At 28.4% G+C, this 228626-nt stretch carries 224 protein-coding genes, 4 tRNA genes, 1 other RNA gene, 2 pseudogenes and 2 other annotated features; of the genes and pseudogenes, 105 read left to right on the forward strand and 126 right to left on the reverse strand.

Going from position 1 to position 228626, the window contains the following annotated elements:
* Window positions 1-343: 343 nt before the first annotated feature.
* Window positions 344-430, reverse strand: a tRNA-Leu gene (locus ACLUJM_RS00005).
* A 177-nt stretch (window positions 431-607) separates the two neighbouring features.
* On the opposite strand from ACLUJM_RS00005, the gene ACLUJM_RS00010 reads away from it, so the two are divergent.
* Window positions 608-1564 (forward strand): DUF1002 domain-containing protein, encoded by a 957-nt coding sequence (locus ACLUJM_RS00010; protein ID WP_412411797.1) that lies wholly within the window; start codon window positions 608-610, stop codon window positions 1562-1564.
* 128 nt (window positions 1565-1692) lie between these two features.
* The gene (locus ACLUJM_RS00015) at window positions 1693-2256 is read left to right on the forward strand and encodes a redoxin domain-containing protein (protein ID WP_294685147.1); all 564 of its coding nucleotides are present in this window, start codon (window positions 1693-1695) and stop codon (window positions 2254-2256) included.
* 29 nt (window positions 2257-2285) lie between these two features.
* Here the strand turns inward: ACLUJM_RS00015 and ACLUJM_RS00020 are convergent, their stop codons facing one another.
* Window positions 2286-4127, reverse strand: a complete 1842-nt coding sequence (locus ACLUJM_RS00020; RefSeq protein WP_412411798.1) for an ATP-dependent helicase — start codon at window positions 4125-4127, stop codon at window positions 2286-2288.
* A gap of 95 nt (window positions 4128-4222) precedes the next feature.
* On the opposite strand from ACLUJM_RS00020, the gene ACLUJM_RS00025 reads away from it, so the two are divergent.
* The 24 genes from ACLUJM_RS00025 to ACLUJM_RS00140 all read left to right on the forward strand — a co-directional run bounded on the left by ACLUJM_RS00025 (window position 4223) and on the right by ACLUJM_RS00140 (window position 26987).
* A complete protein-coding gene (locus tag ACLUJM_RS00025; protein ID WP_412411799.1) occupies window positions 4223-5023 on the forward strand; it encodes a nitroreductase family protein in 801 nt (266 codons plus the stop codon).
* A gap of 66 nt (window positions 5024-5089) precedes the next feature.
* Window positions 5090-5896 carry a molybdate ABC transporter substrate-binding protein gene (gene modA, locus ACLUJM_RS00030; RefSeq protein WP_412411800.1) on the forward strand — a complete coding sequence of 269 codons (807 nt, stop codon included), beginning with the start codon at window positions 5090-5092 and terminating at the stop codon, window positions 5894-5896.
* A complete protein-coding gene (gene modB / locus ACLUJM_RS00035; RefSeq protein WP_412411801.1) occupies window positions 5889-6572 on the forward strand; it encodes a molybdate ABC transporter permease subunit in 684 nt (227 codons plus the stop codon). Before modA ends, modB begins: the two co-directional genes overlap by 8 nt.
* Window positions 6559-7173, forward strand: coding sequence for an ATP-binding cassette domain-containing protein (locus tag ACLUJM_RS00040; RefSeq protein ID WP_412411802.1), 615 nt, complete (start codon window positions 6559-6561; stop codon window positions 7171-7173). Before modB ends, ACLUJM_RS00040 begins: the two co-directional genes overlap by 14 nt.
* Window positions 7174-7249: 76 nt before the next feature.
* On the forward strand, window positions 7250-9355 hold the full coding sequence (rnr, locus tag ACLUJM_RS00045; RefSeq protein WP_412411803.1) for a ribonuclease R: 2106 nt from the start codon (window positions 7250-7252) through the stop codon (window positions 9353-9355).
* Window positions 9356-9367: 12 nt separating this feature from the next.
* Window positions 9368-9817, forward strand: a complete 450-nt coding sequence (gene smpB, locus ACLUJM_RS00050) for an SsrA-binding protein SmpB (RefSeq protein WP_094205581.1) — start codon at window positions 9368-9370, stop codon at window positions 9815-9817.
* A 9-nt stretch (window positions 9818-9826) separates the two neighbouring features.
* Complete coding sequence (locus tag ACLUJM_RS00055) at window positions 9827-11563, forward strand: NFACT family protein (RefSeq protein WP_412411804.1); 1737 nt, start codon at window positions 9827-9829, stop codon at window positions 11561-11563.
* Between the two features lie 69 nt (window positions 11564-11632).
* Window positions 11633-12508 carry a YicC/YloC family endoribonuclease gene (locus tag ACLUJM_RS00060; protein ID WP_412411805.1) on the forward strand — a complete coding sequence of 292 codons (876 nt, stop codon included), beginning with the start codon at window positions 11633-11635 and terminating at the stop codon, window positions 12506-12508.
* A gap of 7 nt (window positions 12509-12515) precedes the next feature.
* Window positions 12516-12767, forward strand: a complete 252-nt coding sequence (locus tag ACLUJM_RS00065; protein WP_002836275.1) for a DUF370 domain-containing protein — start codon at window positions 12516-12518, stop codon at window positions 12765-12767.
* A 1-nt stretch (window position 12768) separates the two neighbouring features.
* Entirely contained in the window at window positions 12769-13356 is a 588-nt protein-coding gene (gene gmk, locus ACLUJM_RS00070) for a guanylate kinase (protein ID WP_412411806.1), read from the forward strand.
* Entirely contained in the window at window positions 13349-13546 is a 198-nt protein-coding gene (locus tag ACLUJM_RS00075; RefSeq protein ID WP_002836280.1) for a DNA-directed RNA polymerase subunit omega, read from the forward strand. Before gmk ends, ACLUJM_RS00075 begins: the two co-directional genes overlap by 8 nt.
* Window positions 13539-14705, forward strand: coding sequence for a bifunctional phosphopantothenoylcysteine decarboxylase/phosphopantothenate--cysteine ligase CoaBC (gene coaBC / locus ACLUJM_RS00080; protein WP_412411807.1), 1167 nt, complete (start codon window positions 13539-13541; stop codon window positions 14703-14705). Before ACLUJM_RS00075 ends, coaBC begins: the two co-directional genes overlap by 8 nt.
* A gap of 6 nt (window positions 14706-14711) precedes the next feature.
* Entirely contained in the window at window positions 14712-17081 is a 2370-nt protein-coding gene (gene priA, locus ACLUJM_RS00085) for a primosomal protein N' (RefSeq protein ID WP_412411808.1), read from the forward strand.
* Window positions 17082-17089: 8 nt separating this feature from the next.
* Window positions 17090-17578, forward strand: a complete 489-nt coding sequence (def, locus tag ACLUJM_RS00090) for a peptide deformylase (RefSeq protein ID WP_412411809.1) — start codon at window positions 17090-17092, stop codon at window positions 17576-17578.
* Entirely contained in the window at window positions 17568-18500 is a 933-nt protein-coding gene (gene fmt, locus ACLUJM_RS00095; protein WP_412411810.1) for a methionyl-tRNA formyltransferase, read from the forward strand. Before def ends, fmt begins: the two co-directional genes overlap by 11 nt.
* Before the next feature lie 9 nt (window positions 18501-18509).
* Window positions 18510-19193, forward strand: coding sequence for a zinc metallopeptidase (locus ACLUJM_RS00100; RefSeq protein ID WP_294685917.1), 684 nt, complete (start codon window positions 18510-18512; stop codon window positions 19191-19193).
* Between the two features lie 116 nt (window positions 19194-19309).
* Entirely contained in the window at window positions 19310-20584 is a 1275-nt protein-coding gene (gene rsmB, locus ACLUJM_RS00105; protein WP_412411811.1) for a 16S rRNA (cytosine(967)-C(5))-methyltransferase RsmB, read from the forward strand.
* A gap of 46 nt (window positions 20585-20630) precedes the next feature.
* Window positions 20631-21680 carry a 23S rRNA (adenine(2503)-C(2))-methyltransferase RlmN gene (gene rlmN / locus ACLUJM_RS00110; protein ID WP_412411812.1) on the forward strand — a complete coding sequence of 350 codons (1050 nt, stop codon included), beginning with the start codon at window positions 20631-20633 and terminating at the stop codon, window positions 21678-21680.
* Window positions 21677-22414, forward strand: coding sequence for a Stp1/IreP family PP2C-type Ser/Thr phosphatase (locus ACLUJM_RS00115; protein ID WP_294685914.1), 738 nt, complete (start codon window positions 21677-21679; stop codon window positions 22412-22414). Before rlmN ends, ACLUJM_RS00115 begins: the two co-directional genes overlap by 4 nt.
* A complete protein-coding gene (gene pknB / locus ACLUJM_RS00120) occupies window positions 22404-24287 on the forward strand; it encodes a Stk1 family PASTA domain-containing Ser/Thr kinase (RefSeq protein WP_412411813.1) in 1884 nt (627 codons plus the stop codon). The genes ACLUJM_RS00115 and pknB overlap by 11 nt, the downstream gene beginning before the upstream one ends.
* Entirely contained in the window at window positions 24277-25155 is an 879-nt protein-coding gene (gene rsgA, locus ACLUJM_RS00125; protein ID WP_412411814.1) for a ribosome small subunit-dependent GTPase A, read from the forward strand. Before pknB ends, rsgA begins: the two co-directional genes overlap by 11 nt.
* Window positions 25155-25808 carry a ribulose-phosphate 3-epimerase gene (gene rpe / locus ACLUJM_RS00130; protein ID WP_412411815.1) on the forward strand — a complete coding sequence of 218 codons (654 nt, stop codon included), beginning with the start codon at window positions 25155-25157 and terminating at the stop codon, window positions 25806-25808. The genes rsgA and rpe overlap by 1 nt, the downstream gene beginning before the upstream one ends.
* A gap of 10 nt (window positions 25809-25818) precedes the next feature.
* The gene (gene thiT, locus ACLUJM_RS00135) at window positions 25819-26358 is read left to right on the forward strand and encodes an energy-coupled thiamine transporter ThiT (RefSeq protein WP_294685910.1); all 540 of its coding nucleotides are present in this window, start codon (window positions 25819-25821) and stop codon (window positions 26356-26358) included.
* Window positions 26355-26987: a thiamine diphosphokinase gene (locus tag ACLUJM_RS00140; protein WP_294685909.1), complete on the forward strand. Its 633-nt coding sequence runs from the start codon at window positions 26355-26357 to the stop codon at window positions 26985-26987. The genes thiT and ACLUJM_RS00140 overlap by 4 nt, the downstream gene beginning before the upstream one ends.
* A gap of 28 nt (window positions 26988-27015) precedes the next feature.
* Here the strand turns inward: ACLUJM_RS00140 and rpmB are convergent, their stop codons facing one another.
* Window positions 27016-27231 (reverse strand): 50S ribosomal protein L28, encoded by a 216-nt coding sequence (gene rpmB / locus ACLUJM_RS00145; protein ID WP_294685908.1) that lies wholly within the window; start codon window positions 27229-27231, stop codon window positions 27016-27018.
* 179 nt (window positions 27232-27410) lie between these two features.
* Here rpmB and ACLUJM_RS00150 point away from each other — a divergent pair, with 179 nt between their 5' ends.
* The 6 genes from ACLUJM_RS00150 (at window position 27411) to ACLUJM_RS00175 (ending at window position 33133) form a co-directional block, all read left to right on the forward strand.
* The gene (locus tag ACLUJM_RS00150; RefSeq protein WP_294685907.1) at window positions 27411-27773 is read left to right on the forward strand and encodes an Asp23/Gls24 family envelope stress response protein; all 363 of its coding nucleotides are present in this window, start codon (window positions 27411-27413) and stop codon (window positions 27771-27773) included.
* An 8-nt stretch (window positions 27774-27781) separates the two neighbouring features.
* On the forward strand, window positions 27782-29407 hold the full coding sequence (locus tag ACLUJM_RS00155; RefSeq protein WP_412411816.1) for a DAK2 domain-containing protein: 1626 nt from the start codon (window positions 27782-27784) through the stop codon (window positions 29405-29407).
* An 89-nt stretch (window positions 29408-29496) separates the two neighbouring features.
* On the forward strand, window positions 29497-31533 hold the full coding sequence (recG, locus tag ACLUJM_RS00160) for an ATP-dependent DNA helicase RecG (protein WP_412411817.1): 2037 nt from the start codon (window positions 29497-29499) through the stop codon (window positions 31531-31533).
* A gap of 8 nt (window positions 31534-31541) precedes the next feature.
* Window positions 31542-32102, forward strand: coding sequence for a 16S rRNA (guanine(966)-N(2))-methyltransferase RsmD (rsmD, locus tag ACLUJM_RS00165; protein ID WP_412411818.1), 561 nt, complete (start codon window positions 31542-31544; stop codon window positions 32100-32102).
* A complete protein-coding gene (coaD, locus tag ACLUJM_RS00170) occupies window positions 32095-32583 on the forward strand; it encodes a pantetheine-phosphate adenylyltransferase (RefSeq protein ID WP_094224630.1) in 489 nt (162 codons plus the stop codon). Before rsmD ends, coaD begins: the two co-directional genes overlap by 8 nt.
* Window positions 32584-32659: 76 nt before the next feature.
* Window positions 32660-33133 carry a hypothetical protein gene (locus tag ACLUJM_RS00175; RefSeq protein WP_035109473.1) on the forward strand — a complete coding sequence of 158 codons (474 nt, stop codon included), beginning with the start codon at window positions 32660-32662 and terminating at the stop codon, window positions 33131-33133.
* A gap of 45 nt (window positions 33134-33178) precedes the next feature.
* Here ACLUJM_RS00175 and ACLUJM_RS00180 read toward each other — a convergent pair whose 3' ends face one another.
* Both ACLUJM_RS00180 and ACLUJM_RS00185 read right to left on the reverse strand, forming a co-directional pair.
* Window positions 33179-33598 carry a flavodoxin gene (locus tag ACLUJM_RS00180; RefSeq protein ID WP_094205602.1) on the reverse strand — a complete coding sequence of 140 codons (420 nt, stop codon included), beginning with the start codon at window positions 33596-33598 and terminating at the stop codon, window positions 33179-33181.
* Window positions 33599-33601: 3 nt separating this feature from the next.
* A complete protein-coding gene (locus ACLUJM_RS00185) occupies window positions 33602-34147 on the reverse strand; it encodes a DUF3793 family protein (RefSeq protein WP_094208538.1) in 546 nt (181 codons plus the stop codon).
* 205 nt (window positions 34148-34352) lie between these two features.
* Here ACLUJM_RS00185 and secG point away from each other — a divergent pair, with 205 nt between their 5' ends.
* From secG to map, 4 genes are all read left to right on the forward strand, one after another.
* A complete protein-coding gene (gene secG / locus ACLUJM_RS00190; protein ID WP_002836307.1) occupies window positions 34353-34577 on the forward strand; it encodes a preprotein translocase subunit SecG in 225 nt (74 codons plus the stop codon).
* Between the two features lie 24 nt (window positions 34578-34601).
* Complete coding sequence (locus ACLUJM_RS00195) at window positions 34602-36614, forward strand: sodium-translocating pyrophosphatase (RefSeq protein WP_412411819.1); 2013 nt, start codon at window positions 34602-34604, stop codon at window positions 36612-36614.
* 167 nt (window positions 36615-36781) lie between these two features.
* Window positions 36782-38113: a hemolysin family protein gene (locus ACLUJM_RS00200; protein ID WP_412411820.1), complete on the forward strand. Its 1332-nt coding sequence runs from the start codon at window positions 36782-36784 to the stop codon at window positions 38111-38113.
* 8 nt (window positions 38114-38121) lie between these two features.
* On the forward strand, window positions 38122-38877 hold the full coding sequence (map, locus tag ACLUJM_RS00205; RefSeq protein WP_412411821.1) for a type I methionyl aminopeptidase: 756 nt from the start codon (window positions 38122-38124) through the stop codon (window positions 38875-38877).
* 22 nt (window positions 38878-38899) lie between these two features.
* Here the strand turns inward: map and ACLUJM_RS00210 are convergent, their stop codons facing one another.
* Window positions 38900-40045: a nucleotidyltransferase family protein gene (locus ACLUJM_RS00210; RefSeq protein WP_412411822.1), complete on the reverse strand. Its 1146-nt coding sequence runs from the start codon at window positions 40043-40045 to the stop codon at window positions 38900-38902.
* Between the two features lie 86 nt (window positions 40046-40131).
* Here ACLUJM_RS00210 and ACLUJM_RS00215 point away from each other — a divergent pair, with 86 nt between their 5' ends.
* From ACLUJM_RS00215 to rplT, 15 genes are all read left to right on the forward strand, one after another.
* On the forward strand, window positions 40132-40572 hold the full coding sequence (locus ACLUJM_RS00215) for a hypothetical protein (protein WP_294685318.1): 441 nt from the start codon (window positions 40132-40134) through the stop codon (window positions 40570-40572).
* A gap of 58 nt (window positions 40573-40630) precedes the next feature.
* The gene (locus ACLUJM_RS00220; RefSeq protein ID WP_294685317.1) at window positions 40631-41272 is read left to right on the forward strand and encodes a zinc dependent phospholipase C family protein; all 642 of its coding nucleotides are present in this window, start codon (window positions 40631-40633) and stop codon (window positions 41270-41272) included.
* A gap of 21 nt (window positions 41273-41293) precedes the next feature.
* Window positions 41294-42019 (forward strand): hypothetical protein, encoded by a 726-nt coding sequence (locus ACLUJM_RS00225; protein ID WP_412411823.1) that lies wholly within the window; start codon window positions 41294-41296, stop codon window positions 42017-42019.
* An 89-nt stretch (window positions 42020-42108) separates the two neighbouring features.
* A tRNA-Phe gene (locus ACLUJM_RS00230) sits at window positions 42109-42184 on the forward strand.
* A gap of 8 nt (window positions 42185-42192) precedes the next feature.
* Window positions 42193-42267, forward strand: a tRNA-Gly gene (locus tag ACLUJM_RS00235).
* Between the two features lie 3 nt (window positions 42268-42270).
* Window positions 42271-42344, forward strand: a tRNA-Cys gene (locus ACLUJM_RS00240).
* A 51-nt stretch (window positions 42345-42395) separates the two neighbouring features.
* Window positions 42396-43526: a DUF6873 family GME fold protein gene (locus ACLUJM_RS00245; protein WP_412411824.1), complete on the forward strand. Its 1131-nt coding sequence runs from the start codon at window positions 42396-42398 to the stop codon at window positions 43524-43526.
* A 13-nt stretch (window positions 43527-43539) separates the two neighbouring features.
* Window positions 43540-44835 (forward strand): histidine--tRNA ligase, encoded by a 1296-nt coding sequence (gene hisS, locus ACLUJM_RS00250; protein ID WP_412411825.1) that lies wholly within the window; start codon window positions 43540-43542, stop codon window positions 44833-44835.
* Between the two features lie 191 nt (window positions 44836-45026).
* Window positions 45027-46931: a threonine--tRNA ligase gene (gene thrS, locus ACLUJM_RS00255; protein WP_412411826.1), complete on the forward strand. Its 1905-nt coding sequence runs from the start codon at window positions 45027-45029 to the stop codon at window positions 46929-46931.
* Between the two features lie 76 nt (window positions 46932-47007).
* A complete protein-coding gene (locus ACLUJM_RS00260; RefSeq protein WP_412411827.1) occupies window positions 47008-48735 on the forward strand; it encodes an ABC transporter ATP-binding protein in 1728 nt (575 codons plus the stop codon).
* Window positions 48725-50464 carry an ABC transporter ATP-binding protein gene (locus tag ACLUJM_RS00265; RefSeq protein WP_412411828.1) on the forward strand — a complete coding sequence of 580 codons (1740 nt, stop codon included), beginning with the start codon at window positions 48725-48727 and terminating at the stop codon, window positions 50462-50464. Before ACLUJM_RS00260 ends, ACLUJM_RS00265 begins: the two co-directional genes overlap by 11 nt.
* Before the next feature lie 10 nt (window positions 50465-50474).
* Window positions 50475-52877 (forward strand): bifunctional lysylphosphatidylglycerol flippase/synthetase MprF, encoded by a 2403-nt coding sequence (mprF, locus tag ACLUJM_RS00270; protein WP_412411829.1) that lies wholly within the window; start codon window positions 50475-50477, stop codon window positions 52875-52877.
* Between the two features lie 36 nt (window positions 52878-52913).
* Window positions 52914-53025 (forward strand) — a sequence feature (ribosomal protein L20 leader region).
* A gap of 23 nt (window positions 53026-53048) precedes the next feature.
* A complete protein-coding gene (gene infC, locus ACLUJM_RS00275; protein WP_294685309.1) occupies window positions 53049-53555 on the forward strand; it encodes a translation initiation factor IF-3 in 507 nt (168 codons plus the stop codon).
* A gap of 14 nt (window positions 53556-53569) precedes the next feature.
* The gene (gene rpmI / locus ACLUJM_RS00280) at window positions 53570-53761 is read left to right on the forward strand and encodes a 50S ribosomal protein L35 (RefSeq protein WP_002836329.1); all 192 of its coding nucleotides are present in this window, start codon (window positions 53570-53572) and stop codon (window positions 53759-53761) included.
* 18 nt (window positions 53762-53779) lie between these two features.
* Window positions 53780-54133 (forward strand): 50S ribosomal protein L20, encoded by a 354-nt coding sequence (gene rplT, locus ACLUJM_RS00285; protein WP_294685308.1) that lies wholly within the window; start codon window positions 53780-53782, stop codon window positions 54131-54133.
* A 31-nt stretch (window positions 54134-54164) separates the two neighbouring features.
* Here the strand turns inward: rplT and ACLUJM_RS00290 are convergent, their stop codons facing one another.
* Together ACLUJM_RS00290 and ACLUJM_RS00295 are read right to left on the reverse strand one after the other, a co-directional pair.
* On the reverse strand, window positions 54165-54440 hold the full coding sequence (locus ACLUJM_RS00290) for a GIY-YIG nuclease family protein (protein WP_412411830.1): 276 nt from the start codon (window positions 54438-54440) through the stop codon (window positions 54165-54167).
* Window positions 54440-55057, reverse strand: a complete 618-nt coding sequence (locus tag ACLUJM_RS00295; protein ID WP_294685421.1) for a regulatory protein RecX — start codon at window positions 55055-55057, stop codon at window positions 54440-54442. The genes ACLUJM_RS00290 and ACLUJM_RS00295 overlap by 1 nt, the downstream gene beginning before the upstream one ends.
* Before the next feature lie 188 nt (window positions 55058-55245).
* Here ACLUJM_RS00295 and ACLUJM_RS00300 point away from each other — a divergent pair, with 188 nt between their 5' ends.
* From ACLUJM_RS00300 to ACLUJM_RS00375, 16 genes are all read left to right on the forward strand, one after another.
* Window positions 55246-55485 carry a YdbC family protein gene (locus ACLUJM_RS00300; RefSeq protein ID WP_294685422.1) on the forward strand — a complete coding sequence of 80 codons (240 nt, stop codon included), beginning with the start codon at window positions 55246-55248 and terminating at the stop codon, window positions 55483-55485.
* 8 nt (window positions 55486-55493) lie between these two features.
* Window positions 55494-56570 carry a metallophosphoesterase family protein gene (locus ACLUJM_RS00305; RefSeq protein WP_412411831.1) on the forward strand — a complete coding sequence of 359 codons (1077 nt, stop codon included), beginning with the start codon at window positions 55494-55496 and terminating at the stop codon, window positions 56568-56570.
* Window positions 56567-58816 (forward strand): ATP-binding protein, encoded by a 2250-nt coding sequence (locus ACLUJM_RS00310; RefSeq protein WP_412411832.1) that lies wholly within the window; start codon window positions 56567-56569, stop codon window positions 58814-58816. The genes ACLUJM_RS00305 and ACLUJM_RS00310 overlap by 4 nt, the downstream gene beginning before the upstream one ends.
* Window positions 58817-58821: 5 nt before the next feature.
* Window positions 58822-59502 (forward strand): metallophosphoesterase, encoded by a 681-nt coding sequence (locus ACLUJM_RS00315; protein WP_412411833.1) that lies wholly within the window; start codon window positions 58822-58824, stop codon window positions 59500-59502.
* A gap of 1 nt (window position 59503) precedes the next feature.
* Window positions 59504-60046 (forward strand): class IV adenylate cyclase, encoded by a 543-nt coding sequence (locus ACLUJM_RS00320; protein WP_412411834.1) that lies wholly within the window; start codon window positions 59504-59506, stop codon window positions 60044-60046.
* 19 nt (window positions 60047-60065) lie between these two features.
* Window positions 60066-62132: a type I DNA topoisomerase gene (topA, locus tag ACLUJM_RS00325; protein WP_412411835.1), complete on the forward strand. Its 2067-nt coding sequence runs from the start codon at window positions 60066-60068 to the stop codon at window positions 62130-62132.
* Window positions 62133-62246: 114 nt separating this feature from the next.
* Window positions 62247-63059 carry a 30S ribosomal protein S2 gene (gene rpsB, locus ACLUJM_RS00330; RefSeq protein WP_294684675.1) on the forward strand — a complete coding sequence of 271 codons (813 nt, stop codon included), beginning with the start codon at window positions 62247-62249 and terminating at the stop codon, window positions 63057-63059.
* Window positions 63060-63137: 78 nt separating this feature from the next.
* Complete coding sequence (tsf, locus tag ACLUJM_RS00335; RefSeq protein ID WP_412411836.1) at window positions 63138-63812, forward strand: translation elongation factor Ts; 675 nt, start codon at window positions 63138-63140, stop codon at window positions 63810-63812.
* Window positions 63813-63934: 122 nt separating this feature from the next.
* Window positions 63935-64654: a UMP kinase gene (gene pyrH, locus ACLUJM_RS00340; protein ID WP_094205628.1), complete on the forward strand. Its 720-nt coding sequence runs from the start codon at window positions 63935-63937 to the stop codon at window positions 64652-64654.
* Window positions 64647-65204, forward strand: coding sequence for a ribosome recycling factor (gene frr / locus ACLUJM_RS00345; protein ID WP_412411837.1), 558 nt, complete (start codon window positions 64647-64649; stop codon window positions 65202-65204). Before pyrH ends, frr begins: the two co-directional genes overlap by 8 nt.
* A gap of 228 nt (window positions 65205-65432) precedes the next feature.
* Window positions 65433-67187 (forward strand): NlpC/P60 family protein, encoded by a 1755-nt coding sequence (locus ACLUJM_RS00350; RefSeq protein ID WP_412411838.1) that lies wholly within the window; start codon window positions 65433-65435, stop codon window positions 67185-67187.
* A 99-nt stretch (window positions 67188-67286) separates the two neighbouring features.
* Complete coding sequence (locus ACLUJM_RS00355) at window positions 67287-67925, forward strand: helix-hairpin-helix domain-containing protein (RefSeq protein WP_412411839.1); 639 nt, start codon at window positions 67287-67289, stop codon at window positions 67923-67925.
* Window positions 67926-67936: 11 nt separating this feature from the next.
* Window positions 67937-69001 (forward strand): selenide, water dikinase SelD, encoded by a 1065-nt coding sequence (gene selD, locus ACLUJM_RS00360; protein ID WP_294684102.1) that lies wholly within the window; start codon window positions 67937-67939, stop codon window positions 68999-69001.
* Between the two features lie 8 nt (window positions 69002-69009).
* Window positions 69010-69705: a response regulator transcription factor gene (locus ACLUJM_RS00365; protein WP_294684103.1), complete on the forward strand. Its 696-nt coding sequence runs from the start codon at window positions 69010-69012 to the stop codon at window positions 69703-69705.
* 41 nt (window positions 69706-69746) lie between these two features.
* Window positions 69747-70331 (forward strand): peptidylprolyl isomerase, encoded by a 585-nt coding sequence (locus ACLUJM_RS00370; protein ID WP_412411840.1) that lies wholly within the window; start codon window positions 69747-69749, stop codon window positions 70329-70331.
* Window position 70332: 1 nt separating this feature from the next.
* Window positions 70333-70959, forward strand: a complete 627-nt coding sequence (locus ACLUJM_RS00375) for a thymidine kinase (protein ID WP_412411841.1) — start codon at window positions 70333-70335, stop codon at window positions 70957-70959.
* A 22-nt stretch (window positions 70960-70981) separates the two neighbouring features.
* On the opposite strand, the gene ACLUJM_RS00380 is transcribed toward ACLUJM_RS00375, so the two are convergent.
* Both ACLUJM_RS00380 and rodA read right to left on the reverse strand, forming a co-directional pair.
* The gene (locus ACLUJM_RS00380) at window positions 70982-71452 is read right to left on the reverse strand and encodes an S-ribosylhomocysteine lyase (protein WP_412411842.1); all 471 of its coding nucleotides are present in this window, start codon (window positions 71450-71452) and stop codon (window positions 70982-70984) included.
* 8 nt (window positions 71453-71460) lie between these two features.
* Window positions 71461-72564: a rod shape-determining protein RodA gene (gene rodA / locus ACLUJM_RS00385; RefSeq protein WP_412411843.1), complete on the reverse strand. Its 1104-nt coding sequence runs from the start codon at window positions 72562-72564 to the stop codon at window positions 71461-71463.
* Between the two features lie 74 nt (window positions 72565-72638).
* On the opposite strand from rodA, the gene ACLUJM_RS00390 reads away from it, so the two are divergent.
* From ACLUJM_RS00390 to ACLUJM_RS00530, 29 genes are all read left to right on the forward strand, one after another.
* Window positions 72639-73475, forward strand: coding sequence for a deoxyribonuclease IV (locus tag ACLUJM_RS00390; protein WP_412411844.1), 837 nt, complete (start codon window positions 72639-72641; stop codon window positions 73473-73475).
* Window positions 73453-74079: an endonuclease III gene (gene nth / locus ACLUJM_RS00395; protein WP_294684529.1), complete on the forward strand. Its 627-nt coding sequence runs from the start codon at window positions 73453-73455 to the stop codon at window positions 74077-74079. The genes ACLUJM_RS00390 and nth overlap by 23 nt, the downstream gene beginning before the upstream one ends.
* A gap of 65 nt (window positions 74080-74144) precedes the next feature.
* Window positions 74145-75065, forward strand: a complete 921-nt coding sequence (gene pyrB, locus ACLUJM_RS00400) for an aspartate carbamoyltransferase (RefSeq protein ID WP_412411845.1) — start codon at window positions 74145-74147, stop codon at window positions 75063-75065.
* Window positions 75065-75493, forward strand: coding sequence for an aspartate carbamoyltransferase regulatory subunit (locus ACLUJM_RS00405; protein WP_294684531.1), 429 nt, complete (start codon window positions 75065-75067; stop codon window positions 75491-75493). The genes pyrB and ACLUJM_RS00405 overlap by 1 nt, the downstream gene beginning before the upstream one ends.
* A complete protein-coding gene (locus ACLUJM_RS00410) occupies window positions 75493-76689 on the forward strand; it encodes a dihydroorotase (RefSeq protein ID WP_412411846.1) in 1197 nt (398 codons plus the stop codon). Before ACLUJM_RS00405 ends, ACLUJM_RS00410 begins: the two co-directional genes overlap by 1 nt.
* Complete coding sequence (gene pyrF / locus ACLUJM_RS00415) at window positions 76676-77527, forward strand: orotidine-5'-phosphate decarboxylase (protein ID WP_412411847.1); 852 nt, start codon at window positions 76676-76678, stop codon at window positions 77525-77527. Before ACLUJM_RS00410 ends, pyrF begins: the two co-directional genes overlap by 14 nt.
* Window positions 77520-78236 carry a dihydroorotate dehydrogenase electron transfer subunit gene (locus ACLUJM_RS00420; RefSeq protein WP_412411848.1) on the forward strand — a complete coding sequence of 239 codons (717 nt, stop codon included), beginning with the start codon at window positions 77520-77522 and terminating at the stop codon, window positions 78234-78236. The genes pyrF and ACLUJM_RS00420 overlap by 8 nt, the downstream gene beginning before the upstream one ends.
* Window positions 78229-79125, forward strand: coding sequence for a dihydroorotate dehydrogenase (locus ACLUJM_RS00425; RefSeq protein ID WP_412411849.1), 897 nt, complete (start codon window positions 78229-78231; stop codon window positions 79123-79125). The genes ACLUJM_RS00420 and ACLUJM_RS00425 overlap by 8 nt, the downstream gene beginning before the upstream one ends.
* A 10-nt stretch (window positions 79126-79135) precedes the next feature.
* Window positions 79136-79708 carry an orotate phosphoribosyltransferase gene (pyrE, locus tag ACLUJM_RS00430; protein ID WP_412411850.1) on the forward strand — a complete coding sequence of 191 codons (573 nt, stop codon included), beginning with the start codon at window positions 79136-79138 and terminating at the stop codon, window positions 79706-79708.
* A gap of 130 nt (window positions 79709-79838) precedes the next feature.
* A complete protein-coding gene (locus tag ACLUJM_RS00435; RefSeq protein ID WP_412411851.1) occupies window positions 79839-80543 on the forward strand; it encodes an isoprenyl transferase in 705 nt (234 codons plus the stop codon).
* Window positions 80540-81319, forward strand: a complete 780-nt coding sequence (locus ACLUJM_RS00440) for a phosphatidate cytidylyltransferase (protein WP_294684538.1) — start codon at window positions 80540-80542, stop codon at window positions 81317-81319. The genes ACLUJM_RS00435 and ACLUJM_RS00440 overlap by 4 nt, the downstream gene beginning before the upstream one ends.
* Window positions 81320-81330: 11 nt before the next feature.
* A complete protein-coding gene (gene rseP / locus ACLUJM_RS00445) occupies window positions 81331-82335 on the forward strand; it encodes an RIP metalloprotease RseP (RefSeq protein ID WP_412411852.1) in 1005 nt (334 codons plus the stop codon).
* 50 nt (window positions 82336-82385) lie between these two features.
* On the forward strand, window positions 82386-83435 hold the full coding sequence (gene ispG, locus ACLUJM_RS00450; protein WP_294684541.1) for a flavodoxin-dependent (E)-4-hydroxy-3-methylbut-2-enyl-diphosphate synthase: 1050 nt from the start codon (window positions 82386-82388) through the stop codon (window positions 83433-83435).
* Window positions 83436-87701: a PolC-type DNA polymerase III gene (locus tag ACLUJM_RS00455; protein WP_412411853.1), complete on the forward strand. Its 4266-nt coding sequence runs from the start codon at window positions 83436-83438 to the stop codon at window positions 87699-87701.
* A gap of 32 nt (window positions 87702-87733) precedes the next feature.
* Window positions 87734-88717: a PhoH family protein gene (locus ACLUJM_RS00460; protein WP_412411854.1), complete on the forward strand. Its 984-nt coding sequence runs from the start codon at window positions 87734-87736 to the stop codon at window positions 88715-88717.
* Window positions 88698-89159: an rRNA maturation RNase YbeY gene (gene ybeY / locus ACLUJM_RS00465; protein WP_294684606.1), complete on the forward strand. Its 462-nt coding sequence runs from the start codon at window positions 88698-88700 to the stop codon at window positions 89157-89159. The genes ACLUJM_RS00460 and ybeY overlap by 20 nt, the downstream gene beginning before the upstream one ends.
* Complete coding sequence (locus tag ACLUJM_RS00470; RefSeq protein WP_294684607.1) at window positions 89143-89886, forward strand: diacylglycerol kinase; 744 nt, start codon at window positions 89143-89145, stop codon at window positions 89884-89886. Before ybeY ends, ACLUJM_RS00470 begins: the two co-directional genes overlap by 17 nt.
* An 8-nt stretch (window positions 89887-89894) precedes the next feature.
* Window positions 89895-90290: a cytidine deaminase gene (gene cdd, locus ACLUJM_RS00475; RefSeq protein ID WP_294684609.1), complete on the forward strand. Its 396-nt coding sequence runs from the start codon at window positions 89895-89897 to the stop codon at window positions 90288-90290.
* Window positions 90283-91167 (forward strand): GTPase Era, encoded by an 885-nt coding sequence (gene era / locus ACLUJM_RS00480; RefSeq protein ID WP_294684610.1) that lies wholly within the window; start codon window positions 90283-90285, stop codon window positions 91165-91167. Before cdd ends, era begins: the two co-directional genes overlap by 8 nt.
* The gene (gene recO, locus ACLUJM_RS00485) at window positions 91167-91871 is read left to right on the forward strand and encodes a DNA repair protein RecO (RefSeq protein WP_294684611.1); all 705 of its coding nucleotides are present in this window, start codon (window positions 91167-91169) and stop codon (window positions 91869-91871) included. The genes era and recO overlap by 1 nt, the downstream gene beginning before the upstream one ends.
* Window positions 91872-91880: 9 nt before the next feature.
* Complete coding sequence (locus tag ACLUJM_RS00490) at window positions 91881-93569, forward strand: glycine--tRNA ligase subunit beta (RefSeq protein WP_412411855.1); 1689 nt, start codon at window positions 91881-91883, stop codon at window positions 93567-93569.
* Window positions 93570-93579: 10 nt separating this feature from the next.
* Window positions 93580-94383, forward strand: coding sequence for a pyruvate, water dikinase regulatory protein (locus ACLUJM_RS00495; RefSeq protein ID WP_294684614.1), 804 nt, complete (start codon window positions 93580-93582; stop codon window positions 94381-94383).
* A gap of 76 nt (window positions 94384-94459) precedes the next feature.
* Window positions 94460-95899, forward strand: coding sequence for a PASTA domain-containing protein (locus tag ACLUJM_RS00500; RefSeq protein ID WP_294684615.1), 1440 nt, complete (start codon window positions 94460-94462; stop codon window positions 95897-95899).
* A gap of 1 nt (window position 95900) precedes the next feature.
* Complete coding sequence (locus ACLUJM_RS00505; protein WP_294684616.1) at window positions 95901-96575, forward strand: protein phosphatase 2C domain-containing protein; 675 nt, start codon at window positions 95901-95903, stop codon at window positions 96573-96575.
* 56 nt (window positions 96576-96631) lie between these two features.
* Window positions 96632-98017, forward strand: a complete 1386-nt coding sequence (gene miaB / locus ACLUJM_RS00510) for a tRNA (N6-isopentenyl adenosine(37)-C2)-methylthiotransferase MiaB (protein ID WP_294684617.1) — start codon at window positions 96632-96634, stop codon at window positions 98015-98017.
* 1 nt (window position 98018) lies between these two features.
* Window positions 98019-100598 carry a DNA mismatch repair protein MutS gene (mutS, locus tag ACLUJM_RS00515; protein WP_412411856.1) on the forward strand — a complete coding sequence of 860 codons (2580 nt, stop codon included), beginning with the start codon at window positions 98019-98021 and terminating at the stop codon, window positions 100596-100598.
* Entirely contained in the window at window positions 100591-102474 is a 1884-nt protein-coding gene (gene mutL / locus ACLUJM_RS00520; RefSeq protein WP_294684619.1) for a DNA mismatch repair endonuclease MutL, read from the forward strand. Before mutS ends, mutL begins: the two co-directional genes overlap by 8 nt.
* Window positions 102471-103415 carry a tRNA (adenosine(37)-N6)-dimethylallyltransferase MiaA gene (gene miaA, locus ACLUJM_RS00525; RefSeq protein WP_294684621.1) on the forward strand — a complete coding sequence of 315 codons (945 nt, stop codon included), beginning with the start codon at window positions 102471-102473 and terminating at the stop codon, window positions 103413-103415. Before mutL ends, miaA begins: the two co-directional genes overlap by 4 nt.
* Entirely contained in the window at window positions 103402-104676 is a 1275-nt protein-coding gene (locus ACLUJM_RS00530) for an aminotransferase class I/II-fold pyridoxal phosphate-dependent enzyme (protein WP_294684623.1), read from the forward strand. The genes miaA and ACLUJM_RS00530 overlap by 14 nt, the downstream gene beginning before the upstream one ends.
* A gap of 50 nt (window positions 104677-104726) precedes the next feature.
* Here ACLUJM_RS00530 and lexA read toward each other — a convergent pair whose 3' ends face one another.
* Entirely contained in the window at window positions 104727-105353 is a 627-nt protein-coding gene (gene lexA / locus ACLUJM_RS00535; RefSeq protein ID WP_002836400.1) for a transcriptional repressor LexA, read from the reverse strand.
* A 174-nt stretch (window positions 105354-105527) separates the two neighbouring features.
* On the opposite strand from lexA, the gene ACLUJM_RS00540 reads away from it, so the two are divergent.
* Window positions 105528-105839 (forward strand): LysM peptidoglycan-binding domain-containing protein, encoded by a 312-nt coding sequence (locus ACLUJM_RS00540; RefSeq protein ID WP_412411857.1) that lies wholly within the window; start codon window positions 105528-105530, stop codon window positions 105837-105839.
* A 75-nt stretch (window positions 105840-105914) separates the two neighbouring features.
* Here the strand turns inward: ACLUJM_RS00540 and ACLUJM_RS00545 are convergent, their stop codons facing one another.
* The 38 genes and pseudogenes from ACLUJM_RS00545 to lepB all read right to left on the reverse strand — a co-directional run bounded on the left by ACLUJM_RS00545 (window position 105915) and on the right by lepB (window position 142658).
* Window positions 105915-106895: a tyrosine recombinase XerC gene (locus ACLUJM_RS00545; protein WP_308611180.1), complete on the reverse strand. Its 981-nt coding sequence runs from the start codon at window positions 106893-106895 to the stop codon at window positions 105915-105917.
* A gap of 109 nt (window positions 106896-107004) precedes the next feature.
* Window positions 107005-108180, reverse strand: a complete 1176-nt coding sequence (locus ACLUJM_RS00550; protein WP_294684628.1) for a pyridoxal phosphate-dependent aminotransferase — start codon at window positions 108178-108180, stop codon at window positions 107005-107007.
* Window positions 108167-108988 (reverse strand): PHP domain-containing protein, encoded by an 822-nt coding sequence (locus ACLUJM_RS00555; RefSeq protein ID WP_294684629.1) that lies wholly within the window; start codon window positions 108986-108988, stop codon window positions 108167-108169. The genes ACLUJM_RS00550 and ACLUJM_RS00555 overlap by 14 nt, the downstream gene beginning before the upstream one ends.
* Before the next feature lie 68 nt (window positions 108989-109056).
* Entirely contained in the window at window positions 109057-110598 is a 1542-nt protein-coding gene (rny, locus tag ACLUJM_RS00560) for a ribonuclease Y (RefSeq protein ID WP_094223458.1), read from the reverse strand.
* A gap of 118 nt (window positions 110599-110716) precedes the next feature.
* On the reverse strand, window positions 110717-111379 hold the full coding sequence (locus ACLUJM_RS00565) for a chromosome partitioning protein ParA (RefSeq protein WP_294684630.1): 663 nt from the start codon (window positions 111377-111379) through the stop codon (window positions 110717-110719).
* Window positions 111366-111605: a hypothetical protein gene (locus ACLUJM_RS00570; RefSeq protein ID WP_094205671.1), complete on the reverse strand. Its 240-nt coding sequence runs from the start codon at window positions 111603-111605 to the stop codon at window positions 111366-111368. The genes ACLUJM_RS00565 and ACLUJM_RS00570 overlap by 14 nt, the downstream gene beginning before the upstream one ends.
* Window positions 111605-113188 carry an AAA family ATPase gene (locus ACLUJM_RS00575; protein ID WP_412411858.1) on the reverse strand — a complete coding sequence of 528 codons (1584 nt, stop codon included), beginning with the start codon at window positions 113186-113188 and terminating at the stop codon, window positions 111605-111607. Before ACLUJM_RS00575 ends, ACLUJM_RS00570 begins: the two co-directional genes overlap by 1 nt.
* The gene (locus tag ACLUJM_RS00580; RefSeq protein WP_294685721.1) at window positions 113188-114138 is read right to left on the reverse strand and encodes a metallophosphoesterase family protein; all 951 of its coding nucleotides are present in this window, start codon (window positions 114136-114138) and stop codon (window positions 113188-113190) included. The genes ACLUJM_RS00575 and ACLUJM_RS00580 overlap by 1 nt, the downstream gene beginning before the upstream one ends.
* 30 nt (window positions 114139-114168) lie before the next feature.
* On the reverse strand, window positions 114169-115260 hold the full coding sequence (recA, locus tag ACLUJM_RS00585; RefSeq protein ID WP_294685723.1) for a recombinase RecA: 1092 nt from the start codon (window positions 115258-115260) through the stop codon (window positions 114169-114171).
* A 67-nt stretch (window positions 115261-115327) separates the two neighbouring features.
* Complete coding sequence (gene pgsA, locus ACLUJM_RS00590; RefSeq protein ID WP_102163427.1) at window positions 115328-115864, reverse strand: CDP-diacylglycerol--glycerol-3-phosphate 3-phosphatidyltransferase; 537 nt, start codon at window positions 115862-115864, stop codon at window positions 115328-115330.
* 1 nt (window position 115865) lies between these two features.
* Window positions 115866-118088: a DNA translocase FtsK gene (locus ACLUJM_RS00595; protein WP_294685725.1), complete on the reverse strand. Its 2223-nt coding sequence runs from the start codon at window positions 118086-118088 to the stop codon at window positions 115866-115868.
* 2 nt (window positions 118089-118090) lie between these two features.
* Window positions 118091-118522, reverse strand: a complete 432-nt coding sequence (dut, locus tag ACLUJM_RS00600) for a dUTP diphosphatase (protein WP_294685726.1) — start codon at window positions 118520-118522, stop codon at window positions 118091-118093.
* Between the two features lie 51 nt (window positions 118523-118573).
* Window positions 118574-120718, reverse strand: coding sequence for a polyribonucleotide nucleotidyltransferase (locus ACLUJM_RS00605; protein WP_412411859.1), 2145 nt, complete (start codon window positions 120716-120718; stop codon window positions 118574-118576).
* A 46-nt stretch (window positions 120719-120764) separates the two neighbouring features.
* Window positions 120765-121031, reverse strand: a complete 267-nt coding sequence (gene rpsO, locus ACLUJM_RS00610) for a 30S ribosomal protein S15 (RefSeq protein WP_002838220.1) — start codon at window positions 121029-121031, stop codon at window positions 120765-120767.
* A gap of 80 nt (window positions 121032-121111) precedes the next feature.
* Window positions 121112-122038 (reverse strand): bifunctional riboflavin kinase/FAD synthetase, encoded by a 927-nt coding sequence (locus ACLUJM_RS00615; RefSeq protein ID WP_294684009.1) that lies wholly within the window; start codon window positions 122036-122038, stop codon window positions 121112-121114.
* The gene (gene truB, locus ACLUJM_RS00620) at window positions 122029-122892 is read right to left on the reverse strand and encodes a tRNA pseudouridine(55) synthase TruB (protein WP_412411860.1); all 864 of its coding nucleotides are present in this window, start codon (window positions 122890-122892) and stop codon (window positions 122029-122031) included. The genes ACLUJM_RS00615 and truB overlap by 10 nt, the downstream gene beginning before the upstream one ends.
* Complete coding sequence (locus ACLUJM_RS00625; RefSeq protein WP_294684007.1) at window positions 122876-123844, reverse strand: DHH family phosphoesterase; 969 nt, start codon at window positions 123842-123844, stop codon at window positions 122876-122878. The genes truB and ACLUJM_RS00625 overlap by 17 nt, the downstream gene beginning before the upstream one ends.
* Window positions 123834-124199 (reverse strand): 30S ribosome-binding factor RbfA, encoded by a 366-nt coding sequence (gene rbfA, locus ACLUJM_RS00630; protein ID WP_094208602.1) that lies wholly within the window; start codon window positions 124197-124199, stop codon window positions 123834-123836. Before rbfA ends, ACLUJM_RS00625 begins: the two co-directional genes overlap by 11 nt.
* Before the next feature lie 7 nt (window positions 124200-124206).
* Window positions 124207-125946: a translation initiation factor IF-2 gene (gene infB / locus ACLUJM_RS00635; protein ID WP_412411931.1), complete on the reverse strand. Its 1740-nt coding sequence runs from the start codon at window positions 125944-125946 to the stop codon at window positions 124207-124209.
* A 447-nt stretch (window positions 125947-126393) separates the two neighbouring features.
* Window positions 126394-126522: pseudogene (locus tag ACLUJM_RS00640) on the reverse strand (translation initiation factor IF-2 N-terminal domain-containing protein); the annotation flags it as partial.
* Between the two features lie 18 nt (window positions 126523-126540).
* Window positions 126541-126804: an RNase P modulator RnpM gene (rnpM, locus tag ACLUJM_RS00645; protein WP_094208604.1), complete on the reverse strand. Its 264-nt coding sequence runs from the start codon at window positions 126802-126804 to the stop codon at window positions 126541-126543.
* 25 nt (window positions 126805-126829) lie between these two features.
* Window positions 126830-128104, reverse strand: coding sequence for a transcription termination factor NusA (nusA, locus tag ACLUJM_RS00650; RefSeq protein WP_412411861.1), 1275 nt, complete (start codon window positions 128102-128104; stop codon window positions 126830-126832).
* 9 nt (window positions 128105-128113) lie between these two features.
* Window positions 128114-128578, reverse strand: a complete 465-nt coding sequence (gene rimP / locus ACLUJM_RS00655) for a ribosome maturation factor RimP (protein WP_412411862.1) — start codon at window positions 128576-128578, stop codon at window positions 128114-128116.
* A 106-nt stretch (window positions 128579-128684) separates the two neighbouring features.
* Window positions 128685-129098 (reverse strand): hypothetical protein, encoded by a 414-nt coding sequence (locus ACLUJM_RS00660; protein ID WP_412411863.1) that lies wholly within the window; start codon window positions 129096-129098, stop codon window positions 128685-128687.
* A complete protein-coding gene (gene floA, locus ACLUJM_RS00665) occupies window positions 129098-130081 on the reverse strand; it encodes a flotillin-like protein FloA (RefSeq protein ID WP_002836436.1) in 984 nt (327 codons plus the stop codon). Before floA ends, ACLUJM_RS00660 begins: the two co-directional genes overlap by 1 nt.
* 1 nt (window position 130082) lies before the next feature.
* Complete coding sequence (locus ACLUJM_RS00670) at window positions 130083-130700, reverse strand: NfeD family protein (protein WP_281682773.1); 618 nt, start codon at window positions 130698-130700, stop codon at window positions 130083-130085.
* A gap of 106 nt (window positions 130701-130806) precedes the next feature.
* On the reverse strand, window positions 130807-130986 hold the full coding sequence (gene rpsU / locus ACLUJM_RS00675; protein WP_412411864.1) for a 30S ribosomal protein S21: 180 nt from the start codon (window positions 130984-130986) through the stop codon (window positions 130807-130809).
* Window positions 130987-131080: 94 nt separating this feature from the next.
* Window positions 131081-131416 carry a histidine triad nucleotide-binding protein gene (locus ACLUJM_RS00680; protein ID WP_412411865.1) on the reverse strand — a complete coding sequence of 112 codons (336 nt, stop codon included), beginning with the start codon at window positions 131414-131416 and terminating at the stop codon, window positions 131081-131083.
* A 46-nt stretch (window positions 131417-131462) separates the two neighbouring features.
* A complete protein-coding gene (gene mtaB, locus ACLUJM_RS00685; protein ID WP_412411866.1) occupies window positions 131463-132755 on the reverse strand; it encodes a tRNA (N(6)-L-threonylcarbamoyladenosine(37)-C(2))-methylthiotransferase MtaB in 1293 nt (430 codons plus the stop codon).
* Window positions 132755-133480: an RsmE family RNA methyltransferase gene (locus tag ACLUJM_RS00690; RefSeq protein WP_412411867.1), complete on the reverse strand. Its 726-nt coding sequence runs from the start codon at window positions 133478-133480 to the stop codon at window positions 132755-132757. Before ACLUJM_RS00690 ends, mtaB begins: the two co-directional genes overlap by 1 nt.
* A complete protein-coding gene (prmA, locus tag ACLUJM_RS00695) occupies window positions 133473-134396 on the reverse strand; it encodes a 50S ribosomal protein L11 methyltransferase (RefSeq protein WP_412411868.1) in 924 nt (307 codons plus the stop codon). Before prmA ends, ACLUJM_RS00690 begins: the two co-directional genes overlap by 8 nt.
* Entirely contained in the window at window positions 134396-135514 is a 1119-nt protein-coding gene (dnaJ, locus tag ACLUJM_RS00700) for a molecular chaperone DnaJ (protein ID WP_412411869.1), read from the reverse strand. Before dnaJ ends, prmA begins: the two co-directional genes overlap by 1 nt.
* Before the next feature lie 99 nt (window positions 135515-135613).
* Window positions 135614-137440: a molecular chaperone DnaK gene (dnaK, locus tag ACLUJM_RS00705; RefSeq protein ID WP_154272619.1), complete on the reverse strand. Its 1827-nt coding sequence runs from the start codon at window positions 137438-137440 to the stop codon at window positions 135614-135616.
* 42 nt (window positions 137441-137482) lie between these two features.
* Entirely contained in the window at window positions 137483-138043 is a 561-nt protein-coding gene (locus ACLUJM_RS00710) for a nucleotide exchange factor GrpE (RefSeq protein ID WP_412411870.1), read from the reverse strand.
* On the reverse strand, window positions 138033-139079 hold the full coding sequence (gene hrcA, locus ACLUJM_RS00715; protein WP_412411871.1) for a heat-inducible transcriptional repressor HrcA: 1047 nt from the start codon (window positions 139077-139079) through the stop codon (window positions 138033-138035). The genes ACLUJM_RS00710 and hrcA overlap by 11 nt, the downstream gene beginning before the upstream one ends.
* Before the next feature lie 82 nt (window positions 139080-139161).
* On the reverse strand, window positions 139162-140265 hold the full coding sequence (gene hemW, locus ACLUJM_RS00720; protein WP_412411872.1) for a radical SAM family heme chaperone HemW: 1104 nt from the start codon (window positions 140263-140265) through the stop codon (window positions 139162-139164).
* Between the two features lie 47 nt (window positions 140266-140312).
* The gene (gene lepA, locus ACLUJM_RS00725) at window positions 140313-142124 is read right to left on the reverse strand and encodes a translation elongation factor 4 (RefSeq protein WP_412411873.1); all 1812 of its coding nucleotides are present in this window, start codon (window positions 142122-142124) and stop codon (window positions 140313-140315) included.
* A 9-nt stretch (window positions 142125-142133) separates the two neighbouring features.
* Window positions 142134-142658 carry a signal peptidase I gene (lepB, locus tag ACLUJM_RS00730; RefSeq protein ID WP_412411874.1) on the reverse strand — a complete coding sequence of 175 codons (525 nt, stop codon included), beginning with the start codon at window positions 142656-142658 and terminating at the stop codon, window positions 142134-142136.
* Between the two features lie 122 nt (window positions 142659-142780).
* On the opposite strand from lepB, the gene rpsT reads away from it, so the two are divergent.
* Window positions 142781-143044, forward strand: coding sequence for a 30S ribosomal protein S20 (gene rpsT / locus ACLUJM_RS00735; RefSeq protein WP_002836452.1), 264 nt, complete (start codon window positions 142781-142783; stop codon window positions 143042-143044).
* A gap of 53 nt (window positions 143045-143097) precedes the next feature.
* On the opposite strand, the gene holA is transcribed toward rpsT, so the two are convergent.
* The 16 genes and pseudogenes from holA to ACLUJM_RS00815 form a co-directional block, all read right to left on the reverse strand.
* On the reverse strand, window positions 143098-144096 hold the full coding sequence (gene holA, locus ACLUJM_RS00740) for a DNA polymerase III subunit delta (protein ID WP_412411875.1): 999 nt from the start codon (window positions 144094-144096) through the stop codon (window positions 143098-143100).
* Window positions 144062-146191 carry a DNA internalization-related competence protein ComEC/Rec2 gene (locus tag ACLUJM_RS00745; RefSeq protein ID WP_412411876.1) on the reverse strand — a complete coding sequence of 710 codons (2130 nt, stop codon included), beginning with the start codon at window positions 146189-146191 and terminating at the stop codon, window positions 144062-144064. The genes holA and ACLUJM_RS00745 overlap by 35 nt, the downstream gene beginning before the upstream one ends.
* A 236-nt stretch (window positions 146192-146427) precedes the next feature.
* A complete protein-coding gene (gene eno, locus ACLUJM_RS00750) occupies window positions 146428-147714 on the reverse strand; it encodes a phosphopyruvate hydratase (RefSeq protein ID WP_412411877.1) in 1287 nt (428 codons plus the stop codon).
* A 3-nt stretch (window positions 147715-147717) separates the two neighbouring features.
* The gene (gpmI, locus tag ACLUJM_RS00755; protein ID WP_412411878.1) at window positions 147718-149265 is read right to left on the reverse strand and encodes a 2,3-bisphosphoglycerate-independent phosphoglycerate mutase; all 1548 of its coding nucleotides are present in this window, start codon (window positions 149263-149265) and stop codon (window positions 147718-147720) included.
* The gene (gene tpiA, locus ACLUJM_RS00760) at window positions 149255-150010 is read right to left on the reverse strand and encodes a triose-phosphate isomerase (RefSeq protein ID WP_412411879.1); all 756 of its coding nucleotides are present in this window, start codon (window positions 150008-150010) and stop codon (window positions 149255-149257) included. Before tpiA ends, gpmI begins: the two co-directional genes overlap by 11 nt.
* A gap of 4 nt (window positions 150011-150014) precedes the next feature.
* Window positions 150015-151202: a phosphoglycerate kinase gene (locus tag ACLUJM_RS00765; RefSeq protein ID WP_412411880.1), complete on the reverse strand. Its 1188-nt coding sequence runs from the start codon at window positions 151200-151202 to the stop codon at window positions 150015-150017.
* 63 nt (window positions 151203-151265) lie between these two features.
* Window positions 151266-152267 carry a type I glyceraldehyde-3-phosphate dehydrogenase gene (gap, locus tag ACLUJM_RS00770; protein WP_294684486.1) on the reverse strand — a complete coding sequence of 334 codons (1002 nt, stop codon included), beginning with the start codon at window positions 152265-152267 and terminating at the stop codon, window positions 151266-151268.
* 73 nt (window positions 152268-152340) lie between these two features.
* Window positions 152341-153939: a Na/Pi cotransporter family protein gene (locus ACLUJM_RS00775; protein ID WP_412411881.1), complete on the reverse strand. Its 1599-nt coding sequence runs from the start codon at window positions 153937-153939 to the stop codon at window positions 152341-152343.
* A gap of 8 nt (window positions 153940-153947) precedes the next feature.
* Window positions 153948-154415: a tRNA (cytidine(34)-2'-O)-methyltransferase gene (locus tag ACLUJM_RS00780; RefSeq protein WP_412411882.1), complete on the reverse strand. Its 468-nt coding sequence runs from the start codon at window positions 154413-154415 to the stop codon at window positions 153948-153950.
* Window positions 154416-154559: 144 nt separating this feature from the next.
* Window positions 154560-156527, reverse strand: coding sequence for a transketolase (gene tkt / locus ACLUJM_RS00785; protein WP_412411883.1), 1968 nt, complete (start codon window positions 156525-156527; stop codon window positions 154560-154562).
* A 49-nt stretch (window positions 156528-156576) separates the two neighbouring features.
* On the reverse strand, window positions 156577-157647 hold the full coding sequence (gene dprA / locus ACLUJM_RS00790; protein ID WP_412411884.1) for a DNA-processing protein DprA: 1071 nt from the start codon (window positions 157645-157647) through the stop codon (window positions 156577-156579).
* Window positions 157648-157833: 186 nt separating this feature from the next.
* A complete protein-coding gene (locus tag ACLUJM_RS00795; RefSeq protein WP_412411885.1) occupies window positions 157834-158007 on the reverse strand; it encodes a hypothetical protein in 174 nt (57 codons plus the stop codon).
* Window positions 158008-158046: 39 nt separating this feature from the next.
* Window positions 158047-158205, reverse strand: a pseudogene (locus ACLUJM_RS00800) (transposase); the annotation flags it as partial.
* Window positions 158206-158223: 18 nt separating this feature from the next.
* On the reverse strand, window positions 158224-158715 hold the full coding sequence (locus ACLUJM_RS00805; RefSeq protein ID WP_412411886.1) for a hypothetical protein: 492 nt from the start codon (window positions 158713-158715) through the stop codon (window positions 158224-158226).
* The gene (locus tag ACLUJM_RS00810; protein WP_412411887.1) at window positions 158688-159056 is read right to left on the reverse strand and encodes an IS110 family transposase; all 369 of its coding nucleotides are present in this window, start codon (window positions 159054-159056) and stop codon (window positions 158688-158690) included. Before ACLUJM_RS00810 ends, ACLUJM_RS00805 begins: the two co-directional genes overlap by 28 nt.
* A gap of 271 nt (window positions 159057-159327) precedes the next feature.
* Window positions 159328-160737: a L,D-transpeptidase family protein gene (locus ACLUJM_RS00815; RefSeq protein ID WP_412411888.1), complete on the reverse strand. Its 1410-nt coding sequence runs from the start codon at window positions 160735-160737 to the stop codon at window positions 159328-159330.
* A gap of 205 nt (window positions 160738-160942) precedes the next feature.
* On the opposite strand from ACLUJM_RS00815, the gene ACLUJM_RS00820 reads away from it, so the two are divergent.
* The 3 genes from ACLUJM_RS00820 (at window position 160943) to ACLUJM_RS00830 (ending at window position 165747) form a co-directional block, all read left to right on the forward strand.
* The gene (locus ACLUJM_RS00820) at window positions 160943-161761 is read left to right on the forward strand and encodes a pyruvate, water dikinase regulatory protein (RefSeq protein ID WP_412411889.1); all 819 of its coding nucleotides are present in this window, start codon (window positions 160943-160945) and stop codon (window positions 161759-161761) included.
* 15 nt (window positions 161762-161776) lie between these two features.
* Window positions 161777-164407 (forward strand): pyruvate, phosphate dikinase, encoded by a 2631-nt coding sequence (gene ppdK / locus ACLUJM_RS00825; RefSeq protein ID WP_412411890.1) that lies wholly within the window; start codon window positions 161777-161779, stop codon window positions 164405-164407.
* Between the two features lie 110 nt (window positions 164408-164517).
* Window positions 164518-165747: a lipid II:glycine glycyltransferase FemX gene (locus ACLUJM_RS00830; RefSeq protein ID WP_412411891.1), complete on the forward strand. Its 1230-nt coding sequence runs from the start codon at window positions 164518-164520 to the stop codon at window positions 165745-165747.
* Window positions 165748-165791: 44 nt separating this feature from the next.
* Here ACLUJM_RS00830 and ACLUJM_RS00835 read toward each other — a convergent pair whose 3' ends face one another.
* The 17 genes from ACLUJM_RS00835 to ruvC all read right to left on the reverse strand — a co-directional run bounded on the left by ACLUJM_RS00835 (window position 165792) and on the right by ruvC (window position 182112).
* Window positions 165792-167132, reverse strand: a complete 1341-nt coding sequence (locus ACLUJM_RS00835) for an MATE family efflux transporter (RefSeq protein WP_412411892.1) — start codon at window positions 167130-167132, stop codon at window positions 165792-165794.
* 13 nt (window positions 167133-167145) lie between these two features.
* A complete protein-coding gene (gene hslO / locus ACLUJM_RS00840; protein WP_412411893.1) occupies window positions 167146-168024 on the reverse strand; it encodes an Hsp33 family molecular chaperone HslO in 879 nt (292 codons plus the stop codon).
* Between the two features lie 52 nt (window positions 168025-168076).
* The gene (locus ACLUJM_RS00845) at window positions 168077-168280 is read right to left on the reverse strand and encodes a cold-shock protein (protein WP_412411894.1); all 204 of its coding nucleotides are present in this window, start codon (window positions 168278-168280) and stop codon (window positions 168077-168079) included.
* An 83-nt stretch (window positions 168281-168363) separates the two neighbouring features.
* Entirely contained in the window at window positions 168364-169083 is a 720-nt protein-coding gene (locus ACLUJM_RS00850; protein WP_412411895.1) for a class I SAM-dependent DNA methyltransferase, read from the reverse strand.
* The gene (gene hpt / locus ACLUJM_RS00855) at window positions 169076-169597 is read right to left on the reverse strand and encodes a hypoxanthine phosphoribosyltransferase (RefSeq protein WP_412411896.1); all 522 of its coding nucleotides are present in this window, start codon (window positions 169595-169597) and stop codon (window positions 169076-169078) included. The genes ACLUJM_RS00850 and hpt overlap by 8 nt, the downstream gene beginning before the upstream one ends.
* Window positions 169572-169742, reverse strand: coding sequence for a cation:proton antiporter (locus ACLUJM_RS00860; RefSeq protein WP_412411897.1), 171 nt, complete (start codon window positions 169740-169742; stop codon window positions 169572-169574). The genes hpt and ACLUJM_RS00860 overlap by 26 nt, the downstream gene beginning before the upstream one ends.
* On the reverse strand, window positions 169742-172360 hold the full coding sequence (locus ACLUJM_RS00865) for a valine--tRNA ligase (RefSeq protein ID WP_412411898.1): 2619 nt from the start codon (window positions 172358-172360) through the stop codon (window positions 169742-169744). Before ACLUJM_RS00865 ends, ACLUJM_RS00860 begins: the two co-directional genes overlap by 1 nt.
* 14 nt (window positions 172361-172374) lie before the next feature.
* Window positions 172375-172983, reverse strand: coding sequence for an MBL fold metallo-hydrolase (locus tag ACLUJM_RS00870; protein ID WP_294684638.1), 609 nt, complete (start codon window positions 172981-172983; stop codon window positions 172375-172377).
* On the reverse strand, window positions 172983-173429 hold the full coding sequence (dtd, locus tag ACLUJM_RS00875) for a D-aminoacyl-tRNA deacylase (RefSeq protein ID WP_412411899.1): 447 nt from the start codon (window positions 173427-173429) through the stop codon (window positions 172983-172985). The genes ACLUJM_RS00870 and dtd overlap by 1 nt, the downstream gene beginning before the upstream one ends.
* Window positions 173429-175600, reverse strand: coding sequence for a RelA/SpoT family protein (locus ACLUJM_RS00880; protein WP_412411900.1), 2172 nt, complete (start codon window positions 175598-175600; stop codon window positions 173429-173431). The genes dtd and ACLUJM_RS00880 overlap by 1 nt, the downstream gene beginning before the upstream one ends.
* A gap of 64 nt (window positions 175601-175664) precedes the next feature.
* Window positions 175665-177407 carry a single-stranded-DNA-specific exonuclease RecJ gene (gene recJ / locus ACLUJM_RS00885; RefSeq protein ID WP_412411901.1) on the reverse strand — a complete coding sequence of 581 codons (1743 nt, stop codon included), beginning with the start codon at window positions 177405-177407 and terminating at the stop codon, window positions 175665-175667.
* A 66-nt stretch (window positions 177408-177473) separates the two neighbouring features.
* Window positions 177474-177794 (reverse strand): preprotein translocase subunit YajC, encoded by a 321-nt coding sequence (yajC, locus tag ACLUJM_RS00890; protein ID WP_294684642.1) that lies wholly within the window; start codon window positions 177792-177794, stop codon window positions 177474-177476.
* 23 nt (window positions 177795-177817) lie between these two features.
* Complete coding sequence (tgt, locus tag ACLUJM_RS00895) at window positions 177818-178957, reverse strand: tRNA guanosine(34) transglycosylase Tgt (protein WP_294684643.1); 1140 nt, start codon at window positions 178955-178957, stop codon at window positions 177818-177820.
* A complete protein-coding gene (gene queA / locus ACLUJM_RS00900; protein ID WP_294684644.1) occupies window positions 178950-179987 on the reverse strand; it encodes a tRNA preQ1(34) S-adenosylmethionine ribosyltransferase-isomerase QueA in 1038 nt (345 codons plus the stop codon). The genes tgt and queA overlap by 8 nt, the downstream gene beginning before the upstream one ends.
* Before the next feature lie 9 nt (window positions 179988-179996).
* Entirely contained in the window at window positions 179997-181004 is a 1008-nt protein-coding gene (ruvB, locus tag ACLUJM_RS00905; RefSeq protein WP_294684645.1) for a Holliday junction branch migration DNA helicase RuvB, read from the reverse strand.
* An 8-nt stretch (window positions 181005-181012) separates the two neighbouring features.
* Complete coding sequence (gene ruvA, locus ACLUJM_RS00910) at window positions 181013-181609, reverse strand: Holliday junction branch migration protein RuvA (RefSeq protein WP_412411902.1); 597 nt, start codon at window positions 181607-181609, stop codon at window positions 181013-181015.
* 8 nt (window positions 181610-181617) lie between these two features.
* Window positions 181618-182112, reverse strand: a complete 495-nt coding sequence (ruvC, locus tag ACLUJM_RS00915) for a crossover junction endodeoxyribonuclease RuvC (protein WP_412411903.1) — start codon at window positions 182110-182112, stop codon at window positions 181618-181620.
* A 116-nt stretch (window positions 182113-182228) separates the two neighbouring features.
* Between ruvC and ymfI the strand changes: the two genes are divergently transcribed.
* From ymfI to ACLUJM_RS00930, 3 genes are read left to right on the forward strand one after another with little or no spacing between them, the layout of a single operon-like run.
* A complete protein-coding gene (ymfI, locus tag ACLUJM_RS00920; RefSeq protein WP_412411904.1) occupies window positions 182229-182966 on the forward strand; it encodes an elongation factor P 5-aminopentanone reductase in 738 nt (245 codons plus the stop codon).
* The gene (locus ACLUJM_RS00925) at window positions 182959-183678 is read left to right on the forward strand and encodes a response regulator transcription factor (protein WP_412411905.1); all 720 of its coding nucleotides are present in this window, start codon (window positions 182959-182961) and stop codon (window positions 183676-183678) included. Before ymfI ends, ACLUJM_RS00925 begins: the two co-directional genes overlap by 8 nt.
* Window positions 183668-185014 (forward strand): sensor histidine kinase, encoded by a 1347-nt coding sequence (locus ACLUJM_RS00930; protein ID WP_412411906.1) that lies wholly within the window; start codon window positions 183668-183670, stop codon window positions 185012-185014. The genes ACLUJM_RS00925 and ACLUJM_RS00930 overlap by 11 nt, the downstream gene beginning before the upstream one ends.
* Window positions 185015-185049: 35 nt before the next feature.
* Here ACLUJM_RS00930 and rnpB read toward each other — a convergent pair.
* The 40 genes from rnpB to murJ all read right to left on the reverse strand — a co-directional run bounded on the left by rnpB (window position 185050) and on the right by murJ (window position 222839).
* An RNA gene (rnpB, locus tag ACLUJM_RS00935) (RNase P RNA component class A) lies at window positions 185050-185380 on the reverse strand.
* 19 nt (window positions 185381-185399) lie between these two features.
* Window positions 185400-186179 carry a Nif3-like dinuclear metal center hexameric protein gene (locus ACLUJM_RS00940; RefSeq protein WP_294684242.1) on the reverse strand — a complete coding sequence of 260 codons (780 nt, stop codon included), beginning with the start codon at window positions 186177-186179 and terminating at the stop codon, window positions 185400-185402.
* The gene (locus ACLUJM_RS00945) at window positions 186169-186861 is read right to left on the reverse strand and encodes a tRNA (adenine(22)-N(1))-methyltransferase (RefSeq protein ID WP_412411907.1); all 693 of its coding nucleotides are present in this window, start codon (window positions 186859-186861) and stop codon (window positions 186169-186171) included. Before ACLUJM_RS00945 ends, ACLUJM_RS00940 begins: the two co-directional genes overlap by 11 nt.
* Before the next feature lies 1 nt (window position 186862).
* Complete coding sequence (rpoD, locus tag ACLUJM_RS00950; protein ID WP_294684240.1) at window positions 186863-188032, reverse strand: RNA polymerase sigma factor RpoD; 1170 nt, start codon at window positions 188030-188032, stop codon at window positions 186863-186865.
* A 17-nt stretch (window positions 188033-188049) separates the two neighbouring features.
* On the reverse strand, window positions 188050-189858 hold the full coding sequence (dnaG, locus tag ACLUJM_RS00955) for a DNA primase (protein ID WP_412411908.1): 1809 nt from the start codon (window positions 189856-189858) through the stop codon (window positions 188050-188052).
* 3 nt (window positions 189859-189861) lie between these two features.
* Window positions 189862-190872, reverse strand: coding sequence for a deoxyguanosinetriphosphate triphosphohydrolase (locus ACLUJM_RS00960; protein WP_294684982.1), 1011 nt, complete (start codon window positions 190870-190872; stop codon window positions 189862-189864).
* Between the two features lie 114 nt (window positions 190873-190986).
* The gene (locus ACLUJM_RS00965) at window positions 190987-193014 is read right to left on the reverse strand and encodes a bifunctional 4-hydroxy-3-methylbut-2-enyl diphosphate reductase/30S ribosomal protein S1 (RefSeq protein WP_412411909.1); all 2028 of its coding nucleotides are present in this window, start codon (window positions 193012-193014) and stop codon (window positions 190987-190989) included.
* On the reverse strand, window positions 193014-193583 hold the full coding sequence (locus tag ACLUJM_RS00970) for a lysophospholipid acyltransferase family protein (protein WP_412411910.1): 570 nt from the start codon (window positions 193581-193583) through the stop codon (window positions 193014-193016). Before ACLUJM_RS00970 ends, ACLUJM_RS00965 begins: the two co-directional genes overlap by 1 nt.
* Entirely contained in the window at window positions 193573-194442 is an 870-nt protein-coding gene (cmk, locus tag ACLUJM_RS00975; RefSeq protein WP_412411911.1) for a (d)CMP kinase, read from the reverse strand. Before cmk ends, ACLUJM_RS00970 begins: the two co-directional genes overlap by 11 nt.
* On the reverse strand, window positions 194439-195641 hold the full coding sequence (locus tag ACLUJM_RS00980) for an NAD(P)/FAD-dependent oxidoreductase (protein ID WP_412411912.1): 1203 nt from the start codon (window positions 195639-195641) through the stop codon (window positions 194439-194441). Before ACLUJM_RS00980 ends, cmk begins: the two co-directional genes overlap by 4 nt.
* Complete coding sequence (locus ACLUJM_RS00985; RefSeq protein ID WP_412411913.1) at window positions 195641-196180, reverse strand: tRNA (mnm(5)s(2)U34)-methyltransferase; 540 nt, start codon at window positions 196178-196180, stop codon at window positions 195641-195643. The genes ACLUJM_RS00980 and ACLUJM_RS00985 overlap by 1 nt, the downstream gene beginning before the upstream one ends.
* Complete coding sequence (locus ACLUJM_RS00990; RefSeq protein ID WP_412411914.1) at window positions 196167-196517, reverse strand: hypothetical protein; 351 nt, start codon at window positions 196515-196517, stop codon at window positions 196167-196169. Before ACLUJM_RS00990 ends, ACLUJM_RS00985 begins: the two co-directional genes overlap by 14 nt.
* Window positions 196492-197220, reverse strand: coding sequence for a pseudouridine synthase (locus ACLUJM_RS00995; RefSeq protein ID WP_412411915.1), 729 nt, complete (start codon window positions 197218-197220; stop codon window positions 196492-196494). The genes ACLUJM_RS00990 and ACLUJM_RS00995 overlap by 26 nt, the downstream gene beginning before the upstream one ends.
* On the reverse strand, window positions 197207-197755 hold the full coding sequence (gene scpB / locus ACLUJM_RS01000) for an SMC-Scp complex subunit ScpB (protein WP_294685099.1): 549 nt from the start codon (window positions 197753-197755) through the stop codon (window positions 197207-197209). Before scpB ends, ACLUJM_RS00995 begins: the two co-directional genes overlap by 14 nt.
* Window positions 197756-197757: 2 nt before the next feature.
* Window positions 197758-198465, reverse strand: coding sequence for a segregation and condensation protein A (locus tag ACLUJM_RS01005; protein WP_412411916.1), 708 nt, complete (start codon window positions 198463-198465; stop codon window positions 197758-197760).
* Window positions 198462-199070, reverse strand: coding sequence for a site-2 protease family protein (locus ACLUJM_RS01010; RefSeq protein WP_294685101.1), 609 nt, complete (start codon window positions 199068-199070; stop codon window positions 198462-198464). The genes ACLUJM_RS01005 and ACLUJM_RS01010 overlap by 4 nt, the downstream gene beginning before the upstream one ends.
* On the reverse strand, window positions 199064-199600 hold the full coding sequence (locus ACLUJM_RS01015; RefSeq protein ID WP_294685103.1) for an NUDIX hydrolase: 537 nt from the start codon (window positions 199598-199600) through the stop codon (window positions 199064-199066). The genes ACLUJM_RS01010 and ACLUJM_RS01015 overlap by 7 nt, the downstream gene beginning before the upstream one ends.
* A gap of 2 nt (window positions 199601-199602) precedes the next feature.
* Window positions 199603-201300, reverse strand: a complete 1698-nt coding sequence (recN, locus tag ACLUJM_RS01020) for a DNA repair protein RecN (protein WP_412411917.1) — start codon at window positions 201298-201300, stop codon at window positions 199603-199605.
* A gap of 4 nt (window positions 201301-201304) precedes the next feature.
* Window positions 201305-201757 (reverse strand): arginine repressor, encoded by a 453-nt coding sequence (locus tag ACLUJM_RS01025; RefSeq protein WP_002836519.1) that lies wholly within the window; start codon window positions 201755-201757, stop codon window positions 201305-201307.
* Window positions 201758-201761: 4 nt separating this feature from the next.
* Window positions 201762-202520, reverse strand: coding sequence for a TlyA family RNA methyltransferase (locus tag ACLUJM_RS01030; protein WP_412411918.1), 759 nt, complete (start codon window positions 202518-202520; stop codon window positions 201762-201764).
* 1 nt (window position 202521) lies between these two features.
* Entirely contained in the window at window positions 202522-203331 is an 810-nt protein-coding gene (locus tag ACLUJM_RS01035; protein WP_294684654.1) for a polyprenyl synthetase family protein, read from the reverse strand.
* Window positions 203324-203560 carry an exodeoxyribonuclease VII small subunit gene (xseB, locus tag ACLUJM_RS01040; protein WP_294684655.1) on the reverse strand — a complete coding sequence of 79 codons (237 nt, stop codon included), beginning with the start codon at window positions 203558-203560 and terminating at the stop codon, window positions 203324-203326. Before xseB ends, ACLUJM_RS01035 begins: the two co-directional genes overlap by 8 nt.
* A complete protein-coding gene (gene xseA, locus ACLUJM_RS01045; protein ID WP_412411919.1) occupies window positions 203553-204887 on the reverse strand; it encodes an exodeoxyribonuclease VII large subunit in 1335 nt (444 codons plus the stop codon). Before xseA ends, xseB begins: the two co-directional genes overlap by 8 nt.
* Complete coding sequence (gene nusB / locus ACLUJM_RS01050) at window positions 204874-205287, reverse strand: transcription antitermination factor NusB (protein ID WP_294684657.1); 414 nt, start codon at window positions 205285-205287, stop codon at window positions 204874-204876. The genes xseA and nusB overlap by 14 nt, the downstream gene beginning before the upstream one ends.
* A 40-nt stretch (window positions 205288-205327) precedes the next feature.
* Window positions 205328-205660, reverse strand: a complete 333-nt coding sequence (locus ACLUJM_RS01055; RefSeq protein WP_294684659.1) for an Asp23/Gls24 family envelope stress response protein — start codon at window positions 205658-205660, stop codon at window positions 205328-205330.
* Window positions 205661-205711: 51 nt separating this feature from the next.
* Window positions 205712-206869, reverse strand: a complete 1158-nt coding sequence (gene ftsY / locus ACLUJM_RS01060) for a signal recognition particle-docking protein FtsY (protein ID WP_412411920.1) — start codon at window positions 206867-206869, stop codon at window positions 205712-205714.
* Entirely contained in the window at window positions 206863-210366 is a 3504-nt protein-coding gene (gene smc / locus ACLUJM_RS01065) for a chromosome segregation protein SMC (RefSeq protein WP_412411921.1), read from the reverse strand. The genes ftsY and smc overlap by 7 nt, the downstream gene beginning before the upstream one ends.
* 2 nt (window positions 210367-210368) lie before the next feature.
* Window positions 210369-211430 carry an elongator complex protein 3 gene (locus ACLUJM_RS01070; RefSeq protein WP_294684663.1) on the reverse strand — a complete coding sequence of 354 codons (1062 nt, stop codon included), beginning with the start codon at window positions 211428-211430 and terminating at the stop codon, window positions 210369-210371.
* The gene (gene rnc / locus ACLUJM_RS01075) at window positions 211423-212139 is read right to left on the reverse strand and encodes a ribonuclease III (RefSeq protein ID WP_294684665.1); all 717 of its coding nucleotides are present in this window, start codon (window positions 212137-212139) and stop codon (window positions 211423-211425) included. Before rnc ends, ACLUJM_RS01070 begins: the two co-directional genes overlap by 8 nt.
* A gap of 2 nt (window positions 212140-212141) precedes the next feature.
* Window positions 212142-212378 carry an acyl carrier protein gene (locus tag ACLUJM_RS01080; protein WP_294684667.1) on the reverse strand — a complete coding sequence of 79 codons (237 nt, stop codon included), beginning with the start codon at window positions 212376-212378 and terminating at the stop codon, window positions 212142-212144.
* The gene (gene plsX, locus ACLUJM_RS01085; protein WP_412411922.1) at window positions 212371-213342 is read right to left on the reverse strand and encodes a phosphate acyltransferase PlsX; all 972 of its coding nucleotides are present in this window, start codon (window positions 213340-213342) and stop codon (window positions 212371-212373) included. The genes ACLUJM_RS01080 and plsX overlap by 8 nt, the downstream gene beginning before the upstream one ends.
* Before the next feature lie 95 nt (window positions 213343-213437).
* Window positions 213438-213626 carry a 50S ribosomal protein L32 gene (gene rpmF, locus ACLUJM_RS01090; RefSeq protein ID WP_002836538.1) on the reverse strand — a complete coding sequence of 63 codons (189 nt, stop codon included), beginning with the start codon at window positions 213624-213626 and terminating at the stop codon, window positions 213438-213440.
* Between the two features lie 94 nt (window positions 213627-213720).
* Entirely contained in the window at window positions 213721-214902 is a 1182-nt protein-coding gene (locus tag ACLUJM_RS01095) for an acetate/propionate family kinase (protein WP_294684366.1), read from the reverse strand.
* A 9-nt stretch (window positions 214903-214911) separates the two neighbouring features.
* Window positions 214912-215508, reverse strand: a complete 597-nt coding sequence (gene plsY, locus ACLUJM_RS01100) for a glycerol-3-phosphate 1-O-acyltransferase PlsY (protein ID WP_412411923.1) — start codon at window positions 215506-215508, stop codon at window positions 214912-214914.
* On the reverse strand, window positions 215508-216824 hold the full coding sequence (gene der / locus ACLUJM_RS01105; RefSeq protein ID WP_412411924.1) for a ribosome biogenesis GTPase Der: 1317 nt from the start codon (window positions 216822-216824) through the stop codon (window positions 215508-215510). The genes plsY and der overlap by 1 nt, the downstream gene beginning before the upstream one ends.
* A gap of 109 nt (window positions 216825-216933) precedes the next feature.
* Window positions 216934-218172, reverse strand: coding sequence for a serine hydroxymethyltransferase (gene glyA / locus ACLUJM_RS01110; RefSeq protein WP_294684363.1), 1239 nt, complete (start codon window positions 218170-218172; stop codon window positions 216934-216936).
* Entirely contained in the window at window positions 218165-218593 is a 429-nt protein-coding gene (locus ACLUJM_RS01115; RefSeq protein ID WP_294684362.1) for a SoxR reducing system RseC family protein, read from the reverse strand. The genes glyA and ACLUJM_RS01115 overlap by 8 nt, the downstream gene beginning before the upstream one ends.
* Before the next feature lie 4 nt (window positions 218594-218597).
* Window positions 218598-219290 carry a ThiF family adenylyltransferase gene (locus tag ACLUJM_RS01120; RefSeq protein ID WP_002836544.1) on the reverse strand — a complete coding sequence of 231 codons (693 nt, stop codon included), beginning with the start codon at window positions 219288-219290 and terminating at the stop codon, window positions 218598-218600.
* Window position 219291: 1 nt separating this feature from the next.
* Window positions 219292-221058 (reverse strand): aspartate--tRNA ligase, encoded by a 1767-nt coding sequence (aspS, locus tag ACLUJM_RS01125; RefSeq protein ID WP_094205760.1) that lies wholly within the window; start codon window positions 221056-221058, stop codon window positions 219292-219294.
* Between the two features lie 37 nt (window positions 221059-221095).
* Window positions 221096-221275 (reverse strand) — a binding site (T-box leader).
* 40 nt (window positions 221276-221315) lie between these two features.
* Window positions 221316-222839 (reverse strand): murein biosynthesis integral membrane protein MurJ, encoded by a 1524-nt coding sequence (gene murJ, locus ACLUJM_RS01130; protein ID WP_412411925.1) that lies wholly within the window; start codon window positions 222837-222839, stop codon window positions 221316-221318.
* 95 nt (window positions 222840-222934) lie between these two features.
* On the opposite strand from murJ, the gene ACLUJM_RS01135 reads away from it, so the two are divergent.
* Window positions 222935-224293, forward strand: coding sequence for a helix-turn-helix domain-containing protein (locus ACLUJM_RS01135; RefSeq protein WP_412411926.1), 1359 nt, complete (start codon window positions 222935-222937; stop codon window positions 224291-224293).
* On the opposite strand, the gene ACLUJM_RS01140 is transcribed toward ACLUJM_RS01135, so the two are convergent.
* The 4 genes from ACLUJM_RS01140 to ACLUJM_RS01155 all read right to left on the reverse strand — a co-directional run.
* Complete coding sequence (locus ACLUJM_RS01140; RefSeq protein WP_412411927.1) at window positions 224290-225402, reverse strand: hypothetical protein; 1113 nt, start codon at window positions 225400-225402, stop codon at window positions 224290-224292. The two genes, ACLUJM_RS01135 and ACLUJM_RS01140, sit on opposite strands and share 4 nt — an antisense overlap.
* A gap of 4 nt (window positions 225403-225406) precedes the next feature.
* Entirely contained in the window at window positions 225407-226063 is a 657-nt protein-coding gene (locus ACLUJM_RS01145) for a hypothetical protein (protein WP_412411928.1), read from the reverse strand.
* A gap of 8 nt (window positions 226064-226071) precedes the next feature.
* A complete protein-coding gene (gene argS / locus ACLUJM_RS01150; protein ID WP_412411929.1) occupies window positions 226072-227766 on the reverse strand; it encodes an arginine--tRNA ligase in 1695 nt (564 codons plus the stop codon).
* A 10-nt stretch (window positions 227767-227776) separates the two neighbouring features.
* Window positions 227777-228626, reverse strand: an 850-nt coding sequence (locus ACLUJM_RS01155; protein WP_412411930.1) for a Smr/MutS family protein, incomplete at its 5' end; no start/stop codon positions are given.

Here is a 228626-nt window from a genome sequence, read left to right on the forward strand (position 1 = left end):
ACACAGCTGATTAGCTATGAGTTATTTTGTGTTGCACTTGTTATGATAAATTATCAGTATAATAAATTAACATTATGTAGTAATGCATGTTTTTTATTGTCTAAGCTTTGGTGATCTTAAAACTAGGGAAGTGATAGTTTAATATAATGACTTTTAATTATAGAGAGTAAAGAATTAAGATAACGAAAATAATTAACGAAACTGAACAAATTGATGATTAATTGGGAAAAAGAGTCGAAGACAAATATAAAAAATAAAGATAAAAAACAAAAGAAAATAATGCAGAGCATCTACAATGGAAATATCAATAAAAAAAAGATAGCTAAAAAGCTATCTTATGTATTGGTGCCGGAGGCGGGACTTGAACCCGCACGGTGTTGCCACCGCTGGATTTTGAGTCCAGTACGTCTGCCAATTCCATCACTCCGGCTGACTTTATAAGTATAGCATAAAGTAAAAACAATGTAAAGGAATTTTTGTAAAAATTTGAAATTTATTTTTTAGAGTTTGAAATTTGACTAATTTTGTTTAGTTTTTCTTAATAATTTTGTAGACTTTGAGGGCCTGTTTTTGTGCTATAATCAATGTGAACGGAGGATAATATTCTATGAAAAAAATTACAGTTTTTTTATTAGCTATTTTAATTTCATTATCATCGACTATTAGTTTCGCTGGCAAGATTGATACTAATGTTATTGATGAGAAATGGGGAAAGCCAACTTTTGTTTATGGTGAAAGCTTGGATAAATCTCAAATTAGAAAAACAAAAGGACTTTTAGATATTGAAGACGACAGTAATATTAAGTCAGTCATGGTTACTTATAATGATTTGTTGAAGTATATCGGTGGGGATGATTCTAATCCGGGCAGTATGATTTCTAGTGTTTTGGTTAAGAAAGAAAACAAAAATAAAGGTATAAAAGTTAATATTACGACACCGAAAAATATTACATTGATTACTGAAAAACAATATGAAAATGCCGCTATTACTGCTGGGGTTAAAGATTGTACTATTATGGTAGCAGCAGTTAGGCCTGTGACTGGAGAATCTGCTCTTACCGGAGTTTATAAAGCATTTGAATCTAATGGTGAAAAACTTGATAAAGACAGAATAAAAGTTGCTCAAGAAGAATTAGAGGTAGTTAGTGATATTAACAAAGAAAATAATGACAAAGAAAGCTTTAGCAGAGATAAGCTTAATGATGTTATTGTTGTAATAAAAGATAATATTGCTAATATAAATATCAACAATAATGGGCAAGCGCCAACTGTTGATGAAATAAAAAAGATTGTAAATGATGCAATCAAAGAAAACAACTTAGAAAATGTTATTACAGAGGATCAAAAACAAGAATTGGTTAACTTGTTTGAAAAGTATTCAAACGTAAAATCTATCGATTCGAAAGATATAAAGGATGAATTATCTAATATTTCCGGTAAAGTTATAGAAGGGGCGAAAGACATTTATAAAAAGGCAGAAGATGCTGGTATTATTGATAAAATAATCAACTTTTTCTCATCTCTTATAAAATCAATCGCAGATTCGTTTGGATCAAGTAATTAAAATTTTTAGAGGGCTAGCTAGCCCTTTTTTATTGTCCTAATATAATAAATAATACCAATCGAAACTTGTAATCATTACAAAATATGGTATAATAAAATTGTAAATTAAATACGAAAGGATGATTATTAATGTCATTAATTAAAAAACACGTTGAAGAATTTAAAGTTCCTGCTTATCACAATGAAGAACTTACAGAAGTTTCTAGTGAAGATTTAAAAGGCCACTGGTCATTATTGTTCTTTTACCCAGGAGATTTTACATTTGTATGTCCTACTGAATTAGAAGACTTACAAAATTTATACTCAGAATTTAAAGATTTAAACTGTGAAATTTATGCTATATCTACAGATTCAGAATTTGTTCACAAAGCATGGCATGATAAATCAGAAAAGATTAAAAAAATCGAATATCCAATGTTATCAGATAGAGCATTTGCTTTATCGAAACAATTTGGCGTATTAAAAGAAGCTGACGGTCAAAGTCAAAGAGGAGCTTTCTTAATCAATCCTGATTTGGACGTTGTATTATATGAAGTATCTGCTGATGGAATTGGTAGAAATGCACACGAATTATTGAGAAAACTTCAAGCTGCTCAATATGTAGACAAATACGGTGATCAAGTTTGCCCAGCTAACTGGACTCCAGGTGAAGACACTTTAAAACCAGGAATTGATCTAGTAGGTAACTTATAAATAGCAAAACTAGCTGTAGTAGATTACAGCTAGTTTTTTAAATTGTTTTCTATTTCTATAATGTCTTTTAAAAATTGTGATGAATCAACTTCAATGGAATTTCTAGTTTTTGGAGATAACAGGGTTAATTTGTCCTTTGCTCTAGTCATTGCTACATAAAACATTCTTCTTTCTTCTTCAAATATATTTTCGTAATTCTTATTGTTAGAGTCGATATTTGTAGGAAACTCGCCATCTATCAAATCAATTATGAAAACTTCATCAAATTCCAATCCTTTTGCAGAGTGGACAGTTAATAAATTTAGATTACTATTATGTTTTATCGAATCTTTTTGGATTGTTTTCAAATTTTCAATTTCATTAATAAAATCTTCGTAGCTCTCACAATCTTTAAACAAATATTTATAGATTTCTATCAAAAAATCCAATGATATTTTTTGGTTTTGTAGCAAAACACTGTCTTCAATATATGTTTTGTAATCAATATCATTCATAATGATATCAATTTTTTTGGAACCTTTTGCTCTTTTAATTCCTGAAAAAAATGATTTTAAGTCCATAAATCTGTCTACATAATATCTACTTAAAGTTGAATCATCCAGAAGACGGTCCAAAACAGGCATAGATTCATCGTAAGTTTCTAGTTGGTTAATGGATGTTTTCTTGATGTAGCTGTTTAATTTATAATAAATATCTCTAAAAAGTCCAACAGATGTTTTATTTTCGGAAAAAGCAATCATCTTTAAAATATCATTGAGCACAAAGTGATTGTAGAAATCATCCTTTTGATATCTTGAATGAAAACTAATATCCTGATCATATAAGTACTTCATTAGTGCTATTGACGAAATGTTTTTCCTGTATAAGATAGCAGTTTTCTTATCGGGATTGACATTATTTTTTAAATAAGAATACATTGACATGAAGTTTTGAGGAAATTTAATTATAATCTTCTTGTCTGATGATTTTGTTGAAGTTACATCTTTGTTGTAACGGTTTTTATTTTGTTTAATAAACAAATTACTAGCATTAACTATTTTATCGCTGCATCTAAAATTTTGGTCGATATAGTATATACTTGCACCAGGGAAAATTTTTTTGAAATCCAATAAATAACTTGGATCTGCTCCTCTAAATGAATAAATAGATTGGTCATCATCAGCCACTATGAATAAATTATTTTCAGGATAGGCAATCTTTTTTATAAGTTCAAATTGGATTTTAGAAGTATCTTGCCCTTCGTCCACTTGAATAAACTTATATTTACGTTTTATCCTTTTTAATATATACTCATTTTCATTTAAGATTTCAAACGATTTGGTTAACATATCATCAAAGTCTATAAAGAAATTCTTTTTCTTAAAAATTTCATATTCCATGTAAATTTTTTCGAAATTTTCAATGTCAAATTTAGGAAAATCTTTGACAATCATCATATTTTTACAATAACCGTAATACTGCAAGAACTTTTCAACGTCTTCGTCTTTTGAGTTGGTTTTGTTAATATGTCTAATTATATTTCTTATTACAAAATATTTATTTACATCATCATTGGACTCCAATATCTTAAATATTATATTGTTCATTTTGTAATGTAACTTAATAATATAATAGCAAAAAGAATGGATTGTAGAAAAATACGCTGAATCTGTTTCTGGGAATTTTTCGGAAAATCTTTCTTTCATATCTACTGCTTGGGACTTACTAAAAGTGATTGATAATACACTTTTAGGATCTACATTATAAACTTTTTCTAAGTATTTTATTCGATTTAACAAAACAGTAGTTTTTCCAGCGCCTGGTACTGCTAGAACCAAAGCAGCAGAGGTATAATGAGATATTGCTTTTTGCTGATTTTCAGTAAATTTCATATTATCACCAATAATTATTATATCAAAATGTTTGTGATTATTGGCAAATTGTAGTATTATTTAAGTATAAGATTTATGATAAGGGGTAGATAAAAATGTCAATGAATGAATTTTTAGAAAATAGAAAATCAATAAGAGATTTTAAATCAAAAAACCTTAGTGATTCAGATTTACAAAAAGTTGAATCTATTATTTTTGATATAAATAACTTAGCAAAAAAATACGATGTTAACTTCAAGTTATACAAAGACGGTTCTGTAGTTTACAATGCTCTTGATGGAGAAGGTGGATACGAAGGAACTATGATAAAAGCTAATCATTATATTTCTATGCAAGCGGATAAAAACAACGAATTATCAATGATTTTTGGTGCATATTATTTCGAAAATTTAATTACTAAATTAGATGCATTGAAGATAGGAAGCTGTTGGGTAACTATCGCTAATGCTTCAGAAGATGCCAAAAAAACAGCGTTTGATGAAAACTCAAACGTAGATTTCTTGCTTGCAATGGGATATGCTCCAAGTGAATTTGGATTTGGAAAGAAAAAATTTAGTTCAAGAATCGGTGTTGAAGAGTTTGTATGTGACAAATCATTGTCTACTCCAATTGATATAGATAAATTACAAAACTATGGTTTGGATGAATTATTTAGTTATTTGAGATTTGCTCCTTCAACTAAAAATGAACAACCATGGAGATTCGTATTAAATGATGACGATATTGATTTGTATATCAAAGACTACAAAGGAATTGAAAATTTAATAGATGCTGGAATTGTAATGTATTATTACACAGAACTAGCAAATTATAATAATATTGATGCTAATTGGAATGTAAAAGAAGAATTAAATGATAAAGACAATTTCAAATACATTGCATCAGTAAATTTCTAATTAGAAAATAAGCCTTTAATTAGGCTTTTTTAATACATAGCGTTATATGCCAAGGAGAATAATGAAATGAGAAAAAAGTACTTATTGTTGATTTTAGTTGGTTGTTTAATTTTGTCTAGTTGCGCAAAAAATGAAAAACAAAATTCCGAACAAAAAGAAGAGAAAAAAACTGAAGAAAAAATGAATAATGAAAACATAAGCTTATTTGCAGCTGCATCATTAGAAGAATCGTTAGCAAAAATTATTCCTGAATTTGAAAAAGAAAATAATGTAAAAGTCGACGTTAACTTAGCAAGTTCTGGGAAATTGCAAAAGCAAATCGAACAAAAAGCACCTTGTGATGTTTTCGTTTCTGCTGGTCAAAAGCAAGTAAAAGCTCTTGAAGAAAAAGAACTTGTAAAAGATTCAAAAAGTTTATTAAAGAATAAACTAGTAATAGTGAAAAACAAAGAAACAGACATTAAAATTTCTAAAATTGAAGATTTAGAAAATGTTAAAGGAAAGATAGCTGTTGCTGAATTAGAAACAGTTCCAGTTGGTCAGTATACAAAACAAAGTTTGACTCATTATAACTTATTGGATAAGCTTCAAGACAAATTTGTATATGGTAAAAACGTAAAAGATACATTAAGATTTGTTGATAGCAAAGAAGCGGATGTAGGTTTTGTATATTCTTCGGATTCTATAACAGATGATAAGGTTGAAGTAGCTTTTAATGTTGATGAAAGCTCTCACAAGCCTATAATTTATCCAATAACTAAAACAACTTATTCCAAGAATACTGATATGCAAAATAAATTGTATGAGTTCTTACAAAATAAATTATCGTTAGAATATTTCAAGGAAGCAGGTTTTGAATCTAGCAATGAATAATGATATTATGATGCCTATTATAATTTCATTAAAGGTATCCATAATCTCAACAATTATAACATCAATTCTATCAATATTTATTGCTTGGATGATGGTAAAGTTTAATAAGAAAAATGGTAGTATTTTAGAGGCAATTATCACATTGCCTCTTGTTTTACCACCGTCAATTTTAGGATACATTCTTTTGATTATAATAGGTAATAATGGTTTAATTGGAAAGTTTTTTTATGATAATTTTGGATGGAGTGTGATTTTTACTTGGAAAGCATGTGTTATTGCTTCTGTAATAGTATCGTTTCCGCTAATGTATCAAAACTGCAAATCCGCATTTCAAAGCATTGATAAAAAGATTTTAAATGCAGCAAGAACTATGGGAGCTAGTGAATGGAAAATATTTTTTAGATTGGCAATACCATTAGCATATACAGGAATAATAAGTGGATTGGTACTTGCTTTTGCAAGAAGTTTGGGAGAATTTGGAGCAACGATGATGGTCGCTGGAAATATTCCAAGCAAAACTCAAACAATACCATTAGCAATGTATTATGCTGTTGAACGAGGAGATAAAACGATGGCGAATACTCTAATGATAGTTGTAGTGGTTTTTTCCTTCTCGTTGATATATTTCTTGAACAGATGGATTGAAAAAAGAAGGAATAGAAATGCTGAAGTGTAATATTGAGAAACAATTGAATCATTTTGTACTTAATGTTGATTTTGATGTTAAAAATGAAATATTGTGTATTATGGGAGAATCCGGAAGTGGGAAGACATCTATTTTGAATTCAATAGCAGGTTTATTAACTCCGAATAAGGGAAGTATAGTTCTTAATGAGAACATTTTATTTTCAGAACAAATAAATTTGAAACCACAGGAAAGAAAAGTTGGATATGTTTTTCAAGATTATGCACTTTTTCCAAACATGAGCGTAAAGGACAATATATTTTTCATGAATCCTGATGAGTTCTACACAAATTCTTTAATAGAAAAATTAGGAATAGAATATCTTTTGCAAAATTTTCCAAATACTTTATCAGGTGGGGAAAAGCAAAAAGTATCAATAGTGAGAGCTTTGTCAAATAAACCGAACCTACTTTTAATGGATGAGCCTTTTAGTTCAATTGATGAAAAATTTAAAAATAAATTTTATGAAGAACTAATTGAGATAAAAAAATCATTGGATATTCCAATTATAATGGTGACTCATAATAGACTTGAAGCAGAAATTTTATCAAATAGAGTTATTTTTATTGATAAAGGTAGAATTGTAAAATAATCGTAAAATACAATAATTAGGTATTTTCTTATCATTTAGGGTATAATAATTATAGGAAACAACCAGGAGGTATTTGATGAAAATAAAGCAAAAGGTACTTAATATTGTAAATTCTAATGATTATATTCCTTTAACTTTTGATGAATTATCTTCAAGATTAAATATTGAAAAAAAAGATTATAAAATCTTTAATAAAATTATTAATGAACTACAAAAGGATAATAAAATTTTAGTAGATAAAAATTTTAATATAATTCCAATTTCACAGCAAAAAGCATATACAGGTACTATTCAAGGATCTGGAAGTGATTTTTGCTATTTTATTCCTGACGATGAAAGTATTGATGATATATTTATAGCCAAGAAAGATCTGAATGGTGCTATTCATAAAGACAAGGTATTAGTTACAATAACAGTTGAAAAAAAAACAAACAGAAGTCCAGAAGGCAAAGTATTACAAATTATTTCTAGAGAAACAAAAAAACTTGTGGGAACTTTTGATGAAGCTAAAGGTTATGGATTTGTAATTTTAGACGATAAAAAATACGGATTTGATGTTTTTGTACAATCTGGAAATAAAAATGGCGCAAAAAATAATGATAAAGTTGTTGTAAAACTTATTAAAACTCCTTCAAAAAAACACAAAAATCCAGAAGGAGTTATTGTTGAAGTTTTAGGAGCAAAAGATGATCCAGGAATTGATATATATTCTATAGCAAAAACTTTTAAATTGCCTTATGAATTTCCGAAGAAAGTAAAACAACAAGCACAAGAAATTGAACAACAAGTAGATGAATCAGAAAAAAAATCACGCATGGATTTTAGGGATTTGTTTACAGTTACAATTGATGGATATGATGCAAAAGATTTTGACGATGCTATAAGTATTTCAAAAAAAGGCGACAATTGTATATTATACGTTCATATTGCCGATGTAAGCTATTATGTTAGAAAAAACACTGCTCTTGATAAAGAAGCTTTTAGAAGAGGAACGAGTGTTTATATGTTAGATCGTGTAATTTCTATGTTACCAGTTGAATTATCAAATGGAATTTGCTCACTAAATCCAAATGAGGATAGACTTTGCTTGACAGTTAAGATGGAAATCTCACCAACTGGTAAAACTTTGGATTACAAATTTTATGAATCTGTTATAAATTCTGATTATAGATTGATTTACAAAGATGTATCAGACTTTTTAGAAGGAATAGATAATCCATACGATGATGAAAAACTTACAGATAATTTGTTACTAATGAAAGAATTGTATGAGATTCTAAGCGTTAGACGAAAAAACAGAGGAAGTATAGACTTTGATTTTCCAGAAACTAAAATTATTTTGGATGAAAACTCAAAAGTTATAGATGTTAAAAAAGATGAAAGAAGGATTGGCAATAAATTAATTGAAGAATTCATGCTAATTACTAATGAAACTGTAGCTAGTCATTTTGGTTATTTAGATAGACCATTCTTATACAGAGTGCATGAAGAGCCTGATGAAGAGAAGGTTAATACATTCAAAAGAATTTTGTCAAACTTTGGATATCATTTGAAAGGAAAGAACTTGTATTCAAAAGATTACCAAAGAATTTTAAATGAACTAGATGGCAAGCCTGAAAAACCTCTATTATCTTCGCTTTTATTAAGATCTATGCAAAAAGCTGAGTACAGCCAAAATCCTAGCATTCATTTTGGACTTGCATCGATGTTCTATACGCACTTCACTTCTCCAATCAGAAGATATCCGGATTTATTTATTCACAGAATTGTAAAGAATTTTATAAATCATAAGCCAGATACTAATAACGAAAAAGAATTCATGAAATATATCAAAGACATTGCTAAACAATGTTCAGCAACTGAAAGAAGAGCAGAAGAAGCTGAACGAGAAGCTATTGATATGAAATCAGCAGAATATATGCAACAACATATTGATGAAGAATTTGATGGTATTATTAGTTCTCTTACAAAATTTGGGATTTTTGTACAACTTGACAATACAATCGAAGGTTTAGTACAATTTCAATCTATGATAGATGATTATTATGTATTTGACGAAAAGAATTATACTGTGTATGGTGAAAGAACTAAAAAATCATACCATATTGGACAAAAAGTAAAAATAAAGGTAATAAACAGTGATAAGGACAAGCATCAAATTGATTTTGAATTTGTAAATTAGAGAAGGAATATAATGAGTGATATAAAATTATTAGCAAACAATAAAAAAGCGCGTCATGAGTATTTCATAGAAGATGTGTATGAATGCGGAATTGAGCTAAAAGGAACTGAAGTTAAGTCTATCAAAAAAGGAAAAGTTTCAATTAAAGAAAGTTATTGCATGATAGAAAATTCTGAAGTTTTTGTATATTCAATGAATGTAAGTCCGTACACACAAGGAAATATTTTTAACGTGGATAGTTTAAGAAAAAGAAAACTTTTAATGCATAAATCTGAAATCAGAAAATTAATTGGAAAAACAAAGGAACAAGGTTACACATTGATACCTTTAAGAGTTTACGAAAAAAATGGGCTTGTTAAGGTAGAAATTGCACTTGCAAAAGGTAAGAATTTGTATGACAAGAGAGAAACTTTGAAAAAACGAGACGATTTGAGAAATATGCAAAGAGCAATGAGAAGATAAGGAGTAACAATGAGCTTTGACGGAATTGCAACAAAAGCGATAGTTGACGATATAAAAGAAAAATTAACGAACGGTAAAATCAGTAAAGTTAATCAACCAGATAAAAACGAGTTAGATTTAATAATCTATAATAACAAACAAAATTATAAACTTCTTATTTCTGCATCCTCATCATTACCGAGGATGCATTTTACAAATGAAAATAAGAAGAATCCTATTGAAGCATATAATTTTTGTATGTTAATGAGAAAATATTTACAAGGAGCGGTAATTACTGACATTTATCAAGAATCAATGGATAGAGTTGTAAATATTGATATCAATAGTAGAGATGAAATGGGATATGATATGAATTACACATTAGTTGTGGAACTAATGGGCAAACATTCCAATATAATTTTGATTGAAAAAGAAAGTAAACTTATAGTAGATGCAATAAAAAGAATCAGTTTTGATACGAAAAGTATCAGACAAATTTTACCCAAAACTAAGTATTCATATTTGGAAGATGATAAAATAAATATTTTGAAATCTGATGATCTTCCATCTGAAATTGCTGAAGGGACTACTAAACTTCAACAAGTTTTTTATAAAAATTATACTGGTTTTTCTCCTACAATTTCTAGGGAAATTTGCTTGAGAGCTGATTTGGATTTTAATATCAAGCTAGAAGATTTGAATGAAGATGAAAAATCTAGATTTAATCAATGCTTTATTGATGTAAGAAATGCTATAAGAAATAGCGATTATGATTATTCTATAGTTATAGATGAGGATGAAAAGTTAAAGGATTTTCACGTTATAAAATTGGAGAATTATGGATATCAAAAGAAAAAATTTTCTGATATACACGAAATGCTTGATTACTATTATAAAAAGCACAGTTCAAATGACTCCATAACTCAAAAGTCTTCACATCTTAAAAAAATAGTTTCAAATAAAATACAAAGAAACTCCAATAAATTGAGTAATTTAACGATTGACTTGCAAGAAGCAAAGAAACGAGACATATACAAGGTTTATGCGGACCTTATAAGTTCCAATATGCATTTAATACAAAAAGGTATAGATAAAATAACAGTTGAAAACTTTTATGACAATATGAATAAAATAGAAATTCCTTTAAATCCCATAAAATCCGGAAATGAAAATGCACAAATTTACTATAAAAAATTTAGTAAATTAAAAACTAGAGAAAAAATGATTGAACAAGAACTTCCATTAATAAAGCAAGAAAATGAGTATTTGCTTCAACTTTTAGAAACTTTAGAAAGAGTTACAGAATACCAAGAATTATCTGAAATCAAGGATGAAATGGTAAAAATAGGTTTGATAAAAAAATCTAAGAAAAAAACTGCAAAAGTAAAACCATCCAAGCCAAGACATTTTATTACAAAAAATAGTGTTGATATATATGTAGGAAAAAACAACTATCAAAATGATAATTTAACTTTGAAACAAGCAAATAAGGAAGATATTTTTGTTCATGTAAAAGATATGCCAGGATCTCATGTTATTATGAGAAATGAAAATCTTGTTAAGGAAGATTATGATGTCGCGTGTTTCTTGGCAGCCTATTTCTCCTCAATGAGTAAAGAAAAATTCGTTGAAGTTGATTATACTGAAAAGAAAAACGTAAAAAAAGCTAAAGGAGCAAAACCAGGAATGGTGTTTTACAACAATTTCAACACTGTCAATGTAGACATGAGTTCATATAATATTGACGATATAAAAGAAATTGTTTAAAAAATGTAATAAATTATTGTAAATTTATTGAAGTTAATATAAACTAACAATATCAAGGGGGCGATAGAAATGAAGTCTATGACAGGATTTGGATCTTCAAGTTTGGAATTAGAAGATTGTAGCATAGATATAGAAATTAAATCTGTTAATAACAGGTATTTGGATTTCAATTTTTCGATGCCAAATTATCTGAATTTTATGTTAGAAGACATGAAGTCACTTATTAAATCTAAGTTAAAACGTGGTAGGGTTGATGTTTTTATCAAAATTAAAAAATATCAATTATCGGTTGATAGTGTGGATATCAATTATGAATTAGCTGAAAAAATCAAACAAAAGCTTGATTCATTAAATGAAAAATTAGACATGAAATCAGATATCAATGTTAGAGATTTAGTACAATATGAAGATGTAATGTCTTTTACTTACAAAGATTTGGATAATGAATTTTTGCATGATAATATTCTAAAAGTTCTTGATGAAGCTGTTAACAAAATTTATTCTATGAGATCTATAGAAGGAGATAACTTAGAAAAAGATTTATCTGAAAATCTTTCCAAAATAGAAACTGAAATAACAAAAATTGCAAGTTTGACTGAAAATAGCGTAAAAGAATACAGGGAGAATTTGTTTAAAAATATTTCGGAATTATTAGATGAAGAAAAAATAGACAAGGATAGAATGTACTTGGAAGTTGCGTTGATGGCAGATAAATCAGATATTAACGAAGAATTAAAAAGATTTGATTCTCATATAGTTCAATTCAAATCAACTATGGATATAAAACATAGCATTGGTCGAAAATTAGATTTCATTATCCAAGAAATGAATCGTGAAATCAATACAATTTCTTCAAAATCTAATGATGAATCTATTTCAGTTTGTGTTATTGAAGTTAAAAGTTTGATTGAAAAATTGAGAGAACAAGTACAAAATATTGAGTAGATGGAAAATGGAAAGTTTAGGTATAGGATTTTCAAATTTAGTTAATAGTAAAAGAATTATAGCAATTGTAAGTCCAGAAACGAATCCAATTAAAAGAATAGTTCAAAAAGCAAAAGAAGATAACAATCTTATAGATGTAACTTTTGGTAGAAAAACTAGAAGTGTAATTATAATGGATTCCAGTCATGTTGTGTTGAGTTGTCTTCAACCTGAGACTTTACAAATGAGATTAGATAAATCAAATAATAAGGAAGATTAATATGAGAGACGGGTTTTTATTAGTTGTTTCAGGGCCATCGGGAGTTGGCAAAGGAACTGTTTGCGAAAAATTAATTTCACAAAAAGATGATATCGTATATTCCGTTTCCGCTACGACAAGGAAAAAAAGACCTTACGAAGTGGATGGAGAAAATTATTACTTTTTGAGTTTAGATGAATTTAAGAAAAAAATAGATCAAGGAGAGTTCATAGAATATGCTAATGTGCATAACAATTTTTATGGAACTCCAAAATCATTTGTTTTTGACCAAATAAACAAAGGGGAGATAGTTATTCTCGAAATTGATGTTCAAGGAGCTTTGAAAGTTAAAGAAAACTATCCGGAAGCTGTTTTTGTATTCATTCTTCCACCAGATTTGATTGAACTTAGAAGAAGAATTGAAGGAAGAAACACAGAAGACGAAGAAACAATCAATATAAGAATGAATAATGCTAAAAAAGAATTGAGTTTTATTGATGAATATGATTATGCAGTAATTAATGAAGATGTTGATGAAACTGTGAAAAATATAGAAACTATAATTGATGCAGAAAAATTTAGAGTTGTAAAAGGAGAAAAATATGATTAATCCATCATTTAAAAAATTATCAGAAATAAATAATAGTAGATATGCACTTTGTGTTATGGTAAGCAAAAGAGCTAGAATGTTAATAGACGGTAAGGAAACTAAATTAAAGAAAGCAAAAGCGCAACCAGTTACCACTGCCTTAGAAGAAGTTATGGAAAAAAAGGTGTGGGAAGATAAAGCAAATGAATAAAAATATTCTTTTGGGAGTTACTGGAGGAATTGCTATTTACAAGGTTGTTGATGTTGTAAGTAGATTAAAAAAACTGGACTACAATATTAAAATAATAATGACAGATTCTGCATGTGAATTTGTAAGTCCAATGACATTTGAAACTATTGGTAAATGTGATGTTAAAAACAAAATGTTTCACAAAAATTCGCATAAAATTGTTGAACACATAGACCTTGCAAATTGGGCGGATTTGTTTTTAGTTGCACCTGCAAGTGCTAATATAATGGCAAAAATTAATCATGGTATTGCCGATGATTTACTAACATCAACAGCTTTAGCATATACAAAACCAATAATGTTTTGTGTAAGCATGAATACTAATATGCTTAATAATCCATCTACACAAAAAAACATAGAAGAATTAAAAGAAAAAAATCATTTAATTATCGATTCAAATAGTGGAATGCTTGCCTGCGACACAAAAGGAGATGGCAGGCTAAAAGAACCTTGGGAAATTGTAGAAGAAGTTGAAAATTATTTCTGTAAAAAAGATTTAAAAGGCAAGAAAGTTTTGATTACTGCAGGAGCTACCGTTGAAAGAATAGATCCTGTAAGATATATTACTAATGACTCAAGTGGTAAAATGGGTTACTCAATAGCGAAGAAAGCTTTCATGAGAGGAGCGGATGTGACTATTATTTCTGGAAAAACTTCAGTCGATAGTCCATACGGTATTGAAAATATTAAAGTACAATCTGCCATAGATATGAAAGAACAAATCGAAAGTTGTGTTGATGACTATGATTGTTTGATTATGGCAGCAGCAGTAAGTGATTTTAAAGTTAAAAATCGAAAAGATTTAAAAATAAAAAAACAAGACGGGATTCACTCTTTAGAATTAGAAGAAAATCCTGACATTTTAAAATCATTAAATAAAAAAGAAAATCAAATTTTTATTGGTTTTGCAGCAGAAACAAACAATTTAATCAAAAATGCTGAGAAGAAATTAAACAAAAAAAATTTGGATTATATTGTATTAAACGATGTATCCAAGAAAGATATTGGGTTTAATTCTGAGTACAATAAGGTATCTATTATCAGCAAAAATCAAATATTAGAATTAGATAAGGATACAAAATTAAACATAGCAGATAAGATTTTGGATTTAATAAAGTAGGGAAATATGTATATTGATGTTATTTTTAGAAACAAATCAAAGATGACTAATAGGCTGTACTCTTATTTTACAAGTGAAGATGTTGAAGTTGGGATGAGAGTTATAGTACCTTTTGGGAAATCAAATATTAATAAATTAGCATTAGTGGTTAGAATTAACGACAATCCTAAAGAAGATATCGAATACAAAAAAATAATATCAGTAGTAGATTTAAATCCTATTGTTACACAAGAATCCATTGATATTGCTTTTTTTATGGTTGATCGATATCTAAGTGATTATAGCTCTGCATTTCAGACTATCTTACCTCCTGGAAATTTTGAAGAATTAAAGGAGTATTTCATTGCTAATGAAAAGTTAAAAGACGAAGACGAGGATTTGTACAATATTCTTAAAGATAAAAAAGAATATTCAGAGATAAGAGATGTATCTGATATTAGCCACAAAAAATTAATGGATTATGTAAAATCTGACTTGCTAAAAATGGATTTAGTTTACGACCAACAAATTGCTCCCAAATTAGAAAAGTACGTTAAACTTGTCTTAGATAATCCATCTATTTCAAAAAGAGCAAGTGCTCAAATAAAAGTAGTAGAGACACTTAAAAATAAAAGTAACATGCTTTATAGTGAACTTTTATCCAAAACAAAAACATCTTCGAGTGTGATAAAAGCTCTTGAAGAAAAGAAAATAGTTGAGGTTTATTTCAAAGAAGTTGATAGAGTTGTGCTAGAAGACACTAAGGTTTATGAAAAAATTAAACTGAATTCACAGCAACAAAAAGCTTACAACTCAATCTTAGAAAATCAATTCAATTTATTACATGGGGTTACAGGTAGCGGAAAGACGGAAGTTTATTTGCATTTAGTTGAAAAGATGCTAAATGAAGGAAAAGATAGCATAATATTAGTGCCTGAAATTTCACTAACTCCTCAGACAATTGAAAGATTTGAGGGAAGATTTCCAGGAAAAGTCGCGATTATACACTCTAAGTTAAATATCAACGAAAAATTCGAACAATTTCGAAAAATGTATAATGGAGAATATAAAATTGTCGTTGGAGCAAGAAGTGCTGTGTTTTCTCCATTTAAAAATTTAGGGCTAGTAATAATTGACGAGGAACACGAGACAAGTTATGTAAGTGAAAAAAATCCAAAATACAATGCTATAGATATTTCTAGGTTTAGAGCAAAATACAATGATGCTAAATTGGTTTTGGGTTCTGCAACTCCAGGAGTTGAAGAATACAAAAAAGCTTTGGATGGCGAATACAACCTAATTGAAATGAACAAAAGAGCTAATAACACTAATCCAGTTGAGTGTACTATTGTTGACATGAGAAAAGAATTAGAAACTGGAAATATGAGAATGTTCAGTAAGGTTCTTTTAAATAAAATACAAGAAAATTTAAATAACAAGAAACAAACAATTTTATTTTTGAACAAAAGAGGTCACACTTCTTTTATTTCATGTAGAAGATGTGGATATGTATTAAAATGTGACAGCTGTGATGTTTCTATGACATATCATAAGACAAAAAACAGATTGATTTGTCACATGTGTGGAAGAACTGCATTAAAACCAAAAGTTTGTCCCAATTGTGGTTCGAAATTTATAAAAGAATTTGGAGCAGGTACTCAAAAACTAGAAGAAGAAACCAGAGAACTTTTTCCAAATGCGAGAATCGCAAGAATGGACAGAGATACTACTAACACGAAAAAAGATTATAAAAAAATCTATGATATGATGACTAGTCAGGAAATTGACATATTAATAGGCACTCAAATGTTGTCTAAAGGATTCGATTTTCCAAATGTGACATTAGTTGGTGTATTGGCTGCAGATATCAGCTTGAACTTGGGAGATTATAAGTCAAACGAGAAAACTTTTCAGCTGATAACACAAGTAGCTGGAAGGGCTGGAAGAGCGGAATATGAAGGAGATGTGATTATACAAACTTACAAACCTGAAAATTTTGCAATTACTTCAGCTGCTCTTCATGATTACAAAATATTTTACGAAAAAGAGATAAAACTCAGAAAAGCGTTTAATTATCCACCATTTTTTAGAATATTAAACATCAACATTTCAAGTAGAAATAGAAATGTTGCTATGAAAAAAATCACTGAGATTTCCAATTACATTGCCGCATTGATTAGGAAAAACAAATTATCTACAACATTGATAAACGGGCCTCATCCTTCACCAATCGAAAGAATAAATAATATGTATAGGTTTGATTTGTACTATAAATTCCCGAACGGAGAAGATAAAATCATAGATATAGTAAAAAAAGTGTTGATTAATAATGAATACAATATTAACTTAGAGGGGATTACTTTAAAAATCACTTTAGATCCTCAAAGTTATTTTTAGGAGATAAAATGGCATTAAGACAAATAAGATTAAAAAATGATCAAATCTTGAGAAAAAAATCAAGAGAAGTTGAAAAAATAGATGAAAGAATCAAACAAATCGTTGAAGATATGTTTGAGACAATGTATGAAAATAAAGGAATAGGATTAGCTTGCGTCCAAGTAGGGATGCTTAAAAGAATAGTTGTTATTGATATGCAAGATGAAGATGGACAAATGGTTTTGATTAATCCTAAAATTATAAAAAAATCTGATGAAAAACAAATCAATGTTGAGGGATGCCTTTCAATTCCAGGAGAAAATGGATATGTTGAAAGACCAAAAACTGTTATTGTAGAATACACTGATTTGAATGGAAATGTTCAACAAAAAACAGCCTCTGATTATAAAGCACATTGTTTTTGTCATGAGTTAGACCATTTAGACGGGGTATTATACACTGATAAAGTTTTAAATCTTAGCGAAGAAGAAATTGAGAGATTGAACAATGAAAAATAAAATTGTATTTGCTGGATCACCTGATTTTGCGGTTGAAAGTTTACAAAAATTATACGATAATCCATATAACGAAATTCAATTAGTAATATCTCAACAAGATAAAAAAAGAAATAGGAATAAATTTTCTCCCACTGCAGTAAAGAAAAGAGCAATGGATTTGGGAATAGAAGTCATTACTCCAAAAAATATCAACGACGATGAAGTTTTTGATATGCTAGATAAACTTAATCCTGATTTTATTGTCGTCGTAGCTTATGGACAATTAATTAAAAAAAGAATCTTGGATAGATTTAAAAATAGGATTTTAAATGTGCATGCATCAATTTTACCGAAATACAGAGGTGCTGCCCCAATTAATTATTCACTTATAAACGGCGATAAAGAATCTGGAGTAAGCATTATGCTAGTGGAAGAGGGACTTGACGCAGGGGATATCCTAGCTATCGATAAAATTGATTTAGATGATAAAATAATGCTTGAAGAATTGCACGATAAATTAATGATTATGGGAGCTGGCCTGATAAATAAAGTTATAGATGATTACCACAACTATTTTGATTCAAGGATAAAACAAAATGAAGAAGAAGCATCAACTGTTGGTAAAATAAATAAATCTATGGGTGAGATTGATTTCAATGAAAAATCTGATGTAATTTACAATAAATTTAGAGGATTGACTCCATGGCCAGGTTTGTTTTTTACATTAAACGAACAAAAAGTAAAAGTTCATAATATCAACATAATAAAACAATACAATGATAAAAAGAATGGCGAAGTTGTAAAAGTAGATAAAAATGGAATTAAAGTTTCTTGTGAAGATGGTTTTATAGTTATCACAAGATTACAACTTCCTAATAAAAAACCTCTTAATGTAAGTGAATATTTGAATGGTAATTCATTTGAAGAGGGGATAATTTTGTAGGAGGAAACATTGTTTAATTTTTATTATGATAAAACTATGATTTTACTGATACCAGCTTTAATATTGGCTTTTTATTCTCAATACAAAGTAACTCATACTTTTGAAAAGTATAAGAAAATTACTAATTCAAAAGGTTTGACTGGAAAAGAAATGGCAAGAGTTTTACTTGATTATGAAGGTTTATCTGAAATAGAAATTGTAAATGTTCAAGGTAGTTTGTCAGATTATTATGATTCATCAAAAAAAGTCTTAGCTTTGTCTGATGATGTTTATAATAGTCAATCAATTTCAGCGGTTACTGTTGCAAGTCATGAGGTTGGTCATGCAATTCAAGACAAGGAAAATTACGGATTTTTAAGATTTAGAGAATCATTATTTCCTGTTGTGAATTTTGCTTCTAAATCAGTATGGATTTTACTTTTACTTGGATTTATGTTTAGTATGAAACCATTGGTAGAATTCGGAATTATATTATTTTCGGCTACAGTGTTGTTTCAAGTTGTTACATTACCAGTAGAATTTGATGCTAGTAAAAGAGCTATAAGAGCGTTATCTAATGGCTTATTAATTGAAGATGAAATCGAACCTGCAAAGCAAGTTTTAAAAGCTGCGGCACTGACATATATAGCAAGTGCTTTAGTTTCTTTATTACAATTGGTAAGATTAATACTAATATCAAGAGATAGAGATTAAAATTAAAGTAAATTGAGCCTAAAATAAGGATTTTCCTATTAGGTTCAATTTTTTTTATTTGATTTTTAGTGTAAAATAGATATTGTAATAAAAATAATTAAAAGAAATGAGAGACTATGAATATTAGACAAGAAATAATTAATATAACGAATTCAATTAATAATAAATCAGGATATTCATCTGAAATATTGAAGACTTATGATTATAAAGACTTAGATAAAAGTGATATTGGATATATCAAAAGATGTGTATTTACAGAAATTGAAAATAGATTTTTCATAGACTATGTAATATCAAAGTGTAGCGATTTAGGAATAAACAAGCTTGATAAAATTGTGTTAGAAATATTACGTATGGCTACTACTGAAATATTATTTATGAAAACAGCTGATTATGCTGTTGTTGATGAATCTGTAGAACTAGCTGGTAGTTTGACTAAGTACAAAGATTATGTCAATGCCGTATTAAGAGAAGTATGTAGATTTAATTTTGAGGAAGAAGATTTGGAGGATAATATAAAATTTTCAATCAATAAAGAGTTGTTAAAGATGTTGAACAAATCTTATTCCAAAAAAACTGTAAGAAAACTTCTTAAATCATTTTTTTACAAATCTGATTTTGTTATTAAAGAAAATAAATTGAAAGAAAACAACTTGAAAGTAAATTTAGAAAATCAAGGATTTATATTACAAGATCATCCTTTTTTACAAGATAGTTATATTGTAGAAAATCCTGAATCTATTATTGATACAGACGAATTTAAAGAAGGTAAATTTCTTATTCAAGATGGTTCTTGCAGTTTGTGTGCTGAAATTTTAGAGCCTATGGATAATTCTATTGTACTTGATATATGCTCTGCACCAGGCTCAAAATCATGTAATATACAAGAATTGACTAATAATCAATCAATTTTATATTGTAACGATATTAACGAGAATAAAATATATAGAATCAAAGAAAATGTCGAAAAATGTGGAGTCGGAAATGTACAATATATGAATTTCGATGCTACAATTTTCCAAGATAGTTTAGTAAATAAATTTGATAGAATTCTTGTGGATGCTCCTTGCTCTGCAACAGGCGTCATTAATAAAAATCCTGAGATAAAGTTGTTTAGAACGAAAAAAGATGTAGAATATTTGGTGGAAACTCAAAGAAAAATACTTGAAAATTGTGAGAAATACTTAAAAAAAGGCGGAATATTAGTTTACTCAACATGTTCTCTTCTAAAAGAAGAAAATGAGAATAATGTGGACTTTATAGAAAATAAGTTACATTTGAAAAGAGAGGATATTGATTTTTATGGTGAGAAGAACGAGTTAATAAAACTAATGCCTTTTCAAAAAGGAACACAGGGATTTTTTATATCTAAGTTTGTGAAATGTGATTAGATTACAAAATTCGATATTTTTGATATAATCTAAATTGGTGAATAATATGCAAAATAAACTCATATTGGAAAATTTAACTGTCTATGAATTAAAGGATTTTTTTGAAAATAATGGAGAAAAATCTTTTAGAGCTTTACAATATTTCCAAGCTATTCATAAAAACAGAATATTAAATCCTGATAAAATGACTAACTTTTCTAATGATTTACGACAAAAACTATACGATTATAATGATATTAGAAATTGTTCAATAATAAAAAGGATAGATTCAAAACTAGATAATACAAAAAAATATCTCGTTGAGTTGAATGATGGTAATATTGTCGAAACAGTATTTATGGAGTATAAGACACATACTTCGATATGCTTATCAACTCAAATTGGTTGTAAAATGGGATGTAAGTTTTGCGCATCAACTAAAAAAAGTTTCGTACGAAATCTAGAACCTTATGAAATGTGTGCCCAAATTTATCTGGTAGAGAATGATTTAAATTTAAAAATCAACAATATCGTATTAATGGGAATTGGAGAGCCACTTGATAATTATGATAACGTCATTAGATTTATTGATTTAATTACAAACACAGAAGGACAAGATATGTCTATTCGAAACATAACATTATCTACATGTGGATTAGTAGATAAAATAATAAAACTTGCTGATGATAATATTGGAATTAATATAACTATTTCGCTTCATAATCCTTTTGATGATGAAAGAAATAATCTTATGCCTATTGGGAACAAATATCCAATTGAACAAATACTCGATGCATGTGATTATTATTTTAATAAAACTAAAAGGCGCATTGGATTTGAATATACTGTTATTGAAAATGTAAATGATTCTAAAAAATACATGGACAAATTAGTTAGTTTGTTAAGAAACAGAAATTGTCTTCTTAATTTAATAACATTAAATCCAATTGAAGAATTTAATCAAAAATCTCCAGATAGATACAAGATGACAGAATTTATGAATTATATGAATAAAAACAATGTTAATACAACAATAAGGAGAAAACAAGGCGTTGATATAGATGGGGCCTGTGGACAATTACGAATTAACAATATGATTAAAAGAGGTGTGAAATGAAATATGCTTCAAACACAGACATCGGGCTGGTAAGGAAACTAAATGAAGATTATCATATGAATTATATTACAGATGATTTTAGCTTGCTTGTTGTTTGTGATGGAATGGGTGGACATAAAGCTGGTGAAGTAGCAAGTAAAAAAGCTGTCGAAACAGTTATAAATTACGTGAAAGAAAATGAAAATGAAAAAGACTATAAAAAAATGCTTATTAAAGCTATAACACTAGCAAATGAAGAAGTTTATAAAGATAGTGAAAATAATACTGAACATAGAAATATGGGAACGACAATTGTTGCTTGTTTGATTCATGGTGAAAATGCTATTGTGGCAAATGTGGGTGACAGCAGACTATATTTGTATAGGAATGAAGAATTAGAACAAATAACAGTAGATCATTCTCTTGTAAATGATTTATTATCATCAGGAACCATTACAGAAGAGGAAGCTATTGATTTTTCACAAAAAAATGTTATTACAAGGTCATTAGGTATTCAAGATACTGTAGATGTAGATATTTTTGACATTAAACTTATTAAAGATGATTTGATTTTAATGTGTACAGATGGTTTGACTTCACAATTGGAAAAAGAAGAAATAATTGAAATCATTAAAGAAGAATCAAACTTAGATGATATTATCAAAAAACTAATAAATGAAGCAAATGATTTCGAGGGCATAGATAATGTAACTATTACGCTTTATTTATATGAAGGTGAAAATTATGATAGGTAAAGTTTTAGGCGATAGATATGAAATTATAGAAGAAGTCGGCGTTGGTGGGATGGCTAAGGTGTATAAAGCCTTAGATACTGTTTTGAATCGATATGTTGCTGTTAAAGTTTTAAAAAACGAATACATGGAAGATCAAGACTTTTTAAGAAAATTCGCTATGGAAGCTCAATCTGCCGCATCATTAACTCATGCTAATATAGTTAGTGTATTTGATGTAGGAAGCTCATATGTGGATGGCAGAAAATACAATTATATTGTGATGGAATATGTTGATGGTAAAACATTAAAAGATATAATAGATGAAAAGCAAATTTTGCCAATTGAAGATATAGTTAATTATGGAGTTCAAATAGCTAGCGCATTAGAATGTGCACATAAAAATGGAATAATTCACAGAGATATTAAACCACATAATATGCTAATTGATAAATCTAATAATTTAAAAGCAACAGATTTTGGTATTGCGAGAATTTCATCATCTGCTACTTTAACGTACACTTCAACTGTGTTGGGAACTGTACATTATATTTCTCCGGAACAGGCAAAAGGCAAGTTTATTGATGAGAAAAGCGATATTTATTCATTAGGAGTAGTTTTATACCAAATGGCAACGGGTGAGGTTCCATTTGATGCACCAAATGCGGTTGGAATTGCATTAAAGCATATTCAAGATCCGTTGGTTCCCCCTATAAATTTAAGACATGATTTGCCACAAGGACTAAATGATATCATAGTTAAAGCTATGTCAAAAGATCCTAATGAAAGATTTAAATCTGCTACAGAATTAAAAGAAGTATTGAAAAATTACCAAAACTATTCTTCAGATTTATATCAAAAAACTACAAAAAGTCCAATAATAAAAGAGAATGATGAACAACCAGAAATCAAAGAAGCGGTCTATAAAACACCGAAACAATCTTCGACAAAGGACAAAAAAAACAATTCAAAAAAATTTATGTGGATTTTATTACCTATAGTATTAGCGGCTTTAGTATTTGTAGGAATTATATTCGGGAAAAAATATATTAATAAAAACAAACAAGACTTAGTTGCAGTACCGGCGCTTACTGGTTTAACAGAAAATGACGCTATAAATAAGGCAAAGGCTAATAATTTGATTGCTGTAGTATCAGAATACAAAACTGAAAACAGTGTTGAACCGGGTAAAGTTTTAGAACAAGATCCAGAATCAAGCACGGAAGTAAAAAAAGGTACTATAATAAAATTAGTTGTTAGCAAGGGAGAAGAACAGGTTTCGGTTCCAAACTTATCAAATATGACGGTGGAAAATGCTAAAATTCAACTTAACAAATTAGGGCTAGAAATCGGTGAAATTACTAAAGAAAACAGTGATAATTTTGAAACTGGTAAAATTATGCAACAACACCCAGATGCAGGAACTAGCATTAGCAAAGATTCTAAGATTGATGTGGTAATTTCTTTAGGTAAGAAAGAAGAATTAGTGGAAATGGTAGATTTAATAGGTACAGACATTAGCCAAGCTAGTAATAAATTAAAATCAATTGGATTAAATATAGGTAACATTGAAAAGAAATTTAGCAATGAATACGATGTAAACCAAGTTATATGGCAACAATACGACGCAGGAAAGAAATTAAAAAAAGATAGTTCAATAGATGTTATCATTAGTAAAGGCAAGAAAGAACCTGAAATAATTGAAAAAGTATTTAGGATAAGCAAACCTGTGGAACAAGGAATTTATACAGTTACAATAAAAGATGAAACTGAAAATAATATAATCTACGAAGAAAATCATGATGCATCTGAAGGCAATATCAGAATTAAAGTTAAAGTAAAGCCAAATAATGACATTAAAGTGTATGTCAATGGAGAATTGATTAATGTCGGATAAAACAGGTGTAATTACAAAAATACAAAGAGAATTGTTTTATGTGAGTGTTGGAAATGAAGTTTATCCTTCAAAAGCCAAGGGGAATTTTAGAAACAAAAAAATAACTCCAGTTGTAGGAGATAAAGTAGACATTCATATAGAAAATGGTCTTGGATTTATTTTAAATATACATCCAAGATCGGTGCTTCTCCATAGACCAGAAGTAAGCAATGTTGATAAATGCTTCGTTTTATCCAGTATAAAATCACCTAATATTAATCTGATGTTATTAGATAAATTCTTAATAATGATAGAAAAAAACAATTTAGATTGTGTAATTGTTTTTAATAAGTGTGATTTATTGACTGAAGATGAAATGCAGAGTTATTCTGATATATACAGAAATATAGGTTATAAAGTAATATTCAACTCAAACCAAAATACTGATGTTAACAATAAATTATTAAACGAATTTAAAAATCACATAAGCTGTGTAATTGGTCCAAGCGGAGCCGGAAAATCAAGTACATTGAAAAAATTATTTCCTAATGAAGATTTTGTATCTGGTAAAATAAGCGATAAAACTCAAAGAGGAAAGCAGACTACTAGACACATCGAAATAAAAAGGGTTGATGAAGACACATATGTACTAGATACACCTGGTTTTAGTTCTTTTGATTTGTCATTTTTAGATGATAAATCAGAAATCAAGAAAAATTTTATTGAATTTAAAGCAAATAGCGACAAATGTAAATTTAATAATTGTGATCACATTAATGAACCAAAATGTGAAATAAAAAAGCTTGTTGAAAAAGGAGTTATATCTAAAAGTAGATATGATAATTATTTGGAAATTGTTGAAGAATACGAAAAATTTAGGAGGTATTAATGGCTTATTTAAGTCCGTCTTTATTGGCTTGTAACTTTTTTGAGTTAGAAAAAAATTTAGAGATATTAAAAAATAAAGGAATAAAATATTTGCATCTTGATGTAATGGATGGAAATTTCGTACCGAACATATCTTTTGGGTCAGCAGTAATAAAACAAATCAGACAAAAATATCCAGAATTTATTCTTGATTGTCATTTGATGGTTAATAAACCTGAAGATATAATTGATGAAATTATAAATGCAGGAGCTGATATAATTACATTTCATCCGGAAGCTACTTTTCACCCTCATAGAGCTATCCAAACAGTTCATAAAGCAGGCAAAAAATGTGGACTGGCATTAAATCCATCAACTGGATTAGAATGTTGTAAATATATAATTGATGATTTGGATATAATCCTTGTAATGAGTGTAAATCCTGGTTTTGGAGGTCAATCATTTATTGAAAGTCAATATATAAAATTAAAAGATACGAGAAAAATGATTGATTTATCAGAAAGGGATATTATATTGGAAGTAGATGGTGGAGTTAAGACATCAAATGTAGATAAAGTATTGGAATCAGGAGCTGACTTGATAGTTAGCGGTTCTGATGTTTTTAACGAAAATATAGAATCGCAATTAGATATATACAATCAAAAACTAAAATAAGGAGGACTAATTGAATAAAAATTTGAAGTTTATGGTTGAAGGAGCTATAACATTGGCTCTTACAGCTGTATTAAATAGTATTGTTATTTTTAAGATGCCAAGGGGAGGATCTATTTCTTTGGCTGGATATGTTCCTATTTTATTGTTTGGACTTAGATGGGGATTGAAGCCTGGAATTATAATTGGATTAATGTATGGGATTTTAGATAGTTTTGTTGATTCTTATGTTATTCATCCTGTACAATATTTGCTTGATTATCCAGTTGCTTATATGGCGCTTGGACTATCAGGATTAGGATGTAATAAAGATACATTAAGTGGTAAAATTAATTTTAAAATGATTTTAGCATGTATATTTGCAGTTTTAATGAGAGGTGTGGCTGCAATATTAAGTGGTTATGTCTTTTTTAAAGATACTCTTCCTAAGGATATACCAGCATTGTTAGGATCATTCTTGTATAATATAACTTATATAGTTCCTAATGGAATTATTGCTATAGTAGTAATATTGATTTTAATTAAACCTGTATCTAAGGTAAGTAAAAAATGATTGGTTTAATTTGCTGTGCAGGGGAATTATCCGATAAAAACATATTTGAAGAGTATTATGAAAAATCTGATATAAAAATTGCTGTCGATGGTGGTACGAAATATTTTACTACCTACAACAAAGATTTTGATTTTGCAATAGGAGATTTTGATTCGATAAAAGTAGAGGACAAAAACTTCTTAGAGAAAAATGATAAGATTTTTCAAGAATATAATTGCAAGAAGGATTTTACTGATTTTGAAGCGGCAATAAACATTTTGATTGAAAAAAACTGCACAAAAATTTATGCATTTGGTGCTACTGGAACCAGATTGGATCATACTATTTCAAATCTAATTTATTCAAAAAAATGCTTTGATAATGGGATTGAACTTATATTTGTAGGAAACAACAATATAATTAAATTCTTAGGCAAGAGTGTCGAATGTGTTATGAAATACGATTATATTTCTATTATTGTATTATCGAATAATGGAATGAAATTGAAATTAGATGGATTTGAATACGACAGTGATTTATTAGATGTGGATTTCTGCTCGACATTGACTATAAGCAATAAAATTAAAGATAAAAAAGCATATATAGAATTATTAGAGGGGTATGGCCTTTTAATTGATTCTAGAGATTAAAAAAGAGTCGAAATCTCGACTCTTAATTTTATTCTTCTTCTGTTGTTTTGATGAATTGAGGTCTCTCAACTAAACCTGATCTTAAGCATCTAGTGCATACATTGATTCTTTTTGGCTTTCCATCAACTAAAGCTCTTACTTTTCTAATGTTAGGAGCCCAGCTTCTATTTGAAGATCTTAAAGAAAATGATCTATTATTTCCGAAACTTCTTGATTTACCACAAATTTCACATTTTTTGGACATAATTACACCTCCTGGTTCTTTTTCAAATGTCTCTTGATATTATAGCATACTTTAAAACTGAATTTCAAGCTTTTAACGCTAAAATATGTTATAATAATATAGTATTAATATGTAAATTAGAATCTTAAACATTAAAAGAGTATAATATAACTAATGAGTATCACAATATAGGAGGTAATATGACTACTAAAATTGATAACGAATATGGTTCAATATTAATATCAGATAATATCGTTAGAACTATTGCTAGTGAAACAGCTATGACTTGTTATGGAATTGTAGGATTAGCTTATAAAAATTTGTCGGATGGATTTTTAATGTTACTCAATAAAGAAAATATGAGTAAGGGAGTAAAAGTTTACTCAAAAAACAATAAAATCATAATTGATTTGACTGTTGTTTTGGAATATGGTACTAAAATTGCTGTAGTTTGCCAAAATATTATTGATACAGTTAAATATAGTGTAGAAAACAAGACAGGTCTTGAAGTTGAATGTGTTAATGTTCTTGTTCAAGATATGAGAATAAACGAAGAAAAATAGGAGGCACAATGAAAAATGACGCAACACTGTTCAAGAATTGCCTTCTAGCGGGATTTAAGAACTTAGAAAATAAAAGAGAAATTGTAAATAGCTTAAATGTATTTCCTGTGCCTGATGGAGATACTGGTACTAATATGACATTAACAATAAAATCAGCTATTTCTAAAGTAAATAATGTGGCTGATTTGACTATTGCAAATTTGGCTAAAGCTATGAGTGATGGTTCTCTAATGGGAGCTAGAGGTAATTCTGGAGTTATCACTTCTCAAATAATGAGAGGTTTTTATAATGGATTTAAGGATTATACAGAATTTAATATATTTGCATTAAGAGACGGATTTGTCGAAAGTTATAAAACTGCATATAAAGCTGTAATGAAACCTACAGAAGGAACTATTCTTACAGTTTCGAGATGCATGGGAGAGTTTGCTGAACAAAACTATCAAAATTATGAAGATGTAAAAGAATTTTTGACAGATATTATTTCAGAAGGTAATAAGGCACTTCTTAAAACCAAAGAAATGTTACCTGTTTTGAAAGAAGCTGATGTAGTTGATGCTGGTGGCCAAGGATTAATGTTATTTTTGGAAGGAGTATTAAATTACGACAATGAAAAATTAATCTCCGAAACAATAATAGATGAATCTTCTAGAACAATAACAGAAAATACGAACGTAGTATCAGATGAAGAAATTGAATTTGGATATTGTACTGAATTTTTCATAATGACTGATGCAGATGAAAACTCATATAGATCAAAATTAGAAAATTTTGGTGATTGTTTATTAGTTGTAAAAGGTGATGGGGTAATCAAAACTCATATTCATACGAATAATCCTGGAAAAGTTCTAGAAATAGCTATGGAATTGGGAGCTTTAAAAGATATCAAAATAGATAATATGAGGTTGCAACATCAAAACTTGCACTCCACTGAAGAAGAAATAAATAAAGCTTTTGAAAAAACATCAGAACCGGAAAAAGATTTTGGCTTTGTTGTTGTAAGTAGTGGAAAAGGCTTCAGTAAAGTTTTTGAAATGTTGAATGTAGATGAAGTGATTACAGGTGGTCAAACAATGAATCCTTCAACAGAAGATATAGTAAACGCCATTGAGAAATTAAATGCTAAATCAGTATTTGTTTTCCCTAATAATAAAAATATTATATTATCCGCTAATCAAGCAAAACAAATAGTTGACAAGGATGTATATGTTATAGAAACAAAGGCGGTACCACAATCTATCTCTGCACTTTTAGCTTTCAACGAAGAAGCTAGTGCTGAAGATAACTTTAATACTTTTAATGATGTTATATCTACAGTAAAAACTGGTGAAGTTACATTTGCTGTAAAAGATTTAAATATGTCAGATATAAAAGTTAAAAAAGATGATATCATTGGACTAGATCAAAAAAATATAAGAGCCGTTGGAAATGATATTAATAAGGTTTCAATGGATTTATTGAGACAATTAATTCAAAAGGATGATTCTTTAATAACAATTTATTACGGTGAAGGCTGTGATGAAATGATAGCAAATAAGTTAAAGGATAGTTTGGAAGAAGAATATAAGGATATTGATATTGAGGTTGTTGAAGGCTCTCAACCTTTGTATTATTATGTATTCTCAATAGAATAACTCCTTACAAATAATTACAAGTAATAGATCGATTATAATCGGTCTATTACTTGTATGTTTTATTGTAAGGTTTTTTTGTGTGGTGAGTTATGAAACTTTCAGAAATAAAAGGAATTGGTAAGAAAAAATTAGAAGTATTAAATTCTATGGGGGTTTTTAGTGTAGATGATTTGTTGAATTATTTTCCTTATAGATATGAAAATAGATCAATTATCAAAAATATTACAGATACACGTGATGAAGAAAATTGTGTAATAAAAGTTAAGTTCATTTCAAAACCGATTACTAAGTATTTAAGAAAAAATCTAAATTTAACATCAGCTATTGCTTTCGATGAGACATCAAAAATCAATGTTTCTTGGTTTAATCAACCTTTTATTAGAAATCAAATTTTACCAAATACTACTTATTATTTGTATGGAAAGATACAAAGAGTTCAAAATCAATTTAAAATATCATCTCCTATACTAAGCAAGACTTTCGGGGGTAAACTTGGTATAATCTATCCTATTTACAAAGTAAAAAAAGGTATAACAAATAACGATATGATTAAATTTATTGATTTTGCTCTGAAACATTGTATAGATGAAGTTAAAAGTGTTATTCCGTATAGTATGATTAAAAATTATGATATCGAAAACAAAAGAAATGCCATCAAAAACATACACAAACCACTGGACTATGCTCAATTTAAAAGAGCTAGAACAGCACTTGTCCTTGAAGAAGTTATTATAATGCAATTAGCAATGAAATCTATGAAAACTTCAATAAATGATCAAAATTATATTAAGTTTGATACTGATAACAGCGTTGATGAATTCATAAAATCTTTGAAATTTGAACTAACTAAAGGGCAATTAGATGCTATAAGAGATATTGAAAAAGATATGATATCTAAGAAGAGGATGAATAGATTAATTCAAGGTGATGTTGGAAGTGGAAAGACAATTGTTGCTGAAGCAGCCATTATTAAATCTTATTGTAGTGGTTATCAATCAGCTTTTATGGCTCCCACAGATATTTTAGCGACACAGCATTACGAAAGTTTATCGAAAGATTTCTCGAAGTTTGGATTAAAGGTTTGTTTATTAAAGTCTGATTTATCAAAATTAGAAAAAGATTCTGTTTTAGAAGGCATACAATCTGGGTATTTTGATGTTATAGTTGGAACTCATGCAATTATACAGGATTTTGTAGATTTTAAAAACTTAGGTCTTGTAATTACGGATGAGCAACATAGGTTTGGAGTAGGTCAAAGGAAGAAAATATCCGACAAAGGGAAAAATCCAGATGTTCTTGTAATGACTGCAACTCCTATACCAAGAACATTAGCACTTTCTTATTATGGAGATTTGGATATATCAACGATAAATGAAATGCCTAAAGGTCGAAAAATAATTGAAACATACTCTGTTGGGTTTAGTTATGAGAAAAGGATAGCGGCTTTTATAAGAAAACAAATAGAAAATGGATTTCAAGCGTATATTGTGTGTCCATTGATAGAAGAATCAGAAACTTTGGATTTGGAAAATGTAACAGAATTATATAATAGACTTAACAATGAATATTTTTCAGATTTTTCAGTAGGAATGTTACACGGTAAAATGAAATCTTCTGAGAAAGAAGAAGTAATGAAAGACTTTGTAGATGGAAAAACCAAAATATTAGTTTCAACGACTGTTATTGAAGTTGGTGTTAATGTAAAAAAAGCAAATGTAATTGTTATATATAATGCAGAAAGATTTGGACTTTCACAACTTCACCAACTAAGGGGAAGAGTTGGTAGGTCTTCAGATCAATCGTATTGTATTTTGATTAATAATGCTCATTCGGATGAACAAATCGAAAGAATGAATATTATGGTCAAAACAAATAGTGGATTTGAATTATCACAAAAAGATTTAATGATGAGAGGTAGTGGTGATTTACTTGGAACTAGACAATCAGGCATCCCGCTTTTAAACATAGCAGATTTAGAAAAAGACTACGATTTGATTGAAAAAGCGGCATTAATTACCGAATATATACACAAAAATGATTTATGTAAAACCAAAGAATATTTCTATTTGAATGAAGAAATTAATAAATTTGAAGAAAAACTATTAGAAAATGTAATTTTTAATTGAGGTGAGATATGAAGGTTATTTCAGGTAAGATGAGAGGTATGAACTTAAATACCGATTTGGATAGATTTACTAGGCCAACAGAAGGAAAAATAAAAGAAGCTATATTCAGTGTGATTTTTCAAGTGAAGCCTAATTCTAAGGCATTAGATTTATTTGCTGGAAGTGGAGCTGTTGGAATTGAATTTATTAGTCGAGGATGCGATTTAGTGGTATTTAGTGAAGCTTCAAATGATAATATTAAATGCATCAATGACAATATTGAGCATACAAAATCTCAAGATTTCGTGAAAGTATTTAAAGGTGATTTTAAAAAAAATTTATTAAATATCAAAAGACAAAATTTAAAATTTGACTATGTTTTTATTGACCCACCGTATGAAAGATTAAATTATTATGAGGAAGCAATTAAAATGCTTGAAGACAATGAATTATTAAACAAAGATTGTCTTGTAATATTGGAATCTGAAAATGAATTACCAATAGATTATTTTGGGAATTTGGAACTTGAAAAACAAAAACAATATGGCAAAAAGAAGAATGTGTATTTTTTGAGGAATGAAAATGAATAAAACTAAAGTATTATATCCAGGAAGTTTTGATCCAATTACGAATGGACACATGGATATTATTGAAAGAAGTGCAAAAATTTTTGAAGAAGTAAATGTAGCTGTTGTAAAAAACATTCAAAAGAAAAGTACATTTTCTCTTGAACAAAGAGTTTCGATGATTAAAAAATCTTGTAGCCATTTATCTAATGTAAGAGTTCATCAATTTGAAGGATTGACTGTAGATTTTGCAAAACAAATAGGATGTAGTACAATTATAAGGGGACTACGTGCTGTTAGTGATTTTGAATCAGAAATGCAAATGTCTTTGGCTAATAAGAAATTAAATAATGAATTAGAAACATTGTTTTTAGTTGCAGATGGCAAATATGCATTTCTTTCTTCTTCTATAGTGAGAGAGATAGCTTCCTACGGCGCTGATATATCAGAACTTGTTCCTGAAAATATCATTGAAGATATAAAGGATAAATTTAACGATAAATAAATGCTTTATCTTGAATTAATTTGATATTTTTATTATAATAATTGTAAGAATAATTAGCTCAATGCAGGAGGGTTACATGGATATTATTAAGTTAATAGAAGAAATGGAAGACATACTTGATGAAGCATCAACAGTTCCATTTTCTAAAAAAGTTATGGTTGAAAGAGAAGAACTTCTATCAGTTTTAAAAGATATGAGAGAAAATTTACCAGAAGAAATCAAACAAGCTCAATGGACTAATGCTGAAAAGAATAGAATTATTGATGAAGCTAACAGAGAATCTGAAAATATTAGAACTCAAGCTTACAAAGAAGCAGAAAAAATAGACCAAGAAGCTCGAAACAGATTTGAAACAATGGTAAATGAACACGATGTTACTATTGCAGCTCAAAAAAATGCAGAAGAAATTACTTCTCAAGCTGAAAACAATGCTAGACTATTAAAGAGTCAATCTATCCAATATATCGATGAAATGTTGGAAACAACTCAAGACAAATTGAACAATCTATTGGAAGAATTACAAGAAAACAGAAATGAATTAAAAGGTTAATAAAAAGCTTGGTAGTTTTAGATGACTACCAAGCTTTTTTAAGTATTATTTTAATAAATTATCTGCGAATTTTTTGATATCAGCAGTAGAATTTTCGTCTGGTGTATCATAGCAAATTACAGTATCAATAACGTTTAAATTATTTTTCGAACATCTTTCTTTCCAAAAACCCATCCATTCACCGTTGTTCCATTCATAAGAACCAAAGAGAGCAATTTTTTTATCACTTAATGTATTTTCTAAATCAGAAAACATCGGTTCAAATGAAGTATCTTCTAGTTCTTCATCACCCATAGCAGGGCACCCAAAAGCAATGACATCGAAATTGTCTATATCGTAGTTTTTATAATCATCACTAAATACCATTTCGACTTTAGATCCTTTTGACTCACATTCTTCTTTAATAATTTGAGCCATTTTTTCAGTGTTACCAGTTTGAGACCAGTATAAAATTAATAAATTCATAATTTACTCCTTAAAATAATTTATTATATCAAACAAGTTATTTCCTTGTAATGATAATCTTTTTGTTACGAGCTTAGCATAGTCATATTTTTTAAATATATCTTTTGCTTTTTCTACATCAGAATATACTTTCCACTTTCCAGAAATACATTCATTTTTTCCGTTGTAATTGATAAAACCAAGCACATCCTCGTAAGGATACCCTAAGAAAAATCCGATTTCATGAGGAAATTCATTTTCAAGTAATCTTTTCTTTAAAAAATTTATGCTGCTATTAAAATTATCCGCAGGATAACCATAACTTTTCAAAGCATTTTGCAGCCTCTTATCATTATAGTTTTCTATTAAATTGTAATTTATTAAGTACAGCAACAACTTTTTTCTAGTTTGCTTTAAAATAATTAAGCTAAAATTATATTCTGATAATTTTTCGTTTAATTTAAATATGTCTTCAAATATGCTATCTGTATAATCAACATTTATCATATTTGCAAATTTGAGATTACTTAGTGTGGGATAACAATGTTCTAATAATATGTCTTGTAACATAACCACCTCTATAATAAGTATTGATAATTGATATCACAATAAGTATAGCACATGATTTCTGATAAATCAATACTGATTATCAATTAAATTCAAAGAAATTTGTGGTATAATAACTTTGTGCAATAATGATATATGAAGTATCTTGATAATATCGAATGTCTATGTTATATTTTATATATCAACTTAATTGAAATGAGGTGGATAAATGAAGACTATTTTTTCAGTAATTTTAGTTATTGCCAGCATTGTAATAATAATTGCAGTGATGAGTCAAGAAACTAAATCAGAAGGGATGGCAGCGTTAACAGGCGAAACTAATGTCGGTGGACATGGTGGAAGATTAACTAAGGATAACTATATTAACAGAGTTGTTATTGTATCATCAGTTATATTCTTGGTTTCAGCTTTGGCGTTAGCATATATAAAATAATTTAATAGTTGAAAGGAGTAAATCATGGACAATATGTATTACTATTTAGCTATTGCAGCAGGTATTATCGCTTTATTATTTGCTGCAATAAAATTTAGTAGCATAAGTAAAAAAGGTGCTGGTAATGAAAGAATGAGGGAGATATCTGGATTTATTCACGATGGAGCAATGGCTTATCTTTCTCGCCAGTACAAAGCACTTATTATTTTTGTAGTTATAGTATGTGTGATTCTAGGTGTTGCAATCGATTATAAGACAGCAATTTGTTTTTTAGCTGGTGCAATATTTAGTGTACTTGCAGGTTACATCGGTATGCAAGCTGCAACAAAGGCAAACGTTAGGACAGCTAATGCGGCAAAAGAAGAAGGAATGAATGGAGCATTAAACGTAGCATTTTCTGGTGGAGCAGTAATGGGAATGTGCGTTGTTGGATTAGGAATTTTAGGTATAACTCTTTCTTATATTATTTTCCAAGATGCTGAAGTTGTTACTGGATTTAGTTTTGGTGCTTCTTCTATAGCTTTATTTGCCAGAGTTGGTGGAGGTATCTATACAAAAGCAGCTGATGTTGGAGCAGACTTGGTTGGTAAAGTTGAAGCTGGTATTCCTGAAGATGACCCTAGAAACCCTGCAGTAATTGCAGATAATGTTGGGGACAACGTAGGGGATGTTGCTGGTATGGGAGCCGACTTATTTGAATCTTATGCTGGTAGTATCTTATCTGGTATTACATTAGGTTTATTAGCTCACGAAGAAAAGGGAGTATCGTTTGCTATAGCGATAGCAGCAATAGGAGTTATTTCTTCTATTATTGGTGTATTCACAGTTAAAGGAGGAAAAGATCCTCAAAAATCTTTAAATACAGGTACTATTATTAGTTCCATCTTGGCAATAGCTGGATCATTCTTCTTATCAAGAACTATTCTTGGTAGCAATAATGCTTTCTTCTCTGTATTTGCAGGTATACTAGTTGGATTAATTATTTCACAATTTACTGAGTACTACACATCTGAAGACAAAAAACCAGTTCAAAAAATTGCTGAAGAATCTGAAACAGGTTCATCTACAAATATTATTTCTGGTTTGGCTACAGGTATGAAATCAACTACTGGTCCTATAATTATTATAGCTATAGGTATTATAGTTTCTTTCTTTGCATCAAATGGTGCAACTAATCCTACAGAAGGATTATATGGTATTGCTGTAGCGGCTATTGGTATGCTTTCTACTTGTGGAATGACAATAGCAGTTGATGCTTATGGTCCAATAGCTGATAACGCAGGTGGTATCGCTGAGATGTGTGAATTACCTGAAGATGTTAGAAATATTACGGATAAACTAGACTCAGTTGGTAATACTACTGCTGCGATTGGTAAGGGATTCGCGATAGGTAGTGCTGCATTGACAGCTTTAGCTTTGTTTGCATCATATACAGCTGTAGTAGGTTTGAAACAAATTAACGTAACAAGCCCAGAAGTTGTAGCTGGTATGTTCATTGGTGGTATGTTACCATTCTTATTCTCAGCACTTACTATGGATGCTGTAGGAACAGCTGCGAATGATATGATTGTGGAAGTTAGAAGACAATTTAAAGAATTTCCAGGAATTATGGAAGGGACTCAACAACCAGATTATAAAAAATGTGTAGATATATCTACAGGAGCTGCTCTTAGACAAATGATAATTCCAGGTTTATTGGCGGTAATATGTCCTGTAGTTATGGGATTCTTATTAGGTGCAGAAGCATTAGGAGGGCTTTTAGCGGGTTCTCTTGTAACAGGTGTATTGATGGCAATCTTCATGTCCAACAGTGGTGGAGCATGGGATAATGCTAAGAAATATATTGAATCAGGTCAACACGGCGGTAAAGGATCAGATGCTCATAAAGCAGCTGTAGTAGGAGATACCGTTGGTGACCCATTCAAAGATACTTCAGGTCCATCATTAAATATTTTAATTAAATTGATGACAGTTGTATCATTAGTATTTGCACCATTAATTGCTCAATATGGTGGAATAATTCTAAATTTATTCTAGAAGTAAAATATTTTAAGTATTTGATATGTTCGTTGAATTCGAATATAATTAAATCTTTTTAAGCGGAATGTAATCTGTGCATCACAGAAAACATTCCGTTTAATTTTGTTTTATTTTAATTCAAAATTATTGTATAATATTATTATGTATAATTTTAGGAGGATTAAATGGACGAAGTCGGGCCCAATCTTATTGTAGAATTGGTTATTTTATTAATACTTATAGTAATTAATGCTTTTTTTTCAGCAAGTGAAATAGCAATTGTTTCTTGTGATAAAAATAAGCTTAGGGTTATGAGTGATGACGGAAATGAAAAGGCAAAATCTGTTTTAGAACAATTTGAAAAACACACAAAATTTTTGTCTACTATTCAAGTTATATTAACTTATATTGGATTTGTTGCTTCAGCAATATGTGCATCTAGTTTAAGTGTAAGTTTAAGTAAAAAGATGATATTTTTAGGATTAAATAAATCTTTAACTTATTGGATATCAGTGTGTGTTGTACTTATTGTTTTATCGTTTTTGTATATTTTGTTTGGACAATTGATTCCAAAAAGAATTGCTTTGAGTGTGGCGGATTCTTTTGCGTTATTTTCGATTAATGCTGTAAAATTTATTTACTTTATTTTAAAACCATTTGTTTTTTTACTTTCTAAGTCAACAAAATTTATACTGAGTATAATTGGAATTAAAACTTTGAATGTGGAGAGCAAAATTACTGTTGAAGAAATAAAATCAATGGTAGAGGTCGGAAAGGAACAAGGAATTATAAATTCAAATGAAAAAGACATGATTGATGCGGTAATTAATTTCAATGAAAAAACTGCAGAAGAAATCATGACTGCAAGGACAGAGGTTTTTGCAATTGATCTTGAGGATTGTATTGAGGATTATTTGGATAAGTTAATGGAACTTAAATTTTCAAGAATCCCGATATATGAGGGCGATATTGATAATATTCTAGGTATTATATATATTAAAGATTATATGAGTGAAGCATACAAACATGGTTTTAATAATGTTGATTTGAGAAAAATTTTGAAACCTGCTTATTTTATATCTGAAACTAAAAATATTAATGATGTGTTTTCAGATATGAAGAAAAAAAGAATTCACATGTCAATCTTAATAGACGAATATGGTGGTTTTTCTGGGATTGTATCAATGGAAGATTTAATAGAAGAAATTGTTGGTAATATTGAGGACGAGTACGATCACGAAGCTCCTGATATTATTCAAGTAGATAAATTTAATTATATAGTAAAAGGAAGTACATCAATAAAGGAAATTAATTCTTGTATTGGATTAGAAATTGACGAACTTTCAGATGATTATGATACTTTAGGTGGAATGTTAATAAATCAATTAGGATATATACCTGAAGATGGATTTAAAAGAAAAATAGATATAAATCACGTCTTATACAATATTATTTTTGTGGAGGATAAGAGAATAAAAAAGGTAAAAATTACTTTGCCAAAGAACTTTTTTGAATAGGTGATTAAATGATTATTATAAAAAATAAAGATGAAATAGAAAAAATGGATATTTCCGGAAATGTAATTTCAGGAATGCATGAAGCACTAAGGGAATATGTAAAACCTGGATTAACAACTATGCAAGTTAATGATTTTTGCGAAAAGTTTATTAGGAGTAAAGGAGCAATTCCAGCTCAAATCGGATACGAAGGATTTCCTTACGCTACTTGCTGTTCAGTAAATGATGAAATATGTCATGGATATCCGTCCGACTATATCTTAAAATCTGGAGATTTATTAAAAGTAGATACTGTAGTTGAGCTTAATGGATGGATGAGTGATTCATGTTGGAGTTATGCAGTTGGTGAAATTGACGATGAAACTCAAAAACTTATGGCCATTACTAAAGAATGTTTGTATGAAGGCATTAAATTAGCTGTAATTGGAAATAGATTAGGAGATATAGGAGCAAAGATACAATCTATTGCTGAATCTAATGGATATTCTGTAGTTCGCGAATTTACAGGTCATGGAATTGGTAGAGGAATGCATGAAGATCCAATGGTATTACATTACGGAAAGGAACATAGAGGTTTAAGATTGCAAGAAGGAATGGTATTGACCATTGAACCTATGATAAACATGGGAACTCATAAGTTAAAAATTGATAATAATGGCTGGACGGCAAGAACGATAGACGGAAAAAAATCATGTCAATATGAACACACACTAGCTATCACAAAAGATGGTCCAAGAATTTTGACAAAACAACAAGGTCAATAAAAAAATAGAGAAGATATCTTCTCTATTTTTTTATTACTGGAAAATCATAGAAATCATTTACCATTTTTGTTGAATATAATAATCTACTTACTTTAATATCGTATTCGAATAATTGTTTGTATTTATCGGATAACTTCAAAAAATCTCTGTTTAAAGAACAAATTTTGCAATTTTTATTTATAGATGATAAATTGAATCTTTTATTAAAGCCAAGTAGACGAATGGCTTCAATATCTTCAATTAATATATAATCAACAAAATCCTTATTTATGTCTAAAATATAATTAAAAATCAATCTTTTAAGGCGATTTTTAGAGTATTTTTTATTTTTTATATTTTCAAAAAACTCATCATAGCATCCACCAAAGCCTTTTACTAATAGATTATCTAAGCCGCATTCATATCCTGTTATATCATAAAACTCAGAATTTTCAACAAATAGTTTATAGGACAGTATATCCATAATTTTTTGGTTAGAAATAATCGGATAATTTTTTAAGTAATGGTAGGTTAAATTGGGAATATTATCTTTAAAATTATCAAGTGAACTTAAATTATATCTAATAGAAGATGCACTATAGGAAATATTGTCAATGGATTCAGAATTATATTCGCTATTTACCCTTTTAATTGGCAGTATTCTACAATTGGATTTCAATTTGTCTAAAGCTTTCATATACTCTAATGCAAGAATATTATTGGATTTAAAAATTTCTTTAGAATAATTACTATAATTTTTCTTAGAGTAATCGATTATATTTTTATTATAAGAATTCTTTTTATTAGATATGATGTATTTTTTTATTTCATCTTCATTTTCTATAATAAAATCTCTATATGAGATTAGATCTTCAATTTCTGATTCGATTCCAAAAGATATATAATCGCATTTTATAGCGTCTATTATTTTAACGGCATAGCGACTAAAATTTTCAGCTGATTGTAAAGAAAATACAGAAGGAATTTCAATTACACAGTCTATACCGTATTCAAGAGCAATCTTTGTTTTGTAAAACTTATCTAGAATAGAAAACTCACCGCGTTGGACAACATTGCCGCTCATTATTGCTATTATGTTTGCTTGGGGGAAGATGTTTTTTATTTGTTTAATTTGATATAAGTGACCGAAATGAAACGGATTATACTCACATACAATAGCTATATTCATAATTATTAATTCCTTTCATATACTTTTTTCTTATGTTGTATTATAATTGATATTGGAAATATAGTAAATAAAAAGGGGTAGATTTTATGGATATAAGATTTGTAAAGGGCAATATTTTTGAGCTACAAAGCGATGCAATTTTATATTTTATCGAAAATTCACTTCTAGAAGAGAATTCAAAAAAATTGGTTGAAAAAGCAGGAGAAAGAATTTTAGAACCTCTTACAAAAATAAGCGGAATTGAAAAAGGTGAATGTAAAATCATTCCTGGATTTAATATCACATCAGATTATGTGATTTTAGCTAACTTGCCTGATGATTTAAAAAAAAATAATAAAAGTATTTTTAAAAATCTGATTTATAATGTTTTTTGTGAGATGAAAAAATTTGAAATACATTCACTAAACATTGATTATTCTTTTTTAACAGAAAAATATTCTAGTGAATTTGTTAATCTAATAAATGAAGTAATAGATGAAAAATCATTGAGAATTAGCGATTTTCTTGTTTTTATGTGCAAAATATAATAATTGACTTTTAATTAAAAGTACTCTAAAATAATAATATGTCTAATGACGAAAGGTAGTGATTAATATTTTTCCAGAAACTCATAAGAGAATTATTAGAGAAATAAATCAAGATATTAAAGATTCATACGGAATCAATTTGAATATAAAAAAATTAGAATGGGGAGCTGTTAGTCCAGATATTTTACCAAAATATAAGCTAATATCCCATTACAAGGAAGAAAGTATAAATTATATCGTGAAGGAGATTATCACAGTAATTTATCTTTTTCAATTTACAGATTTGACAAGATTAAATTCATTACAAAATAAAATTCTTAGCACAAAACTTGGCGTAATCAGTCATTATTTAAGTGATTATGTATGCCTTCCTCATGCAAAAAGATGGAGATGTAATGAACATCTTAAAGACCATATTAATTATGAAAGAGTTTTAAATAAGTTATCACAAAATCATACATTTGATAAAAAAGCTATCCAAACAAATAGGGTAAACATAGATAATGATGAGTGTGTTATGTTAAAAACATTGGTCAAAAATTACATTGAAGATATAGTAGATGAGTACAACACTTCAACAGAAATGAAACGTGATTTGGACTTTGCATACGGTCTAAATTATTCTATTTTCTGTTTTATTTTTGAAATAATTGAAGTATTCTCTACAGAAAGGTACTACCAAAAGTCATTTGTTTTTTAAATATAATTAGGAGTTTGAGTTATGTATAAAGCTTACAACACGAACAATTTAAAGAAAAAGCTTGAGAAAAAATTTCTTTTTGAAGATGATTTATTAGCTTTATACTTAATGCTTGATATTGTTCAACAAGAAAACAAAATACAACCTTGTTATGTAAAATATAATGCTCTTAATAAAATTTATAATGTCCTAAATAATCATTTGTCATACAGAAATGACAGAGAAAATATAATTAGAGCAATTTTTGATTTGATATCAGAGGATATTAATAAGATTGAATTCACATACTATCTTCAAGCTTATACAGAGGGTTTTAATAATAAAAATATTTGCGATGAACTAGAGTTCTACGCATTGAGACATATTCCGGCATCTACAATAAAAAAATCTGATATTCTACTTCACAATACAGATAATAGAAGTGCAAAGTTTTTAAAAAATAAGATGATTTTATCAATAAAAAACAAATCAAATGCATTTAAAGTACAAGATTCGATAATTGATAATTATTGTGAAAATATATTAAAGGATAAAATATTCAGTATTAACACTAAAATGGATAAACAATTGGTAATTAAATCGATTAACGACAGTGTGGTAATTTCGGAAGAGCGTTTTTTGAATATGTGGCAATTGGAAAATTTGTACAAAAAAATTGTTAAGACATTGAAAACTGTTTTAAATAATTCTATAGAAGATGCATTGTGGTATGGGTTAAATGACAGAGTATTGCAAAGGTATAAGTAGATTGTAAAGAAGAATTTAAATTGTTGTAAAAAAATTTGACAAATCTAATTTAATCGTTTATACTATTAAAGTAATATTTGATACATTAAGCCCAGATAGCTCAGTCGGTAGAGCAAAGGACTGAAAATCCTTGTGTCGCTGGTTCGATTCCGGCTCTGGGCACCAAAATGCGTGCGGAAGTGGCTCAGTGGTAGAGCATCGCCTTGCCAAGGCGAGGGTCGCGAGTTCGAGTCTCGTCTTCCGCTCCATATGGCGACATAGCCAAGTGGTAAGGCAGAGGTCTGCAACACCTTCACCCCCAGTTCAAATCTGGGTGTCGCCTCCAAAGGAAAGTTTTTTATAGACTTTCCTTTTTTTTATATCTTAAGGAGTTATTATGATTTTTGTTGATTTATTAAAAGAAGAATATATTGAAGAAGTATCGGAACTTACATATCAAATAAGAAATAATAGTCTATTTCAAAATAAATTTGATTCTAGCGTAGCAAGAAATAAAAACAGTATCATAAAATCTATGACTAAACAAATACCTAATAAAAATCATTACTTAATTTATGATGAATCTGATTTAATTGGATATTTTGTTATTTGTTGTGAAGGAAAAGAATTAAAAGTTAATGAAATTTTCTTTACGAAGATTAATAAATCAATACTTTTTAAATTTTTTAGGTTTTTAATGGATTATGCACTATCAAATTTATTTGATATAATTAGTTTTGAGTTTAATGGTTATATTTTTGATGAAATTATCAAAGAATATTTGGACGAAGACAATAGGTTAGAATATAGAAGAGAGTTATTCGATGAAAATTATTGCAAATTTGCTATAATTAGTTTTAAGTCTAACGATAGTTTAATCAAATTTTTAAAAGATAATAATTACGTTATTATTTTCAGCTACAATAGTAAGAAAATAGATAAAAAAATTAGAGACCATGTAGATATGCAAATTAGAAAAATAAATGATAACACATATGTCTGTTCGAAAGAATCGTATTCTCATTATAGAGCATATCTTCCAAATTATATAGATTTGTATGTTACAGAGTTTGAAGTAACCGACATATATCCAAAAGATTGTTTATTAAATAATTTTTCTATTAAAAATCATTTAATTTGTAATCAAAAATCTGTGGATCCTGTTATACTTAAGCTTTTGAAAAATAATAAAATAATTAAGGTAAATCAAGGATATTCTAAATGTTCAACTATTGTTTTTAATGATTTTTTGATTACTTGTGATAAATCTATATTTAATAAGGTACAAAAACACAATATTAAGGCTTATTTAATAGATTCTGGAGGTATAGAATTAGAAGGTTATGATACAGGATTTATTGGTGGTACTTGTGGGTATTCTAGAGATTTTGGACTTGTATTCTATGGAAATCTTGAAAAATACAAATTTAAAGATAAACTTATTGGAATTTTAGAAAAAGAAAATATAAAATATTTTTATATAAAAGATGATGATTTTATAGATCGTGGGTCTATATTCTTTAATTAATAGGAGGTCAGTTATGATTCAACCGTCCACGTTACCAGGGATGATGGAGCTTCTTCCTGAAGATCAATTGGTATTCGATACAATTAAAAGAAAAATAGAAGATGTTTTTATTGAAAATGCATTTTTATCAATAGATACACCTGCTATTGAAAAATTAGATGTTTTACTATCTAAAGGTGGAGGAGAAACAAGCAAACAGGTATATAGAATTGACAATAGTAAAAAGAATCAAGGGTTAAGATTCGATTTAACAGTTCCATTGGCAAAATATGTCTCGATGTATATGCAAGATTTAGCATTTCCTTTTAGACGATATCAAATAGGAAAAGTTTATAGGGGAGAACGCAATCAGAAAGGACGCTATAAAGAGTTTTATCAATGTGATATAGATATTATAGGAAAAGAAAAATTAAGCTTATACAATGATGCAGAAATTTTAAAATGTATGTATCAAGCATTAAAGGCTATCGAAGTTCCAGATTTTGAATTTCAATTTAATAATAGAAAACTATTAAATGGATATTTTTCCTATTTAGGAATAGAAGATTTTGAGTCATGTTTGAGAATAATTGATAAATTAGATAAAATAGGAAAAGAAAGTGTTAAAGAAGAACTATCTAAGTTAGACTTGACTGATGAAAATATAAATTCAATTGTAAAATTTCTAGAAATTGATGGAACTAATACAGAAATAATCGAAAAACTTGAATCTATGAATATTGATAATGAATTATTTGTTAATGGTCTTAACGAATTGAAATTTGTATATGAAGATATTCTATCGTTAGGTGTTAATGAAGATAATATAAGAATTAATTTATCAATTACTAGAGGACTTGATTATTATACAGGATCAGTTTTCGAAACATTCTTTAAGGAATATCGAGAAATTGGTTCAATATGTTCTGGCGGCAGGTATGATAATTTAGCAAATAATTTCACTAAAAGCAAATTACCTGGAGTAGGGATGAGTATAGGATTAACTAGATTATTCTATCAACTTCAAGAATTAAATTTGGTTAAAGTACAACATTCTAACTTCGATTGCATCATCATTCCTATGAAAGGATTCGAAAAAAATGCAGTGAAACTGATGAATGATTTGAGAAATTCATCAGTAAAATGTATGAGTTATCTTGAAGATGATAAATTAAAAAAGAAATTTAATTATGCTGACAAATTATCCGTAAAATATGTTATAATAATAGGACAGGATGAAGTTGAGCAAAATAAATTTACTTTACGAAACATGGAAAATGGTAATCAAGAATTATTAGAGCTTAACCAAATCATAGAAAAGTTAAAATAAGGTGATGAAAAATCCCAGTAGGTATATTAGAACTTTCAGAGAGAGTAAAACTTGGGCTGAAATTTTACTTAAGAGATCAATATGCTGAATACTAATTTGGAGCCAATTGTTAAATGAGAAAAAATTAGGGTGGAACCACGAGACACTTGTCCCTATCGGGATTAGGGTCTCTTTTTTATTAGGAGGTATTTATGTTTGAAGTAAAATTAAAAGATGGATCTGTTAAAGAGTTTGACGGAGAAATAAGTTTATTGGATGTTTGCAAATCAATATCTGAAGGATTAGCAAGAGACTGTGTCGGAGCAGTTGTAGATGGTAAAATTATGGGATTAATGGAAACTATTGATTCTGACTGTGAAGTTCAATTTGTAAAATTCGATGATGAAGAAGGAAAACAAGTTTTCTGGCATACTTCATCACACTTAATGGCTTATGCAATTCAAAGATTGTATCCGGGTACAAAATTTGCAATAGGTCCTTCAATTGATTCTGGATTTTATTATGATTTAGATACAGATCATAAATTTGTTCCAGAAGATTTAGAAAAAATTGAAGCTGAAATGAAAAAAATAGTAAAGGAAAATCCTCAATTAGTAAGAGTTGAAATTTCAAGAGAAGAAGCTTTAGAAAGATTTAAAAAAGAAGGACAAGATTACAAGGTTGATTTGATTGAAAATCTCGATGAAGATGCTACAATCACATTATATGAAATGGGAGATTTCGTTGATTTATGTAGAGGGCCACACCTATTAGAAGTTAAAAATATAAAAGCATTTAAATTGTTATCTATAGCAGGTGCATATTGGAGAGGCGATGAAAACAATAAAATGCTTCAAAGAATTTATGGAATTTCTTTCCCTAAAAAGAAATTATTAGATGAATATTTGGAAAGAATGGAAGAAGCAAAGAAAAGAGACCACAGAAAAATAGGTAAAGAAATGGGATTATTCTCAATTCAAGAAGAAGGTCCAGGTTTCCCATTCTTCCATCCAAATGGAATGGTTGTTTTAAATGAACTAGAAAAATTCTTAAAAGAACAACTTTTGGAAAGAGGATATGGTCAAATTAAAACTCCATTGATTTTGAATGAAGATTTGTGGCATCAATCAGGTCACTGGGATCACTACAAAGAAAATATGTATTTTACTCAAATAGATGGTGATGATTATGCTATTAAACCAATGAACTGTCCTGGATCTATCTTAGTATACAAAGACGAATTACACAGCTATAGGGAACTTCCAATTAAAGTTGCCGAATTAGGTCAAGTTCATCGTCATGAATTATCAGGTGCATTACACGGCTTATTCAGAGTAAGAACTTTCGTACAAGATGATGCACACGTATTCTGCTTACCTGAACAAATAGAAGAAGAAGTAACTAATATTATTGATTTCTGTGATTTTATCTATTCTAAGTTTGGATTTAAATATGAAGTTGAATTATCAACTCGTCCAGAAGATTCGATGGGTTCTGATGAAGATTGGGAATTAGCGATTAATTCATTAAAAAGTGCATTAGAACATAAAGGTCTTCCATATAAAATTAATGAAGGCGATGGTGCCTTCTATGGACCTAAAATAGATTTCCACTTGGAAGATGCAATCGGAAGAACTTGGCAATGTGGAACAATTCAATTAGACTTCCAAATGCCAGAAAGATTCGATATGACATATATTGCTAGCGATGGATCTAAAAAACGTCCAGCAATGATTCATAGAGCTATCTTAGGTAGTGAAGAAAGATTTATGGGTATATTAATTGAACACTATGCAGGAAAATTCCCATTATGGTTGTCACCAGTTCAAGTAGAAATTCTTCCTATTAGCGATAAGTTTAATGATTATGCATACGAATTACAACAAAAAATGAAAGCCAGAGGATTAAGAGTTAAAGTAGACGACAGAAGTGAAAAGATAGGTTTAAAAATAAGAGAGTCTCAATTAAAGAAAGTTAACTATTCATTAATTATTGGTCAAAACGAAATTGACAACAATGAAGTATCTGTAAGAAAGAGAGATCTTGGAGATGTTGGTTCTAAAAATACAGATGAATTTATTGATGAATTAGTAGATGAATACCAAAATAGAAAATAAGTCTATAAACAAGGATTATTTTTTAACATAAAATTTGCTCTGAATTTTCAGAGCAAATTTTTAATAAGGAGGCAAAATGTACAAGAAATTTTATTGGTTTCTAAAATATTACAAACGCAAATTAATTCTTGCCATTACTTTTCTTCTATTAAGTGACCTTGTTGGATTGATTCCACCATATATTACTGGAAAATTGACAGATAGAGTATTAAATAATTCAATAGAATTGAAACCTTTTTTATTAATACTTTTGATAGATGTTCTAGTGATTGTTGTTAAATATTTTTTTGCAATGGGTTGGTGCTATTACACATTTAGAGCATCTAACGAAATAGATTATGTTACAAGAAATAGATTAATGGATAAATATTTGAATGAATCTATGAAATTTTTTCAAACTTTTAAAACGGGTGAATTAATGAATAGGGCTACTGGAGATGTAAATAGTCTAAGTGATTTGATGGGATTTGGAACACTTACATTTTTTGATTCTACTGTTTTTCCTTTATTTATTATAATTATAATGATGGTAGTAGTAGATGTTCGTCTTACACTTGTTTCGGTAATACCACTACCAATTTTGGCATTTCTATGTCTAAAAATAGGAAAGAAAATCCACGAAAAATATTCTATAGTACAATCTACATTTGATAAATTAAATAACAGTGTTTTAGAAGATGTTGAAGGTATTAGAATAATCAGGGTTTTTGGAATAAAAGATTCTAGATATTTTTCTTTTAGAAATAGATCCAAAATGTTAGTTCAAAAAAACATGGATGTAGTAAAATATAGAGCTTTAATGGCTCCTTTTCAAAGGATAATTCCAGCAATAACTTTTGTTATAGCGATTGGATATGGAACTGTTTTAATTAGTAAAAACCAAATCTCTGTCGGACAATTAGTGTCATTCACTTATTATTTAAATATGTTGATTTGGCCAATGTACGCATTAGGAAACTTCATAAATGTATATCAGCAGGCAGATGCATCAATGGATAGAATTGATAATATTTTAGACTATGAAGATGAATTGGATTTAAACAAAGATTACAAAGATGTCAATGATATTAAAAGTATCAAATTTGAAAATTATAGTTTCAAATATCCGTATACAAAAGAATACGCACTTAAAGATATTTCATTTGAATTTAGAAAAAATATGAGAGTGGCTATTGTAGGAAAAACAGGTTCAGGTAAGTCTACTATTCTTAAACAATTATTATTCTTATATCCAAGACAAGATGAGTTTAAAATAAACGATAAATACACTAATTTGATAAATTTAGAATCTGCTAGGGAAAACATAGCTTATGTATCTCAAAAAAGCATGATTTTTTCTGATACTATTAAGAATAATATTAAGTTATCAAAAATAGGTGCAACTGACGAAGAAATTATAAATGTTTCAAAAAGTGCGGATATTTATAAAGATATAGTGAATTTTCCAGATAGTTTTGACACTTTATGTGGTGAAAATGGACTATCTTTATCAGGAGGACAAAAACAAAGAATTTCCTTAGCAAGAGCTTTACTAAAAGATTCTAATTTAGTGGTTCTTGATGACTGCTTAAGTGCATTAGACACAAAAACAGAGAAAAATATATTAAGAGAATTAAAAAAACTTAACAAAACAGTTGTTTTATCAACTCATAGATTAAATCAAATTGATGATTTTGATTTAATAGTTGTACTTCAAGATGGTAGAATAAGTGAAATGGGTACTCATGAAGAATTGATGAAAAATAAACAGTGGTATTACAATCAATATAACATTCAATTAGTAAGAGGTAGATATGAAGAGTAAATTAAGAAATAAATTTGTATCAGAAAAACTAAAAGTGTATTCCATTAAACAATCAAAAGAATTAATCATTGGTTTTGTATTCTCGTTACTAAGAACTGCAATGGAAATTCTTGGTCCCATTGTAATAGGATTTGTGCTAAATGAATATATCGCAAAAAATAAAATAGTTGGTAATTTTTCAACAATTGTAAAGTATTTGGCTATTTACTTAGTAATTTATGTAGCTTGTGGAATCTTCAGTAATCTAAGTATGATTTATTTTGAACTAGCAGCGAATAATGTAACCTACTTTGTTCAAAATGATATTTACAAGCATATTAATGAATTGCCAATTGAATATTTTGATAATTTAGCAGCAGGGAGTATAGTTTCTAGGATTACTAATGATACTATGAGATTAAAAATTATGTTTCAATTAATATTAGCAGATATTACAACAGCTGTGATTATGATAATTGCTATATATATAATGATGGTTGTGACGAACTTAAAAGTTTCTTTAATGCTTTTGATTTTATTCCCGTTGGTTTTCTTTATATTCTATGATTATAGATTTAAATCTGCAAAACATAACAAAAGAATTAGACATTTGGTTAGTAAAATTAATGCTAGTATTAATGAAAATATTAATAATATGGAAATAATTCAAGCATTAAATGTAAAAGAGACTATAAAAGAAAAATTTGATAAAATAAACAAAGAAATTTTTGATAATAATATAGCTCTAACTAAATTGAGAAGTTATGGGGGATACAGAGCAATTGATATAATAGGATTATTATCTACAGTTATAATATTGTTTTATTTTGGTTACGGTCAAATTACAAAAAGCTATCCTGTAACAGTTGGAGGATTGTACATTATTATTGATTATACTTCTAAAATATTTTCAAACGTTAGCGTAATAGTAACAAGATTTGGCGATATGGAACAAGCCTATGCATCAGCAAGTCATATATTTGATATAATGAAATTAGACAAAATTGAAAAGTCTGAAGGTGTAATTGAAAACGTAGATGGAAACATTGAATTTAAAAATATTTATTTTGCTTATGATAAAAATGACGTATTAAAAGACATTTCATTTAAAATACCTAAATCTACAAGTGCTGCTTTTGTTGGAACTACTGGAAGTGGAAAATCAACTATATTAAATTTAATTTTAAAATTTTACGATGTTAAAAGTGGAGAGATTTTAATAGATGGAGAAAATATCAATAATTTAAATGAAGATATTTTAAGAGAAAACTTTGCTGTAGTGTTGCAAGATCCGTTTCTATTTGAAACTACACTAAAAGAGAATATTACACTAGATAAACAGTATAGCGATGAAGAGGTAATTAAAGCGTTAGAAGAATTAGGATGCTATACATTGCTTAAAAAAGGGTTGAATGAGCCTATTAAAGAAAAAGGTTCTAATCTTTCTCAGGGAGAAAGACAGTTGATTTCTTTTGCTAGAGCATATATTAGAAATCCAAAAATTTTAATTCTTGATGAAGCGACATCAAATATAGATACAGAAACAGAGCAAATAATTCAAAAACCTTTAGAAAAATTAAAATACTCAAGAACTACATTGATTGTTGCTCATAGATTATCTACAATAAGAAATGTAGATAAAATTTTCGCATTATCTAATGGTAAAATAATAGAAAGTGGAACTCATGAAGAATTATTATCAAAAGAAGGGTTCTACAAGCAAATGTACGAGGAACAATCATCTATTTAAAGGGGGATTAATGGATAAAAAACTAAAATACATTAAAATAGCATACACGATAATATTTACAATTATTGTTTTATACATTGTAAGAAATAATTTTATATCGCCTAACCATATATTTAAATACAAGATTTTTTTGAGTATTGGACAAAAATTTAAAAATGTTCTTTTTGGATTAGTAGTATTTTTTATTTCTACAATCTCATACTATTTAATTGATGATCAATTTGATATTAAAAATGCTAAAAAATATTGGATTTTAGAATCATTAAGAAAATTCATATGGATTAAAGGGATAGAATCAATAGTTACAGATGGTAATGAATATAAAATTCAAAAGTTAAATAAAAACATTTCCAATTTTATAGCTTTATCATTGATTAGTATATTTACAATATTTTTTATGAAACCAGAGTGGACATTATTTCTAATTTATTTAGTTATTTTAGTTATTTTCATTTGTGTGATTTACCTAAAAAACAAATGTCCTTATTATTTAGATTGTGTTTTAACTGATAAAATCAGTTTGAAAAGAAAAATACTATCAATATCTTACGAGTTATTTGTTAGTATATGCAATATTTTACTTTTTGTTTTTGTAATAAAACAATTTACAAATGTTAACTACTCAAACTTAATATTAATTTATTGCGTTTCAAATGTTTTTGGACAAGTAAGCTTGATGCAAGATGGATTTATTGTATCTGACCTAATACAGATACATTTATTGTGCAGATTAATTGAGCCGAAAGCAGCAATAATAGCTATCTTGATTTATAGATTAGTATACAGTATTATTCCATGGATATTATCATTAATTATGATACTAAAAAGAATATACGACAATTACAATACCGATTATAAAAATAAACAATTTGCATTTAATATTTTATCAATTTTCACACTTATTGTTGGTTTGATTTTATGCTTAAGCGTTGCTACTCCATCGGTTTTGATGAGAATTAAAATATTAAAACGATTTGTAAAAAAAGATGTGTTAATGCTAGCGAGGTTTTTAACTCTTACTTCTGGTGGGCTATTAATTTTGTTATCACAAGGAATAAAGAAATCAGTAAAAAAATCTTTTTATATTGCTGAAGCTGTAATTGTAATTTCAGTAATATCTACACTTTTAAAGGGATTAGACATAGAAGAATCAATCATAACTTTATTACTAGGTGTCCTATTATATATAATGAAGGATGGCTTTACAGAAAAAGCTATAAAATTTAGGGCAAAATACTTTTTGAATACTATCGTAAAATTATCAGTTGTAACAATAGCTTTCGTTTTTATTAGTAACACAGTTAATAAGGTAAACTTTTTTACATCAAATAGAAAATATTCATTAAACTATCTAAGCGAAAATAAGAAATTTATTCTTTTATACGTTTTATTTGTTTTGATATTGTCATATCTTGCACAATATACTAGAACTCAAAAATTAACTTTTACTAAGTTATCAGATAAGGATTTCGAAAGGATAGATGAATTCTTAAATGAATATGGTGGAAATGAGTTTAGTCATCTAATATATCTTAATGATAAAAACGTATATTTTGATAAAACAAACACAGTTATGATAATGTATAGACCTGTAAGAAACAGTGTTATTGTATTAGGGGATCCTATAGGAAACAAAGAAAATTTTGTTGAAGCAATTGATGATTTCATAATTTATTGCAATGAATATCACATGAATGTTTGTTTTTATGAAATAAACGGAGAGAATCTGGAATTGTATTGTGATCAAGGCTTTAGATTTGTAAAAGTTGGACAAGATGCAACATTAGATTTGACGCAATTTTCATTAGTTGGAAAAAAAAATAGGACTTGGAGACATGTTTTAAACAATTTTGACAAAGGAAATTATGAATTTAAAGTTCAGGAACCTACAAAAGAATTAATATCTGAAATGAAAGTTGTTTCCGACAATTGGCTTGGAAATAAAAATGAAATGGGATTCAGCTTAGGATTTTTTGACATTGATTATCTAAAAAGAACGAAAATTGCATGTATTTATCGAGAAGAAAAACTTCTTGCTTTTGCAAATCTTCAACCTTTTTACGATAATAAAACTCTATCTATAGATTTGATGCGATATGATAAATCAAATGAAGATGGATTGATGGACTTTATTTTTATAAAGTTGATATTATGGGGACAAGAAAATAATTACGAAAAATTCTATCTTGGAATGGCTCCACTATCTAAAGTAGGAGATAAGATTTATTCTAAAAAGAAAGAAAAAGTTTTGAATATTGTTTACAATACGCAAAATAAAATATATAATTTTAAAGGTTTAAGAAATTATAAAGACAAGTTTAAGCCAAGTTGGTCGAATAAATATATAGCTTATACTTCCGATTTTAATTTACCTTACATTTTAATTAATGTTGTAAATTCGAAGAAAAAATAGTTGACAAATTATACGAGATAGTATACAATATTTAATGTTGATAAGTAGAGATATCCGCTCTCACCTTATAATTTCGAATTCATAAGGTTAAAATTTAATTTGATTATTAATTTTTGGCGGGTATTTTTACCCGCCATTATTTTTTTGGAGGTGAATAATATAAAAGATTTAATGATTAATGAGGAGATAAGATCTTCAAAAGTTAGATTAATCGATGATGAAGGTGAGCAAATAGGTGTTATATCTATCAAAGAAGCTTTGAAAATGGCTGAAGATAAACATTTAGATTTGGTAAATGTAGCTCCGAATGCTAAACCACCTGTATGCAAAATATTAGATTATGGTAAATATAAATATGATGCATTAAAAAAAGAAAAAGAAGCAAAGAAAAATCAAAAAGTAATAAATGTAAAAGAAATTAGACTTTCTCCAAATATTGAAAAGCATGATTTAGAAGTTAAGGCTAATCAAGCTTCCAAGTTTTTAAGTAATGAAAATAGAGTAAAAGTTTCTGTTAGATTTAGAGGTAGAGAACTTGGACATAAAGATTTGGGAAAAGAAGTTCTTGATAAATTCTATGAATTAACAAAAGACGTAGGACAAATAGAAAAAAAACCTTCCATGGAAGGAAGAATGATGATAATGTTTATGGGTCCTTTGACTGATAAAGATAATTAGAGGGGGAAAATAATATGCCAAAAATGAAGACACATAGAGGTTCTGCTAAAAGATTTAGAAGAACTGGTACAGGTAAGTTAAGAAGATATAAAGCTTATGCAAGTCACTTAACAGGTAAGAAATCTGCAAAGAGAATTAGAAACTTAAGAAAAGGCACAACAGTTAGCGATGCAGATATGAGAAGAATCGATAAAATGATTCCTTAATCAGAGGGGGAAATATAAATGGCTAGAATTAAACGTGGTACAAATAATAAAAGAAGACACAAAAAAGTATTAAAACAAGCTAAAGGATATTACGGCTCAAAACATACATTATTCAAAACTGCTAACCAAGCTGTAATGAAATCATTAGCATATTCATATGTTGGAAGAAAAAGAAGAAAAAGAGATTTCAGAAAATTATGGATTGCTAGAATTAATGCAGCTACAAGAATGCATGATTTAAGCTACAGCAAATTCATGCATGGTTTAAAAGTAGCAGGAGTTGATTTGAATAGAAAAGTTCTTGCAGATATGGCTGTTAGAGACGAAAAAGAATTTGCTAAATTAGTTGAATTAGCAAAAAATAATTTATAAAATGAAAAGCTTAAGTTGATGTGAATCATACTTAAGCTTTTTTTAGTATATTGTCTATTTCGTTTTCATTTGAAGTTATAAGTTTTAATTTTTTATCACGAGTTAGCTTTTTTGTTTTTATTTCTAATTTTAACGCGTTACTTTTATTATCAACTTTTTTTATAAAGACATATTTTACTGGAAGTCTTGACCTTGTATACTTACTAGCTTTACCATTGTTGTGCATTTGGATTCTTTTTGAAAAATCATTAGTAATACCTGTATATAAGCTATTGTCAGCGCACTCTAAAATATATAAATAATACATTAAAACATACCACTTACTTGTTTTGCGACATCATAATTGAAACCTTTTTGAAGCAAGAAAGTAATTATTTTGTTTTTTAATTCATATCCTTGATATTTTTCTTTCCAGATATTTATTTTAGTTTCTACTGCCTCAGTCGCTTTATCAAACTCCATATTATATCCAAACACCTCATCTAAGTAATCTTGGTAGACTCTCTTGTCTATCCCTTTAAGGTAGAGGTCGTTAATTATTCTTTTTTTACTGTAGTTTGTAAGATTAATTTTATCGTTAATGAATACTTTGGCATAGTTAACATCATCAATTAAATCTAGAGTTTTTAATTTATCTAAGACATCTGCGATAATTTCATAGCTGAAATTTTTAGATTTCAGTTTTGTAACTACTTCTTTTTCGGTTCTTAATTTATAAGATAAAAAATTAAGGCTGATTTCAAAAGCTTCACTAAATTTTGAAATTTCTAGAAGATTAGAATACAATTTTTCATCTATTATCATTTCATTTTGTATTTTCAACTTTTCAAAATCTCTATAACTTAATAAAAAAACTTCTTTTGTATCAGTCTCAATTATAAACTTATCTTTTTTATCATTGAACTCAATATGTTTAATTATCATTTTATTGCATATTCATAATTACATTTAGTATAAATGGAGCGACCATCATTGCCACTAGAATAATAGCTATAACTTGAGCTAATTTTTGTTTTTTCATAAAATTCACCTCTATGATATTTTAACACAAAAACATATATTTGCATATTTTAAAATAATGCTATAATATATTTATAAAAATGGAGGTAATTATGGCTGATTTAAAATTTGAAATAATAGAAAGATTAGGAGTTTTATCAACTAAGGCAAATAATTGGAACAAGGAATTAAATATTGTAAAATGGTCTGATTATGATGCAAAATACGATATTAGAGAGTGGAATCCAGATCATACAAGAATGAGTAAAGGTCTTACATTTACTGAAGAAGAGCTTAGAGTTTTACATGCTTTAATAGAAGATGAATTAAATCAATTAGATTCAGAAAAGTAGGATATATTTTGAAATTCATACATTCAGCTGATTTTCACTTAGGCATGAAATTTGAAAAATCTGCAATTCCACAATCAATGTCTAAAATTAGAAGACAAAGAATATGGTCATCTGTTGAAAGATTAATTAAATATAGCATTGATGAAAATGTCGATTATATTTTTTTGTCGGGAGATTTGTATAATTTGGAAAATTTCAGTCTAAGTGATATGAATCGATTAATTGATTTATTTTCTAGGACAAATTCTCAAATTTGTGTTATAGGTGGCAATCATGATCCCATATATAAAGATAATTTATGGGATATGGCAAATGCTAGTGAGAATCTTAATGTATTCAGAAAGGATTCACTTGAGAAAATAGAGTTTGATGATATGGATGTTTATGGGATAAGTTACAATAAAAACAATTACGATTTTATGAATATTTTTGAGGATTTGAAATTAGATAAATTAAAAACAAATGTATTAATGATTCATTCTGATTTGTTATCTTATAACAGTAACTACATGTTTTTTGATCAAGAAAAAGTAAATAATTTAGGGTTTGATTACGTAGCTCTTGGTCATATTCACAAACCAACAATATTCAATGACAAATTTGTGTATCCTGGTTCAATTGAACCTTTGAGTTTTAAAGAAAAAGGAATGCATGGAGCTGTTATTGGTAGTATTATCGATAACAGACTTGACATCGATTTTTTAGATTGCTCAGAATCTAATTTTAACGAATTTGACTATAATATATCAGATAAATTTAGTTATTATGATTTGGTAAGTTTGTTATCCAAAAATTTAGTAGATGGTAAGAAAAACTTTATAAGAATTAATCTAAATGGACAACTAGAAGATGGATTTGATTTGGATATAGGTTCATTAAAAGAAAGTTTGAGTAAGTATTGTGAACATGTAGAAATAGTTGACAACACAGAATCAAATTTAAATTTGGATAAAATCTATGAATTTAATAGAAATAATGTTCTAGGTTATTTTATAGAAGAAACTAAAAACTTGAATCAGGATGATCCTGTTGTTAAAAGAGCCATCAATTTAGGAATTAATTGTTTAATGGAGAATAAACTATGAAAATTATTAGATTAGATTTGATCTCATTTGGAAGATTTAATAATTACACAATAGAATTAGAAGACAAATTTAATCTGATTTATGGGTTAAATGAGTCGGGAAAGACTACTATATCAAAATTTATTGAAGGCGTTTTTTATGGTTTCGTTAAACCTTATTTAAAAAGAACTGTATATACAGAAGATTATGAAAAATACCGACCATGGAACAATGAAAACTATGAGGGAAGTATCTTAGTAGAAAAAGACGGTAAGAGATATGTGATTTATCGTAATTTTAAAGAAAAATACTTTAATATTTTTAACGAAACTACTGGAAATAATGAGACTAATTTAGACGATTACAATCCGGACAACTTATCATTTCCTGGTGAGTATTTTTTTAAAATGCCTTCAGATATTTTTAAATCAACTGTTTTTTCTAATTTAAAAGAATTAGATGTCGAAAATAAGAATATAACTTCTATTGTAGATATGCTCTTAAATTCATCTAACAGTCAGAATGATACAGTTTCATTTAAACAAGCTTTGGTTAAATTAGAAAAAATGAAATCAAATATTGGCACAAAACAATCTAAGACAAAAGCGATGGGAAGTTTGTACCAAAATAAACTTGATTTAGAAGATGAAATTAAGAATATAAATAAAGAAAAAAAAGAGTACGAAGATTGTCTAGCTAAATTAAACGAATATAAAATTCGACACGAAAAACTACTTTTAAATAAAGAAAAACTGGAAAATTTGCATAAACAAAATGATTTAGAAAAAATTGAAGATGCAAAAAACTATAAAATGCAAATTTTGAAGGAAAAAGCAAGTTTGTTAGATAGAGTATCATCAATTAGTTATATAAATGAAATCGAAGAAGATGATGTCAACGAATTAGAAGAGCAGAATCAATTTTTGGACGCAAATAGAATTAGATTTAATGATTTATCAAAGCAAAAAAAATTAATAGGACAGGATTATTACCAGTTAAAGGCAAAAATTAGCAATTATCAAACTATAAAAGATTATATATTTGAAATTAATGATTTGAATGAAAAATCTAAAGCAAATTCTAAATTGAAAATTAAATTAACAATTATTGGAATTATTTCTGCTTTAATTATCGCTGGAGTCATTTATATATTAGCAGGGTCTAGTAAAATTGTTATTACTCCTATTTTATTTGTTTTTTACTATATTTTATTATCATTAATTTTAAAATTCAAGACAATATCTTATAATCGTCAATTAAATAAAATTTTGCAAAAAGTTAATCAAATTACTAATATGAGGTATGAGAGTTTAACTGATGTTATTAACGATTTTAAATACGATACAGATATGGATAGAAGTGTTAATTATTTAAATAATCTTGAAGAAAAACTAAATGATATAGATTCTGAATTGGACTCTATATTATATGAAGATGAAAATTGTAAGAGTAAAATCAACAATATATTATCATCTTCGGGAAAGTTGAAGAATATAGATGTTGAAGACTACAGAAGAAAAAAAATAGAATACGAACAATTGATAAGTAGAATATCAGATAAAGATGATCAACTAAAAAAAATATCAAGTGAGTATGATTTCAGTATTTTATTAAACGATTTTCATGATAAAACTATACAATTTGACGAGAATGAAATAAAAGATATTAACGTACTTGACCATGAGATTGATGAATCTATTAAAGAAAATGCGAAATTATTTGAAAGAACGAAAATGCTTGAAAATTCTGTGAATCTTTTACTTGAGAAAGAAGAAAAATTATTAGATATAAACGAGCAAATAGAAAATTATGAAAAAGAGATTGAATCTATAGAACTAGCTATGGATTTGATTAATAAAAGTATAAATAAGTTACACAAGAATTTCATTCCTAGAATCAACAAAAAAGTATCTGAAATGATGGCTTATTCGACTAAAGATAGGGATAGGTTCAGAGTTGATGAAAACTTAGATGTCAGTGTTTATGATGGTGTTAAATTCTACGAACAAAAATATTTAAGTTCTGGAACATTTGATTTGTTGTCTATATTTATTAGAATTAGTGTTCTTGAAGAATTAATGGGACTTGATTATTTAATGATTCTAGATGATTGTTTTGTTCAATTAGATGATGTAAGATATAAGAAGTGTCTGGATCTTTTATTCAAAATATCAAATAATAGTCAAGTTATACTTTTTTCTTGTCAAAAAAGAGATGAACAATTATTGAATGAACTAGACATAATATATAAGAAAATTGAGTTATAATAAATATGATTTATGCGATAGGTGATTTACATCTGGATTATACTAAAAAAAAGTCCATGGATGTTTTTGGAAATAATTGGGAAAATTATGAAGAGAAGATATTTAAAAACTTAGATCAATTAAATGAAGATGATATTATACTTGTTCCTGGAGATATTTCATGGGCAATGCAATTAGATGAAGCTTTTGTGGATTTAAGAAGAATTGATGAAATGCCAGGCAAAAAAATACTAACTCGTGGTAATCATGATTATTGGTGGTCGGGGATAAGTAAACTTAGGAATTTAGATTTGAAATCTATATTATTTATTCAAAATGATTCACTTGATTTAGATAAATTTAATATATGTGGATCGCGTGGATGGCTAGATCCAACTAGTAAAGAAGCGACAGAAAATGATAAAAAGATTTTTCAAAGAGAAATACTAAGAGTTAATATGAGTTTAGAAAGTGTAAAAAATAATAAGGATATTATTATGATGTTGCATTATCCACCATTTGACATAAATAAACAACCCAATGAATTATTTAATTGTCTAAGAAAATTCAACGTGACAGATTTGGTTTATGGTCACTTACATGGATACGGACATACTAATGTAGTTGAAGGGTTAATAGATGGAATAAATGTACATTGTGTATCTTCTGATTACATAGATTTTAAAGCTAAAAAAATAAGGAAATAAGATGGAAAAAGAATTAGAGTGTAAGATATTCACTGATGATTTTAATGGTTTAATGGAAAAAGCAATTGATTTGGGAGCTGTAATGATAGCTCATGAAATTCAAGAAAATATTTTAATTGAATCTGATGATTTTGATTTAATTGAAAACACAGATTATCTTAGGATTAGAATTTCAGAAGATATATACAATAACAAAAAAACTAAATATCTTACTTATAAAAAGAAAATTAATGATACAAATGTTAGGCATTATGATGAATATACTATAAAATTTGATAATGAAGAAAATTTGAAACAAATATTAAAATTTGTTAAATTAGATAAGCAGTCTTCATCAAAAAAGGAAAGAAAATCTTTTTTGTTTATGGATGCGAGACTGGACTTTGATCGTTGGGATGAGGATTTTTATCCATATCCATATTTAGAGATAGAAGTTAAAAATGAAGAACATTTAGAAAATGTATTAAATAAACTAGAAATTAGAAAACATCAAGTATCGACAGAATCTATAAGCGATTTAAGATCTAAATTACAAAAAGATTAACAGAAAGGATAGACTTTAAATGGCAAATAAAAAGCTAGTAGTCGTGGAATCTCCAACAAAAGCGAAAACAATTCAAAAAATGTTAGGATCAGGTTATAAAGTTGTAGCTACAATTGGTCATTTAAGAGATTTACCGAAAAGCAAATTAGGAATAGATATTGAGAATGATTTTGAACCACAGTATATTAATGTTAGAGGTAAAGCTAGTGTAATCAACGCTCTAAAAAAGGACTATAAAAATTCTCAAAAAATATTTTTGGCAACCGACCCTGATAGAGAGGGAGAGGCTATTTCTTGGCATTTATGCTATCTATTAGGTATAAATCCTGAGGAAAAAAATAGGGTAAAATTTCAAGAAATAACAAAAGATTCTGTAAAAGAAGCTATTAAAAAACCTGAAGCTCTCGATCTTAAGTTGGTAGATGCACAACAAGCAAGAAGAGTATTAGATAGAATAGTAGGTTATAGCATATCCCCACTATTATGGAAGAAAGTTAAATCTGGACTTAGCGCAGGTAGAGTACAATCAGTAGCGTTAAGACTTATATGTGAAAGAGAAAAAGAAATAAGAGAATTTGAACCAGAAGAATACTGGTCAATTCATGCAAACTTATCAAAGAATAGTCTAGAATTTGATTCAGAACTTTACTATTCTCCAAAAGATAAATCCAATAAAATAAATATTAATAATGAGGATGAAGCTAATAAAATATTAGAAGAATTGTCTGACAAATTTATTGTGGAATCTATTAAACAACAAAAAAAATCTAGAAAACCATATGCACCATTTACGACATCAACTCTTCAACAAGAAGCTTATAAAAAGTTGTATTTTCAAACTTCTAAAACAATGAGAATTGCTCAACAATTATATGAAGGAATTAGCTTAGGAAGTGAAGGTTCTGTAGGTTTGATAACTTATATGAGAACTGATTCAACAAGAATATCTCATGTATGTGTCAATGATTGCTTAAGTATTATTAATGAACTTTATGGGAAACAATACGCTACGAAAGGATATGATTATTCCAAAAAGAAAAAAGGATCCCAAGATGCACATGAGGGAATAAGACCTTCTTCTGTAACAAGAAGGCCTAACGAAATTAAAAAGTATTTGACAGATGATCAGTACAAATTATATAAATTGATTTGGGAAAGAACAGTTGCAAGTCAAATGAAAGATGCGAAATATTTATCTACATCGATAGATTTTGATAATAATGGATATACTTTTAGATCGAATGGAAATGTAGTAATCTTTGATGGATTTACAAGAGTTTATTCGCTAAACACTAAAGATAGTGAGTTACCAGAATTAGAAGAAAAAGAAAGTTTAAATTCAAGAAAGATAGAGTCAAAACAACATTTTACTAAACCAAAACCACGATATACAGAAGCTAGCTTGGTAAAAACTCTTGAAGAAGATGGAATAGGAAGGCCAAGCACTTATGCATCAATTATAAGTAGTATTTTATCCAGAAATTATGTAGAATTAAAAGAAAAAAAATTCTATACTACAGAAATTGGAGAAAAAGTTTGTAAATTCGTAGTTCAATATTTTGATTCAATTATCAATGAAAAATTTACGGCTGAAATGGAGAATGAATTAGATAATATTGCAGAAAATGATGTTGAGTGGAAAAAAGTAATTAGAGATTTTTATGATGGATTTAATGAAGATTTAATTAAAGCAAAAAATGCTCAAGATAAATTCAAAGTTAAAGATGAGCCTATAGGTCGTAAATGTCCTGAATGTGGAAGTGATTTGGTAATAAAACATGGAAGAAATGGAAAATTTATTGGCTGCAGTGCTTTTCCTGATTGCAAATATACTGAAACTATTGTAAAAGATACTAAAGTAAAATGCCCAAAATGTGGTCACAGAATAATAGAAAAAGTTTCTAAAAGAGGTAAAGTTTTTTATGGATGTGAAAATTATCCAAATTGCGACTTCGCTTTATGGGATAAGCCTACAGGTGAGAAATGTCCTGAATGTGGTAGTTTACTAGTTCATAGAAAAAATAGGCATGGAGAATCCATTATTTGTTCTAATGAAAAATGTGATTATAAAAAGCTTGAAAAATAAAAACATATATGATATACTTTGAAAGTAAAACACACAGTCGATGATACCAATACAGTTGCTTAATTGTCGTATTTGTAGATGAGTCGTCTGGAGGAAAAAACGGAGGTAGAAAAAATGTCAGTAGTATCAATGAAATCATTGTTAGAAGCTGGGGTTCACTTTGGTCATCAAACAAGAAGATGGAACCCAAAAATGTCAAAATTTATATTTACAGAAAGAAATGGAATCTATATTATAGATCTTCAAAAAACTGTAAAACAAATTGATGATGCTTACAATTATGTAAGAGACATCGTTGCAGATGGTGGAGAAGTTCTTTTCGTAGGAACAAAAAAACAAGCTCAAGAAGCTATCGAAACTGAAGCAAAAAGATGTGGACAACATTATGTAAGCCAAAGATGGTTAGGTGGTATGTTAACAAACTACAAAACTATCAAAACAAGAATTAATAGACTTCACCAATTATATGAAATGGAAGAAGATGGAACATTCGATCTTTTACCTAAAAAAGAAGTTAGCCAATTAGAAAGAGAAAGAGAAAAACTAGAAAAAAACCTTGGTGGTATTAGAAAAATGACTAAAATGCCAAGTGTATTATTCGTAGTTGATCCTAAAAAAGAATACATTGCTGTTCACGAAGCAAAAATATTGGGAATACCAGTTGTAGGTATAGTAGATACTAACTGTGATCCAGATGAATTGGACATAGCTATTCCTGGTAATGATGATGCAATTAGAGCAGTTAAACTATTAACTTCTACAATTGCTGATGCTGTTATTGAAGCAAATCAAGGTCGTGAAGATTCAGAAGAAGTTTATTCTGAAACTGAAAATGATACAGAAGAATCTGAAACAGAAGAATCAGTATCAGAAGAAGATTTAAAAGAATTTGTTGAAAATTCTGAAGAACAATCAGACGAAGAATAATAAAAAATAAGCGACGGTTAAACTTAAAATTAAATAATTGTTTGACAGTCGCTTTTTAATTCAATTGGAGGTAATAAAATGGCACAAATTACTGCTAGTATGGTAAAAGAATTAAGAGAAAAAACTGGCGCAGGAATGATGGACTGTAAGAAAGTCCTAACTGAAGCAGATGGAAATATTGAAAAAGCAATTGACCTTTTAAGAGAAAAAGGACTTGCTGGAGCAGAAAAAAAAGCTGGAAGATTAGCATCTGAAGGTATTGTTGAAACTTATATTCACGGCGGAAAAATTGCTGCTATTGTTGAAATCAATAGTGAAACAGATTTCGTTGCTAAAAATGAAGAATTCAAGAACTTTGCTAAAGATATTGCTATGCAAGTTGTAGCATCAAATCCAAAATACATTAGTCGTGAAGAAGTTCCTGCAGAAGAAGTAGAAAAAGAAAAAGAAGTATTAATTCACCAAGCATTAAATGAAAATGATGGTAAGAATGTTCCTGAAGATAAGGCAAAAATGATAGCAGAAAAAAAAGTTGAAGGAAGAATTAATAAATTTTATTCTCAAATTTGCTTATTAGAACAACCATTTATTAAAGATCCTAACAAATCTGTTGAACAATTATTAACAGATTTAATTGCCAAAATCGGTGAAAATATTAAAATACGTAGATTTGCTAGATTTGAAGTTGGCGAAGGTTTAGAAAAGAAAAACGAAGATTTTGCTGAAGAAGTAAAAAAACAAATGGGTCAATAAAAATTATTGCTGCAATTTCTATATTGCAGCTTTTTTTATTTTACATAGTATCATATTGATTTTAAAATGTTAATTTGGTATTATTAATTAAAGAAAACCTTATTATTAATTAGGAGGGAATTTTGAGTTTAAAATATAAAAGAGTTCTACTAAAATTAAGCGGTGAAGCTTTAAGTGGAGACCAAGGACACGGATTAGATGATGACATTATAGAAAATATTTGCGATTCTATAAAAGCTGTTCATGAGGAGGGATTAGAAATTGCTATTGTTGTTGGTGGTGGAAATTTCTGGAGAGGAAGATCATCTAAAATTGATAGAGCTACATCGGACTCAATGGGAATGTTAGGAACGACAATAAATGCTTTGAGATTACAAGCATCTTTGGAAGCAAAAGGTATTCAAACAAGAGTACAAACAGCAATAGATATGAAACAAGTTGCAGAACCTTATATTAGAAGGAGAGCGATAAGACATATTGAAAAAGGTAGAATTGTAATTTTTGCTGCAGGAACAGGATTACCATATTTTTCTACTGATACAACAGCTGCGTTAAGAGCAGTAGAAATTAACGCTGATGTTATTTTAGCAGGTAAAAGAGGAACAGATGGTATATACGATTCTGATCCTAATAAAAATAAAAATGCAATCAAATACGATAAACTTACTTATATTGATATTTTAAACAAAGGCTTAGGGATAATGGATGCAACAGCGACATCACTTTGCATGGAAAATAATATGGGATTAGTGGTTTTTGGCATAGATGATCCTAAAAATATAATTAGAGTTTCTCATGGAGAAAATATTGGAACAATTGTTGAGGGGGATAAAAATGAGTAAACAAATTTTAAAAGATATGCAAGAAAAAGCGGATAAGACTTTACATGCTTTAAGAGAAGACTTAAAAACTGTAAGAGCTGGTAGAGCTAATCCTAGTATATTAGATAATATTATGGTAGATTATTATGGAACTGCTACACCTTTAAAGCAGGTTGCTACTATTTCTGCTCCAGAAGCTAGATTACTTACAATTCAACCATGGGATAAATCTATAATGAAAGAAATAGAAAAACAAATTCAAGCTTCTAACCTAGGGATAACTCCTTCTAATGACGGAAATATTATAAGATTACCATTTCCGCAATTAACAGAAGATAGAAGAAAAGAATTAACAAAAGTAGTTAAAGAATATGGAGAAAAATCTAAGGTAACCATAAGATCTATCAGAAGAGACTCTGTAGATGATGCAAAAAAAATGGAAAAAAATGCCGAAATATCTGAAGATGAATTACATGTTTTACTTGATGATATACAATCTTTAACAGATAAATTAACTAAAGAAATTGATGGTATTGTTACGGATAAGGAAACAGAATTAATGGAAATCTAAAAATTTATTTAAATCTAAAAATCTATTCTAATTATGAATAGATTTTTTTACTTACAAATAAATACATACAAAAATAATTTAGATACAAATCAAGAAACATAAATTATGACAAAAATGTTACAATTATTACTTTTTTGAAACTTATTTGTAACTTTTTTGTTGAAATTACTTGACTTTTTTTTTCATTTATTTTAACATTAATTTAAGATATATTAGGAGGAAATTAATATGAACAAAAAAGGACTTGGCTTATCAATAGGATTAGCTTCGGTCATAGCTGTGGGAACTTTTGTATCGCCTTATTTAAGTTCTACAACTTTACAAGGAAAAAATAACATCGTAACTAATGATTTAAAATATTCAGCATATATAAATAATGATGTAAAATTATCTCCTCAAGTTGATAAAGAAGTAAAAGAGAAAGCTCTTAATGAAATAAGAAATTCACAAGTAAGAAACGTATTAAATGATTCCAATAGAATTGTATCAAAAAAACAAGCAGAAAATTCTAAAAATAATATTAATACAGACATACAAGAAGAAGTATCTCATCATAAGGAAATAAAAGTTTCTGAGAACAACGTTTCTACATACAAAAAAATCAATGTAAAAGTAGATTCTAAGAAAGATAAACCTTATAATAAAAAGGTAGATTCAGAAGCTAGTGGGAAAGTTTCTGAAAACAATGAAATTTCAAGACCTCAATTAAAGAAGGAAAAGTCTGAAGTTGCATCATTGACTCTTTCTAGAAATTTTGATAACGAAGAAGAAAAGATATATTCAAACATAACAAAATCTACAACAGGGGATTTATTTGTAAGAGAAAAAGCAAATAAAGAATCTGAAGCAATAGGTGTATTATCTAAAGATACTAAGGTTGTTGTTAAGGATGATAGTAATAAATCATGGGCAAAGATTGAGTATAATAACAAAGACGCTTATGTAAGTAAAGATTATTTAGCAAAAGATAAATCAGAACAAAGCAATAATGTTAAAAAGATTTCAGAAAGCAAGAAAGATAACAAAAAATCAAAAGACACAGTAAGATCTAATTCCACTAAAACACTCGAGAATATGTGGGTTATATCTCCTGTATATTTGAGAAGTGGCAAATCTATTAGTTCTGAAAAATTAGGTGTATTGGATAAAAATACTAAAGTTTTAGGGAATGTGGAAGATGGATGGTTTAAGACTTCTGTTAATGGGAAAGAAGGTTTTATCAGCTTAAAATATTTACAAAATAAAAAAGCTGAAGAAAAACAAAACGGAAAAATTCAAATTTCAGAAGTCAAAAACAAAGAACAAGTACAAAGCTCAAATGCTATTAATTTTGAAGGAACTAGTTATACTGGATATGTAAAAGAATCTGTTAATGTAAGGGATAAAGATAGCATGGATTCTAGTATTATTTCCATATTAGAAAAAGGAACTAAAGTTAGTGGTATTAAAGGAAAATACTGGTTAAAAATTTCAGAAGGAAAATATATTTCAGTAAATTATATTCAAGATAATAAAGTAGATTCAAATCAAGCAAGGAATGCTGAAGTAAAAGATTCTTTTACTAAAAAATCAAAATCCAATAAGGTAAGAACGAATGAAGGTGGTTCTGGAAGTGCGGTAGCCCAAGCTGCATATAATTATTTGGGAGAAAGATATGTATGGGGTTCTGCTAGACCAGGAGTTGGATTTGATTGTTCTGGATTAACAAGTTATTTGTATAATAAAGTATGTGGAATTTCTCTTTATAGAAATTCAGCAGCCCAATCTAATAATGGATATCCTGTAACTAGAAAAAATTTAAAACAAGGTGATTTATTATTTTTTAGTACAAATGGATCTGGAAGCATTTCACATGTTGGTATTTATGTTGGTAATGGAAAAATGATTCATGCCTCTACACCATCAACAGGTGTTATTATTTCAGATATTGATTCTAACTATTATTCTAGTACATTTGTAACAGCTAGAAGAATTCTAAATTAAATATATAAGCTATTAGTATTTAATGCTAGTAGCTTTTTTTATTGGACTAATTGATTGTGATTGTGATATTATAGAATATATAGATGTACGAGGCGCATTATGAATTTAAATTTTTCTAAAGATAAAGTTTTAGCTGGTATTGCAATAATTCTTTTAGCTGGTTTTGGTTTTTACAAATCTAATACTGATAATTTTAATGAAAATCAAATTCAAGGAGTTGTTGATTATAAGTCAACAGAAAGCAATAATGAGCAATCACAAGATGAGATTTCTAAAAAAGAAGATAATTCTATTAACATGTGTCATATTGATGGTTGTGTTAATAAACCAGGAGTTTATTCTTTTAAAAAAGATGATAGACTCAAAGATATTATTGAACAAGCCGGTGGATTTAAACAAGATGCTGATACTAAAAGTGTAAATTTGGCAATGAAGTTAAAAGACGAGATGAAAATTTACATACCATCAAAGTCAGAATCTGCTAAATCAAAAGACAATGAAAGTAATAATTTTGGTATAGTTAGTTCGCAAGATAACAGTACACAAAATTTAGTTAATATAAATACTGCTGATATTACTAAACTCCAAACATTACCAGGTATAGGGCCTTCTAAGGCAAAAAAAATTATACAATTTAGAGAAAAAAATCAATTCAAGAAAATTGAAGAAATTAAAAATGTAGATGGAATTGGTGAAAAAACTTTTGAATCATTAAAAAGTTTGATAACTATAGATTAAAGGAGATAAAAATGTTAGACAAGAAGTACAAAACAATAAGCCCAAAAGATGTAAAGTTAACTGAATTCACTCAAACTGCTGGATGCGCTGCAAAAATAGGCCCAGGAAAGTTAGCAGAAGTGTTAAGTCATCTTGAAAAGGTAAATGATGAAAACTTAGTAGTAGGACTAGACACAAGCGATGATTGTGCCGTATATAAAGTAAGAGATGATTTATGTTTAATTCAATCTTTGGACTTTTTTACACCAGTTGTAAATGATCCATATACATTTGGTCAAGTAGCCGCAGCAAATTCATTAAGTGATTTATATGCTATGGGATCAGATCCATTGTTGGCTTTGAATATTGTTTGTTTTTCAGATTGTATGAATCAAGATATTTTAGTTGAAATATTAAAAGGTGGAGCTGATAAAGCTAAAGAAGCAGGATGTCTTTTAGTAGGTGGACATACAATTCAAGATGATGAACCAAAATATGGATTATCCGTTACTGGAATTAATCATCCAGATAAAGTTTGGGCTAATTCAACAGCAAAAGTAGGAGATGTTGTTGTTTTAACTAAAAAACTAGGTGTAGGTATTGTGAATACAGCTATTAAAGGTGGAATGGAAAATGAAAAATTATTTGATGAAGTAATTAAGTCCATGTCTACTCTAAATAAATATGCCAAAGAAGCGTGCGATGGATTAGAAGTTCATGCAGCAACAGATGTGACTGGATTTGGGTTGTGTGGTCATGCTCTAGAGATGGCTAAAGGATCAGATTTAACAATTGAAATTGATTCTAAAAACTTACCTATTTTTGAAGGGGTAGAAGAGTTTGTTAATTTAGGACTAGTTCCAAAAGGAGCATATGATAATAGAAACTTTATAAGAAATGATGTTAAAATAAGTAAAAATGTTAGTAGTTTCATAGATGATTTAGTGTTTGATCCTCAAACATCAGGTGGATTGTTAATTGCTTTATCTGAAGAAGATGCTGATAAACTTGTTACCAAACTTCATGAGTCAGGACAAGTTGGAAGTATTATAGGAAGAGTAAAAGAGAAGACAGATCATTTTATAGAAGTAATTTAATTAATCTTATGAAACTTAGAATTCTGTTAGTTTTTCCGCCTAATGTGTACAAAGATGAAATTATTTTGAACTTTTCTAATGATGAGAATTATGAAGTTTCTGAATGTTCTACAATTTTTGATGCACTTGAAAAACTAAAAAAAGGTTACTATGATTTTTTACTTTGTGATATGAATTTTTCAGATGGAACGGGATTGGATTTTAAAAAAGAAATTGGTAAATTATATTCCATTCCAACAATCTTTGTAAGTGATGAATCGGATGATATGAAAAAAATCTTAGCACTAGAATATGGAGCAGATGATTATGTAGTATATCCATTTAATATGTTGGAGCTAAAAGCAAGAATTAGAGCAGTTTTACGAAGAACAAAAACAGATTTTGACAATGATAATAAATCAAATATCTTACAAATAGGAGGATTTGAGTTTAATTTGATATCAAGAACTGTAAAAAGGTATGGTAAAGATATTGAATTAACCGGAAGGGAATTTGAGTTGTTGTATGCACTTGTTTCTAATAAAGATAAAGTTCTTTCGAGAAAGGAATTAGCTTCAAAACTATGGGAAGATGCACAATCTCATATTAGAACAGTTGATGTTCATATAAAAAGATTAAGAGAAAAAATCCAAGACAATGAATCAATAATAATTAGGACAAAATGGGGAGAAGGATATTACTTCTCATCAAATACAAAAGTTTAAACTGCTTTATTTAAAGCAGTTTAATTATTTATGGAGGAAATATGTATCAAACAGATATACCTAAAAAAAATCAATTAATTGCAAATATAGTTACAAACTTAGGCGAAATACAAATTTGTTTATTTGAGGAAGATGCACCACAATGTGTAGAAAATTTTATAACTCACGCGAAAAAAGGATATTATAATGGAACTGTATTTCATAGAGTTATAAAAGATTTTATGATTCAAGGTGGAGATCCTCAAGGAACTGGATTTGGAGGAGAAAGTATATGGAATGAACCTTTTACTGATGAATTTTCTGATAAATTAAAAAATATTAGAGGTGCATTATCCATGGCTAATTCTGGGCCTAATACTAATGGCTCTCAATTTTTTATCGTACAAAATACTGCAATAAGACAAGATTATATAAAATATCTTGATGAATGTGATTTAAATGAAGAACAAAAAGAATATTATAAAAACAATGGTGGTTGTTTTTGGTTAGATGGTAAACATTCGGTATTCGGTCAAGTTTATAAGGGGATGGATATTGTAGATAAGATAGCTAATGTAGAAACTGATTTTTCAGATAAACCATTAGAAGATATAGTAATAAAATCTATTGAAGTTTCAAGGAATTAATATGCATCAATATAAAGGAAAGTTAATAGTGCATACTGGATCTATGTTTTCTGGAAAAACATCTAGTTTATGGAAAGAAGTAAATAGGTTCAGGATTGCTAAATACAATGTAGCTGTGTTTAAACCAAGGATGGATTCTAGATATTCAAAAGAGAAAGTTGTAACACATGATAAAAATGAAATGGAAGCAATTAATGTAGACGATATAGATGATATAGTTGACTATACAAAAACTCACGATGTTAATGTAATTGCAATAGATGAGGTACAATTTATAAATTCAAAACCAGATTATTTTGTAACTCAAATTAATTATCTTTTAGAGAAGGGATTTACAATAATCGCTGCTGGACTTGATATGGATTATAAAGCAAAGCCATTCCAACTTGTTAAGGAATTATTACCTATTTGTGATTATGTAGAAAAACACCATGCTGTATGCGCTATATGCGGTAATGATGCATGGGTAAGTTATCGTATATCGGATGATAAAAATAGAATACAATTAGGAGCTAGTGAGGTATATATGCCTTTATGTAGAAAGCATTATATAGAGAAAATGAACGAAAAGAAACTATCTAAACTTCAAACAACTTATTTAAATAAAAAAGAGAAAAACACAATTTAGTTAACTAAATTGTGTTTTTTCTTTATTCGGGATATATTAAATTTTCTTTTTTTATTGAGTTTAGAACTTTCAAGTATTTTTTTGAATAATATTTTGCCATATCAAGGTTCATGTCTGAATAATTACCGCAGTCTTTAGCTGATTGACCAGGAATATTGCCTTCGTAATCTAATATAAACTCGAATAATTCTTTTATTAACTCAACAATGTCTTCAGACTTTTTATCTCCAACTAAAATAAGGTAGAAGCCTGTTCTGCATCCCATAGGACCAAAGTAAACAACTTCGTTCTCAAGTTTATTTCTTAAAAATGTAGCTGCTAAATGTTCGATTGCATGAACTTCTGCTGTGTTCATAACAGGTTCTCTATTGGGAGCTGTTAACCTCAAGTCAAAAGTTGTTAATACTTCATTATTTATATAATCTTTTCTGGATACATAAATACCAGGTAATAATTTTAAATGATCGATTTTAAAGCTTTCTATTTTATTCATAATTCCTCCTAAATAAAATTTAACGGATCTTTTTGTATTGATGATGATACAATTAATCCAATTGAAATTAAGTTAATAATTTGAAACGTTCCTCCATAACTAAAAAATGGTAATGGAATACCTGTTATTGGCATTACGCCAACTGTCATCCCAATATTTTCAAATATATGGAATAAAAACATTGATGCAAATCCAATAGTTAATAGTTTTGAGTATAAATTATCAGAGTTTTGAGAAATAACCACACATCTATAAAGCATAATTGCATATAACAAAATTAAAGCCAACCCCCCTAAAAAACCGAATTCTTCGACTAAAACTGCAAAGATAAAATCTGTTTGTTTTTCAGGAATAAAATTATATTGACTTTGCACTCCCTTTAAAAAACCCTCTCCTGTTATTTTACCGGATCCGATAGCGATCTTACCTTGTAAAGCTTGCCATCCGGTATTTGAAATATCTCTTTCTGGATGAAGAAAATTCAATATTCTATCTCTTTGAAATTGATCAAGTCTTAAGTACAAGAATGGTAAGCTTAAAACACCTAAGATAATTGCTCCTATCAAATATTTCCAATCAATACCTGCAGTAAATAACATTACAATTATTATAAAAGTATATACCATTGCAGTTCCAGCATCAGGCTGCTTTAAAATTAAAGCAACAGGGGTAAAAGCAAAAACAAGTATTTTTAATAAGGTTTTTGGTTTATTCAAACTATTTTTATTGGTTTCAATTAAATTAGCCAATGAAATAATAAGGACTATTTTCATTATTTCAGAAGGTTGGAAATTAATTGGCCCGAATTTGAACCAACTCCTAGCTCCCCACTCATCACCAACTCCAAAAAACAATACTAAAACCAACAAAACATTACAAATTATGTACATTGGAAGGTTTAGTTTTTTGATAATTTGATTGTCTAGTGACACTATAAAAAAAACAACAAATATTCCTATAATTGTAGATATTACTTGTTTTCTAAAATAGTGATTTGATAGGCTAGATCCAGCACTGTATAATACGATAAGACCATATATTATTAGAATTAAAACGCTTATAATTAGAGTTTTATCAATTTTTGATATATTTTTTTTGTTAATATTAAACATGTCTCACTTCCTCAATTAGTATTATAACATAATTAAATCTTAAGTTGTGATATAATGGTGACCTGGAGGTAATTATGAATAGAATAGGATGTCATTTGTCAACATCAAAAGGACTTCAGAAAACAATAGAACAATGTTTGAAAATAAATGCCGATACATTTCAATTTTTTCCACGTAATCCTAGAGGATCCAAATCAAGATTAATTCCAAGAAAGGAAATTGAAGATTTTCTAGAACTTAGAAATATTTATAATATCAATGATATAGTATGTCATGGAGCCTATACTATGAATCTTTGCAGTGATAGAGAAGACTTAAGAAAATTAGCAATAAGGTTAATAAATGAGGATATGAAAAAAATTCAAGATATGAATATTGATAAATATGTTCTTCATCCAGGAAGTCATAAAAAACAAGGAATTGAAAAAGGCCTAGATATGATTATACACGGTTTAAATCAAATTGATGTTTCTAATGGACAACAGATTTGTATAGAGACAATGAGCGGAAAAGGAACAGAATTAGGAAGTGATTTAAAAGAGATTGCATTTATTGTCAATAATGCCAAAATACCATTATATGTTTGTATTGATACTTGTCATTTATTCAGTTCAGGGGTTAAGTTGGATACTTTCGATGAGTACCTAGATGAGTTTGACAAATTAATTGGTATAGATAAAATAAAAGTCATTCATTGTAATGATTCAATGATGCCATTTGAAGGAAATAAAGATAGACACGAAAAGTTTGGCAAAGGATTGATTGGAGAATCCAATTTACTGGATGTAATTTTCAGTGAAAGACTTAAAGGTAGGCCAATAATATTGGAGACGCCTAATGATTTAAAAGGATATAAGATGGAAATAAATGATATAAGAGGAAAGTTTAATGAACTACAAAAAAATAAATAAAATTTTGGATGATTTAGATAGTCTATATCCGAATGCAAAGGCTGGTTTAGATTTTAATACTCCTTTTGAATTATTAATTGCAACAATCTTATCTGCACAATGCACTGATGTCAGAGTTAATAAAGTCACAGCTGTTTTATTTAAAGAACATAATACTCCTAAAACCATATTGGACTTGGGAGTAGATGGATTATCTAAATATATAAAAAGCTGTGGATTATATAAAACAAAATCAAAAAATATTATCAACACTTGTAATGTTTTGTATCACGATTACGATTCTATAGTTCCTGACAATATAGAGGAATTGATGAAATTACCAGGTGTTGGAAGAAAAACCGCTAATGTTGTTGTAAGTAATGCTTTTGATACACCTGCAATTGCTGTAGATACACATGTTTTTAGGGTAACTAATAGAATTGGAATTGTAAATGAAAAAGATGTATTGAGTACGGAAATGGCTTTAATGAAAGAAATTCCTAAGGAAAGATGGTCAAAAAGTCATCACTTATTTATTTGGCATGGTAGAAAACTATGTAAAGCACGAAGTCCAAAGTGTGAAGAATGTATACTGAATGATAGATGTAAATTTTATAATTCTTAACAAAAACTATTGACAGATGTCTTTTTTGATGTTATTATAGTGAAAATAAATCAAAGGAGATAGTTATGTTAAAAAATAGAAATTTAATTAACGCAGATGATTTTAATGTAGAAGAGATAAATGAAATATTAAATTTAGCAGAAGAAATTATAAAGAGGCCTTCTGATTTTTCTAATTTATGTAATGGAAAAATCTTAGGGACTCTTTTTTTTGAGCCTTCAACAAGAACAAGGTTAAGTTTTGAGTCAGCTATACATAGACTGGGTGGTGATTGCATTGGTTTTTCAGAAAGTGCAAGTTCTTCAACATCAAAAGGAGAATCGTTAGCGGATACAATAAGAACAGTATCTAATTATACAGACATAATTGCAATGAGAAACCCAAAAGAAGGTTCAGCAATTTTAGCTAGTTCGTATTCAGAAGTTCCATTAATAAATGCAGGTGATGGTGGACATCAACATCCAACTCAAACTCTTACTGACTTATTGACAATCTGGATGACAAAAAAAAGATTAGATAATATGACAATTGGATTATGTGGAGACTTAAAATTTGGAAGAACAGTACATTCATTGATAAAGGCAATGTCCAGATATAACAATAATAAATTTGTTTTGATATCACCTGAAGAACTACAAGTTCCAGATTATATAAAAATTTTCTTAAAATCAAAAAACATCGAATTTAAAGAAGTTGAAAAGATGGAAGATATTATCGGAGAATTAGATGTATTATACATGACTAGAGTTCAAAGAGAAAGATTTTTCAATGAAGCAGATTATGTAAGATTAAAAGACTCTTATATATTAGATAATAGCAAAATGAGATTAGCTTCACAAGATTTAGCTGTCCTTCATCCTTTGCCAAGAGTTAATGAAATAGCAACTGAGGTAGATAGTGATCCAAGAGCTGTTTATTTCAAACAAGTTAGATATGGTGTAATTGTAAGAATGGCATTAATATTAAAATTATTAGGAGTGAGATAATGTTAAATATAAATAGTATTGAAAAAGGTATTGTAATAGATCATATAAAATGCGGAATGGGATATAAAATATTTCAACTTTTAAAGCTAGATAAGGCTGATTATACTGTAGCTTTAATAATGAATGCACAATCAGGTAAATTAGGAAGAAAAGACATGATTAAAATTGAGAATGTTATAGATATAGATTTTGATATACTTGGTGTATTTGATGATAATATGACAGTTAATATAATTGAAAATGAAAAAATAAAAGAAAAAATTAATTTAAATTTACCAGAACATTTTGAAGGCTTTATTCAATGTAAAAATCCTAGATGTATAACACAATCTGAAAGAAATATTGTTCAAAAATTTAGTTTGGTTGACAAGGAAACTAGAACTTATAAATGCGATTATTGTGATCATTTATACAATGTGGAGGAATAATGAAATTACTGCTTAAAAATTGTCATATAATAGATAGAGATTTAGATATTTTTTCTGATATATTAATAGAAAATGGAAAAATAAAATCTATTGGAACAATATCAGAACCGTTTGATAAAATCATAGATCTAAATAAAAAAATAGTAATGCCAGGTTTTATAGACTTGCATACTCATTTTAGATATCCTGGTCAAGAAAGCAAAGAAGATTTGCATACTGGTAGCCTATCAGCTCTTGCAGGAGGCTATACAACTTGTAATTTAATGGGTAATACTAAACCTGTGGTAGATAATAACGAAATCTATAATGAAATATTAGATAAATCAAAAGAAATTGATCTAATAAATATTTATCAATGCATGGCTACAACCAAAGATTTAAAATCTATAGAAATGATAAATTTTGAAAAAGCAGATACAAAAATTAAATTCTTCAGTGAAGATGGTAGGGGTATAACAGATTCTCTATTAGCTTATAATATTTTTACAGAAATAGAAAAAATAAAAAAAGGTATAATGATTCATGCTGAAGATCATAATTTAACACAAATATCAACTAGATACGCTGAGGACTTGGAAACTATTAGAGACTGCTACCTTAGTTTGAAAACAGGCTGTAAAGTACATTTTTGCCATGTAAGTACTATTAATTCATTGGAAGCTATCAAATTCTATAAAGAAAAGAAAGCGCCAATTACATGTGAAGTTACACCCCACCATTTATATATGAAAGATAGTGATTTTAAGGTAAATCCTTCGATTAGAACACAGGATGATATTGACTGTATCATAGATATGATCAAAAATTCTATTGTTGATGCTATAGCAACAGATCATGCACCACATACTAAAGAAGACAAAGATAATGGTGCTTGTGGTATGATTGGATTAGAAACAGCGTTTAATATTGTGTATAAAGTTTTGCATGAGAATAATGGAATTTCACTAAATAAAATTTCTGAATTAATGAGTTACAATCCAGCGAAAATATTAGGTGAAAATAAAGGCGCTATAATTCCAACTTATGATGCTGATTTAGTAATTATTGATCTTGATAAAAACATAAAAGTTGATAAATTCAATTCAAAATCAAGCAATTCTCCATTTATTGGAGAAGAGTTTACAGGTAGTATCGAAATGACAATCGTAAATGGAGAAGTTAAATTTGAGAAAGGAGTTAAAAATGATAATAGATAAACTTTCTAAAAGAATAAGTGAAAGATCTATAGTTTGTGTAGGATTAGATACAAGTATAGATTATATACCAGAGAACATGAAAAAAGGTAAAAAAGTTAGCGAATATTTATTTGATTTTAATAAAGAAATCATAGATAACACCAAGGACTTAGTTGCATGTTTTAAGGTTCAAATAGCTTATTACGAAGCCCAAGGCATTGATGGAATGATAGCTTACAAAAATACACTTAAGTATCTTAGAGATAATGATTTGATTTCAATAGCGGATGTAAAAAGAGGAGACATCGCAAATACTGCAAAAGAGTATGCAAAAGCTCATTTTGAAAGAGATTTTGAGGCGGACTTTATAACTGTAAATCCTTTCATGGGATATGATACACTGGAGCATTACTTACCATATCTTATGTCAAAAGAAAAAGGTATATTCGTATTAATGAGAACTTCAAATCCAGGATCCAAAGATATTCAATACAAAGATTATAAAGGACTACCTTTATATTATGAAATAGGTGATAATTTAAATAAAATTGCCAAAGATTATATTGGAGAGTGTAACTTAAGTTCTTTGGGATTTGTAGTAGGTGGAACTCAAACAGAAAATGCTAACAAAATTAGAGAAAGATATTCAAATATTATGTTTTTAATTCCAGGATATGGCGCACAAGGAGCAAAACCTGAGGATATAAGAATTTACCTTGATGATTATAAAAAAGGAATTGTTAATTCATCAAGAGGCATAATTCTAAACTATAGAAAATTTGATGATGGAGAAGAAAATATTGGTAAATATGCTAGAAAAGCTGTTGAAGATATGAGAAAGGATATTTACGGTGAATAAATATATTGATTCAGAAATATTACTTAATGAAGAAATAAGTGATGGAATCTATAAGTTGGTTTTAAAAGGAAAATTTAAGGGTGATCCTGGACAATTTTATATGCTTAGAGCTTGGGATGAATCACCTCTTCTTCCTAGACCACTCAGTATTTGTGACTTAGATGAAGATAGTATTACTTTTTTATATGCTGTAGTAGGAAAAGGAACATCGATAATTTCTTCTATGAGAGTTGGAGAAAATATAAAAATCTTAGGACCATTAGGAAACGGATTTGAATTACATCCAGAATCTAAATGCGCTATTGTGGCAGGAGGAATTGGAATTGCACCAATGAAATATTTATCACGAAAGTTAAAAAACATAGATTTATACGTAGGATACAGGGATACTACTTACATGGAAGATGAAATTTTAAACAAAAATGACACTATTATATCAACTGAAGATGGGTCTATTGGATTAAAAGGATATATTACAGAATTTGTAAAAAATGAGTATGATTATATTTATGCTTGTGGTCCAAATCCAATGATGAACTCTTTAAAGAAAAGAAATTTGAATGCTACTGAGTTTTATTCTCTTGAAGCTCATATGGCTTGTGGAATAGGGGCTTGCTTAGGATGTACTGTTAACACAACTAGAGGCCTTAAGAGAGTTTGCAAAGATGGACCTATCTTTGAAAAAAATGAGGTGATATTTGATGCTTAAAACAAATTTTTGCGGTGTTGAATTTAAAAATCCTATAGTTGGCGCATCTGGTACATTTGGATTTGGTAGGGAATATGAAAACTTTACAGAATTAAATAAAATAGGTGGTATTTCTACAAAAGGCTTAACTATTCAACCCAAAAATGGTAATACTGGATTAAGAATCTATGAGACATCTTCTGGAATAATGAATAGTATAGGATTACAAAATCCTTCTGTTCAAGAATTTATAAATAGAGATTTGGAATATATGTTATCGTTAGACACTGTAACTATAGCTAATATTGGTGGCTCTGATATAAAAAGTTATATTGAAGCTGTGGAACTTATTTCAAGCACAGATATTAAAATAATTGAATTAAATATTTCATGCCCAAATGTAAAAGAAGGTGGAATGGCTTTTGGGATAAAGTGCGATATAGCTAAAAGTGTTGTATCAGAGGTAAGAAAGCATACTGATAAAATATTAATGGTAAAATTATCTCCGAATGCTAACGACATTGTAGAAATGGCAAAAACTTGTGAAGATTCTGGAGCAGATGCCATTAGTCTTGTAAATACTTTTAATGCATTAGCTATTGATATTAATAAAAGAAAACCAGTATTTGATAACATAACAGCTGGTCTTTCCGGTCCTTGTATAAAACCGATAGCTTTGAGAATGTGCAGAGATGTATGTAAAAACGTTAAAATTCCAGTTTGTGGTATGGGTGGAATTCAGAATTACAAAGATGCGTTGGAGTTTATAATGGTTGGCTGCCATTTAGTTCAAGTGGGAACAGCAAACTTTGTTAATCCTAATGTAATGGTTGAAATTGCCAATGGAATGGAAAACTATCTAAAAGAAAATAAATTTAAATCAATAGAAGAAATAAGAAATATTATTTAGGGGGAAATTAATGGACAGAGTAGTAGAATTATTAAAAGAAAGTAATGCATTATTAGAAGGTCATTTTTTATTATCATCAGGAAATCATAGTGATAAATATTGCCAATGCGCAAAATTATTACAATATCCTGATAAGGCTGAGGAAGTAGTTAGAGTTATAGCTGAAAAACTTAAAGATGTTGAATTTGATACTGTTGTTGGTCCGGCAATGGGAGGGATAGTTGTAGCTTATGAGTTAGGAAGACAATTACATAAACCAGCTATATTTACTGAAAGAAAAGATGGAGAAATGTGCTTGAGAAGAGGATTTCAAGTAAAAGAAGGAGAAAAAGTAATAATATCTGAAGATGTGGTTACTACTGCTAAATCATCATATGAAACTAAAAAAGTCCTAGAAGATTTGGGAGCAGAAGTAGTTGGAATTTGTTGCTTAGTAGATAGAAGTGTTAACTTAGACATTGATTTGCCGCTATATAGTGCAACAAAAATTGACATTGAAATTTTCAAACCAGAAGATTGTCCTTTATGCAAAAAAGCATTAGAATTAGTAAAACCAGGTTCCAGAGAAATTAAAACTAAATAATTTTACAATTATAAAATAAGCCTAATTTGATATTTTTTGAAAGTTTATCAAATACAATGGCTTATTTTTTTGTGTAGAAAAACATTAAAATATGATACAATAAATAAGAATAAACTAAAAGGAATTGAAAATGGATTTATCAAAATTAGATAAGGAAAAACTGCCTAAGCATGTTGCCATAATAATGGATGGAAATGGAAGATGGGCTACAAATAAAAATAAACCTAGAGTTTTTGGTCACAATGAGGGAATGAAAAGAGTAGTAGATGTTGTAGAAAACTCTTTAAATATCGGGATAAAATATTTGTCATTATATGCTTTTTCAACAGAGAATTGGAAGAGACCCCAAAAAGAGATAGACTTTTTAATGCAAATACTAATAAAATATATAGATGATCAACTAAATAGATTAGTAACTCAAGGAGTCAAAATCAATATTTTGGGAGATATAAGTGTTCTACCAGAAAAAGTTATTCAAAAGATAGAATATGCATTAGAATCTACAAAAAATAATGATAAACTAATTCTTAATATTGCAATTAATTACGGCTCGAGACAAGAAATTTTACGTGCTGTCAATACAGCAATAAAAGAAGGAAAAATTTTGACTGGCGAAGAGTTTTCAAATCTTTTATATACGGAAAATCAACCGGACGTTGATTTATTAATAAGACCAGGTGGAGAAAAAAGGCTTAGTAATTTTTTACTTTATCAAATGTCTTATGCAGAAATATATTTTTCAGATATTTATTGGCCAGATTTCAAATTAGATTCGCTAGTTAATGCAATTTATTGGTATCAAAATAGGAATAGAAGATTTGGTGGGTTGAAATGAAATTTTTAAAAAGGACTTTAACAGGAATTATAATTTTATTGTTATCCATACTGTGTGTTGCTAAAGGCGGAGTTTATCTTTTAATTATGAACTTATTCCTAAGCACAGTTGCAATTTACGAATTAGAAAATGTTCTAAACAAACAAAACAATAATACTATTAATATTAAAAACCTAATTATAAATATTTTATTGAATATTAGCTTTAATATAAGTATATTTTTTAAAAATGAACTACTAGCAATTGTTTTATTGTGTAGTTTTAGTTTGATAGAGTTGACATTATATACTATTTTTGACAAATCTTTAGAAGAAGTATTAAATAATTATTTTATGCATATTTACATTACCATTACTTTTTCATTAATGTATTTTATCGCAAAAACAGAGTATATATGGCTAATTTATATATGTTCTTGGGGGACGGATACAGCAGCCTATTGTACAGGAATGTTGTTTGGAAAACACAAACTCACTAAAATTAGCCCTAAAAAAACTATCGAAGGAGCTGTAGGTGGAATAATAGGAAGTATGATTATTGCTGGTATTTTTACATTTTTCTATGGGGAATTAAATATCATTAAGATAATCAGTATTGCTTTCTTTGGTTCAATTATATCTCAAATAGGTGACATAAGCGCATCCAAAATCAAAAGGAAAGCCAATGTCAAAGATTTTGGAAATATTTTTATCGGACATGGCGGAGTGATGGATAGATTTGATAGTTTTATTTTTGTTTTACCTTATCTCTCAATTTTATATTGTTTAGGGATTTAATAGGAGGAAATATGATTACAATAATTTCATCAATTATTATATTTTTACTAGTAATATTAATACATGAATTTGGACATTTTATTGTCGCTAAGATGAACGGAGTTAATGTTTTAGAATTTTCAATTGGTATGGGACCTAAACTTTTTCAAAAAGAATCAAATGGAACTCTTTATTCTTTAAGATTATTACCAGTGGGTGGATATTGCCAATTAGAAGGCGAGGATGAAGAAAATGATAGTCCTAATTCTTTGAACAATCAATCACCATTTGTTAGACTTAAAGTAATCTTAGCAGGTGCAATAATGAATTTTATATTAGCTTTTTTATTATTAATTCTGTTAATGTCTGTAAGTCGAGTAAGTACTGTTGTTTCTGGTGTTATGAAAGATTCTCCAGCGTATTCTTCTGGAATTCAAGCGGGAGATAATATAGTGTCAATAAATGGGGAAAAGCTCAACGATGGCGAACAATTATTAAAGAGTATTAAACAATCTCAGGGAGACTTAAATATTGAACTGATAAGAGATAATAAACCTAAGAATATTAAAGTTAATCCTAAGCTTGAAAACAATGTTAGAAAAATTGGCGTAAATTTTGAAGAAGAATATAACATTAAAAATTTTAATATTATAAAAGGCTTTAAAAAAGGTATTTCTACTTTTCTTAATTTAACCGGAATGTTATATAAGTTTTTAGGAATGCTTATAACTGGCCAACTAGGATTAGGAGGAGTTAGTGGACCTGTAGGAGTGGTTAAAGAAATCGGAAATGCTGCTAAAACTGGTGTAGCAAATCTACTCTTCCTACTTGCATATATCAATATAAATTTGGGTGTGTTTAATTTATTGCCAATTCCTGCACTTGATGGAGGAAGAGCGATATTCATACTAATCGAGATGATATTTGGCAAAAAAATATCTCAAGAAAAAGAAGGATACATTCACATGGTAGGATTGATTTTGCTTTTAGGCTTAATCACTGTAGTTACAATTAAAGATGTTGTTAAATTATTTTAAATGTTTTATTTAGGCCTGTATGGGCCTTTTTAAATTTGAAAGGTGAAGTAATGAAAAGAGAAGAAACAAAGAGAATTTATGTAGGTAATGTCGCTGTTGGAAATGGTGCAAGAGTTACAGTCCAATCCATGACTAACACGGATACAAAAGATATAGAAAGTACTGTAAGACAAATAAAAGAATTCGAATCAGTTGGTTGCGATATTTCAAGAAGTGCAATTAATGATTTGGAAGATGCAAAAGCAATACCCATTATCAAGAGCATGACGAATATCCCTTTTGTTGCTGATATACAATTTCATCACAAATTAGCAATAGCCGCAATCGAAAATGGATGTGATTGTATTAGAATTAATCCTGGAAATATCGGTGGGATAGAAAGAGTAAAAGAAATTGTAGATTGCTGCAAACATCATAAAATTTCTATGAGAATCGGTGTAAACAGTGGATCGGTTAATCAAAAGTTTATCGATAAATATCATGGAGTAAATGTTGACTCAATTTGCTATAGTTGTCTTGATCAAATAAGAATGATTGAAGATATGGGATTTAACGATATAAAATTGTCACTAAAATCATCAAATGTTAACATGTCAATAAAAGCTTATGAAAAAATGTCTCAACTTTGCAATTATCCACTTCATGTTGGAATAACAGAGGCAGGACCTTCTACTAAAGGGATTATAAAATCTAGTGTAGGAATCGGAAGCATTTTATCCAAAGGAATTGGAGATACAATAAGAGTTTCATTAACTGGTGATCCTAAAGAAGAAATTGTTGTAGGAAGACAAATTTTAATGAGTTTAGGTTTACTAAGTGAAGGAATTGAAATAATATCTTGCCCAACATGTGCTAGAACTAAGATTGATCTAATCAATATCGTTAATCAAGCAGAAAGAAAATTAGATAAAATTGATAAGCACATTAAGGTTGCTATTATGGGATGTGTTGTAAACGGACCTGGTGAAGCAAAAGAAGCTGATATTGGAATTGCAGGAGGAAATGGTGTAGGGTTAATATTTAAGAAAGGTGAAATTATACGCAAAGTTAAAGAAGAAGAATTATTAGATGTATTAATCGAAGAAATAGAGAGGATATAAATGCATTTATTATTGAACGATGTATTAAAAAAAATAGGGTTAAAATACGATTCTCAGTATCCAATTTATATCGATAAATTAACTTACAATAAAGACAATGATGAGTTGGATTGTTTGATAAAAGTACAAAAAGATGAAAATAAAGATAACTTGACAGAGTTTATTCAAAAAGATTTATTGAACTTTATTACAAAAATTAATATTGAATTTAATGATCATGAAAATTCAATAATCAAATTCTCTAAAGATGTCTTGCTTAATATTTTAAAATCAAATGATTTTTGTGAGTATTTTTCTTGTGTTGATTTTGAGAATACAAGTATAAAAGATTCAGAAATTACTTTAATTTTTAATTTCGAGCAAATAATGGATAAATTTATAACTAATCAGAAAGATATTGAATTAGAGCATCTAATAAAAAAGTTATGCGATGAAGACTATTCATTAAAATGTGAAGCTGTTAGATTAAAGAATAATGATGATTATATAAAAAATCTTGCAGAATATGATAATTCGATTAGAGAAAAAATAGCTGATTCGATCAAAGATACTCCAAAACGAGAAAAAGAAGAGGTTAAAAAAACTGGAATAAAATGTGGTAAAGATATTACTAAGTCTCCTATTAAAATCAAAGAAATAATCGAAAACGAAGATGATACATGTATTCGAGCAGAGATTATTGATGTAGATGTCAGAAGTATAAAAGACGGTGAGAGTTTTATCATTTCTTTAGATTTAAGAGATGAGAGTGGAGCTGTTTTTGCTAAAAAGTTTTTAAAGAAAAAAGAATTTGAGGCATTTGGTGATAAATTAAAATCGGGAGTATATCTGTTGTTAACTGGTAGATTGGAATTTGACCGATTTACATCTGGAAAGACTTTTTCTATAAAACAGATGCAAGAAATTGAAAAGCCTGAGACTAGAAAAGATGAATATGAGAAAAAACGAGTTGAACTTCACATGTATTCACAAATGAGTCAACTAGATGGATTTATCGATTTAGATGAATGCTGCAAAACATTAAAAAAATGGGGGCATACAGCTTTAGGTTTAACTGACAAATCTGTTGTACAAGGATATCCTCAATTGTATGATGCTTGCAGTAAAAACGGAATAAAGCCGCTTTTTGGTATGGAAGCTAAGATACTTGAAGATGATTTTAGGATTATAACAAATCCATATAATTCTATGAATCTTGAAGAATTTGTAGTTTTTGATATCGAAACTACAGGATTATCAAATGCAACTGAAAAAATTACAGAAATTGGTGCTGTAAAGATAGTAAACAATGAGATTGTAGATGAATTTAATCAATTAATAAATCCAGAAATACCAATACCAGAAAAAATTACGGAGCTAACTTCTATAACAAATGATATGGTAAAAGATATGCCTAAAATAGATGAAGTTTTACCTAAATTTTTGAATTTTGTCGGAAATTGTACTTTAATTGCACATAATGCTGATTTTGATATGGGATTTATCAAGAAGAATTGTTTGGATTTAGGGATAGACCCTATTAGAACATATATTGATACTCTTGCGTTTGCTAGAGCTTTGGAACCTCATCTGAAAAATCACAAACTTGATACATTAACCAAAAAATATAATGTAAATCTTTTTAATCATCATAGAGCTTGTGATGATGCAAGAGCTACAGGCGAAGTGTTTATCTGCATGATACAAAGTCTTGAAAAAAAGGGTATTAAATTTGATATTAATATAAATCAAATGGAATCTGAATGGAATATTGAAAAAAGAGAATCATATACTGCAACAATTTATGCTCAAAATTTGGTCGGATTAAAAAATTTATACAAACTAGTTACTGCATCTAATTTGAAATATTTTTACAGAGAAGGCGGTATACCAAAATCTGAACTCAATAAGAGAAGAGAAGGACTTTTGATTGGTACTGGAAATGAAAACGGGGAATTGATTAAAGCTATTCTTAATTATGAATCAAATGAAAAGTTGGATGAAATTATTTCAAAGTATGATTTTTTAGAAGTTCAACCACCTCTGTATTATGATGGAGTAAAATCGAAAAGGATGAGCTTCAATTTAAAAAGTTGTGAAGAATTAACTAGAAAACTATACGATTTATCTCAAAAACATGAAAAACCTCTTGTAGCAGATTCATATGCAAAGTATTTTGAGAAAACGGACTATATTTTTAGAAATATAATTCTAGAAGGTCAACCTAGAAAAATTTATGGCGAGAAATTCCCTACATTATTTTTTAGAACAACAGATGAAATGATGAATGAATTTGGATTTTTGGAAAAAGAGGTAGCTGAAGAAATAGTTATAGACAATACAGTGAAAATTGCAAATATGCTTGAAGATATAAAACCTATACCAGATGGTACTTTCCCACCAGTAATTGAAGGATCGGATACTGAATTAAGAGAGATGACATATAAAAAAGCAAGAAATATATATGGTGATAATTTACCAGAAATCGTAGAAAATAGGTTAGAACGTGAGTTGTCATCTATTATTTCAAATGGATACGCAGTATTATATATTATTGCTCAAAAATTGGTTAAAAAAAGCAATGAAGATGGATATTTGGTTGGGTCCAGGGGTTCTGTTGGATCAAGTTTTGTTGCGACAATGGCAGATATAACTGAGGTTAACCCTTTGATTCCACATTATATTTGTGAAAACTGTAAACATTCAGAATTTATACATGATGAAAATATAGGTTCGGGAGTGGATTTAGAAGATAAAAACTGTCCGGTATGTGGACAACCGTTAAAAAAAGAAGGACATAACATACCCTTTGAAGTTTTTTTGGGCTTTGATGGTGACAAAGAGCCAGATATAGATTTGAATTTCGCTGGGGAATATCAGCCTACTGTTCATAAATATACAGAAGAATTGTTTGGGGAAGGAAAAGTATTCAGAGCAGGAACCATTGGTACTATTTCCGACAAAACAGCTTATGGATATATTAAAAAATATTTTGAAGATAAAAATGAATATGTCAATAATTCAGAAATCAAATATTTGCAAAGAGGAATATTAGGTGTTAAAAGGACATCTGGTCAACATCCAGGTGGAGTTATGATTGTTCCAAGAGATAAAGATATTGAAGATTTTTGTCCAGTTCAACATCCTGCTGATGATGTTAATAGCGATATAATTACTACTCACTTCAATTACAAATCTATAAGTGGCAGAATTTTGAAACTTGATTTACTGGGACACGATGTTCCAACAATTATAAAAATGTTGTCTGATATGACAGGGGTAGATCCATTGACTATTCCTATGGATGACAAAGAAACCATGAGTATTTTTTCATCGATAGATGCTTTACACTTTGAAGAGCTAATAGATGGATTAGATATAGGTACATTAGGAATTCCAGAATTTGGTACAAATTTTGTAAGAGGAATGCTTAGAGATACAACTCCGAAAACTTTTTCGGAATTAGTTAGAATTTCTGGATTGTCTCACGGAACAAATGTATGGTTGAATAATGCACAAGATTTAATCAGAAATGGTGTAGTTGAATTGAAAGACACTATATGTACAAGAGACGACATCATGATTTATCTAATAAATAAAGGATTAGAAAAGAAAAAATCTTTTAAAATTATGGAAACGGTAAGAAAAAATAGACTCCTTGATGAAGATACACTAAATTATATGACTGAAAATAATGTTCCAGATTGGTATATTGAATCCTGTAAGACAATTGAGTATCTGTTCCCGAAAGCTCACGCGGTAGCATATGTAATGATGAGTTATAGAATCGCTTATTTTAAAGTACACTATCCGGAAGCTTTTTATTCAACATTTTTTACAATAAAACTGCAAGATTATCCAGGCGATGTAATTGTAAAAGGATTGAATGCTATCAGGGAAGAAATGCAATCCTTGAAAGATAAGTACAAAGAATCAAATTCTAAGATGACAGCAAAAGATAGTAACAAATATTCTGTATTAGAAGTAGCTGAAGAGATGTATTGTAGGGGAATCAAACAATCGAGAGTTGATTTGCACAAATCTGATAAATCTAGGTTTAAAGTTTTGGAAAAAGGATTCATTCAACCTCCTTTTAATGCGTTGGAAGGGGTAAGTGACGCAAACTCTGTTGCTATTTTTGAAGAAATACAAAAAGGGGAATTTATTTCAAAGCAAGATTTTACTACAAGAACAAAAGTTAATAAGACTGCTCTAGAAATACTTGAAAACCATGGTGTGTTAGATGGTTTGCAAAATGAAAACCAAATAAGTTTATTTGATTTTTAGTGATATGTTATAATTAGATAAATGGAGTGATTATGGATAAAAATTTAATTTACAAGACAAATAACGAAAAATTAATAGCTTTTATTTTTGGACAATTAGAAAAAAACGCAAAAAAAATCGAACAAGCTTGTGATGTTAAACTTAAAATATCAGAAGAGGGGATATTAATTAGTGGTTCTGAAGTTAATATAGATAATGTTGGCAATCTAATAGAATCTCTTAATTCTCATACTTTATCAGACAAAGAATTGACAGATCAAGATTTGGATTATTTGATTTCTAATATAGAAAAAATCAGAGAACAAAACATTTCTAAGATTAAAGATTATGTGATTTGTTATAATTCTAAGGGAAAACCGTTAAAGCCAAAAACAATAAATCAAAGAAATTATGTTGAAATGATTAATGATAATGATATTGTATTTGGGATAGGACCTGCAGGTACTGGTAAAACTTATTTGGCAATGGCTATGGCAATAAATGCGTTTAGGAATAACGAGGTTGACAGAATAATTTTAACAAGGCCTGCAGTAGAAGCAGGAGAAAGCTTAGGGTTCTTACCTGGAGATTTGCAAGAAAAAATAGATCCTTACTTAAGACCTATATATGATGCAATGTTTGATATTTTAGGTTATGAAAACTTTGAAAAATTTAAAGAAAGAGGATTGATTGAAGTAGCACCATTGGCATATATGAGAGGCAGAACTTTAGATAATGCTTATATTATACTAGATGAAGCACAAAATACTACCAATGAACAAATGAAGATGTTTCTAACCAGAATTGGATACGGTTCTAAAGCAATAGTAACTGGAGATATAACACAAGTTGATTTACCGAGAGGTAAAAAATCTGGGTTACTTGTAGCTACAAATATTCTTAGAGACATTAAAGGAATAAGCTTTTTAGAATTTGAAAAAACTGATGTCGTAAGACATCCACTTGTACAAAAAATTATTGGTGCGTATGAAAAATTAGAAAATAATAGGTCGAATTATGATAATACAGATAAGTAATAGACAAGATGATTTTAAAATTGATGATGATTTAATCTCAGATATTGAAAAATCAATAAAAATATGTTTAATTCAAGAATTGAATGATGACAATTACGAGATATCATTATCTTTTGTCAGTGAAACTGAGATAAAAGATCTTAATCGAAATTATCGTGACAAAGATAAAGTAACTGATGTATTGAGTTTTCCTTTGGAAGATGACTTTGCAATTCAGACAAATCTATTAGGTGATATTATTATATGCTGCAAAAGAGCAATTGAACAAGCTGAAGAATATAACCATACTATTAAAAGAGAGATAGTTTATTTAGTCGTTCATTCAATGTTTCATTTATTAGGTTATGATCATATTGAAAAAAACGATAAAACTATTATGAGAAGTAAGGAAAAATCCGCTTTAAAAGAAATAGGTATCTATAAAGATGAAGAATTTAAATAATAATTCAAGAGATAAGAATATTTCTAAAAACACATCTTTTATAACTAGCTTTCAATATGCTATGGATGGAATTATACATTGTTTAAAAAATGAAAGAAACTTTAGAACTGATATTTTGATGACAGTTTTGGTTATGATTGCATCGTTAATGTTTGATTTATCAAGAGTTGAAATGGCTTGTTTATGTATAACTATAACTTTCATTTTAATGGCTGAAATGACAAATACAGCAATTGAAACGATAGTTGATTTAGTTTACGACAAATATGACGATAAAGCAAAAATAGCAAAAGATGTAGGGGCTGGGGCAGTATTATTAGCGGCATTTAATTCTATATTTGTGGGATATTTTATGTTTTATGATAGAATTGTTCCACTTAGTCATACGGCTGTCATCAAGTTACAAAACTCACCAACACATTTGACATTTATTGCTTTAATTTTGGTAGTAGTTATTACTTTGGTGCTAAAGAGTTTTATTTATCAAAATAAGTGGACTTACTTACAAGGTGGAAGTGTAAGCGGGCATGCTTCGGTGTCTTTTTGTAGTGCTACAATTATTGCACTATTAGCAAATAATACACTTGTAACTATACTATCTTATTTCATAGCTTTTTTAGTCGCAGAAAGCAGAGTAGAAGGTAAAATTCATACATTAAATCAAGTAATTGTTGGTGGAATAATTGGTACTTTAGTAGCAATATTATTATTTAAAGTGATTATTTAGGAGTATTAATGGAAATTAACAAAATGTATAAAATAGCTTTGGATTACAAACTAAATGCATATACGCCATATTCTAACTATAGAGTAGGATGTTGTGTTAAAGCAGCAGATGGTAATTTTTATGGGGGATGCAACATTGAAAATGCTTCATTTTCTCCAACAATTTGTGCAGAAAGAACTGCGATTTCAAAAATGGTGTCTGAAGGTTGTAAATTAATAGACACTATTTTAATAATAGGAGATTCTGAGTTTACATATCCATGTGGAGTTTGTAGACAGGTGATTAAAGAATTTTCTGATGAAAACACAAGAATAATTGTAGCCAAGAATGAAAAAGAGTATAAAGAATATAATATAGAAGATTTATTGCCTCATGGATTTAGTGGAGATGATGTAAATGTTTAAATCAGGATTTGTTTCAGTAATCGGTAGGAGTAATGTTGGAAAATCAACTCTTTTAAATAGAGTTCTAGGAGAAAAACTTACTATTATTTCCGACAAACCACAAACTACCAGAAATAAAATACAATTAATATATACTGATGAAAATATACAAGCTATATTTTTAGATACTCCAGGAATACAAACTCCGAAGAATAGACTTGGAGACTATATGCTAAAAGTATCAATGTCAACTTTAAATGAAGTAGATGTTATAACATATATTGTGGATACTTCTGAAGAAATTGGGAAACTTGATTACGAAATTATAGAAAAATTAAGATTGGTTAATACAAAAATCATTTTATTAATTAATAAGATAGATAAAATTCCAAATAACAAGGTCGATGACTTAGTAAAAATGTACAAAAAAATTGGTATATTTGAAGAAATAATTCCTATAAGCGCATTGAATGGAGATAATTTAGAAAAGTATTTAACTTCTCTACATAATACCTTGCCTGAAGGACCTATGTATTATGATAAGGACAGCATAACTGATCAACCAATAAGACAAATTGTGCAGGAATTAATCAGAGAAAAAGCACTTATCAATTTATCCGATGAATTACCCCATGGAATAGCTATTACTATTGAAAGGTTTAAAGAAAGAGAAGATAAGAATTTGATAGACATAGATGCTACAATTATCGTTGAGAAAAAGAGTCATAAAGGTATGGTTATTGGGAAAAAAGGCTCAATGATAAAAAAAATAGGATCTGATGCGAGACTTGATATACAACAATTATTGGATACAAAAGTAAATCTTAAATTATGGGTAAAAATAGATGAAGAATGGAGAAATAAAGACTCTAGACTAAGATATTTAGGTTATAATTAATGGAACAAGAATATATAAAAACACAGGCTATAGTATTAGAACATATTATTTACGGTGAGAACTCCATAATATTGAATGTTTTTAGCAAAGAAGAAGGAATTATAGGAATTTTCATCAATAACATTAATTCTATGAAATCAATTATAGAGTTTAATGTTTTGTCAGTTAATGACTTTACTTTAAAAAAAGGCAATCAGTTCTATTATTTGGTAGACTATGATTTAATTAATTCTAATTTCAATATTAGAACTAACTACAAATCCGAACTATTTAGTTTAGTAATAGTAGATTTAATAAAATCAATTTTTTATAATGAAGTTTGTAATGAAAAAGTATATGCTTTGATATTAAAAACTGTAATCTTTTTATCCAAGTATCCTGAAAATCAATATGCATTAATCAATGCATTTATTTTGAAGTTAGTTTCTTATCTTGGATATCAGCCAAGTATGTTTTACGAAAATAGTAAAAATAGATTTTATTTAGACGGTGGTTTTTTAGAATCCGATGGGGAATACTACCAAATCGATAACTTGCACGCAAAGTATATGATATACTTAATGAAAAATAGGTATGATGATATAATAAATAATAAGTTTGAACCAATAGATGAGAACAGAATTTTAAAAATTTTATTAAAATACACGATGAACAATTTTGGAATAGAATATTTGGGGTCTTTAGGATACCTAGAATATTTGTAAGGAGAAAAAATGTACAACTTATTAATAGATATAGTGACTACTAATATACCGGATAATTTTATAGGAATTATAAATAGATCACTTGACGAAAAAATAAGAAAAGAATTTAGAAAAATAAATTTATTGTACTCAAATTTAGATTTGGATACTATAAAGGATCATTTTTTTATTTATGTTACTAATATAGAGAATACAGTCTACACACTCGAAGATTATGAAAATGTAGTAATAAAAGTAATTGATTCCATGAATTTTAAATATAATTATGATTCAAAAAATCTATCATTCAAAGAATCTGTTTTGTACATCAAATTATTTAATGAAAAAGAGCAAAAAGTAATAAAGTTTAGAAGTTTAGATGAATATAAAGATAATAGCTTGTTGAATTTGTCTTCTTTTAATGATTTTTCTTCAGAGTTATTAAAGAAACAAATTATTTTAAAAAAAGAAGAGAGATTACAATCTTTTGAGACAAGTGCGAAAAAGATTGCTAGAGCAAATGGATGTTCAATAATTAATAATCAGAGCATACTCAACGATTATGCAAATAAATTTGACTATCCAGTTAGTGTAGAAGGATCTTTCAACGAAAAATATTTATGCATCGATAAATCAATACTATACACAGTCTTGATGGAAAATTTTAATGTGCTGCCTATGGAATTCGATAATGGAAATAGCTCTAATTTTTTCATTTATGCCAAAAACAAAAATTCTGATGATTCAAAAATTTTATCCATAAAAATTAATGATAAATTAGAAGAAATAAACAATCTAATAACTAAAAAGTCAGATAAAAAACTTGAAGATTTTGTAGAAGATTTAAAAATTGTTAATTATGTAAATAATTACGGAAACTTTTACGACAAAACTCAGAGATTAATCAAGATATCTGTTGAATTATGTAAGATTCTTTCAGTAAGTGAAGAAACTATAGATCCCGTTAAAAGAATCTCATTTTTATGTAAAGCAGATAAAGCAACTGAAATTGTACAAAAATGTCCTTTTTTACATGGACTAATTGGAAGATTTTATGCTAAGTCTGATGGCGAAGATTTAATTGTTTATGAAGGCGTATATGAACATATCAAACCGAGATTTATATCTGAAGATATTCCTAATTCTACGGCGGCTAAAATTGTTGCAATTTCTGATAAAATGGAATATGTTATGTCTTACATAATTTCTAGTAGTGACGATAATTTCAAATTCAATTATAAATTAAGAAAAACCATAACATCGGTAATTGCTATCATACTTAAATCAGAATTAGATTTTAGTTTGAGTGATTTTATTACTAAAATTTTATATGTATTTCTTCAAGACAAAGGAATAATAGATTATGAATATTTTGAAAAAAGTATAAAAGATATCATTCTTGACGTATATAGAGATGAATGCATTAAATTGGGGATAGATTTTGACGAAGTTGATGTAATAAATTTTAACAATTTAAATCTACTTCAATTAAATCGTATATTGATGGATTTACATGATATAAACACGAAAAATAATGGTAAGTTGATTATACAAATTCAAAAGATGCTAGAAGCAGATTCTAGTAAGTGCAAATATACTCCAATGAAATTAGATAATAATAATTTATGTAATTTATTAAAAAAATTAGTAGTATGTAAAGATGAGGAATTACCTTTTTATAAACTAATTTTCAAAGGTGTATTTAAAAAACTAAATTAAGGAGCATATTATGAATAAAACCATGGTAGTTATTTCTGATTCTACTGGTGAAACAGCAAATCAAGTATTGGATGCTGTTAAAGTTCATTTTGATACTAAAAATGTTGAAATAAAAAAATTCTCAAAAATTATTATTAAGGAACAGATAGATGAAATTTTAGAAGAAATAACTGGAGATATTTTAATATTTTCGACGATTGTAGATAGAAAATTATTAAATTATTTAATAGAAAAAACAGAAATGAATGAATCAATCTACCTGGTAGATGTTTTATCTTATCCTATTTCAGTTTCAAGTAAATTTTTTAAACAAAAACCAAAATTTGATGTCGGATTAAATAGAAAGGTTGATCAAGAATACCTTGAAAAGATGGAAGCTTTAGAATTTGCTGTTAAATACGATGACTGTAAGGATAAATTTGGAATTTTAAAAGCTGATATTATCTTAATAGGTGTCTCCAGAACTTCAAAAACACCTTTGAGTTTGAATTTGGCATTTAAAAATTATAAAGTTTGTAACATTCCAATTCTTCCGGAAATTGAAGTACCATCAGAGTTATTCAAAGTTGACAATAAAAAAATTATTGGTTTAATTATTGATTCTGACAAACTTAATAATATAAGAGAAGATAGAATGGCTAAAATTGGCTTGCAATTAAGTTATTCTGATGATTCTAGAATAGAAAAAGAACTTGATTTTGCGAAAGGAATAATGAATAAAATAGGCTGTAAGATAATTAATGTTACTGATAAAACAATTGATGAAACCTCTAACGAGATAATTTCATATATAGAAAAAAACAGTAAAATTTAAGTTCTCATTTTTTGAGAGCTTTTTTGTTTTAGCTATTAAATTATGATAAAATATTAGGAGAAAACTGGAGGCAAATGTGGAAAATAATAGATACGAAATTCAAAGAGAAATAAATCAAGACCAATTTTCTACGACATTTAAAGCATATGATAAAAAATTAAATAGATACATTAGTTTAAAAGAGTATAAAGAAAAAAATCAGTTTGACTCTTTAACAAAGCCGTTAAAATCATTCTCTAATTTACATCATCCAAATATCCTTGAAATGTATGATTTATTTTTAGATTCAACCGGTAATAGTTTTTTAACATATGAGTATTTTGATGGAATATCCTTAGATAATTTTTTTAAAAGAAAGAAGATAGATGAAATTTTTATATTAGAAATTCTAAAAAAAATTATACTTTCGCTAATTTATTCTGAAAATAATGAGGTGTTTTTTGGGAAATTACGAATTTATAATATGCTGATAGATGAAAATAATAATTTTAAAATCGATATCTTCAAAAATTTTGACGGGAAAAACTTTGGGGACAGTAATGCTCAGTTAAGTTATTATGTTAGTCTATTATTAGAAGTGTTAGAAAAATCAAATATTGATATTAAGAGTAGCAACTTAAATGGTATTTATCAAAAACTAAAAAATAATACTTATAGTGATTTACAAGGTATAATGAAAGATTTAAACAAAATTGATGGTAATAAAATTACTGCTTCAAAAACTGATCCATCAGACAATACAATAAAATTAGATTTGAAAAATGCATACGAGAAAAATATGTCTTATAAAATAGATGAAAACTTATTTGATGAAGAAAATAATAAAAAAAAGAAATCTCATAATTATCTCAAATCTTTTTTAGTTTATTTTACATCTGTGTTATTAGCTTTTTTTGCTGCTGCAGCGATAATATTTTATTATAATTCGAGACCGAAAGCACCGGAATTTGTTGGAAAAAATTTGAGACTAGCAGTTGACCAAGCTACTGAAAATAACATTGAGTTAGTTGTAGACAAAGCCGTAGGTGTAGATGATTCTGATTTTAATAAATATGTCGTTATTGGACAAAATCCAAAAGTTGGTAACAAGCTTTTGTTTAAGAAAAAGATAAAGGTTGAACTTGGATTAGAAAAAGAAAACACAATGATTAATTTGATAGGTTTAAATTTGAAAAAAGCTAAGAAAGAACTTTCCAATCTTGGTTTAAATGTGAAGAAAGTTAAATACAAAAAAAGTTCAGTGTATGATGAAGGCGTAGTCATTGATCAAAGCGTAGAATCTGGAAGAAAAATTCAAAATGGAGATTTCGTAACAATAACGGTGAGTTCAGGAAAAATAAAGAGAAGAGAATCAGTTGAAGATGAATATACACCACCTGAAGAAAATGAAAGACCTAGCGAAAATGAAAGTGAAAATTCAAATGTAGAACAAAGTGAGTCTGATCAAGGTAATCATCAAGAAAGTAATGGTGATGAAACAAATACTAGAAAAAACGATAATAATAGTGGGGAATAAAATGGAGTATTTTTCTATTTCATATAAGGGTGATATTAGAGAAAAAAATGAAGACTACTATAAAAATGAAACCCTCAAGGATTCTCAAGTATTTTTAATAGCAGATGGTATGGGAGGATGTAAATATGGAGAAAAAGCATCTGAAATAGCTGTAGAAGAGTTTTTGCTTTGCTTTAAAAATCATTATGATGAGAGGTTTTGTATGAAAGATTTGATTTATGGTTCAATTCATCATGCAGGTTATAAAATATTGGATTTTTCTAAGTCAAATAATTGCCTAAACAATATAGGGACAACTTTTTTAGCCACTATTATTAGGGATAATACATTGTATTTATTCAATGTAGGGGATAGTAGGGCGTATTTACAGAATGAATATGGATTTTATCAAATATCAAAAGATCATGTTGTCAAAAACGATGATAAATTTAAAAATGCTATAACCAGAGGACTTGGGTTTTTAAGCATGGATAAACCCGACTATATTATTAAAGAGTTAAGTACTAATGATCAGATACTAATGGCTACAGATGGATTTTATAAATTCATTGATAATAGTAGCATAGAAAATATTTTAAAATTAAACTTAAATGTGAAAGAAAAATGCAAAAAATTAATGGAAAATGTAATTAATAAATCTGATGATAATATAACAATTACATTAATTAAAGTATAGAAATTATGTATAAGCTGTCGAATACCGATGGCTTATATTTTATAAAGGAGATTTAAATGAAAGAACAAAATGATAAATTGGCTTCAAATTCGTATGTTAATTTATTTGTAAATAGACATGGGACAACTCCAACTTATTCGATAATCACACATGGTTGTCAAATGAATGAGCACGATTCTGAAAAAATCAAAACATTATTAGAAAATATGGGTTTTAAAAAATCTGATGAAAAGTTAGATGCAGATTTTATTATTTTCAACACTTGCTTAGTAAGAGAAAATGCAGAGATGAAAGTTTATGGACAATTGGGAGCTTTAAAAAATTTGAAAAGAGAAAATCCAGATATGCTTATAGCAGTATGTGGGTGTATGATGCAAACAGGTCCTGCAAGAGATATAATTGGAGAAAAATATCCACAAGTAGATATTATATTCGGTGTAAATAATATTAACTCATTACCATATCTTATAGATAGACATCTTACAAGCGGTAAATTAGTAGTAGATATTGAAAGAAAAGATGATATCGATGAAGACATTGCTATTAAAAGAGAAAATGAATATGTTGGATATGTAAACATAATGACAGGTTGCAATAATTTCTGCACTTATTGTATAGTTCCTTACGCGAGAGGTAGCGAACAAAGCAGATCAGTTGAAAGCATTTTATCTGAGGTAAAAAGAATGGTAGATCAAGGATACAAAGACATTACTTTACTTGGACAAAATGTAAATTCTTATGGAAAAACACTAGAAAATCCAGTTACTTTTACTGAATTATTAACTAAAGTAAATAATATTGAAGGGCTTGAAAGATTGAGATTTTTAACAAGTCACCCTAAGGATATTTCAGATGAATTGATAGAAGCAATGGGTAAATTAGATAAGGTTTGTGAAAATATACATTTACCATTTCAGGCTGGATCCAATTCTGTTTTAGAAAGAATGCATAGAAAATACACTAAGGAATCGTACTTGGAGAAGGTAGATAAGTTAAAGAAAAGTGTAAAAGGGATAACTTTCTCAACTGATATTATTGTAGGTTTTCCAGGAGAAACAGAGGAAGATTTTCAAGATACTTTAGATGTTGTTAGAAAGGTTGGATATGAACAAGCTTTCACATTTAAATACAATAGAAGACCTGGTACAAAAGCAGATTTATTTGAAGATCAAGTTGATGAAGATATTAAACAAGATAGGTTAGAAAGACTTTTGGATGTTGCTTATCCAATTTTCTACGAGAAAAATAAATCATACCTAGGAACAGTACAAGAAGTTTTAATTGAAGGTGAAAGCAAAAACAATCCTGAAGTCATGACAGGTAGAACGAGAACATTTAAATTAGTAAATGTTAAATGTGATAAATCTTATATAGGAAAACTAGTAAATACGAAAATCGTTGATTTCAATTCTTTTGCATTAACTGGGGAAATGGTGGATTAATATGGGCTATACTCCTATGATTAAACAATATAAAGAAATAAAAGAACAAAATAAAGATTGTATATTATTTTTTAGATTAGGAGATTTCTATGAAATGTTCTTTGAGGATGCATTACTTGCATCAAAAGAACTAGAGATTGTTTTAACTCAAAGAGATTGTGGAGAAAATAAAAAATGTCCAATGTGTGGTATTCCTTACCATGTTAGTGATGTTTATATTAACAAATTAGTTTCAAAAGGATATAAGGTTGCAATATGTGAACAACTTGAAGATCCTAAATTAGTTAAAGGGTTAGTAAAAAGAGGAATAATTAAAATATACACACCAGCTACAGTAATAGAAAATGAAAATTCAGATTCTGGTAATTTTAATTATTTAATGAGTATATCAAAAAAATCAAATGAGGTTGCAATTTCTTATATAGATATTTCAACAGGAGATATTTCTTACACTAACACTTCATCCGATGATGTCTATAAAATTATTGAAAATGAAATTTCAAAAATTACACCAAAAGAAATTATATTTAATGATAAGGAATTCGCAGTTAATTCGTTAGAATCAATAGCAACTAAGTTTTCAATAGTATTAACAATTGTTGATAATACTTGTAATCCTTTAGATTTTATTAATAGTAAGATAAAATATGATAACAGCAATAGCACAGCTACCAATACTTGCGTTGCAAATTTATTAAAATACGTTTTTAGATATCAAGAAGATTTAGTACACATTAATAGTTCTAATAAGTATTATATTAATGAATTCATGGAGATTGATTCTAATAGCGTTATTAATCTGGAAATTCAAAAAAACCTATATACTAATTCAAAAAATGGTAGTTTGTTTGGAGTGTTGAATCACACAAAGACGTCAATGGGTTCTAGGCTTTTGCATAGTTATTTAGAAAGACCACTGATGAACAAAGAACAAATTAGTATTAGACAAAATAGAGTTGAAGAGATTTTTGATGACTATGAATTACTAGTTAATTTAGAGGATTGTTTGGATGGTATATACGACTTGGATAGATTAATTGCTAAACTATCTTATAAAAGTGCTAATGCCAAGGATTTAATAGCTTTAAAAGTTTCTATTGAAAAAATCCCGTATTTAAAGAATCTTCTTAATTGTGAAAAGAAAAATATTCAAATAATAGGTCAAAAATTAGATGATTTAGGTGATATATACGATTTGATTGATAAATCAATAGTTGACGATCCTCCAGTAACATTGACAGAAGGAAATTTAATTAAACATGATTTTTCTAAAGAATTGGACCAATTGAGATATAACAGAGTTAATGGAAAAAATGAATTAGTAGAATACGAAATGTCAGAAAAAGACAGATTAGGTATAAAAAACTTAAAAATCGTATTTAACAAAAAACTTGGTTATTTTATTGATGTTACAAAATCTAACTTAAATAAAGTTGGAGAAGATTATGAAAAAAGACAAACATTGACTAATTCATCAAGGTTTAAGACAAAGCAATTAGAAGCTATAGAGTCAAAAATATTGGATTCTGAAGATGAGATATTCGAACTAGAGTATAAAATTTTTGAAGATATTAGGAAAATAATATTACAGAATTTATCACGAATAAAAAAATCAGCTGATTTAATTGCAATTATAGATGTATCAAATTCACTAGCAAAGTGTGCGTATTTGAATAACTATGTAAAGCCAGATATTAACACTTATGGACTTATTGATATATTAGAGTCAAGACATCCTATTGTAGAGTTAAGTGTAGGACAATCAGAATTTATAAATAATGATATTTTAATAGGATCAGGGAAAAATGATATACAACTAATTACAGGGCCTAACATGAGCGGCAAATCAACATACCTAAGGCAAGTAGCACTTATATGTATTATGAGTCAAATTGGATCATTTGTACCTGCAACTAAGGCAAACATATCAATAGTGGACAAAATTTTTACTAGAATTGGTTCTAGCGATAATTTGTTTAAAGGTGAATCAACTTTCATGGTTGAAATGAAAGAAATGAGTAATATTATAAAATATGCTACGTGCAATAGTTTATTAGTACTTGATGAAATTGGACGAGGAACTTCAACATTTGATGGTCTTAGTCTTGCTCGGGCAATAGTTGAATATATTTCTAAAAATATTAAAGCAAAAACGTTGTTTGCTACTCATTATCATGAACTTACAGAATTAGAGAAAAAATTAGATAATCTTATTAATATGAAAGTAGATATTAAAGAAAATAATGATTCTATTATATTTTTGAGAAAAATTACCAGAGGTTCTACAGATAAGAGTTATGGTATTGAAGTAGCTGAATTAGCGGGAATGCCAAAAACTTTAATTAAAAGAGCTAAAACAATCCTAAATAATATTGATAAGGAAGATACTAAAATTGATTTACCAATTGCAGATTTTACAATTCAAGATGACACAGAAGATGAAGAAAATATTAATGAATTACAAAATTTTACAGATGAAATCAAAAATATTAATGTAAATGACATTACTCCGGTTCAATCTCTCCAAATATTAAATGATATTGTTATTAAAGCTTGTAAATTAGGTGATAAAGATGATTAAGTTATTGTCAGAAGATACAATTCAAAAAATCGCAGCAGGTGAAGTTATTGAAAGACCTGTTTCAGTTATAAAAGAGTTGGTTGAAAACTCTATAGATGCTAGAAGTGATACTATTGTTGTAGAAATTAAAAATGGTGGGAAAGATTTTATATCTGTTAGCGATAATGGTTCTGGAATTGAAAAAAATGAAATAGAATTAGCGTTTAAAAGACACTCAACTAGTAAGCTTGAAAAATTTGATGATTTGTATGATATAAGGACATTAGGTTTTAGAGGAGAAGCGTTAGCTAGTATTCTTGCTGTGAGTAAACTTTCTGTCAGTACGAGAACAAAATCAGAAAAAATAGGGAAGAAAGTTGAGTTTAGAAATTCAAAGGTTATAAGTGAATCTGATGTTGCAATGAATGTAGGAACTAAAATAGTAATCAAGGATCTATTTTACAATGTGCCTGTAAGAAAAAAATTTATGAAGTCAGACCAGACAGAAGCAAATCTAATAACAACTACAATGTACAAATTTGCTATTTGCAACACAGATGTGTCTATTAAATACATTAAGGATAACAAAACTCTGTTTGAGACTAAAAAGAATTCTTCAATTAGGGAGAATATTATTAACTTGTTTGGTACTTCGATGTCAAATAATTTAATTGATATAGATATAAATTTACGAGATTACAAAATCCATGGCTATATTTCAAATAATAATTTGTATAGAGCTAATAGACAAATGCAATATATATTTCTAAATGGAAGATTTGTTAAATCTGAAGACATAAGAAATACCGTAGAATCCAATTATAAATCTGTAATACCTAATGGGAGATTTCCATTATATTGGTTATTTTTTGAAATAAATCCAAAGCTTGTAGATGTTAATGTTCATCCAAATAAACAAAAAGTTAAAATTTCTATTTTAGATGAAGTATTAGAAGAACTTAATAAAAAAGTTAGATTTTTATTAGAAAATAATTCACGAATTGCAAATATTAGCCAGTCAATTCCTGATGATGACAAGTACAAAGATTTAAGAAAAAATTACTTTGAATCTGATTCAAACTTAATAAACTATAAGTATGATAAGGTGTCAGAACCTACTTATTCTTATAATCTTTTTAATGATAATTCAAAATTAGGTAATTTAAGAAATATAAAATACAAAGATGAGTCAGAAGATATTATCAGAAATCCAGAAACTACCGAAGATTTTGTTGTAGACAATAAAATAGAAACTCAAAATACTTTAATTACTAACTTTAACGAACAAATTAAAGTTGAACCTTCTTTAAAAAAATATGAAAAATTCGATATCTTAACAGTTTTATTCAAAACTTATATTTTGGCTAAGGATCATTATGATTGTAAAGTTTATTTATTTGACCAACACGCATGTCATGAAAGAATTAATTATGAAAAATTAACAAAACAAATGCAAGATAAAGAAGTAATATCTCAAAATTTAGCTTTTCCAATTAATATATCTTTAACTGATGAATTAATGGAAATATATGCAAATAACAAGAATATATTTGAAGAATTGGGATATGAAAGTGATGTTTTTTCAGATGATTCCGTTGTTATTCGTGCTGTTCCTTATTTATTTGGAAATTCAAATGCCGAGTTTTTATTTACTGATATTTTGGATACTATTGCTAAGAATTCAAATGATCCTTTTGATGTAATCGAATCTAAAGTAATAAAGAGATCTTGTAAAATGAGCGTAAAAGCTGGTGATAACTTGAGTAACTTTGAAATTGCTAAGTTACTTGAAGATTTATTTAAGTGTGAATATCCATTAACTTGTCCTCATGGAAGACCCACTTTTATAGAAATGAATGAAAAAGATTTAGAAAAGATGTTTATGAGGATAAAATGAAAAAAAAATGTATTGTAATTGTTGGGCCTACAGGAGTTGGTAAGACAAGATTGAGTGTTTTTTTAGCTAAGCAATTAAATAGTGAGATAATTTCTGCAGATTCTATGCAAATATATAAATGTATGGATATTGGAACTGCAAAAGTTGAAGCAAAGTATCAGAAAGAAATTAAACATCATTTAATAGATATTGTAGAACCTTATGAGAATTTTAATGTTGAACAATTTAAAAATCTTTGCATAGAAAAAATTGAGGGAATTTCATCTAGAAATAAAATTCCTATTATTGTTGGAGGAACAGGATTATATATTAACTCAATAACTCATAAATTAGAATTTAATACTGCAAAATCTGATGAAAAATTAAGAGAAAAATTGGAAAATATTGCCAAATTACAAGGTAATCAAAAACTTCATGAAATCTTAAAAGATATTGATCCTATTTCAGCTGATAAAATCCATCCCAACAATGTGATACGTGTTGTTAGAGCAATTGAAGTATATGAGCTAACTGGTCAATTGTTTAGTGAAATAAATGATAAATTTGATAATTATAATGATGATTATGAATTTTATATAATTGGACTGAATGATGATAGACAGGTATTATACGACAGGATAAATAAAAGAGTAGATGAAATGATTGATGACGGATTTATGGCTGAGTGTAAATTAATATATGAAATGACAGATGGAACTTCTCAATCAATTCAAGCTATAGGCTACAGAGAAGCTTTTATGTATTTAAATAATAAAATATCGTTTAAAGATATGATTAGCTTAATGAAAAAAAATAGCAGAAAATATGCTAAAAGACAGTTGACTTGGTTTAGACAAGACGAAAGAATTAACTGGGTTAATTTGAACGATTATAATAATTTTGAAGAAATTGAACAAATTTGTTTGAATAATGTGAAAGAATGGTTATATGATAAAAGATAAAATTAAAGAATGGTATAATATAGATGATTATAGCTATGATACCGTTATAGATAGTAGTAATTTATTAGAAGAAAAATTTAAGGATTTAGAAAATATAGAGTATTTTAATCAACTCAAAGTTTTAAAAGCATTTCAAAACAACAAGTTGCAAGCTACTGATTTTGCTTCAACAACTGGTTATGGATATGGAGATGTAGGTAGAGATAAATGCGAAGCGATTTTTAGAGATATCTTTAAAGCGGAAGATTGTTTAGTAAGACCGTCTATTGCTTCAGGAACTCATGCTTTGAGTTTATTAATGAAAGGGGTATTGTTACCTGGAGATAAGTTATTATACATCACAGGATTACCTTATGATACTCTTCAAGAAGTTATAGGAATTGAAGGGAATTCGCCATGTAACTTGAAAGAATTTGGGATTGATTTTGATTATGTAGATCTTTTAGATAATGATATAGATTTGGATGCTGTAGAAGAAAAGATAGATTCTAAAGTAAAAATGATTGCTATACAAAGATCAACCGGATATAGTTTGAGAAATGCTATTAATATTGAACAAATTGAACGAGCTGCTAAATTTATCAAAAATAAATATCCTGAAATTATAATTATGGTTGATAATTGCTACGGGGAGTTTACAGAATATAAGGAACCTCTTGAAGTAGGATGTGATGTTATTGCTGGTTCTTTGATAAAAAATCCAGGTGGAGGAATAGCTCTTTCAGGTGGATATATTGCCGGTAAGAAATCTATTATAGATAGGGTAGCTAATACATTAACCGCACCAGGAATAGGGAAGGAAGTAGGAATAACATTTGGAACAACTAGAAATACACTACAAGGGTTATTTCTAGCTCCCAAAATTACAATTGAAGCTATGAAGTCAGCTTTATTATTTTCTCACGTTTTTAAAAAATTAGGATTCAAAACTATTCCTGATGTAGATGATAAAAGAAGTGATATAATATGTGCGATTATTTTGAATAATGAAAAAAGAGTTATAGAATTTTGTCGATCTATACAAGAATCATCAGTTGTTGATTCACACGTAATTCCGTATCCTTGGGATATGCCAGGATATGATGATCAAGTTATAATGGCATCAGGAAGTTTTATAGATGGTTCAAGTATTGAAATTTCTGCAGATGGTCCGTTAAGAGAGCCGTATGTAGCATATTTTCAAGGCTCTCTAACTTATAATCAAGCATTACTCGCTTGCATGAAAGTTGTTAAAAATTTCAAAGATAAAAATCTTATATAAAACAAAGAAGCCTTCTTATTTTTTTAATAAAGAAGGCTTAATTTTATTTATTAATAAATAGTTCTGTATAGACCAATAACTTTTCCTAAAATTTCTACATCTTTTACAATAATAGGATACATAGTTGAATTAGAAGGTCTTAGTTCAATATGGTCTGAATGTCTGTAAAACCTTTTAACAGTTGCTGATTCATCCATTAATGCAACGACAATATCTCCATTATTTGCAGTATTTTGTTTTCGTACAATTATCTTATCACCGTTTAATATTCCATCTTCAATCATAGATTCTCCTTGGACTTTCAAAATAAATACTACACCTTGTGATGTATATTCAATAGGAAGAGGAAATGTATCTTCGACATTTTCTATGGCCAAAATTGGCATTCCAGCTTGAACTTTTCCAACAATAGGAACATCTATAGTCTCTTTTTTTATTTCGTTTTCTTGTTCTTCATAAACACTATCTATAATTTCTAAAGCTCTATTTTTTAAAGGATCTCTTCTTAAATAACCCTTCATTTCTAATTTCAAAATATTATTATGAACAGTTGATGTAGAATTGATATTCAAACTATCACCAATTTCGCGAATAGCAGGGGGATATCCTTTGTAATCTATATATCTTTTTATAAATTTTAATATTTCTATTTGCTTAGAGGTTAAATCATCGTACATTAATATACTCCTTTTCTATTCTTTTCTTGATTATATCATATTTCTTCAAGAAATGAAACATTTGTTTCCTTTTTTAATAGAACATAAAAACTTTTGTTGACATATAAGAACATATGTTGTAGAATAAAAACATAGAACATACGTACAGAAAATAGTTTCTGAACGGGAGGAAATATGAAAAAATATAAAATTACAAATAAGTTCAAATTTTTTAGATTTATATCGATTTGTTTTGTAGCATTGTCTTTGGTGATTTTAGTCCTAACTTCTAATCTTAGTTATGGTAATTATGAAAATCAAGAATATAACACTGAGTATTATATTGTAGAACCATCAGATTCATTATGGAAAATTTCTATAAAATTCAAACCTGATAATATGAGTACAAGACAATTTATATCTATAATAAAACAATACAATAGATTTATAGAAGGTAGCTCAATTAAAGTAGGCGAACATTTGAACATACCTTTAATAAATAAATAAGATACTGTTATACTCCTAATACTATCTAATAACAGTAATGAAGATCAAGCGCATGTCTTGATCTTTTTGTCTTTCTTACTTATTATTTTTTAAATCGTTGTTCAAGCTATTAAGTGGGTTCTTATTTACTGCATTTCTTAAACTATTATTATCTACATGTGTGTATATTTGTGTGGTGGACACTGATTCATGTCCTAAAATCTCTTGTAATACTTTTATATCGACATCACCATATTGATACATTAAAGTAGCTGCTGTGTGGCGTAATTTATGAACACTGTATATACTAGTGTCAAATCCACCAACTTTTAAATAATGTTCTATTCTGTACTGTATTGCACGATTACTCATTCGATTTCTTTTTTTGCTGATAAATAGTGCGTCATTATCGATTTCTGGTCTTATTTTAAGATAATTATCTAAAGCATCTAAACACATGTCATTTAGATAAACAGTTCTTTCTTTATTTCCTTTACCGATAACTCTCAATGTATTTGTTTTTATATGATCTATGTTTATGCTACTAAGCTCTGATAGTCTCATGCCACAGTTTAAAAATAATACTGTAATACAGTAATCACGAGCTTTTATTTCTTCATCTTTTTCACGTAGTATAACTTTAAGTAAATTTAGTGATTCATCTAGAGTAAGATATACTGGTTGTCTAATATTTTTTTTTGGCGAATCTAAGAGTTCTGCAGGGTTTATTATATCAAGTTTTCTAATATTGATAAGATACTTATAAAATGTTCTGATACTAGAAGTTTTACGACTGCGTGTAGACGAACCATTGGATCTATTATGATCTAAAAATCCCATAAAAGAATGTAGATCAATAACATCAATATTTTTGAAAAAATTCAAATCTACATCAGAAGAATCAATCTTAACAATATCATCAAATGATTTTAATTTTATATTTTGTTTACGTGCTATAATGTATTTAATCATTAAATTGATATCATAAGCATATTCTTTAACTGTATTTGACGAACGTCCTTTAATAGTTTCTAAGTAGTCTAAAAAGTCCATAAGTATCATAGGATAACTATTCATAGTTCATAGTACCTCCAAAATCTATAACCTTAATGTCACAAAATTATTATTTTGTGACATTATAATTTTATCAAAAACCTCCTCTATTGTCAAAAAAATATAGCAAATTTTATTTGCTATATTTTTTTTGATCTATAATGAAATTGTTAAGATTACTCAAACCTTCTTTAATATCTTCTATGCTTGTTGCATAACTCATCCTAATATATTTATCATCACCAAAAACAATACCTGGTACGAACGCTATTTTATAATTTGAAAGTAATTCATTACATAAATCTAAAGAATTTTTGATTTCTGTATTATAAAATTGATCTACTTTTATAAATACATAAAAAGCACCTTTTGGATAAATAAATTCTAAACCAAGATTATTCAATTCAGATATTATATAATCTCTTCTGGACTTAAATTCACCAATCATTTGCTCTACTTCATCAGATTCGTCTTTTAACGCTGTTAAACCGGCTATTTGGCTCAATGTATTAGCATTGGATGTAATATGTCCTTGAAGTCTTTTTATGAGCTTAGAGACCTCCTTAGAGCTACAAGAATAACCCAACCTGAATCCAGTCATTGCATAAGCCTTTGAAAAACCATTTATTGTTATTGTTATCTGAGTAATTTCATCAGATAAGGAGGCTATACTTATAAAATCTTTATCATATGATAATCTTTCGTAAATTTCATCAGATATAATATATACATTATTTTCGACTGCCCAATTACCAATACTAAGTAATTCTTCTTCTGAATAGATAACTCCTGTAGGATTAGAAGGATTATTTAATATAAGACATTTAGTGTTTGAGTTTTTATATTGGTTTAATATATCGACATCGACTTTGAAGTTTTCGTTATATTGTAAAATGACAGGCTTACAATCTGTTAATTTACACATTTCAGGATAACTTAACCAATATGGAGATGGTATAAGAACTTCATCATTAGGATTTGTTAATGCAAATAAGCTATTAACTATTGCTTGTTTAGCACCAGTGGATACAACTATAGAATCTTTATCGCATTTTATATGATTACATTTGTTAAGTTTTAAACTTATTTCTTCTCGTAAATCAGGTATTCCGCTAGTATCAGTATATCTAACAATTCCGTTATCCAAGTACTCTAAAGTTTTATCAATTATATATCTTGGAGTCTTGAAGTCTGGTTCTCCAACTGTAAAGTTATAGACTTTTATTCCTTCTTTTTTTAATTTATTAATTTTAGCACTCAACTCAAGTGTTAAAGATGGATTTATACTGTTAATTTTATTTGATAACATAATTGCTCCTTAATTCGTGTAGTTTTTTTATAGATTTAAGTGTTGTATAATTTAATGCAAAATTTCCCATTAAATAGTTACCATCAAACTGCTTTCCATGACAGTCGCTTCCTGCTGTATATATTAGTTTGTTTTTTATCGCTATATTTAAATATTTTTTGATATCAGTAAATGAATGCTTTGAATTAATTACTTCAATTCCATCAATACCCATTTCTATTATTTCATCTACAATATTATCATCATTCAATGTTATAGGATGTGCTAAAACACATACTCCATTAGCTGATTTTATAGAATCAATAATGTTTTGTAGTGATGTGAAGTTTTTTGCGACATAACATTTACCTTTTGGAGATAAATATTCGTTAAAAGCTTCGTTTTTATTTTTGCATATATTAATATCTACTAAATATTGAGCTAAATTACTTCTAGAAAAAACTTTATCCTTACTATAATTTAGGACTTTTTCTTTGTCAATTTTGATTCTGAATTTAGCAAAATTTTTCTCAAAAATATCAATTCTATTTGCTCTATCATTTATGGCTAATTCAGAAATTTTTCGTAAGTTTTCATTGGAACTATCTACATAGTATCCAAGAATATGTACTTCTTTGTTTTTGTAAGTTATACCAAATTCTACAGCTTTAATGATGTTAGTATTACAAAGTTCTGGATCAGCAGACATTAAAATATCATGATCAGTAATTGCAATTTCATCTATATGATTTTTATTTGCAGTTTTTTGAATTTCTTCAATACTTAATCTTCCATCACTTTCTGTAGAATGTACGTGCATATCAATCATTTTTAAATCCTTTTAAAGTTTTTCATATTAGAAGAAGGTCAACAAATGTTGACCTTCTAAGTTAATTCTTATTTTGCGTAATCAGATACCCTATTTTCTCTTATGACATTTACTTTAATTTGTCCAGGATACTCTAATTCACTTTCAATTTTATGAGCTACATCTTTTGCTAATATAACCATAGCGCTTTCATCAATAACTTCTGGTTTAACCATAATTCTGATTTCTCTACCGGCTTGTATAGCATAAGAACTTTCAATACCATCAAATGAATTAGCTATTTGTTCTAGATTTTCTAATCTTTGGATATAGTTTTCCATAGATTCACGTCTAGCTCCAGGTCTTGCTGCTGATATTGCATCAGCAGATTGAACTAATATAGATTCGATACATGTCGGTTCAACATCTCCATGATGAGCCTCAATACAATTGATAACATCTTTAGGCTCTTTGAATCTTTTAGCGGCGTTAACGCCTAGTTCAACGTGTGGTCCTTCGATTTCGTGGTCAATTGCTTTTCCTAAATCGTGAAGTAATCCACCTCTTTTAGCTAATTTCACATTTACCCCTAATTCACTTGCAAGCATTCCAGCAATATTAGATACCTCAATAGAATGTTTAAGAACATTTTGTCCATAACTTGTTCTGTAATGTAGTTTACCAAGAATTTTAATCAATTCTGGATGTAAACCATGTACATTAGTTTCATCACAAGCTTCTTCGCCTTTTTCTCTTATAGTATTATCTACTTCTTTCTTGGCTTTTTCAACCATTTCTTCAATTCTAGTAGGATGAATTCTTCCATCAACTATAAGTTTTTCCAAAGCAATTCTTGCAATTTCACGTCTTACAGGATCAAAAGCTGATAATACAACCGCTTCTGGAGTATCATCAATTATTAAATCTACACCTGTTAAAGTTTCAAATGCTCTTATGTTTCTGCCTTCACGACCAATGATTCTACCTTTCATATCATCATTAGGTAAATTAACAACAGACACAGTAGATTCCGCTACTTGATCTGCAGCATATCTTTGAATTGATGTACTAATGATTTCTCTTGCAAATTTTTCAGATTCTTCCTTAGTTTTGGATTCGATTTCTTTAATAATAGCAGCTTGCTCACGTATTGTTTCAGATTTAACTCTATCAAGAACAATGTTCTTGGCTTCATCACTTGTTAATCCTGCAACTTTTTCTAATTCTAATTCCTTTTCATCTATTATAGATTGAATTTTTTGTTGCATATCGTCAGCTTTCTTTAATTCTGAATCTAGCTTTTTATGTTTCTTCTCTAATGATGCATTTTTTCGTTCTAAATTTTCTTCTTTAGAATTAAGTCTATCTTCTTGACGACTGATTTCTTTCAATCGAGATTTGTTTTCACGATCCAAATCGCTTTTCATCTTAAAGATTTCATCTTTTGCTTCTACTAATAGTTCTTTTTTCTTAGTTTCAGCATCTTTGTTTGCATCTTCAATTATTTTAACAGCATAATCTTCAGCGCTTCTGATTTTTTTCTCAGCCATGCTTTTTCTCAAAAAGAAACCTATTACAATACCTAATATTGCAGCAAGAATACCAATTATTAAAGATGTCGCGGTGCTCATAAATACACCCCCTTTATTCAATTTTCAATATTCATTAAATAAATCTTTTGGATAAATTTACTCTTTTAGTGTAGTACAAATACCGTTGATTGTCAATATTTAGATATATAATAGAAAATTATATAATATCTATTTCAGATGTATTATTTCTATTTGTAATTCTATAGTTAATATCTCCAATAGCTGATAAGTGAGCGTTATGGGAAATCATTATAATTTGTTTATTGTATTCTTCACTAATTTCATTGATAAAATTTGCTACATTGTGTATATAGTCTTCACTAACATGCTTACAAGGTTCATCAAGTACAATAATATTGGCAAGATTATTTTCATATAGCATGATAAAAGATATTCTTAGAGCCAAAGAAACTATGTCTACTACTCCCCCACCTCTAGCATCTACAATATCGTAGGTAAAAGTTTTGATCTCACCATCAATATCTAAGCTTTCTTCTATAAAAAACTTAGCAGAAGGATTGCTATTTTTAATTTTTATTTCGATTTTAAAATTCATTTCTTTTTCAAAGATATAACTTAAACATCTACTTACAAGGTTTTCTATTTGAATTTTAGCCTGTTCTCTTGAATATTCTGAAGTCTTGTCATAGAGCATTTTGATGATTTCAAGTTTTTCTATTTGCTTTTCAAGATCATCAACGCTTCTTTTAGTAGCTAATATTTCTTTTTCTATTGATTTTTTTACAGCCAATTCACTTTGATACTTAATTTCCATAGAAGTGATTTTGGATTGAATTTGAGCTAAATCAATTTTTTGCATCAGGAAGAAGCTCCTCAGCTTTTTGTAAATCTTGTTCGATTTGATTTTGAAGTTTAGTAATTTCTGATTCCAAATTTTCAGGATCTATATTTAATTCTTTCAACTGATTAAGGATATCTTCTTTTTGCTTCTCTAAAGTCTCTAATGCAATTTCGGCTCTATTTTTTTCTTCTTTAGCTTTATCAAGTCTTTCTTTTATGTTATTAAAACGTTCATTAGTATTCATTATTTTCTTAACTCCTTTACTATTTGAGTAACATGCTCTTCATCTATTTCACTTAGACAAAATGGACATATTTTTTCTTTGTAGAGATTTTCTTTGTATTCTTGTATCAGCTCACCTATTACAATATTACATTTTGATATTACTTTAGTATTCTGTTGATAAATGTTTTCTTTATCGTCTAATGTATCTTTTATTATTTTAAGATTGGCTAATAATTCGGAAGTTTTATAAAGATTGAATATTATATTTTGTAAAGTTTTAATTGACTTCAATTTATTTAATTTATCATTTTGTTCTAAAATCATATGATTAACTTTTTGATAAGAAATGCTAAGTTTATATAGCTGTATATATTTTTCTTTGTTTTTATAAATTCTATTTGTTAATTCTGAAACTTTAGATGTATTAATATTTTTTAACACCTTAATATTATTACTTATCTCTAGGTTTGTTTTATAATAATTTTCATTTAAATTAGATAACTGATTTAAAATTTGAATATCATTTTGAGTATTTAATAGGATATTATAAGACTTAGGCACTTGTTTAAATTTTTCTAATATAGTTTCATAGTTGTTATAACTACTATTTACGTAAGTTAATCTATCATATAATGGTTTTAAAAACATCAATAAAGTAAGATTTTTATCAAGGATATCAATAATTTCTGATATCAAATCCGTATATCTTAAATTATTCAAATTTACATTATTGGATTCAATTTCTTTTATTACTTGCTGATAATACTCATATATTTGATTAAGTTTTAAGAAGGATGAAATATTATTTTGTGTATGCTGTAAAGTTTTTAAACAAATATCTAGTCCTTGGTAGTTATCTAAGTATTTATAACCATTATTAATCCTGCCATTTAATTCAGTAAGCTTTTTAGATAATGTTTGCAATATATATAGTTTTTCTGAATTTTTAGATAAATTATTGTATAAAGCTTTTAGATTGTCAATTTTTATTTTTTCTTCATTTAAATAGTCATATTTATTTAGAGATTCTTCTTTTTCGTTGATAAAACTTTTTTTAAAGTTTAATTCTCCTTTAGTACTTTTTATTTCTCTCAATACATTTCTGGATGCATTATCCAGTATGTCAATATTTACCAGTTTTCCAATAGCATTTGCTTTTGTAGAATCTGTTTCTGACAGCAAAAATGAATTTTCTAATTGTGAGGCGATTAAAATATTGTATTTTTCATTCAGGAGATTAACTTTTTTAAAAAGAAAATCATCTTGAATTTCTGATGGTATTTCTCTACCGAAATTTTCATATTTCTTTATCTCTTCATTATCAGGATTATTTTTAATGTAGTAATAATTAGTATTACCTTTTCTACCTCTTAAAATAAAATTACCGTTGTTAAATACAATTTTGACCTCAACATTATTGTATCCATTTCTGATTAATAAATCAGTTGTGTAATCATTGAATAAGACCCATGATAGAGCTCTTATCAAGGCGGTTTTTCCACTATCAGAAGCACCTGTAATTAAGTTAACTTTTTCTGAAAGCTCAAAATGACCTTGTTCATATGACTGAAAATTAGTTAAATATATATCGGTAATATACATTATTCTATTCTCCTTATGGCTTCATCAATAATTTCTTCATCTATTTTCATTTCTCTTCCTATGGATTTTAAGTTGTTATTGATGTCTATAATCGGATTGCTTGATAACTTTGAAAGTCTTTCTTTTATATCTAGTAGGCTTTTGTTTTTAATAGAATACGGGTTTAATTTATCATTAGAAAAAATTTCACTACTATTTTTAGCACTTTTTAGAAAAATTTCTTCAATTTTGATATCATCTTTTGTAAGTTCGATTATCAGGACCTTAGGTATTCTTTTTCTTTCTGATTCAGTATTAGTCATTCTAGCAATACTTCCTGGATTTGCAAAAAACTTTTCATTGACCTTTACAGTTTTAAATCCAGTATGATAGTGACCACTTAAAACAATATCACAATCAGTATCCATAATTTGATCGATTAAAGTATACTCAATTTGTTCAATAAATTTCTTATACAATAAAAAACTGTGTATCATTAGTATATGATAGTCCACATTATCTAATCTTTTAGGATAATAATAGGATTTATCAGATGAATCAATATCATGGGTATATGGTTGGCCAGATATTTGAACCCTCAAACCATCCATTTCCATGATAATAGGCTTATCTTCTTCAACTAGTTCTAATACATCTAATGAATTGTATAGTCCCATCATAGCTCTATCTATAGAGTTTGGATTATAACCATATATATCATGATTTCCACTTATTATGTGAATTTTTTTCGGAAAAGTTTGAAACAATTTACCAAATTTAGATGCTGTTTTTATTCCAACATCTGCTTTATCAAATAAATCTCCACCGTGAAGTATCATGTCAACATTTTCATTTATTGATATTTCTCTTATTTCTTCAATTTTTTTATATATAGAATCTTCGTAATCGTCAATTCTAGATCTAGGATTTCTAGATTTTATATGTGTATCTGTAAAAAATAATATCTTCATAATAGAAATAATGGGCAAGTAATACTTGCCCTAGTCTAATTCATCCTCACTTATTTCGTTATTCGATTCGTCTTTTATATCATCGTTATTTTCTGTTTTGATAGCATCTGAATCCTCTTTTGATCTTAATCCATAAAATTCATAAGTTTTATCGATAATTTCTTCTAGTATTTTTGGATTTTCTTCTAAAAATACTTTAGAGTTTTCTCGACCTTGTCCTAATTTTTCATCTTCATAACTGTACCAAGCACCTGCTTTTTTTACAACTTTGCAGTCAGTGGCTAAGTCTAATATTGTACCTATTTTAGAAATACCTTCTCCGTACATAATGTCGAATTCTACTTGTTTAAATGGAGGTGCTACTTTGTTTTTGACGATTTTAACTTTAGTACGATTTCCAACAATATCGTCACCTTTTCTAATAGCTTCTCCTCTTCTAATTTCAATTCTAACTGAAGAATAGAATTTTAAAGCTCTACCACCCGTTGTAACTTCTGGATTACCAAACATTATTCCAACTTTTTCTCTAAGTTGGTTAATGAAAATAACTGTACAATTGCTCTTGGAAATAACACCTGTTAATTTACGTAAAGCTTGAGACATTAGTCTTGCTTGTAGACCAACATGGCTGTCTCCCATATTTCCTTCTATTTCAGCTCTTGGAACTAGTGCTGCAACAGAGTCAATGATAATAATATCTACAGCAGAACTTCTTACAAGAGAATCACATATTCCTAAAGCTTGTTCACCTGTATCTGGTTGTGAAATGATAAGATTGTCTGTATCTACACCTAAGTTTTTAGCATAAATTGCGTCTAATGCGTGTTCAGCATCGATAAAAGCTGCAGTACCACCCATCTTTTGTGCTTCAGCAACTACATGGAGTGCCAAAGTTGTTTTACCAGAAGATTCAGGTCCATAAATCTCAATAACTCTACCTCTTGGTAAGCCACCTATTCCTAAAGCAACATCCAAGTTTATAGCTCCAGTAGGAATAGCTTCGATATCTTTTTGAACATGATCTCCGAGTTTCATTATAGAGCCTTTTCCAAATTGTTTTTCAATGCTTGCAAAAGCTTCTCTTAAAGCTTGATCTTTTTCAGATCCATTAGCAAAATCCATGACTACCTCCTAAAAATTAAACAGAACATAAGTTCTTGTGTTTATTATACCACAAACCAAAAAATAATTATATATTTTTTAAATCTAATACATTAACATTCTTAAAAATATAATCACATAAGCTGATTACAGTTAATACAATCGATATATAATATAGGTACATATCTAAAGCAAACCCTAATTTATCCCCAGTATTAATCAAAATTAAAACAATAGCGATAAATTGTGTCATAGTTTTTGATTTTCCCCAATAACTTGCTGCTAATGTAACTCCATTAGATGCAGCTAATATTCTAAAACCGCTAATAGTAAGTTCTCTTAGCACGACTATAACCACGCTCCATGCAGGAACTTTTCCTAGTTGTACTAGGACAATTAATGCACTGCAACTCAACATTTTGTCTGCTAATGGATCCATAAACTTTCCAAATGTAGTAACTAAATTTTTCCTTCTAGCGAGTTGACCATCAATAAAATCTGTTATTGCAGAGATTATAAATATTAACGCAGGTATATAATTGTCTGTTTTGAATATCAGTAATGATGCTACAAAAAATGGTATTAAAATTACTCTTAATGTTGTAAACTTATTTGCAATATTCATATCAATCACGTCTTTCTAAATAATCTTTAGGTATTAAAATTTTTCTAGGCTTGCTTCCCTCACTAGGACCAACAATACCTTTTTCTTCCATTTGATCTATAATTCTTCCAGCTCTAGCATATCCTATTTTTAATTTTCTTTGTAATAGAGAAATAGATGCAGAATTTTCATTCAAAATAATTTCAACAGCATCTGTAAATAAAATATCTGTATCATCATCTTCAAGATCAATACTTTCTGATTTATCTATATCTTCTATGATTTCTTCTTTATAATTAGTTTCATTTTTATTAATTAAAAATTTAACTACATTATCGACTTCTTCATCAGAAATAAAAGCACCTTGAATTCTACTAGGTTTTGCCATTGATGATGGGAAAAATAACATATCGCCTCTTCCTATAAGCTTTTCTGCACCAGATTGATCTAGAATAGTTCTAGAATCGATTTGGCTACTAACAGCAAAAGAAATTCTAGACGGTACATTTGCTTTTATTGTACCAGTAATTACATCTACTGTTGGTCTTTGAGTTGCAATAATTAGATGGATACCACATGCTCTTGCCATTTGAGCTAGTCTGCAAATAGCGTCTTCAACATCATTTGCTGAGACCATCATCAAATCACTTAACTCATCTATAATAATAACAATATATGGTAGTTTTTCAAGTTCATCGTTTTTATTTTTCTTATTATAAGCTTTGATATCTCGTACGTGATTTTCTGAAAATATTTGGTATCTTCTTTCCATTTCCCTTACAGCCCAGTTCAAAGCAGCACTTGCCTTTTTTGGATCTGTAACAACCGGTATAGCAAGATGTGGAATATTATTGTATATACTCAATTCGACAACTTTTGGATCAATCAATATAAGTTTTACATCATTTGGATTTGACTTATACAAAATACTCATTATTATTGTATTTATGCAAACAGATTTACCACTACCAGTAGCTCCTGCTATAAGTAGATGTGGCATCTTATCAACGGAAGTTACAATACATTTCCCAGAAATATCTTTTCCTAAAGCTATTGGCATCAACGATTTTTCTTTAACAAAATTATCAGACATTAAAATCTCTTTTAACATTACAGAATTTTTAACATCATTTTCTACTTCAATTCCAACTACTGATTTACCGGGAATAGGAGCTTGTATTCTAATTCCACTAGTAGCTAAAGAAAGTGATAGGTCATCTGCTAGATTGACTATTCTTGAGACTTTCACCCCTGCCTTAGGCTCTAATTCATAGCAAGTAACCGTAGGACCTCTATCGATTTGAACAACAGTCGCATCTATTGAAAAGTTTTTTAAAGTTTCTTCAATCATTTTTGCTTTCTGTAAAACAGAATCATCATTATCTTCCGCATATTCAGCATTTTTCAAAAGTTCTAATGGTGGAAAAGTATAATTACTTTGTCCAGAAAATTCACCAAAATCTATAACAGAAAGCTGTTCTCCAGATTCTTTCTCATTAGACTTATAATCGTTGAGTTTTGGTTTTGGAGGTTCAAAATCTATTGATTTCTCCAAATCAGATTTTTCTTTAAGTGAATTTTTAGAAATCCTTTCTTTTGTAGATTTATTTTGCTTAATCTCACGCGATTTTTCGATGATTTTATTTTGTTTGTTTTGTTCAATTTTATTTTTTATATCTACAAATGTCTTTTTAACAATAGCGAAAAATTTTTGAAATAATTCTTTTAAAGTTAAATTCATTATTACAGATATAAAAAACAAAAAACAAAAAACAAGTGCAACATATAAACCTATGTAGCCTATAGCTATGTTTAGTATTGATGCTATAATAGCTCCAATTACTCCAATACCACTGTAGTCATTGGCTAAATTTAAATTCAAATCAATCCTTTGATTAATATTAAGATTTGGATAGTTTGATATATTAATTAAACTCATTACGAAAATTGAAGAAACAGCCAATATATAAGTAATTTTTCTTAGTTTATTTCCATGGTTTATATCAGATATCGTCGATATAGTATACAGTATACCTAATGATATAAAAACGTATGAAAAGATGCCAAAAGTATTAAAGTATATATTTTTTACAATAATTCCCAAAACACCAACTCTACTACTAGCCATAAAGATAAGTGAAATAATTAACACTAATATAATTATTAATTTTGTCGAAGAGTTAGCATTTTTTTTGCTATTAGATTTTGATTGAGTTTTGTTTCGTGATTTAGTATTTCTAGCCATAATTAGTAGCCTGTATGGCCAAATCCGCCATCATTTCTATCTGTTTCATCTAGTACTTCAACTTCCTCAAATTGAATATTTTCGTATTTTTGAAGTATCATTTGACAAATTCTATCCCCAGATGAAATTGTATATTCTTCATTCGACAAATTGACTATAGGAATTTTTAATTCTCCTCTGTAATCACTGTCTATAGTACCAACACAATTTATCAGAGTTATTCCATGTTTAATACTCAAACCACTTCTTGGTCTGATTTGAACCTCATAACCTTCTGGAATTGCAATATATATTCCAGTAGGTACAAGAGTTCTTTCAAGTGGTTTTAAAGTTATATCATTTTCAGTATAAGCTCTCAAATCCATACCACTAGACCCAATTGTTGAATATTTTGGTAGAGGGTTATTAGATTTATTAATTATTTTAACTTTCATAATGTCCCCTTTCAAAAATATAGTTGAGTAATAAAATTACTCAACTATTAATTATTTATCTTCTGTATTTTGATCTTCAGTTTTTTTATCAAAATTCTTTTTTTCTTTTCTTTCTGGTTTTGGTAAAAGAGCTTTTCTGGATAATGTCATCTTACCTTGGTCATCTATATCCATAAGTTTTACCATAATTTCATCGTTTTCTTTTAAAACATCTTCAACTTTATTAGTTCTTTCATGTGCTATATTAGATATGTGAAGAAGGCCTTCTTTTCCAGGTAATATTTCAACAAAAGCACCAAAATTCATAATCTTAGTAACTCTTCCTAAATATTTTTCACCGATTTCTGGTTCTCTAACTATTTCTTTAATCATATCTATAGCTCTTTGTGCACTTTCAGTGTCTTCACCAGCTACTGTAATCTTACCATCATCTTCGGTATCAATTTTCACGCCAGTCTCATCAATTATTTTGTTTATTACTTTTCCACCTGGTCCAATAACTTCTCTTACTTTTTCAGGTGCAATATTAATTATCATAATTCTAGGAGCATACTTTGAAATTTCTTTATTTGGTTCACTTATACATTCGTTCATTAATGATAATATATGAAGTCTACCAACTCTAGCTCTTTCTAAAGCTTCAGTTAATATTTCTTCAGAAATTCCAGTAATTTTTATATCCATTTGCAATGCAGTTATACCATCTTTTGTACCTGCAACTTTAAAATCCATATCTCCTAAGTGATCTTCTAAACCTTGAATATCAGAGAGAATTACAACATTATCATCTTCCTTAATCAATCCCATGGCAATACCTGCAACAGGTTCTTTTATTGGAACACCTGCATTTAATAAACTAAGTGTTGAACCACAGACAGATGCTTGAGAACTAGAACCGTTAGAACTTAATACTTCAGATACTACTCTTATTGTGTATGGGAATTCTTCTTCTGATGGAATTACAGGTAATAGAGCTCTTTCAGCTAAAGCGCCGTGACCAATTTCACGTCTACCTGGACTTCTTAAAGGTCTTGCGTCCCCTACAGAATAAGGTGGGAAGTTGTATTGATGCATATATCTTTTATCTTCTTGTTCAATTAATCCATCTAATACTTGTGCATCAGATGGAGTTCCTAATGTTGTAACAGATAAAACTTGAGTTTGACCCCTTTTAAACAAACCTGAACCATGTGGTCTAGGTAATATATCAACATCACAAGTTATTTCTCTAATTTGATCAAGTTTTCTATTATCAGGTCTGATATGATCTTCTAATATTAAACGTCTTACTTCTGCTTTTTCTAAATCATCGTATATAGTAGAAACTTTTGAAGCTATACTTTCATCATATTTTTCAACAAAATGATCCACTACATCTTTTTTAAGAGTATTAATGTGATCTTCTCTATCTAATTTATCTTCATTAACTGTAATTTTCTTTAAATCTTCAATACAGAATGATTTTACTTCTTCATCTAACTCTACATTTTTTTCTGGTTGAACGAATTCTTGTTTTGGTTTTCCGCATTCTTTTTGAATTGATTCAATAAATTCACAAATTTTCTTGATTTCTTCATGAGCTCTAAGAATAGCTTTTAACACTTGTTGTTCAGTAATATTATTACATCCAGCTTCAACCATCATGATAGCATCTTTAGTACCAGCGACAGTTAATTCAAGATCAGACTTATCTCTTTGTTCTTGCGTAGGATTTATAATAAATTCACCATCAATCATTCCTACAGCTACAGAACCAGTAGGTCCTAAGAAAGGAATATCCGAAATGCTCAATGCAATAGATGATCCTATCATAGCTAAAATATCGGGAGTATTATCTTGATCCACAGAAAGTGCAGTAGCTATAACTTGTACATCATTATGATATCCTTCTGGAAATAACGGTCTTAAAGGTCTATCGATTAATCTAGCAGTTAATGTAGCTTTTTCACTAGGTCTACCTTCACGCTTTATAAATCCTCCTGGGATTTTTCCTACAGAATAAAGTTTTTCTTCAAAATCGCATGTTAATGGGAAGAAATCAACTCCCTCACGTGGCTCTTTTGATCCTACAGCAGTAACTAGAAGTACAGTTTCTCCAGATTGAATTAAACATGCTCCATTAGCTTGTTCAGCAACTTTTCCAATCGTAACTTCTATTTTTTTACCGCATAAATCATATTCATATTTTTTTATCATATATTCTCCTTATAAATAAAAAGAGCGGAAAAACCCGCTCTTTCAATTATCTTCTAATGTTTAATCTTTTAATTAAATCACGGTATCTTTCAATGTCTTTATTGCTAAGATAGTTAAGAAGATTTCTTCTTTTACCGATCATTTTGAAAAGACCTCTTCTTGAATGGTGATCATTCTTATGAGACTTTAAATGTTCAGTTAAGTAGTTTATTCTGTAAGTCAATAAAGCTACTTGAACTTCTGGAGAACCAGTGTCTCCTTCTTTTGTTTGGTATTCTTTGATTATTTCTTCTTTGATTTCTTTGTTGTACATAATTTCCTCCATAAATTTAATATTCACCATTACAGCGATATCGTTGAGGTTTCGAATATCAATGTAACAGTAGTACTTATTTATATTATCATATAATCTTGTAATTGTAAATCTAAATCTTGGTTTTTTGCAAAATTATAATCGCTTTTTAATTTATTGATAAGTTCAATCTCAGAATTAAATTTTACATTATCTCTTATTTTGTTTATGAATACTAATGTCAAAATTTTTCCATACAAATCACCTTTAAAGTCTAAAATATGAGTTTCAATCTTTACATCATGCTCATCGTAGGTTAGATTTTCTCCTACAGAAGTTATACCTTTGTATAGTTTGTTATCATAAATAACATTAGTATAATAAACGCCAGCTGCTGGTATAATATATTGTTTACATTCCAAATTAGCAGTAGGATAACCTAAATTTCTTCCTCTATGTTTACCATCTACGACAACTCCCTTAATACTAAATGGTCTGTAGAGCATTGAATTAGCATTCTCAACGTCTCCACTCATTAAAAATTTACGAATTGTTGTCGATCTAATAGGGACATTTTTAATAAATTGGTCATCTATAGTGTAGAGTTTATAATTAAAAACTTTTTGAAAATCTTCTAAAGTAGATACATTACCAGATGCATTAATTCCGAATTTGAAATCTTTGCCCACAACTAAATTTTTGAAATTAGTATGCTCTTTCACATAAGTTAAAAACTCTACAGGCTTTAAGGATAAAAAAGCTTTATCAAATGACTTGATTAAGCAGTAATCTACATTCATTCTTTTTAATATATTTATTTTATCATCCGTTGTTAATATATTTTTAAAATTAGCATATTCTAAAACTTCTGAAGTATGTGACTTGAATATAATAACCCCTGATTTACCTAAGCTAACACATTTATTTATAAGTTTTTGATGTGCTAAATGTAATCCGTCAAAATTTCCTAAAGTAATAGCATCAATATTAATTTTTACGTTATCTTTGTCTAAATCAATTATTTGCATATGTCAAATACCTTATTCATTTTTAAAATATTATCTTCAATACTGCCAATTCCAATAAATTTATTCTTACAAACTACTTTGATATTATCAATGTTTTTGTGGTTGATGTTCACTTTAACACCATTCGTAATTTTTTTATACAAATTATCATCAAGTTGTATAGATTTCATTTCTGTTAAACTTTCGTAGACTGAAAATGATACATCGTCAATATTACATTTTCTAAGCGATTCTATTTTTATTGAATCTTTTATATCAAAACCACCAGAATTTACTCTGATAAGTGATTTCATGTATGCTAATCTATCTAATTTTTTGGCAATATCTTCAATCAAAACTCTAATATACGTTCCCTTAGAACATCTAACTTTGATTATACATGAATTTTCTAGAAGATGTAATAGTTCAATATTATAAATTGTAATTTTTCTGGATTTCCTCTTAATTTCTTTGTTTTCTCTTGCGTATTCATAAAGTTTTTTTCCATTTACTTTAACTGCGGAATACATCGGAGGTACTTGTTCAATGGTTTTACCATTTAAATCATCTAAAATTTGTTTTAATTTTTCTTTATCGTATGTTTTATCAGAAAAACCTGTGACATTACCAGACAGATCAAGAGTATCTGTACTTGTTCCAAAACACATTTCAAATATATATGTTTTTCCGTGTTCCATTAGATATTCTGTTATTTTAGTTCCTTTTCCAACGCCTAGCAACAAAACACCGGTTGCATCAGGGTCTAGTGTCCCAGCGTGTCCAATCTTTTTGGTTTTTAATATTCCCTTGCAGATAGAAACAACATCTTGAGATGTATATCCCTTTTCCTTAAAAACATTAATTACACAATCCATATCTATCAATTTCTTCTTTTATTTTATTTGAAACTGTCTCAAAATTCCCTGTAATTCTTGTAGCAGCAGCATTCTTATGACCACCTCCACCAAGATTTTTGGCAATTAATCCTACATCAATATTTCCCTTGCTTCTGAAACTCACCTTGTACTCATTTTCAGTTTGTTGTTTAATTAATACTGATATTTTGATTTTGTCTGTATCTCTGAAAGTATTAATAACACTATCAATATCTGAAATTTCAACATTGTATTTATTTAATTGATCTGTCATTACAAAACTAAATGCAACATAATCATTATAAATTTCAGTCTTGGATAAAATTTCATTTTCTAGAAGTTGTGCTTCAAATTTTTTTGATTGATAAATTAATTCATTGATTTTCATCATGTCTGCACCATTTTCAACTAATCTAGAAGCTTTAGCTAATGTATCTGCCGTTGTAGCAGAATATAAAAATCTTCCTGTATCAGTTGAAATTCCTGTTAAAAGTGACATGGAAATTTCTTTATCAATTGGTAGATTAATTTCATTTATTAAATCAAATACTAATTCGCAAGTTGAACTATAACCTTTTTTTACTATGTTAACGTCACCGTAAAACTCATTACTTTGATGATGGTCAATATTTATTCTGTATTTTGCTTTGTTAAATAACTCATCAATCTGACCTAATCTCTCATAATTAGCACAATCTAGACAAATTATCATATTAATATTAATATCTGTATTATCTGATAACAAATCCAAATTAGGAAGAAATTTTAAATTTTCAGGAATTTTGTCAAACTCAATAGGATATACCTTTTTCCCTAAATTTAGTAAACTTTTTGATAAAGCAGTTAATGAGCCTAAGTTATCACCATCTGGGTCTAAGTGAGAAATTAGAGCAATTGAATTTGCATCCTTCAATTGCTCTTTAAATTTCAAGATTTCATCATTAATCTTCATTATAATTTTCCTCGTGAATTGATTTTATTAGATTTTCAATATGCATACTTTTTTCACTAGTTTCATCAATTTTGAAAATCAGTTGTGGTACATGTCTTAAATCTACACTTTCACCAATTTGTTTTTTTAAGAATCCTTTTGCTTTATTCAATCCTTCAAGAGTTTGTTTTTTCTTTTCATCATCGCCTATTACCGCTATATATACTGTAGCAAAACTCAAATCATTTGTTACTTTTACGTCTGTAACAGAAACATTTAGTTTGTCAATCCTAGGATCTTTTAGTGAATTAATTATAGAACTTGAAATAACTTTTTTGATTTCTGATGAAATTCTTCTTACTCTTTTAATATTCATAATTCTCCTATCTTTGTACTTCGTTTAGCACGTATGCTTCCAGTACATCTCCTGGTTTAATGTCATTATAATTTTCTAAGCCCATACCGCCCTCATAGCCTTGAGTCAATTCTTTAACATCGTCTTTATATCTCTTCAATGAAGAAATAGGACCTTCGAAAATTAATATTTCATCTCTCAACAAACGAACCACAGCATTTCTAGTTACTTTTCCTGTATTAACATATACTCCGGCAACAGTACCTACTCCTGGAACTTTGAAAGTATCTCTAACTGTAGCTCTCCCTAAAACTTCTTCTTGATATTGTGGTTTTAACATACCAGTAATTGCATTTTTTACATCCTCTATAGCATCATATATAACTCTATAAGTTCTTATTTCTATAGATTCATTTTTTGCCATATCTAAAGCCACTTGAGTTGGTCTTACGTTAAAACCAATGATTATAGCACTTGATGCAGATGCTAAGTTAACATCAGATTCAGTAATACCACCGACAGCACCGTGAATTATATTAACTTTTACTTCTTCATTGCTTAATTTTATTAATGATTGTTTGATAGCGTCAATTGTACCTTTAACATCAGTTTTTATTATAATATTAAGGTCTTTAGTTTCTCCGTCTGAAATTTTTCCAAATAACTCGTCTAAGTTCATGTTTGAAGATGACTTGATTTGTTCTTCACGGTTATGGTCTTTTATTTTTTGAGCATAATTTCTAGCTTCTTTTTCATCTTTGACAGCGTATATCATATCGCCAGCTTCAGGTACTTCGTTTAAACCTAAAATCAATACTGGTGTTGAAGGACCTGCTTTTTTAACTTGCTTTCCTTGATCATTAAACATAGCTCTGATACGACCACTTGCTTGTCCACTAAATACCATATCAGAATGTTTCAAGGTACCTTTTTGAACCAAAATTGTAGCAGTTGGACCCCTTCCTTTATCAAGTTGAGCCTCTATTACTGTTCCTACAGCAAGTCTATTAGGATTAGCTTTTAGTTCTTCCATTTCTGCAACCATCAAAATCATTTCTAATAAATCATCTATACCTTCACCAGTTCTAGCAGAAACTGGAACTAAAACTGTATCTCCACCCCAGTCTTCTGGAACCAATCCATTTTCAGCTAATTCTGTTTTTACTCTCTCTATATTTGCGTTTTCTTTATCTATTTTATTAATAGCTACAATTATTGGAACTCCAGCTGCCTTTGAGTGATTGATAGCTTCGATTGTTTGAGGCATTACCCCGTCATCCGCAGCAACTACTAATATTGAAACGTCTGTTACTTGAGCTCCTCTACTTCTCATTGCCGTGAAAGCTTCGTGGCCAGGCGTATCTAAAAATACTATTTTCTTGTCATTAACTCTAATAGTATATGCACCTATATGTTGCGTAATTCCACCGGCTTCTCTTCCAGCAACTCTTGAATTTCTAATTCTATCAAGTATAGAAGTTTTACCATGGTCAACGTGTCCCATTACGGTGATAACAGGTGGTCTTTCCTTTAAATCTTCTTTCTTGTCTTCAAAATCTAGATTAAAAACATCATCATCATCGAAATCTTCGACTTCATCTTGTTCAACGATAACATCAAACTCACCTGCTACTAAACTTGCAGTATCAAAATCAATTTCTTGATTTTGATTTGCCATAATGCCTAATTCCATTAGTTTCATTATTAATTCACTAATAGATACACTAATTTTTTCAGATAAATCTTTTACTGTAATTGTAGGTTGAATAATAAATTTTTTTGGTTCTTTTGGCTCATTCTTGATGACTTCTTCTTTTTTATTTTGATTATTGTTTTGCTTATTATTTTTATTATTCTTGTTGTTTTTGTTATTTCTGTTATTCTTATTATTGTTAGAATTTTTATTTTTGTTATTTTTAAAATTCTTATTCTTTTTCTTATCGTTAGAATCATGCTTTTCATTCATTTCAGATTTGTTTTTATGCTTTATCTTATCGAAATGAGATACAGATTCATCATCATTATTTCTTGGATGTTTTGGTTTAAATCCTTTTTTAGAATTATCATCTTGTTTATTAGCTTCAGTATGCGATCTACTTTCCACGTTTTCTTTTGAAATTTTATTAACATCTTGTCTATTTTCTTTTTTTGAATTACTGTTCTTTTGATTATTTTGAACTTTTTTTGGTTTTTCATAAAAAGATTTAACTTTTGATATTTGGTCTTTATCTAATGTTGACATGTGACTTTTAACTTCTATTTTGTTTTCTTTTAATTTGTTCATTAAGTCTTTTGTTGAAACATTCAATTGTTTTGCCAATTCGTATACTCTTATCTTTTCCATACAAAGACCTCCTTTTGATTAATCTTCTACATGGTTAATTAACTCCTCATATATAAGTGCGTCTACATCTGTTTTTAAAACCTGATTTAGTCTTCTGTTTTTCTTTGCCTTGTTTATACATTTTAAATCCTTGCATAAATAAGCCCCTCTGCCATTTTTCTTATTTGTCAAATCTACAGAAACTCCGTCTTCTTTATTAAAAACAACTCTTATTAGTTCTTCCTTTGGTTTATTTTCACCACAAACAACACATTTTCTTAAAGGAATTTTTTTAGTTTTCATTTAATACTCCAAAACTTAAATACATTTAATTTTCAGAATCTTCTGCAATTTCAGTATATTCGGAATCTAAAGAATTATCTTCTTTAGTATCCTTAATATCTTCAATTTCTTCTATATCATCTGATTCATGATATTTAATCTTATCAAATACTTTGTCTTTATCTTCATCTCTAACTTCAATACCATTTGCTTCTAAAAAAGCTGCTTCTCCATCGAATTCAACAGACAAGCTACCATCTTCATAAGATTCTAAGTATTGGTTAAGTCCTTTGATGTCTATTTTCCAGTTCGTTAACTTAGCTGCAAGTCTAGCGTTTTGTCCTTCTTTTCCTATAGCTAAAGATAATTGATCTTCTGAAACAATTACACGGCATATTTTTTGAGCTTCGTCAATGAATGTAGCTATTACTTCAGATGGACTTAAACTATTAGATATGAAAGCCTTAATATCTTTTGACCAAATAACAATATCAAGTTTTTCGCCATTCAACTCATCCACAATAGACTTAACTCTGGTTCCACTGAAACCTACACATGAGCCAACTGGATCAACATTTTCATCATTACTGAATACCGCAATCTTAGTTCTTGAGCCAGGTTCTCTTGCAACGCTAAAAATCTCAACAGTTCCATCATTTATTTCCGGAACTTCTAATTCAAATAATCTTTTTATTAGAGAATTATCTGTCCTTGATAATATTATTTGAGCTCCTTTTGTAGTGTTTTTGACCTCTTTAATAAAAAGTTTTAATCTTTTGTTAGGAGTATATTCTTCAGATTTTATTTGTTCTGAAACTGGTATTATACCTTCTACTCTACCCAAATCAATATAGACAATTCCACGTTCAACACGTTGAACTGTTCCAGTGATTATTTCTTTTTCTCTGTCAATAAATTCGTTATAAATATTATCACGTTCTGCATCTTTTAGTTTTTGAATAACAATATTTCTAGCAGTTTGAGCAGCTATTCTTCCGAAGTTTTTGGGTGTTATTTCAATTTTCACTTTATCACCTAAATCGTATTTACGTTTAATAGTCTTAGCTTCTTCTAAACTTATTTCAGTATTTTTGTCTTCAACATTTTCAACAACAGTTTTGATTGCATATAAATTCACCTTACCGTTGTCTCTATTTATGTTAACTTCTACAGAACTTTCTTCGTTTTCATGGTCTTGATAATCAAAATTTTTCTCATAGCTTTTAATCAACGCTTTTTCTAAAGCATCGAAAACAACTTCTCTTGGTATTTTTTTTGATTTTTCTAATTCATCAAGAGCCTTTATAAAATCATTGTTCATATATTACTATCAATCGAATAAAGAAAGCTTAATCGATGATATATTACTCCTTTCAATTTTAATTTGATTTTTTTCTAATTCCAAAGATATTTCTTGATTATTGAAATCTTTTAAAATACCTTTGAACTCTTTCTTATTATCTAATTTTTGATATAAATTTACTATTACAACATTCCCTAAATTTTTTTTGAAATCTTTATCTCTAGTGAATGGTGTAGTTATATCTACTGATGCAATTTCTAAATAATAGGGATCTGAAATAGGATCTATTTCGTCCAGTTTGTCAGTTATTCTATTATTTATTAACTCACAATCATCAATTGATATTAGACCTTCATCCTTTTCAATGTAAAAAGTCAAAATATTTTTTCCATTTTGATTTGAATATTCTACATCATAAAAGTCGATCCCAGTATCTTCAATTAAAGGGCTGAGGTCATTATTCATAAGTTCGCTAAGATATTTCTTATTCATATATCTCCTTTTCGTAAATTATTTAAATAAATAAGAGTGGGATTCCCCACTCTTAGCCACAATTTATTCTAAATTAATTGTATCATAATTAATCATAATAATCAAACTATCTTCTATTTCTTAAAGATAAAGGCTTATCAATTATTTCTTTCATAATGATAGCTTTTTTTAATTCATCTTTATGTTTAAATTCATCATTAATCTCAACTCTGATCAATTCTAATTCGTCGTTTTTTTCTTCGAAAAAATCTTTATCAATTAATTTTTGATTTTCTTTTCTCTTATTTGTTTGCTCAAAATTATTGATATTATTTTGATTGTATTGAGAATTGTTTGATTTATTATAAGATAATTTGGTATTTGATTTATCTTTTCTTAAATCCTCTAATGTCTTTTTCTTGCGATAATCCTTACGGTTAAAGTTTTTTTGGTAACGACTTGAACTACTCATATGAATAAAATAATTAGCAAAAAACTTTACAACTATTATCGTAATTACAAGAGATAGAAAAGAAAACATTACTTATCATCCTCTTTTATTTTTTCGCTATTTCCTGAGATAGCTTGTCTCATCTCAGTATCACTTATAATATTTTTCATATTATAATAATCTAAGACTCCCAAATTACCAGATTCTAAAGCTTTAGCGATAGCTAGTGGAACCTTTGATTCACTTTCAACTACTTTTGCTCTCATTGAACGAACTTCTGCTATCATTTCTTGTTCTTTTGCAACGGCCATAGCTCTTCTTTCTTCTGCTTTTGCTTGAGCAATTCGTTTGTCCGCCTCTGCTTGATCTGTTTGTAGTTTCGCTCCAATATTTCTTCCTACATCGACATCTGCTATATCAATAGAAAGTATTTCAAATGCAGTTCCTGAATCCAATCCTTTGTTCAGTACAGTTTTTGAGATTGAATCTGGATTTTCAAGAACAGATGTATGAGATTCTGATGAACCTACAGTAGTTACAATACCTTCACCAACTCTAGCTATTATAGTTTCTTCTCCTGCACCACCAATTAATCTTTCAATGTTTGCTCTAACAGTAACTTTGGCCTTAACAATAACTTCAATACCGTTCATTGCAACTGCTGCAATGTTTGGAGTTTCAATTACTTTTGGGTTAACCGAAACTTGTACTGCTTCTAATACATTTCTACCAGCTAAATCAATAGCTGCTGCTCTTTCAAATTCTAACTCAATATCTGCTCTTTGTGCAGCGATTAATGCATTTACTAAAGTATTTACATTACCACCTGCTAAATAATGCGCTTCAAGTTGATTAGTAGTTAGATTTAATCCTGCTTTTGTTGCTTTGATAAGAGGATTTATAATGTTTTTAGGAATAACTCTACGTAATCTCATACCTATTAATTGTGAAATTTTAACGTGGACACCTGAAAATTGAGCAGTAACCCATAAACCTACAGGAACTAACGAAAAGAATACTAATAGCAATATAACTATTAATATAGGTACTAAAAATGGAATTTCAAATGGCATTTTACACTCTCCTTACTATTATTTTAAAATCTTTTATTTCACTAACAACAACTTCGCAACCTTTTGGAATAAAATCTCCCCTAGTAATAGCGTCAATATAATCGCCATCTATTTCAATTTTGCCGCTCGGTCTTAAAGGTGTTATAGTAATTCCCTTTTTGTTCAAGTATTTTTTTGATGACTGAGTAAATGATTTCGAATTAGTTTCTTTTAACACAAATTTATTAAATTTACTAGAGTCAAAATCCTTACTTAAAAATACTAAAATAAACAATACGTCAATCGTTATTGCTATAGCTACGGTTAAAAAGGCTAGATACAAATCATTAATAATCATGCTTATTCCAACTATCATTGAAAAAACGCCCACTAAACCAGCAATAAAACCTCCAGGGACTATCAATTCTAAACCAACAAATAACAATCCTATTAAAAATACAAGTATTCCAACTATATTAATATCACCGTTATTATAATAAGATAAAATAAATAAAACAGAAAAAATCGCAGTCAATAACCCATATTTATATTTCTTATTTGATAATACTAGCAGCGTGATACATATAAATGTTACTGTTAAAAAAATCATACTAAAAATATGATTAGAAAATATACTCATAGAAAACGATAACACCCCCTAAAATTATTTACAACATAATTATACACTAAATAAGACAATAAAAAAAGATTCCCATAAGGAATCTTTCATTAAATATCAAATTTCATTAGAAATTTCTTTTTTTTCTTTTAGCTGCTTCAGATTTTTTCTTTTTCTTTACGCTAGGTTTTTCGTAATGTTCTCTTTTTCTATATTCAGATAAAACTCCAGATCTAGCACATTGTCTTTTAAATCTTTTTATAGCGTTATCTAATGATTCGTTTTCTCCAACTCTAATTTCTGACATGGTTTCCCTCCCCTCTTTATTGCAAGAATGCTCACAAAAGAGCAGAATTTATACCAAAATAGTATAACACAATTCTAACAAAATAACAATATTTTTATGGCCAATTAAGTTTTTTCTTACCTAGCACATGAAAATGCATGTGTGGTACTGTTTGTCCACCATCTTCACCGCAGTTATTAACTATCCTGTAGCCAGATTGATCAATATTGAACTCTTTTGCTAATTTTGCAATTACTTCAAATATATGAGCAATAATTTGTGAATTTGATTCATCAATATCATTAGCACCAGAAATATGTTCTTTAGGTATAACTAAAAAATGTACTGGAGTAACTGGATTGATGTCGTGAAAAGCGTAAACCAAATCATCTTCATATATTTTTTTAGAAGGTATTTCTCCATTAACTATTTTACAAAATACACAGTCCATGACTCGCCTCCGGTGATATTATACCAAAAAGTATTTAAATTTTCAATTATCTGCATACGAGTTCTTCGTTTTCTCTTCTGTCGCAAACAACATCTACTATTTTATTCGAAAGATTTTGGTTATATTCTCTTTTTACTCTAATATAGTTAGTGGTATAGCCTTTAATATATCCATTATCATTTTTTGATTCGAATAATACTTTGATTGGTTGATTTAGCATATTATCTAAAAATTTATCTGTATAATATATTGATTTGTCTATTAAAATTTGGCTTCTTTCTTTTTTTACGACTCCGGAAATTTGATTTTTCATTCTACTTGCAACAGTACCTTTTCTATTAGAATACTTAAAAACATGAATTTTTGAAAATTGTATTTTATCGACAAATTTCAATGTTTTCTCAAAATCTTCATCAGTTTCACCAGGAAACCCAACAATTATATCAGTTGTAATGGCAGCATTTGGATAATACTGTCTAATTAAATTTATAGTTTTTTCATAAAGGTCTGTATCATATTTTCTATTCATTGATTTGAGAATTTTATCTGAACCACTTTGAAGTGATAAATGGAAATGATCACAAAATTGTTGTACTTTACTCAACCTATCTAAAAATTGTTTGTCAACAATTCTTGGCTCTAATGAGCTCAGCCTAATTCTTTTTATTTTATCAATATTTCCAATGTCTTCTATTACATCTATCAAACCAATATCATCTGTATCAAAGTCTTTACCGTATGACGCTACATGAATTCCTGTTAAGACAATTTCCTTAAAACCATTATCAGCTAGTCTTTTCGCTTCTAAAACAATATCTCGAATATTTCGTGAACGTATAGGGCCTCTGGCATAAGGAATTATGCAATATGAACAAAATTGGCTACAACCTTCCTGTATTTTAATATAAGCTCGAGTCATTGAATGTTCTGTATTTATAGTTAATTCTTCGAATTCTCTATTCTTACCTATATTTTCGACCTTGTTTATAATTTTATTAGATGATTTTGCTAGTTCACATAGTTCTACGATTTCTTTTCGGTATTTTGTTCCGAGAATTACATTTACACCTTCAATGCTTTCGATTTCATCAGGACTAACTTGAGAGTAACAACCTACAACAGCAATTATTGCATCACTGTTTTCAGATCTAATCTTAGATATTTGTTGTCGACTTTTTCTATCGGACAAATTTGTAACGGTACATGTATTAAGCACAAAAACATCGCAATTATAATCTTCTGTAATCTCATAACCATTTTTCACAAATAATTCAGCCATAGCTTCTGTTTCGTATTGATTAACTTTACAACCTAATGTTGAAAATTTTACTTTTTTCATTATTTTATATCTCCTAATTCATATTGAATAATACTCAAAGCACAAATTGGAGCTGTATCTGCGCGTAAAATTCTGTTTCCCAATGAAACTGATTTAAATCCTTTTGACTTTAAAACATTTAAATTTTCTTCAGATAATCCGCCTTCTGGGCCAATGAAAATATTTATATCTTTATAATTTGAATTAGTCAACAAAGAATGAATGCTTTCTGTTTCATTTTCATAGAATACTAAACTTAAACTATTATCTTGATTTGATATTTCATGGATATTAAGTAGTCCTTCTATTTCAGGGATAGATGTTCTCTTTGACTGTTTCGATGATTCTAGTGCGATTTTTTCAAATCTATTCTGTTTTTTAATCCACTTTTTTTCATCTAATTTTACAACAGTTCTTTCAGTTTCTACAAATACAATTCTATTTACACCTAATTCAGTGACTTTTTGAATGATATACTCATTTTTATCTGATTTAAGGATACATTGATATAAAGTAATGTTCAAAGGAGATTCATATTGAACGTCATCTTCATCTATTATTTTACAAATTATTTCATCGGGAGTAATATCTTCAATTTTAGTTACAAAAGTTGTATCTCCAATTACTTGATGAATCAAATCACCTTTAGAAAGTCTTAAAGAATTTTTGATATGATTATAATCTTCATCTTTTATTATAATTTTATCATCTATCTTATCTTTGGGATTACGAAAAGTTCTATACATTTTTGAACCTACTTATTACGCTAATCCATTCACCTTTTTCAGATATTTCTACAATTTCAAGGCTGTTTTTTTCTAAAATATTTACAATTTTATCTCTTTGAGAATTGATCAATCCTGAGCAAATGAAAATGCCATCTTTTTCTAATGCTTTTGGCAGATCTGGAATTAAAATATCTAATACGTTCAATAAAATATTAGCTATTACTACATCGTATTTTTTATCAACTTTATCTAGGAGAGAGCCTTCTACAGCTTTGATATTAGATATTTTATTCAGTTCTGCATTATCTAATGTTGCTTCTACAGCTAATGGGTCAATATCTGTAGCAAAAACTTCTTTAGCACCTAATTTTGAAGAAGCTACAGAAAGTATTCCTGATCCACAACCAATGTCTAAAACACTCTTATTATCGAGCTGCAGCTGTTGAAGTTGTTCAATACATAAGTTTGTTGTTTCGTGGAGTCCTGTACCAAATGCCATTCCCGGATTAATTTCTAACACGGTGTGATCTGTTTCATCTATTTCAATCCAGCTAGGTTTTATAAGAATATTGCCAATATAAAATGGTTCGTAATACTTTTTCCATTCATTAGCCCAGTCCATATCTTCAATTTCTTTGTTCTTACTAATTTGAACATCTATCTTGTTATTGATAGAGAATTCATTAATTTTTGCTTCAATTTCTTCATAATTTACTTTATCATCTTCGTAAAAAGCTTTAATGATTACATTATCATGTGGTGTAAAATCTTCGTCGTCTATTACCACCCAGTAAGGTTGATCTTTCTTAAAATCTAAAACATCTTGATAATCATCTATTTGTAAATTTTCTATTCCTAAATCGTATAGTATAGAACTTATGATTTCGTCATATCCTTTTGGACATTTAATATCAAAGCTTAGCCATTTTTCCATTATTCAAACATATCCTTTATTTTATCAAATATTGATTTCTTTTCATTTACATTTAATTCTTGATTCATACTTTCTGAAAATTCAATCAATTTTTCTTTTTGATCTTTATTTATTTTTTTAGGAACAATGATTTTAACAGTAAATAATATGTCTCCTCTTGTATTAGAATTTAAATATGGAACACCCTTTGATTTAAGTTTAAATGTTGTATTTGGTTGAGTTCCTTCTGGAAGTTCAAATTCTTCTATGCCATCTAAAGTTGGAACTTCAATTTTTGAACCAAGTACAGCCTGAGCATATGTGATAGGCATATCAAAAACAATATCATTATTAATTCTTCTGAAAAATTCATGTTCTCTAATCTTTATGATAACATATAAGTCGCCTGGACTACCATTATTTTCGCCATCATTACCTTCACCCTTCACACTCATGATAGCTCCATTGTTTATTCCTTTAGGTATAGTAATGTTTATTGTTTTTCTTTGAACTTCGTATCCTTTACCTTTACAATTTTCACATTTTTCATCGATTACATAGCCTTCTCCATGACATTTATCACATTCAGATTGTTGTGTAAAAATTCCAAAAGGTGTTCTTTTAGTATCGTTTATGATCCCAGTACCATTACATTTATCGCATTTTCTCTTTTTTGTTCCTGGCTTTGCTCCATCGCCATTACAAACATGACATTTTACCTTTTTCTTATAAGAAATTTCTTTTTTAGTACCGTTAATTGAATCTTCAAAATCTATTTCCAGTTCAACTTGAATATTAGAGCCTTTTCTAGGGGCATTTGGATTTCTAGAATATGATCTAGAACTAAAACCACCAAATATATCACCGAAAAAATCACCAAATATATCACCGATATCTGAAAATCCTCCACCTGATCCTTGATCAAATATTCTATCTCCGTACATATCGTATTTTTTTCTTTTTTCTTTATCACCTAAAACCTCATATGCTCCGTTAATTTCTTTAAATTTATTTTCAGCTTCAGGATCAACACTGTTTATATCTGGATGATATTTTTTTGCTAATTTTCTATATGATTTTTTTATTTCTTCTTGAGTTGCGTTTTCATTAACCTCAAGTACCTCGTACAAATTTTTCATTATTCACCATCCTAATCTACTGACTTTTCTATTTTACTAAAAGATACAAAAAAATCAAGGGGTAAGAACTTTACCCCTTTTTTAAGATTTTTTTAGTTATTATTTATTTTCGTCGTCATCAACAACTTCATAATCGGCATCTACAACATCATCATCTTTTTTAGATTCTTGTGAAGCTCCCGGTTGTTGAGCTGTGTTTTCATATAGTTTAGAACTTAACTTGTACATTTCTTGAGTTAATTCGTCTGTCTTAGCTTTAATATCGTTGTTATCTCCTGAGTCTAAGATTGATTTTAAAGCTTCTACTTTTGAATTGATATCAGATTTTTCGGATTCTGAAACTTTGTCGCCTAAGTCTTTGATTGTCTTTTCAACTTGGTAAATTACAGATTCAGCGTTATTCTTTGTTTCAATAGTTTCTTTTTTGTTTTTATCTTCTTCAGCATACTTACTTGCTTCGTCAACTTTTCTCTTGATTTCTTCATCGCTCATTTTAGTTGAAGAAGTAATTGTCATAGCTTGTTGTTTTCCAGATCCTAAATCTTTAGCACTTACGTTTACAATACCATTCGCATCAATATCAAATGTTACTTCAATTTGAGGTACTCCTCTTGGGGCTGCTGGAATTTCAGTTAAGTTGAATTGTCCTAACAAAGTATTGTCAGCTGCCATTTCTCTTTCGCCTTGTAGCACTTTGATTTCTACAGATGTTTGACCGTCAGCTGCTGTTGTAAATACTTGAGATTTTTTAGTTGGGATTGTAGTGTTTCTTTCTATTAATTTTGTACATACTCCACCTAAAGTTTCGATACCTAATGATAAAGGTGTAACATCAAGTAACAATAAATCTTTTACTTCACCAGTTAATACTCCGCCTTGTAATGCTGCACCAATAGCAACACATTCATCTGGGTTAATATCTTTTTGTGGATTTTTACCTATTAATTTTTTAACAGCTTCTTGAACAGCTGGAATTCTTGTAGATCCACCAACTAATAAAACTTTTTCAATATCGTTGTGACTTAATCCAGCATCTTCTAGTGCTTGTCTTACTGGTTTTAAAGATTCTTCAACTAGGTCAGATGTTAATTCATCAAATTTTGATCTTGTAATATCCATATTTAAATGAACTGGAGTTCCATTTACAGCTGAAATGAATGGTAAGTTAACATTAGTAGAAACTCTTGTAGATAGTTCTTTCTTAGCGTTTTCTGCTGCATCTTTAAGTCTTTGTTTAGAAGTAGCATCTTTTCTTAAATCTACACCATTTTGTTTCATGAATTCATCTGCAAGATAGTTTAATAATTTTTCATCAAAATCATCTCCACCTAGTCTGTTATTACCACGTGTAGCTAATACTTCGAATACGCCATCTCCAACTTCAAGGATTGAAACGTCGAATGTACCACCACCTAAGTCATAAACCATAACTTTGTGTTGATCAGTTTCTTTATCAATACCATAAGCCAATGCAGCCGCTGTTGGTTCGTTGATTATTCTTTTTACGTTTAATCCAGCAATCTTACCAGCGTTTTTAGTTGCTTGTCTTTGAGAGTCTGTAAAGTAAGCTGGAACAGTAATTACTGCTTCTGTAACTTCTTCTCCTAAATAACTTTCAGTGTCAGCTTTTAATTTTTGCAAAATCATTGCTGAAATTTCTTCTGGAGAATAATCTTTACCATCAATGTTTACTTTGTATTCAGTACCCATTTCTCTTTTAATTGATGTGATTGTTCTGTCTGGATTTGTAATTGCTTGTCTTTTTGCTGTTTCACCAACTAATCTTTCACCATCTTTAGTAAATGCTACGATTGATGGAGTAGTTCTATTACCTTCAGAGTTAGGAACTATAACAGATTCTCCACCTTCCATAACTGCTACTGCTGAATTTGTTGTACCTAAATCAATACCTATTACTTTACTCATTATAAAATCCTCCTTTTAGATTTTTATCTATATTTAAAATTCTTATTTACTAACTTTGACCATTGCAGGTCTGATGCATTTGTTATTCAAAATGTATCCTTTTTGGAATACTTCTATTATCATATCTGAACCCTTATCACTATCTTCAGTAATAACTGCATGATGGTAATTTGGATCAAATTTATCTGAACAATCTACTTCTTCCAACCCGAAATCTTTTAGTGATAATAGTAGGTTGTCTCTAATTAATTCAACACCGCTAGAGAACTCATCTTTTTCTTCCTTACTATCAATAGCTCTATCTAAATCATCTATTATAGGTAGAATTTTCAAAATTAAAGATTCGTTGGCTAATTCAATAGACTGTTGTCTTTCTCTATTTGTTCTATTCTTATAATTGATAAAATCCGCTTGTAATCTTTTTAAAGAGTCTTTTAAATCCTCTATTTCAGTATTTACAACTTCATCATTATCATTATCAACTTCTTCTTTTATTGGCTCATTTTCGTTTTTATTTAAATCTTCTTTTTCCAAGTTTTGATCTTCGTTTTTTAGCTCTTCAGAAGATTGACTTTGTTTCAAATTTTCTTCATTATCTTTCATAATAATCCCCCCTAATAATTAATCCATTAATTCTTCTAGATAATTTAAACATAGCTTCTATCGAAAGCTCATAATTCATTCTCATAGGAGCAACAATAGCTATAACACCTATGTTATTTTTATTGAAGAAATAAGAACTCTTAATGATTGTGTTTTCAACAAGTGATTGTTCATTATTTTCATTTCCTACTTTAATGTCCAAGAAATTATCTGAAGAATTCAAAATATTCACTATTTTGTCTTTGTCTTCAAGGTATTCTATTATGCTTTTGACTTTGTCTAAGTCGCTGTATTCACTATATTTGAAAATATTTGATAAACCTTCAACAGATACATACATTGAAGATAACTTATCTTTTTCATTTTCAATAATATCGGTAATTGCACCTTTAAAAAGATCATTATATTTATATTTTGAAGAAAATTCGTCTAAATTATTATAAACTTCATTTAGATTTTTCCCTAAAAAAAGTTTCTTCAATAGAAAATTAATCTTAATTAATTCATTTGATTCTATGACTTGTTCTGATGAAATCACAGTATGATTTAAATCACCAGAATCATATAACGTTAATAAAACATAATTATATTCGCTAATTGGAAGTAACTCTATGTGAGATAAATGCATCCTATCTGATTTTTTTAACATAGAAATAACTGGATACTGAGTTATCTCAGAAATGAATTGAGAAGAAGATTTAATTAATTTCTCTGGTTCAACAATTCTTTCATAAGGTTTTCTTATAGACATTAATGAAGAACTAGAATCGTCAGTTTTATAGAGTTTGTCTAGAATATAATCCACATACAATCTGAAAGCTTTTTGCGATGGAATTCTTCCTGATGAAATATGAGATTGAACTAAATATCCCAAATCTCCTAAGTCGCTCATTTCATTTCTGATTGTTGCTGGACTGAAACCTATATTATAATTCTTTGATAAAACTCGAGATCCTATTGGCTGAGCAGTCTTTATATAATTGTCTATAGTAGCGAGTAAGATATTAAATTTTCTTTGTGTTAAATTTCCATTCAAGACCTCACCTCTTTTTTTGTTAGCAACCTATTACCTTGAGTGATAATAAAATTATACACCACCATTTATAGCATGTCAAGTGTTATATCAAAATATCTACAAAAAAGCTATTTGACACAAAGAAACCACTATCTGTAAAGTTTATACGATCATTTTTATAAATTAATAATCCACTATCAACCCAGTTATCAATCATTTTTTTATTATTCTTATACAAATCTATATTAAACTTTTCCATGTACTCTATTAAATCTAATCCCTGTTTTAATCTCATATTAGTTATTATAAATTCAAATTCTTTTTTTTCTAAGTCAATTTCCTCCAAAAAACTGACCGGTTTTTCATTTTTTAAAATCCTTTTCTTATAATTAGGATAAAAGAATTCATTAGTATACCTTTTTTGATTTATATAGCCTGATGAAGATAAGCCAAACCCATAATACTCTTCATCTCTCCAATAAATTTTGTTGTGTTTTGATTCATAAGTATCTTTAGCAAAATTAGAAATTTCATAATGATTATAATTCTCTAAACCATTGCATATTTTTAAATACATTTCGTATTCAATATCTTCATTCCTATTTTTTTCGATGAACTTTTTATAAAATTTTGTCCCAGGTTCTAAAATCATGTTATACCATGATACATGAGTTGGATTTAATTTATTGATATATTTTAAGTCATTGTCTATAGATTCTAAAGTTTGTTTCGGAAATCCAAATATTAGATCAATAGAAATATTATCAATGTATTTAGAAATTATTTCAAAAGAATTTAAAACATGTGATATGTTATGACCTCTTCCTAAAAATTCATTGTATTCTTCATTGAAAGTTTGAACACCTAAAGATATTCTATCAATTCCAATGTTTTTGTAAGATTCTATTTTTTCTTTAGTAACGAATTCTGGATTACACTCTATTGTGAACTCTTTTAATTCCAAATCGAAACTGTCATTTAGAAGCTTATATACTTCTTCAATATATTTTGAATCAACTAGATTTGGCGTTCCTCCCCCTATATAAATCGTATCTATTTCACCAGTTAAATCTTGATACATTATTATTTCTTTTTTTAATAAGTTAAAGTATTCATCAATTCTTTGGTATTGTTTCGTCATTGTTGAAAAATCACAATAATTACACTTATAAGCACAAAAAGGTATGTGAATATAGATTCCTTTCATAACTCCTCCTATAAAAATAAGCCAAACTTTCGCTTGGCTTAATAAGTTTAATTTCCTTCGTCGTATTTTAAGACTGATAAGAATGCTTCTTGAGGAACATCTACGCTTCCGACAGACCTCATTCGCTTTTTACCTTCTTTTTGTTTTTCCAATAATTTTCTTTTTCTTGTTATATCTCCACCATAACATTTAGCAAGTACATCTTTTCTGTATGCTTTAATAGTTTCTCTTGCTATAATCTTATTACCTATAGCAGCTTGTACAGGTATTACAAATTGATGTCTTGGTATTTCATCTTTAAGTTTTGTTACTATTTTTCTAGCTCTTTCATAAGCTAAGTCTTCATGGACTATAATTGTTAAAGCGTCTACTTTTTCTGAATTAATCATAATTTCGAGTTTAATTAAATCTGATTTTTCATATCCTATTAACTCATAATCTAGTGATGCATATCCCCTCGTTTTAGATTTTAAAGCATCATAGAAATCATAAATAACTTCATTAAGAGGCAATTTATATTTTATAGTTACTCTTTTTTCATCCAGATATGTCATATCCAAGAAAGTTCCTCTTTTGCCTTGGCAAAGTTCCATAATAACACCTACATAATCAGTTGGTGTCATTATTTCTGCATGAACTACAGGCTCTTCAACATAGTCAATTTCTGTTTCTCTAGGAAAGTTTGTAGGGTTTTGAATGTCCACAACCGTTCCATCTTTTTTATGAACTTTATAAATAACACTGGGTGCCGTAGCAATTATATCAAGGTCGAATTCTCTATCTAGTCTTTCTTGAATAATTTCCATGTGTAACAAACCTAAGAATCCACATCTCAAACCAAAACCTAGTGCAATAGATGTTTCATTTTCAAAAGTTAGCGCTGCATCATTAACTTGAAGTTTTTCTAGAGCATCTCTAACGGAATTGAAATCTTCACCTTCAGCCGGATAAATACCACAATATACCATCGGAGTGACTTGCTTGTAGCCTTCTAAAGGTTTGTCAACAGGGTTATGTTTATCTGTAATAGTATCTCCGACTCTGGCATCCTTTACATTTTTGATACTACAAACTACATATCCAACATCACCAGCACTGATTTTATCTGTGCTTATCATTCCAGAGGATGTGTAACCACACTCAGTAACTTCAAAAGACTTATTCGTAGACATCATCAATATTTCAGAACCAGGTTTTATACAACCATCGAAAACTCTAACATATACAACAACGCCTTTGTAAAAATCGTAATATGAATCAAATATCAACGCTTTTAGAGGTTTTTCTTCATCACCTATAGGGGCTGGAACGTTGTTAACAATATCTTCTAATACATCAACGATGTTTATACCTTCTTTTGCAGAAACAGCAGGAACATTTTCTGAATCTAATCCAATTATATCTTCGATTTCTTTTTTAGCGAATTCGATATCTGCACTTGGCAAATCTATTTTATTAATTACTGGTAAAATCTCCAAATTTTGATCAATAGCTAAATAAACATTTCCTAAAGTTTGTGCTTCTACACCCTGAGTAGCATCAACTATCAAAACGGCACCTTCACATGCTTTTAGAGATCTACTCACTTCATATGTAAAGTCAACGTGTCCTGGAGTATCTATTAAATTAAGATTATAAACATTACCATCCTTAGCTTTATAAAATAATTTTATAGCTTTTAATTTGATTGTTATTCCTCTCTCACGTTCTAAATCCATAGAATCTAAAACCTGTTCACTCATTTCCCTATGTGTTAGCATACCAGTTTCTTCAATCAATCTATCAGCTAACGTTGATTTTCCATGATCTATATGTGCTATTATTGAAAAATTTCTTATGTATTTCTTATCGTTATTCATTTATCTCTCCTATATCGAACCAATTTTATCAACAGGATATAGCCTAAAGAAAACAACGCCACTTATTGAGTCTTTATTGATAGGCCCGATATACCTGCTATCATTATATTTATCCAGTTCTCTATGATCATTTATTACAAAGTATTCATCATTATTTAAAACCCACTTATTATTATTTAATTTCTTAGATTGTTGCAATAAAATATAAGGCTCATAGATTCTATTTCCATTAACGAAAATATCATCATTAATGATTTCTACAGAATCTTTTGGCATAGCTATTACTCGAGCTATACATGATTCACTATTTTTTTCGTCATAATATTGAACTATATCAGATTTTTTGATATATCCAGTAATCTTATTTAATTTATTTATTAGAATAAAATCTCCCGAATTTAAAGTAGGACTCATATTTGATGATTTTAAAATTTGCATTTCTAAAATAAAAGTTTTTATCACAAAACATACTAATATAGCTATAAATATAGCAAATATTAAATTTGATAGTTTGCTATTTAAAAATTTCTTCATCTTATCACCATTCTTTACCAAACTATTATAACATAATTTCTAATTAATGTTCCAGTTCACTTGAAATAATTAAATGTATAGTGTATAATAATAACACTGTTCAAAAATGAAGGAGGGATATTATGGCAAATATTAAATCTGCAATTAAGAGAATTGATGTAACTAAACTTGAAACAGCTAGAAATAAATCAAAAAAATCTGCTATCAAAACTTTTATCAAAAAATTTGAAGCAGCTGTAGAAAAAAACGACAAAGAAGACGCTACTAAATTATTTAATTTAGCAACTAAAAAGATTGATCAAGCTGCAAGCAAAAACACAATTTCTAAAAATAGTGCAGCTAAGAAAATTAGCAGAATGGCTAAGGAATTGAACAAATTAGCATAGAAATAATGTAAAGGATCCATTACATTATTTAAAGGTTGAATTAAATTCAACCTTTATTTTTTTGCTAAAATTTCACAAATACAATTTTCAATAAAGTATTTTGAATTTAATGTATTAGTTTTTAAAGTAGTCTCGACTTCATACATTTTATGAATTGAGAATCTTAACTGATCATACCTCCAATTTTTAACAAAATTTTGAATTTTTTTTAATTCATAAGATGATATCTTTACCCTTTTTATAATTTCGTTTTGTGATGATTTTAACCTTTGAAGTTCTTTTATATATAAAAGGTTTCTGAATAGTCTTATTACCATATAAAGAGTTTTAAATGTATCCGAAGTATCAATAATAAGTAAATCTAAATAATAAATTGTCTTTGATAAATCTTTTGAACCTATTGAATCAGTTAAATCAAAAATGTTCTTATCATATTGATTTATTAGAGAATTCAAATCATGTTCGGTTATTTCATTTTTATCTAAATTCTTAAATTTATCTAATTCATTATTTACATCAATTAAAGTCTTATCCGAGTTTTTTATTAAATAAAGAGAATACTCAATAAAAATATTTACGATACTATTATTAATCTTCTTTCCCTTTAAATAATTAATAACATAAGCTTTCAATTGATTTCTGTTGAGTTTATTGAATTCAATATCCTCACCGTATGTTGTTATTTCCTTCAAAAATTTTGATTTAAATACACTACCATATGATGTAATAATAATTAAACTATATTCCGGAATTTCTTTCAGGTAAGGTAGTAATTTATTAATACTTTCTTTATTTTTCGTAATTCCTGTTTTGCTTAAATCTACATCATCAATCAAAATTAGTCTTTTATCACTAAACATTGGAATCGTTTCGGATGAATTATAGATTTTTTCAAATTCGTATAACTCACACTCATCAAAACTTTGAGCATTGTAGTGTTTTTTGATTAGCGATAAATATTCTTCTATATAAAACTTTTCGTCTCCATGCAACAAAATGACATTGGATAATAAATTATTATCTAATTTTTGTTTTGCCAATGAAAAATCCATTGTTAACTCCTCTATTTTTAAAGTATATCAATATAAAAATTGTAGTAATAATTGAATTTTGTTCTTTTATTAAGTAATTAAAAACTGAATATTTGTCCCTATTAGCTTTTATCGTATTAATAAATTTACTTGATACAATCTCAATGTTTCCATCTATATCAGTTCTTTTAATTGGAATATTTAGTTTATTTAAATTATCTAGTGTTTGATGATGTGGGTGTCCATAATCATTTCTTAGACCTACAGAAATAATAGATATTTTTGGATTAACCTTTTTTAAGAAATTTAAATCTGAACTGTTTTTACTTCCGTGATGGGAAATTTTCAACACATCAGATGTTATATCTTCATTTAAAATATTTCTTTCATATTCTCCAGAAATGTCTCCTGTAATTAGTAATGAAATATCATTAACATATACTTTGTAAACTATAGATTTATCGTTCTCTTCATCACTTATGGGTTTATCAATGACTTTGATATAAACATTTTCAATTTTTAGTAATTGATTATCTTGCAAATTTACGTAATGGTTATTTTGATTATACTTGATTTTTAATATTTTTTCTCCATTAGTTCTAGATAAAACTATTGGATTATATGATTTATTTATGTTTATTAAATTTTTACTATGATCTTCATCAAAATGTGTCAAGAATACATATTGAAGATTATTTAAACCTATTTTATGTAGATATTCCATCAAGTATATTCCAGATTTATCATCATCTTTATATGATCCACCAGTATCTATCATAAAACTTTTAAAATATTGTCTTACAAGCAAACAATCTCCTTGTCCAACATCTACAAAATTTATGGTAGTAATAGGATTAAATATATTTAAAATTATAGGTAGTACTATACTTAACATTAACATATTTCTTATTGTTTGTTTATTAAAGTCATTTAATGTATTGATATAGTGTCGATTATAAATTGAAAATATAGTCAAATAATATAATACAATCATTAAAATAGAAAAACTGATAAAAGTATGACTTTCTATGTTTAAATACTTAATTGTAATAAAAATATAACCTATAATTTTAAGAAACATCTTTATTAGTTGGACAAATATATAATTAATGACATTGGGTACTAAAAGTACAATGGCAGATAGTTGAATTATTAGTGTAAAAATCGGTAAAATAATAGTATTTCCTATTATAAACCCAAACGTATATTCATTAAAAAATCTTAATTGTACTGGCAATAATATTATATAGACCATAAAAGAAAGTAAAAAATAATTATAAAATTTCTTATTTTCTTTTTTAAATTTAGGATACAGATATATTATAGTAAAAGTTGCTAAAAAGGAAAATATAAAACCGACATCTAACAAATTATATGGATTTATAGTTAAAATTATCAATGCAGCCATTATTAAATTGTTTAAATTATACCAGTCAATTTGCATCTGATTAGACAGCTCTACTATTACTAGCATAATAAATGCCCTAAGTATAGATGATGGCAGACCAACAGCATATCCATAGAAGGCTATTAAAATTAAAACAATCCAAGAAATGATTTTTCTATTTAAATTAAAAATACCTAAAAATTTATTTAAAATAGTATAAAGGATTATGATATGTAGTCCACTTATCGCAAAAACATGACTGATACCCAGTGCTTTCACACTCTTTTCGTCCTCTTCATTAAGAAGGTTATAACCAGTAAATACTGATTTTAATATAGTCGATTCTTTTTCATTAAAATTTGAATCAAATTTATTGGTTATATGATTTAATATTGTACGTCTGGCTTTTAATAAATATGACTTAGATTTTCCTATTATTTGAGGATCTGCTTTACAGTAAAAATCTCCGTAAATATTATTTTTTAATAAATAAAATTTGTAATTGAACATATACGGATTACCGTTAGTATATGCTTTACTAACTTTTGATCTTATATTAACTATATCCCCAATCTCAAATTCTTTTTTTGTGGACAATAAAAATTTTACATTATTTTGATTTAGAACTTTTACAATATATTTTTTATTTGACCTATTCTTATTAATAACTACAGCACTGATATCTAAAAACTCATTATCTTGTATATTATTGTATTTGTAATTTATCATATTTAAATGACTAATAGTCAAGAATAATATTATTAGTGATATAACAAACTTTTTCTTATCTTTATAAAATATGTAACTTGTAGCAATAATATCAACGGCGATAAATATTGGATTAAAATATAAGTATAAAATTGTTGTTAAAATTATCTGTATCAAAATTACTGTAGTGATTAGCATATTGCACCTAATTAATAGGAATCACAGCAAAAGCTGTGATTCCTCTAATACCATTTATCTTATTTACTTAAATTATAAAAAGTTTTAATTCCATCATATATTGCTGTAGATTCTAACATATCTTCAATTCTTAATAGTTGATTGTATTTACAGATTCTGTCAGTTCTTGAAGTAGATCCAGTTTTTATTTGACCCGAATTAGTTGCAACAGCTATATCAGCAATTGTGGTATCTTCTGTTTCACCAGATCTATGAGATATAACGGCTGTGTAACCATGTCTTTTTGCTAGTTCAATTGCATCAAGTGTTTCAGTCAAAGTTCCAATTTGATTTAATTTGATTAAAATGGAGTTACAAACTCCCATTTCGATACCCTTTTGCAATCTTTTAACATTAGTTACAAATAAGTCATCTCCTACTAATTGGATTTTAGACCCTAATTCTTTAGTTAATTTTTTCCATCCATCCCAATCGTCTTCAGCTAAGCCGTCTTCTATAGAAATAATAGGATATTTTTCAACTAAGTTTTTATAATATTCAATCATTTCATCACTTGATCTAACTGCATTATCTCCAGCCATATTATACTTACCATCTTCATAGAATTCACTAGCTGCAGCATCTATCGCTATCATTACGTCTTTTCCAGGTTCATATCCTGCTTTTTTGATTGCTTCAACAATAGTTTGTAGTGCTTCTTCATTAGATCCTAGATTTGGAGCAAATCCACCTTCGTCGCCAACTGCTGTATTTAATTTTTTTGACTTTAACACATTCTTTAAATTATGGAATACTTCTGTACCAATTCTTAAAGATTCCTTGAAGTTTTCGCCACCTACTGGCATTATCATAAATTCTTGAATATCTACATTATTATCAGCGTGTTGTCCACCATTTAGTATGTTCATCATAGGTACTGGTAAAGTTTTGCCATTTACGCCACCAATATATTCAAATAATCTTTGACCATTTTCTTCAGCAGCAGCTTTAGCAACAGCTAAAGATACGCCTAAAATAGCATTAGCTCCAAGTCTAGATTTATTTTGAGTTCCATCTAATTCTATTAGAAAGTTATCAATTCCAACTTGATCGAACACATCCCAGCCAACTAATTCATCTGCTATTTCTAAATTAACATTATCAACAGCAGTTTCTACACCTTTTCCTAAAAATCTTTTTTCATCATTATCTCTTAATTCAACAGCCTCATGAACTCCTGTAGATGCTCCTGAGGGAACAATTGCAGATCCCATTGCTCCTGATTCAGTATAAACCTCAACTTCAACTGTTGGATTTCCTCTAGAATCTAAAACTTCTCTTGCATAAATATCAATTATTGAACTCATTATTTATTCTCCTTTATTTATTAAAGATTTTCCTGTCATTTCTGAAGGTTTTTCTATTTCCATTAATTCTAAAATTGTTGGTGCTATATCAGCTAAAATACCATTATTTAATTTTATATCTTTATCAGGATATTCTATGAATGGTACTGGATTGGTTGTATGTGCTGTAAATGGTCCACCTGTCATTTCATCAATTAAATATTCACTATTTCCGTGATCAGCAGTTACTAAAGCATGATATTTTCCGTTTTCATGAATAGCTTTTAATATATCAGACAAACATTTATCAACAGTTTCAACAGCTATCTTGTCTGCAGAAATAACCCCTGTATGTCCAACCATATCTGAATTTGCAAAATTTAATATAATTAAGTCATAAATATCCTTATTTATAACATCAACAACATTATTCTTTACTTCTATAGCACTCATTTCTGGTTTAAGATCATAAGTTGAAACTTTAGGTGATGGAACCAAAATTCTATCTTCATTCAAAAATTCTTGTTCTATGCCACCATTAAAGAAAAATGTTACATGTGCATATTTTTCAGTTTCAGCTATTCTTAATTGTTTTAATCCATTTTCTGAAATAATTTGTCCTAAAACATTATTATATTTTTGTTTTGGATAAGCTATTTGAACATTATTAATAGTTTTATCATATTCGGTCATTGTAACAAATGAAATATCTTTAAATTTTTGTCTAGAAAAACCATCGAAAAAATCATCTACAAAAGCTCTAGTAAGTTGTCGTGCTCTATCAGGTCTAAAGTTAAAGAAAATAAAGGAATCTCCATCTTCTACTTTAATTCCCATACTATTTTCATCAACTATTGCACATGGTTCTATAAATTCATCAGTAATATTTTTATCGTAACAATTTTGCAAATATTGTATAGGATTGTTAGCTATGTTACCTTCGCATTTTGTTATGCAATTATATGATTTTTCAACTCTATCCCATCTTTTATCCCTATCCATTGCATAATATCGACCACTAATAGAAGCAATTTTACCTACTCCAATTTCATTGATATCATCTTGTAATTTTGAAATATCAGTTTTAGCCGATGTTGGAGAAACGTCTCTACCGTCTGTGAAACAATGTATTGCAACATTTTGGAATTCAAGTTTTTTGCACATTTTTAAAATGGCGATTAAATGATCATAGTGTGAATGAACTCCACCAAAAGAAACAAGTCCCAATAAATGAAGTTTTTTATTTTGCTCTTTAGTCTTTAAAATAATATTTTTTAAAACTTCATTTTCATAGAATTTTTCATTTTCAATATCATTAGTGATTTTACTTAAATCCTGATATATTATTCTTCCAGAACCAATATTCATGTGTCCAACTTCGGAATTACCCATTTGACCAGCAGGAAGTCCTACTTCATTTCCAGAAGCAATTAATTGAGAATTTGGATATTCATCCATAAGTTTATCAAATGTTGGTGTATTTGCTAATTTTATTACATTTCCAGGATAATCCTTACCCAAACCCCAACCATCTAAGATTATAAGAATTAATTTATTTTTTTTATTTTTCATAATTAATTAGTTTAGAAAAACTTTCAGTATCTAAACTAGCCCCCCCAACTAATGCTCCGTCAATATCATCTTTAGACATTATCTCTGCTACATTTTCAGGTTTTACGCTGCCACCATATTGTATTCTCACTGAGTGTGCAAATTCTTCGCTATACATTTCTGTTAACAAATTCCTAATGAATTTACACATAGATTGTGCATCATCACTAGAAGCTGTTTTCCCAGTTCCAATAGCCCAAATTGGTTCATATGCAATCACGAGTTTAGAATACAATTCTTTTTCGGTTATTCCTTTTAAGTCGGATCTAATTTGATTTTCGACGACTTTTTCTTGGATTTTGTTTTCTCTTTGTTCTAAGTTTTCTCCACAACAAAGTATTGGTTTTAGATTATGACTTAAAGCTGCGATTATTTTTTTGTTCAATAATTCGTCATCTTCTTTAAATATAGTACGTCTTTCTGAATGGCCTATAATAACATAATCAATCCCTAAATCTTTTAGCATATTAGGAGAAATCTCTCCTGTAAAAGCACCACTGTCTTCGTAATACATGTTTTGTGCCCCAGTAGAAATATCGGTATCTTTTAATAATTCATTTAGTGTTTTCAAAGATGTGAATGGAGAAATGATGCAAGCTTCAACATTATCAGAAATTTCTAAACTTTTTAAATTATCTAAAAATTTTTTAGTTTCTGCATCTGTCATGTTCATTTTCCAATTTCCAGCGATTAAAGGTTTTCTCATAGCTCTATCTCTCATTAATACAATCAATTCCTGGTAAAACTTTTCCTTCTAGAAATTCTAAAGAAGCTCCTCCACCAGTTGAAACATGTGTTACCTTATCTTTATTGCCAGATTTTGCAATAGCTGATGCACTATCACCACCGCCTACGATAGTTATAGCATCTGAATTTACCAAAGAATTTGCAATTTTAAAAGTACCATTACTAAATTGCTTTATTTCAAAGACTCCCATCGGTCCATTCCATACAATTGTCTTAGATTTTTGTATCTCTTCATCAAATATTTTAACAGTTTTAGTTCCAATATCAAACCCAGCAATATCTTCTGTAAATTCGTCAATGCCTATTACTTTAGAATCAGCATCTTCAGTCATTTCTTTAGCTACAACAAAGTCTACTGGTAAGAATATTTTGACTCCTTTTTCTTGAGCTTTTTCCAATAACGATTTTGCCAAATCTAATTTGTCTTCTTCTATTAATGATTTACCAACATCTTTTCCTTGAGATTTAATAAAAGTAAAAGCCATAGCTCCACCTATTAGAATAGTATCAACCTTGTCTAATAGATTTTCAATCACACCTATTTTGTCGGAAACTTTTGCTCCACCTAAAATTGCTGTAAATGGTCGTTCCGGATCTTCAAGTGCTTTACCCATTATTTCAATTTCTTTTTGTACTAAAAATCCAACTGCACTTGGTAAGAATTTAGAAACACCAACATTAGAAGCATGTGCTCTATGGCTAGTTCCAAAAGCATCATTTACATAAATATCAGCTAATTTAGATAACTCTTTTGAAAATGCTTCATTATTTTTTTCTTCTTCTTTTCTATATCTTGTATTTTGAATCAACATAATTTCTTTAGGTTGCAAATGTTTACTTTCTTCAATGACAGAATCATCAACGACTTTTTCATTATCTACAAACTTTACTTCTTGTCCAAAAATTTCTGAAAGTTTTTGTGCAACAGGCTTTAAAGAAAACTCAGGTTTTGGCTCACCTTTTGGTCTTCCTAAATGGCTCATCAAAATTACTTTAGCATTATTATCAATCAAATATTTAATTGTTGGAATTGATGCTTCTATTCTATTAGTATCTGTTATTACTCCCTCTTTAATAGGAACATTAAAGTCCACTCTAACTAGTACTCTTTTATCTTCAACATTTAAATCATTTAGTGTTTTTTTATTCATAGATTAACCTTTCTTTGAAAAGAGTCGATTGCAAAAAATTACCATCGACTCTTAATTGTTTTATTATCTTGTAGCTATTATTTTTGCTAGATCAAAAACTCTTGAACTATAACCCCATTCATTATCATACCATGAAGCTATTTTAACCATGTTGCCTAAGGCATATGTCATATCTGCATCAAATATAGAACTTCTTTCATCCCCAATAATATCAGAAGATACTAATTGATCTTCAGAATATCCTAATATACCTTTCAATTCACCTTCACTAGCTTTTTTCATAGCGTTATTAATATCTTCTTTTGTAACCTCTTTACCTAAAATAACAGTCAAATCAGTGATAGATCCAGTAGGTGTTGGAACACGAACTGCTAGCCCTGTCATTTTCCCTTGTAAATGAGGAAGAACTTTTCCAACTGCTTTCGCAGCACCTGTAGTTGTTGGAATCATACTTAAAGCAGCTGCTCTTGCACGTCGTAAATCTTTGTGGTGAGCGTCTTGAATGTTTTGATCATTAGTATATGCGTGAATTGTTGTCATTAATCCTTTTTCAATTCCAAATTCATCATCTAAAACTTTCGCTACAGGAGCTAAGCAATTAGTTGTGCAGGATGCATTTGAAATAATATCATCATTTTCTGGATCATATTCCTTATCATTTACTCCTACTACTATCATTTTTACATCATCTTTACCAGGAGCAGTTAATAAAACTTTTTTTGCGCCGGCTTTAATGTGTTTTGATAAACCTTCTTTGTCTTTAAAAGCACCTGTAGAATCTATAACTAAATCAACACCCAATTCTTTCCATGGTAATTCTTCAGGGTTCCTGCTGTTAACAACAGTTATTTCCTTATCACCAATTTTAATTTTGTCATCTGCTATAACTTCTACATCTTTGTCAAATGTACGATAAATTGAATCAAATTTTAGAAGATGAGCATTCGTTTTTAAATCACTAGTGATATTCAATGCCACTAATTCAAGATCAGGGTCATTTTTTTGAATTAAAATTCTTGTTACATCTCTACCTATTCTTCCAAATCCACTAATTGCTACTTTCATTTAATCCTCCTTGAAAAATTTCATAATACATACTCTTATTATATACCCGATTAATAATTTTTTTAATCTAATACTATACCTCAATATGAAGCGTATAGTTAGATATATTTGTACAATGGTCAGATATTCTTTCTAAGTTTGATAGAATATCCAAGAAATTAACACCAATTGTAGAATCACACTCATTGTTATTAATTCTTTTAATATGATTATGTCTATATTTTTTTTCTAAAAAGTCAACATTATTTTCAATATTTGCGACTTTTGAAGCCAAAGATTGGTCGTTATTTTTAAATGCCATAGTTGAATCTACTATTGCATTTTCAACGTTAGTATATAAATCCTTATATTCATCTATAGCTACCTTACTAAATTCCTTTTCTTCATTTAATATTAATGTTATAATTCCACAAATATTTTCAACATGATCTCCAATTCTTTCGAGGTCATTAAGCATATCTTGCATTATAAATATTTGAGTATGTTCTTCATCAGAAATTGATTTATTAGATAATTTTACTAAATATTCAACTATATGTTTTTCTAAATTATTAATCCTTTTTTCTTCATTTAGAATTTTAGTACGGAGCTTTTTATTACCTGTCATAAAATACTCATCTACATTTTTAAAATTTTGATATACAATATCACTCATTCTAATCACTTCTAGTCTTGCTTGCTCTACGGCAATAGAAGGAGTTTCTAAAATTCTATCATCTAAATATTGTAAGTCTTTAGCATGTTCTTCTCCTGGAACGATTTTCATCGCAGCTTTAACCAAAAAGTTAGAAACAGGTAATTGTATAGCAACATTAACAATATTAAATAAAGTGTGATAATTTGCTATTTGTCTCGAAACATTTAATGGTGTTAACATGTATACAATATTCTGCATCAATTTATTCAAGAATAAAAGTACTATTATAGTACCAACAGCATTAAATAATAAATGTATAATAGCAGCTCTTTTGGCATTTTTACCCGCACCTATAGATGAAATTAGAGCAGTAGTTGTAGTACCAATGTTTCCACCTAATAATAAAGGGGCTGCTTGATTTATCGTAAGTAAACCTTGCTTACCTAAAGCTTGAATTAAACCAATGGAAGCAGAAGATGATTGTACTGCAGTTGTCAAAAAGAATCCAACAAAAACCCCAATGATTGGTGAATTTAATTTTAACAAAGCATTTTTAAACCATAATTCTTTTGACAATGGATTTAATCCATCACCCATAGTATTCATTCCTATAAAAATTAACCCCAAGCCAACAAATACTTCTCCTAAATTCTTTTTTCTATCGTCTTTTGCACTCATATATAAAATAACACCAAAAGCTACAATTAAAGGAGCATATTTCGAAACATCAAATGCTATAATTTGAGCAGTAATTGTAGTACCAACGTTAGCGCCAATTATTACCCCTACCGCTTGGCTCAAAGGCATAATTCCTGCATTTACAAAACCTACAACCATTACTGTAGTTGCAGATGATGATTGTATAACCATTGTAACAACTATTCCTAGAAGTACGCCTATATATTTATTTCTAGTTAAAGATCCTACAATTTTCTTTAATTTATTACCTGACGATTTCTGAAGTCCTTCTCCCATGATTGTCATACCAAACAAAAATAGAGCTAAACCACCTAAAACCGGAGTTAAAATTTCCATAAAACCTCCTACTTTAATCCTGGAAAATCTATTTGTCTTAATGCTTCAAACAAAACTATATTACAAGAATTTGCTAAATTTAATGATCTATCAATTTCCATATTCATTGGAATTTTTATAGAATGATCTTTATGCTCATTTACCAAATCTTTATCTATACCTGAGGATTCCTTACCAAATACAAAAAAATCTCCATCTTGATATTCAACTTCATGATAATATTTAGTTGCAAAAGTTTCAACATAAAAAACTCTCTTATTTCCCTTTATGTACTCTAAAAATTCATCCATATCATCATGAATAACCAAATCAACTTTATTCCAATAATCCATTCCAGATCTTTTCAATAATTTATCATCTAGTCTAAAACTAAATGGCCTAACTAGGTGTAATCTGGAATTTGTTAAGACACATGTCCTTCCAATATTGCCTGTATTTGAAGGTTTTTCAGGTTCTAAAAGAACAATATTTAACATATCCACCTCTTTACGATTGTTTAACGATTATTTAATATTCCCATAAAAATATACCATAAAATATAGAGTATTTCAATTTTAAAAAACAACAAAAATATTTTCATAGAAAAAGACCATCAAACTTAAAGTCTGATGGTCTTAGAACTATAGATATTTTTTTATTTTTTCTACTATTTTGTCGGTAGTGAAACCAAAATGTTCCATGATTTTATTACCAGGTGCACTCATTCCAAATTCATCTATCCCAATGTTAAGACCATTAAGCCCAGTGTATTTTTGCCATCCATATGTTGATAAACATTCTATACTAACTCGTTTTTCGACATCTTTTGGAATAACAAAGTCTTTGTATTCTTGATCTTGTTGATCAAAAATTTCTTGACACATCATTGACACAACTTGGGCTTTGATTCCTTCTTTTTCAAGTATTTCACTAGCATCTAAAGCTAATTTAACTTCAGAACCAGTAGCTATAATAACTAAATCTGGAGATTCTTGCTTTTTAAGAACATATCCACCTTTTAAAGCATCTTTGTTAGTTTCTTTCAAGTTAACTAGTTTTTGTCTTGATAAAACTAATGCACTTGGAGTTTCTTTATTTTCTAATGCTATTTTATAGGCCATAGAAGTTTCAAAACCATCAGCAGGTCTTAGAGTATTAAGATTAGGAATAGTTCTTAACATCGCCAACTGTTCAATTGGTTCATGCGTAGGACCATCTTCTCCTACTCCAATTGAGTCATGAGTTAATATATATATTACTTGTCTTTTCATTAAAGCCGACAATCTCATTGCTGGTTTTAAATAATCAGAGAAAATCATGAAAGTAGCACAATAAGGAATCAAACCACCATATAAGCTAATACCGTTTGTAATAGCTGCCATCGCATGTTCCCTTACTCCAAATTGTAAATTTCTTCCACTCCTATTTGTTTGAGAAAATACATCTAATCCATTCATAAATGTTTTATTTGAAGGAGCTAAGTCTGCAGAGCCTCCAATAATATTTAGTTGCTTATCTTTCAATCTATTTAATAAAATATGTGAGTAAGATCTAGTAGCATCATCTTTTTCGAAGCTAGTAAATTCTTCTGAAGTTAAATAGTCTTCATCGATATCTTTAGACAAAAACTTCATTAGCTTTTCGTAAAGATCTTTATGAGTTTGTTTGTAGTCTTCAAACATGCTTTCCCATTCAGAATAGTACTTTTCTTTTTCTTTTGAGGATTTTTCAAATAAATCTTTTACTTCTTTAGGTATATAAAATTCTTGATCAAAGTCTAAACCTAATTTTTCTTTCAAGCTAGGAATATTCTCTTTTCCAATTGGGGCTCCGTGCGCTTTTGCGCTTCCTTCAACAACACTTCCATAACCAATCTTTGTTTTTATTTCAATAAATGATGGTTTGTCTGTTGTTTTTGCAATTTCGATAGTTTCTCTTATTTTTTCAATATCATTTCCATCTTCTACAAAATAAGTGTCCCACCCTAAAGCTTCATATCTAGCTCTAACATTTTCAGAGAAAATATTCTTAGTATCACCTTCAATTGTTATATTGTTAGAATCATATAAACAAATCAATTTCGATAACTTCAATGACCCTGCAATTGAGCTAGACTCGTTTGTTATTCCTTCTTGAAGGCAACCATCACCAACAATTGTATAAGTATAATTATCAAAAATTTTGTGATTTTCAGTGTTAAATTGACTTGCCATATATTCTTGAGCAATTGCCATCCCAACAGCCATACTTAATCCTTGTCCCAAAGGACCTGTTGTAGCGTCTATACCTTTTGTATGCAAATATTCTGGATGTCCTGGTGTTAAACTGTTATATTGTCTAAATTCCTTTAAATCATCTAAAGTTATTCCAAATCCAAATAAATGTAAAAGTGAATAAAGCATTGCTGAACCATGACCAGCTGATAAAATAAATCTATCTCTGTTTATCCAATCGCTGTGTTCTGGTGAAAAATGCATTATATCGTTAAATAATGTAAATGTCATAGGACTCGCTCCTAAAGGAAGTCCAGGGTGGCCTGAATTTGCTTTTTGAATCATTTCTACTGATAATAATCTAATAGTGTTAATAGCTAATTGTTTATTGTCCATATCATTCTCCTCTTTAAAATTCCAATGTTATTATATCACATTATTCTTATTACTTTAATGAGTATTTGCTACCTATATCAACTACAATTCCTAATAATTCCATTTTTGTAAGACTCATAAGTACATCAGAAATATCTTCGTTTAGTTTTAATGAAATTTCATCTGGTGAATTGGAATTAACTTTCAACAAATTGAAAATCTTATTTTCTAATTCGTTCAGATCAAAACTGAGTTGTGGTTTTTCTATATATTTTGATTGAAATTGCGGGATTTGAGTAATAATATCTAAAACATCAGTCAATAAATATGCTCCATCCTTAATTAACTGATTAGTTCCAGTTGAATAGACCGAGTTAATGTTTCCTGGTACAGCAAAAATATCTCTTCCTTGAGATAATGCGTAAGAAGAAGTAATCAATGTTCCACTTTTTTCTTTTGCTTCTATTACAACAGTTGCCAGTGATAAACCAGATATTATTCTATTTCTAAATGGGAAATTATATGGTAAAGGAGCGATTCCAAATGGATATTCACTCATAATTACCCCATTATGTGAATTAATCATATCTTGAAAAACTCTGTAATTACTTCTTGGATAAATTTGGTCTATTCCACAGCCTAAAACGCCAATTGTTTTATTATTATTTTCTAGCGCCGTTTGATGAGAAATTTTATCAATTCCAAGGGCTAATCCACTAACAACAGGTATTTTATATTGAGAAATTTCTGAAACAAATTTTTTGCAGGCATAAGATCCATATTGACTACACTTCCTAGCTCCAACAAAAGAAATACAATTATCAAATTCTTCAGTTAAATCGCCTTTATAATACAATGTATATGGTGCATCATCTATTTCAAGTAATTTTTTCGGATATTTTGAATCACCATATGTAGTAAATTTTATACTGTTTTTCCATAATTTTTCTTTATACAAATTTATATCGAATTTTTTCATATTTTTTAGAATAAATTCGTAAATTTTAGGATCTACTTCTAAAAGTTTTTTTGCATTATCGTAGATAATATCATCTAATGTATTATAGTTTTCAATAATTGGACTTATCCAATTATAATTCGTGTTTAAACTACTCAAAAATAATAATAAATCTGAATCCATAATTTACCCCTTTTCTTTACATATAGAATACCATTAATATTTATTTTTTTACAATAAAACCTGCTAACAAAAGTCAAGCATAACCTGAAATTAATTTCAGGTTATTTGATTATTTGAGTAATTAAATTAGTGCATGGCAAACAAACCGAGTGTAATCAATCGGCTTTTTTAGTGTAATTTAAGATTTTATGCTACTTTCAATTCTTGTTTTTGGGCTTTTGATTCCATAACTCTTGCATAGTAGATTCTTAAGAATTTGTTTAATCCTGCAAATTTACATACTTTTTTGGCTTTTCCTTCTTTTTCTTTTTTTATCATGTACTTATATATTTCATTTTCTGCTTTTTTATCACTCATCATACATTTTATTGCCTGGTAGCCTACTTTTCTTAGTATTGCGTTTCCTCTTTTACTTATTTTTCTTTGATCTGCTTTAAAGTTTCCTGATTCATATGGTGGTGCGTCTATTCCTATAAAGGATATTAGGCTTTTTTTGTTTTTAAATTTTGATAGGTCGCCAAATTCTGCTACTATTTGTACTGCTAATTTTTCTGATATTCCTGAGAATTTTTTTGCTTATTGATATTCTTCTAAGGGCTCGGATATTTCTATCATTTGTGATAAAATTCTATTTAGAATCTGATTTATTTGTTTTATCAGATTTATTCCTTCTCTGATATTTGTTTCTATTTTTGTGTTATGGGAAGGTTGTGTTGAGATACTATCCTCTGCTAATTGGTAAATGGCTTTTGCTTTGTTTGCATTTGGATGGTATCTCTTTTCTTTTGCCCACCTTTTATATTCTTCTATAAATTCTTCTTCTGTTTTTTCTAATACTAGGTCTTTATGCCACCATTTTTCTAAAAAGTCTAAGAGTTTGTCTTTTGAAAAGTCTCCTGAATTATGTAGTATTAGTTTTTTTATGCCTGGAAATGTTTGATGTATTGTTTGATCTATGTAGTTCATTTGATCGATTCTTAGCTCCATGTAATGTTGGTAGTTTCTGTTTATTTCTTTTAAGACTCTGTAGTTTTCTTCATCTACTTGTATTCTTCTAATTCTTTCCAATACATTAGTCCATATTCTGCTATTTGTTTTGCATCCATCTTGTCATTTTTTGCTTTTCTAAAGTTTAATGCTCGACAATATTGTTTCATTTTTAATGGATTTATTACTGTTACAAAGTATCCTCTATCTTTTAATTCATAAAGTATTGGTAGATGATATTTTCCTGTTGCTTCCATTGTTATTTTTACTTCTTCTTTTAATTTTTCTAGTTTCTCTATTAATTCTTCTACTTTTGTTTTTTTTAGAGAAACATCAAAGGGTTTCCAAATTATTTTGTTCCCTTGTTCTAATGCACAAACTGTTATTTTTTCTTTTGATATGTCTATTCCTACAGATATCATAATTTCCCTTCTTTCTTATTATTTTGTAGTTTCTACCTGCACCATTACACTCTTTTGAGCTTGTGACACGGACGTTTTGCCCAACCTGCTTAACCGAATATGAATAATGAAAAGGTAGTTGACAGTTTTATTGGCGGATGTTTCAACCCTAAAAGCGACTCGTCATACTACATCTTCATTATACAAAAATAGTGCAAGATAGGAATTACTTCCTTTCTTACACTATTTATGGTACTAAAAAGTCGACTATTATAAAATAATCGACTAATTTTTAATAGATTACAACTGGCATTCCATTTTCAGCCGAATTGAAAATTGTACGAACATGATTTATAGGAGTATTTATACAACCATGACTTCCAGCACCATTAAAGATTTGTCCACCGTAGGCGGCCCTTCCCTTTGTATCGTGAATTCCTACACCAGTATAGTCAATTTGCATCCAATAATCTACATGAACTTTATATTTTGATCCGTCTGGATTAAATCCTCTTAAAAATCTATCAGTTTCTTTTGACCAAATTTCAAATAAGCCTGTTGGTGTTTCGTGGTCAATTGATGGATCTCCTGTAACAACAGGTGTGTCTAATACTAGTTTACCATCTTTAAAATACCACAAATGTTGTGCTCCCAAGCTTATTTCAATATAGCTTTTTCCAAGAACTCCATTATTTCGGCTTCTTCTGCTATATACTAAATCACTATCTATGGTTTTACCGTTTTTTAAAGCATCTGTAATCATAGCTACTGTTTGTTTTTTGTTAATTTCATTTCCAAAAACTTTTGCTTTAACTTTTATGGATTTACCATTATGAGTTGTAAAATCAAAATCTTTTCCAACAACTTCGAATTTTTCTTTTAAATCATCTACAAAAATTCTAACTTTTTTATCTTCGAATTTGTAGTTTTCATCCAAAAAAATAGAGTTATCTTCAATTTTTTGCGATTCACCATTTGGCAACTTTAAGGTAATTGAAGCTTTTGCAATGTTTTCTAGTTCTTTTTTATTCGGTTCTAATTTTTTTTTAGTAACTTGAGGGTTAATATATTCAGAAGACAAAGTAATCTCATCCTTATGTTCATTAAACCCTTTTATTACAGATTCATAAACTTTTTCCAAGTCCAGTTTATTACCAAATTCTTCAGGCTTAATTATAGCCTTTTTATTTTCAAAAGTTAATTGTGCATTTTTAGGTTCTTTTATATTTTTAAATAACTCACTATTTTTTATAGTTTTCTTCAATTTTGCTGAATCTACACTTTTTTTAACTTTCACATCAGTTTCTATTCCTTTAATTAATTCAACAGGCCATAAAAAACCATGTTGAACATAAGTTTGATTCTCTAATGCAACTTGTTTTAACCCAGATTGTGAATTGTTTAATGTCACTGTTTTATTATCTCTTCCAATGATTGATGTAGTTTGTTCATCAAAAATATTCTTTACATCAGAAATTTTCCTTAATCCTAAACTTTCTCCATTAATCTTTGCATTTGGATAAGTCATGAAACTAAAAAATATTGAGATTAATATATAAACACCTAAAAGAATAGAAACTACCCAAATCCATGAATGTTTTTGACTTGATTCTTTTAGTTTGTAAATACTATTATTTTTTGAAGACTCATTGCTAACTTCATCATTTATTTTGTCTTCTTTTTTTTGTAAATCATTTTTCAAATTATCACCTACTATTTATTATTCCTGTATTTAAAATCATATCATAAATCCATTAGCATAGTAAATATTTATATTAAATTACATTGTTTCTATACTCTGTTTTTATTATACATTGTCGAATTTTTGAATAAAATATCAAAGATTTACTTTAAAATTGTAAAAAATGATGTATAATTAAATTGATAATACTAAAAAGGGGTGAATTATGGAAATAATTAATCTGGTAGTTTTATCTGATTCTACCGGGGACACAGGTGATCAAATAGCTCGAGCAGCTCTAGCCCAATTTGATATTACTTGTGAAAATGCAAAATTTCACTTATTTGGACATATCCGATCTATTGAGCATCTCAATTCTACTTTGAAGAAATGTTTAGAAATGGATAATATTATTATATATTATAGTTTAGTTCAAGAAAGTTTAATTGATAGCTTAAAAAAATTCTGTGATATGAATAATCTTATATCAGTAGATATTTTGACACCGTCAATTGTGGCTATTCAACGATTAACCAAACGATCTCCAGCTACAGACCCTGGAGCTTTGAGAAAGCTAGATGAACATTATTTTAAAAGGATAGACGCAATAGAATTTGCTGTAAGATATGATGATGGAAAAGATCCAAGAGGAGTCGCTAGAGCTGATATAACGATTATTGGTGTTTCTAGAACTTCGAAAACACCATTATCTATGTATCTTGCAAATAAGCATTACAAAGTTTGCAATATTCCACTTGTACCAGAGTCACCAGTCCCAAAGGAACTTTTTGAAATTGAACCAAAAAGAGTCATCGGTCTTACTAACTCTCCTGATAAGCTAAACAAAATCAGAAAAGAAAGACTAAAATCTATGGGATTGCCAACTGAAAGTACATACTCTGATTTGGGTAGAATACTTGACGAATTAGATTATGCTGAGAAGGTAATGAAGAAAATCGGATGTCCTATCATAAACGTTTCTGACAGAGCAATTGAAGAAACGGCAGAAGTTATTATCAGACATCTAAAAAAAATGAATGATTAAAAAGGAGTTTTTTAAATGACAGAAAAATATGTTTACAGTTTTAAAGAAGGTAATAAAGACATGCGAAGCCTTCTTGGTGGAAAAGGTGCCAACTTAGCCGAAATGACTAATATGGATATACCTGTTCCAACAGGATTTACTATTACTACTGAAGCTTGTAACAAATTTTATCAAGAAGACGAAAAATTATGGGATGGATTATTTGAAGAAATCAAATCTCATATTGAAGAAACAGAAAAAGAATTAAACAAGAAATTTTCCGATGAAGAAAATCCTCTACTGTTTTCTGTTCGTTCTGGCGCTGTAATATCTATGCCAGGTATGATGGACACAATCTTAAACCTAGGTTTAAATGATAAATCTGTTATCGGTTTAGCCAAATCAACTAATAACGAAAGATTTGCTTATGATTCTTATAGAAGATTTATTCAAATGTTTTCAGATGTTGCAAGGGAAATTCCTAAAGTATTATTTGAAAACGAATTAGATAAAATAAAAGAAGAAAAAAACGTTACAGATGATACAGATCTTGATAGCGAAGATTTAAAGAAAATTGTTGAAAAATTCAAAGAAATCTACAAAGAAGAAATGGGCGAAGATTTTCCACAAGACCCTATCGATCAATTGAGATATGCAATAGAAGCTGTTTTTAGATCTTGGAATAATCCTAGAGCCAAAATTTATAGACAATTAAACGGCATCGATGATAAATTAGGTACTGCAGTGAACATTCAATCAATGGTATTCGGTAACATGGGAAATACATCTGGAACAGGTGTTGCATTCTCAAGAAACCCTGCAACTGGTGAAAATAAATTATTTGGTGAATTTTTAATGAATGCACAAGGCGAAGATGTTGTTGCTGGTATAAGAACTCCTCAGCCAATCAGTCAATTACAAGACGTTATGCCTGAAGTATATGAACAATTCCATTCTATAACTAAAAGATTAGAAGAACATTACAGAGATATGCAAGATTTGGAATTCACAATTGAAAATTCTAAATTATATTTACTTCAAACTAGAAACGGAAAAAGAACTGCTATCAGCGCACTAAATGTCGCAGTAGATCAAGTAAATGAAGGTTTAATTTCAAAAGAAGAAGCTATTTTAAGAATTGAACCAAATAGTTTAAATCAACTCCTACACCCTACTTTTGATCAAAAAGAATTAGAAAATGCTGAAGTTATTACAAAAGGTTTAGCTGCTTCACCTGGAGCAGCTAGTGGTCACGTTTATTTTAGTGCTGAAGATTGTAAAACAGCTGCATCTAATGGCATTAAATCAATATTAGTTCGTCAAGAAACATCTCCTGAAGATATTGAAGGTATGATTAAAGCCGAAGGTATATTAACTGCAAGAGGAGGTATGACATCTCACGCTGCAGTAGTTGCACGTGGAATGGGTGCATGCTGTGTAGCAGGTGCTAGTGAAATAAGAGTAGACGAAGAGAACAAAGTAATCAGAGGTAAAAACATCGAAATCAAAGAAGGAGATTTGATTTCATTAGATGGTAGCACCGGATATGTTTATAAAGGAGAAATTTCTAAAGTAAGTCCAGAACTTACTGGTAACTTTGCCCAATTTATGCAATGGGTTGATGAAATTAAAAGATTAGGTGTAAAAACTAATGCAGATACTCCAAAAGATGCACATCAAGCAAAAGAATTTGGTGCTGAAGGAATAGGATTAACAAGAACTGAGCACATGTTCTTCAACGAAGAAAGAATTCCAATCGTTAGACAAATGATTCTCTCAAACACTACCGAAAGAAGACAAAAAGCTCTTGATAAATTAAGACCTTTCCAAGAAGAAGACTTTTACAACATTTACAAAGAAATGGGAGATTTATCAGTTACTATCAGACTTTTAGATCCACCACTTCATGAATTCTTACCAAAAGAAAAACATGACATTGAAGAATTAGCGAAAGAAATGGATTTAACTTACGATGAAGTAAATGATATTATTTTAGAACTTCACGAAGTAAACCCAATGCTTGGACACAGAGGTTGTAGATTAGCTGTAACTTATCCAGAAATTTATAGAATGCAAGTAAGAGCAATTATTAGTGCTGCTCTAAAAGTTAAAAAAGAAACTTCACATGAAATAGTTCCTCAAATTATGATTCCGCTTGTTGGAGAAAAGAGAGAATTAAAATACGTTAAGGATCAAATAATTGAAGAAATCAATCAAGTATTTGAAGAAACAAATCAAAAACTAGATTATGAAATTGGTACTATGATTGAAATACCAAGAGCTTGTTTAATGGCTGATGAAATTGCCGAAGAAGCTGACTTCTTCAGTTTTGGTACAAATGACTTAACTCAAATGTCATTCGGTTTCTCAAGAGATGATGCTGGTAAGTTCTTATCAGAATATAAAGAAAAGAAAATCTACTCAAGAAGTCCATTTGAAAGATTAGACCAAGAAGGTGTTGGTCAGCTAATCAAAATTGCTATTGAAAGATGTAAATCTTCAAATCCTGATTTGCACGTAGGTATTTGCGGTGAACATGGTGGAGATCCTGAAAGTGTTGAATTCTGTCACAGAATTGGATTAGATTATGTATCTTGTTCCCCATACAGAGTTCCAATCGCAAGATTAGCAGCAGCTCAAGCAGCAGCAAGAGAAAAATTAAAATAATTAGGTTAACTAGATAGAGTAAACATGTTTACTCTATCTTTTTTTGATTTCTATTAACTTATTATAGAAACAATTTGTGGTATAATGTATGAAGTTAAGGAAGTGATAAAATGGCTTACGAAATGATTACACTTAGTAGTGAAGAACATGATAATTTTGTTAAAAACCATAAATATGGAGAATTAAATCAAATATATAAATGGCAATTTGTAAAAAAAGGATGGATTGGAAAAAATATTGGAATAAAAAAAGATGGGAATTTAGTGGGTGCTTGCCTAATCTTGTTGAAAAAATTGCCAATTCTTCCCTATTATTTTGCTTATGCTCCTAAAGGACCTGTAATTGATTATGAAAATAGTGAGGATTTGAAAGCAACTATAGATATCTTGAAAGATTTCTGCAAAAAACATAAAGTATTTTCTTTAAAATTCGATCCTCAAGTTTCAGTAAAACTCGAAGGATTAATAGATCAACTAAAAGAATTAGGATGCTATCACCACGGTTTAAAAAAAGGATTAGAGTACAATCAACCTAGATATTATATGATTACTGATATTGGTAAGTCTGAAAAAGAAGTTATGAATTCTTTTCAATCGAGAACTAGAAGTGTAATAAAAAAATCATTAAAAAATGGACTTGAATGTAAAAGATGTGATAAAACTGAATTATCCAAGTTTTCAAAATTAATGGAAATAACTGCAAAAAGAGATGAATTTAATCATAGAAGTTATGAGTATTTTGAAAATTTGTATGATGTTTTAGGTCCTGATGATGATTGTGAACTTTACCTGACGAAGTTAATTCCTTCAACTGTAAAAAAATCCAATGAAGATGAATTAAGTCAAATTGATAAGCAAGAAACTAAAACAAAAAATAAATTAGAAAAAGATATCAGTGAAGAAAAAAAGAAAAACTTTTTAAATGAATTAGAAGTTTTAGACAATAGAAGAAAAAGGTGCGAAGATCTTATTAGGCAAATGAATGAATATATTGATAATGGTGTTAATGAAATTGTACTCTCAGGAGCTTTGCTTACATTTTGTGGCAAAAAATCATATTACCTTTATGGTGCATCTTCCAATGATTTTAGAGATTTAAGCCCTAATTATTTAATGCAATGGACTATGATGAAAAGAGCTATGGAAAAAGGATGTACATCTTATGATTTTGGTGGAGTATCTGGATATACTCCAGATGATAATGTCGAAGATCACGAGGCTGGATTGTATGAATTCAAAAAAAGATTTGGCACAGAAATGCTTGCTACAATTGGAGAATTTGATATAGTATTCAAACAATTTATTAATAAATTGTTTGAATTTGCATTGAAACATAAATAATAAGAAACCTAGGATTTAATATAAAGTAAATCCTAGGTATTTTTTTAATCTAATAGATATTTTAATTTGTTTTTGTAAACTTTTGTGTAGAATATTATAAAAAGGCTTATCCCTTTGCAAATAACAAGTGAAGATATAATCACCCAAATCCATTCAATTCTTAAATTACTATACATAACTAAAACAGACAATGGGATTCTTATAAAATTAAATACTATTCCATTAATTGATGGATACTTAGTTAAAGAAATTCCATTTAAGAATCCTGTTGTAGCTATTTCTACACACATAAATATTTCTGATATCGACAGTATTCTTAAATATACTACTCCTATACTTAAAGTTGAAGGTTCATCTGGAATAAACAGCTTAAATAGTTGAGGTGCAAATGTAAATAAAAATACGGTCGTGAATATTCCTATTCCTATGCAAATCTTCATCCCCTTCTTATATCCTTCCATTACTCTTGAATAGTTTTTAGCGCCATTATTTTGCGCAATAAAAGTAGATAGCGCAACGCTAAACCCACCCACTGTTAACCATGTAATTGATTCTATCTGATTTCCAATTTTTTGGGCCGCTATGGCTTCTTTACCCCAGTGAGCTATAATAGCTGCCATAATTATAGAAAACGTCGCAAAAAGGCACTCCTGTAACGCTATAGGAAATCCTAAATCAAAAAGTCTCTTTGCATAAATTAAATGCATTTTTTCTTTCAAGTATTTGAAATATTCAAATCTAACTATCATAAACATAATACATGCTGACATTTGAGCGATAAAAGTGGCAAGGGCGGCCCCTTTTATTCCCATTGGGTTTATAAAACCAAATCCAAATATCAAAACAGGGTCTAACACTATATTAATTCCTAAAGCAATTGTGTTTATTATAAAAGGAATTTTACTTTCCCCTTGTCCATTTAATATTCCTGTTAGAACTGGATTTATGAAGTTAAAAAATATTGAAGCTACAAAAAATCCGTAATACTCAAATGCTAGTTTTGTGACCGATTCATCCAGATTAAAGAAATGTATTATTTGTACTTTAAATAAAATCATTAATAAAATAAATACAAATCCAACTATTAATGCAAATTTTATCGCATTAGATATGTATTTTTGTACAGAATCCATATCCTTTTTACCAATGCAATCTGCTACAGATATTTGTGCACCTACGCTTAACATCATACATATCGCATAACTCAACCATCCAAAAAACCCTACAGTTCCAGCCGCAGCTACTGATTCTATAGACAATCTTCCCAACCAAAATAAGTCCATCAGATTATAACTCATCTGTATAAAAGATGTTGCCATAATTGGTAATGATAAGCTTATTAATTCCTTATAAATATTACCTTCAGTAAGATTTCTAGTTTTCAATTAACACCATCCTTTATATATTATCTCTTAATTTTATCAAGTCTTCTTTAGTAAAATTGTATTTTTCATGGCAAAAATCACATACCAATTCAGCCTTTCCATCCTCTTCAATCAATTCATTTAACGTTTCTTTACCTAATGAAATCAAAGATCTTTCAACTCTATCTCTATTGCAATCACATAAATATTTTACTTCTTTTTCACCCAATAATTTTAAATCAAAGTCTGCAAAAAATTGATTTAAAACGTCAAAAGGATTTTCATGATTTACAAATAGAGAAGAAATTGGTGGGAAATTATTAATATCTTTTTCCAATTTATCAATTAATGATTCATCATATCCTGGCAAAGCTTGAATGAATAATCCACCGGCACTTTTGATTGATAAATCAGTATCCACTAAAACACCTAAAGCTACAACCGTTGGTCTTTGATCAGATTGATAGAAGTAATTACTAAAATCTTCAGCTATTTCACCACTAACTAAACTAGTTTGACCTATATAAGGTTCCTTTAATTTAAAATCTTTTATAACAGTAAGTAGACCATCATTTCCTACAAAATTACCTACATCTAATTTTTTGTTAGATTTAGGAGGCAAATCAATTTCAGGATTAGTAACATAACTTTTAACATCTCCTCGTGAATTAACTGTAGATATTAGCATTCCACCTTGACCATTTCCCTGAATATTTAGTGTAATATTATGATTTTCATTCTTTAGTTCATGGCTCATAATTGCAGCCATAGTGCTTAATCTTCCTAATGCAGCAGAAGCTGTTGCAGATGTATTGTGAATATCTCTTACCGATTGAACTAAATCTGTAGAATCTACAATTATGAATCTAAAAGATTCCGTAGAATCAGTAGCTATATATAATTTATTAATCATATAACCTCCAAATAAAAAACCCCTAAGAAAGGGGCATATTTTTAGTATTTATTTATAATTTTTTTACATTAGCAGCTTGAAGACCTTTAGGTCCATCGACTATATCGAATTCAACAATTTCATTCTCTTCTAATTTTCGATAATCGCCGTTATCCTCTAATGCAGTATAATGAACAAAAATATCTCCATTTTCTTCAGTTGTAATAAATCCGAAACCTTTTGTCGCATTAAACCACTTTACTGTTCCTTTTGCCATTATTTCCTCCACAAATATAATGTATTTTATTTACTATACTAATATAACATACAACAAACAAATATACAACAGATATTGTTTGATTATATTGTACAAATAAACAAAGCCCTTTGAGTTTCTTCGTTAAGTGATTTTCCAGAATCAAAATCTATTATTTTGATATTTGAAAAACCACTATTATATAGCATAAACCTCAGTGTATCTAGACTATATATTTTTTCTGTTTGTGTTTCTCTGATTCTTCTATAAAAATTATCTTCATTCTTAACAAAGAAATCAATATAAAAATCTACCAAGTTATCTTTTTCGTAATATTGATTAACCCAAGTATAAAAGATATCTTCATATTCATAAACAAAATGATTATTACCCATAATATCGATTAATTTATAAGGCGTATTTACATCGAATATAAAAACTTCATTACAAATTTCTTTTATCCTAAAAAATAAACTCTGTAATTTTTCAGAATCCAATATATAGTTTATAGTATCCAAAGTCGAAAAAATAAAATCAAAATTTTCATCAATTTCTAAGTTAGATAAATCTTGTTTACTCAAACTAATATTTGGAAACTTTCCAGAACATAGTTCTAGCATATCTTCGCTTAGATCCACTCCTGTATAGTTAACACTAGGATTATAAAAATATTTTGTCATATTTCCACTACCTATTCCTAATTCTAGAATGGATCTTGGCGATATATTTAATTTTTTTAATTCATATTTAATTACTTTCGAATATTTTTCATAATCAATATCGAAAGTTAATTTATCATAGATGTATGCAAATTCTTTATACATCTTGATTCCAAATGAAAATATAAGGTATATTTCGATATGATGATTTGTAATTCAAACCATATCCAACTATGAATACATCTTCAATTTCAAATCCAACATAATCGGCGTTATATGCGACTTGTCTTCTACATGGTTTATCAAGAAGTACACAAGTTTTAACGCTTTTTGGATTCTTTTGTTTTATATATTCCAATGTATTTACAATAGTATTTCCAGAGTCAATAATATCGTCAACAATTAGTACATCATAATTTTCTAAGTTTTCTCTTACATCAGTAAGGATTTTTACTTTTCCAGTTGACTCTTCAGCATCTTCGTAAGAAGATGTCGTCATGAAATCTATACAAATAGGCATATCAATATGTCTAACCAAATCAGACATAAACATAAAACTTCCTCTAAGAAGAGATATTACACATAAATTTTTATTTTTGTAATCTTTTGTAATTTGAGCTCCTAATTCTTTTACTTTTTCACTGATTTGTTGTTCATTTAATAATATTTCTTCTTTCATTATTCTCCCCTGTATCTGAATTAATTAAATTATCATCAATCTTTCGTTCAATTTTCTTTAATGATACTAATATTTTATTTAAAGTATACTGTATACTGATTAATACCATAATCAAAACAAAATCAATAATGATTTCGTATTTCATTACATACTTTCCTTAATAGAACAAATAGAATTATTAATGTCTTCAATTAAATGTGAGTATTTTTCAACCTTTTCTTTTTCTTTTTCTACTAGGCTTTCAGGAGCACCCTTCAAAAATCCTTCATTTTTGAGTTTTGATTCTGCTCTCTTTAGTTCTGATTTAGCAGTTTCTAATTCCTTTTCTAATCTTTCCAATTCTTTAGAATAGTCAATTAAATCATTCAAAGGAATGATTATTTTATACGAATCCTTAACTATAACAATATTATTGTCCTCAGATATATCTTGATTTACTTTGTATTCGTTTATAGATACACTCGATTTAAATAATGATTCTAATTGTTTAAAATCAGCTTCCAAATCATTGTCAGAAGTCAATATATAAACATCTGATTTTTTCTTTGGTGCAATATTCATTTCTTGTCTTGAATTTCTAATACTAATTACAGATTCTACTAATCTATCTATAATTTCTTCTTCTTTTTGATATACTCTATTTTCAGAATATTTTGGCCATGTTTCATTAATCAACATATCATTTTTGTTAGGAAGATAGCTATAGATTTCTTCAGTAATATAAGGCATAAATGGATGCAATAATTTAATAACATTAGTTAATGTGTAAATTAAAACTGATATAGCGGAATCTTTTAATTTATCATCATTTCCGTAAAGTCTTGGCTTAACTAATTCAATATACCAATCACAGAACACATTCCAAGTAAAATCATATATTTTTTCTGCAGCAATACCTATTTCATACTTGTTTAAATTTGTTGATACTTCATCAATAACTTTATTCAAGCTAGATATTATCCACTTATCTTCAATTTGTAATTCAACTTCATCAATACTTTCAACGTCGGTATCTACATTCATGAAAACAAAACGAGATGCATTCCATAATTTGTTACAGAAATTTCTATTAGCTTCAACTTTTTCCATGTAAAATCTTGAATCATTGCCAGGAGTATTTCCAGTTATTAAAGCTAATCTCAATGCATCTGCGCCATATTGGTCAATAACTTCTATTGGATCAATACCATTTCCCAAAGATTTTGACATTTTTCTTCCTTGAGCGTCCTTAACTAATCCAGTTAAATAGATATCTTTAAAAGGAACTTCTCCTAAATTATAAAGTGATGAGAATACCATTCTTATTACCCAGAAAAATATTATATCGTATCCAGTAACTAATACATTTGTAGGGAAGAAATACTTTAAATCTTCAGTTTCATTTGGCCAACCTAATGTTGAAAATGGCCATAAAGCAGAAGAAAACCAAGTATCCAAAGTGTCTGGATCTTGAGTATACATATCTGGATTTGGATTTTCTCTAGCTACAACAATTTCACCTGTTTCATTGTGATAATAAACAGGAAGTCTATGTCCCCACCATAATTGACGAGAAATACACCAGTCTCTAATATTTTCTAACCAATTAACATAAATCTTTTCGAATCTTTTTGGAATAAATCTGATTTCATCTTTTTTATAAGCGTCTAAAGCAAGTTTTGCTAACTTGTCCATTTTAACAAACCATTGTTTACTAATCAATGGTTCAACTGTAGTGTGACATCTTTCGCAATGACCAACGGCATGTTCATGTTCTTTTACAGAATCAAGTTGCCCGGTTTTTTCCAAATCTTCAATGATTAATTTTCTAGCTTCATATCTATCTAATCCTGAATATTTTCCATAACCTTCAACAATTTTTGCATCTTCATCTATTACTATACATTGTCCAAGATTGTGTCTTTGACCAACTTCAAAGTCATTAGGATCATGTGAAGGAGTAATTTTAACTATACCAGTTCCAAATTCCATATCTACATAGCTATCAGCAATTACTTTAATTTCCCTATTAACTAAAGGTAATATCAAAGTTTTACCAACTATATCTGTATATCTTTTATCATCTGGATTTACAGCAACAGCTAAGTCTCCTAATAATGTTTCTGGTCTTGTAGTAGCTATTACGATATATTCATCAGAATCTTTGAATTTATATCTAATGTTCCAAAAATATCCAGATTCATCTTGGTGAACTACTTCAATATCACTTATTGCTGTATGACAATTTGGACACCAATTTACAATTCTATCTCCTTGATATATCAAATCATCATTGTACATTTTGATGAAAACTTCTTCTACGGCTTCAGTTAAATTATCATCAAGAGTAAATGCTTCTCTGCTCCAATCACAAGAAACTCCTAATTTTTTTAATTGATTCTTGATATTTCCACCGTATTCACGTGTCCAGTCCCATGATGCTTCTAAAAAGCCTTCTCTGCCTAATGATTCTTTTGATTTTCCTTGTTCTTTTAATTTATTAACTACTTTTGCTTCTGTAGCAATACTAGCATGATCTGTTCCTGGAACCCAAAGAGCACTATATCCATCCATTCTATATTTTCTAATTAAAATATCTTGAATAGTATTGTTCAACGCATGTCCAAGGTGTAAATTCCCTGTAACATTTGGTGGTGGCATTACTATAGTAAATGGTTTCTTTTCCTTGTCAATAACACCCTTGAAGTATCCTTCATTTTCCCAGATATTATATATTTTTTCTTCAAATTCTTTTGGATTGTAATTTTTCTCTAAATTTTTCATAATTCTCCTAATTTTTATTTAAAATATGGATTGTATTTCTTTTCGTCATCAATATTTGTTTCCGGACCATGTCCTGGATAAACTATAATATCATTATTTAAAAGTTTTAACTTCTCAACACTGTTTTGTATATCTTCGTAACTTGCAGTTGGTAAATCATATCTTCCGATTGAGTTTTTAAAAAGCATATCTCCTGAAAACATTACGTCTTTATAGATATAACAACAAGACCCATAAGTATGTCCCGGAGTTTCTAAAACTGATATTTTAGAATCATTAAACTCAATCGTATCTCCTTCTTTTACATAATAATCTGCTTTTAAAGTAATAGGATTACCAACTTTTCTTGTATAATTTTTTTCAGGATCTTCAAGCAAATCTTTTTCTTTTTCTGAAGCATAAATAACTGTATTTAATTTGTTTTTTAACTCTTCTGCAGCAAATATATGGTCGAAGTGTCCATGTGTAATCAAAATAAATTGTATTTCCAAATCACGATTTTTTATATATTCACAAATATCATCTGCTTGTGCACCTGGATCTACGACAAAACATTTATTATTCTCAGATAGAATATACATGTTTTCTCCATATTTAGTAGTAACTATTTTATCAATTGTCATTATTCACTCCTACTATCTATAATTATTGTTACTGGTCCATCATTTATAAGTGATACCTTCATATCAGAGCCAAACTCACCAGTTTGAAAGGCTACATCTTCATTTTTTAATTTTTCAATAAAGTCTTCATACAAATTTCTTGCAAAATCTCCCTTAGCACATTTATCAAAAGATGGTCTATTCCCCTTTTTTGTACTTGCATACAAAGTAAATTGAGAAACTAATAATATTTCATAATTTAAATCTCTAATCGAAAGATTTAATTTGTCATCTTCATCAGAAAATATTCTTAAATTAATTAGTTTTCTTATGCAATACTCAATGTCGGATTCGTTATCATCTTTATGAATTCCTAGTAATACAAGAAATCCATCGTTAATCTTGCTTTTAGTACTTCCATCAATATCTACTTTTGCTTCAATAACTCTTTGAACTAATAATCTCATTATGAATTCACCCTAAATACATCTATTGTTCCTTTGGTATTTTTGATTCTTGCTATTACAGAATCAATTTGAGAACTAGAACTGATTTCTAAGATTATATTAATTGTAACAGTCTTATCTTTATTTGTTCTTGTATTAAATGTTTTAATATTTAATTTGCATTCACTTATAACTTTAGTAATATCTGCTAAATATCCTACACTGCTAAAAGATATTATTTGAAGCTCTACTTGATAATTGTGGTTTACTAAATTATTGCCCCATCTTACAGTAATTAATCTATCTTTATCACTTACTGATTTTACATTAGAACAATCTCTTCGATGAACACTAATTCCTCTTCCTCTAGTAATATAACCTACTATTTCATCACCAGGAATCGGATTACAACATTTTGCAAGTTTAATTTCAACATTATCAATACCTTCAATTACAACTCCACTTTCCTTAGGTTGTTCATTAACAAAATTAACATGATTTGGCTTGTTAACAACCTGGTCTGTTTCGTAATAATCTTGATGATATTCTTTTAGTTTTGGTATGATTTGCGTGACTCTTGTTGAACCGTAACCAATAGCAGCATACATGTCGTCTATGGATGAAAAACTTAATTTACTAGCTATTTCTTCAAGCCATTCTCTCTTTAGTAATTCATTAAAGCTATATCCCATTTTAGCGACTTCTTTTTCAAGCATATCCCTTCCGGAAACAATATTTTCTGTTCTTTGTTCTTTCTTAAACCATTGTTTTATTTTGGTTTTTGCTTGAGAAGATTTTACTATTTTAAGCCAATCTTTTGAAGGACCTGAATTTGGATTTGTGAGTATTTCTACAACATTTCCTGTTTTTAATTTGTAAGTTAAAGGTACAATCTTTCCGTCAACCTTAGCTCCTACACACTTATTGCCAACAGCTGAATGTACTTTATACGCAAAATCAATAGGTGTAGAACCAGATGGTAAATCCATTACATCGCCTTTTGGTGAATATACAAAAACTTCATCATTGGCAAACTCTTCTTTAAACAAATCCATGAATTCTTTGGAATCTGAGTAATCTTTTTGCCAATCCATTATTTCTCTGAGCCAAGCTAGCTTACTATCATACTTTGATTTTTTAGTAGTGGTACCTTCTTTGTATTTCCAATGTGCAGCAATACCATATTCAGATGTTTTGTGCATTTCCCAAGTTCTTATTTGGATTTCATAAGTTTTGCCGTCATGAGCAAGAATCGTTGTATGCAAAGATTGGTACATATTTGGCTTTGGAGTTGCTATATAATCTTTAAATGTATTCGGAATTGGTCTGAAAAATCTATGTGCAATTCCCAATACATCATAACATTCACTTTCTTTGTTAACTATTACTCTAATAGCTGACAAATCTTTTATTTCTTCAAAAGCTAAATGTTTTTTGTACATTTTCTTGTATATTGAGAAAACACTTTTTGGTCTTCCATAGATTTCTGCTTTTATATTGTATTTTTCTAGCTCATCTTGAAATTGTCTTATAATGTTTTGTATTTGAGATTCTCTTTGTTGTCTAGTTTCGTTTATTTTATTTACTATATCTTGGTAAATATTTGGTTCTAAATACTTTAAGCTTAAATCTTCTAATTCCCACTTAATAGTAGACATACCAAGTCGATGAGCAAGCGGAGCATATATTTCTAAAACTTCATTAGCTTTTTCAATTTGCTTTTCGCGAGTCATATACTCCAATGTCCTCATATTGTGAAGTCTATCAGATAACTTTATTATAATTACTCTTATGTCTTTGGCCATTGCCAAAATCATCTTTTTCAAGTTTTCTGCTTGATTATCTTTTTTCGTTTTGAATTTTATTTGTTTTAATTTAGTAACACCATCTACCAAATCGGCTATTTCTTTACTGAACAAATACTCCAAATCTTCATAAGTTATTTCAGTATCTTCTATTACATCGTGAAATAAACCGGCTATGATAGTTGCATCATCCATATTCAGTGATGCCAGAATTTTTGCTACTGCAATTGGATGAATCGCATAAGGCTCTCCTGAATTTCTAAATTGACCTTCATGCGCTCTAATCATGTAGCCATATGCTCTTGTTATTTCATCTACATTAGTGTTTGGATTATACGATTTTATAGATTTTATTAAACTTTGTAAATCTGTTTTTTCATAATGCATAAAGCTACCTCCTAATAATTATTTTGTTATAATTATACCATATAGTGGGCATTATTGTTAATATTTATCTTAAATCTATTAAATTTAATTGAATATTTTTAACATTATTAAAATCATTTATTTCTGGATAATATAGTATATCTATATTAGCATCGCAAGAAATGCTATTCTCTAATTGATTTAATGTATTTTCTCCAAATTTTTCAAGTAAATAATTATACTTTTCTATTGCTTCAGAGAACATAATAGCATCTATCGTTTTATTGTTTTTGAGAAGTTTTAACTTCAAAACGTTGTTATTCTTTCCTATCATCTTTGCAAAAACAATTTCAATATCCTTATCTCCAAGAATTGGTCTTGGATTATCCTTTCCAAAAGGTCTTAAAGAATCTATTTTTTCAATCAAATCAAAATCAATCTTATCAACATAAAAACTAGAATCAATAATGATTTTATTAACAAAATCTTCTTGTGTAAGTTTACTGTTTTCGTTCACTTTTATTCTAAATTCATCTAATTTAGCTTCATCTATAGATAGTCCACAAGCCATTGGATGCCCACCAAATGAAATAAAAAATTCTCTGAAAACATCAAATTCATTAAATATATCGTATTCAGGTATACTTCTTCCGGATCCCTTCAATATATTTTGGTTTTCGGATTTTGTTAGTATTAGAGTGGGTTTGTGGTATTTTTCTTTTATCCTACCAGCAATAATTCCACAAACACTTTCATGAATTCCATCAATATTACAAATCAATATATCATCATTTTTTAATTCAGTGTTTTCTACTAACTCTACAGCTTTATTAAACCCCTCTTCTGTAAGTTTTTTTCTCTTTTCATTAAGTTCAACTAAAATTTTAGCGTAAGTTTCAACATTATTCATGTTTTCATCTCTGAAAAGTTCAACACCTAATTTTGCTGTATCCAATCTTCCAGCTGCATTTATGCATGGTCCAATAATAAATCCCAAACTGTAAACATTAACTGCATTTTTAATTCCTGTCATATCTATTAAACACTTTAAGCCGTAATTATCAGTATTATTGATTTCTTCTAAGCCTTTAGTTACAAAATATCTGTTTTCATCTTTTAAATCCACAATATCACAGACTGTTCCCATAGATACATATTGAAGTAAATTTTCACATTCAAGCATTCCATATCCTTTTTTAATATTGATTGCTTGTATTAGTTTATAAGCAACTCCAGCTCCACATAAGCTTTTAAAAGGATATTCACATGATTGTTGTTGTGGATTAACTACGGCATCGGCATTCGGTATTATTTCTAGATCATCTTTCTTTATCGTTTGGTGATGATCTGTCACAATTATTCTTATTCCATTTGCTTTCGCATAATCACATTGCTCAATGGCGCTAATACCATTGTCACATGTTATTATTAGGTCTATATTATCTTCGATACATTTGTCAATAATATTATAAGAAATACCGTATCCATCAGTCATTCTATTTGGAATATCATAGGAAAGCTTATCTGTAAAATAACCAAGACCATCTAATAATGTCATAGTCGATGAATTACCATCTTGATCATAATCGCCTACAATCCTTATATTTTTGTTATTTTCAATAGCGTCTATTACTATATCTACAGCCTTATCCATATCTTTCATTAAAAATGGATCATGATATGAGTTTTCGGCGTTAGGATTCAAAAATGTTTCAAAGTTTTTGATTTCTCTATTTAATAAAATCTTAGCTATTAAAGGATGAATATTGTATTTTGTTGATACTTCACTAAAATTTTTTCCTCTATTATTAATTAACCATTTATTCATTTATTATCTCCAAATAAAAAAATGGATTTATAGCTCAAATTTAACATTTAAGCTATAAACCAATTTTTATTTTTCTTCATTATCTTCTTTTTTATCAGTTTGTTTGTTTTCTGTTACCTTAGCTGATTTTACATTTGATGCAATAGCATTTTTTACAAATTCAAGTCTTGTTTTTTGTGATCCTGTTTCTAATATTACACTATCGTCAGTAACTGAAACAATTGTACCTTTAACTCCACCAATTGTAATTACTTCGTCTCCAACTTTTATAGCGTTTCTCATATCCATAAGTTGTTTTTGTTGTTTTTGTTGTGGACGTATCATCAAAAAATACATTACAGCAAAAAGAGCAATCAAAGGCAATAATGATGCTAACATTTTTGGCATAATAATCCTCCTTAAATATTTACTTATTTAATATTATCACATTTTTGGTGATAATCATAACCATAATTTCTATAGAATTCATCCTTGAATTCTAAATATCTATCTTCTTCAATCGATTTTCTAATATTTTCCATTAAATTTATCAAAAATCTCAAATTGTGAATTGATAATAACCTAGCTCCCAAAATTTCATCTACATTCAATAAATGTCTAATATAAGCTCTTGTATGGTTTTTACATGCATAACAATCACAATTTTCATCAAGTGGTGAAAAATCATCTTTGTATTTTGCGTTTTTCACGACTAATTTACCTTTTGAAGTTAAAGCTGTACCATTGCGGGCAATTCTAGTAGGAAGAACACAATCACACATATCAATACCGTGTTCTACAGCTTCGAACAAATAATCTGGAGTTCCAACGCCCATTAAATATCTAGGTTTATTTTCAGGCATAAAATCAGTAGTAAAATCTAACAAATCTATCATCATATCTCTTGGTTCCCCAACTGATAACCCACCAATAGCATATCCTGGTAAGTCGAAATCAATAGTGTTCTTTGCTGAATACTCTCTTAAATCTTTGTACATACCGCCTTGAATAATTCCAAACAAATTTTGTTTATCAGTATTTTTGTGATAGTCTTTACACCTTTTAAGCCATCTTAAAGTTCGTTTCATTGAATCTTCAGTGTATTCATAACTTGCTGGATATGGAACACATTCATCAAAAGCCATCATAATATCAGATCCTAAATCGTTTTGTATTTCCATTGACTTTTCAGGAGATATAAAATGTTTTGATCCATCAATATGACTTCTAAATCGGACTCCTTCTTCAGTAATTTTTCTTGTTTTACTCAAACTAAAAACTTGGAATCCTCCACTGTCAGTTAGTATTGGTTTGTCCCAATTCATGAATTTATGAAGTCCATCAGCTTTTCTTATTATTTCTTGTCCAGGTTTCAAATATAAATGGTAAGTATTAGACAAAATTATTTGAGATCCAATGGATTTTAATTCATCATTATTCATTGCTTTAACAGTAGCTCTTGTGCCAACTGGCATAAATACTGGTGTTTTTATTACACCATGATTTGTTTCTATCGTTCCTGTTCTAGCTTTGCATTGAGTGGATTTTTTTTCTAATGTAAATTTAAACATTTTTACCTCCATTTATAAACATGGCATCTCCAAAACTGAAAAATCTAAAATCATTTTGTTTTGCCTTTTCGTAAGCATTAAAAATATACTCTTTCTTAGAAAAAGCACTTACTAACATCATCAAAGTAGATTTTGGTAAATGGAAATTTGTTACTAAACTATCTACAATATAGAATTCAAAACCTGGATAAATAAAAATATCTGTCCAACCACTTTCTGCTACAAGTTTTGAGTTGTTATTATGAGTTACAGTCTCTAATGTTCTCACACTAGTCGTTCCAACAGCAATAATATTATGACCTAAACTTTTTTGGCGGTTTATTATATCAACAGTTTCTTGACTGATACTATAATATTCTGAATGCATGTGATGATCTTTAACGTCATCTACTTTTACCGGCCTAAAAGTACCTAATCCTACATGTAAAGTCAAAAATACTACGTAAACTCCCTTTTTTTTAATTTTATCCAATAGCTCATTTGTAAAATGTAGCCCAGCTGTTGGGGCAGCTGCACTTCCTTTATGTTTTGAATAAACTGTTTGATATCTTTCTTTATCATCTAATTTTTCTTTGATATAAGGTGGAAGTGGCATATTTCCAAGCTCATCTAATCTTTCTTCGAATATTCCTTCATATTCGAATTTAATAATTCTTGAACCATCTTCTGTAATATCAACAACTTTAGCACATACACTATCTGAAAACTCTATTATTTGATTTAATTTCATTTTCTTTCCTGGTTTTACTAAACATTCCCATTTATCTTCGGTTTGTTGTAATAATAAAACCTCTATTTTTTCTTCTTTACCTGGTCTATGTCCAAAAAGTCTTGCAGGAATAACTCTAGTATTATTGCATACTAGAACATCACCTGGATTTAAATAATCTATTATATTATAAAATTTTTTTATTTCTGTAGCACCATTGAATCTATCCATAACCATTAATTTAGATTCATCTCTTTTGTCTAAAGGAGTTTGTGCTATGAATTTTTCATCTAATTCGTAATCAAAATCATCTGTATTCATCTTATAAAATCACCTCTTTTTAACTATATTAAAATGCTTATATGCTTTATCAGTGACAATTCTTCCTCTTGAAGTTCTATTTATAAAACCTATTTGTAACAAATAAGGTTCATAAACATCTTCAATAGTGATTCTTTCTTCACCAGTGGCTGCGGCAATTGTGTCAACACCAACAGGACCTCCACCAAAATTATTAATCATTGTCATAATTATTTTTCTATCTACATAATCGAGCCCGCATTTATCAACTTCTAATAAATTTAAACCACGATTACTTATTTCTTTTGTTATTGTTCCGTCTGCTTTAACTTCAGCATAGTCTCTAACCCTTTTTAAAAGCCTATTAGCAATTCTAGGAGTTCCTCTACTTCTTCTTGCAATTTCCAAAGCTCCCTCATCATCTATGCCAATTCCTAAAACTCCAGCAGATCTAGTTACGATTTTTTTCAAACTTTCAACATCATAAAGTTCCAAATTTAAAAGAACTCCAAATCTATCTCTAAGTGGACCTGTTAATTGACCTGATCTTGTTGTAGCTCCAATAAGTGTGAATTTTTCCAAATCAATTCTTAAACTTCTTGCAGAAGGTCCTTTGCCAACTATTATATCCAAAGCATAATCTTCCATTGCAGGATATAATATTTCTTCAACAGAACGATTTATCCTATGAATTTCATCAATAAACAATACATCATCTCTTTGCAAATTAGTAAGAATACTTGCCAAATCTGATGGTTTTTCTATTGCAGGACCACTTGTAACTCTTAAATTCACGCCCATTTCATTTGCAATTATATGAGCTAAAGTTGTTTTCCCCAATCCAGGAGGTCCATATAAAAGAGCGTGATCCAATGGTTCATTTCTATTTTTAGCAGCTTCGATAAAAATTGATAATTTGTTTTTTACTTTGTCTTGACCAATATAATCGCTCATCCACTTTGGTCTTAAATTAAAATCAATATCTTCATCAATTTTCGTAAAAGATGCGCCTACAATTCTATCATTCTTATCTTCCATTATCTCACCTACCTGCTACTATCCAAGGTTTTCATCGCTTTTTTCATGATATCTTCAATAGATAAATCCGAAATGTCTGTATTTTCAATGAAAGCATCTACATCATTTTTAAAATAACCAAGTTGTAATAATGCTTCTCTTGCGAATTCTGAATCATTTGATTTTTTAACATCTTTGTGAATTGGTGTTTCAGAAGGAATGAAATCTTTTTCGATTTTTTCTTTGAGTTCTAATATAATCCTTGAAGCAGTTTTCTTACCTACTCCAGGAGCTTGAGTCAAAAGTTTAATGTCATCAGATATTATCGCTGTTTTACATTCGTCAACAGTCATTGTAGATAATATATTCATAGCATATTTAGGTCCTATTGATGTTACATTAGTTAATAAGTTAAATAATTCTCGTTCTTTTTGTGAAGAAAATCCGTATAGTATACTGGCATCTTCTCTCTCTACAAATTCGGTATATACCTTGTATTCATCAAATGCACTCACACTGTCCCTAAAAAAATCTGTTATAAATATTTTATAACCAATTTTATTATTTTCTAAAACTACGTAGTTTTCATGAACTTCTGTTATAATTCCAATAATATACGAATACATATTATCTCCTATTTCATCTCATTTAGATATTTAAACTTACTCCCAAAAATGTGGCATAATCCAACAGCAACAGCATCTGCTGCATCATCAGGTTTAGGTATTTCATTAAATTTTAAAATAGTTTTTACGGTCTCATGTACTTGCCTCTTGTCAGCTCTACCGTACCCTACAACTGCTTGTTTGATTTGAAGAGGTGTATATTCATATAAATTTAAATTCTTGTTAATACAGCTTAAAATCTCCACACCTCTTGCTTGAGATACAGTTATTGCTGTTTTAACATTTTTATTAAAAAACAACTCTTCAAATGCACAATCTTCTGGCTTGAATTCATCAATTATTTTATTCATTTCATTATAAATAAATGACAATCTATCTGGAAGAGATGATTTTGAACTTGTTGTTATACAACCATACTCAAGACATTTTATTTTATTATTATCATAATCCAATATTGAATATCCAACAATTGCTATCCCAGGATCAATTCCTAAAACTCTCATTAACAACCAAATCCCATTTCATAATATTCTTTAACATAGATTTATATTATATCATAAAGATTTTGTCTTGTTAATTTGCCTATATGATATAATATAAATTGTAAAAAGGAGAGAAAATGAATACAATTTTAATAACTGGTGCTAGCGGTGGTATCGGAGAAGGCATTTGTAAAATGTTGGAAAATCATCCGGAATACAGAATCGTTGTGCACTATTTTAATAACGAAACAAAAGCTAAAAATATTGTTGAAAATATAAGGAATAAAAATATAGATGCAATCTCTTATAAATGTGATTTAAGAAATTTTAATGAATGCAAAAATATGTTTGAGTTCATAAGAAAAAGATTCAACGGAGTGGATGTATTAATTAATAATGCTGGAATATCTATTGTAAGTCAATTTCAAGATATTGATGTAAATGATTGGTATAATATGTTTGATATTAATGTACATGGAACTTATCATATGTCTAAATTAGCCTTAGAAGATATGTTAGATAAAAAAGATGGAAATATAGTTAATATAACATCTATTTGGGGAATTATTGGTGGTTCTATGGAGTCTTGTTACTCAGCAACCAAAGCAGCTATAATCGGTTTAACGAAGTCATTAGCGAAGGAATTTGGATATAGTAACATAAAAATAAATGCAATAGCTCCTGGTGCAATTAATACACCAATGTTAGATAATATATCAAAAGATGATTTAAAATACGTAATAGAAGATACTCCGATGGGTAGACTTGGAACACCAGAAGATATTGCTAACCTTGTAGAGTTTTTAATATCTGACAAAAACTCTTATATGACCGGTCAAATATTAAGTCCAAATGGAGGTTTTGTAATTGTATAAAGATAATTTAACTGATATCAAAATTTTAATAGTAGAGGATGAGAAAAATATTTCAAATGCTGAAAAAAAATACTTAGAAATTGAAGGATTTACTGTTGAACAAGCATTCGATGGACAAGAAGCTATTGAAATGATTAATAATATAGATTATTCATTGATTATTTTAGATTTGATGTTGCCAAAAATTAGCGGAGAAAAAGTTATGGAAATTATTAGGTCAAAAACTGATGTTCCGGTGATTATGGTTACAGCAAAAATTGATGAATCAGAAATATTAGAAGGTTTGAAATTAGGCGCAGATGATTATATTACCAAACCGTTTAGTCTTAAAATTCTAGTTCAAAAAGTAAAAACTATCCTTAGGAGAGTCGAAAAACTTGGACTTCCAAAATCAGAAAAAATTTATTTTGATGATAGACGTGTAATTATATCTTTCGATGATAATACATTCATTAAAGATGGAGAAAGCATAAGTCTAACTAGCAATGAATTTCAAATAATAAGAACATTATTTTCAAATCCTAATAAAATATTTACAAGAGATGAAATAATAGAATTATCATTTGGATATGATTATGAAGCTTTTGATAGAGCTATAGATACCCATATTAAAAATATCAGACATAAAATCGAAGATAATCCAAAAAAACCTCGCTATATAAAGACAATTTATGGAGTAGGCTATAAATTAGGTGTTTACGATGAAGCTTAAATCTGAAATTTTATACGAATTTTTGAGAGCTGTTTTATTTCCAATTTTATTATTATCATTTATTGCTGTTTTTATTTTTCAATCATCTTTTAAGAATTTCGTCTACTTCGAAGAATTAAACAGAAAAAGTAAAATTGAACATTTAACGAAAAACTTATTTATGGACCAAAAACAAGGTTTAAGTAAAAAAAGCATTGATAAATATATGTGGTACTTAAGTGAACTAGATTTAGATGTGTTTTTTTATGATAATAATGGTAAAGAATTATATTCTTTTAACGAAGGATTCGAACTAGCTAAGAAAACCTCTCTTTATAATACAGTTGTAAAAGATGTTTATGATGATAACAATATTAAATTAGGTCAAATAAAATACATTTATAGGATTAATAATAACTTCAAAGAAAGAAGCGATGTTTTTATAACTAATCTTTTTAGATTTATAATACTGGCGTTGCTTTTTTCGTATTTGACAAGTCTTATAATTTCAATTTATCTTTCACGTAAGATAACTAATCCTATTGAAGAATTAACATTAGCGACTGTTAATATAAGAAAGCAAAATTATGTTATGCCAAATATTAAAAGTAATATAGTTGAGGTTAATCAACTTTCAGAAAATATTAGCTACATGTCAAATTCATTAAAATCTCAAGAATTTAACAGAAAACAATACGCTCAAAATATTAGCCATGAATTAAGGACTCCACTTACAAACTTGAGAGTGAATTTGGAATTAATTCAAGATGGTATTATAGAATCAAATGAAGAAAATTTGAAAACTCTGTTAATTGAAATTGATAGACTAACGAGTCTAATAAATCAGTTAAACAATACATTCAAAAAATCAACTCCAGAAACTATTTATAAACCTGAGGTATTTAATCTTTCAGAATTTTTAAATCAAATATATAAATCGATGAAAACTCAATATGATAAATCTGGTGTTTCATTTGATATTGAAATATCCGAGAATATTGACATTAATACTGATAAGGAAAAATTAGCTAACATAATTATTAACTTATTATCTAATGCCCTTAAAGCTTGTAAAAAAGGTGATTCTGTTTTGTTGAGAGCAAGACATATTAACCAAAAAATAGTAATATCAGTTAAAGATACTGGTATCGGAATCAGTGAAGAAAACAAACCTAAAATTTTCGAGAGATTTTTCAGAGTTGATGACTGTAGAAACACGAAAGAAAATGGTTACGGATTAGGATTATCTATCGTGAAAAATTACGCTGATATAATTGGAGCTGAAATATCTGTAAATTCAAAATTAAATTTGGGTACAGTAATGATGGTTACTTTTGATGAAAATATAATAGTATAATAAAAAAGCTTGGTAGTAATTTCCTACCAAGCTTTTTTATGACCAAATCTATAAGCCGTGTTCTGTATTTGATAATCATCTATCTAGACTAATTGTTACCAATTAGTTCAAGCAATCTACCTACCGGAGACGACGAGCAGCCGTCTTTATTCCTATTTGATTTTGCACTGAATGGGGTTTACATAGCCATAAAGTCACCTTTATGCTGGTAAGCTCTTACCTTACCTTTCCACCCTTACCATTAAAATGGCGGTATATCTCTGTTGCACTTGCCTTAGGGTCGCCCCCACTGGACGTTATCCAGCATCCTCGCTCTATAGTGCACGGACTTTCCTCATGAATTCATGCGATTATCTGATTTAGTCACTTTAACATTATAACATATTTAGAAAATTTTTCTAGTTGGATTTTCTAAGTAACTAACTTCTACTTCTAATTCTGGAAAAGTTTTATTAAAAGTCTGTTTTAGTGGTTGTAGTATAAATTTTTCTGATTCATAATGACCAATATCTATTAAAATTAGATTATTATCTAAGGCATCAATCTGTTCATCATGTTTGAACTCTGATGAAATAAAAACATCGCATTCGTTTTCGATACAGTTTTTAATAAAGTGACCACCACTTCCACCTAATACAGCAATTCTTTTGACTTTTCTATTAGTTTTTCCATATACAATCACATTTTCTAAATTTAATCTGTTCTTTACTTGATATATAAAATCTTCAGCAAAAACTTCGTCAATATCAGAATATTTTCCATAACCTGTATTTCTAGTATGTGAATCCAATATTTTAGTATTCATCAAACCTAATTTATTAGATAGCGCATCACTCACTCCAAATTCAACGCTATCTAAATTAGTGTGAGATGAATAAATACAGATATCATTTTTGATAGCCTTTATTAATCGCGTATTTACACTATTATCTTCTTCAATTATGTTTTTCAAAGGATTAAAAATAACTGGATGATGTGTAAATATCAAATCATAATCTTCTTTGATAGCTTTTTTTATGCAAATATCATCTAAATCAAGAGATATCAATATCTTTTTTATTTCTTTATCTAGATTTCCAAATTGCAATCCACAATTATCAAAATCTTCTTGGATATTTAACGGAACTAATCTTTCATACCTATTTATAAAATTTCTAAGCCTCAATCTTACCCAACACTTTCTTTAAATCTAAAATGTCTAAGTTTAAATTATCTACAGCAATCTTAGCATTATCAGAATCTTTTTGAGATAATTCAGAAATTATAGCTATTTTGTTATCTAGCTGCAAATGAATATACTTTTTTAAATTTTCAGATTTATTATCTATTAAATATTTACCAAATTCATATTCATAATCTTCTGTAAAAATTTGCTTTCCAACTTTCGCTTTAATAATTTGATAATATTTGTCATTTTCAAATAAATCGACTTCTTGTATTATTTCAAATGAATTTTCGTGTAAAAACTTTCTTAATAATGAAAGTGAATTATTAGCTCCTAAAATTATACAGTTAGAGCTTTTAGCGACATTGATGTTTTTATTTATAATGTCTGCTATTAAATTTCCACCCATGCCTGAAATTATTATTGTATCTACTTGATATTCATTTAGATTTTCTAATCCATCAGATACAGATAAAACTATTTTTTCGGGATTTTCTAAATAGTCTAACTTTTCACGTAATTTATCCAAAGATTTTTCACTTATATCTGATGCTATAACTTTCTTTGCCTTTTGTGATTTAACTAATTCATAAGGTACAATTCCATGATCTGTTCCTATATCCGCGACTATTGAATTATTATCGACCATGTGAATTATTTCTTCTAGCCTATGTTTTTTCATATTATTCCAAAAAATCCTTTAATTTTTGACTTCTTGATGGATGTTTTAATTTTCTCAAAGCTTTTGCTTCTATTTGTCTGATGCGTTCCCTTGTAACATCAAAATCTTTACCAACTTCTTCAAGAGTTCTAGGAGTACCATCTACTAATCCAAATCTTAATGCTAATACTTTTCTTTCTCTTTCATTTAAAGTATTTAAGATTCCTTCCAATTCCTCTCTTAGCATTGTAAAGTTTGCTGCTTCATCAGGAGCTATAGCTGTGTCATCCTCAATGAAATCACCCAAATGACTATCTTCTTCCTCACCTATTGGAGTTTCTAAACTTACAGGCTCTTGAGCAATTTTTCTTACTTCTCTAACTTTTTCAACTTCAATTCCCATTTCTTTTGCAATTTCTTCATTAGTAGGATCTCTACCCAAATCTTGTAGCAATTGTCTTTCAATTCTAACAAGTCTGTTTATAGTTTCTACCATGTGTACTGGGATTCTAATAGTTCTAGCTTGGTCAGCTATAGCCCTTGTTATAGCTTGTCTAATCCACCATGTAGCATAAGTCGAGAATTTGAATCCTCTAGTATAATCGAACTTATCAACTGCTTTCATCAATCCAAGATTGCCTTCTTGAATCAAATCCAAAAAGCTCATTCCACGACCTACATATCTTTTTGCTATACTTACAACTAATCTTAAGTTAGCTTCAGCAAGTTTTTTCTTCGCTCTTTTTGATCCATTTTCCATTTCTTGAGCTAACTTAACTTCTTCATCTGCAGACAACAAAGGAATTTTCCCTATTTCCTTAAGATACATTTTGACAGGATCATCAACATTGATGCCTTTTATATCCGAAACATCCTCAATAACTTTTTTATCGTCATTTATATCTTCGTCATCTTCATCATCTATAGCATCTTCGTCTTCAATATCATCCTTGTCTATTTCTTTAGAAGATGTCTTTTTTTCAAGTTCATCATTGCTTTCAAATATCTCTATATTATTTTCAATTAATAAATCCCTGATATCTTCAATGTCTTCTTCATCTAAAGAAGATATATCATCGATACTTTTGAAGTCTTTAATAGTTACAATGCCATCATTTTCATTCCCTATTTCTATTAATTGGTTTAATGCATCTTTTTTTATTTGTTCAACATCCAAGTTTTCTTCTGACATAAAAAACTCCTTTCTGATTATTTATAATCTTTAATTTGTCTATTAATTTCTAATATTTGATTTAATATATCTTTATATTCTTTATTTATTTTATCGTTAAATTCTACTGATTGCATAAGATCGAGTTTAGATTTTATGTTATCTTTTTCTTGAAGTATTAAATACTTTTTAATCTCCAAAATAATTTTGTCAATATTATTAATATTAATTGAATTTTTAGATTTTTGAAATAAATAATCTATCGTTTTATCCATCTGAATATCATTCTTAAAGTACTTTCTAGCCGTTTTTTCATCAATTTCTTTAGTATCATTTTTAGAATAGTAAATATCTACAAAATCCATAAAATTATTATAAGAGCTGATTGTTGTATTAAATTTAGAAAATTCTTCTTTTAATTCAACATATTTATTTCTATGAAAACAAGAAATTGTCATTATTTCTATTGCTGTTATTTTTTCTTGATTATTAATACTTTCCTTATCGTCAGTTTGACTATTAACAATATCTTCATTTATAACAGAATTTCTTGATTTATTTTCGTTTAATTTATTATATACATCTTTCTTCAAACTTGAATCATCCAAGTTTAAATCATTTGAAAATCTTTTAATATATTCATCTCTAATAACTGCTCGGTCTAATTTAGATAATAGAGTTGTTAAGTCATCTATTAACTGTATTTTTTCTCTAACATCGTTAATATCATATTTTTGGAGTATTTTTTTATATTCGTAAATAACACTATCCATAGCATTATCTATTAATCTATTAAAGCTATCCTTCCCATATTTTTTAATATAGTCATCCGGATCCATATTGTCTGGAATTACAATTATATTTGGACTGATATCCTGTTCTTTAAATACTTCTATAGCACGTGATGTAGCATTTTGACCAGCTGAATCACCGTCATAACATATATAAATATTCTTGCAATAACGTTTAATTAATTTCGCTTGATCATGTGTTAGAGAAGTACCTAATGAAGCAATGGCAAAATCAAACCCATAATTTGTTAATGAAATTACATCCATATATCCCTCTACTAGGATAATCTTACCAACTTTCGTAGAATTTTTTAAATTCGAAACCCCATAAACATTTTTACTTTTATCATAAGCTAAACTCTGAGGTGAATTCATGTATTTTGCCCTAGCATCTACAAGTGTCCTTCCCCCAAATCCTATAATATTACCTCTTATATCCAATATTGGAAACATTAGCCTATTTCTAAACTTATCATATAAGTTTCCACTTTCATCTTGATTTACAAGGCCAACCTCTATTATATCATCTTTTTGATAGCCTTTTTGTAGTAGATGTCGGTAAAGACTATTTTTACCATCAGCGTATCCAATGATAAATTTATTAATCATTGAATTAGTCAGATCTCTTTTTTTGATATATTCTTTTGGTACATCATTGATTAGTAAATTTTTGTAGAAAAATAACTTAGCTTCATTGTTAATTTCATATAATTTCTTTCGATGTTCATATTTTTCTTTATTAACTTCATTAGTTTCGACCAAAATTCCCAACTTATCAGCCAAAAACTTAATCGCTTCAGGATAAGACAATCCTTCTTTTTGCATTATAAATGAAATAACATCTCCGCCTACACCACAACCAAAACAATGGAATATACCTTTCTGAGGAGATACACTAAAAGAAGGGGTTTTTTCATTGTGGAACGGACATAAACCAACATAATTAGACCCTGCCCTTTTTAAATCTACATAATCTCCAATAACAGAAACTATATCAGCAACACTCTTTATTTCATCTATTTTGTCTTGTGGTATAAATCCCATATTATCATCCAATCCTTATATACTCCAAGAATCTGGTATGAAAATTTCTTTAAAAGTTCTCCTAGCAAATGAATCAGTCATACCAGCGATATAATCTGTAACTATATCATCTTTTGTTTTATTTTGTAATTTATCACTATTATAAACATCAGTGTGTGATTTAGGCAATCTATTGATATCCTCTAGATAATATTGATAAAGATTTGTAAGTACATACTCAACTTTTTTATCATCTTTTCTGACAATATCATTAAAATATACATTCTCAAACATAAATGATCTTAAATCTTCCATTAGTTTATAGGTTTTAGAAGACATTTCTATTCTATTCTTACCAAAACTATTATCTACTAAATCATTAACTAAAAAATTAATTCTTTTCGATCCTCTATCCCCTAAATTATTAATGATTTCACTTGGTAAATCACTAATTTTAATTATATTTGATCTAATTGAATCATCAATGTCATGGTTAATATAAGCTATTCTGTCAGAAAATTTTATTATTTGACCTTCTAATGTACTTGATTTATTATTTCCTGAGTGATTTACTATTCCATCAAGTGTTTGCTTTGTTAAATTTAATCCTATTCTTGAACTAGAATGTTCAAGATATTGTACAACATTTATAGATTGTTTGTAATGTTTAAATCCTTTCGGATTAAGTTTATCTAATATCTTTTCGCCTACATGTCCAAAAGGAGTATGTCCTAAATCATGCCCTAAACCTATAGCTTCAACTAAATCTTCATTTAATCGTAAGCATCTTGCGATAGTCCTAGCTATCTGCGTAACTTCTAACGTATGTGTAAGTCTTGTTCTATAATGGTCTTTTTCAGGATTTAAGTAAACTTGAGTTTTATGCTTAAGTCTTCTAAAAGATTTTGAATGTATAATTCTATCTCTATCAATTTGAAACGGATTTCTTAAATTATCTTCATTTTCAAAGTTAATTCTTTCGGCTTCATATGATTTTGTAGCAAATTCACTGTAATTCTTTTCAAATAATCTAAAATCTATATTCATAATAAATCACACCCTAATCTATAACATTTATATACCCCAAAACAAGTTTTATAATTCATAAATACATAAAAAAAGCCAAACACCCGTTTGGCTTTTTTTAATAGAATGTAGATTTTAGTTTTCTTCTTCCATTTCTTTTAATTTTAAATCTAATAAAGCTCCTAAGTCACTATTAATTAAAGTTTCTTCGCTTGATTCAGGTTTAGTTTCTACTTTTTTAGGTTTAACTTTTTTAGGTCTTGGTTTTCTTTCAGGTTTTTCTGGTTTTGGTAATAAAGCTTTCATGCTTAAAGCAATTCTTTTCTTTTCAGGACTTATTTCTAAAATCTTAACCTTAACTGTATCACCAATATTTAATTCATCTGATGGTTTATCAACGTGTTCATTTGAAATTTCAGAAACATGAACTAATCCTTCAATTCCTTCAGCTAATTTAACAAAAGCACCGAAATCAACTAAATTTACTACTTCACCTTCGATAACATCTCCTTCATGGTTATTTTCAACGAAAGCATCGAATGGTTTTTGTTGTAATTGTTTCAATCCAAGTGAAATTCTGTTCTTTTCTCTATTTGCTTTAAGAACTAAAGTTTCAATTTCATCTCCAACTTTTAAAACATCTTCTGGTGATTCTATTCTATTCCAAGAAATATCTGAAATATGAAGTAAACCGTCAACTCCACCTAAATCGATAAATGCACCAAAATCAGTTAATCTTTGTACTTTACCAGAAATTTTTTCTCCAACTGTTATATTTTCCCAAGCTTTATCTTCAATTTCTTTTTGTTCTGCTTCAACAACAGCTCTATGTGATAAAACTAAGCGTCTTTTCTTTTCATCTATATTCAAAACTTTACATACCAAAGTTTCTCCTACATATTTAGATAAATCTTTTACAAAGTGAGTAGTTACTTGAGAACCTGGTATAAAAGCTCTTACATTATCAATTGTAGCTATTAAGCCGCCTTTTACTACTTGTGTTACTTTTGCTTCTACAGTTGAATCATTATCAAAACTAGAAATTAAATTCTTCCAGTTTTTAATTCCTTCAACTCTTTTTGTAGAAAGTACAACATTTCCTTCTCCGTCATCTAGCTTAATAACGTAAACTTCGATTTCGTCGCCTTGTTTGTACAAATCCTTAGGTAATTTACCTTCTTCTGTTGATAATTCGTCTAGTTTAATAATACCATCAGCCTTATAGCCAATATTAACCATAACTTCATCATCTGTTACATAAATAACTTCACCCTTTACGATTTCTTTTGGGTAAATCTTATTCATGCTTTCTTCTACTTGTTCCATAAAATCCTTGCTGTAATTATCCATTAAATTTACAACCTCCTCAATAATCCAAGCCGGTGTGGACGCACCAGCTGTAATACCTAATAATTTAGATTCAATAATACTATCATCGATACAAATATCCTTGTATGTTTCAATTCTTAAAACATTTTTGCAATTTTGTTTTGCAATATCATACAATTTATTTGTGTTAGAACTATTCAAGCCGCCAATAACAATCATACAATCGACATTCTTAGAAAGCTCTAAACAAGCCATTTGTCGGCTTTTTGTTGCCCCACAAATAGTATTATCTATCACAACGTTAGTATTACCTCTTACTATTATATCAGAAATTTCCAAAAATTTCCTCTTTAAATTAGTAGTTTGTGAAATTACATATAATTTTTCACCTTTTATTTTTTTTGCCTCATCAATTGAGTTAACAACTTCAACATTATTTTCAACTTGTCCTTTCATCGCTATAATTTCCGGATGATTTGGATCTCCAATAATAATAATTTTGTAACCTTCTTCGTGTTTTTTATTTATTTTTTCATAAATTTTTAATAGTGATGGGCAAGTTAAATCTACTAATTTATATCCATTATTTTTTATTTCTTCTTTTAATTTTAATGTTGCACCATGAGATCTAATAAAAATCGTGGAGCCTTTCTCAGCTTGAGTATAATCGTCTATCTGTTTTATACCCAAAGCTTCTAATCTTTTACATTCTTGTTCGTTATGGATAAGCTGACCCAAAGTATACTTTAATTTTGATTGCTCATTTTCAATTATCTCTATTGCTCTTTTAACTCCATAACAAAACCCTGCATTTTGCTGTACAATTATATTCATCAATTCACCTTATAAATATTTTTATATATAGCTTTAGTAATCTCTTTATTTTTTATGTCTTTTGAGATATCGTCAAAACTTGAAATTTCAATTTTTTCTCTTATAAATACTTCTACTGTTGATCTGAATTTATAATCAGAATTAATAAAAACAGGTATAACATCTGCCCCAGATCTAGATGCAATCATTGCTACCCCTGTCTTCATGTTATCTTCACTCACTGTTTTAACCCTGGTTCCTTCAGGAAAAATCCCTAATACTTCATTATTTTTGACCAGTTTTATTGAATCCTTTATTGTTTTTATATTCACATTTTCTCTATCAACAGGAAATGCCCCAAATTTATTTAATAAAAATCCCAAAAACCTATTCTCAAATAGCTCTTTTTTTGCCATAAATCTAATTGGCCTATCAAAAATAATAGCTAATAAAATTGGATCCCATAAGTTAATGTGGTTTGCACAAATAATTAGTGGAGTGTTTGGCAATTTTGTATTTCCATGAACAATTAATTTATATTTTATTTTAAAAATTATTTTTAATAAAAATCTTGCAAATCTATAAAACATTCCTACCTCTTATAATTTCAATTATTTTTTCGACAACTTCGTCAATATTCATATTATCAGAATTAATTAAAACAGCATCTTCAGCTTTTCTCAAAGGAGCGTATTTCCTATTTTTATCTTGTTCGTCTCTTCGTTTTATATCTTCAAGAATTTTTTCAAAAGAAGAGTTGTCCTTTTTTTCATCATATCTTCTTTTAGCTCTAATTTCTGGGGATGCATCTAAATAAAATTTAAAGTCAGCTTTTTTTAAAATATTTGTACCTGCATCTCTTCCATCGATAATAATCGCGTTATCAAGCGCAATCTGTCTTTGAATGTCAACTAATCTTTCTCTTATAGAATAATATGTTGAAACCTTTGATGCAGCCATTGATACGTCATTAGTTCTTATCTTATCATTCAAAAAGTCACCATTTACTTTTATTTGTGATGATTCAAATGTTATATCTAAACTGTTCAATACATTCATTATTTCTTCTTCACAATCTAAATTTACATCTTCAACCAAGCAAATATAAGCTAGCGAACGATACATAGATCCCGTATCCAAGTATTCAATATTCAATATTTTAGAAATTATTTTACAAACTGTTGATTTTCCAGAACCACTAGGACCATCTACTGTAATAGAATATATATCATTCGTAATCAGTTCTAGGTATACATTATCATCGTCATTATTTCTAAGAATTCGTGATGAAATCAAAATATTTTTATTTGTTTTTATTAATCTATCATCAAAAACTTCTTTCATAACTTTAGGCGTAGATATCAATAAAATATCAAAATCTTTGTCCTTGATATATTTATTAATATCTTCATAAAGCTTCACTTCGTTTTCGTACTTGATTTTTTTCATATATTTATCCCCGCTAAATAGCCTGTTGAAAAAGCAAACTGTAAATTAAATCCTCCAGTAAAACCATCTACATCGATAATTTCACCACAGAAATACAAGTTCTTTACAATTTTAGATTCCATTGTACTAGGATCAATCTCATTCACATCTACTCCTCCAACGCTGATTATTGCATAATCTAATTTTTCATTAGATACATAAGTATAATTCAAATTTTTTAATGTTTTTCTCAAATTGTCGCGTTCAAATTTTGTTATTTCATTTACTTTTTTATTTGGATTTACATTTGCAGATTTTAAAATTGGTAATATTAATTTTTTTATTGTTATTTTACTTATAGCATTTTCAACAGTTTTATTTTGATTTTCGTTGAAATCTCTTAAAATCCTATCATCTAGCTTTTGATCTGTCAATCCTGGTTTTAAATCTATTGTTAGTTTAATATCTCCGACTTTTTTACATAATATGCTAGATAATGTAAGTACCAAAGGTCCTGAAATTCCTTTTCTTGTAAAAATCATTTCTCCTATTTCATCAAAAATCAACTTTTTATTTAAATAACATTTAAGTCCAACATTTTTTAAACTTATTCCTTCTAAATCTTCGACGTTTTCTTTTAAAATAATTGCACTTAAACCTGGTTTCATCTCGTGTATTGTATGTCCTAATTTAGATATTTGATTATATAATGAGCCGTCTGACCCGGTATTTGGATATGATTTTCCACCGCATGCTATAATTACCTTATCGAATACATATTCATTTTTACTTGTTGAAATATAAAATTTGTTGGAGTTATAAATTTTTTTTATTTCTTCATTTAAATGCAAATTTACACCTTTATTTTTTAATAATTTCTCAAATACCTTAATAACATCTGAAGATTTATCACTTTTTGGAAAAACTCTATTTCCACGTTCTATTTTTGTCATTAGTCCATTTTCATTAAAAAAATTTATGACTTGTTCATTGGAAAAGTCATAAAATGGGCTGTAGCAAAAATATTTATTTGTATTTATATTTTCAAACAAGTTCTCTACTTCACAAGAATTTGTGATATTGCATCTACCTTTTCCTGTAATGAACAACTTCTTACCGATTTTTTCATTATGGTCAAATATGTGAATGTCAACATCATCTCTAATGTAACTTGCTGACATTAGACCAGCTGCCCCAGCTCCTATTATTGCTACATTCATTATCTTATCCTTTCAATTAAACATACAAATGGTGGGTTGTTGATTTGATTAATAAAATCATATCTAACAACATTGAATTTTTTTTGATTTAATTTTTGTAAAAATTTTATTACTTTTATGCTTTCTTCAAGTCCAGGTTTATGTCCTGGATAAAAAGTTATTACAATTTGTCCTTCATCGTTCAATACAATTAACAGTTTTTCCAAAGTTTTTATGACAATATCATACTCAGTTGTTATATTTTTATCTCCACCTGGGAGATAACCCAAGTTAAATATCGCAAAATCTATATTTGTATATACATAACTATCAAAATTTAAGTGAGAGTCATTTATAGCCATTAATCCATCAATTTTTTTTGAATTATCAATGCAACTTTTTTGAATATCAAATCCATAAACTTTTATATCTTTATTAATGGATAACATCTTGTATGAATCATTACCATTACCAAATGTTAGATCTAAGCAGGTTTTTGATTTTGGAATTTTGTTTTTCATTAATTCATCTACTAAAGTTTTAGTATTATTGTAAATCATCACAAAATCCCCTAAATAGAATATCAAAATCAATTTCACCATCATTATCAAAAAAGGATTTTGCTAATCCTTTCTCATCAAAAAACTCATCAATACCAAAATCTCTTAAATTCATTCCTATACTTTTTAAGAAAAATAGTTTTTTTGAATCATCTTCATTTAAGTAAAAATCTTCTACATTCGCTTTTGTATCATTAGTCTTAATGATACAATACCCATTTGGTTTTAAGTCATCAATATATAAAAAACAAAAATTGCCAAAAATTTCTTCAATTTTTAAGTTTAATTTGTTTAATAATTCTTCATCTTCGTTATTTGCAAGTCTTACTTCTATCATATTTACCTCTAATTAAATCCAAATCATTTTTATTTAATATTACGTAATCCCCACTTTTCAATTCATCACTCATTTTATAATCACCGATTTGAATTCTTTTTAAATCTAGAACTGGATGATTTATGGATTCAAACATTTTTCTAATTTGTCTATTTCTGCCTTCATATATAGTCACATTATATCTTGCGTTATTTCCTATAATTCTCTCTAACAGAATCTTAGATTTTTTTAATTTATAGCCATCTAAAATAATTCCATTTGTAAGTTTTTTGATATCTTCATTAGATGGTTTTCCTTTAACTACTACTTCGTAAATTTTTTTATGGTGAAATTTTGGATGTGTTAGTTCATAAGTAAATTTACCGTCATTTGTCAATATTAATAATCCATGAGAATCTTTGTCCAATCGCCCCACTGGATATATTCTTGTCTTAATTTTAATTAAATCTACAACTTTTTTGTCTGCATATTTATCTTTTATCGTAGAAGTATAACCTATAGGTTTGTTTATAGCTATATAAAGTTTATCTTCTTTTTTATTGATCCTGTTTCCATCAATTTCAACAATATCATCATTGTTAACTTGATAAGCTAAATTCTCGAGTAAATTTCCGTTTACATACACCTTAGAATTTTTGATTAGTTCATCAGCTTTTCTTCTAGAACAGTATCCACTTTGAGCAATAAACTTATTTATCCTCATTTTCTTTTTCCTTTATTAATTTTTCTATCTCATTTAATTTTGGAAGATCGTCTATGGAATTTATATTAAAATAATATAAAAACTCATCAGTAGTTCCGTACAAAATAGGCTTTCCTATTTTATCTAATCTTCCAATTTCTTTTATGAGTTTTTTCTTGGATAGAGTATCTATTGAAGAACTGGATTTTACTCCTCTAATATCATCGATTTCAATTCTTGTTATAGGCTGCTTGTAAGCAATTATTGCTAGAACTTCCATAGTTGTATTGGTTAATCTTGTATTTTTGTTTTTAACAAAAACTTCTTTCAAAAAATCATAATACTCTTTTTTCGTTTGTATTTGATAATTATCGTTAATACATCTAATTTCGAGAGAAGTATTTCTGTAATCATATTCTTTAATTAAATCATTGAGCATATTTCGTGTTTCTTTTTTGCTAAGATGAATTGCTTCAGATATTGAAGAAATATCTAAAGGTTCACCCCACAAAAAAAGAAGGGATTCTATTTTATTGCGAATAATTTTGTCGTCCATAACTACCTCATTAATATCTCAATTTTATCTTCATTTTTTACTACTTTAAGAATATTTGATTTTAATAGTTCTAATAAAGCTAAGAATACAGATATAACTTCATTTCTGTTTGCATTATTAGACAAAAATGATGAAAAATTGTATTTTTTATCTTTTTCAATCTTCCACAATATATCTTCAATACAATCTTCAATTTTGTACTCTTCTGCCTCAATAATTTCTGTTTCTTCGATTATAATTCTATTATCTTCGCTATTTAAAATTTCTAATAAAGTTTCAGATAAAAGATTGATGTCTGGAACAATTAAATTTTCATTTTCTGATTGATAAGCCGACAAATCTTCTTGAATCTTCCTAAAATATTTAGATGAAATATTCTCTAACTCTATCAGTTGTTTAGAAATTTCTTTGAATTTTTTATACTCAATTAATCTTTGTTTAATTAATTCTTCATCAATTTGATCATCTTCATAAAAATTATTTTTAGGTAATAATTTCTTAGACTTTATATATAGCAATGTTGAAGCTAAATAAATGAAATCAGTCAAATCTTTTGTCGTATGGTTTTTCATATTTTCAACTTCTTCAATAAATTTATTTGTAATTTTTGCTAAATCAACATTTTCAATATCTATTTTTTCTTTTTCAACCAAATTCAAGAGTAAATCCATTGGACCATTGAATTCTTCAGTTTCAATTATTAAACTCATAGAGCAATAGCTAACCTTAAAAATCTGTCTATGATAAATGATGTTATAGGATTCAAAACTTTTCCTAAAACACCAGAAAATATCAAAATAAGCAATATAAAATATGTGTATTTTTCGTATTTTGCCATAAAATCCAAAAATTTTCCAGGAAAGAAAGCAGTTATTACTTTTGAACCGTCCAAAGGTGGCACCGGAATTAAATTGAAAACAGCAAAATAGACATTGTACACAATAAATAAGCTCAATATTTCTGATACTACAGGATTAACATGTGAAAATTTAACATACAAAAAAGAAAAAACAAGTCCCAATATTAAGTTTACAGTAACTCCTGCAATTGAAACCAAAAACATTCCCAAATGTCTTTTTCTAAAATTATAAGAATTAATAGGAACAGGTTTTGCCCAACCAAATTTAAATATTATTAAACTTATTGCTCCCAATGGGTCAATATGATCTATAGGATTTAGACTCAATCTTCCCATACTCTTGGCTGTGTTATCACCCATCCAATAAGCAACATAACCATGTGCTAATTCATGAAGAACAATCGTAGGTAGCAATACAAAAATTATTATAATGTAATGGTTAATTGTTTCTAACATTTATTCACATTCCTTAAAATATACAAAATACCCATTATTGTTTTACCGTCAACAATAGCTCCATCTTCAATCATCTGCATCAATTTGTCCTTTTCTATAAGTTCTATATTTAAAAACTCATCATCATCGGCTTCTAATTCATCTTTGAATAAATCTTGTGCCAAAAAGAAACTTACTTTTTCATCACTAAAACCGGGAGAAGAATATGCATCAAATAAGTAAGTTAAATTCTTGCAATTATAACCTATTTCTTCTCTCATTTCTCTAATAGCCGCATCTTTTGGAGTTTCATTATGTTCTATTAATCCAGCTGGTAATTCCATTAATTGTTGATCAATTGCTTTTCTATATTGACTAACAAAAAACAATTTTTCATCCTTTATAGCTATTATGCACACAGCATTAGCGTGCTCTATAATCTCTCTTTTTGAGTATTTTCTATTAGGAAGTTCAACCGTATCAAGTCTTAAATTTAAAATTCTTCCCTCATATATCATTTCACTTTTTATAGTTTTTTCTTCATAATCCATAATTATCTCCTATAATTTTTTAATTCATTTGCTTGATCAATCATTAGTTCTGCTTGCTCAACTGTTGTTTTAGTTATGTTTATACCACCGATTAATCTCGAAATTTCATTTACCTTTTCTTCAGGAGTTAATACTTTTAAAATCGATTTTGTTTCATTATTACAATCAATTTTTTCAATTAAAATGTGGTTATCACTCAATGAAGCTATTTGTGGTAAATGGCTTATTGATATTATTTGTTTATCTTTTGATAAATCAATAAGTTTTTCACCTACTACCAATGCAGTTCTGCCACTTATACCTGTATCTATTTCGTCAAAAATAAGAGTATCAATATCCTCAAAATCAGATATAACTGATTTAAATCCAAGCATAATTCTCGATATTTCTCCACCTGATGCAATAGAAGACATCGGCTTAAATTCTTGACCTAAATTAGTTTTTATAAGAAAATCTAATGAATCATAACCTTTTTCGTTAAATTCGGAAAGTTTATCAAATTTAACTTTAAAATCAGCATGTTTCATATTTAAATCTTTAAGATTTTGAATAATCAATTCTTCTAATTTTGATACAATCTCTTTTCTAATTCGATGTAATTTGTTTGATAATTCAATCCCTTTTTTATTCTCCAATTCAATTAATTCTTTGAATTTTCTTTTATTTTCTGAAATTTCATTGAGCTCTTTTAACCTTTGTTTCAAATCTTGTTTGAATAAGATTATATCTTCAATAGATTTTCCATATTTTCTCTTTAAATTAGTTATTATTGTAATTTTATTTTCTAAATCATTTAATTGGTACTCATCTTGGTAAATGTTTGAGGAGTACGAATTAATTTTCGAAAACAAATCATCCAAATCATAGTAAATTTTATCTAAATCATCTTTGAATGACTTCACTTCGGTATCAAAATCAGAGATTGAGTCCAGCTTGCTTATAATTATATTAAACATAGTATTGATATCTTGTTGATTATAATTTTCATCTGAATACAAGTTTGATATCTCAGCGATATTATTTTTAATCAAGTTGATGTTTGATAATTTATTGTACTCATTTTCAAGCTCTTTTTCATCCAAATTATCAAAATCTATTTGGGATATTTCATCAATTTGGTAATTAATAATATCAAGTTGTCTGTCTTTCTCTTCATTAGTAATATTAAAGCTTTTGTAAGCTTTTTTGTATTCTACAATTTTTTTAAGAATTTCGCTTAATTCAGATTTTATTTTAAAAGTTTCTTCCTTATCAAATGAATCTATTAAATCAATATAAAAATCTTTATTCAAAAGTGATTGAGTTCCATTTTGTCCATGAATATCAACAAATTTACTCATCAACTCACTTAAAGTGTTAAGAGTAATTGACCTATTATTTAATTTATTTATGCTCTTTAAATTAGTATCCACAATTCTTGAAATTATGATTACTCCGTCTTCAACATTGTATCCCATATCTTCTAAAAACTTAATTTTAGAATTGTCGGTAATTGTGAAAGTAGCTTCTACTATGGTTTTTTTTGATGAATCTCTTACAAAACTTTTATTAAATCTTTGTCCTAATAGAAGTTCAAAGGCTTCAATCAAAATTGATTTTCCTGAACCGGTCTCCCCTGTTATTATGTTTAGCCCTTCTGTAAAATCTACATTAATTTTATCTATTATAGCAAAATTTTCTATATAAAGAGAATTTAACATTTTATTACCTAATAATTGATTTGATTTCAGAAACTAATTTTTCCAATCCGGATTTGTCTTCTACGGTTATATATATAGTATCATTTCCAGTTAGTATACCTGCTATATTATCTAATTTAGCATTAGTGATAGCCATCCCACAAACTGTTGCAGTGTGAGATATTGTCTTAATTATAACCATATCCTCATTATGTTTAATCGTCAATACTGCTGATCTAAATATTTTATCCAATCTTTCGTTTAACGAATCGTGTACAGTATCAATTATTGCGTAATGATATTCGCCTTCTCTAGTTTGAACTTTTGAAATTCTTAGTTCTTTTATATCTCTAGAAATTGTAGCTTGTGTCGCTCTAACTCCGTGAGCTTCTAGATAATCTGAAAGCTCCTCTTGAGTTCTTATTTCATTTTCTTCTATTAAATCTAGAATTAATCTTTGTCTTGTGTATTTTTTCATGATTCTACCTCAATTTATTAAATGCTGTTTCAACAACATCTTTGAATTTTATATTTTTATTATCTAAAGTTGTAATATGGATTAAATACTCTATGTTTCCGCTTTTCCCTTTTATTGGGCTGTATGTCATATCAGAAATGTATATCCCTTCACTATTTAGATAACTATTAATATCGTTTATTATAGATAAATGTTCCTTTTTATTATTAATTATATGATTTTTATTTTTTAATTCAAACTGTGGTTTTATTAAAAATATCATTTCACCATTATTTTTCAACATTTTTACAGAATTTGGAATAATCATTTTTAAGGAAATAAATGATACGTCGCAAACTATCAAATCAAATTTTGGATAATCATCAACACTTATATTTCTAAAATTAGTGTTTTCATAAAGATGAACTCTCTTATCATACCTAAGCTCATCAACCATTTGATTAACTCCAACATCTATAGCATACACTTCTTTAGCTCCATTTTTTAATAAAACTTGAGTAAACCCGCCAGTAGAAGATCCGATATCTAGACACAAATCGTGTTTTCCAATATCAAATACATCAAAAGCTTTTAGAAGTTTATATGCCCCTCTTCCAACATACTCAGTGTGTTCTTTTACTTCAACTTCATCCGTGCATACATCAAATGATGGCTTATTGACTAATTTACCTCGATAATAAACCAAATTCTTTTCTATTAATGATTTAGCTTTTGTTCTAGAAGAAGCAAATTTGTTTTCACATAGATATAAATCTATTCGCATATTAGTATTTCCTATCCAATAAATTATTAGTAAGTTCAATTAAAGGTTGTGAATTATCTATATCTTTAATACAATTTATAGCTTTTTGAGAATATTTATTAGCATCTTCAATGCCTTTATCTTTTCCAAAAATTGTAACATAGGTTTTTTTGTTAATTTTTAAATCATTCTCGTAATCCATAATATCGTCAATTATTTGGAATGCCATTCCCAAATTAAAAGCATAATTTTCTAATTTTGATATTGTATCTTGGTCTACTTTACTTAAAATTCCAGCCGATACAGTAGATGCTTTAAGTAAATTACATGTTTTCTTATCATATATTTCAACAATATTATTTTCAGAAATATCGCTGTCAATATCTAAAAGTTGACCTCTTATCATTCCAAAGCATCCTGACTTACTCACGATATAATTTGCAGACTTTGCATCAATATCGTTTTTAATAGACTGAGTTAAAACCTCAAAAGAATAATTTAACAGAGCATCTCCGACTAAGATAGCAATATCTTCTCCGTATTTTTTATGCACTGTTAATTTACCTCTTCTATAATCATCATTATCCATACACTCTAAATCGTCATGTACTAATGAATAATTGTGAATTAATTCTATTGCAAGTGCATAATTTACTGATTCAATCACAGAATTATTAAACATTTGAAAAGTCAATAAAAACAAGAGTGGTCTTAACCTTTTCGCTCCATCGTCAATAAGAGTATATCTCATTGCCTCACCGATTTTGTCATCTGAAAATTTTAAATTTTTTAATGAAGTGTTAATTAAATCAACTATTTCCTTCTTATTCATTATCATCACTTAAAAGCATATTGATTTGAAAATCTTCTTCTTTGTTATCTTTAATTAAAGTCATCTTACCTTCTTGTTCCTTAAGAATAGAACTTAATCTTTTATGAAGTTTCATGCCTTCTTCGTATAATTTTATATTTTCTTCTAGACTTAATTCTCTATCTTCTAACTTTTCAACAATTTCATTTAGTCTTTTTAGACCTTCATCATATTCTCTATATTCATTCATTGAACTTCTCCTTATTTTGAACGAGTGCTTCAAGTTTTCCGTCTTTCATTATTAAACAAATATTTTCATTTTCATTAACATCATCAACTGATTTAATGCTCTTATTATTTTTTAACACTTTTGCATATCCTTTTTCTAAAATAGCACTTGGATTTAAATGCAGTAAATTATTTTTATATGAATCTAAAATCAATTTTTTATATTGAATATTTGAATTCAAGTTTTTCTCCATTATTATTTGAATTTTATCTAACTTTTCAATTTCTAAAGATAATAATTTATCTGGTTTTAATAAAGTTAACTTGTGATAAATATTTAATTCTTGATTGTATTTATCTTTTAAGTTTTTCTTATAAGCTTTTTTAATACTATCTTTCAAAGATTGAAGATTGTCTATGTGTTCTTTGATAATATTTTTCGGCCCAAAAAACTCCAACTGCTTAGCATAATATTCTAATTCTTCATTTTCATCCTTGAATCTTCTTATTAAAATTCTGTTAATTTTAGTGTAGCTATCTTGAAGAAAATATTTTAATTCATTAAAATCTGCCGTAGCGATTTCAGCTGCTGCCGTTGGTGTTGATGCTCTTAAATCCGCTACAAAATCAGAAAGCATAAAGTCATTTTCGTGACCAACCGCACTTATTATAGGAGTATTCGCATTATATATTGTTTTTAGAAGATTTTCATCATTATAAGAATTCAAATCTTCAAAACTTCCTCCACCTCTTCCTACAATCAGAGTATCCAAGTTTAGAGTATCCATATATTTAATACCTTCAATTATTGATTCAGCTGATAGTTCACCTTGAACCGCGCAATGATAAATCAAAATATCGCAGATTGGATACCTTCTCTTTATTGTTCTGCAAATGTCATTAACTGCAGCCCCAGTAGAAGATGTAATTACACCAATAGATTTCGGATATTTAGTAATACTTTTTTTTCTTTTATCTGAAAAATACCCTTCTTGGTCGAGTTTATCCTTTAATTCCAAGTACTTTTGATAAAGATCGCCTGTTCCTGATTTTTTACATTCTTTCACCAAAAGTTGATAAGTGCTTGATCCTTGATACGTTGTTATACTACCTTTTAACTGAACTTTGTCTCCATCTTTTAAATTGATAGTTTTTGCAAGAGACATTGTCTTAAAAATCATACAAGAAATCAGTGCTTTTTCATCTTTTAATCTGAAATATACATGACCAGAAGTATTTTTATTAAAGTTTGAAATTTCACCTTCAACCCAAACATTGGATAGAATTGGATCTTTTTTTAATGTGTTTTGTATATAATCAGAAATCTCTTTTACACTATAAACTTGCATTTTCTTTTCTCTTAAGTATAGATCCTAATACACCATTAATAAAACTGTAAGATTTCTCAGTAGAGTATTCTTTGGCTAACTCTACAGCCTCATTAATAGCAACGCTATCCGGAGTGCTTTCTATGAATAAAATTTCGCAAACTCCAACTTCCAAAATAGAAAGATCCAACTTGTTAATACGATCTAAATTCCATTGTTTTGTATTCTGTTCTATATTATTTACTATGTCATCAATATGTTCAATAAAATTCAGTACAATTTCTCGAAAAAATTCTATATCTTTCTTATTAATATCTTGATATTTGCAAAATTCTTCAATTTTTTGCTCATCATAATTTTCGTTCATATTCATTTCATAGATTAATTGCATTGCGCTTTTTCTAGATTGTCTTCTTGACATATTTCCTCCATGAAAATAACCCTCTAATTAGAGGGTTATTTTAAATACTTATTTTTTCACAAACAACATCTACATTTATGACAACTAACCCCGTCATCATGCCGATATTTTCTTTTATTTTCTTTTGAACTTTATAGCATACATCCTTGATGTTATAATCAGAATCCACCTCAATATGAGCTCTAACATTTACAGCATTATCTAAAATTTCTATTATTACTGATTTTTGAGCACCTTTTTGTATATTTACTTTTTCTGATTGTGGTGTTACAATAGCTTTTACACCTTCAACTTCCATACATGCTTCTGCTGCAATAAGGGAAATTATGTCATTAGAGATCTTAACAGATCCATTATTAAATTTATTATCCATGTTATTCCTCCACACACAAATTTTATCAAAAAATGAAAAAAAATTCAATTTTTAATTTATTATTGCCTCTATAAATTTTTCTGGTTCGAATTTTACTAAATCATTAACTTGTTCACCAATTCCAATGAATTTCACAGGTATTCCAAGTTCCATTTCTAGTGGAAAAATCATTCCACCTTTTGCTGTTCCATCAAGTTTTGTAATTATAGCTCCCGTTAAATCAGTAGAATTCATGAATTCTTTTGCTTGAATGATTGCATTTTGTCCAGTTGTACCATCGACAATCAATAAAACTTCTTTTTTTGCTTCTGGGTACTCTTTTTCAATTACTCTTTTAATTTTATTCAATTCATTCATCAAATTCTTTTTATTATGCAATCTACCAGCAGTATCGCATATAAGTATGTCAGCATCTCTACTTTTCATAGCACTAACTCCATCGAATACAACACTAGCAGGATCAGACCCTTCTTCATGACTTATAATATCAACCTTAGCCCTATTAGCCCATTCAGTAAGTTGCTCTATTGCCGCCGCTCTAAAAGTATCTGCCGCAACCATTAAAACTTTCTTCCCATCTTTTTTGAATTTCATGGCTAATTTACCAATAGTTGTCGTTTTGCCAACCCCATTTACTCCAACAACTAGAATTATCGTTTTATCATTTACATTTAAATTATTATCAATCTTTTCATTTATAATATTTTCTTTTAAAATATCAGATAAAACATTTTTGATTTTTTTAGGATCTTGAATATTATTAAGTTTTACTGTATCTCTCAGTTGATTTACGATTTTTAAAGTTGTCTCCACACCAATATCTGCAGAGATTAATGTCTCTTCTATTTCTTCAAATAATTCTTCATCAACCGTTCTATAGTTAGCTAAAACTTGATCTATTTTATTAGATATATTGTCTCGAGTTTTAAGTAATGAGTTTTTTAACTTTTCAAAAAAGCCTTCCTTACTCTCTTCTTTTTCTTCGATAATATTGTCAGATTCATCATGTTCTTCTTCAATCTCTACTCGATTATTATGATTTTGTTCCTTGACAATTTCTGCATTATTCTCTAATTCTTCATTTTTATCTAAATTTTGATCAGATTCCTTAGATTCTAATTCTTCGATTTGTTGTAAATCTTCTTCACTTATTTTTGATTCATCATCGTCTTTTTTAGATTTAAACTTATCAAAAAATTTATTTAACATATCTCTCTCCTATCTACATCTAATTTAATCATTTTTGATATTCCATCTTTTTCCATACTTATTCCATAAAGTATGTTTGCTATTTCCATTGTACTCTTTCTATGTGTAATAATAATGAATTGAGTTTTTTCTTTGAATTTAATCAAATATTCCTTATATCTCTTGATATTTATTTCATCTAAAGCAGCATCTATCTCATCCAATATGCAAAAAGATGAAGGTCTTGTCTCGAAAATCGCAAAAAGCAAAGCTACAGCTGTCAAAGATCTTTCTCCTCCAGATAGCAAATTCAAACTTTGAAGTTTTTTCCCAGGTGGTTGAGCGGTTATCTCAATCCCAGAATTTAAAACATCATCTTCTGTAAGTTTCAAACTTGCGTATCCGCCATTGAAAAGTTGTTTAAAAATTGCAACAAATTTTGTATTTATTTCCTCAAACTTTTTGGTGAATACTTCCTTCATTTCTTTGTTAAGTTTATTAATAGCGCTCATAATGTCTTCTCGAGATTCGATTAAATCATTTTTATTTTTTGTCATAAAATCAAATTCTTTTTTTACTGATTCATATTCTTTTATACTATCGACAGAAAAAGATCCAATATTTCTTAAATCATTAGTTATTTTATTTATTTCTTTTTGACTAATTTTAATATCTGGGTTAGATTCTACTGTATCGATATTTATATCATACAGTTCGTTAATATCTATTTTTATGTTATTTAGTTTTTCTGTTGTGTTTAGTGCTTTTTCAATCAATGAGTTGTTACTAATTTCTGTTTTTTGAAATTTAGCATTAGAATCGTATATTGATTGTTCAACGCTAGATAGTTCCATTTTGAAATTATTTAAATTTGTCTTCATTTCTAGAATTTCACTATTTAGATTAGAAATCACATCATCATAATCAATGGTTTTAGATTTTATATTTGCTTTATTATTCGTATATTCAGAGATATTTTTATGAATTTCTTCAATTTTTTCTAAATTAGCCCTGTAATTATCGTCCAAATATTCTTTTCTGATTTTCACATCATTTAACTGATTAGTATATATATTTAAATCTCTTTTTATAGATGAGTATTCTGACTTTACACTTATAAGATTCATCTTATCAGAATTATATTGTTCTTGTAATTTATCAATTTCTGAATACAAATTTTTTAACTCTTTTTCCAATGTCGATATTTTATTAGATAAGTCACTTTCTTCTATATCGTTAGTTTCATTATTTGAAGTACTTGAACTCAATTTGCTTTCAAAATCATTTAAATTAGACCTTAAATATTTAATTTCTAATTGCTTATCTTTTATTTTAGTGTTTATATTATCCTTGTTTTCTATCAAATGTTTTAAATTATCTTCAATATTATCCAGATTAGATTTCTTCGTATTAACTATATCAATATTTTCATCATATAATTTTTTTAAATTATTGTAGTCATTGACGCAATTTTTATATAAATTTTCAACAGATTCCAAACTATTTTTTGTAGAAAGTATTGAGTAGTTTGATGCTTTTTTGTATCCGCCTACCATTGAGCCCCAACTATTGATAATATCACCATCTAATGTAACGATTCTAAAATTCTTGTATTTAGAACTTACAATTATTGCATTATCCATATTATCGGTAACCAATGTTTTTTGTGCAAAATAATCTATTATATCTCTATATTGCTCATCAGACTTAATAAATTGGTTCAAATGACCTAAAACTAGATTGTCATTTACATAATTAAAGTTTTTTGGCTTTATTTTGTTTAAAGGTAAAAATGTCAATCTTCCGATTTTATTTAACTTCAGAAAATTAATCAATTCTTTACCATCATTTTCGTTTCTAACTATTATGTTTTGAAATGCTGAGGACATAATTGCATCAACAGATTTTTCATATTTTTTTTCGACACTAATCAAATCGCCAAGTGTTCCTATTACTTTATCTTGTAAATTGGGATTTAACCTTTTAAAAAAGTTTTGTACTGTAAAATTATATCCTTCGTGATTATCGAGAGTATTCTTCAAAAACAAATATTTGTTCTTACTATTAACTAATTCTTCTTTTAAATTCGATAATTTATCCTTAATATTAATTAAATATTTTTCCTTGTCAGTTAAAAATTTGTAAATTTCTTGTTTTTCTTTATTTAAATCATCTAGGTTTTTGTCACCCTCAGCAATTAATAACTCATAATTTTTTAATTCCTCAAGTAATTTATTCAATTGATTTTCATATTCTTGTTTTTGTATAGTTATTTCTGATATTTCTTTTAATCTTTGTTTTTCAACGGCAGCTCTGGATGACTTCTCTATAATAAATTGTGTGTAAATCTCTTTTAAATTATTTAGATCTTCTAATTTTTTTTCACTTAACTGCTTTTTTATTTTAAGATTATTCTCAATATCATCAATTTTAAAGTTTTCTATGATTGAATTTAAATCACTAACTTTCTTTTCAGAATCTTTTATTATTTTTTTCAAGTTTTCAATTTTTGATTCTAAATTTTTGATTTCTAATGTGTAATTGTCATTTTCATTTGAAAGTCTTTCTAGTTCATAATTACTATTTTTAAGCCTTTCTTCATTTAATTGAATATCTGACTCATTTTTGATTTTTTGACTTTTTATATCCGAAAGTTCTGAAATTTTCAATTCAGTATCAATATCTGCCTTATTAATTTTCTCCAATAATTCTTTTCTTTTATTTTCAAATTTTTCGAGCTTTGATTTTAAACGAATTAAACTCTCATCATTAATATCTTTTTGTTCAATTACATCATTCAATGTGAGAGATAATTTCTCAATATCTAAAATAGCTTTTTGGATTTCCATTTCTTTAAGTTTTTCTTCCAGAATAATACCTTTTTTTGCCTTCTTACTTTCTTTTTCCAAATAATCCAGCCTATCAACTTGTGAAATTAGAATATCCTCAATTCTTAATAAGTTTTCATTAGTCTGTTCAAGTTTCTTTACACTTTGTTCTTTAATGTATTTTTGTTTTGAAATTCCTGATGCCTCTTCAAATAATTCTCTTCTATCTTCACTTTTTGAGGATAAAATTTCATCGATTTTGCCTTGACCTATTACAGAATATCCTTCTTTTCCAATTCCAGTATTTAGAAATAACTCCTTAACATCTTTAAGTCTAACTTGATTTTTATTAATGTAATATTCACTTTCTCCAGTTCTGAATACTCTTCTGGTTACGGTTATTTCTTGATAATCAATATCCTTCCATAAGTCATTTTCAAAAGTTATTGACACCTGTGCAAAATTAACAGGTTTTTCTTTTTGAGTTCCTGCAAAAATAACATCTTGCATTTTATTACCACGTAAATTTTTCGCAGATTGTTCACCTAAAACCCATAATATCGCATCAGAAATATTTGATTTTCCACTACCATTTGGTCCCACAATCGCAGTTATGGGATTATCAAAATTTAATTTTATTTTATCTTTAAAAGATTTAAAACCTTGTATTTCAACTGATTTTAATCCCAAAACTACACCTCTTTTGCAATATTTTTAAATATATTATTCAAATCAATATCAATTCTTTTATTGTCGAGAATGAAGTAATTATTATCTGAATTACAAAATTTTATATTTTTTAACCCATATTTTTTTGTAAAATACAGTTTATTCTCTTTGTTAAATCCTACAAAATTATTCAATATATTTGGTTTTACATGTATCTCTAAAGATTGTATTTTACGATTTTCTAAAACATAATCTACGACTTTTCTATACAAATTATCTTCTACCAATTGTCTATAATTAGGATGAATAGCTCCTGCAACTACATCTTTTCCATCTTTAATGTTATCGGTATTCAACAATCCTAACCTAATAACAGGTATATTAGCCTCAATAAATTTCAAGTATATTTTTGTAGAATTATCTACAGATTCATCTAAAGATTGAGGAGTATATTTATTCGTTTGAGTATAATTTTCAAGTAAGGTATTTTTAATAACCAAAGTTGGATAAATTCTTACAAAATCTGGTTGTAATTTGATTAATTCATCCGCAGTGTATAAATCCATATCTGAAGTTGATTTATATAATCCTGTCATCATTTGAAGCCCTAATTCAAAACCGAATGATTTTATAAGTTTAGTTGCAATTCTAACACAATTACTATCATGACATCTTAAATTTGAATCCAAAACACTGTCTACCATTGACTGAACTCCTAATTCTATAGTTTCAACATTGTATTCTTTCAGAATCTTCAAAATATGCTCATCAATGTAATCAGGTCTTGTAGACAATCTAATCGATTTAACTTTGCCAGCTTTAATGAATTTATTAGCAATTTTTAAATAGTCTATCATTGCGGATTCTTCTATTCCAGTAAAAGAGCCACCATAAAAAGCTATTTGAATATCATTTTTTGATCTGTCAGGAAAGTTTGATAGTTGATTGTTAATTTCATTTCTTATTTCTTCTTTTTGAACAACTTCAACATAATTAGTTATCTTGCGTTGATTACAAAATATGCAATCATTAGGGCAGCCCAAGTGAGGAATGAACAACGATACAATGTAGTTTTTCTTACTCATTTATAACCCTTAATCTAATCAAGGCATTTCTTGCTGCATCCTGTTCTGCGTGTTTTTTTGAAGAACCAAATCCAGATCCTATAACTAAGTTACCTTCATAAACATCAACATAGAATTTCTTGTCGTGATCTGGACCTTCTTCTTTAACAATCTTGTACTTTAATTTATCTCTTGAATTTTTTTGATTATTTTCCTGTAACATAGTCTTATAGTCAATAAAACTAGACTTTGTTTCTATTTCAGCTATGAATAGACTTTTAAACTTATTTTCTACAATTTTAAAAGCCGATTCATAACCAGAATCCAAATATATTGCGCCAAAAACAGCTTCAAAAGTATCAGCTAGAACACTTGGTTTCTCACTTCCACCTGAAATAAATTCTCCATGACCCATCATTAAATACTTCCCTAAATCTAAATGTTTAGCCATATTTGAGAATGATTTCTCACATACCATTTGACTTCTAATTTTTGTCATAGCGCCTTCTTTTAATGAAGATTTACTATTATATAAGAAATCACTAACAATTAGATCTAATACTGAATCTCCTAAAAATTCCAATCTTTCATTTGAAATATCCTTGTATGATTTATTTTCGTTGCCATACGAACTATGAAAAAAAGCCAGGTTTAACAGATTAATATCTGTAAACCTGTAATCTAATTTTTCTTCTAATTCATGTAGCATTTCAATTCTTGCTTTATCCACAATTATTTGCCTTGTGCCCTTTCAATTTCATTCACTACATCTTCTACATTTTTTAATTCTGATAATCTTTCATCATCAAGTTCAATGTCGAATTCTTCTTCTACATCCATAACAATCTCTAATAATCTAACAGAATCAGCCTTCAAGTCTTCTACAAATCTAGTATTTTCAGTAATATCATCTCTGCCAAATTCGCTTTTTAATCCTTCGATAACTTTATCGTAAATCTCTTTATTCATTTGCTAACTCCTTTTTTAATTTATTTGTAACATCTTGTTCTATGAATTTTATAAGTGTTAAAATTCCTGACCTAATCGCATCTCTATTAGAAGATCCATGAGCTTTGAAAACTGGCTTTTTAGTTCCTAAAAAAGGTGCAGATCCAACACTATTATAGTCAATACCTGAGCTCATTGATTTAATCATAGGAATAATAGATTTTTGTGATTGTTCATCTAGTTTAGAAATTTTCGATTTCGCCAATGTTTTTATAAACTCGACAGATCCTTCGATTGTTTTGAGAAGAATATTTCCTGAGAAACCATCAGTAACAACTATATCAAAATCGCCTTTTAACACGTCTCTGGCTTCAACATTTCCCTTAAAATAAGGATATTTTGATAGTGTTTTATAAGTTTCTAACCTTAAAGAATCTCCCTTATGTTCCTCAACTCCTATATTTAATAAACCAACTTTGCAATCCTCTTTACCTAAAATATTTTTAGAATAAACATAACCCATTTTTGCAAATTGTTCTAATAAGTCAGACGTAACATCCACATTAGCACCAACATCTAGCACTACAACTTCACCTTTTAAACTAGGTACTGTAACCATTAAACAAGGTCTAGTGACATTATCTAGCCTTTTTGTGATTAGTGTAGCCCCTGTTAATAAAGCACCTGTAGATCCCGTTGATAAAAGTCCATCATAATCATGATTCAATAAATCAAAACATTTTCTCATACTAGAGTCTTTTTTCGATCTGATTGCTTTTGTCGGTGACTCATTATTTTCAATAGTTTCTGTTGCATTTACATAATCTATTTTTTCTTCATATCTTTTGTTTACAATTTTTCTATTTTCTTCTTCATTTCCTACTATTGTTAAGTTAAAATCTTTTTGTTCAAGAGCCATTAATGCTCCCTCTATTAGTTCTGCTGCTCCTTTATCAGAACCTAAAGTATCTAATAAAATTTTCATACTTCACCTCTAGTATATTCTATCACAATATTGTATGTTAGAACATTAAACACATAAAAAAGCCGCTTAATATTAATTAAACGGCTCTCTTTTAATTAGTTTTGTTCTGAATTATCTACAACTTGTTTTCCATCGTAATACCCACATTCTTTACATACTCTGTGAGGTAATTTTGGAGATCCACAATTAGGACATGTAGTTATAGTAACTCTTGGTAATTTATACGAAGAAGCTCTTCTTTTATCTCTTCTAGTTTTAGAAGTTTTTCTCTTTGGTACTGCCATGCTACACCTCCTTAAGGACTTCAGTCCTTAAAATTTATACAAACAACGTAGTTAATTATAATATAATAATGTTAAGTTGTCAATAAATTTATTATTATTTTGCTAAATCCAAAGTGTCTCTAGCAATCATTAATTCTTCGTTTGTTGGAACTACGTAAACTTTAACTTTTGAATCATCAGCTGAGATTAAAGCTTCTTCACGAGTATTATTCTTTTCAAGATCTAATTTAACTCCTAGTTCTTCAAAAGTATCTAATATATCTTTTCTCATTGAAGATGAATTTTCGCCAATACCACCAGCAAAGCAGATTGCGTCAACATGACCTAATTCTGCCATGTATCCACCGATATATCTCTTAACTCTTTCAATGAACATATCTAGTGCTAATTGAGCTCTATCATTTCCTTTTTCAGCTTCTTCTTCTAAGTCTCTAAAGTCAGAACTAATTCCTGAAACTCCCAATACACCAGATTTTTTGTTTAAGATTTGGTTCATTTCGTCAGCTGAGTATCCTTTTTCATTCATTAAGAATGTCATAACAGTTGGATCCAAATCACCACTTCTAGTTCCCATTAAAAGTCCTTCTAATGGAGTAAGTCCCATTGATGTGTCATAGCATTTTCCATTTTTAACAGCTGCTATAGATGAACCATTACCCAAATGAACTGTAATAATATTAATATCATCTTTACCTAATAATTGTTGAGTTCTTAAAGTAATGTATCTATGGCTAGTTCCGTGGAAACCAAATTTTCTTAATCTGTAATCTTCATAGTATTCGTATGGAATAGCGTACATATAAGTTTTAGCTGGCATTGTTTGGTGAAAAGCAGTATCGAATACAGCAATGTTTTTCTTTCCTGGAGCTAATTTTTCACAAGCTTCAATTCCCATTAAGTTAGCTGGGTTGTGAAGTGGTCCAAATTTAATAAATTCTCTAATCTTGTCTTTAACCTTGTCGTCTATAACGCAAGATTCAGTTAATTTATCTCCACCGTGTAATACTCTATGACCAATAGCAGATACTTCATCTAAGCTCTTAATAACTCCATATTTTTCGTCTAATAGAGCATCAAAAACATGATTAATTGCTTCTGTATGATCTTTCATTGGTTCTTCAACTACTAATTTTTCTCCATTAACTTTATGAGTTAATTTAGAACCTTCGATCCCGATTCTTTCTACTAATCCCTTACATAATACACTTTCATCAGTCATATCAAATAATTGATATTTTAATGAAGAACTACCACAGTTAATTACTAATACTTTCATTTTTTCCTCCTATTTTTTACCTAATTTACTTTCTTTTCCATGAATCAATCTATTTATATTTGTTCTATGCTTAAATAATGAAATTATTCCAAGCAAAATATAAACTAAACCAATGTAAAAGTCTTTTTTGATGTAAATTAATCCATATATAACAGCTGAGATACATCCCAAAATGCTTCCTAGTGAAACATATTTAGTTATAAGTACAACTATTAAAAACAAAATTAATAAAATTAAAATTTGTAAAGGTTGAGCGAATAACAAAACGCCAAAAGACGTTGCAATACCCTTTCCACCTTTAAAATTATAAATAACTGGTAATATATGTCCTAATACACATAAAAACCCACATATTAGTATACCCAAACTACCAAAAAATTTAAACCCCAGAGCAGCACATAAATATCCTTTAAGAAAATCAATCACAAAAGTTGCCAATCCAACCTTAATTCCATAAACTCTTAAAGCATTAGTAGCTCCTGCATTTTTACTTCCGTAATTTCTTATATCTTGTTTATAAATTAATTTTGAAAGGACAATAGATCCACTTATATTACCGATGAAATAACAGATTATTCCAAGTATTATTAAACATAAATAATTCACTATTTTCCCCTAGTCTTAAACTCAAATTGCAAAGGAACTCCTTCAAAACTAAAGTTTTCCCTAAGTTGATTTTCTATATATCTTTGATATGAGAAATGCATCAAATCATTTCTATTTATGAAAACTAAAAATTTTGGTGGTCTAGCTTCTATTTGCGTAATATAAAATATTTTTAATCTCATACCTTTATCTGATGGAGGTGGATTTAATAGCACAGCTTTTGAAATTACATCATTTAGTACACCTGTGCTTATTCTCATTGAATAATTATTGTCAACTTTCTCGATTTCAGTAAACAAAGTATCTATTCTTTTATTCTCTTTAACACTAATAAATACAATTGGAACATACATAACAAATCCCAATTTCGTTCTGATTTCTTTTTTGAAATCATTCATTGTGTTTGTTTCTTTCTCAACAAGGTCCCATTTATTTACAAGAATTATCATTGCTTTACCTTGGTCATGTGCGTATCCCAATATTTTAGTATCTTGTTCGCTAACTCCTTCGGTAGCATCAATCATCAATACGCAAATATCTGATCTATCGATAGCTGATAAAGTCCTTACAACAGAATATCTTTCAACTTCTGTATCGATTTTTTTTCTCTTTCTAAGACCTGCTGTATCTATAAATATATACTCATTACCTTTATAATTAATTTTCGAGTCTATGGCATCTCTTGTAGTTCCAGCAATATCTGTAACTATCATTCTCTCTTCGTTTAATAAATTATTAATCAGAGAACTCTTACCTACATTTGGCTTACCAATCAAACAAACTTTTGTTATATCTTCCTCAGATTCTGTATCTGAATTATCATCAAATTTTGATACTATTGCTTCTAATAAATCTCCAAGTCCCATAGAATTTGAAGCACTTATAGGAAATATTTCGTAAAATCCAAGATTATAAAAATCATATACATTATCTTGTTGTTTTATATGGTCAATTTTATTTACAACCAAAATTACGCTCTTTTTAGTTCTTCTAAGCATATCGGCAACTTCCATATCAATAGGAGTAATACCTTGTTTTCCATCAACCATAAATAAAATTACATCAGCAGTTTCTATAGCTAATTCTGTTTGTTTTTTTATATTCTTAGTTATGATTTCATTGCTTTTTGGTTCCAAACCGCCCGTATCTACAACTGTAAAATATTTATTTTGCCACTCTGCTTCCATGTACAATCTATCTCTTGTAACACCGGGATCATCTTGAGTTATGGCAATTCTTTTTTTTATTAATTTATTGAATAATGTGGATTTTCCCACATTAGCTCTTCCTACAATAGCAACAACTGGTTTTGCCATGTTATCACCTCATTTCTCTATAAATGATACCATAAAATGCTTCAATTATACAATATTTCATAAAAAAATAAAGCTAATACTAAACATTTATTTAGTATTAGCTTAATATTTATCTATTTATTGGGAATTGATTCATCAATTCTACAACATCTTTTTTAATATCTTCAGCAGGTCTACGTTTCTTTAATGCATCTAACATAAATTCTGCTACTTTAGAAGCTTCTTCTTCCTTCAACCCTCTAGTTGTAATTGCTGGAGTACCAATTCTAATACCACTTGTTACAAATGGTGTTTCAGGATCATTTGGAATAGTGTTTTTATTAGTTGTAATATTTACCTCGCTTAATAAAGCTTCAGCTTCTTTTCCTGTCATATTAAAGCTTCTACAGTCGATTAGTAATAAATGGTTATCAGTTCCACCAGATACTAATCTTACATCATTATCTAAAAATACTTTTTCCATTGCTTTAGCATTCTTTAAAATTTGATGTGTATATTCTTTAAATTCAGGTTGTAAGTCTTCTTTGAAACATACAGCTTTTGCTGCAATAATATGTTCTAATGGACCACCTTGGAATCCAGGGAATACTGATTTATCTATTAATTTTTTGTGTTCTTCTTTACAAAGAATAGCTCCACCTCTTGGGCCTCTTAATGTTTTATGAGTAGTTGTAGTTACAAAGTCTGCATAAGGTACAGGACTTGGATGATCTCCAGTAGCTACTAACCCAGCAATATGAGCCATATCAACCATTAAATAAGCACCAACTTCATCTGCTATTTCTCTGAATTTTTTAAAGTCTATAACTCTTGGGTATGCAGAAGCCCCTGCAACGATTAATTTTGGTTTATGTTTTAAGGCTAGTTCACGAACGTTTTCATAATCTATAGTTTCAGTTTCAGGGTTTACACCATAGTCGACGAAATTATAGAATTTACCTGACATATTTACTGGTGATCCATGAGTTAAGTGTCCACCTTCTGTTAATCTCATGCCTAATACTGTATCACCAGGTTTTAAAACCGCTACATAAACAGCAATATTAGCATTTGCTCCACAGTGAGGTTGAACGTTAGCATGATCTGCATTAAATAATTCTTTTAATCTATCTATAGCTAATTGTTCTATTTTATCAACATGTTCACAACCGCCATAATATCTTTTTCCAGGATAACCTTCAGCGTACTTGTTTGTTAATTCAGTACCCATAGTTTCAAGTACTGCTTTTGAAACAAAGTTTTCTGAGGCTATCAATTCGATATGTTCTTCTTGTCTTTTTATTTCATCATTTAGATGACCAAAAACCTCTGGGTCAAAATTTTCTAAATTTTGTCTACAATTATTCATACAAACCTCCAATTATTTTCGTGATATGAACTAGGTCCTTATCAACAAATTTTTTATCTATAAATTTTACAATTATATAGCCAATTAATAATCCTACAAGTCCTATACCAAAAGATGCTAATTCAAAATTTCCTATTTTATTTTCCAAAATAGAATATGATGATATAAGAGCAATTAGGAAAAATGCTAAAGGCACTAAATACAACAATGCTGTATATTTAAGCATTGAAGAATCGTCACCTGAAATTTGCACTCTATCTCCTACCTTAGCACTTATATAGTTTGCACATTCTATAACTTGCGTTTGATGTTCACAACCTGAACATTTGCTACAACCTTCACCACCACAAGCTCCTTTTCTAGTAATTAGAACAGATGCTTTTGTGGATTCAGTTTTTATAACCATTCCTTCTTTTGCCAAAAAATTACCTCAATTCTTTAATAACATAAGATGCAATCATAAGTCCGACACATGAAGGTACAAAGCTTATACTTGCCGGAGCATTTCTTCCATTTGAAGATAGAACTTCTCCTGACCTTTGTTCATCAGACCAAATGCATGTAAGTTTGTCAACGTTTCTTCTTTTTAGCTCTTTTCTCATTACTTTAGCCATTGGACAAGTGTGGGTCTTTTTAATATCCGTAATTCTAAAAAGAAAAGGATTTAGTTTCGATCCCGCACCCATAGAACTTATCAACTTAATATCGTTTTTATAACAATACTCAGCCAAATCTAGCTTCGCTGATATTAAATCAATAGCGTCTATAACATAATTATAATCTTTAAGATTAAATAAATCAACAGTAGAATTATCAAACTTTTCCCTAAATTTAATAACTTTGCAATTCGGATTAATTCTGTGAATTCTTTTTTCAAATTCATCTACCTTATAATTTCCAACAGTATCTTCCAAAGCTATAATTTGGCGATTGATGTTTGTTATATCGATAGTATCATAATCTACTATTGCTAATGTTCCTACTCCACATCTAGCCAAAGCTTCTATTACAAAACCTCCAACTCCACCGCAGCCAATAACAGCTACTTTGGAGTTGATGATATTTTCTAGGTCATTTTCGCCTATTAGAAGTTTTGTTCTTTCAAATCTTTTATCCATACTAATCTAATTTGATGTGAATTTCTTTAAGTTGTTTCTCGTCAACATTTGATGGAGCACCAGTTAATAAATCTGTAGCAGATTGTGTTTTAGGGAATGCTATAACATCTTTGATATTATCAGTTCCAACTAATAACATCATAAGTCGATCCATACCATACGCTAATCCACCATGTGGAGGTGTTCCATAGTTAAAAGCTTCTACAAAGAAACCAAATTTGTTTTCAATCATTTCTTCAGTTAATTCTAATGCTTCGAACATTTTCTTTTGTAAATCAGAATTGTTAATTCTTATAGAGCCTCCACCAATTTCATCTCCATTACATACAATATCGTAAGCTTTAGCTCTTACTTTTTCCTTGTCAGTTAACAAATATTGAATGTCTTCTTCTTTTGGCATTGTAAATGGGTGATGCATTGCTACAAACCTGTTTTCTTCTTCGTCGAATTCAAATAATGGGAAATCAACTATCCAAACAAATTCGAATGTATCATTGTCAACCAAATTCATATCTCTTGCAATTTTGTTTCTTAATGCACTTAATCCATTAAATACAACATCATTTTTGTCTGCTAGTATAAATATCAATGCATTTTCGTCTTCTTTTGTAGATTCAATTATCGAATTCATTTCTTCATCAGATAAGAATTTTTTAATTGAAGATTGAATTTCTCCATCGTGAACTCTTATCCAACTTAAACCTTTAGCACCGTATTCTTTTACAAATTTTTCTAATTTGTCAATTTTTTTACGTGAGTATTCACTTTCATAATTACCAATATTGATACATCTAACGCTCTTATTTTTATCATTACAACTTGAGAATACTTTGAATTCTGAATCTTTTACTAATTCAGTGATATTTTTCAATTCAAATCCAAATCTCAAATCTGGCTTGTCGCATCCATATCTTTCCATAGCTTCTGCGTAAGTCATTCTCTTAATAGGAGTTGGAATATCAATTCCTCTAATTTCTTTGAAAAGTTTTTTAATCAAGCCTTCATTCAATGTCATTACATCTTCTTGATCAACAAAACTCATTTCCATATCCACTTGAGTGAATTCCGGTTGTCTATTCGCTCTCAAATCTTCATCTCTGAAACATTTAACGATTTGGTAGTATCTGTCCATTCCACTAATCATAAGAAGTTGCTTCATTAACTGTGGTGATTGTGGCAGTGCGTAGAAACTGTGTTCATTTACTCTACTTGCAACCAAATAATCTCTAGCTCCTTCTGGAGTTGGCTTTCCTAAAAATGGAGTTTCAATTTCATAAAATCCATTTTCATCTAAATAATCACGAATTAATTTATTAGTTTTGGCTCTTAATTTTAAATTATTTTGTAATTTAGGTTTTCTTAAATCCAAATATCTGTACTTTAACCTAACAGCTTCTTGAGCATTATCATCATCTTTAATGTAAATTGGAGGAACATTCGCTGTATCTAAAACAATTAGTTCATTAGCTATAACTTCAATTTCTCCAGTAGGAATGTTATTGTTTTTTGATTCTCTTTCTCTAACATCACCTTTTACACATAAAACATATTCGCTTTTAACATCTTTTGCTTTATCGAAAATCTCTTTGTTATCATCCTTTATAGCTATTTGAGTTATTCCTGTGTTATCTCTCAAATCTATAAAGATAAGAGATCCTAAATTTCTTTCTTTTTGAACCCATCCCATAAGAATGACTTCTTTGTTAACATCACTTAATCTCAACTCCCCACACATGTGAGTACGTCTAAGATTTCCCATACTATTCATAAAAAACCTCCTAAAATATAAAAAACCCGTCCTTATGATAAGGGACGAGTTAAATCGCGGTACCACCCTAATTAGGTAAACCTCACTTTAATTTATAACGCTATCAAGCGGAAAATTCGACTCAAAAATGTCTGCAATTACTATGAATAATAAGTCACACCAACCCTTATCTCTCTGAAAATCAATCATAATGCGCTCTTTTTATCTTTGTCTTTATAACAAAATTATATTCAAAAAACTTTCAATTGTCAAACCATCTATTTTTTTCTTCTGTTTTTATAAAAAGCGATAATTTCGTTTAGTTCATCGACCTTAAAAATTAAAATACAAGTTAAATAACTAATTCCTGCAACAATTATAGACATCATTAATGATAATGTATTTGAAAATTTCATATTTGTAGTTTTAAATGTAATATAAGCTAATGCTCCCATTATTAACGATGAAATCAACATCTTAAAAATATTTACAAAAGATGATTTTGTAGAACTAAAATCCCCAATTTTTTTGTGTAATCTCATTATTATCATAATTGCTCCAATTAGATTTGCAAAACTTGTTGCTACTGCTAATCCTACCAATCCAAAAACTCTGGATAAAATAATATTTCCTATGATATTTATAGCAACCATAATAACAGAATTAATTGTAGGAGTTTTTGTATCATTCATAGCATAAAATGATTTCGACAAGATATCTCTGATGGCAGTTCCTATTATTCCCAAAGCGTAGAAGAACATACAAACTGATGTCATAGCAATATCATTCATTGTGAAAGCTCCCCTAAAGAACAGCATCTTAGTAATAGGATAGGATAATACCAAAAGTCCAATTGTCGCCGGGATTGCTAAAATACAAATCATAGACATTGATTTCATTATGCTATCTTTCATTTTATTCAAATCATTAGCAATAAAATTTCTAGACAATTCTGGATACACAATTACAGAAATATTTGCTATAACAATTCCCGTTACAAATTCAATAAGCCTCGATGCATAATTTAGAATTGGAATACCATTAGCTGAAACTGTAGATGCTATCGACTTATCTACCATAACATTGATTTGATTTACCGATACTCCCAAAATTATCGGAATTGATAAAAGAACAATCATCTTTACATTTTTATCTGAAAAATCTAAAATCTTATGATATTTAAAATTCTTTCTTTTCGTTATAAATATGTAAGGTAAATATTGGAGCGCATTTCCCAATAACAAACCAATTCCAACTATCATATTATTATCGTACTTATTGGAAATTACAAGAGCAAGTATAATGAAGAAATTCATTATAAAACCTTGTAAATTTTGAACTACAAAATGATTATTCGCATTCAAATATCCCTTGAATACACATGACATTATAGAAGGAACTATTGACAATAAAGTCAATCGCATGAATTTTATAGTTAATTCTTTTGTATATCCAGTAAATCCTGGAGCGAAAATTTTAATTACAGATGGTGTAAAAATCTCAAGTATTACTATTAATGCTAATATTATAATAACAACTATATTGTTAATATTTGATGTAAATATATCTCCTTCTTCTTTTCCTTTTTCGTGTACTATTTTATTGTATATAGGAATAAAAGAAGTTGAAATTCCCGCCGAAAACAAGCTAACTATCGTAATAGGTAGTATTTGTGATACCAAAAAAGCATTAGCTACGGGTCCATTTGTTGGAAAAAAGTAAGCTAGAGTAGTTTCTCTCACTAAGCCTAATACTTTTGATAATAGTGTAATTATCATCAGTATAATTGCAGTCTTTTTCATAAGTTTCTCCTATTATATTTCAAAAATTTCTTGATTGTGATATTATTTATATTATAGATAATAACACAGGTCTAATGATAATTAAAGGTGATAACATGAATATTAGATTATTGGTAAAAAAAATGGATGATTTGGTAGATTCATCAGACATAAAAATTTTAAATGATATTGATAATATTTCATTAAATTCCATTTCTGATAGCAAAAATACATTATCGATATTGGAGTATGACAAAAACATTGTTTATCCTAAAACTTCAAATATTCTCTTAATTAATGCAGAAGATGAAATTTTGGAAAATGAAAACTCAAATATTATTTATTCAAAAGAAGACGATATATTTAAAGTTTACGAAACCGCAAACTTACTTTTATTAGAAAATTCAAGGTTTTATAATAAATTGTATAATATAATATCAAATCATGAAGCTGTTAATAATTTGCTTTTAACAATTAAAGATTATTTTGGTATCAATGTTTGCCTATTGAATTCTAATAAAAAGTTGTTATTAAACACTTTTGACTTTTCAACAATAAAAAAGATTTATCCACTTGAAATCAAAAAGAAAAGCCTAAGCAAATTATACGGATATCTCGCTTTTGAAACTATTGAAGATGAATATGAATTTGAATTCAGAAAAATTTCCAAAATAATTTCAACATATATTTATAACAATGTAAATGGGCTGATAAATTCAAAAGAAGACATATACAGCACCATTAAGAATTTGATTTCTGGAAATATTACAGAAAAAGACGAAGAAAATATCGCAAATATAGGTTGGAAAACAGATGACAATTACGATATTAATGTAATTAAAATCGAAGGTGGTTTATTCAAATACCAAGACATGTTTTCACATGGTAACAGATTTGTTTTGGATTATCCGATGTATATGTATTCTGTATTACAAGAAGGATACCTTGTGTTATTAACTAATAATAAAATTAAATATGTTTCATCAGTAAAGACAAATTTAAACTTCTTTACTGAAAAATACGACTTAAAAAGCATTAAATTATCACTAAAAAACAACCTATTCAATTTGAAAAAAGCTTATGATTTGTCTAGAAGAATTTTAGAAAACAATATAGAATTAACTGATAACATAAACGATAATTGCTGTAAAATCATATATGATTTAGTATGCTTGGATTCTGAAATAGAAATTTTAGTTCCAGAATTCATCTATAAACTAAAATATGACGATATAAATAATGGCACAGACCTTCTCAGAACATTATACTTTTATCTTGTAGAAGAACGTTCATTAATTAAGGCATCTCAAAGACTGAATGTACACAGAAACTCCATTGTTTATAGAATAAACAAAATTAATGAATTAGTAGATATTAATTTGGATTGTTATAAAGCAAGAAAAAACATAATAAGCGCTTTGGAAATCATCGACCGATTGGATAATACTCTAAAAATAACTGAAGAAGACCTTTAATGGTCTTCTTCTATTTTTTGCAATAATTGCATTGCCATATTAAATATATCTTCATGAACATCATCATATGAAACTAAAGTAGATAATGTGTCTTTGGCTTTTGCTACTCTATTACAGTTAAGTTCAATTACTGCTTTATTGTATAATAATATTTCATTATCTTGATGAATTTTCAGTCCCCTATTTAGAACCTGGATAGATTTATCGAAATCATAATCGTTAAAATACGCCACTGACATATCATTGTACAAATCTACATGATCAAATCCCATATTTTCTGCTTTTTCAAAATACTCAATAGCTTTTTCAAGATCATTCATGTTCAAATAACATTTGCCCATCAAATATACAATTCTTGATGTTTTTTCCAAGTTTTCAAAAATTTCTAACGCGTTTTTAGGTTTAGAATTGATTAAAGTAGTTGCAAAATCCAAGTCTCTAAGTGGTTTTATATCATCCATCAATCGTTCAACTTCATCGATTACTATTTGAACTCTTTTTTCGTCGTAATCATTTGGTGATGTTGCCATTTTATGCGTATTTTTCAAATAATCATAAGCTTTAATATAATTATGATTTAGTAATTCTAGATTTGCAAGTTCAACAAAATTAAGGAAAAAATCAGGATAATCTGCAACATTTTCGTTTAATACTCTAAAAGCTTCCTCAATGAATGTACTAGCATTAAATTCATCTTCAAGAGCCATCAATCTTAAGCAATAAGCATAGTAATAAGCATTGTCCGGAATATCAGATTTTAATATATCATTTGTTCTAAAATAAATAACGGCTTCTTTTGGGTTTGAAATCTTTTCAACTCCCATAGATATTATTGATTTTTCAATATCAGGAAAAATATTGTACATAATATCTGTGTAGTTTACACAGTATTTAAATGTTCTATCGTAAGCTATGTTATAAATCATACCTTTAATTATTAATTCCAAGTCGAAGTTTTTGACAAAATCGTCATTCTTGACTCCATCTAATAAATCTTTTTCTAAAACAGGTAGAGGAATATCTTTGTCTATATAATCATTTGATTCCAATAAATTAACATAAACTAAATTATTCATGAATTTACTGAAATACTCGTCAATTTTATTCATAATTTTACTTCCCTTCCGTTTCTAAAATTCTATACAAATTAGCTCTATACAGCATAAACAACGAAATAAACATCAAAAGCAATCCAAATTTCATAATTGAAACTAGCTCATTGGACATAATAAAATCTTCAAATTTGTAATTTTTTATAACTAAATTGTATAAAACTCCAAATATAATTATATTTGGAATATTCCATATAAAAAAATGATTAAAATTAAATTTGATTGATGTCCAAATCGCCTTATAAAACTCTTCATCAATCATATAAAGTGTTTCAATTAATGGATTAAATATTAATAACAAAGCAATAATAGATAATTCATAATTTTTAAAAAAATAATAAAATAATATCATTAATGAACCATTAAATGCTACTTTTATCATCAATTTAGGAATAGTAATAGGTTCAATTTGATAATTTTCTCTAGTATGAACCGAAACACTAAGCATATTTAGAAGAATACTCAATAGAAAAGTAACCAAAACTGCAATTATAACATTCGATATTGTTTTAGAAACTGATAATCTAAATAAAATATTGTTTGATATGTTTAATGATAATTTCATTACAATCATTGATGCAAAAATCAGTGGAAAATATTTAATTGTATGTGCAGTTCTTGCGAAAGAATTTTTGATTATTTCTATAAATGAGTTCATTTTTCTCCCTACATTCTATTTGGCGCTTCTATTCCCAATAAACTCAATGATAATTTTAGGCACTTATTGACACAATATGTCAAATAAAGTCTTTGATATTTAAGTTCATCTTCTACAGTATTGATTGGACAATTTGCATAGAATTTATTGAATAGTTTTGCTAATTCAACTGTGTAACGTGTCAAGAAAGAAGGTTCGTATTTTTCAGTTGCATTTAATAAAACTTCTTCAAATTTAGCTAAATGTTTTACAATATCTATTTCTGCTTCTTCAACAAGTAAATCGAATTTACTATTATTTCTTAGGTCAAATTCTCCCTTGTCTAATATTGAACAACTTCTAGCAAAAGTATATTGTGTGTATGGTCCAGTTTCTCCATCAAAATTTAAAACTTGATCCCAATCAAAAGTATAATCTTTGATTCTATTATTGAATAAGTCTTGGAATATTACTGCTCCAACACCTACTTGTTTTGCTACTTCATCTTTATTGTCAAGATTTGGGTTTCTTTCTTCAATTATAGATTTAGTTTTATCGATTGCTCTATTTAAAACATCTTCTAGGAAAATAACTTTTCCTTCTCTTGTTTTCATAGATCCGTCTTTCATGCTAACCATACCGAAAGAAACATGCTCACAATCATTCCACCATTCAAATCCCATTTTTTTCAAAACGGCTCTTAATTGTTCAAAATGAAGTTTTTGTTGACTTGCAACAACGTATACATTTTTATAAAAATCATAAGTTTTCTTACGATACATTGCTGTTGCTATGTCACGTGTAAGATAAGTTGAAGATCCATTTGACTTTTTAATTAGAACTGGAGGTAAGTTTTCATCATCTAAATTAATTATCATTGCACCTTCAGACTCTTCTAATAAATTTTTTTCATTAATTGCATCAAGTGCTTCTCCAATAAATTGTGAATGAAATGATTCACCGTTAAAATTATCAAATTTAACTCCTAGTAAATCATAAACCCTTTGGAATTCTTTTAATGAAATTTCTCTAAACCATGACCATAGTTTTACTGCAGTTGGATCTTTTTTTTCTAATTTATCAAACCATTCACGCGCTTCATCCAAATATGTTTCGTCTTCTTTTGCAACTTTGTTGTACTTAACATAAAGATTTAAAAGTTCTTTGATTGGATCGGCATTTATTTTATCTTCGTCTCCCCATTTCAAATAAGCAGAAATCATCATTCCGAATTGTGTTCCATAATCTCCGATGTAGTTAACTCCTGTAGTATTATAACCTTGATATTTTATAATATTCCTTATAGCATTACCAATTACAGTGGAACGTAAATGTCCAATATGAAATGGCTTAGCTATATTAGTCGATGAAAAATCAAATACAACATTTTTACCAACACCTATATGACTGCTGCCAAAATCATCTTTAACAGCTTCTGTCAGAACACTTTCTACTAATTTTGAGTTATCTACAAAAAAATTGACATAAGGTCCTACATTAACAATCTTTTTAATATTTTCATTATTAAATTCTTTTGTTGCTAATTCTTCTGCAATTAAATTAGGTGCTTTTCTAAAAGTTTTTGCTAATTTAAATACTGGAAATGCATAATCCCCCATGTCACTATTTGGTGGAATTTCTATTAAATCTGATATTTCTTGTTCAGTTAAACCAGTATCAAATCCAAGTATAATTTCTATTACTTCATCTTTAAAATTTATCATTTTAATCCCCTTATCTCAAATAAATGAAAGTTGCGCCTAGACCACCCTCATTGTATCCTGCATCTTCAATCTTCTTAATTCTCTTATCATTTCTTAAATATTCTCTGATACCTTTTCTAAGCACACCAGTCCCTTTTCCATGAATTATATTGACCTTTTTTAATCCAACAATAACACAATCATCAATGTATTTGTCAAGCTCATATATAGCTTCTTCAATATTTTTTCCTCTCAAATCAATTTCACTTTTAATATCTGAATTTGCTTTATTCTTGATTATACTTTTAATGCTCTTTGATGATTGGATAACGTCTTTCTCTTTGATTTTTTTGAGATTTTTAATGTTGGCATTTATTTTCAAAATACCCACTTGCACTAATAAATCTCCCTTTTTATCAGGTTCAGAAACAATAGTACCTTGTTGGTCAATTCCTAGGATTTCAACTTCATCTCCCAGTTGAAGCTTTTCTTTTTTTGATGTTTCGCTTAAAAGTTTTTTATGAGAATTCTTTTTTATTCTTTTATTAAATTTATTCTCAACATCATTAGCTACTGTTCTTGCATCAGTTTCTTTTTCTAAAAATTTTAATTTATTTATAAGTTCACGAGACTCTTCTTTCGCTTGCATATAAATCTCATTTGCGTTTTCTTTTGCTTCGTTGATAATTTTTTCTTTTTCAAGTCTAGTTTTTTCTAACTCTTTTTCATATCTATCTCTAAGTTTTAACAAATCTTCTTTTAATTCTAATTGTTTTTGCTTATCTTCATCGATTTGTTTCTTCTCAGATTCGATATCAGACAGAACATCTTCAAAATCTTTATCTTCTTGAGATAAAATTTCTTTTGCATTATTAATTATA

Origin of the sequence: Finegoldia sp., assembly GCF_046991905.1 — a bacterium.
Taxonomy (GTDB): domain Bacteria; phylum Bacillota; class Clostridia; order Tissierellales; family Peptoniphilaceae; genus Finegoldia.

Bases quoted from the DNA above. Each gene is read 5' to 3' on its own strand.
- ACLUJM_RS00795 (WP_412411885.1), bottom strand. From the start codon at position 158,007: ATGATGAGTGATAAAAAAGCAGAAAATGAAATATATAAGTACATGATA.
- ruvC (WP_412411903.1), bottom strand. From the start codon at position 182,112: ATGAGAGTTTTAGGAATTGATCCTGGGATAGCAATTGTTGGATATTCA.
- rimP (WP_412411862.1), bottom strand. From the start codon at position 128,578: ATGAATAAGAAATATCTTAGCGAACTTATGAATAATGACCTCAGCCCT.
- lepA (WP_412411873.1), bottom strand. From the start codon at position 142,124: ATGAATAACGATAAGAAATACATAAGAAATTTTTCAATAATAGCACAT.
- ybeY (WP_294684606.1), top strand. From the start codon at position 88,698: ATGATAATACAGATAAGTAATAGACAAGATGATTTTAAAATTGATGAT.
- argS (WP_412411929.1), bottom strand. From the start codon at position 227,766: ATGATAAATTTTAAAGATGAAGTAATAGAAATTATACTTGGATTTGAT.
- rpsU (WP_412411864.1), bottom strand. From the start codon at position 130,986: ATGTCAGAAATTAGAGTTGGAGAAAACGAATCATTAGATAACGCTATA.
- ACLUJM_RS00155 (WP_412411816.1), top strand. From the start codon at position 27,782: ATGAAAAATGACGCAACACTGTTCAAGAATTGCCTTCTAGCGGGATTT.
- ACLUJM_RS01005 (WP_412411916.1), bottom strand. From the start codon at position 198,465: ATGAGTTTAATAATTGAAACTGAAGAATTCAATGGTCCAATGGATTTA.
- ACLUJM_RS00075 (WP_002836280.1), top strand. From the start codon at position 13,349: ATGATTAATCCATCATTTAAAAAATTATCAGAAATAAATAATAGTAGA.
- ACLUJM_RS00300 (WP_294685422.1), top strand. From the start codon at position 55,246: ATGGCTGATTTAAAATTTGAAATAATAGAAAGATTAGGAGTTTTATCA.
- rsmB (WP_412411811.1), top strand. From the start codon at position 19,310: ATGAATATTAGACAAGAAATAATTAATATAACGAATTCAATTAATAAT.
- modB (WP_412411801.1), top strand. From the start codon at position 5,889: ATGAATAATGATATTATGATGCCTATTATAATTTCATTAAAGGTATCC.
- mtaB (WP_412411866.1), bottom strand. From the start codon at position 132,755: ATGAAAAAAGTAAAATTTTCAACATTAGGTTGTAAAGTTAATCAATAC.
- ACLUJM_RS00040 (WP_412411802.1), top strand. From the start codon at position 6,559: ATGCTGAAGTGTAATATTGAGAAACAATTGAATCATTTTGTACTTAAT.
- ACLUJM_RS00570 (WP_094205671.1), bottom strand. From the start codon at position 111,605: ATGAATACTAATGAACGTTTTAATAACATAAAAGAAAGACTTGATAAA.
- ACLUJM_RS00660 (WP_412411863.1), bottom strand. From the start codon at position 129,098: ATGTTTTCTTTTCTATCTCTTGTAATTACGATAATAGTTGTAAAGTTT.
- mutS (WP_412411856.1), top strand. From the start codon at position 98,019: ATGGGCTATACTCCTATGATTAAACAATATAAAGAAATAAAAGAACAA.
- ACLUJM_RS00780 (WP_412411882.1), bottom strand. From the start codon at position 154,415: ATGTTAAATATTGTTCTTTTAGAACCTGAAAAACCTTCAAATACAGGC.
- rnr (WP_412411803.1), top strand. From the start codon at position 7,250: ATGAAAATAAAGCAAAAGGTACTTAATATTGTAAATTCTAATGATTAT.
- ACLUJM_RS00550 (WP_294684628.1), bottom strand. From the start codon at position 108,180: ATGTTATCAAATAAAATTAACAGTATAAATCCATCTTTAACACTTGAG.
- ACLUJM_RS00435 (WP_412411851.1), top strand. From the start codon at position 79,839: ATGGATTTATCAAAATTAGATAAGGAAAAACTGCCTAAGCATGTTGCC.
- ACLUJM_RS00065 (WP_002836275.1), top strand. From the start codon at position 12,516: ATGGAAAGTTTAGGTATAGGATTTTCAAATTTAGTTAATAGTAAAAGA.
- ACLUJM_RS00410 (WP_412411846.1), top strand. From the start codon at position 75,493: ATGAAATTACTGCTTAAAAATTGTCATATAATAGATAGAGATTTAGAT.
- rpsT (WP_002836452.1), top strand. From the start codon at position 142,781: ATGGCAAATATTAAATCTGCAATTAAGAGAATTGATGTAACTAAACTT.
- cdd (WP_294684609.1), top strand. From the start codon at position 89,895: ATGGAAATTAACAAAATGTATAAAATAGCTTTGGATTACAAACTAAAT.
- ACLUJM_RS00390 (WP_412411844.1), top strand. From the start codon at position 72,639: ATGAATAGAATAGGATGTCATTTGTCAACATCAAAAGGACTTCAGAAA.
- rpsB (WP_294684675.1), top strand. From the start codon at position 62,247: ATGTCAGTAGTATCAATGAAATCATTGTTAGAAGCTGGGGTTCACTTT.
- ACLUJM_RS00150 (WP_294685907.1), top strand. From the start codon at position 27,411: ATGACTACTAAAATTGATAACGAATATGGTTCAATATTAATATCAGAT.
- der (WP_412411924.1), bottom strand. From the start codon at position 216,824: ATGGCAAAACCAGTTGTTGCTATTGTAGGAAGAGCTAATGTGGGAAAA.
- rpoD (WP_294684240.1), bottom strand. From the start codon at position 188,032: ATGTCAGAAGAAAACTTGGATGTTGAACAAATAAAAAAAGATGCATTA.
- ymfI (WP_412411904.1), top strand. From the start codon at position 182,229: ATGAATACAATTTTAATAACTGGTGCTAGCGGTGGTATCGGAGAAGGC.
- ispG (WP_294684541.1), top strand. From the start codon at position 82,386: ATGAAAAGAGAAGAAACAAAGAGAATTTATGTAGGTAATGTCGCTGTT.
- pgsA (WP_102163427.1), bottom strand. From the start codon at position 115,864: ATGAATATTGCAAATAAGTTTACAACATTAAGAGTAATTTTAATACCA.
- rpe (WP_412411815.1), top strand. From the start codon at position 25,155: ATGGCTTATTTAAGTCCGTCTTTATTGGCTTGTAACTTTTTTGAGTTA.
- recN (WP_412411917.1), bottom strand. From the start codon at position 201,300: ATGTTAAATTCTCTTTATATAGAAAATTTTGCTATAATAGATAAAATT.
- ACLUJM_RS01025 (WP_002836519.1), bottom strand. From the start codon at position 201,757: ATGAAAAAATACACAAGACAAAGATTAATTCTAGATTTAATAGAAGAA.
- ACLUJM_RS00860 (WP_412411897.1), bottom strand. From the start codon at position 169,742: ATGAAATACGAAATCATTATTGATTTTGTTTTGATTATGGTATTAATC.
- dnaK (WP_154272619.1), bottom strand. From the start codon at position 137,440: ATGAGTAAAGTAATAGGTATTGATTTAGGTACAACAAATTCAGCAGTA.
- ACLUJM_RS00970 (WP_412411910.1), bottom strand. From the start codon at position 193,583: ATGTTTTATAGATTTGCAAGATTTTTATTAAAAATAATTTTTAAAATA.
- ACLUJM_RS00580 (WP_294685721.1), bottom strand. From the start codon at position 114,138: ATGAAGATATTATTTTTTACAGATACACATATAAAATCTAGAAATCCT.
- ACLUJM_RS00820 (WP_412411889.1), top strand. From the start codon at position 160,943: ATGGAAATAATTAATCTGGTAGTTTTATCTGATTCTACCGGGGACACA.
- modA (WP_412411800.1), top strand. From the start codon at position 5,090: ATGAGAAAAAAGTACTTATTGTTGATTTTAGTTGGTTGTTTAATTTTG.
- ACLUJM_RS00870 (WP_294684638.1), bottom strand. From the start codon at position 172,983: ATGACAATTGATAAAATAGTTACTACTAAATATGGAGAAAACATGTAT.
- ACLUJM_RS00990 (WP_412411914.1), bottom strand. From the start codon at position 196,517: ATGATAGAAGTAAGACTTGCAAATAACGAAGATGAAGAATTATTAAAC.
- ACLUJM_RS00115 (WP_294685914.1), top strand. From the start codon at position 21,677: ATGAAATATGCTTCAAACACAGACATCGGGCTGGTAAGGAAACTAAAT.
- ACLUJM_RS00985 (WP_412411913.1), bottom strand. From the start codon at position 196,180: ATGATTTACAATAATACTAAAACTTTAGTAGATGAATTAATGAAAAAC.
- ACLUJM_RS00930 (WP_412411906.1), top strand. From the start codon at position 183,668: ATGAAGCTTAAATCTGAAATTTTATACGAATTTTTGAGAGCTGTTTTA.
- aspS (WP_094205760.1), bottom strand. From the start codon at position 221,058: ATGAATAGTATGGGAAATCTTAGACGTACTCACATGTGTGGGGAGTTG.
- lepB (WP_412411874.1), bottom strand. From the start codon at position 142,658: ATGAAGAAATTTTTAAATAGCAAACTATCAAATTTAATATTTGCTATA.
- ACLUJM_RS00775 (WP_412411881.1), bottom strand. From the start codon at position 153,939: ATGGAAATTTTAACTCCGGTTTTAGGTGGTTTAGCTCTATTTTTGTTT.
- dprA (WP_412411884.1), bottom strand. From the start codon at position 157,647: ATGGATTCAGATTTATTATTATTTTTGAGTAGTTTAAACACGAATTAT.
- plsX (WP_412411922.1), bottom strand. From the start codon at position 213,342: ATGAAAATTTTATTAGATACTTTAGGTTCTGATAAAGGAGCAGCAGAA.
- truB (WP_412411860.1), bottom strand. From the start codon at position 122,892: ATGGATTGTGTAATTAATGTTTTTAAGGAAAAGGGATATACATCTCAA.
- ACLUJM_RS00180 (WP_094205602.1), bottom strand. From the start codon at position 33,598: ATGAATTTATTAATTTTATACTGGTCTCAAACTGGTAACACTGAAAAA.
- pyrF (WP_412411847.1), top strand. From the start codon at position 76,676: ATGATAATAGATAAACTTTCTAAAAGAATAAGTGAAAGATCTATAGTT.
- coaBC (WP_412411807.1), top strand. From the start codon at position 13,539: ATGAATAAAAATATTCTTTTGGGAGTTACTGGAGGAATTGCTATTTAC.
- ruvA (WP_412411902.1), bottom strand. From the start codon at position 181,609: ATGTATTCGTATATTATTGGAATTATAACAGAAGTTCATGAAAACTAC.
- thrS (WP_412411826.1), top strand. From the start codon at position 45,027: ATGTTTGAAGTAAAATTAAAAGATGGATCTGTTAAAGAGTTTGACGGA.
- ACLUJM_RS01070 (WP_294684663.1), bottom strand. From the start codon at position 211,430: ATGAGTAAGAAAAACTACATTGTATCGTTGTTCATTCCTCACTTGGGC.
- coaD (WP_094224630.1), top strand. From the start codon at position 32,095: ATGAATAAAACTAAAGTATTATATCCAGGAAGTTTTGATCCAATTACG.
- rsgA (WP_412411814.1), top strand. From the start codon at position 24,277: ATGTCGGATAAAACAGGTGTAATTACAAAAATACAAAGAGAATTGTTT.
- ACLUJM_RS00350 (WP_412411838.1), top strand. From the start codon at position 65,433: ATGAACAAAAAAGGACTTGGCTTATCAATAGGATTAGCTTCGGTCATA.
- queA (WP_294684644.1), bottom strand. From the start codon at position 179,987: ATGAATACAGATGATTTTGATTACGAATTAGATGAAAAATTCATAGCA.
- ACLUJM_RS00365 (WP_294684103.1), top strand. From the start codon at position 69,010: ATGAAACTTAGAATTCTGTTAGTTTTTCCGCCTAATGTGTACAAAGAT.
- ACLUJM_RS00490 (WP_412411855.1), top strand. From the start codon at position 91,881: ATGTACAACTTATTAATAGATATAGTGACTACTAATATACCGGATAAT.
- hpt (WP_412411896.1), bottom strand. From the start codon at position 169,597: ATGAAAGAAGAAATATTATTAAATGAACAACAAATCAGTGAAAAAGTA.
- recJ (WP_412411901.1), bottom strand. From the start codon at position 177,407: ATGAATAAATGGTTAATTAATAATAGAGGAAAAAATTTTAGTGAAGTA.
- nusA (WP_412411861.1), bottom strand. From the start codon at position 128,104: ATGAACAATGATTTTATAAAGGCTCTTGATGAATTAGAAAAATCAAAA.
- pyrB (WP_412411845.1), top strand. From the start codon at position 74,145: ATGTTAAAAAATAGAAATTTAATTAACGCAGATGATTTTAATGTAGAA.
- ACLUJM_RS01120 (WP_002836544.1), bottom strand. From the start codon at position 219,290: ATGGATAAAAGATTTGAAAGAACAAAACTTCTAATAGGCGAAAATGAC.
- tpiA (WP_412411879.1), bottom strand. From the start codon at position 150,010: ATGAGAAAACCTTTAATCGCTGGAAATTGGAAAATGAACATGACAGAT.
- lexA (WP_002836400.1), bottom strand. From the start codon at position 105,353: ATGTACGATGATTTAACCTCTAAGCAAATAGAAATATTAAAATTTATA.
- rseP (WP_412411852.1), top strand. From the start codon at position 81,331: ATGATTACAATAATTTCATCAATTATTATATTTTTACTAGTAATATTA.
- ACLUJM_RS01135 (WP_412411926.1), top strand. From the start codon at position 222,935: ATGAATATTAGATTATTGGTAAAAAAAATGGATGATTTGGTAGATTCA.
- ACLUJM_RS00710 (WP_412411870.1), bottom strand. From the start codon at position 138,043: ATGAAAGATAATGAAGAAAATTTGAAACAAAGTCAATCTTCTGAAGAG.
- ACLUJM_RS00315 (WP_412411833.1), top strand. From the start codon at position 58,822: ATGATTTATGCGATAGGTGATTTACATCTGGATTATACTAAAAAAAAG.
- rny (WP_094223458.1), bottom strand. From the start codon at position 110,598: ATGAGCACCGCGACATCTTTAATAATTGGTATTCTTGCTGCAATATTA.
- ACLUJM_RS00195 (WP_412411819.1), top strand. From the start codon at position 34,602: ATGGACAATATGTATTACTATTTAGCTATTGCAGCAGGTATTATCGCT.
- ACLUJM_RS00060 (WP_412411805.1), top strand. From the start codon at position 11,633: ATGAAGTCTATGACAGGATTTGGATCTTCAAGTTTGGAATTAGAAGAT.
- ACLUJM_RS00290 (WP_412411830.1), bottom strand. From the start codon at position 54,440: ATGTATTATTTATATATTTTAGAGTGCGCTGACAATAGCTTATATACA.
- ACLUJM_RS00530 (WP_294684623.1), top strand. From the start codon at position 103,402: ATGATAAAAGATAAAATTAAAGAATGGTATAATATAGATGATTATAGC.
- murJ (WP_412411925.1), bottom strand. From the start codon at position 222,839: ATGAAAAAGACTGCAATTATACTGATGATAATTACACTATTATCAAAA.
- ACLUJM_RS00210 (WP_412411822.1), bottom strand. From the start codon at position 40,045: ATGAATATAGCTATTGTATGTGAGTATAATCCGTTTCATTTCGGTCAC.
- pknB (WP_412411813.1), top strand. From the start codon at position 22,404: ATGATAGGTAAAGTTTTAGGCGATAGATATGAAATTATAGAAGAAGTC.
- miaB (WP_294684617.1), top strand. From the start codon at position 96,632: ATGAAAGAACAAAATGATAAATTGGCTTCAAATTCGTATGTTAATTTA.
- topA (WP_412411835.1), top strand. From the start codon at position 60,066: ATGGCAAATAAAAAGCTAGTAGTCGTGGAATCTCCAACAAAAGCGAAA.
- dtd (WP_412411899.1), bottom strand. From the start codon at position 173,429: ATGAGATTATTAGTTCAAAGAGTTATTGAAGCAAAAGTAGATATTGAT.
- rplT (WP_294685308.1), top strand. From the start codon at position 53,780: ATGGCTAGAATTAAACGTGGTACAAATAATAAAAGAAGACACAAAAAA.
- def (WP_412411809.1), top strand. From the start codon at position 17,090: ATGGCATTAAGACAAATAAGATTAAAAAATGATCAAATCTTGAGAAAA.
- hemW (WP_412411872.1), bottom strand. From the start codon at position 140,265: ATGAAAGGAATCTATATTCACATACCTTTTTGTGCTTATAAGTGTAAT.
- recA (WP_294685723.1), bottom strand. From the start codon at position 115,260: ATGGATTTTGCTAATGGATCTGAAAAAGATCAAGCTTTAAGAGAAGCT.
- ACLUJM_RS00625 (WP_294684007.1), bottom strand. From the start codon at position 123,844: ATGAAGATTAATGATGAAATCTTGAAATTTAAAGAGCAATTGAAGGAT.
- ACLUJM_RS00295 (WP_294685421.1), bottom strand. From the start codon at position 55,057: ATGATAATTAAACATATTGAGTTCAATGATAAAAAAGATAAGTTTATA.
- xseB (WP_294684655.1), bottom strand. From the start codon at position 203,560: ATGAATGAATATAGAGAATATGATGAAGGTCTAAAAAGACTAAATGAA.
- ACLUJM_RS00765 (WP_412411880.1), bottom strand. From the start codon at position 151,202: ATGAATAAAAAAACACTAAATGATTTAAATGTTGAAGATAAAAGAGTA.
- ACLUJM_RS00980 (WP_412411912.1), bottom strand. From the start codon at position 195,641: ATGAATGTAGCAATAATAGGAGCTGGGGCAGCTGGTCTAATGTCAGCA.
- mutL (WP_294684619.1), top strand. From the start codon at position 100,591: ATGATTAAGTTATTGTCAGAAGATACAATTCAAAAAATCGCAGCAGGT.
- ACLUJM_RS00505 (WP_294684616.1), top strand. From the start codon at position 95,901: ATGGAGTATTTTTCTATTTCATATAAGGGTGATATTAGAGAAAAAAAT.
- ACLUJM_RS00845 (WP_412411894.1), bottom strand. From the start codon at position 168,280: ATGGCAAAAGGAACAGTAAAGTGGTTTAATGCGACAAAAGGTTTCGGA.
- recO (WP_294684611.1), top strand. From the start codon at position 91,167: ATGGAACAAGAATATATAAAAACACAGGCTATAGTATTAGAACATATT.
- ACLUJM_RS00850 (WP_412411895.1), bottom strand. From the start codon at position 169,083: ATGTATAAAGAATTTGCATACATCTATGATAAATTAACTTTCGATATT.
- floA (WP_002836436.1), bottom strand. From the start codon at position 130,081: ATGCCATTTGAAATTCCATTTTTAGTACCTATATTAATAGTTATATTG.
- ACLUJM_RS00010 (WP_412411797.1), top strand. From the start codon at position 608: ATGAAAAAAATTACAGTTTTTTTATTAGCTATTTTAATTTCATTATCA.
- ACLUJM_RS00965 (WP_412411909.1), bottom strand. From the start codon at position 193,014: ATGAATATAATTGTACAGCAAAATGCAGGGTTTTGTTATGGAGTTAAA.
- ACLUJM_RS00245 (WP_412411824.1), top strand. From the start codon at position 42,396: ATGATTTTTGTTGATTTATTAAAAGAAGAATATATTGAAGAAGTATCG.
- ACLUJM_RS00140 (WP_294685909.1), top strand. From the start codon at position 26,355: ATGATTGGTTTAATTTGCTGTGCAGGGGAATTATCCGATAAAAACATA.
- ACLUJM_RS00440 (WP_294684538.1), top strand. From the start codon at position 80,540: ATGAAATTTTTAAAAAGGACTTTAACAGGAATTATAATTTTATTGTTA.
- gmk (WP_412411806.1), top strand. From the start codon at position 12,769: ATGAGAGACGGGTTTTTATTAGTTGTTTCAGGGCCATCGGGAGTTGGC.
- hslO (WP_412411893.1), bottom strand. From the start codon at position 168,024: ATGATTAATAAATTATATATAGCTACTGATTCTACGGAATCTTTTAGA.
- xseA (WP_412411919.1), bottom strand. From the start codon at position 204,887: ATGCAAGTTTATAGTGTAAAAGAGATTTCTGATTATATACAAAACACA.
- frr (WP_412411837.1), top strand. From the start codon at position 64,647: ATGAGTAAACAAATTTTAAAAGATATGCAAGAAAAAGCGGATAAGACT.
- dut (WP_294685726.1), bottom strand. From the start codon at position 118,522: ATGAAAGTTAAAATAATTAATAAATCTAATAACCCTCTACCAAAATAT.
- ftsY (WP_412411920.1), bottom strand. From the start codon at position 206,869: ATGTTAAATAAATTTTTTGATAAGTTTAAATCTAAAAAAGACGATGAT.
- infC (WP_294685309.1), top strand. From the start codon at position 53,049: ATGATTAATGAGGAGATAAGATCTTCAAAAGTTAGATTAATCGATGAT.
- fmt (WP_412411810.1), top strand. From the start codon at position 17,568: ATGAAAAATAAAATTGTATTTGCTGGATCACCTGATTTTGCGGTTGAA.
- ACLUJM_RS00405 (WP_294684531.1), top strand. From the start codon at position 75,065: ATGTTAAATATAAATAGTATTGAAAAAGGTATTGTAATAGATCATATA.
- ppdK (WP_412411890.1), top strand. From the start codon at position 161,777: ATGACAGAAAAATATGTTTACAGTTTTAAAGAAGGTAATAAAGACATG.
- map (WP_412411821.1), top strand. From the start codon at position 38,122: ATGATTATTATAAAAAATAAAGATGAAATAGAAAAAATGGATATTTCC.
- nusB (WP_294684657.1), bottom strand. From the start codon at position 205,287: ATGTCAAGAAGACAATCTAGAAAAAGCGCAATGCAATTAATCTATGAA.
- ACLUJM_RS01055 (WP_294684659.1), bottom strand. From the start codon at position 205,660: ATGGATAATAAATTTAATAATGGATCTGTTAAGATCTCTAATGACATA.
- ACLUJM_RS00020 (WP_412411798.1), bottom strand. From the start codon at position 4,127: ATGAAATTTACTGAAAATCAGCAAAAAGCAATATCTCATTATACCTCT.
- ACLUJM_RS01145 (WP_412411928.1), bottom strand. From the start codon at position 226,063: ATGAACTCATTTATAGAAATAATCAAAAATTCTTTCGCAAGAACTGCA.
- ACLUJM_RS00470 (WP_294684607.1), top strand. From the start codon at position 89,143: ATGAAGAATTTAAATAATAATTCAAGAGATAAGAATATTTCTAAAAAC.
- ACLUJM_RS00670 (WP_281682773.1), bottom strand. From the start codon at position 130,700: ATGAGTATATTTTCTAATCATATTTTTAGTATGATTTTTTTAACAGTA.
- ACLUJM_RS00225 (WP_412411823.1), top strand. From the start codon at position 41,294: ATGTATAAAGCTTACAACACGAACAATTTAAAGAAAAAGCTTGAGAAA.
- cmk (WP_412411911.1), bottom strand. From the start codon at position 194,442: ATGAAAAAAATCAAGTACGAAAACGAAGTGAAGCTTTATGAAGATATT.
- prmA (WP_412411868.1), bottom strand. From the start codon at position 134,396: ATGGAAAAATGGCTAAGCTTTGATATTAAATGTCCAAAAGGATATGAC.
- ACLUJM_RS01030 (WP_412411918.1), bottom strand. From the start codon at position 202,520: ATGCGAATAGATTTATATCTATGTGAAAACAAATTTGCTTCTTCTAGA.
- dnaJ (WP_412411869.1), bottom strand. From the start codon at position 135,514: ATGAAAAATTTGTACGAGGTACTTGAGGTTAATGAAAACGCAACTCAA.
- ACLUJM_RS00995 (WP_412411915.1), bottom strand. From the start codon at position 197,220: ATGAGGATAAATAAGTTTATTGCTCAAAGTGGATACTGTTCTAGAAGA.
- ACLUJM_RS00460 (WP_412411854.1), top strand. From the start codon at position 87,734: ATGGATAAAAATTTAATTTACAAGACAAATAACGAAAAATTAATAGCT.
- gap (WP_294684486.1), bottom strand. From the start codon at position 152,267: ATGAAAGTAGCAATTAGTGGATTTGGAAGAATAGGTAGAGATGTAACA.
- ACLUJM_RS00025 (WP_412411799.1), top strand. From the start codon at position 4,223: ATGTCAATGAATGAATTTTTAGAAAATAGAAAATCAATAAGAGATTTT.
- selD (WP_294684102.1), top strand. From the start codon at position 67,937: ATGTTAGACAAGAAGTACAAAACAATAAGCCCAAAAGATGTAAAGTTA.
- ACLUJM_RS00200 (WP_412411820.1), top strand. From the start codon at position 36,782: ATGGACGAAGTCGGGCCCAATCTTATTGTAGAATTGGTTATTTTATTA.
- ACLUJM_RS00745 (WP_412411876.1), bottom strand. From the start codon at position 146,191: ATGATAAATTACAAATACAATAATATACAAGATAATGAGTTTTTAGAT.
- glyA (WP_294684363.1), bottom strand. From the start codon at position 218,172: ATGAATAATTGTAGACAAAATTTAGAAAATTTTGACCCAGAGGTTTTT.
- ACLUJM_RS01010 (WP_294685101.1), bottom strand. From the start codon at position 199,070: ATGTTAGAAACAATTAACCATTACATTATAATAATTTTTGTATTGCTA.
- rodA (WP_412411843.1), bottom strand. From the start codon at position 72,564: ATGTTTAATATTAACAAAAAAAATATATCAAAAATTGATAAAACTCTA.
- rpmF (WP_002836538.1), bottom strand. From the start codon at position 213,626: ATGGCAGTACCAAAGAGAAAAACTTCTAAAACTAGAAGAGATAAAAGA.
- ACLUJM_RS00455 (WP_412411853.1), top strand. From the start codon at position 83,436: ATGCATTTATTATTGAACGATGTATTAAAAAAAATAGGGTTAAAATAC.
- ACLUJM_RS00960 (WP_294684982.1), bottom strand. From the start codon at position 190,872: ATGAATATAGATTTTAGATTATTTGAAAAGAATTACAGTGAATTTGCT.
- ACLUJM_RS00215 (WP_294685318.1), top strand. From the start codon at position 40,132: ATGGATATAAGATTTGTAAAGGGCAATATTTTTGAGCTACAAAGCGAT.
- ACLUJM_RS00175 (WP_035109473.1), top strand. From the start codon at position 32,660: ATGGATATTATTAAGTTAATAGAAGAAATGGAAGACATACTTGATGAA.
- ACLUJM_RS00680 (WP_412411865.1), bottom strand. From the start codon at position 131,416: ATGGACTGTGTATTTTGTAAAATAGTTAATGGAGAAATACCTTCTAAA.
- ACLUJM_RS00310 (WP_412411832.1), top strand. From the start codon at position 56,567: ATGAAAATTATTAGATTAGATTTGATCTCATTTGGAAGATTTAATAAT.
- tkt (WP_412411883.1), bottom strand. From the start codon at position 156,527: ATGGACAATAAACAATTAGCTATTAACACTATTAGATTATTATCAGTA.
- smpB (WP_094205581.1), top strand. From the start codon at position 9,368: ATGAGTGATATAAAATTATTAGCAAACAATAAAAAAGCGCGTCATGAG.
- ACLUJM_RS00865 (WP_412411898.1), bottom strand. From the start codon at position 172,360: ATGAAAAATTTAGAGAAAAATTACAATCCAAAAGAATTTGAAGAAAAA.
- ACLUJM_RS00945 (WP_412411907.1), bottom strand. From the start codon at position 186,861: ATGAAAAAACATAGGCTAGAAGAAATAATTCACATGGTCGATAATAAT.
- holA (WP_412411875.1), bottom strand. From the start codon at position 144,096: ATGGATTTTTCATTGGCAAAACAAAAATTAGATAATAATTTATTATCC.
- eno (WP_412411877.1), bottom strand. From the start codon at position 147,714: ATGAGTTCAATAATTGATATTTATGCAAGAGAAGTTTTAGATTCTAGA.
- ACLUJM_RS00595 (WP_294685725.1), bottom strand. From the start codon at position 118,088: ATGGCTAGAAATACTAAATCACGAAACAAAACTCAATCAAAATCTAAT.
- yajC (WP_294684642.1), bottom strand. From the start codon at position 177,794: ATGCCAAAAATGTTAGCATCATTATTGCCTTTGATTGCTCTTTTTGCT.
- ACLUJM_RS00555 (WP_294684629.1), bottom strand. From the start codon at position 108,988: ATGATTGATATGCACGTACATTCTACAGAAAGTGATGGAAGATTAAGT.
- nth (WP_294684529.1), top strand. From the start codon at position 73,453: ATGAACTACAAAAAAATAAATAAAATTTTGGATGATTTAGATAGTCTA.
- ACLUJM_RS00370 (WP_412411840.1), top strand. From the start codon at position 69,747: ATGTATCAAACAGATATACCTAAAAAAAATCAATTAATTGCAAATATA.
- era (WP_294684610.1), top strand. From the start codon at position 90,283: ATGTTTAAATCAGGATTTGTTTCAGTAATCGGTAGGAGTAATGTTGGA.
- ACLUJM_RS00375 (WP_412411841.1), top strand. From the start codon at position 70,333: ATGCATCAATATAAAGGAAAGTTAATAGTGCATACTGGATCTATGTTT.
- miaA (WP_294684621.1), top strand. From the start codon at position 102,471: ATGAAAAAAAAATGTATTGTAATTGTTGGGCCTACAGGAGTTGGTAAG.
- priA (WP_412411808.1), top strand. From the start codon at position 14,712: ATGTATATTGATGTTATTTTTAGAAACAAATCAAAGATGACTAATAGG.
- rlmN (WP_412411812.1), top strand. From the start codon at position 20,631: ATGCAAAATAAACTCATATTGGAAAATTTAACTGTCTATGAATTAAAG.
- ACLUJM_RS00495 (WP_294684614.1), top strand. From the start codon at position 93,580: ATGAATAAAACCATGGTAGTTATTTCTGATTCTACTGGTGAAACAGCA.
- rpsO (WP_002838220.1), bottom strand. From the start codon at position 121,031: ATGTACAACAAAGAAATCAAAGAAGAAATAATCAAAGAATACCAAACA.
- ACLUJM_RS01035 (WP_294684654.1), bottom strand. From the start codon at position 203,331: ATGAATAAGAAGGAAATAGTTGATTTAATTAACACTTCATTAAAAAAT.
- ACLUJM_RS00615 (WP_294684009.1), bottom strand. From the start codon at position 122,038: ATGCAAATAATTGATTTAGACAAAGATAACGTAAAAATTAATATTGAT.
- ACLUJM_RS00540 (WP_412411857.1), top strand. From the start codon at position 105,528: ATGAAAAAATATAAAATTACAAATAAGTTCAAATTTTTTAGATTTATA.
- ACLUJM_RS00690 (WP_412411867.1), bottom strand. From the start codon at position 133,480: ATGTATAGAACTTTTCGTAATCCCAAAGATAAGATAGATGATAAAATT.
- hisS (WP_412411825.1), top strand. From the start codon at position 43,540: ATGATTCAACCGTCCACGTTACCAGGGATGATGGAGCTTCTTCCTGAA.
- tgt (WP_294684643.1), bottom strand. From the start codon at position 178,957: ATGTTTAAATTTACATTAGAAAAAAAATCCACTCAATGCAAAGCTAGA.
- ACLUJM_RS00380 (WP_412411842.1), bottom strand. From the start codon at position 71,452: ATGAATAAAATAGAAAGCTTTAAAATCGATCATTTAAAATTATTACCT.
- ACLUJM_RS00605 (WP_412411859.1), bottom strand. From the start codon at position 120,718: ATGATAAAAAAATATGAATATGATTTATGCGGTAAAAAAATAGAAGTT.
- ACLUJM_RS00880 (WP_412411900.1), bottom strand. From the start codon at position 175,600: ATGCATTATGAAAAAACAGATTTACAAAGTTTAATAAAATCTATAAAA.
- ACLUJM_RS00260 (WP_412411827.1), top strand. From the start codon at position 47,008: ATGTACAAGAAATTTTATTGGTTTCTAAAATATTACAAACGCAAATTA.
- tsf (WP_412411836.1), top strand. From the start codon at position 63,138: ATGGCACAAATTACTGCTAGTATGGTAAAAGAATTAAGAGAAAAAACT.
- ACLUJM_RS00185 (WP_094208538.1), bottom strand. From the start codon at position 34,147: ATGTTACAAGACATATTATTAGAACATTGTTATCCCACACTAAGTAAT.
- scpB (WP_294685099.1), bottom strand. From the start codon at position 197,755: ATGGACGACAAAATTATTCGCAATAAAATAGAATCCCTTCTTTTTTTG.
- rpmB (WP_294685908.1), bottom strand. From the start codon at position 27,231: ATGTCCAAAAAATGTGAAATTTGTGGTAAATCAAGAAGTTTCGGAAAT.
- ACLUJM_RS00355 (WP_412411839.1), top strand. From the start codon at position 67,287: ATGAATTTAAATTTTTCTAAAGATAAAGTTTTAGCTGGTATTGCAATA.
- ACLUJM_RS00320 (WP_412411834.1), top strand. From the start codon at position 59,504: ATGGAAAAAGAATTAGAGTGTAAGATATTCACTGATGATTTTAATGGT.
- ACLUJM_RS01140 (WP_412411927.1), bottom strand. From the start codon at position 225,402: ATGAATAAAATTGACGAGTATTTCAGTAAATTCATGAATAATTTAGTT.
- ruvB (WP_294684645.1), bottom strand. From the start codon at position 181,004: ATGGAAGATAAGAATGATAGAATTGTAGGCGCATCTTTTACGAAAATT.
- ACLUJM_RS00425 (WP_412411849.1), top strand. From the start codon at position 78,229: ATGCTTAAAACAAATTTTTGCGGTGTTGAATTTAAAAATCCTATAGTT.
- ACLUJM_RS00810 (WP_412411887.1), bottom strand. From the start codon at position 159,056: ATGATATCTGTAGGAATAGACATATCAAAAGAAAAAATAACAGTTTGT.
- rpmI (WP_002836329.1), top strand. From the start codon at position 53,570: ATGCCAAAAATGAAGACACATAGAGGTTCTGCTAAAAGATTTAGAAGA.
- pyrE (WP_412411850.1), top strand. From the start codon at position 79,136: ATGGACAGAGTAGTAGAATTATTAAAAGAAAGTAATGCATTATTAGAA.
- ACLUJM_RS00055 (WP_412411804.1), top strand. From the start codon at position 9,827: ATGAGCTTTGACGGAATTGCAACAAAAGCGATAGTTGACGATATAAAA.
- ACLUJM_RS00265 (WP_412411828.1), top strand. From the start codon at position 48,725: ATGAAGAGTAAATTAAGAAATAAATTTGTATCAGAAAAACTAAAAGTG.
- rsmD (WP_412411818.1), top strand. From the start codon at position 31,542: ATGAAGGTTATTTCAGGTAAGATGAGAGGTATGAACTTAAATACCGAT.
- ACLUJM_RS00545 (WP_308611180.1), bottom strand. From the start codon at position 106,895: ATGAATAGTTATCCTATGATACTTATGGACTTTTTAGACTACTTAGAA.
- ACLUJM_RS00015 (WP_294685147.1), top strand. From the start codon at position 1,693: ATGTCATTAATTAAAAAACACGTTGAAGAATTTAAAGTTCCTGCTTAT.
- ACLUJM_RS00830 (WP_412411891.1), top strand. From the start codon at position 164,518: ATGGCTTACGAAATGATTACACTTAGTAGTGAAGAACATGATAATTTT.
- secG (WP_002836307.1), top strand. From the start codon at position 34,353: ATGAAGACTATTTTTTCAGTAATTTTAGTTATTGCCAGCATTGTAATA.
- recG (WP_412411817.1), top strand. From the start codon at position 29,497: ATGAAACTTTCAGAAATAAAAGGAATTGGTAAGAAAAAATTAGAAGTA.
- mprF (WP_412411829.1), top strand. From the start codon at position 50,475: ATGGATAAAAAACTAAAATACATTAAAATAGCATACACGATAATATTT.
- ACLUJM_RS00565 (WP_294684630.1), bottom strand. From the start codon at position 111,379: ATGCAAAAAATTGATTTAGCTCAAATTCAATCCAAAATCACTTCTATG.
- ACLUJM_RS01015 (WP_294685103.1), bottom strand. From the start codon at position 199,600: ATGGATTATGAAGAAAAAACTATAAAAAGTGAAATGATATATGAGGGA.
- ACLUJM_RS01095 (WP_294684366.1), bottom strand. From the start codon at position 214,902: ATGAAAGTATTAGTAATTAACTGTGGTAGTTCTTCATTAAAATATCAA.
- ACLUJM_RS01080 (WP_294684667.1), bottom strand. From the start codon at position 212,378: ATGAATAAAGAGATTTACGATAAAGTTATCGAAGGATTAAAAAGCGAA.
- gpmI (WP_412411878.1), bottom strand. From the start codon at position 149,265: ATGAAAAATAAAAAAAATAAATTAATTCTTATAATCTTAGATGGTTGG.
- ACLUJM_RS00575 (WP_412411858.1), bottom strand. From the start codon at position 113,188: ATGTATATTACCGATATATATTTAACTAATTTTCAGTCATATGAACAA.
- rnpM (WP_094208604.1), bottom strand. From the start codon at position 126,804: ATGAAAACTAAAAAAATTCCTTTAAGAAAATGTGTTGTTTGTGGTGAA.
- rbfA (WP_094208602.1), bottom strand. From the start codon at position 124,199: ATGAATATTAAAAGAGTAAGAAGAATTTCATCAGAAATCAAAAAAGTT.